At 38.6% G+C, this 230,686-nt stretch carries 227 protein-coding genes, 33 pseudogenes, 1 CRISPR repeat array and 1 other annotated feature (2 of these 262 cut by a window edge); of the genes and pseudogenes, 206 read left to right on the top strand and 54 right to left on the bottom strand.

The window, feature by feature from the left end:
- The 49 genes from E3C75_RS05805 to E3C75_RS06020 all read left to right on the top strand — a co-directional run.
- On the top strand, positions 1-179 hold the 3' portion of the coding sequence (locus E3C75_RS05805; RefSeq protein ID WP_111679441.1) for a hypothetical protein. Its footprint begins 85 nt before the window's first position; only the last 179 of its 264 coding nucleotides appear in the window; its start codon lies off the left edge, out of view; its stop codon occupies positions 177-179.
- Between the two features lie 18 nt (positions 180-197).
- Positions 198-356 (top strand): hypothetical protein, encoded by a 159-nt coding sequence (locus E3C75_RS11130; RefSeq protein ID WP_167740659.1) that lies wholly within the window; start codon positions 198-200, stop codon positions 354-356.
- 216 nt (positions 357-572) lie between these two features.
- On the top strand, positions 573-1,421 hold the full coding sequence (locus E3C75_RS05810; RefSeq protein ID WP_111679443.1) for a DnaD domain protein: 849 nt from the start codon (positions 573-575) through the stop codon (positions 1,419-1,421).
- Between the two features lie 12 nt (positions 1,422-1,433).
- Positions 1,434-2,216, top strand: coding sequence for an ATP-binding protein (locus E3C75_RS05815; protein ID WP_111679445.1), 783 nt, complete (start codon positions 1,434-1,436; stop codon positions 2,214-2,216).
- Positions 2,213-2,395 carry a hypothetical protein gene (locus E3C75_RS05820; protein ID WP_111679447.1) on the top strand — a complete coding sequence of 61 codons (183 nt, stop codon included), beginning with the start codon at positions 2,213-2,215 and terminating at the stop codon, positions 2,393-2,395. Before E3C75_RS05815 ends, E3C75_RS05820 begins: the two co-directional genes overlap by 4 nt.
- A gap of 125 nt (positions 2,396-2,520) precedes the next feature.
- Complete coding sequence (locus E3C75_RS05825; protein WP_111679449.1) at positions 2,521-3,177, top strand: ERF family protein; 657 nt, start codon at positions 2,521-2,523, stop codon at positions 3,175-3,177.
- Between the two features lie 2 nt (positions 3,178-3,179).
- Positions 3,180-4,139 (top strand): DUF1351 domain-containing protein, encoded by a 960-nt coding sequence (locus E3C75_RS05830; protein ID WP_015980195.1) that lies wholly within the window; start codon positions 3,180-3,182, stop codon positions 4,137-4,139.
- Positions 4,140-4,159: 20 nt separating this feature from the next.
- Positions 4,160-4,624 carry a single-stranded DNA-binding protein gene (ssb, locus tag E3C75_RS05835; RefSeq protein ID WP_111679451.1) on the top strand — a complete coding sequence of 155 codons (465 nt, stop codon included), beginning with the start codon at positions 4,160-4,162 and terminating at the stop codon, positions 4,622-4,624.
- Between the two features lie 9 nt (positions 4,625-4,633).
- The gene (locus E3C75_RS05840; protein WP_111679453.1) at positions 4,634-5,095 is read left to right on the top strand and encodes a RusA family crossover junction endodeoxyribonuclease; all 462 of its coding nucleotides are present in this window, start codon (positions 4,634-4,636) and stop codon (positions 5,093-5,095) included.
- Positions 5,092-5,331: a hypothetical protein gene (locus E3C75_RS05845; protein WP_111679455.1), complete on the top strand. Its 240-nt coding sequence runs from the start codon at positions 5,092-5,094 to the stop codon at positions 5,329-5,331. Before E3C75_RS05840 ends, E3C75_RS05845 begins: the two co-directional genes overlap by 4 nt.
- 38 nt (positions 5,332-5,369) lie before the next feature.
- Positions 5,370-5,492, top strand: coding sequence for a hypothetical protein (locus tag E3C75_RS12010; protein WP_269460004.1), 123 nt, complete (start codon positions 5,370-5,372; stop codon positions 5,490-5,492).
- On the top strand, positions 5,489-5,650 hold the full coding sequence (locus tag E3C75_RS11135; protein ID WP_167740660.1) for a DUF7204 family protein: 162 nt from the start codon (positions 5,489-5,491) through the stop codon (positions 5,648-5,650). The genes E3C75_RS12010 and E3C75_RS11135 overlap by 4 nt, the downstream gene beginning before the upstream one ends.
- A 394-nt stretch (positions 5,651-6,044) precedes the next feature.
- Positions 6,045-6,623 (top strand): DUF1642 domain-containing protein, encoded by a 579-nt coding sequence (locus E3C75_RS05850; RefSeq protein WP_111679773.1) that lies wholly within the window; start codon positions 6,045-6,047, stop codon positions 6,621-6,623.
- A gap of 120 nt (positions 6,624-6,743) precedes the next feature.
- Complete coding sequence (locus tag E3C75_RS05855) at positions 6,744-7,247, top strand: DUF1642 domain-containing protein (RefSeq protein WP_111679457.1); 504 nt, start codon at positions 6,744-6,746, stop codon at positions 7,245-7,247.
- Entirely contained in the window at positions 7,248-7,670 is a 423-nt protein-coding gene (locus E3C75_RS11610) for a helix-turn-helix domain-containing protein (RefSeq protein WP_111679459.1), read from the top strand.
- Positions 7,639-7,947: a DUF1372 family protein gene (locus tag E3C75_RS05865; RefSeq protein ID WP_111679461.1), complete on the top strand. Its 309-nt coding sequence runs from the start codon at positions 7,639-7,641 to the stop codon at positions 7,945-7,947. The genes E3C75_RS11610 and E3C75_RS05865 overlap by 32 nt, the downstream gene beginning before the upstream one ends.
- The gene (locus tag E3C75_RS05870; RefSeq protein WP_111679463.1) at positions 7,944-8,378 is read left to right on the top strand and encodes a YopX family protein; all 435 of its coding nucleotides are present in this window, start codon (positions 7,944-7,946) and stop codon (positions 8,376-8,378) included. Before E3C75_RS05865 ends, E3C75_RS05870 begins: the two co-directional genes overlap by 4 nt.
- Positions 8,375-8,623, top strand: coding sequence for a hypothetical protein (locus tag E3C75_RS05875; protein WP_111679465.1), 249 nt, complete (start codon positions 8,375-8,377; stop codon positions 8,621-8,623). The genes E3C75_RS05870 and E3C75_RS05875 overlap by 4 nt, the downstream gene beginning before the upstream one ends.
- The gene (locus tag E3C75_RS12250) at positions 8,620-8,706 is read left to right on the top strand and encodes a YopX family protein (protein ID WP_111679467.1); all 87 of its coding nucleotides are present in this window, start codon (positions 8,620-8,622) and stop codon (positions 8,704-8,706) included. Before E3C75_RS05875 ends, E3C75_RS12250 begins: the two co-directional genes overlap by 4 nt.
- On the top strand, positions 8,693-9,400 hold the full coding sequence (locus tag E3C75_RS05885; RefSeq protein WP_111679469.1) for a DUF1340 domain-containing protein: 708 nt from the start codon (positions 8,693-8,695) through the stop codon (positions 9,398-9,400). The genes E3C75_RS12250 and E3C75_RS05885 overlap by 14 nt, the downstream gene beginning before the upstream one ends.
- A 212-nt stretch (positions 9,401-9,612) precedes the next feature.
- Positions 9,613-10,029 (top strand): ArpU family phage packaging/lysis transcriptional regulator, encoded by a 417-nt coding sequence (locus tag E3C75_RS05890; RefSeq protein ID WP_084828630.1) that lies wholly within the window; start codon positions 9,613-9,615, stop codon positions 10,027-10,029.
- 181 nt (positions 10,030-10,210) lie between these two features.
- Complete coding sequence (locus E3C75_RS05895) at positions 10,211-10,663, top strand: terminase small subunit (RefSeq protein WP_231907522.1); 453 nt, start codon at positions 10,211-10,213, stop codon at positions 10,661-10,663.
- Complete coding sequence (locus E3C75_RS05900) at positions 10,650-11,885, top strand: PBSX family phage terminase large subunit (RefSeq protein ID WP_111679473.1); 1,236 nt, start codon at positions 10,650-10,652, stop codon at positions 11,883-11,885. Before E3C75_RS05895 ends, E3C75_RS05900 begins: the two co-directional genes overlap by 14 nt.
- 8 nt (positions 11,886-11,893) lie before the next feature.
- Positions 11,894-13,393: a phage portal protein gene (locus E3C75_RS05905; protein WP_111679475.1), complete on the top strand. Its 1,500-nt coding sequence runs from the start codon at positions 11,894-11,896 to the stop codon at positions 13,391-13,393.
- 3 nt (positions 13,394-13,396) lie between these two features.
- Entirely contained in the window at positions 13,397-14,290 is an 894-nt protein-coding gene (locus E3C75_RS05910) for a phage minor head protein (RefSeq protein WP_111679477.1), read from the top strand.
- Positions 14,291-14,471: 181 nt separating this feature from the next.
- The gene (locus E3C75_RS05915; RefSeq protein ID WP_111679479.1) at positions 14,472-15,065 is read left to right on the top strand and encodes a DUF4355 domain-containing protein; all 594 of its coding nucleotides are present in this window, start codon (positions 14,472-14,474) and stop codon (positions 15,063-15,065) included.
- A 16-nt stretch (positions 15,066-15,081) separates the two neighbouring features.
- Positions 15,082-15,441, top strand: a complete 360-nt coding sequence (locus E3C75_RS05920; protein WP_111679480.1) for a hypothetical protein — start codon at positions 15,082-15,084, stop codon at positions 15,439-15,441.
- A 22-nt stretch (positions 15,442-15,463) separates the two neighbouring features.
- Entirely contained in the window at positions 15,464-16,510 is a 1,047-nt protein-coding gene (locus E3C75_RS05925; protein ID WP_111679482.1) for a major capsid protein, read from the top strand.
- Between the two features lie 15 nt (positions 16,511-16,525).
- Positions 16,526-16,681, top strand: a complete 156-nt coding sequence (locus tag E3C75_RS11140) for a hypothetical protein (protein ID WP_167740662.1) — start codon at positions 16,526-16,528, stop codon at positions 16,679-16,681.
- Positions 16,682-16,698: 17 nt separating this feature from the next.
- On the top strand, positions 16,699-17,043 hold the full coding sequence (locus E3C75_RS05930) for a phage head-tail connector protein (RefSeq protein WP_111679484.1): 345 nt from the start codon (positions 16,699-16,701) through the stop codon (positions 17,041-17,043).
- A gap of 310 nt (positions 17,044-17,353) precedes the next feature.
- The gene (locus E3C75_RS05935) at positions 17,354-17,692 is read left to right on the top strand and encodes an HK97-gp10 family putative phage morphogenesis protein (protein ID WP_111679488.1); all 339 of its coding nucleotides are present in this window, start codon (positions 17,354-17,356) and stop codon (positions 17,690-17,692) included.
- Position 17,693: 1 nt separating this feature from the next.
- Complete coding sequence (locus tag E3C75_RS05940; protein WP_111679490.1) at positions 17,694-18,080, top strand: gp17 family tail completion protein; 387 nt, start codon at positions 17,694-17,696, stop codon at positions 18,078-18,080.
- 11 nt (positions 18,081-18,091) lie between these two features.
- Positions 18,092-18,598, top strand: a complete 507-nt coding sequence (locus tag E3C75_RS05945; RefSeq protein WP_111679492.1) for a phage major tail protein, TP901-1 family — start codon at positions 18,092-18,094, stop codon at positions 18,596-18,598.
- 77 nt (positions 18,599-18,675) lie between these two features.
- Positions 18,676-19,029, top strand: a complete 354-nt coding sequence (locus E3C75_RS05950) for a tail assembly chaperone (protein WP_084828644.1) — start codon at positions 18,676-18,678, stop codon at positions 19,027-19,029.
- 50 nt (positions 19,030-19,079) lie between these two features.
- Entirely contained in the window at positions 19,080-19,397 is a 318-nt protein-coding gene (locus tag E3C75_RS05955) for a hypothetical protein (RefSeq protein WP_084828645.1), read from the top strand.
- Positions 19,387-24,003, top strand: coding sequence for a tape measure protein (locus E3C75_RS05960; RefSeq protein WP_111679494.1), 4,617 nt, complete (start codon positions 19,387-19,389; stop codon positions 24,001-24,003). Before E3C75_RS05955 ends, E3C75_RS05960 begins: the two co-directional genes overlap by 11 nt.
- The gene (locus tag E3C75_RS05965; protein ID WP_111679496.1) at positions 24,003-25,538 is read left to right on the top strand and encodes a distal tail protein Dit; all 1,536 of its coding nucleotides are present in this window, start codon (positions 24,003-24,005) and stop codon (positions 25,536-25,538) included. The genes E3C75_RS05960 and E3C75_RS05965 overlap by 1 nt, the downstream gene beginning before the upstream one ends.
- Positions 25,538-28,972, top strand: a complete 3,435-nt coding sequence (locus E3C75_RS05970) for a phage tail spike protein (RefSeq protein WP_111679498.1) — start codon at positions 25,538-25,540, stop codon at positions 28,970-28,972. Before E3C75_RS05965 ends, E3C75_RS05970 begins: the two co-directional genes overlap by 1 nt.
- Positions 28,973-28,974: 2 nt before the next feature.
- Positions 28,975-30,984 carry a DUF859 domain-containing protein gene (locus tag E3C75_RS05975; RefSeq protein WP_111679500.1) on the top strand — a complete coding sequence of 670 codons (2,010 nt, stop codon included), beginning with the start codon at positions 28,975-28,977 and terminating at the stop codon, positions 30,982-30,984.
- A 15-nt stretch (positions 30,985-30,999) separates the two neighbouring features.
- The gene (locus E3C75_RS05980) at positions 31,000-31,422 is read left to right on the top strand and encodes a DUF1366 domain-containing protein (protein ID WP_111679502.1); all 423 of its coding nucleotides are present in this window, start codon (positions 31,000-31,002) and stop codon (positions 31,420-31,422) included.
- Positions 31,423-31,445: 23 nt separating this feature from the next.
- Positions 31,446-31,592 (top strand): CD1375 family protein, encoded by a 147-nt coding sequence (locus E3C75_RS11145; protein WP_167740663.1) that lies wholly within the window; start codon positions 31,446-31,448, stop codon positions 31,590-31,592.
- Positions 31,593-31,605: 13 nt separating this feature from the next.
- The gene (locus tag E3C75_RS05985; RefSeq protein WP_111679504.1) at positions 31,606-31,929 is read left to right on the top strand and encodes a DUF7365 family protein; all 324 of its coding nucleotides are present in this window, start codon (positions 31,606-31,608) and stop codon (positions 31,927-31,929) included.
- Positions 31,930-31,937: 8 nt separating this feature from the next.
- Entirely contained in the window at positions 31,938-32,180 is a 243-nt protein-coding gene (locus tag E3C75_RS05990) for a phage holin (RefSeq protein ID WP_111679774.1), read from the top strand.
- Between the two features lies 1 nt (position 32,181).
- Positions 32,182-33,027, top strand: coding sequence for a lytic exoenzyme target recognition domain-containing protein (locus tag E3C75_RS05995; RefSeq protein ID WP_111679506.1), 846 nt, complete (start codon positions 32,182-32,184; stop codon positions 33,025-33,027).
- 484 nt (positions 33,028-33,511) lie between these two features.
- The gene (locus tag E3C75_RS06000; RefSeq protein ID WP_133264101.1) at positions 33,512-33,856 is read left to right on the top strand and encodes a hypothetical protein; all 345 of its coding nucleotides are present in this window, start codon (positions 33,512-33,514) and stop codon (positions 33,854-33,856) included.
- 21 nt (positions 33,857-33,877) lie between these two features.
- On the top strand, positions 33,878-34,429 hold the full coding sequence (gene acrIIA6 / locus E3C75_RS06005; RefSeq protein WP_111679509.1) for an anti-CRISPR protein AcrIIA6: 552 nt from the start codon (positions 33,878-33,880) through the stop codon (positions 34,427-34,429).
- 25 nt (positions 34,430-34,454) lie between these two features.
- Positions 34,455-34,706 carry a hypothetical protein gene (locus tag E3C75_RS06010; RefSeq protein ID WP_111679511.1) on the top strand — a complete coding sequence of 84 codons (252 nt, stop codon included), beginning with the start codon at positions 34,455-34,457 and terminating at the stop codon, positions 34,704-34,706.
- Positions 34,707-34,731: 25 nt separating this feature from the next.
- Positions 34,732-34,911, top strand: coding sequence for a hypothetical protein (locus E3C75_RS06015; protein ID WP_016068270.1), 180 nt, complete (start codon positions 34,732-34,734; stop codon positions 34,909-34,911).
- Between the two features lie 58 nt (positions 34,912-34,969).
- Positions 34,970-35,392: a hypothetical protein gene (locus E3C75_RS06020; RefSeq protein ID WP_111679513.1), complete on the top strand. Its 423-nt coding sequence runs from the start codon at positions 34,970-34,972 to the stop codon at positions 35,390-35,392.
- Positions 35,393-35,856: 464 nt separating this feature from the next.
- On the opposite strand, the gene E3C75_RS06025 is transcribed toward E3C75_RS06020, so the two are convergent.
- Together E3C75_RS06025 and E3C75_RS06030 are read right to left on the bottom strand one after the other, a co-directional pair.
- Positions 35,857-36,042, bottom strand: a complete 186-nt coding sequence (locus tag E3C75_RS06025) for a hypothetical protein (protein ID WP_014621363.1) — start codon at positions 36,040-36,042, stop codon at positions 35,857-35,859.
- A 161-nt stretch (positions 36,043-36,203) separates the two neighbouring features.
- Entirely contained in the window at positions 36,204-38,390 is a 2,187-nt protein-coding gene (locus E3C75_RS06030) for an LTA synthase family protein (RefSeq protein ID WP_014621364.1), read from the bottom strand.
- A gap of 161 nt (positions 38,391-38,551) precedes the next feature.
- Between E3C75_RS06030 and E3C75_RS06035 the strand changes: the two genes are divergently transcribed.
- The 12 genes from E3C75_RS06035 to E3C75_RS06090 all read left to right on the top strand — a co-directional run bounded on the left by E3C75_RS06035 (position 38,552) and on the right by E3C75_RS06090 (position 50,078).
- Entirely contained in the window at positions 38,552-39,715 is a 1,164-nt protein-coding gene (locus E3C75_RS06035; RefSeq protein WP_014621365.1) for a class I SAM-dependent rRNA methyltransferase, read from the top strand.
- Positions 39,712-40,389, top strand: coding sequence for a type I 3-dehydroquinate dehydratase (aroD, locus tag E3C75_RS06040; protein WP_002947238.1), 678 nt, complete (start codon positions 39,712-39,714; stop codon positions 40,387-40,389). Before E3C75_RS06035 ends, aroD begins: the two co-directional genes overlap by 4 nt.
- The gene (locus E3C75_RS06045; protein WP_014621366.1) at positions 40,379-41,236 is read left to right on the top strand and encodes a shikimate dehydrogenase; all 858 of its coding nucleotides are present in this window, start codon (positions 40,379-40,381) and stop codon (positions 41,234-41,236) included. Before aroD ends, E3C75_RS06045 begins: the two co-directional genes overlap by 11 nt.
- Positions 41,237-41,248: 12 nt before the next feature.
- On the top strand, positions 41,249-42,316 hold the full coding sequence (gene aroB, locus E3C75_RS06050) for a 3-dehydroquinate synthase (protein WP_014621367.1): 1,068 nt from the start codon (positions 41,249-41,251) through the stop codon (positions 42,314-42,316).
- Entirely contained in the window at positions 42,317-43,483 is a 1,167-nt protein-coding gene (gene aroC / locus E3C75_RS06055) for a chorismate synthase (RefSeq protein ID WP_011225712.1), read from the top strand.
- 29 nt (positions 43,484-43,512) lie between these two features.
- Complete coding sequence (locus tag E3C75_RS06060; RefSeq protein WP_014621368.1) at positions 43,513-44,619, top strand: prephenate dehydrogenase; 1,107 nt, start codon at positions 43,513-43,515, stop codon at positions 44,617-44,619.
- Between the two features lie 9 nt (positions 44,620-44,628).
- Positions 44,629-44,967: a YlbF/YmcA family competence regulator gene (locus E3C75_RS06065; RefSeq protein WP_002947244.1), complete on the top strand. Its 339-nt coding sequence runs from the start codon at positions 44,629-44,631 to the stop codon at positions 44,965-44,967.
- Positions 44,968-45,022: 55 nt separating this feature from the next.
- Positions 45,023-45,973 carry an L-lactate dehydrogenase gene (locus tag E3C75_RS06070; RefSeq protein WP_014621369.1) on the top strand — a complete coding sequence of 317 codons (951 nt, stop codon included), beginning with the start codon at positions 45,023-45,025 and terminating at the stop codon, positions 45,971-45,973.
- Positions 45,974-46,053: 80 nt separating this feature from the next.
- Positions 46,054-47,337 (top strand): 3-phosphoshikimate 1-carboxyvinyltransferase, encoded by a 1,284-nt coding sequence (gene aroA / locus E3C75_RS06075; RefSeq protein WP_014621370.1) that lies wholly within the window; start codon positions 46,054-46,056, stop codon positions 47,335-47,337.
- A complete protein-coding gene (locus E3C75_RS06080; protein WP_014621371.1) occupies positions 47,330-47,821 on the top strand; it encodes a shikimate kinase in 492 nt (163 codons plus the stop codon). The genes aroA and E3C75_RS06080 overlap by 8 nt, the downstream gene beginning before the upstream one ends.
- Positions 47,812-48,636: a prephenate dehydratase gene (pheA, locus tag E3C75_RS06085; RefSeq protein ID WP_014621372.1), complete on the top strand. Its 825-nt coding sequence runs from the start codon at positions 47,812-47,814 to the stop codon at positions 48,634-48,636. Before E3C75_RS06080 ends, pheA begins: the two co-directional genes overlap by 10 nt.
- An 11-nt stretch (positions 48,637-48,647) precedes the next feature.
- A complete protein-coding gene (locus tag E3C75_RS06090; RefSeq protein WP_100262176.1) occupies positions 48,648-50,078 on the top strand; it encodes an LCP family protein in 1,431 nt (476 codons plus the stop codon).
- Positions 50,079-50,093: 15 nt separating this feature from the next.
- Here the strand turns inward: E3C75_RS06090 and E3C75_RS06095 are convergent, their stop codons facing one another.
- Genes E3C75_RS06095 through E3C75_RS06105 form a run of 3 tightly spaced genes read right to left on the bottom strand, consistent with a single transcriptional unit; the run spans position 50,094 to position 52,701 of the window.
- On the bottom strand, positions 50,094-51,032 hold the full coding sequence (locus E3C75_RS06095) for a TDT family transporter (RefSeq protein ID WP_014621374.1): 939 nt from the start codon (positions 51,030-51,032) through the stop codon (positions 50,094-50,096).
- A 16-nt stretch (positions 51,033-51,048) separates the two neighbouring features.
- Positions 51,049-52,113 (bottom strand): acyl-CoA dehydrogenase family protein, encoded by a 1,065-nt coding sequence (locus tag E3C75_RS06100; protein WP_014621375.1) that lies wholly within the window; start codon positions 52,111-52,113, stop codon positions 51,049-51,051.
- A gap of 39 nt (positions 52,114-52,152) precedes the next feature.
- On the bottom strand, positions 52,153-52,701 hold the full coding sequence (locus E3C75_RS06105) for a carboxymuconolactone decarboxylase family protein (RefSeq protein ID WP_162173402.1): 549 nt from the start codon (positions 52,699-52,701) through the stop codon (positions 52,153-52,155).
- A gap of 215 nt (positions 52,702-52,916) precedes the next feature.
- Here E3C75_RS06105 and rlmD point away from each other — a divergent pair, with 215 nt between their 5' ends.
- From rlmD to E3C75_RS12015, 6 genes and pseudogenes are all read left to right on the top strand, one after another.
- On the top strand, positions 52,917-54,287 hold the full coding sequence (rlmD, locus tag E3C75_RS06110; RefSeq protein ID WP_111679517.1) for a 23S rRNA (uracil(1939)-C(5))-methyltransferase RlmD: 1,371 nt from the start codon (positions 52,917-52,919) through the stop codon (positions 54,285-54,287).
- Positions 54,288-54,609: 322 nt separating this feature from the next.
- Positions 54,610-54,801, top strand: a pseudogene (locus tag E3C75_RS06115) (TfoX/Sxy family protein); the annotation flags it as partial.
- Between the two features lie 46 nt (positions 54,802-54,847).
- Complete coding sequence (locus E3C75_RS12340) at positions 54,848-54,982, top strand: hypothetical protein (protein ID WP_332835565.1); 135 nt, start codon at positions 54,848-54,850, stop codon at positions 54,980-54,982.
- A complete protein-coding gene (locus tag E3C75_RS06120) occupies positions 54,979-55,377 on the top strand; it encodes a GNAT family N-acetyltransferase (RefSeq protein WP_444547764.1) in 399 nt (132 codons plus the stop codon). Before E3C75_RS12340 ends, E3C75_RS06120 begins: the two co-directional genes overlap by 4 nt.
- A gap of 179 nt (positions 55,378-55,556) precedes the next feature.
- Positions 55,557-56,123: a hypothetical protein gene (locus E3C75_RS06125; protein ID WP_024704036.1), complete on the top strand. Its 567-nt coding sequence runs from the start codon at positions 55,557-55,559 to the stop codon at positions 56,121-56,123.
- 79 nt (positions 56,124-56,202) lie between these two features.
- Entirely contained in the window at positions 56,203-56,325 is a 123-nt protein-coding gene (locus E3C75_RS12015; protein WP_255136059.1) for a hypothetical protein, read from the top strand.
- Positions 56,326-56,966: 641 nt separating this feature from the next.
- Here E3C75_RS12015 and E3C75_RS06130 read toward each other — a convergent pair.
- The 3 pseudogenes from E3C75_RS06130 to E3C75_RS06140 form a co-directional block, all read right to left on the bottom strand.
- Positions 56,967-57,182: pseudogene (locus tag E3C75_RS06130) on the bottom strand (Rgg family transcriptional regulator); the annotation flags it as partial.
- 49 nt (positions 57,183-57,231) lie between these two features.
- Positions 57,232-58,465, bottom strand: a pseudogene (locus E3C75_RS06135) (IS256 family transposase).
- An 81-nt stretch (positions 58,466-58,546) separates the two neighbouring features.
- Positions 58,547-58,708 (bottom strand): annotated as a pseudogene (locus E3C75_RS06140) (Rgg family transcriptional regulator); the annotation flags it as partial.
- A 51-nt stretch (positions 58,709-58,759) separates the two neighbouring features.
- Between E3C75_RS06140 and E3C75_RS06145 the strand changes: the two are divergent.
- A protein-coding gene (locus tag E3C75_RS06145; RefSeq protein WP_162173403.1) for an IS3-like element IS981 family transposase occupies positions 58,760-59,871 on the top strand; the annotation gives its coding sequence in 2 pieces (ribosomal slippage) (positions 58,760-58,976 and positions 58,976-59,871; 1,113 coding nt in all).
- Positions 59,872-60,044: 173 nt separating this feature from the next.
- Here the strand turns inward: E3C75_RS06145 and E3C75_RS06150 are convergent.
- Positions 60,045-60,242: a hypothetical protein gene (locus E3C75_RS06150; protein WP_024704041.1), complete on the bottom strand. Its 198-nt coding sequence runs from the start codon at positions 60,240-60,242 to the stop codon at positions 60,045-60,047.
- Positions 60,243-60,512: 270 nt separating this feature from the next.
- Positions 60,513-60,722, bottom strand: coding sequence for a hypothetical protein (locus E3C75_RS12255; protein WP_373368731.1), 210 nt, complete (start codon positions 60,720-60,722; stop codon positions 60,513-60,515).
- A 215-nt stretch (positions 60,723-60,937) separates the two neighbouring features.
- On the opposite strand from E3C75_RS12255, the gene E3C75_RS06160 reads away from it, so the two are divergent.
- The 12 genes from E3C75_RS06160 to csn2-St all read left to right on the top strand — a co-directional run bounded on the left by E3C75_RS06160 (position 60,938) and on the right by csn2-St (position 70,344).
- Positions 60,938-61,330, top strand: a complete 393-nt coding sequence (locus E3C75_RS06160; protein WP_024704042.1) for a YbgA family protein — start codon at positions 60,938-60,940, stop codon at positions 61,328-61,330.
- Complete coding sequence (locus tag E3C75_RS06165) at positions 61,327-61,689, top strand: TIGR02328 family protein (RefSeq protein ID WP_024704043.1); 363 nt, start codon at positions 61,327-61,329, stop codon at positions 61,687-61,689. The genes E3C75_RS06160 and E3C75_RS06165 overlap by 4 nt, the downstream gene beginning before the upstream one ends.
- Positions 61,690-61,830: 141 nt before the next feature.
- Positions 61,831-62,079, top strand: a complete 249-nt coding sequence (locus tag E3C75_RS06170; protein ID WP_223899723.1) for a hypothetical protein — start codon at positions 61,831-61,833, stop codon at positions 62,077-62,079.
- Positions 62,080-62,281: 202 nt separating this feature from the next.
- Positions 62,282-62,446: a hypothetical protein gene (locus E3C75_RS11615; protein ID WP_223899722.1), complete on the top strand. Its 165-nt coding sequence runs from the start codon at positions 62,282-62,284 to the stop codon at positions 62,444-62,446.
- A 104-nt stretch (positions 62,447-62,550) separates the two neighbouring features.
- Positions 62,551-62,772, top strand: coding sequence for a hypothetical protein (locus E3C75_RS11620; protein ID WP_224107509.1), 222 nt, complete (start codon positions 62,551-62,553; stop codon positions 62,770-62,772).
- 93 nt (positions 62,773-62,865) lie between these two features.
- Positions 62,866-63,162, top strand: coding sequence for a CPBP family intramembrane glutamic endopeptidase (locus E3C75_RS11625; RefSeq protein WP_231907523.1), 297 nt, complete (start codon positions 62,866-62,868; stop codon positions 63,160-63,162).
- A 181-nt stretch (positions 63,163-63,343) separates the two neighbouring features.
- Complete coding sequence (locus tag E3C75_RS11630) at positions 63,344-63,556, top strand: SGNH/GDSL hydrolase family protein (protein ID WP_223899721.1); 213 nt, start codon at positions 63,344-63,346, stop codon at positions 63,554-63,556.
- A gap of 95 nt (positions 63,557-63,651) precedes the next feature.
- Positions 63,652-64,263 (top strand): hypothetical protein, encoded by a 612-nt coding sequence (locus tag E3C75_RS06190; protein WP_024704046.1) that lies wholly within the window; start codon positions 63,652-63,654, stop codon positions 64,261-64,263.
- A 255-nt stretch (positions 64,264-64,518) separates the two neighbouring features.
- The gene (gene cas9 / locus E3C75_RS06195) at positions 64,519-67,881 is read left to right on the top strand and encodes a type II CRISPR RNA-guided endonuclease Cas9 (protein WP_111679519.1); all 3,363 of its coding nucleotides are present in this window, start codon (positions 64,519-64,521) and stop codon (positions 67,879-67,881) included.
- Positions 67,882-68,058: 177 nt separating this feature from the next.
- The gene (gene cas1, locus E3C75_RS06200) at positions 68,059-68,970 is read left to right on the top strand and encodes a type II CRISPR-associated endonuclease Cas1 (protein ID WP_011227029.1); all 912 of its coding nucleotides are present in this window, start codon (positions 68,059-68,061) and stop codon (positions 68,968-68,970) included.
- 1 nt (position 68,971) lies between these two features.
- The gene (gene cas2 / locus E3C75_RS06205) at positions 68,972-69,295 is read left to right on the top strand and encodes a CRISPR-associated endonuclease Cas2 (RefSeq protein WP_011680958.1); all 324 of its coding nucleotides are present in this window, start codon (positions 68,972-68,974) and stop codon (positions 69,293-69,295) included.
- Complete coding sequence (csn2-St, locus tag E3C75_RS06210; RefSeq protein ID WP_111679521.1) at positions 69,292-70,344, top strand: CRISPR-associated protein Csn2-St; 1,053 nt, start codon at positions 69,292-69,294, stop codon at positions 70,342-70,344. Before cas2 ends, csn2-St begins: the two co-directional genes overlap by 4 nt.
- 62 nt (positions 70,345-70,406) lie before the next feature.
- A CRISPR array of direct repeats spans positions 70,407-72,749; the repeat unit is 36 nt; unit sequence GTTTTTGTACTCTCAAGATTTAAGTAACTGTACAAC.
- Between the two features lie 41 nt (positions 72,750-72,790).
- On the opposite strand, the gene E3C75_RS06215 is transcribed toward csn2-St, so the two are convergent.
- From E3C75_RS06215 to E3C75_RS12020, 3 genes are read right to left on the bottom strand one after another with little or no spacing between them, the layout of a single operon-like run.
- A complete protein-coding gene (locus tag E3C75_RS06215) occupies positions 72,791-73,606 on the bottom strand; it encodes a TIGR03943 family putative permease subunit (RefSeq protein WP_111679524.1) in 816 nt (271 codons plus the stop codon).
- Positions 73,606-74,508 carry a permease gene (locus E3C75_RS06220; protein ID WP_111679525.1) on the bottom strand — a complete coding sequence of 301 codons (903 nt, stop codon included), beginning with the start codon at positions 74,506-74,508 and terminating at the stop codon, positions 73,606-73,608. Before E3C75_RS06220 ends, E3C75_RS06215 begins: the two co-directional genes overlap by 1 nt.
- A 5-nt stretch (positions 74,509-74,513) precedes the next feature.
- Positions 74,514-74,645 (bottom strand): SPJ_0845 family protein, encoded by a 132-nt coding sequence (locus E3C75_RS12020; protein WP_002952698.1) that lies wholly within the window; start codon positions 74,643-74,645, stop codon positions 74,514-74,516.
- 226 nt (positions 74,646-74,871) lie between these two features.
- On the opposite strand from E3C75_RS12020, the gene E3C75_RS06225 reads away from it, so the two are divergent.
- The 7 genes from E3C75_RS06225 (at position 74,872) to E3C75_RS06255 (ending at position 80,580) form a co-directional block, all read left to right on the top strand.
- Positions 74,872-77,004 (top strand): Tex family protein, encoded by a 2,133-nt coding sequence (locus tag E3C75_RS06225; RefSeq protein WP_111679526.1) that lies wholly within the window; start codon positions 74,872-74,874, stop codon positions 77,002-77,004.
- A complete protein-coding gene (locus tag E3C75_RS06230; protein WP_111679527.1) occupies positions 76,991-77,431 on the top strand; it encodes a SprT family protein in 441 nt (146 codons plus the stop codon). The genes E3C75_RS06225 and E3C75_RS06230 overlap by 14 nt, the downstream gene beginning before the upstream one ends.
- A 64-nt stretch (positions 77,432-77,495) precedes the next feature.
- Entirely contained in the window at positions 77,496-77,759 is a 264-nt protein-coding gene (locus E3C75_RS06235) for a PspC domain-containing protein (protein WP_111679528.1), read from the top strand.
- Positions 77,760-77,886: 127 nt separating this feature from the next.
- A complete protein-coding gene (hprK, locus tag E3C75_RS06240; protein ID WP_046206415.1) occupies positions 77,887-78,816 on the top strand; it encodes an HPr(Ser) kinase/phosphatase in 930 nt (309 codons plus the stop codon).
- Entirely contained in the window at positions 78,816-79,607 is a 792-nt protein-coding gene (gene lgt / locus E3C75_RS06245) for a prolipoprotein diacylglyceryl transferase (protein ID WP_111679529.1), read from the top strand. The genes hprK and lgt overlap by 1 nt, the downstream gene beginning before the upstream one ends.
- Before the next feature lie 121 nt (positions 79,608-79,728).
- Positions 79,729-80,127 carry a DUF948 domain-containing protein gene (locus tag E3C75_RS06250; protein ID WP_011680965.1) on the top strand — a complete coding sequence of 133 codons (399 nt, stop codon included), beginning with the start codon at positions 79,729-79,731 and terminating at the stop codon, positions 80,125-80,127.
- Between the two features lie 12 nt (positions 80,128-80,139).
- On the top strand, positions 80,140-80,580 hold the full coding sequence (locus E3C75_RS06255; protein ID WP_100262605.1) for a YtxH domain-containing protein: 441 nt from the start codon (positions 80,140-80,142) through the stop codon (positions 80,578-80,580).
- A gap of 20 nt (positions 80,581-80,600) precedes the next feature.
- On the opposite strand, the gene E3C75_RS06260 is transcribed toward E3C75_RS06255, so the two are convergent.
- Positions 80,601-80,897, bottom strand: coding sequence for a DUF3270 domain-containing protein (locus E3C75_RS06260; protein ID WP_002945999.1), 297 nt, complete (start codon positions 80,895-80,897; stop codon positions 80,601-80,603).
- Between the two features lie 228 nt (positions 80,898-81,125).
- On the opposite strand from E3C75_RS06260, the gene E3C75_RS06265 reads away from it, so the two are divergent.
- The 3 genes and pseudogenes from E3C75_RS06265 to E3C75_RS06275 all read left to right on the top strand — a co-directional run bounded on the left by E3C75_RS06265 (position 81,126) and on the right by E3C75_RS06275 (position 83,757).
- A complete protein-coding gene (locus E3C75_RS06265; protein WP_111679530.1) occupies positions 81,126-82,055 on the top strand; it encodes a peptidase U32 family protein in 930 nt (309 codons plus the stop codon).
- Between the two features lie 96 nt (positions 82,056-82,151).
- Positions 82,152-83,438: a peptidase U32 family protein gene (locus E3C75_RS06270; RefSeq protein WP_011680967.1), complete on the top strand. Its 1,287-nt coding sequence runs from the start codon at positions 82,152-82,154 to the stop codon at positions 83,436-83,438.
- Positions 83,438-83,757: pseudogene (locus tag E3C75_RS06275) on the top strand (CHY zinc finger protein). The gene E3C75_RS06270 and the pseudogene E3C75_RS06275 overlap by 1 nt, the downstream one beginning before the upstream one ends.
- Positions 83,758-83,807: 50 nt before the next feature.
- Here the strand turns inward: E3C75_RS06275 and E3C75_RS06280 are convergent.
- Positions 83,808-84,347: a biotin transporter BioY gene (locus E3C75_RS06280; protein WP_111679531.1), complete on the bottom strand. Its 540-nt coding sequence runs from the start codon at positions 84,345-84,347 to the stop codon at positions 83,808-83,810.
- Between the two features lie 94 nt (positions 84,348-84,441).
- Entirely contained in the window at positions 84,442-84,726 is a 285-nt protein-coding gene (locus tag E3C75_RS06285; protein WP_100262611.1) for a hypothetical protein, read from the bottom strand.
- 125 nt (positions 84,727-84,851) lie between these two features.
- On the opposite strand from E3C75_RS06285, the gene E3C75_RS06290 reads away from it, so the two are divergent.
- Positions 84,852-85,064: a YdbC family protein gene (locus E3C75_RS06290; RefSeq protein ID WP_002886106.1), complete on the top strand. Its 213-nt coding sequence runs from the start codon at positions 84,852-84,854 to the stop codon at positions 85,062-85,064.
- Between the two features lie 34 nt (positions 85,065-85,098).
- On the opposite strand, the gene E3C75_RS06295 is transcribed toward E3C75_RS06290, so the two are convergent.
- Positions 85,099-86,433 carry an Nramp family divalent metal transporter gene (locus E3C75_RS06295; RefSeq protein ID WP_084825896.1) on the bottom strand — a complete coding sequence of 445 codons (1,335 nt, stop codon included), beginning with the start codon at positions 86,431-86,433 and terminating at the stop codon, positions 85,099-85,101.
- Positions 86,434-86,627: 194 nt separating this feature from the next.
- Between E3C75_RS06295 and E3C75_RS06300 the strand changes: the two genes are divergently transcribed.
- Positions 86,628-86,840 (top strand): hypothetical protein, encoded by a 213-nt coding sequence (locus E3C75_RS06300; RefSeq protein WP_223899720.1) that lies wholly within the window; start codon positions 86,628-86,630, stop codon positions 86,838-86,840.
- A 667-nt stretch (positions 86,841-87,507) separates the two neighbouring features.
- A pseudogene (locus tag E3C75_RS06305) lies at positions 87,508-88,757 on the top strand (ISL3 family transposase).
- 142 nt (positions 88,758-88,899) lie between these two features.
- Here the strand turns inward: E3C75_RS06305 and E3C75_RS06310 are convergent.
- Complete coding sequence (locus E3C75_RS06310; RefSeq protein WP_084828675.1) at positions 88,900-89,517, bottom strand: LysE family translocator; 618 nt, start codon at positions 89,515-89,517, stop codon at positions 88,900-88,902.
- 1 nt (position 89,518) lies between these two features.
- Complete coding sequence (locus E3C75_RS11280; RefSeq protein WP_172451563.1) at positions 89,519-90,514, bottom strand: hypothetical protein; 996 nt, start codon at positions 90,512-90,514, stop codon at positions 89,519-89,521.
- Between the two features lie 348 nt (positions 90,515-90,862).
- Here E3C75_RS11280 and E3C75_RS06320 point away from each other — a divergent pair, with 348 nt between their 5' ends.
- Both E3C75_RS06320 and E3C75_RS06325 read left to right on the top strand, forming a co-directional pair.
- Positions 90,863-92,038, top strand: coding sequence for an IS256 family transposase (locus tag E3C75_RS06320; RefSeq protein ID WP_111679532.1), 1,176 nt, complete (start codon positions 90,863-90,865; stop codon positions 92,036-92,038).
- Positions 92,039-92,089: 51 nt separating this feature from the next.
- A pseudogene (locus E3C75_RS06325) lies at positions 92,090-92,811 on the top strand (ISL3 family transposase); the annotation flags it as partial.
- Between the two features lie 42 nt (positions 92,812-92,853).
- Here the strand turns inward: E3C75_RS06325 and lysS are convergent.
- Positions 92,854-94,344, bottom strand: coding sequence for a lysine--tRNA ligase (lysS, locus tag E3C75_RS06330; protein ID WP_084828692.1), 1,491 nt, complete (start codon positions 94,342-94,344; stop codon positions 92,854-92,856).
- Between the two features lie 128 nt (positions 94,345-94,472).
- Here lysS and E3C75_RS06335 point away from each other — a divergent pair.
- The 3 genes and pseudogenes from E3C75_RS06335 (at position 94,473) to E3C75_RS06345 (ending at position 97,497) form a co-directional block, all read left to right on the top strand.
- A pseudogene (locus E3C75_RS06335) lies at positions 94,473-95,751 on the top strand (LysM peptidoglycan-binding domain-containing protein).
- 13 nt (positions 95,752-95,764) lie between these two features.
- A pseudogene (locus tag E3C75_RS06340) lies at positions 95,765-96,244 on the top strand (hypothetical protein).
- A 350-nt stretch (positions 96,245-96,594) separates the two neighbouring features.
- A complete protein-coding gene (locus E3C75_RS06345; RefSeq protein ID WP_100273418.1) occupies positions 96,595-97,497 on the top strand; it encodes an HAD family hydrolase in 903 nt (300 codons plus the stop codon).
- 423 nt (positions 97,498-97,920) lie between these two features.
- Here the strand turns inward: E3C75_RS06345 and E3C75_RS06350 are convergent, their stop codons facing one another.
- The 5 genes from E3C75_RS06350 to E3C75_RS06370 form a co-directional block, all read right to left on the bottom strand.
- On the bottom strand, positions 97,921-98,559 hold the full coding sequence (locus E3C75_RS06350; protein WP_100262669.1) for a histidine phosphatase family protein: 639 nt from the start codon (positions 98,557-98,559) through the stop codon (positions 97,921-97,923).
- Positions 98,560-98,561: 2 nt separating this feature from the next.
- Positions 98,562-99,035 (bottom strand): aminoacyl-tRNA deacylase, encoded by a 474-nt coding sequence (locus tag E3C75_RS06355; RefSeq protein ID WP_002950328.1) that lies wholly within the window; start codon positions 99,033-99,035, stop codon positions 98,562-98,564.
- 114 nt (positions 99,036-99,149) lie between these two features.
- Positions 99,150-100,097 (bottom strand): glycoside hydrolase family 25 protein, encoded by a 948-nt coding sequence (locus tag E3C75_RS06360; protein WP_024009828.1) that lies wholly within the window; start codon positions 100,095-100,097, stop codon positions 99,150-99,152.
- A 191-nt stretch (positions 100,098-100,288) separates the two neighbouring features.
- Positions 100,289-100,678: a hypothetical protein gene (locus E3C75_RS06365; protein ID WP_024704054.1), complete on the bottom strand. Its 390-nt coding sequence runs from the start codon at positions 100,676-100,678 to the stop codon at positions 100,289-100,291.
- Positions 100,679-100,933: 255 nt separating this feature from the next.
- Positions 100,934-101,560, bottom strand: a complete 627-nt coding sequence (locus E3C75_RS06370; protein WP_002948102.1) for a Pr6Pr family membrane protein — start codon at positions 101,558-101,560, stop codon at positions 100,934-100,936.
- Positions 101,561-101,806: 246 nt separating this feature from the next.
- Between E3C75_RS06370 and E3C75_RS12025 the strand changes: the two genes are divergently transcribed.
- The 21 genes and pseudogenes from E3C75_RS12025 to sodA all read left to right on the top strand — a co-directional run bounded on the left by E3C75_RS12025 (position 101,807) and on the right by sodA (position 122,955).
- Positions 101,807-102,088 (top strand): Mbeg1-like protein, encoded by a 282-nt coding sequence (locus E3C75_RS12025; RefSeq protein ID WP_084828697.1) that lies wholly within the window; start codon positions 101,807-101,809, stop codon positions 102,086-102,088.
- Positions 102,085-102,198, top strand: coding sequence for a hypothetical protein (locus E3C75_RS12030; protein ID WP_406701477.1), 114 nt, complete (start codon positions 102,085-102,087; stop codon positions 102,196-102,198). The genes E3C75_RS12025 and E3C75_RS12030 overlap by 4 nt, the downstream gene beginning before the upstream one ends.
- Before the next feature lie 169 nt (positions 102,199-102,367).
- Positions 102,368-102,532 (top strand): annotated as a pseudogene (locus E3C75_RS12035) (Mbeg1-like protein); the annotation flags it as partial.
- Positions 102,533-102,544: 12 nt separating this feature from the next.
- Positions 102,545-102,829 carry a hypothetical protein gene (locus E3C75_RS06390; protein ID WP_111679534.1) on the top strand — a complete coding sequence of 95 codons (285 nt, stop codon included), beginning with the start codon at positions 102,545-102,547 and terminating at the stop codon, positions 102,827-102,829.
- A gap of 30 nt (positions 102,830-102,859) precedes the next feature.
- Positions 102,860-103,624: pseudogene (locus tag E3C75_RS06395) on the top strand (SDR family NAD(P)-dependent oxidoreductase).
- A gap of 12 nt (positions 103,625-103,636) precedes the next feature.
- Positions 103,637-103,774, top strand: coding sequence for a hypothetical protein (locus E3C75_RS11150; protein WP_162877220.1), 138 nt, complete (start codon positions 103,637-103,639; stop codon positions 103,772-103,774).
- 108 nt (positions 103,775-103,882) lie between these two features.
- Positions 103,883-106,873, top strand: a complete 2,991-nt coding sequence (locus tag E3C75_RS06400) for a type I restriction endonuclease subunit R (protein WP_111679535.1) — start codon at positions 103,883-103,885, stop codon at positions 106,871-106,873.
- Positions 106,874-106,931: 58 nt separating this feature from the next.
- Positions 106,932-109,121, top strand: a complete 2,190-nt coding sequence (locus E3C75_RS06405) for an AAA family ATPase (protein ID WP_100273412.1) — start codon at positions 106,932-106,934, stop codon at positions 109,119-109,121.
- A 31-nt stretch (positions 109,122-109,152) separates the two neighbouring features.
- Entirely contained in the window at positions 109,153-110,337 is a 1,185-nt protein-coding gene (locus E3C75_RS06410; RefSeq protein ID WP_111679536.1) for a restriction endonuclease subunit S, read from the top strand.
- 11 nt (positions 110,338-110,348) lie between these two features.
- The gene (locus E3C75_RS06415) at positions 110,349-110,936 is read left to right on the top strand and encodes a hypothetical protein (protein WP_059257337.1); all 588 of its coding nucleotides are present in this window, start codon (positions 110,349-110,351) and stop codon (positions 110,934-110,936) included.
- Between the two features lie 27 nt (positions 110,937-110,963).
- Positions 110,964-111,716 carry a hypothetical protein gene (locus E3C75_RS06420; RefSeq protein ID WP_111679537.1) on the top strand — a complete coding sequence of 251 codons (753 nt, stop codon included), beginning with the start codon at positions 110,964-110,966 and terminating at the stop codon, positions 111,714-111,716.
- Between the two features lie 42 nt (positions 111,717-111,758).
- Positions 111,759-113,363, top strand: coding sequence for a type I restriction-modification system subunit M (locus E3C75_RS06425; protein WP_111679538.1), 1,605 nt, complete (start codon positions 111,759-111,761; stop codon positions 113,361-113,363).
- Positions 113,364-113,440: 77 nt separating this feature from the next.
- A pseudogene (locus tag E3C75_RS06430) lies at positions 113,441-114,328 on the top strand (Rpn family recombination-promoting nuclease/putative transposase).
- Between the two features lie 262 nt (positions 114,329-114,590).
- Positions 114,591-115,592, top strand: coding sequence for a DNA/RNA non-specific endonuclease (locus E3C75_RS06435; RefSeq protein WP_100273420.1), 1,002 nt, complete (start codon positions 114,591-114,593; stop codon positions 115,590-115,592).
- 117 nt (positions 115,593-115,709) lie between these two features.
- Positions 115,710-116,270 carry a LemA family protein gene (locus E3C75_RS06440; protein ID WP_011680991.1) on the top strand — a complete coding sequence of 187 codons (561 nt, stop codon included), beginning with the start codon at positions 115,710-115,712 and terminating at the stop codon, positions 116,268-116,270.
- A gap of 1 nt (position 116,271) precedes the next feature.
- Entirely contained in the window at positions 116,272-117,171 is a 900-nt protein-coding gene (gene htpX, locus E3C75_RS06445; RefSeq protein ID WP_024009843.1) for a zinc metalloprotease HtpX, read from the top strand.
- 117 nt (positions 117,172-117,288) lie between these two features.
- Complete coding sequence (locus E3C75_RS06450; RefSeq protein ID WP_014608168.1) at positions 117,289-117,762, top strand: membrane protein; 474 nt, start codon at positions 117,289-117,291, stop codon at positions 117,760-117,762.
- Positions 117,759-118,154, top strand: a complete 396-nt coding sequence (locus E3C75_RS06455) for a DUF4430 domain-containing protein (RefSeq protein ID WP_002950368.1) — start codon at positions 117,759-117,761, stop codon at positions 118,152-118,154. Before E3C75_RS06450 ends, E3C75_RS06455 begins: the two co-directional genes overlap by 4 nt.
- Before the next feature lie 176 nt (positions 118,155-118,330).
- Positions 118,331-121,153 (top strand): phosphoenolpyruvate carboxylase, encoded by a 2,823-nt coding sequence (gene ppc / locus E3C75_RS06460; RefSeq protein WP_111679539.1) that lies wholly within the window; start codon positions 118,331-118,333, stop codon positions 121,151-121,153.
- Between the two features lie 67 nt (positions 121,154-121,220).
- Positions 121,221-122,255, top strand: a complete 1,035-nt coding sequence (holA, locus tag E3C75_RS06465) for a DNA polymerase III subunit delta (protein ID WP_002946639.1) — start codon at positions 121,221-121,223, stop codon at positions 122,253-122,255.
- Between the two features lie 94 nt (positions 122,256-122,349).
- Positions 122,350-122,955: a superoxide dismutase SodA gene (gene sodA / locus E3C75_RS06470; protein ID WP_011680996.1), complete on the top strand. Its 606-nt coding sequence runs from the start codon at positions 122,350-122,352 to the stop codon at positions 122,953-122,955.
- Positions 122,956-123,033: 78 nt separating this feature from the next.
- On the opposite strand, the pseudogene E3C75_RS06475 reads toward sodA, so the two are convergent.
- A pseudogene (locus tag E3C75_RS06475) lies at positions 123,034-124,283 on the bottom strand (ISL3 family transposase).
- Between the two features lie 133 nt (positions 124,284-124,416).
- On the opposite strand from E3C75_RS06475, the gene E3C75_RS06480 reads away from it, so the two are divergent.
- Complete coding sequence (locus E3C75_RS06480) at positions 124,417-125,850, top strand: serine hydrolase (RefSeq protein WP_111679540.1); 1,434 nt, start codon at positions 124,417-124,419, stop codon at positions 125,848-125,850.
- 40 nt (positions 125,851-125,890) lie between these two features.
- Here E3C75_RS06480 and E3C75_RS06485 read toward each other — a convergent pair whose 3' ends face one another.
- The gene (locus tag E3C75_RS06485) at positions 125,891-126,538 is read right to left on the bottom strand and encodes a prepilin peptidase (protein ID WP_014608171.1); all 648 of its coding nucleotides are present in this window, start codon (positions 126,536-126,538) and stop codon (positions 125,891-125,893) included.
- 108 nt (positions 126,539-126,646) lie between these two features.
- Here E3C75_RS06485 and E3C75_RS06490 point away from each other — a divergent pair, with 108 nt between their 5' ends.
- Positions 126,647-127,168, top strand: a complete 522-nt coding sequence (locus tag E3C75_RS06490) for a Dps family protein (protein ID WP_011680999.1) — start codon at positions 126,647-126,649, stop codon at positions 127,166-127,168.
- A gap of 52 nt (positions 127,169-127,220) precedes the next feature.
- Here E3C75_RS06490 and E3C75_RS06495 read toward each other — a convergent pair.
- Positions 127,221-127,418 (bottom strand): annotated as a pseudogene (locus E3C75_RS06495) (prepilin peptidase); the annotation flags it as partial.
- Between the two features lie 108 nt (positions 127,419-127,526).
- On the opposite strand from E3C75_RS06495, the gene E3C75_RS06500 reads away from it, so the two are divergent.
- From E3C75_RS06500 to ileS, 19 genes and pseudogenes are all read left to right on the top strand, one after another.
- Positions 127,527-128,048 (top strand): Dps family protein, encoded by a 522-nt coding sequence (locus E3C75_RS06500; protein ID WP_111679541.1) that lies wholly within the window; start codon positions 127,527-127,529, stop codon positions 128,046-128,048.
- A gap of 88 nt (positions 128,049-128,136) precedes the next feature.
- Positions 128,137-128,574: a Fur family transcriptional regulator gene (locus tag E3C75_RS06505; RefSeq protein WP_100262404.1), complete on the top strand. Its 438-nt coding sequence runs from the start codon at positions 128,137-128,139 to the stop codon at positions 128,572-128,574.
- 109 nt (positions 128,575-128,683) lie between these two features.
- Positions 128,684-128,890, top strand: a complete 207-nt coding sequence (locus tag E3C75_RS06510; protein ID WP_022096801.1) for a YqgQ family protein — start codon at positions 128,684-128,686, stop codon at positions 128,888-128,890.
- Positions 128,883-129,851, top strand: coding sequence for an ROK family glucokinase (locus E3C75_RS06515; protein WP_084825911.1), 969 nt, complete (start codon positions 128,883-128,885; stop codon positions 129,849-129,851). Before E3C75_RS06510 ends, E3C75_RS06515 begins: the two co-directional genes overlap by 8 nt.
- Before the next feature lie 137 nt (positions 129,852-129,988).
- Complete coding sequence (typA, locus tag E3C75_RS06520; RefSeq protein ID WP_100262405.1) at positions 129,989-131,836, top strand: translational GTPase TypA; 1,848 nt, start codon at positions 129,989-129,991, stop codon at positions 131,834-131,836.
- A gap of 23 nt (positions 131,837-131,859) precedes the next feature.
- Positions 131,860-132,132 carry a DUF3165 family protein gene (locus E3C75_RS06525; RefSeq protein WP_002950398.1) on the top strand — a complete coding sequence of 91 codons (273 nt, stop codon included), beginning with the start codon at positions 131,860-131,862 and terminating at the stop codon, positions 132,130-132,132.
- Between the two features lie 122 nt (positions 132,133-132,254).
- On the top strand, positions 132,255-133,607 hold the full coding sequence (gene murD, locus E3C75_RS06530) for a UDP-N-acetylmuramoyl-L-alanine--D-glutamate ligase (RefSeq protein ID WP_011225774.1): 1,353 nt from the start codon (positions 132,255-132,257) through the stop codon (positions 133,605-133,607).
- A gap of 3 nt (positions 133,608-133,610) precedes the next feature.
- Entirely contained in the window at positions 133,611-134,681 is a 1,071-nt protein-coding gene (locus E3C75_RS06535; protein ID WP_084828712.1) for a UDP-N-acetylglucosamine--N-acetylmuramyl-(pentapeptide) pyrophosphoryl-undecaprenol N-acetylglucosamine transferase, read from the top strand.
- Positions 134,682-134,690: 9 nt separating this feature from the next.
- Entirely contained in the window at positions 134,691-135,815 is a 1,125-nt protein-coding gene (locus E3C75_RS06540) for a cell division protein FtsQ/DivIB (protein ID WP_100262406.1), read from the top strand.
- A gap of 124 nt (positions 135,816-135,939) precedes the next feature.
- Positions 135,940-137,316 (top strand): cell division protein FtsA, encoded by a 1,377-nt coding sequence (ftsA, locus tag E3C75_RS06545; protein ID WP_084828714.1) that lies wholly within the window; start codon positions 135,940-135,942, stop codon positions 137,314-137,316.
- Positions 137,317-137,344: 28 nt separating this feature from the next.
- Positions 137,345-138,350, top strand: a pseudogene (gene ftsZ, locus E3C75_RS06550) (cell division protein FtsZ); the annotation flags it as partial.
- Between the two features lie 158 nt (positions 138,351-138,508).
- Positions 138,509-138,667 (top strand): annotated as a pseudogene (locus tag E3C75_RS12260) (cell division protein FtsZ); the annotation flags it as partial.
- A gap of 2 nt (positions 138,668-138,669) precedes the next feature.
- Positions 138,670-139,353, top strand: a complete 684-nt coding sequence (locus tag E3C75_RS06555; protein WP_100262408.1) for a YggS family pyridoxal phosphate-dependent enzyme — start codon at positions 138,670-138,672, stop codon at positions 139,351-139,353.
- Between the two features lie 4 nt (positions 139,354-139,357).
- A complete protein-coding gene (locus tag E3C75_RS06560) occupies positions 139,358-139,927 on the top strand; it encodes a cell division protein SepF (protein WP_011681005.1) in 570 nt (189 codons plus the stop codon).
- A gap of 3 nt (positions 139,928-139,930) precedes the next feature.
- On the top strand, positions 139,931-140,188 hold the full coding sequence (locus tag E3C75_RS06565) for a YggT family protein (protein WP_011681006.1): 258 nt from the start codon (positions 139,931-139,933) through the stop codon (positions 140,186-140,188).
- Complete coding sequence (locus tag E3C75_RS06570; RefSeq protein WP_084828718.1) at positions 140,188-140,988, top strand: YlmH family RNA-binding protein; 801 nt, start codon at positions 140,188-140,190, stop codon at positions 140,986-140,988. Before E3C75_RS06565 ends, E3C75_RS06570 begins: the two co-directional genes overlap by 1 nt.
- Before the next feature lie 121 nt (positions 140,989-141,109).
- Positions 141,110-141,166: pseudogene (locus tag E3C75_RS12265) on the top strand (hypothetical protein); the annotation flags it as partial.
- A gap of 65 nt (positions 141,167-141,231) precedes the next feature.
- Positions 141,232-141,906: pseudogene (locus E3C75_RS06580) on the top strand (DivIVA domain-containing protein); the annotation flags it as partial.
- A gap of 187 nt (positions 141,907-142,093) precedes the next feature.
- Positions 142,094-142,305 (top strand) — a binding site (T-box leader).
- Positions 142,306-142,354: 49 nt separating this feature from the next.
- A complete protein-coding gene (gene ileS, locus E3C75_RS06585; RefSeq protein WP_133264042.1) occupies positions 142,355-145,144 on the top strand; it encodes an isoleucine--tRNA ligase in 2,790 nt (929 codons plus the stop codon).
- Between the two features lie 125 nt (positions 145,145-145,269).
- On the opposite strand, the pseudogene E3C75_RS06590 reads toward ileS, so the two are convergent.
- Positions 145,270-146,141 (bottom strand): annotated as a pseudogene (locus E3C75_RS06590) (ISL3 family transposase); the annotation flags it as partial.
- 228 nt (positions 146,142-146,369) lie between these two features.
- Here E3C75_RS06590 and E3C75_RS06595 point away from each other — a divergent pair.
- Entirely contained in the window at positions 146,370-147,632 is a 1,263-nt protein-coding gene (locus tag E3C75_RS06595) for an NRAMP family divalent metal transporter (RefSeq protein WP_024009847.1), read from the top strand.
- Positions 147,633-147,754: 122 nt separating this feature from the next.
- On the opposite strand, the gene E3C75_RS06600 is transcribed toward E3C75_RS06595, so the two are convergent.
- The 4 genes from E3C75_RS06600 to yghU all read right to left on the bottom strand — a co-directional run bounded on the left by E3C75_RS06600 (position 147,755) and on the right by yghU (position 150,835).
- Complete coding sequence (locus tag E3C75_RS06600) at positions 147,755-147,997, bottom strand: type B 50S ribosomal protein L31 (RefSeq protein ID WP_002945948.1); 243 nt, start codon at positions 147,995-147,997, stop codon at positions 147,755-147,757.
- Between the two features lie 105 nt (positions 147,998-148,102).
- Positions 148,103-149,035 carry an FAD:protein FMN transferase gene (locus E3C75_RS06605; protein WP_084828721.1) on the bottom strand — a complete coding sequence of 311 codons (933 nt, stop codon included), beginning with the start codon at positions 149,033-149,035 and terminating at the stop codon, positions 148,103-148,105.
- The gene (locus E3C75_RS06610) at positions 149,022-149,966 is read right to left on the bottom strand and encodes a DHH family phosphoesterase (RefSeq protein WP_084828722.1); all 945 of its coding nucleotides are present in this window, start codon (positions 149,964-149,966) and stop codon (positions 149,022-149,024) included. The genes E3C75_RS06605 and E3C75_RS06610 overlap by 14 nt, the downstream gene beginning before the upstream one ends.
- Positions 149,967-150,046: 80 nt before the next feature.
- Complete coding sequence (gene yghU / locus E3C75_RS06615; protein ID WP_084828723.1) at positions 150,047-150,835, bottom strand: glutathione-dependent disulfide-bond oxidoreductase; 789 nt, start codon at positions 150,833-150,835, stop codon at positions 150,047-150,049.
- Between the two features lie 169 nt (positions 150,836-151,004).
- Between yghU and add the strand changes: the two genes are divergently transcribed.
- The 15 genes from add to dltD all read left to right on the top strand — a co-directional run bounded on the left by add (position 151,005) and on the right by dltD (position 166,457).
- Complete coding sequence (gene add, locus E3C75_RS06620; RefSeq protein ID WP_084828724.1) at positions 151,005-152,015, top strand: adenosine deaminase; 1,011 nt, start codon at positions 151,005-151,007, stop codon at positions 152,013-152,015.
- Positions 152,016-152,243: 228 nt separating this feature from the next.
- The gene (locus E3C75_RS06625) at positions 152,244-152,840 is read left to right on the top strand and encodes a thymidine kinase (RefSeq protein WP_084825915.1); all 597 of its coding nucleotides are present in this window, start codon (positions 152,244-152,246) and stop codon (positions 152,838-152,840) included.
- Between the two features lie 36 nt (positions 152,841-152,876).
- Positions 152,877-153,956, top strand: a complete 1,080-nt coding sequence (gene prfA / locus E3C75_RS06630; protein ID WP_084825916.1) for a peptide chain release factor 1 — start codon at positions 152,877-152,879, stop codon at positions 153,954-153,956.
- Positions 153,953-154,786, top strand: a complete 834-nt coding sequence (gene prmC, locus E3C75_RS06635; protein ID WP_014621424.1) for a peptide chain release factor N(5)-glutamine methyltransferase — start codon at positions 153,953-153,955, stop codon at positions 154,784-154,786. The genes prfA and prmC overlap by 4 nt, the downstream gene beginning before the upstream one ends.
- Complete coding sequence (locus E3C75_RS06640) at positions 154,773-155,378, top strand: L-threonylcarbamoyladenylate synthase (protein WP_011225789.1); 606 nt, start codon at positions 154,773-154,775, stop codon at positions 155,376-155,378. Before prmC ends, E3C75_RS06640 begins: the two co-directional genes overlap by 14 nt.
- Positions 155,379-155,472: 94 nt before the next feature.
- Positions 155,473-156,723 carry a serine hydroxymethyltransferase gene (gene glyA / locus E3C75_RS06645; protein ID WP_111679543.1) on the top strand — a complete coding sequence of 417 codons (1,251 nt, stop codon included), beginning with the start codon at positions 155,473-155,475 and terminating at the stop codon, positions 156,721-156,723.
- Positions 156,724-156,729: 6 nt separating this feature from the next.
- On the top strand, positions 156,730-157,707 hold the full coding sequence (locus E3C75_RS06650; RefSeq protein ID WP_100273364.1) for a nucleoid-associated protein: 978 nt from the start codon (positions 156,730-156,732) through the stop codon (positions 157,705-157,707).
- Between the two features lies 1 nt (position 157,708).
- Positions 157,709-158,320: a lysozyme family protein gene (locus E3C75_RS06655; protein ID WP_100273365.1), complete on the top strand. Its 612-nt coding sequence runs from the start codon at positions 157,709-157,711 to the stop codon at positions 158,318-158,320.
- 31 nt (positions 158,321-158,351) lie between these two features.
- Positions 158,352-160,091, top strand: coding sequence for an ABC transporter ATP-binding protein (locus E3C75_RS06660; RefSeq protein WP_100273366.1), 1,740 nt, complete (start codon positions 158,352-158,354; stop codon positions 160,089-160,091).
- Positions 160,081-161,829: an ABC transporter ATP-binding protein gene (locus E3C75_RS06665; protein WP_100273367.1), complete on the top strand. Its 1,749-nt coding sequence runs from the start codon at positions 160,081-160,083 to the stop codon at positions 161,827-161,829. Before E3C75_RS06660 ends, E3C75_RS06665 begins: the two co-directional genes overlap by 11 nt.
- A gap of 175 nt (positions 161,830-162,004) precedes the next feature.
- On the top strand, positions 162,005-162,136 hold the full coding sequence (locus E3C75_RS06670; protein WP_002885174.1) for a teichoic acid D-Ala incorporation-associated protein DltX: 132 nt from the start codon (positions 162,005-162,007) through the stop codon (positions 162,134-162,136).
- A gap of 8 nt (positions 162,137-162,144) precedes the next feature.
- Positions 162,145-163,695: a D-alanine--poly(phosphoribitol) ligase subunit DltA gene (dltA, locus tag E3C75_RS06675; protein WP_100262419.1), complete on the top strand. Its 1,551-nt coding sequence runs from the start codon at positions 162,145-162,147 to the stop codon at positions 163,693-163,695.
- Entirely contained in the window at positions 163,692-164,939 is a 1,248-nt protein-coding gene (gene dltB, locus E3C75_RS06680) for a D-alanyl-lipoteichoic acid biosynthesis protein DltB (protein ID WP_084828728.1), read from the top strand. Before dltA ends, dltB begins: the two co-directional genes overlap by 4 nt.
- A 17-nt stretch (positions 164,940-164,956) precedes the next feature.
- Positions 164,957-165,196 carry a D-alanine--poly(phosphoribitol) ligase subunit DltC gene (gene dltC, locus E3C75_RS06685; RefSeq protein WP_084828729.1) on the top strand — a complete coding sequence of 80 codons (240 nt, stop codon included), beginning with the start codon at positions 164,957-164,959 and terminating at the stop codon, positions 165,194-165,196.
- A complete protein-coding gene (gene dltD / locus E3C75_RS06690) occupies positions 165,189-166,457 on the top strand; it encodes a D-alanyl-lipoteichoic acid biosynthesis protein DltD (protein WP_100273369.1) in 1,269 nt (422 codons plus the stop codon). The genes dltC and dltD overlap by 8 nt, the downstream gene beginning before the upstream one ends.
- Before the next feature lie 52 nt (positions 166,458-166,509).
- Here the strand turns inward: dltD and E3C75_RS11155 are convergent.
- From E3C75_RS11155 to pabB, 3 genes and pseudogenes are all read right to left on the bottom strand, one after another.
- A pseudogene (locus tag E3C75_RS11155) lies at positions 166,510-167,864 on the bottom strand (IS3 family transposase).
- A gap of 198 nt (positions 167,865-168,062) precedes the next feature.
- Complete coding sequence (locus E3C75_RS06705) at positions 168,063-170,699, bottom strand: calcium-translocating P-type ATPase, PMCA-type (RefSeq protein ID WP_084828731.1); 2,637 nt, start codon at positions 170,697-170,699, stop codon at positions 168,063-168,065.
- Positions 170,700-170,874: 175 nt separating this feature from the next.
- Entirely contained in the window at positions 170,875-172,593 is a 1,719-nt protein-coding gene (pabB, locus tag E3C75_RS06710) for an aminodeoxychorismate synthase component I (protein WP_111679544.1), read from the bottom strand.
- A 146-nt stretch (positions 172,594-172,739) separates the two neighbouring features.
- On the opposite strand from pabB, the gene E3C75_RS06715 reads away from it, so the two are divergent.
- From E3C75_RS06715 to metF, 3 genes are all read left to right on the top strand, one after another.
- On the top strand, positions 172,740-173,075 hold the full coding sequence (locus E3C75_RS06715) for a hypothetical protein (RefSeq protein WP_111679545.1): 336 nt from the start codon (positions 172,740-172,742) through the stop codon (positions 173,073-173,075).
- A 328-nt stretch (positions 173,076-173,403) separates the two neighbouring features.
- Positions 173,404-175,653, top strand: a complete 2,250-nt coding sequence (gene metE, locus E3C75_RS06720; RefSeq protein ID WP_100273454.1) for a 5-methyltetrahydropteroyltriglutamate--homocysteine S-methyltransferase — start codon at positions 173,404-173,406, stop codon at positions 175,651-175,653.
- A gap of 188 nt (positions 175,654-175,841) precedes the next feature.
- Positions 175,842-176,717, top strand: a complete 876-nt coding sequence (metF, locus tag E3C75_RS06725; RefSeq protein WP_100273453.1) for a methylenetetrahydrofolate reductase [NAD(P)H] — start codon at positions 175,842-175,844, stop codon at positions 176,715-176,717.
- A gap of 139 nt (positions 176,718-176,856) precedes the next feature.
- Here the strand turns inward: metF and E3C75_RS06730 are convergent, their stop codons facing one another.
- The 4 genes from E3C75_RS06730 to E3C75_RS06745 form a co-directional block, all read right to left on the bottom strand.
- A complete protein-coding gene (locus tag E3C75_RS06730; RefSeq protein WP_111679546.1) occupies positions 176,857-178,575 on the bottom strand; it encodes a phospho-sugar mutase in 1,719 nt (572 codons plus the stop codon).
- Positions 178,576-178,657: 82 nt separating this feature from the next.
- Positions 178,658-179,230: an ECF transporter S component gene (locus E3C75_RS06735; RefSeq protein WP_002948204.1), complete on the bottom strand. Its 573-nt coding sequence runs from the start codon at positions 179,228-179,230 to the stop codon at positions 178,658-178,660.
- Between the two features lie 27 nt (positions 179,231-179,257).
- The gene (coaC, locus tag E3C75_RS06740) at positions 179,258-179,803 is read right to left on the bottom strand and encodes a phosphopantothenoylcysteine decarboxylase (protein WP_100273743.1); all 546 of its coding nucleotides are present in this window, start codon (positions 179,801-179,803) and stop codon (positions 179,258-179,260) included.
- A complete protein-coding gene (locus tag E3C75_RS06745; RefSeq protein ID WP_084828741.1) occupies positions 179,796-180,479 on the bottom strand; it encodes a phosphopantothenate--cysteine ligase in 684 nt (227 codons plus the stop codon). Before E3C75_RS06745 ends, coaC begins: the two co-directional genes overlap by 8 nt.
- 193 nt (positions 180,480-180,672) lie before the next feature.
- On the opposite strand from E3C75_RS06745, the gene E3C75_RS06750 reads away from it, so the two are divergent.
- From E3C75_RS06750 to E3C75_RS06775, 5 genes and pseudogenes are all read left to right on the top strand, one after another.
- Positions 180,673-182,343 (top strand): formate--tetrahydrofolate ligase, encoded by a 1,671-nt coding sequence (locus tag E3C75_RS06750; protein WP_024704082.1) that lies wholly within the window; start codon positions 180,673-180,675, stop codon positions 182,341-182,343.
- Positions 182,344-182,528: 185 nt separating this feature from the next.
- The gene (locus E3C75_RS06755; protein ID WP_084828742.1) at positions 182,529-183,203 is read left to right on the top strand and encodes a response regulator transcription factor; all 675 of its coding nucleotides are present in this window, start codon (positions 182,529-182,531) and stop codon (positions 183,201-183,203) included.
- Positions 183,193-183,432 carry a histidine kinase gene (locus E3C75_RS12270; RefSeq protein ID WP_409350141.1) on the top strand — a complete coding sequence of 80 codons (240 nt, stop codon included), beginning with the start codon at positions 183,193-183,195 and terminating at the stop codon, positions 183,430-183,432. Before E3C75_RS06755 ends, E3C75_RS12270 begins: the two co-directional genes overlap by 11 nt.
- Positions 183,433-183,576: 144 nt before the next feature.
- Positions 183,577-184,613 (top strand): annotated as a pseudogene (locus E3C75_RS11645) (sensor histidine kinase); the annotation flags it as partial.
- A 100-nt stretch (positions 184,614-184,713) separates the two neighbouring features.
- Positions 184,714-186,284, top strand: a protein-coding gene (locus tag E3C75_RS06775; RefSeq protein ID WP_106693466.1) for an IS3-like element ISSth1b family transposase whose coding sequence is annotated in 2 segments (ribosomal slippage) — positions 184,714-185,359 and positions 185,359-186,284 — 1,572 coding nt in all. Because the reading frame shifts where the segments join, the coding sequence is not laid out codon by codon here.
- A 364-nt stretch (positions 186,285-186,648) separates the two neighbouring features.
- On the opposite strand, the gene rpsT is transcribed toward E3C75_RS06775, so the two are convergent.
- Positions 186,649-186,885 (bottom strand): 30S ribosomal protein S20, encoded by a 237-nt coding sequence (gene rpsT / locus E3C75_RS06780; protein ID WP_084825632.1) that lies wholly within the window; start codon positions 186,883-186,885, stop codon positions 186,649-186,651.
- A gap of 68 nt (positions 186,886-186,953) precedes the next feature.
- A complete protein-coding gene (coaA, locus tag E3C75_RS06785) occupies positions 186,954-187,874 on the bottom strand; it encodes a type I pantothenate kinase (RefSeq protein ID WP_023909573.1) in 921 nt (306 codons plus the stop codon).
- 322 nt (positions 187,875-188,196) lie between these two features.
- Between coaA and E3C75_RS06790 the strand changes: the two genes are divergently transcribed.
- The 8 genes and pseudogenes from E3C75_RS06790 to E3C75_RS06825 all read left to right on the top strand — a co-directional run bounded on the left by E3C75_RS06790 (position 188,197) and on the right by E3C75_RS06825 (position 195,941).
- Positions 188,197-188,787, top strand: a complete 591-nt coding sequence (locus tag E3C75_RS06790) for a class I SAM-dependent methyltransferase (RefSeq protein ID WP_014727541.1) — start codon at positions 188,197-188,199, stop codon at positions 188,785-188,787.
- Positions 188,784-190,059, top strand: a pseudogene (locus tag E3C75_RS06795) (pyrimidine-nucleoside phosphorylase). The gene E3C75_RS06790 and the pseudogene E3C75_RS06795 overlap by 4 nt, the downstream one beginning before the upstream one ends.
- Before the next feature lie 32 nt (positions 190,060-190,091).
- A pseudogene (gene deoC / locus E3C75_RS06800) lies at positions 190,092-190,753 on the top strand (deoxyribose-phosphate aldolase).
- Positions 190,740-191,138: pseudogene (locus E3C75_RS06805) on the top strand (cytidine deaminase). Before deoC ends, E3C75_RS06805 begins: the two co-directional pseudogenes overlap by 14 nt.
- A gap of 68 nt (positions 191,139-191,206) precedes the next feature.
- Positions 191,207-192,271, top strand: coding sequence for a BMP family lipoprotein (locus tag E3C75_RS06810; protein ID WP_172451569.1), 1,065 nt, complete (start codon positions 191,207-191,209; stop codon positions 192,269-192,271).
- Between the two features lie 113 nt (positions 192,272-192,384).
- Entirely contained in the window at positions 192,385-193,923 is a 1,539-nt protein-coding gene (locus tag E3C75_RS06815) for an ABC transporter ATP-binding protein (protein WP_084825635.1), read from the top strand.
- The gene (locus E3C75_RS06820; RefSeq protein WP_002950506.1) at positions 193,916-194,983 is read left to right on the top strand and encodes an ABC transporter permease; all 1,068 of its coding nucleotides are present in this window, start codon (positions 193,916-193,918) and stop codon (positions 194,981-194,983) included. Before E3C75_RS06815 ends, E3C75_RS06820 begins: the two co-directional genes overlap by 8 nt.
- Position 194,984: 1 nt before the next feature.
- Complete coding sequence (locus E3C75_RS06825) at positions 194,985-195,941, top strand: ABC transporter permease (protein WP_023909578.1); 957 nt, start codon at positions 194,985-194,987, stop codon at positions 195,939-195,941.
- A gap of 103 nt (positions 195,942-196,044) precedes the next feature.
- Here the strand turns inward: E3C75_RS06825 and E3C75_RS06830 are convergent, their stop codons facing one another.
- Positions 196,045-196,680, bottom strand: a complete 636-nt coding sequence (locus E3C75_RS06830; RefSeq protein ID WP_023909579.1) for an MBL fold metallo-hydrolase — start codon at positions 196,678-196,680, stop codon at positions 196,045-196,047.
- 95 nt (positions 196,681-196,775) lie between these two features.
- Between E3C75_RS06830 and E3C75_RS06835 the strand changes: the two genes are divergently transcribed.
- The 5 genes from E3C75_RS06835 (at position 196,776) to E3C75_RS06855 (ending at position 202,890) form a co-directional block, all read left to right on the top strand.
- Entirely contained in the window at positions 196,776-199,262 is a 2,487-nt protein-coding gene (locus tag E3C75_RS06835) for a bifunctional DnaQ family exonuclease/ATP-dependent helicase (RefSeq protein ID WP_111679548.1), read from the top strand.
- A 144-nt stretch (positions 199,263-199,406) separates the two neighbouring features.
- Entirely contained in the window at positions 199,407-199,889 is a 483-nt protein-coding gene (locus tag E3C75_RS06840) for a cell wall elongation regulator TseB-like domain-containing protein (RefSeq protein ID WP_011681058.1), read from the top strand.
- 4 nt (positions 199,890-199,893) lie between these two features.
- The gene (locus E3C75_RS06845; protein WP_014727535.1) at positions 199,894-201,075 is read left to right on the top strand and encodes a pyridoxal phosphate-dependent aminotransferase; all 1,182 of its coding nucleotides are present in this window, start codon (positions 199,894-199,896) and stop codon (positions 201,073-201,075) included.
- 36 nt (positions 201,076-201,111) lie between these two features.
- Complete coding sequence (gene asnS / locus E3C75_RS06850; protein WP_014727534.1) at positions 201,112-202,458, top strand: asparagine--tRNA ligase; 1,347 nt, start codon at positions 201,112-201,114, stop codon at positions 202,456-202,458.
- Positions 202,459-202,482: 24 nt separating this feature from the next.
- A complete protein-coding gene (locus E3C75_RS06855) occupies positions 202,483-202,890 on the top strand; it encodes a hypothetical protein (RefSeq protein WP_084825926.1) in 408 nt (135 codons plus the stop codon).
- Positions 202,891-202,961: 71 nt separating this feature from the next.
- Here E3C75_RS06855 and E3C75_RS06860 read toward each other — a convergent pair.
- Positions 202,962-203,644, bottom strand: a pseudogene (locus E3C75_RS06860) (transposase); the annotation flags it as partial.
- Positions 203,645-203,971: 327 nt separating this feature from the next.
- Between E3C75_RS06860 and E3C75_RS06865 the strand changes: the two are divergent.
- The 6 genes and pseudogenes from E3C75_RS06865 to E3C75_RS06890 all read left to right on the top strand — a co-directional run bounded on the left by E3C75_RS06865 (position 203,972) and on the right by E3C75_RS06890 (position 208,540).
- Positions 203,972-204,352 carry a RidA family protein gene (locus tag E3C75_RS06865; RefSeq protein ID WP_002950526.1) on the top strand — a complete coding sequence of 127 codons (381 nt, stop codon included), beginning with the start codon at positions 203,972-203,974 and terminating at the stop codon, positions 204,350-204,352.
- A 174-nt stretch (positions 204,353-204,526) separates the two neighbouring features.
- A complete protein-coding gene (gene queC, locus E3C75_RS06870) occupies positions 204,527-205,180 on the top strand; it encodes a 7-cyano-7-deazaguanine synthase QueC (RefSeq protein ID WP_100273526.1) in 654 nt (217 codons plus the stop codon).
- Positions 205,180-205,623, top strand: a complete 444-nt coding sequence (queD, locus tag E3C75_RS06875; protein WP_014608213.1) for a 6-carboxytetrahydropterin synthase QueD — start codon at positions 205,180-205,182, stop codon at positions 205,621-205,623. Before queC ends, queD begins: the two co-directional genes overlap by 1 nt.
- Complete coding sequence (gene queE / locus E3C75_RS06880) at positions 205,616-206,332, top strand: 7-carboxy-7-deazaguanine synthase QueE (protein WP_014608214.1); 717 nt, start codon at positions 205,616-205,618, stop codon at positions 206,330-206,332. The genes queD and queE overlap by 8 nt, the downstream gene beginning before the upstream one ends.
- A gap of 129 nt (positions 206,333-206,461) precedes the next feature.
- Positions 206,462-206,953, top strand: a complete 492-nt coding sequence (queF, locus tag E3C75_RS06885; RefSeq protein WP_014608215.1) for a preQ(1) synthase — start codon at positions 206,462-206,464, stop codon at positions 206,951-206,953.
- 393 nt (positions 206,954-207,346) lie between these two features.
- Positions 207,347-208,540, top strand: a pseudogene (locus E3C75_RS06890) (IS256-like element IS1191 family transposase).
- On the opposite strand, the gene E3C75_RS12275 reads toward E3C75_RS06890, so the two are convergent.
- The 3 genes and pseudogenes from E3C75_RS12275 to E3C75_RS06900 form a co-directional block, all read right to left on the bottom strand.
- Positions 208,537-208,785: a restriction endonuclease subunit S gene (locus E3C75_RS12275; RefSeq protein ID WP_226024088.1), complete on the bottom strand. Its 249-nt coding sequence runs from the start codon at positions 208,783-208,785 to the stop codon at positions 208,537-208,539. The pseudogene E3C75_RS06890 and the gene E3C75_RS12275 sit on opposite strands and share 4 nt — an antisense overlap.
- The gene (locus E3C75_RS12280) at positions 208,764-209,090 is read right to left on the bottom strand and encodes a restriction endonuclease subunit S domain-containing protein (protein ID WP_084828759.1); all 327 of its coding nucleotides are present in this window, start codon (positions 209,088-209,090) and stop codon (positions 208,764-208,766) included. The genes E3C75_RS12275 and E3C75_RS12280 overlap by 22 nt, the downstream gene beginning before the upstream one ends.
- Positions 209,087-209,684 (bottom strand): annotated as a pseudogene (locus E3C75_RS06900) (N-6 DNA methylase); the annotation flags it as partial. The gene E3C75_RS12280 and the pseudogene E3C75_RS06900, both read right to left, overlap by 4 nt.
- Between E3C75_RS06900 and E3C75_RS06905 the strand changes: the two are divergent.
- From E3C75_RS06905 to E3C75_RS11655, 9 genes and pseudogenes are all read left to right on the top strand, one after another.
- Positions 209,676-210,005: pseudogene (locus E3C75_RS06905) on the top strand (transposase); the annotation flags it as partial. The pseudogenes E3C75_RS06900 and E3C75_RS06905 overlap by 9 nt on opposite strands.
- A 193-nt stretch (positions 210,006-210,198) precedes the next feature.
- The gene (locus tag E3C75_RS06910) at positions 210,199-211,086 is read left to right on the top strand and encodes a GRP family sugar transporter (protein WP_100284754.1); all 888 of its coding nucleotides are present in this window, start codon (positions 210,199-210,201) and stop codon (positions 211,084-211,086) included.
- Between the two features lie 601 nt (positions 211,087-211,687).
- Positions 211,688-212,863 (top strand): IS256-like element IS1191 family transposase, encoded by a 1,176-nt coding sequence (locus E3C75_RS06920; RefSeq protein WP_111679549.1) that lies wholly within the window; start codon positions 211,688-211,690, stop codon positions 212,861-212,863.
- Positions 212,864-213,436: 573 nt separating this feature from the next.
- Complete coding sequence (locus E3C75_RS06925) at positions 213,437-213,625, top strand: spore germination YkwD domain-containing protein (protein WP_084830577.1); 189 nt, start codon at positions 213,437-213,439, stop codon at positions 213,623-213,625.
- A gap of 204 nt (positions 213,626-213,829) precedes the next feature.
- The gene (locus tag E3C75_RS06930) at positions 213,830-214,600 is read left to right on the top strand and encodes a DUF1003 domain-containing protein (protein ID WP_111679550.1); all 771 of its coding nucleotides are present in this window, start codon (positions 213,830-213,832) and stop codon (positions 214,598-214,600) included.
- Positions 214,581-215,471: an RNase adapter RapZ gene (rapZ, locus tag E3C75_RS06935; RefSeq protein ID WP_084829555.1), complete on the top strand. Its 891-nt coding sequence runs from the start codon at positions 214,581-214,583 to the stop codon at positions 215,469-215,471. The genes E3C75_RS06930 and rapZ overlap by 20 nt, the downstream gene beginning before the upstream one ends.
- Positions 215,468-216,442: a YvcK family protein gene (locus E3C75_RS06940; RefSeq protein WP_014621467.1), complete on the top strand. Its 975-nt coding sequence runs from the start codon at positions 215,468-215,470 to the stop codon at positions 216,440-216,442. Before rapZ ends, E3C75_RS06940 begins: the two co-directional genes overlap by 4 nt.
- Positions 216,439-217,350: a DNA-binding protein WhiA gene (gene whiA, locus E3C75_RS06945; RefSeq protein ID WP_084830579.1), complete on the top strand. Its 912-nt coding sequence runs from the start codon at positions 216,439-216,441 to the stop codon at positions 217,348-217,350. The genes E3C75_RS06940 and whiA overlap by 4 nt, the downstream gene beginning before the upstream one ends.
- A 17-nt stretch (positions 217,351-217,367) precedes the next feature.
- Positions 217,368-218,384, top strand: a pseudogene (locus E3C75_RS11655) (C69 family dipeptidase); the annotation flags it as partial.
- A gap of 53 nt (positions 218,385-218,437) precedes the next feature.
- Here the strand turns inward: E3C75_RS11655 and E3C75_RS06965 are convergent.
- From E3C75_RS06965 to E3C75_RS06990, 6 genes and pseudogenes are all read right to left on the bottom strand, one after another.
- Positions 218,438-218,734: pseudogene (locus tag E3C75_RS06965) on the bottom strand (DDE-type integrase/transposase/recombinase); the annotation flags it as partial.
- 8 nt (positions 218,735-218,742) lie between these two features.
- Positions 218,743-219,110, bottom strand: a pseudogene (locus E3C75_RS06970) (transposase); the annotation flags it as partial.
- A 285-nt stretch (positions 219,111-219,395) separates the two neighbouring features.
- Entirely contained in the window at positions 219,396-219,878 is a 483-nt protein-coding gene (locus tag E3C75_RS06975) for a TspO/MBR family protein (protein WP_084829214.1), read from the bottom strand.
- Positions 219,879-220,075: 197 nt separating this feature from the next.
- On the bottom strand, positions 220,076-220,447 hold the full coding sequence (locus E3C75_RS06980; protein ID WP_180481963.1) for a lipoprotein BA_5634 family protein: 372 nt from the start codon (positions 220,445-220,447) through the stop codon (positions 220,076-220,078).
- A 49-nt stretch (positions 220,448-220,496) separates the two neighbouring features.
- A pseudogene (locus E3C75_RS06985) lies at positions 220,497-221,672 on the bottom strand (IS256-like element IS1191 family transposase).
- A 135-nt stretch (positions 221,673-221,807) separates the two neighbouring features.
- Positions 221,808-222,008 (bottom strand): annotated as a pseudogene (locus E3C75_RS06990) (transposase); the annotation flags it as partial.
- A gap of 592 nt (positions 222,009-222,600) precedes the next feature.
- On the opposite strand from E3C75_RS06990, the gene E3C75_RS06995 reads away from it, so the two are divergent.
- The 12 genes from E3C75_RS06995 to E3C75_RS07045 all read left to right on the top strand — a co-directional run bounded on the left by E3C75_RS06995 (position 222,601) and on the right by E3C75_RS07045 (position 228,187).
- Positions 222,601-222,789 (top strand): hypothetical protein, encoded by a 189-nt coding sequence (locus E3C75_RS06995; RefSeq protein ID WP_017650067.1) that lies wholly within the window; start codon positions 222,601-222,603, stop codon positions 222,787-222,789.
- A gap of 38 nt (positions 222,790-222,827) precedes the next feature.
- Complete coding sequence (locus E3C75_RS07000; protein WP_111679551.1) at positions 222,828-223,322, top strand: modification methylase Sau96I; 495 nt, start codon at positions 222,828-222,830, stop codon at positions 223,320-223,322.
- 11 nt (positions 223,323-223,333) lie between these two features.
- Positions 223,334-223,891, top strand: coding sequence for a hypothetical protein (locus E3C75_RS11660; protein ID WP_223899618.1), 558 nt, complete (start codon positions 223,334-223,336; stop codon positions 223,889-223,891).
- Position 223,892: 1 nt separating this feature from the next.
- Positions 223,893-224,573 (top strand): DUF2786 domain-containing protein, encoded by a 681-nt coding sequence (locus E3C75_RS07010; RefSeq protein ID WP_111679552.1) that lies wholly within the window; start codon positions 223,893-223,895, stop codon positions 224,571-224,573.
- Complete coding sequence (locus E3C75_RS07015; protein ID WP_111679553.1) at positions 224,557-224,745, top strand: hypothetical protein; 189 nt, start codon at positions 224,557-224,559, stop codon at positions 224,743-224,745. The genes E3C75_RS07010 and E3C75_RS07015 overlap by 17 nt, the downstream gene beginning before the upstream one ends.
- The gene (locus tag E3C75_RS07020) at positions 224,732-226,225 is read left to right on the top strand and encodes a primase C-terminal domain-containing protein (RefSeq protein WP_111679554.1); all 1,494 of its coding nucleotides are present in this window, start codon (positions 224,732-224,734) and stop codon (positions 226,223-226,225) included. Before E3C75_RS07015 ends, E3C75_RS07020 begins: the two co-directional genes overlap by 14 nt.
- Before the next feature lie 113 nt (positions 226,226-226,338).
- Complete coding sequence (locus tag E3C75_RS11160) at positions 226,339-226,512, top strand: hypothetical protein (protein WP_003045891.1); 174 nt, start codon at positions 226,339-226,341, stop codon at positions 226,510-226,512.
- Entirely contained in the window at positions 226,513-226,716 is a 204-nt protein-coding gene (locus E3C75_RS07025; RefSeq protein WP_003045893.1) for a hypothetical protein, read from the top strand.
- Between the two features lie 25 nt (positions 226,717-226,741).
- Positions 226,742-227,152 carry a hypothetical protein gene (locus tag E3C75_RS07030; RefSeq protein WP_003045896.1) on the top strand — a complete coding sequence of 137 codons (411 nt, stop codon included), beginning with the start codon at positions 226,742-226,744 and terminating at the stop codon, positions 227,150-227,152.
- Complete coding sequence (locus E3C75_RS07035; RefSeq protein WP_111679555.1) at positions 227,152-227,616, top strand: thioredoxin; 465 nt, start codon at positions 227,152-227,154, stop codon at positions 227,614-227,616. Before E3C75_RS07030 ends, E3C75_RS07035 begins: the two co-directional genes overlap by 1 nt.
- Positions 227,591-227,821, top strand: coding sequence for a hypothetical protein (locus E3C75_RS07040; protein ID WP_111679556.1), 231 nt, complete (start codon positions 227,591-227,593; stop codon positions 227,819-227,821). Before E3C75_RS07035 ends, E3C75_RS07040 begins: the two co-directional genes overlap by 26 nt.
- Positions 227,822-227,833: 12 nt before the next feature.
- A complete protein-coding gene (locus E3C75_RS07045) occupies positions 227,834-228,187 on the top strand; it encodes a hypothetical protein (protein WP_111679557.1) in 354 nt (117 codons plus the stop codon).
- Here E3C75_RS07045 and E3C75_RS07050 read toward each other — a convergent pair.
- Positions 228,163-229,071, bottom strand: coding sequence for a hypothetical protein (locus tag E3C75_RS07050; RefSeq protein ID WP_111679558.1), 909 nt, complete (start codon positions 229,069-229,071; stop codon positions 228,163-228,165). The genes E3C75_RS07045 and E3C75_RS07050 overlap by 25 nt on opposite strands.
- Before the next feature lie 77 nt (positions 229,072-229,148).
- Here E3C75_RS07050 and E3C75_RS07055 point away from each other — a divergent pair, with 77 nt between their 5' ends.
- Positions 229,149-230,153: a coiled-coil domain-containing protein gene (locus tag E3C75_RS07055; RefSeq protein WP_111679559.1), complete on the top strand. Its 1,005-nt coding sequence runs from the start codon at positions 229,149-229,151 to the stop codon at positions 230,151-230,153.
- 27 nt (positions 230,154-230,180) lie between these two features.
- On the top strand, positions 230,181-230,686 hold the 5' portion of the coding sequence (locus tag E3C75_RS07060; RefSeq protein ID WP_111679560.1) for a hypothetical protein. The gene runs 337 nt beyond the window's last position; 506 of the gene's 843 nt are visible here — the first part of the coding sequence; the start codon lies at positions 230,181-230,183; its stop codon lies off the right edge, out of view.

Here is a 230,686-nt window from a genome sequence, read left to right on the forward strand (position 1 = left end):
CATGCGGAAAAGATTTAGATGAAGTGAAAAAATTCGTTAAAATCTTTGAATATGAAATCGTTGAAAAACGATATAGCGAAGAAAACTATGGTTTGGGATTCTATATCTGCGGATACAACGGGGACGCTCAAAATCGTTTATGCGATAAATGGGCAGAACGTGGTGTCCATGTATTTTAATAAAAGAGGAGAAACAAAATGAAAATTTTTAACTGGATTTGGTCAAACAAGAAAACAGAAACAGTAGAAGTCCCAAAGTGGACGTCATGGGAAGAAAATGAACGCAAATACGAAGCACGCCAAGCGTATGAGCGCCAGCAAGTAGCAAAAATGCGAGCTGAAAATAAACAATACTAGTATTTAAACCGTTTCAATCCGTAGCCACTCCCCGATGTACGGAGTGCAACTAAATACCCCAAAATATAAATAAAATAAATATAAACAAAAAATACCTTCTTGAAAATTCAATATTTACGAAGTACGTCGGGGGATGGGTGCGGATTGAACGCGCTAAAAAAACACGGGTAATTGCCCGTGTCGTAAAAAAAACATTCTATGGAGATTATAACATAAATGACTAAGAATAAAACTAAAACTAAAGTCTATTTTTGGCTTAAATTTGATAAAAAATTCTTTGACAACTTGTTTATTAAACGACTTAGGAACATGAGCGGTGGCTATGCAATGACCGTAATTTATATCCGACTCATGCTTGAGAGTTTAGAAACTGATTGCGTTCTGTATTATGAAGGCTATTTGGACAACTTAATTCAAGAGCTAGCACTTAAGTTAGATGTTAGCGAGGATGATGTCAACATGACAATGGCTTACTTTACAAAATGTGGTCTTATCCAAATCGACACAGACGGAAATGCTAAATTTCCGCAAGCTGAAGCTTTGCTCGAACAAGAAACAAACTGGGCACGATACCAGCGAGAGAATCGAAAAAAAAAAGTTGGACAAATTCCAACCAAATTGGACAATGTCCAGCCGATGTCCAACCAGTGTCCAACAGAGATAGAGATAGAGAAAGAGAAAGATACAGAGTTAAAAATAGATATAGAGACAGAAGTAGAAGCAGAGAGTAGAAAGCCATCTTCTGCTGCTGATGGTCAATCTGATTTAAATATCTTTGAATACTATCAAGAAAGGATTGGGCCACTAGATGGCTATCAAATGGAAAAACTAAAAGATTACATTGATTTAGATAAGATGGAAACCATGTTAGTCAAACGTGCCATAGATAGAGCGGCTGACAATTCTAAACGCTCTTTTGGATATATCAATTCTATCTTAAAATCTTGGGCACAGAATGGAATCAAAACAATTGCCCAACAAGACGAAGAACAGCGAAGTTTTGAGGGCCGTAAGAATAACGACAACCAAACCGCTAAATTTGGACCAGCTTGCAGTAAGTATTAAGGAGTCACTTCTATGAGTTTAGAACAGACAGCTAGACAGATGCGACAGCTATATATGACTACTAGTGATAAATACTGCGAGAAGCACAATCGAAACTTTGTCACTATTCAGCTACCAAACAGCAAGCCATACACTGTATGTGAGACGTGCCATCGTGAAGAGCAAGAGCGACAGAATTCTATTAAAGCACAAGAACAGTTTGAGCGTGAGCAAGAGCAGAAACGTCTATACTTCCTAAAAGATTTCAGTTTGATGGATGATGATTTGAGAAGTGCCAGCTTTGAAAATTACCACGCTATTACTAAAGAGCAAAAAGAAGACCTAAAGAACGTTAGAGGTCAACTAAAGGGATACCTAGACGGACTTGACTACAATATCGTCCTCATCGGTGATACTGGTGTCGGTAAGAGCCATCTAGCCTATTCAGCGCTTAAGGCCTTATCAGACCACACTAAGAAGATGGGGTTATTCATCAACGTTGTCGACTTGCTAGCCAAAATCAAGGAAGATTTCAGCCTAGAAGCAGAATACATCAGACGTATATCTGAATCTGAGTGGCTTGTATTGGATGATGTGGGCACTGAAAAAGTAACAGAGTGGTCTAGCGGTATCTTATACAGCATATTGAACAAGCGCACAAAGACAATCATAACGACAAACTTAAGCCCACAGGACATCATGGGCACATATGGTAAACGTGTATATTCAAGGATTTTCAAGAAGACTGGACTGGGAACTACTAACGAACACGTTTACAAGTTTAAAACACAGCAAGACAAGAGGATGATGCTATGACAGAAACAGAAGTTAAACTAAAGCTCTTTGAGGACTACGAGCGTATTAATGGGCTTGTAGTATCAGAAGGGCACAAACAGAAAATGATGGATGAATTAGATTTATACTCATTCATCAGTAAAATCAACGAATATATGTATTTTGCTAAGAAATCAACGCAGATTTTTAGCCAACACTAGAAAACCCTTCTAAAATCGATTTTAAGGCGTGTGTCTTGCTAGTTAGTATAAATAGACTAGTAAACCGTTAAAATTGTACTACACCCCATTAAATTGAGAATTAAGGGCATAGAAAGGGAGACAACATGGAAGAAATGACGTTTACTGAATTGCAACAAAAAATGCAGCTTGAGAAAAAGAAAGAAGGATCTGCAAAGTACGCTTCAAGGCACGTTGAAGACATTTATAACGTCTTTAAAAATTTGAAATCGAACTGGAACGTAGTAGTAAATTATGAACTTGTTGAATTTTCTGGAAAGACTTTCATCAAGGCGATTGCAACAGCATCTAACAAAGATGAAAAAGTGCAAGCACAAGCGTTTGCAGAGTTGTCTCCAGTGCCGATTTTGAAAACGCGCAACGGAGAGTTAAAGCAAATGAATGAGCCTCAGTGGGTAGGAGCTGTACAATCTTATGCTGGAAAGTATGCCTTGCAAGCATTATTTGCAATCGGAGAGGAAGATGTTGACCACTTCGAAGTGGCAGAACAGAGTATGAGACCAAACCAGAATCACAATCAAATGCAAAGCCATCAACAAGCTAATTATATCAACCAGCAACAGCACAATCAGATTAATCAACTAATTGATGAGTTAGCGAAGGTAACAGGTCAACCGGTTGAAACCGTGGCCCGTTACTATTTGGGAAAGTATAAGCTAAACAATTTTAGCGAATTGTTGACGACTGGGTTCGATATTTTAGCGAACGACATTCAAGATAAAATAAAACAACGGAAGGGTTAAATATGAAAGACATTACCAATAATTTTCTTAAAACTATAGAGCCAAAATACACGCCAGGAACAATTAGATTTGATTTTGAAGCGTTTGATAAAGCTATACAAAAGGCAGTCAGTGAGCTATCTAATGAGCAGCTCGATGGCTTGGAATATAACGAGATCAAGAAAGAAATCACGCGCTACAAATCTCTTTACGACAATTTAGAAAGAAAACGCAAAGATATCTCAAAAGTATATAAGAATCCGCTTGTTGAATTTGAGGCGAATTTGAAGAAATCATACACACCATTAAAGGGACTTCTCAACACTTTGAGAGAAAAGCGGGATGAGATTGAAGAGCATCAAAAAATGCTCAGAGTTGACCATGTTAGATACGTTTTTGAAGAAAAGTGCGAACTTGCTGGGCTTGATAAGGATACGTTTAAAGAAAAGTATAATGACTTCTCTTTGAAAGGCTGTTTCAGAACTAACAAGATTGAACTTAAAAAGGAAACAGTGGAAAAGATTGATACCCTTATTTTGGCCGAGTATGACCGACTTGAGGAATACAAGGCAAATATCGACATGATTAAGGAACATACTCATGAGTATGAGCTACCAGCTGCCCCGTATGTCAGAGAGTTGCAAAATGGTACACCGTTTGTTGAAGTTTTGAGACAGATGAAAAAAGACCGCGATACAGCTATCGAGGTCAAGCGACAAGCAGAGGCTAAAAAACAAGCAGAGGCCGAACACTTGGCAGAAATTGAAGCACTAGCTAAACAATCGGCTAGCGAGGATATTAAGGCAGTCAATGCCGAAACTGGTGAAGTTATCGAAGACATCAAACCAGTCGAAGAAGAATCTGTGAAACTTAGCGAGCCTTACAAGGTTAACTTATCACTAACTTTTTGCAGGGGTGAAAAGCAATGGCATCAATTTGCTAAATTGCTGGAAGATAACTTTATAAACTATGAAATTTTATAATTTTTAAGAGGAGAAAAAACATGATTAACAATACAGTTTTAGTTGGAAGATTAACTAAAGACCCAGAGTTTAAATACACAGGTAGCAACATCGCAGTCGCATCTTTCAGTCTTGCGGTTAACCGTAATTTTAAAGACGCTAACGGAGAGCGTGAAACTGACTTTATTAACTGTGTCATTTGGCGACAACAGGCTGAAAATTTGGCTAACTGGGCCAAAAAAGGGGCATTGATTGGCATTACTGGACGCATTCAAACACGTAGCTACGAGAATCAGCAAGGTCAACGAGTATATGTGACAGAAGTTGTCGCTGAAAATTTTCAAATGCTAGAAAGTCGTGCAGCTCGTGAGGGTGGCAATGCTAATGGTGGTTATAATCAACAACCGCAACAGCAAGCACCAAACAATTCAAGAGAAAGTAGCCCATTCGGCCCATTCGGGGGTAGAAATCCTATGGACATCAGTGATGATGGCCTACCATTCTAATATACTGCTATGAAGATGATTTTAAATATAGATCCCAAACCTCAAACGAGACCACGTTTCAGTAAGTTTGGGACTTATGAAGACCCTAAAATGAAAGCGTGGAGACGCGAATGTTCACAGCTCATTGAGCAAGAATATGACGGACAATTCTTCGATGGACCAATCTCGGTAGATGTCACGTTTTACATGAAAGCACCCTTGAACGTATCAAAAAAGCCAACGCCAAAAGCTAGAGCTAAAACGTGGGATGCATTCAAGAAATTCATGGCTGAAAAACTTTGGCATATCAGAAAGCCAGATATTGATAATCTTGTCAAATCACTTTTTGATAGTATCTCAAACGCTGGATACAACAAATTGGACAAGAAGGGTATTGTTTGGACGGATGATAGTATCGTTTGCAAATTGAGCGCACAGAAACGATATAGTGAAAATCCACGTATTGAATTTGAAATCAAGGAGCTGGAATGAAAAGCAAAGTTAAGGATAAGTTGGTTGGCATCTATGCACCAGGTCATTACGATCATACTAGCGTGCTAGAGCAGACGCAAGAGTTTGATAGATGGTTTTTAGAAAACCACGAAGACATAGACTTAATCAGCGATAAGTTAGGAATTAGTACAAATAAACTCAACAGGATACTGACGCTAGAGAAGTTACCAGATGATGAATTACTAAAGGAGATGGGAGAATTATGCAGAAAGTAAAGGAATATGCTCTTTATAAAGGAGATGAACTACTGGCTATGGGCACGAAACGTGAGATTGCTAAGCAGTTAGGAATTTCAGTGCGTTCCGTTACTTGCTACGGAACACCGTCATACGCAAAAAGAACAAGTGAAAACGCAAAGAGATTAGTAGAGTTATGAAATACAAAGTTATTACATATTATGACCACATTGAAGATGATGTAGAAATTTATTATAACAAGGATAATGCTCTCAATAGAGTGCATCATTTGAGAGGTGTTAAATATAGAAATTCGAGAATGTATACAGTAGAGATGAAAGAGGAAGCAGATGAATAAACAGGAAGCGATTGAGAAGATCGAGAATGCAAACGAAGAGGTAGAAAAATGAGGGAACTTGAATTAATTAAACAAAGATTGAAATTGAACATTAGAGAGTATACAAAAATTATTGAAAAAGATAATCGTAGCGTTACACGATTAAAACGGTTGGGTATTGAAATCCGTAGGGACATGCTGATGGTAGAAGATAATTATTGGGAGTATCTATTGATGGAGGTGGATGAATGAACGGAAAAGATAAAATAAAAAAATGTAAAGAATGTTTGGGTTAAGGGTTTTATTGATAAAAAAGGTGACATTATTATTCCAGTCAATAACGAAGGTGCGATTCATATAATTAAAGCACCTTATAAAAATGAAGCAGTATGGAAATACGATGAAGAGGAAACAGATGAAACAGAATGATTTTTACGAAGTGGATGGGTGTACGGATTTTATACCTGTAAAATTAATTGAAGAACATAAACATTTAATGAATACTTTAGAACTTGAAGTGGCGGAATCAGGATTTAGAACTTTTGCACCAAATATATATAAGTTTCCGAAAGTAGACGAACCACAGAAAGTTACAGTGCCAAAGTTTGTGGCGGAGTGGATAAAAAAATATAAGGAAGAGGGATGTAGGCTATCTCATGCTTTAGAGGATGTTTTCGATGATGTTGAATTAAGTTTATATATCAAGCAACAAGAGGATGATTACACAGAAATTATAGCGAAAGCATGGTTATCCTATCCTAACATTATAGTCGAGCAAGAAAAACTTTACACCGTTGAAATACCAAATCCGAACAGTATAGGTGGAAAACTAGTGTTGTTTAAACAACAAAGTACAGGGAGGTTAATACTTGACATGTTAAACCCTAACATTAACAAACCAAAATATCTACACCTCACCGAATCTGAAATAAAGCAAGATTTTGAATGGGCTTGGCAGTTTGCGAAAGAGGTGGAAAATGAAACAAAAATTTAGAGCTTGGACAGAAGAAGGCGAAGTGATGTATTACGATGTCTATCCTTTCAAAGACGATGCTTTATTGCTAAGCTATGACGAACAAACAACCATTAGTTGACGGTTGAAAGTGAGGAATATATGAATAAGCAGGAAGCGATTAAGGAAATTAAGAAACAGAGCACGCAAGCATATGACGATTTTGCAATAATGCGAGACACAGCTATCCATATTGTTAACCAAATCCACGAACCAGAAAAACCTGTAGTTCCACAATTTGTGGCGGATTGGATTTGCGTTTGCAAAGAGAATTTACCTTTAACTTTAGCAGATGCTATGAATCTTAATGTATTAAGGGCTAACAATCAAGACGAAAAAACAATCCATTGGATTAGAATTAATCAAGAAACTTTTGCCATAGCTTGGATTTATGGTTATGAGGTTGAGAAAGAGAAGATGTATAGGGTTATTCTCAAAAGAAACAGTGAATCACCTGACTACTTAGTGGATACTGTAACAAATGGCTTCCGTTTCTACAACAACATATACACGGACAAAAGGGAGCACACCCGAAAAGAGCTAGAAGCTAATGGGTTCGGTTGGGTGTTCGACTGCGATGGTATTGAAGTAGAAGAGGTGAAGTAAGTGGATAGAATTAAGCAGTTACGAAAAGATAAAGGGTTATCTCAACAAGCACTAGCAGAGCAAATAGGTTTGCATTATAGAACATTGCAGAACTGGGAAAATGGGTACGGAGAAATCAGTATAGGAAAAGCCAAAAAGCTAGCTGAATACTTTGGCGTTAGCGTTGGTTATCTATTAGGTATTGATGATGTATCAGCAAAGGACAATATCACTGATCTAATCGCTAAGGTTAACGAGTGGGCTATTAGCAACGGATTAGATAAAAGTGACCCTAAGACTCAATGGAAGAAAGCAATAGATGGTGATATGTTGGAAACAATCATTGAAATAGCTCACCAATTAAACCTATTGGCATACGAAGAGATTAAAAACCGAAAAGGGAAGATGATAAATGGAACGTTTGTTAAAGAAGAGGACTTATAACGAGCTGGCAGTCGCCACAATTCTACTAGTGGTGTCGCTAGCGATTAACGTGACCACTGTTCTACGAGTGGTTAACAGACCAGTGAAACCTATTATCGTGTATAAGGCCGATAATGCCGCTATAATGCATGGGAAAATCACAGGTAAGCAGATGATAGGGAAATTATACACGATCGATTGTGGGGCGTATGGCAAGTTTCTAGTGACTAAAGAACAATACAACAGTGTTAACGTTGGTGATGATATACCTAGCTATTTGAAAGGAAGAGGACAATGATACCAAGATACAGAGCATGGGACAAAATCCGTAAAACAATGTATGAAGATGAGGATATAATCGCTATGAGTTTCGAGGATAAGAGTATTTGTATACAGACAATTTATTTTGGACACGGATTACCAGATAGCTTTGAACAAGGATTACCAGATAGCAGGGATTTAGATTACTACGATTTCGATGACATAGTTTTAATGCAATCAACAGGTTTGACTGATTATAACGGTAGAGAAATATTCGAAGGAGATATAGTGAAAATGTCTATGAATTTCTATTCTAATCCAACCTATTACGAAGTTGTAAGAAGCATAGGGGGAACATACCGACTTGAATCTTCGCAGCATGGATGTGAATTGTGGCTACGACATGCTGACTGCTATATTGTAGGAAACATCTACGAAAATACAGAATTATTAGAGGAACTGAAATGAATAAACGACAACGAAAGAAACAGTACACAAGAGCATTTAGCAAGGCTTATGACGAAAGTCTTAAATACAAACATTTTGAACGAAATATATCAATATCTACATTCACAAATCCAAGAGGAATACCAATTATGCTTCTTTCACTAAACAAAAGCATAAATTACAACTTTAGTCATGATGAATTGCCAGAAATATCAATCGAAGGTTGCAGTGTGGGATACAAACTATTAAAAGATTGGTTGGAATGAATAAACGAAAACGAAAAATCATCGGAAATATCTATGAAAATCCAGAATTACTTGAGGAGTTGTTAAGCCATGAAGAAATATGAATACGCTGGATTGACTAAAGAGCTATATCAACGGCTAACTCTAGAGTTTGATGCATTGAGGGAAGAACATCGTAGGACACTAACTCAATACATAATGGAAACCAAGATATGCAATAGAATGGCGGCTAGAAAATATTTTCAAAGGTTTGATAATGTAGTTAAGGAACGCTCGAAGCTTTCACCTTTAACTCTGGAAGATATGCGTGAGTATCTTACGAACGGTCTAGTGAACGACTTACAAGAGTATCTGTTAGAGAACTACTCTGCCAGAAGTGGGTCATGTAAGCCAAATGCTGATAAAACTAACGCTGGGCTGACTAAGGAACTTTTTCGAGAGCTTCGCAAGGAAATCGAAGTATTAAGAGCAGAAAACCGTAACCGTGTAGTGAACTATATCATGGAAGTGAAAGGCTGCACAAATCGACAAGCTCAAACAATCCTAACAGCAATTAACACAGTATATACAGAAATTGGAGTTTTAACACCTAGAAAATTGATACAACTAGAAGGACTTCTTTCTAGAGAATTATTCGGAAAGATAGCTAAGTACGTCTTTAATAAGTATGAGTGGCCAGAAAGCCTAGACAAAGAGGTTGATCGGATTTATTTAGAATATCGCACCAAAGGTGATCTCGGTCGTAATAAAGAAAGTGTTAAACGTACATTATATAAAGCGATTTCAATGGGCTTGTGAGGGTTCGAATCCCTCACTAGCTATTGTCTGTCGTTACTAGGTAACTTTTTCGACCAAACGTCAAGCTGACAGACCTTGACACCAATTAAATAGCAAAAGGCTTTGATGGCATCTTTTGCTAGAAAGGAGGACAAAAAAAGACCGGCAATAAACGCCAGCCCTCTCTTTTTGGAAAATAACAATACTATTATAACACAAAAAGGGGTCGAATAATGCTGTTGCCGGAAATTGATGAAAAAGCAACTATTAGAGGTTGCAAGCGAAAACTTCGAGAATATCCACGGTGGCGAGAGATTGCACACGATAGCTCTGAGCAAAAAATAACGCAAGAGTTTACGTTTATGCCCCGTGGCACAGGTGGAGTAAATAAGCCAGTTGAAAACATTGCAATTAGGCGAGTTGATGCACTTAATGAGTTGGAAGCTATAGAGCAGGCCGTCAGTGGTCTATATCGTCCAGATTATCGTAGGATACTGATAGAAAAATATCTAGAGTTTCCACCCAAACCCAACTGGCAGATAGCTCAATCAATCGGCTTTGAACGCACTGCATTCCAAGAGCTTTTAAACAACTCTATCCTAGCTTTCGCAGAATTGTATCGTGATGGTCGGTTAATTGTGGAGCGTTGAAAAAAATGGTATTTTAGCGGAATTTTCACGGTCTCTATTAACTGTTTTAAGTGGTATTATTATATTATCGAAGAAGAAAAGGAAGACGGCTCATTTGTGGGCTGTCTTTTTTTGATTAAGTAATGAAGGAGGTGGACATATTGGGCTAAATCAACGACAGAAAATATTTGCGGATGAATACTTGATTTCTGGCATAGCTTACAATGCGGCTCTTAAAGCTGGATATTCTGAAAATTACTCTAAAACTAGAGCTCATAAATTGTTAGAAAATGACAGAATCAAGGCTTATATCGAAGAACGACTGAAAGAGCTTGAGAAGAAGAAAATAGCAAAACAAGACGAAGTTATGCAAGTCTTCACTTCGATTTTACGTCAAGAACTCATGGAAGAAGTCGTAGAGCTGAACGCCGCTACAGGTCAGTTTGTTAAAACTAAGAAGCCTCCGTCCATCTCCGAGGTCATCAAGGCAGGTAGTGAGCTTATGAAACGCTATCCGACAGAGAAACAAGCTGAGAAAATGCAACTTGAGATTGAGAAACTCAAGGCCCAAGTTGGTGGTGATGAGGGTCAAGATGAGAAAATAGCTGGCTTCCTTGACATCATTAAAGGAGCTGTAAGCGATGGACTTGAGTAAGCTCTATACCAAGAGACAGTTAGAAGTGCTTAACTATATCTGGAATCACGATTGGTTTATCTGTGGTCTTCACGGCGCTAAGCGAGCAGGCAAGACCGTCGTTAACAACGATACGTTTGTGACCGAGTTAAGCCGTGTGAGGAAGATTGCAGACCGTTTGGGTGTGGATGAACCTATTTACATCCTAGCGGGTACGTCGTCGACTTCGATACAGAATAACGTGTTGCAAGAGCTTTATAATAAATACGGATTTGAGCCTAGATATGACAAACATGGCTCTTTTGTTTTTTGTGGAGTTAAAGTTGTCCAAGTTTACACTGGTTCAATTAGTGGTCTTAAACGTGCCCGCGGTTTTACAGCGTTCGGCGCTTATGTTAATGAGGCATCACTTGCTAACGAGGTTGTTTTCAAGGAGATTATATCACGGTGCTCAGGTGAGGGGGCTCGTATAGTTTGGGACAGTAACCCAGACAACCCTAACCATTGGCTTAATCGTGATTACATCGGCAAGAATGATGGCAAAATTATAGATTTTAGTTTCAAGCTTGATGACAATACGTTCCTGTCAAAACGCTATATCGATTCTATTAAGGCAGCTACGCCAAAGGGTAAATTCTACTCTAGAGATATTCTAGGACTCTGGACAGTAGCAGAGGGATCTATATACGCTGATTATGACAGTAAGATACACGTAGTTGATGAATTGCCAGAAATGAAACGCTACTTTGGTGGCATCGACTGGGGATATACTCACTACGGATCAATCGTGATTGTTGGCGAGGGTGTAGATGGCAATTACTATCTCGTTGACGGTGTAGCGGCACAATTCAAAGAGATAGACTGGTGGGTAGAACAAGCTAGAAAGCTAACCAACATCTACGGTAATATGCCATTTTATGCTGATAGTGCCCGCCCTGAACACGTAGCAAGATTTGAGAGTGAAGGATTTGATATTAGTAACGCTAACAAGTCAGTGATAGCTGGCATCGAGCTTATCGCTAAATTATTCAAAGAACAGAAATTATACGTTAAGCGGGGATTTGTACCTCGCTTTTTTGATGAGATATACCAGTACCGATGGAAAGAGAATAGCACGAAAGATGAACCATTGAAAGAATTTGATGACGTGCTTGATAGTGTGAGATACGCTATATATTCTGATTATGTCATCGGTAGTACAGAACGAGCAAGCTATGATGACTTGCTCAGTATGTTTAGTTAGGAGAAGTGATGGAACAAACACTATTTACAGATAGTACAGGACAAGACCAAGTTTTAAACTTGCGATTCCATCGAGAATCACGCATTCGCTATCGAGCTGATAGCTTAGAGGAAGTCATGGTTAATAATTGGGAATTGTTGAAGAATTTCATCAATCACCATAAATTGAGACAAGCGCCACGAATTCAAGAGCTTATGGACTACGCACGGGGAGAGAATCATGACATTCTCAAGTCTGGCAGACGTAAAGACAAAGAGATGTCAGACAAGCGCGCAGTCCATAATTACGGCCGTATGATTAGCAAATTCAAAACTGGGTATCTTGCTGGTAACCCCATACGAGTTGAATATGAGGACGAAGACGGTGGCACTCAAAATAATGAGGCAATTAAACGCCTAGGGCGTATTAATGACATCGATACACACAACAGAACGCTTATTAGAGACTTGTCGCAAGTTGGTCGAGCTTATGAGCTTATCTATCGCAGTGAGTACGATGAGACGCGTATCAAGAGGCTCAACCCACTAGAGACGTTTGTAATCTATGACAACTCTCTAGAAGACAATTCAGTTGCGGCTGTCCGTTATTATAAGCGTGGTCTCTTAGATGGTGCTAAGGAAGTTATCGAAGTTTACACATCTGAATATATCTATACTCTTGACGCTTCGGATGATTTTGCAGAGATATCAATCACACCTCATGCATTTGGTACTGTGCCAATTACTGAGTTTCTGAATAACGTTGACGGCATTGGTGATTATGAGACTGAACTCTACTTAATTGACTTATATGATAGTGCAGAATCTGACACAGCTAACCACATGTGTGATATGGCTGACGCTATCCTTGCGATTTATGGAGATTTGGCATTACCTAAAGGCATGGATGCCAGCGATATGAAACGCACGCGCCTCATGCAACTTAAACCGCCTAAATCGGCAGATGGCAAAGAGGGAACGATAAGAGCTGAGTACCTCACGAAGTCTTATGACGTTACTGGTGTTGAGGCTTATAAGACTCGACTAAATAAAGACATTCATATTTTTACTAGTACGCCAGACATGTCTGACGAGAATTTCAGCGGCAACGCCTCAGGCGAAGCTCTTAAATATAAGCTGTTTGGGTTAGACCAGGATCGTATCGACACGCAGTCAGAGTTTACTAAAGGGCTTAAACGTCGCTATCGTCTCGCTGCTCGTATTGGCTCACTAGTCAATGAGTTTAAAGGCTTCGATGAGAGTCTACTAACAGTTATCTTTACACCAAACTTACCACGTTCGCTTGCTGAACAAGTGGAAGTATTATCAGGTTTAGGTGGTCAAGTCTCTCAAGAGACAGCTCTGAGCCTATCAGGTTTGGTTGAAAGTCCTAGTGAGGAATTGGAGAAGATTAACAAAGAGGCGTCTGAAATTGAATTTGACGGCTACTCTAGTAAGTTTTCCGAACAAGTAGGGGAATATGCTGACAGCGAAGAAATAGACAGCGTAGACAATGCCGCGGAGGAGTAACGTATGACATACTGGTCTGAACGTATCCAACGAGAACGAGAGCGAACAAACAAAAAGACAGAGGCAGAGTTAAAAAAAGAACTCAAAGACCTCTATCGGATGCAACTGGCCGAACTCCGAAAAGAGTTGAATGCCTATATTCAGAATTTTTCTAAAAAAAATGGGCTAGCTATTGAAGAAGCAAAAAAACGAGCTGACGATTTTGATGTTAAGGGCTTTGAAAGTAAAGCAAGGCGCTATGTTGAAAACAAAGATTTCAGCGCTAAAGCTAACGAGGAACTAAGAAATTACAATTTCTCGATGTCTGTCGGTAGGCGAGAGCTTCTTATTCATCAGTTAGAGCTTGAACTAATGGCTCTGGCTAATGATGAAGAAAAAATCATACAGAGACATCTGAATGACGCTTATAAAGCTGAAATGGCAAGAGGTAGCCTATTAGATCAAACTGTTCTAAAGGGCAACATCCTAGCGCGTGCGATGGAGACAGCTGTCAAAGCAAACTTTGAGGGTGCTACGTGGTCTGAAAGAATTTGGGGCAGAAATGAACAACTAAGGCAGTTAGTTAGAACAGAGGTAACGCGGGCACTTATTCGAGGCGATAACGGCATAACAATCGCCCGACGGATTCGAAAGCATATGGATGCCTCTCGCAAAGACGCAGAGCGCTTAGCTATTACTGAGCACGCTAGAGTACAGACACTAGCGCAGCAGGACATCATCAAAGAAAATGGATACAAGTTTTTTAAACTAATGCCAGAGAGTCGAGCTTGTTCGATTTGTAGAGGTATAGGAAGTGGAACGGAAAGGAAACCCGTTAGAATTACCGACATGCAAATCGGAACTAACGCGCCGCCTATACATCCTTATTGCAGATGTGCAATAGCTGAGGTCGAATAGTGCACCACTTTTAAGAAACAACCGAGGTCGTGCCTCGGGTGGTGTATAGGGCTTAAAAAGGCCCTAAATAAAAACTAGCGTGGCTCGTAAGTGAATACACTAGACAAGACTAGATAAGGAGTAGCTAACCATATCGTGGCTTAGAAAGTGTATAGCTTGTGGGACTAGATAGGAGAACAAAATGGAAACAGATAACACAACAGTTGAAACGATCGAAACTGAGGAAGTAAGCCAAGACGTTGAGCATGACGTTGAGTCAGATCAATCGAGCGACTTTCAAGCACCGAAATCACAGTCAGAACTTGATAGTATTGTAAACAAAGCAGTCCAAACTGCTTTGAAGAATCAGAAAAAGAGCGAAGAAACTCGAATCAATGAGGCAATCGCTAAAGCGTTAAAGAAAGAACAAGACTATTCTAAATTATCGGCTGCTGAGCGGGCTAGCAAGGAATTTGAAGACCAAAAAGCAGAATTTGAGAAGCAGGTGGCACAGTTTGAACTTGAAAAACTCAACATGGCCGTTAAGGAGGACCTCGTTTCTAAGGGGTTGCCGGTTGAATTGGCTGAAATGTTTAGCCATGCCGGAAACGCCGCCGAGGCTCTTAAGATGGTCGGAACATTTGAGAAAGTCTTCAACGATGCCGTAGCTGAGAAAGTAAAGACTACCATCCGCCAGAATGCGCCTAAAGCGGCAAGCGTTGGCGGCACTCAGACTGATAATTTTGGGGCCAAACTTGCTAAGTCTACGAACGTGACGACTGCTCGTCTTATCTAAGAAAGGAAAGGGAAATATGTCATTATCAAAAATTTTCGATACATCTAACATTGTCCGCTCACTACCTTATAAGGCAGTAGCGGCAACTGTAGATAAAACTTACGCCGGTGTAGAAGTCGATGGGAAGAAATACGTCAAGGCCGGAACGTTGGTAGCTGGTAAAGATGGTTCAATCTTTGACGACCGCACAAAAACAGTTGTAGAAAACAAAACAGCACCAGAGGGAATCGTTCTATATGACGTAGATTTGACACGCGACAACGCTGTTTCAGTGCTCTACGCTGGTGAGGTTTATAAAGAAAAAGTTAACGGCGGAGATGTAACTGACGCTGTTAAGAAAGCTTTGCCACTTGTGAAATTCATCGCTGAAAAATAATAAAAAGGGGGACTATTAAAACATGGGACTTATTTATGATAAAGTTACCGCGGCAAATATCGCTGGATATTTCAATGCGTTACAAGAAAATATCAATTCAACTTTGGGTGAGTCGATTTTCCCAGCACGCAAACAATTAGGAACTAAATTATCTTATATCAAGGGGGCATCTGGTCAAGCCGTTGCTTTGAAAGCCGCAGCCTTTGATACCAATGTAACAATCCGTGACCGTGTTAGTGCTGATGTTCATGATGAACAAATGCCATTCTTTAAAGAGGCTTTACTAGTTAAAGAAAACGACCGTCAACAGCTTAATCTTGTAAAAGACACTGGCAACGAGGCACTTATTAACACAATTGTAGCCGGAATCTTTAACGATGATGTTACTCTTATTAACGGTGCACGCGCTCGCCTCGAAGCTATGCGTATGCAAGTGCTTGCAACTGGTAAGATCGCTTTTACAAGCGGCGGTGTTAATAAAGATATTGACTATGGTGTAAAACCTGACCATAAGAAACAAGTAACTACTAGCTGGGCTGAACCAAAAGCAACTCCTCTCGCTGACCTTGAGGAAGCTATTGAGACAGCGCGTGAGCTTGGTCTTAATCCAGAGCGTGCGATTTTGAACGCTAAAACATTCGGGCTTATCCGTAAGGCTGCATCTACAGCCAAAGCTATCAAACCACTTGCAGCTGATGGCGGAGCAGTTACTAAAGCAGAGCTCGAGAATTATATTGCTGACAATTTCGGAGTGGAGATTGTTATTGAAAACGGTACATACCGAAATGACAAAGGCGAAGTTTCTAAATTCTTCCCAGACGGTCACTTGACTCTTATCCCTAACGGACCTCTTGGAAACACTGTATTTGGAACAACTCCAGAAGAATCTGATCTATTCGCTGACAACACAGTTAACGCTGACGTTGCAATCGTTGATAACGGTATCGCAGTTACAACTACCAAGACTACTGACCCAGTTAACGTACAAACTAAGGTGTCAATGGTAGCATTGCCATCATTTGAACGCTTGGATGATGTGTACATGTTGACTGTTATTCCAGCGGTATAACCAGAGGATATCGATATGAGTTACGTATTAAAAGCATTCGTTGACAAAGAAACCGGTAAAGTCTACTATATCGGCGACACGTACACCGGTAACCGTGTTGAGGAACTGATTGATCTTGGATATGTCCAAGGTGAAAAGCAGAAACGAAAAACAAAGAAAGTTACTAAATAGCAAGAAATGAGGCGGATATGGTTACATTATTAGACAAGAATAAAGTCATCAAAAACGTGTCCGTTGACCTTAACATCAATGACGACAACTTACTTAGTATTCTATTAGAGAGAATTGTTAATCATTTCAAGGCTGAGTATGACGTTGACGAAATTGATAATAATTTGGGGTTTATCTTTGAGGATTGTCTTGTTAAGCGATTTAACCGCAGAGGGGCCGAAGGGGCTAGGTCTGAGTCAATAGATGGCCATTCTATGTCTTATTACGATAATGAGAACGAGTTTAAACCCTATGACGACATGTTGCAACGTATTTATGGGGATTCTGGACAAGCTAAAGAGGGAGAGGTGCTATTTCTATGAGATACGCCGACAAAGTAACGCTAAAATACAACGATAAGACACAACAGCGCTACGATCCCACTTTAGGCCGTATGATTGGCGGTAAAGAGCAGACTAAAACCATATCATGCAACGTCACAGGGGCGAGCCTAGAGCTACAAGCCAAACTAGGGGAGCTATTAAATACTAACAGTATTGTTATTAGACTTAGAAGCCCTATCACAGCCGCAATAGACACAATCGAGTATAAAGGCCACCAATACAAGCCTGTAACTACGAGAAGCTATCCATCGGGACGGTATACAATATACGCAAACAGGGTGGTTGGTTAATGGTTACAATTAAATTTGAGGGATTGGATGAGATGGCTCAAAGCCTATTAAAGAACGCCTCACCCGAGAAACGTTCAAAGGTTTTAAGAAAATACGGAGCTAAGTTAAAAGAGGCCGCGGTCAGTAAAGCGCAGTTTAATAAAGGGTATTCAACGGGGGCAACTCGTAGAAGTATTACCTTAGAAGCTGGAAGCGACAGGGCAGTTGTTGAAGCGCTGACCAACTATTCAGGATACCTCGAAGTAGGAACGCGGAAAATGGAGGCACAGCCATTTATGAGGCCAGCACTTGATCAAGTAGTGCCAGAAATGGTCGAAGAAATGGCTAAGTGGGAATAAGATGAAACAACCTGATCAACTATTACATGATGAAATGTATCGTATTAGTAGTGGCTTAGGCTATGACACATACACATATTTACCGCCTGAAGGCGCGGCTTATCCCTTTGTTGTAATGGGAGAAACAACGGTCTTGCCACAAGCTACAAAGTCACGCATGATAGGTCGTTTATCGTCTACTGTGCATGTTTGGGGGAGTGTGGATGACCGAAAACTACTATCAGATATGGCTGGACAGTTGATGTCTAGCTTTTTTACTATCAAAAATATAGACGGCACACAATTCTTCGCAGAAGTGAACCAGTCGTCTATTGATAGCAATAGAGATAACAGCACAGATGAGGTGCTATATCATTTTGTCGTTGAGACTTATTTTAAATTTGTTTAAAGGAGGAAAACATGGCTGAAATTAAAACAAATCAAGCACAATTAGGTAAAGAGAAAATTTTGATGTTCCGTAAATTCGGAGACAAGACAGCAGCGGCTAAGCTCGCACTACAAACTGAGCACGAGTGGGAATATTCACGAGATGCCGACACTACTAAAACTAAGGACGGGGCTGTTGTTGCAGACGGCGGTCTTGAGACGACACTTTCAATCAATGCAATTGGAACTAAAGACGACCTTAATGAAATGCTTAAGAAATCAGTAATTGATGGATATAAGGTAGAAGTTTGGGAGATTGACCTAGCTGACAAGAAAAGCAACGGCAAGTATGGCTCTCTTTACGCCATCGGCCGATTATCAAATTGGAAAGTACCCGCTAATGTCGAGGAACTCGTTGAAATTGAGTCAGAAATGTCAATTGAGGGCAAACCCCAACCTGGGGAAGCCACTCTAACACCTGATCAAATCAAAGAGATTCAGTACACATTCCAAGACACTACTGCAATTACTGCCCTCTAATTTCAGAAATGTAATTACTTTAGCCAAGCTGTTTCAGTTTGGCTTTTTATTTTAAAAAAACATAGGAGTTAAAAACAATGAACACAATCACTATCGAAAATAAAGACTACACTTTGACATACGGCTTCGAATTTATCCGTGAACTTGATAAGCGCTACGCGGTTTCAGACGGTGGTGTTTCGTTCGGTTTCGGGGTACAACACGCAGTCGTTGACTTGCAACAAAAGAACCCAGTAATTTTGCTCGACATCATTCAAGCAGCAACAATCACAGAACGTCAGAAGCCATCTGTTAAAGGTATTGAAGCCTATGTCATAGCAGAGGCTGAAAATGACCGACTAGACTCACTATTCGATGATTTTTTATCGGAATTACGCACGCAACCATTGACGAAAGCGACAGTGAAGCGCGTGGAAGAGGCGACCGAGTAAGTGATTTTCAAAGCTCAGCCGATACATACGAGGAATTAATCACTAATGCTATGGCTGACTTTGGCGTGTCGTTGCTCGAGGCTCGAAGAATGACGCTTAAAGAGATGAGACTCTACCAAAAGGCTTATAAAAAGCGTTTTTTAAACAAAGAAAGAGAAATTTATCAGCTCGCGTTTCTGAATCGATTGGCAAATGCTACGACACGGGATGGCAAGCGGTATCATTTCGAGAAATTCGAGGACTTCTATAACGCTAAAGAACGAGCCCGGGAAGTTTTGGGTGAAAAGATCACCAACAAAAAACTGTTAGAGCGAGCTCGAAATAATCTTAATTACAAGAAAGAAAGAGGGTTGCTAGATGGCAGATAAGACATTCAATGTCAGAGCTATATTGAGTGCTCAAGATAACGGCATGTCTAGCGCTCTGAAGAAAGCGCAACAGAGCGCTGAGAATCTCGGGAAGACGGGCAGTAAATTAGGCTCTGTTTTTAAGGGTGTTCTCGGTGCTAACCTTGTCAGCGCTGGAGTTATCAAAGGTGTAGGCGCTTTGACAAGCGGCATCGGTGGATTGATGTCTGAGCTGAATAGCTCAACAAAGGCATGGAAGACATTCGATGGAAGCCTTAGTCAATTGGGTTGGGGTAAGTCAGAAATTGCAGCGGCTAAGAAGTCAATGCAAGATTATGCAACTCAAACAATCTACTCCGCCTCAGACATGGGGACCACATTCTCACAAATGGCCGCGATTGGTCGAAGTGATGCAGGGGCATTAGTTAAGGCTATGGGTGGCCTTGCTGCGTCTGCTGAGAATCCCAAGCAGGCAATGAAAACATTGAGCCAGCAAATGGTCCAGGCAATGACCAAGCCTACCATCCAATGGCAAGATTTCAGGTTGATGATGGATCAATCACCTGCTGGTATGGCCGCCGTCGCTAGAGAGATGGGAATGTCTCTGGATGACCTTGTAAGCAAAATTCAAAACGGCGAAATTAAGACAGAGGACTTTGCGGAAGCCTTTAAACGTGCTGGGGATTCCATGCAAGACTTGGCTACAAAATACAAAGCAGTAGACGAGGCCTTTGGCGGTCTCTATGAAGCAGTTTCAATCAAATTACAGCCAGTTTTTGAACAGCTAAGCAATAAGGCCGTCAAAGGAATCGAGAAAATCATTGACACCATTGAAAAAATTGACGATAAATCGATTCAGAAATTCGCCAATGGGTTAGATAAAGCAATTGACCAGACTACAAAAGGAGCTGCTCAAGCCGCTCAGTCACTTTGGAAAGGTTTCAGCGACACAGGGGCCGTGAGAGGCATAGCGAACGCATTTAAATATGTTGCCGCTCAAGCAAAAACAGCACTTAAAGCTATAGATTTTAGTAGCATCTTCCAAGGTCTAGGCAGTGTGTTTGGCAACATAGCCAATGGAGTGTCAAGAGCCCTAACAATTGCTACTAAATCGGTTAGGAGTTTTATCGACTCGTTTGCCTCTACTGGGGCGTTCCAAGCGTTCACGTCAGCATTGGGTAATGTCTGGGGAGCAATTAAAAGAATCGGGACATCAATCGGAGATGTATTTAGCAGCTCTGAAGTTCAAACGATTATATCAGCTTTAGGTACAGCGTTTGGAACACTAGCTAAATGGATATCACAAGCTGCATCAGCAATAGCTAACTTTGTAAGCTCAATTCCCAAAGGTGTGCTCAATGGTATCACCAGTGGGATTTTGGCAATGGTAGCAGGTTTTGCTACTGCCAAGGCTGGTATTTCAGTATTAGGTGTTGCAATGAAAGGGTTGGACTTCATTAGTAGTCTAAACCCATTCAAGAAGTTTGGTAAGGATGCTGCAGAAGGAACAGAACAAGCTGCTAAGAGTGCTAGTCGTTCTAAATCAACCATTACTCAGTTGTTCAGTGGAATATCCAACGTTATCAAGTCGTCTGGTAATGCAATCAAGGGAATCTTGACAGCTATTTTCAAAGGTATTGCAGAAACCTATAAAGGTTTTGGGCAAGGAGTGAAATATGCTTTACAAGGTCTTAAAGGGTTGAACCCCGCAACCTTGCTTTCATTTGGCGCTGCCGTGGCTATTGCCGCAGTCGGAATCGGTACAGGTATTGCTATTATCGTAGCTTCATTCACTTTGCTAGCCACTCAATCCCAAGGCGTTTCGCAAATTTTAAACGCCGTAGGTTCAGCGTTTGGAACTGTTGTTGAATCTATTGGCAAGGCAGCGGGAACTATTGTTGAAGCATTCGGGACTGCCTTTGCTACCGTAATTACAGCAGTAGGACAAGCCGCCCCCGGACTTGCAAAATTATCACCATTGGTTGAAGCTATCGGCACTGCTCTAGGCAATGCATCCCCATTTATTACAGCGTTTGGTAATGCTTGGACTTCTATTTTAGGAACGCTTCCAGCTATTATCAGTGCATTTAGTGGATTTGCAACCGCTCTAGGTACTGCAATCAGTGCAGTAGCTACCGCAATAACTCCGATTATTCAAATTATTGGAAACACAATAACGGCAGTAACTCAAATCATTGCTAATGCTATCGTGGCAATCGCTCCGATAATCGCAAATTGTATCGTCCAAGTCGCTCAAGTTATCGGACAATTTGGACCACAGATTGCAATGGTAATCAGTGCTATCGCTCAAGCTATATCAGCTTCAGCACCTATTATCATATCCTTGATTCAAGGTATTGTTACAGTCGTTCAGATTATGGCTCCAGTCATTAGTCAAGTGATCTCTGCCATCGTTGCGGTCGTTCAAACTCTTGCACCTGTCATCAGTCAAATTATTTCAGCGATTGTTACAGCAATCACTCAAATTGTGCCTATTATTACCGCAATTGGTGGTGTGATTAGTGCTGCATTTAGTGGCATTGCATCGGTTGTGTCAGCAGCAGGGATGGCAATCGCTACCGCCGCTATGGGTATCGGTACGGCTATTAGTACGGCCTTGAGTGGTGTGGCAAGTATCATTAGTGCTACTGGTTCAGCTATCGGAGCAGCATTACAAGGCATTGCTAGTGTAGTGCAATCAGTCGGAACATCAATCAGTACAGCGGCGCAAGGTATCGGAAACGGTATCAAATCAGCGTTTGAAGGTATTTCAAGCGTTATCACCTCAGCTGGCAGTGCAATTAGTAGCGTATTGGATAGCCTAGCTAATGTATTCAATTCAATTGGTACAGCTGCTCAGAAAGCTGGTGCAGGATTCAATCAGCTTGCTAACGGTGTTGTTAAGATTACTAACACTAACCTCGGAGACATGGCTGCATCTCTTGCAGCTGTCGCTAAAGGTATTGGGTCAATCAGCAACAATTCAGCAGGTCTCGCCGCAGCTGGTTCTGGCATGGCTCAGCTTGGGACAGGGATGAGAATGATGTCAATGGCAGCAGCTAGCGCTGTGTCAAGTTTGACATCGTTTTCAACGGCTGCCTCAAGCATTCAAGCATCATTCAGTAGTTTACAGGCTTTGCTCACTACTGCTGCAACTGCATTCAGTACATTCTCGATACAAGCCATGCAATCACTAGCTGGATTAACCGCTATTACAGCGCCTATTACTGCCTTCCAGATGCAAATCATGATGATAGTGCCTGCATTAATGCAAGCAAGTGCAGGGTTGACCATGTTCAGCGCAGTAGCGATGGCGTTGTCTTCTAGCTTGACCTTTATCAGTACGTCCATGACAATGTTGACCACTGGCATGACTATGTTAGCCTCTCAGCTTACTATGGTAGCGACTGGCTTTACTACTATGGTTGCAAGCTCGACCTCACTGGGTGCAAGTTTGACCATGATGGCGGCTCAATTTATCGCCATCGGTGCTTCAGTAACTATGTTAACTAGTCAATTTACCGCATTCACAGCTGCATTGACTATGGTTAACAGTCAGCTATTAGTTGCTGCTGTGGGCGTGACAATGTTTGGATCACAATTTGCAATGTTGGGCTCAATCATGTCCATGTTCAGCAGTCAATTAACAATGGTCGGCGCTTCTATTCAAATGATGACCGCACAATTCACCGCCGTAGGTTCTACGGTTGCAATGATTTCAAGCCAGTTTACTGTATTGATTGCTAGCATTATGCAGATGACTGCTTCAATTTCTACAATTCCACCGCAATTTAGCGCGGTGGCAGCAAGCGCTACAACGGCCACAACGGCCATCACACGAATCGGAACATCGGCGCCATTGATTGCTTCAGCAATGAACAGCGCGGCCTCACAGGTGCAATCAGCAATGCAGAATATGGCACAAGCTGTTCAGTCTAATGGCCAACGAATGATTCAAATGGGCAGACAAGCCGGGCTACAAACAGGGCAAGGAATTGCTCGGGGAATTCAATCAGCAACTGGGGCCGTATCTGCCGCAGCGGGCGCACTGGTTAGCGCAGCACAATCACGCGCTATGGCAGGCGCAGGCGCTATGCGTTCCGCAGGGGCAATGATTGGACAAGGTTTGGCCGCTGGTATGATGTCCGCTCTTGGTGCAGTAACAGCTGCCGCCAACGCCCTGGTAGCTCAAGCAGAGCGTGCAGCTCAAGCTAAAGCCAAGATTCACTCACCATCAAGGTTATTCCGCGATGAAGTCGGTATTTTTATCGGCCAAGGTATGGCTGTCGGTATTGACAACAGTGTTAAATACGTCAGAGATTCCATTGAGAACATGGTTGACGTGGCTAGCGGTTACGCGATAGACGCTAGAGAGCTCTTTAAAGATAATGACCTGTTTGACGGCTTCGGCGGTGGTTTAATCCGTGGCAGCGTTGACTTAGCTGTTAGAGATGACAGTCGAATGGACCGCCTTGAGCAAGCGATGAACGTTATTACTGGATTAATTGAGCGACCTCTATCACTTAACATAGACGGCAGGGAATTTGCATACGCCACAGGGGACGACTTGGTATCGTACCAAAACGAAAAGGATTTTAGTTACAAACGTATGAGAGGTATTAAATAATGGCCGTGTTTCAATTTAACGGATATGATTTGAATGATTACTTCAAATTAATCAAAGTGTCGCACGAAATTGGGAATGAACGCGATATCACTACAGACTCAGCCCCTAAAATTGGGGTTAATGTTCAACAAGTTTCGTTTGGTGCTAAAAAAATAAAATTAACTGTCAGCTTAGCGACTAGAGAACTTAACGATAATGCTTTCGTAGACCCAAACGAACCAGCTCCAATTGATTACAACATGTTTCATCACGTAAGGGAACAAGCGGCTAGAGTGCTACACTCTGATAAACCGGTAGAATTGAAATTACCTGATGAGCCAGATAGGTACTATTTAGCGATAGTGACAGGAGAAGCTAGTTTGAAAGGTATCTCTGACTGGTATGACCAGGCTGAAATTGAATTCTTAGTACCTGACGGAGTCGCACATTCGACTACCTATCGCAGTTTTGAAACCCCTAAAATAGAGAACAACAAGATGGTATTTGACCTTGTTAACGATGGATCAGTTAATGCTAACCCAATAATTACAGTGAAGCACAATAGTGAGAATGGCTATATTGGATTAGTTAATAGCACAGGTGTCTGCGAGCTTGGGGACAGGTTAGAAGCAAATACAGAAGATTATAGACATTCAGAGGTACTTTTTGATTACGCTTCGTCAAACGGGGAGCACAGAATCCCTAACGGTTTATCTCAAGGATTGAAAAACATTGGCATCTCAAACGATGTCAACGACACCAAGCCAAACGGAACTCTTTACATCGATAACGCTTGGGGTCGTCCTCACATTGCATTACAGAGTGGTCAAGTAGCATCTGTTACTTTTGACATCCCAAGAGATTCAACTGGTGAAAAAGGCGCTCTGTATGAATATTTTTGGTGGAGACAAATTTTTTGGCTTGGTTCTGCAAGTCAAATGGGTTATTTTAAAATTTGTGTCACAGACGCAAGTGGTACATTTTTGTATGGTGTTGAAACTTTTAAACGTTACAATGGTTTAGGCTGTGAATATAATTTTCTAGCTAGTGACGGTAAGGGAGGTTTCCGTATTGTCGACAGGAAGAATTTTTTAGGAACGCACATCGAGCAGCACAACCCATTTAATGAACCTAGGGGATGGTCAGATATCCTAAGGTTTGATGATGTCGTACAGTTCTACTGGTGGGGTTCTTATCCTAGATATACAATTCCTGAAATTAAGGGGAAAAAATCAGATAAAATTCATGTCATTTTAGGTAAGGTAGGCAACGCACCACTTGTTACACACATGTATTTAGATGATTTTATATACCGAAAAGACTATGTTTTTGGTGTCAGGGATATCCCTAATAGATACCGCGCTGGTGGGAAAGTGGTAATAGATAGTGAAACTGATACCGTCATTGTAGATAATATCCCGAAAATCGTTGATGTTGTGCAAGGCTCTGACTTTCTCACGATTCCACCGGGAAAATCACAATTAGAAGTATACTGTTCAAGTTGGGTTACGAATAAGCCCTCTGTGTCTGTTAAATTTGAAGAAAGGTATTTGTAATGCTATTAACAATTCACGATGCCAACTTACAAAAGATTGGTTTTATCGATAACGAAAAGCAAGAAACATTAAACTTCTACGATGACACTTGGACCCGTAACCTTGAGACAGCATCGAGCACGTTCGAGTTTACCGTTTCTAAGAAACAGTTACTTAGCGATACAGGAAATAAACACCTTTATAACCAACTAAACGAGCGCTCTTTTGTTTCCTTCAAATATAAAGGCAAGACATATCTTTTTAACATCATGAAGACGGAAGAAAATGAGCGATGGGTGCGATGTTACTGTGAAAACCTGAATCTTGAATTGATAAACGAGTACACGAATGCTTACAAGGCTGAAAAAGCTATGTCATTTGCAGAATACCTCAATGCGTTTGATATTCCTCAATTTGCAATGGTAACGCTCGGTGTCAATGAAGTCTCTGACCAGAAAAAAACACTTGAATGGGAGGGACAAGACACGAAGTTAGCAAGGTTGTTGAGCTTAGCTAATAAATTTAATGCTGAAGTTGAATTCGTGACTAGACTTAATGACGATAGCTCTATTAAGCAACTCGTCCTGAACGTTTACCATCAAGCGGACGATTCACACACTGGCGTAGGTCGAATTCGTAGCGATATTCGTTTGACGTTTGAAAAAAATATCAAATCGATGACGAGAAAGGTTGATAAAACCGAGATCTATACAATGATTGTCCCTTACGGGAAAGCAAAAGAGCAACCCGAAAACGGTCCTGAAGTGAGAGTTTATATTGGTGGTCTTCCAGCTTGGGAAGAGAAGAACGATAGAGGGATTGTTATCTTCAAACAAGAGGGCAATTGTCTCTATGCACCTCATGCAGCCAACTTGTATCCTTCAACTTTTGGGGCTTCGACTCAAGATAATAAGTGGATTCGAAAAGACTTAGAGGTTGATAGCGATGATCCAAATGTCATCCGTGCTGCAGGTATTGCAAACTTACGCAAACACGCATATCCAGCTATCACTTACGAGGTTGACGGTTTTATTGATGTCGAAATTGGGGATACGATAACAATCCACGACAAAGGATTCACACCAGCGCTTGACGTGAGAGCGCGTGCCGTTGAGCAAAAAATTAGCTTCAGCAATCCAACCAACAATAAGACCACTTTCGGAAACTTCAAAGAGCTTGAAAATAGGACATCTGGAGACCTTAGGAGCGTTTTCGAGCAAATGGTTGAGAACAGTCGACCATACAATATCCTAGTCTCAACTGATAACGGTGTTTTGTTTAAAAACAATACAGGGCAGTCAACACTACGCCCAACATTAAAACGAGGGAATCAGGTTATTAATGCAACATATAGATTTGTAATTGATGGTTCTATTGTTAACTCTGGTCTGACCTATACCGTCAAAGCAAGCGATATCTCAAAACCAACTGTGATCACGATTTCAGCGTGGGTTGATAACAAAGAAGTAGCTTCAGAAGAAGTTACTTTTTTAAATGTTTCAGACGGTCTTAAAGGCGATAAAGGAGACCCAGGGCGTGATGGTATCGCTGGTAAGGATGGTGTAGGTCTTCGTTCTACAAATATCACTTACGCCTCGTCAACATCAGGAACAAGCGCCCCTAGCAATGGCTGGACTAGCTCAGTACCAACGGTACCAGCTGGACAGTATCTGTGGACTAAGACTGTCTGGAATTACACAGACAGTACCTCAGAGACTGGTTATTCAGTAGCTAGGATTGGTAAAGACGGCAACACTGGTAGAGATGGCGTACCTGGTAAAGACGGTGTAGGGATAAACTCTACTACGGTAGTTTACGCTGGTTCTACATCAGGAACTGTCCCACCGTCTAGCGGTTGGTCTGATCAAATCCCTAGCGTATCTCCTGGTCAATATCTCTGGACTAAAACCACATGGAGCTATACAGATAATACTAGCGAGACTGGTTTTTCAGTCGCTAAAATGGGAGAGGTAGGACCTAAAGGTGACCGTGGTGAACAAGGTTTGCAAGGACCACGGGGAGAGCAAGGGATTCCTGGACCTAAAGGAGCAGACGGAAGAAGCCAATATACACATATTGCTTACGCTGATACAATTTCAGGTAGTGGCTTTAGTCAAACAGATACTAACAAGGCTTTCATCGGCATGTATCAAGATTTCAACACCACGGATAGTCAAAACCCTCAAGACTACCGTTGGTCTAAGTGGAAAGGTAGCGATGGACGGGATGGTGTTCCTGGTAAGCCAGGAGCTGATGGACGCACGCCTTATGTCCACTTCGCTTACGCAGATAGTCCAGATGGACGTACAGGTTTCAGTGTTACACAGAACGGTAAAAAACGCTATTTAGGTGTGTACACCGATTTCAATCAAGCGGACAGCACTAATCCTTCTGATTACACATGGAATGACACTGCGGGTAGTATATCAGTTGGTGGTCGGAACTTGCTTGTAAAAACCAATCAAGGTATTACTAATTGGGATTGGGGGCTTTCCGACGGCGACAAGAGCTTTGAAGAGGTCAAAGTTGATGGCATTCGTGCTGTAAAACTAATCAAAGGTTCAACAACAGCAAACACTGGTTGGAATTACATTTCATATAACGGTTTACTGCGTGAACTCATACAGCCGAACACTAAGTATGTTCTTTCGTTCGATGTTAAACCAAGCGTTGATGTAACTTTCTATGCAACGCTAACGCAAGGAGACTTTAAAGAGACGTTTACTGATACTGGGACTATGACTAAAGCATTAGCAAATCAGTGGAATAAGGTATCGTGCGTTTTGACAAGTAAAGAAACTTTGCCAAATATTACATGGCAGCTTGTACACTTATCAGGTATGCCGACAACAAATGGTAGTTGGCTAATCGTCAAGAATATCAAACTTGAAGAAGGCAACATACCTACTCAGTGGACTCCCGCAATTGAAGACATACAAGATGAAATTGACACTAAGGCTGACAGTGTATTGACGCAAAGTCAGTTAAACCAATTGAATGAGATTAATTCGGTGATGAAAGCAGAGCTCGAAGCCAAAGCGTCTCTTGATACGCTCAATCAATGGGTCAAGGCTTATCAAGATTTTGTTAATGCAAATAGCGCAGATCGCGCACAAGCTCAAAAGGCTTTGGCAGATGCTAGTGCACGAGTAGTTAAACTAGAAAATAACTTAAACGATATGTCAGAGCGTTGGAATTTTATCGACAACTACATGGCAGCATCAAATGATGGTCTTGTCATTGGAAAAAAAGATAACTCCAGCTCTATCATGTTCAATCCAAACGGGCGTATATCAATGTTCTCAGCCGGTAATGAGGTAATGTATATCTCTCAGGGTGTGATTCACATTGAAAACGGTATTTTTTCTAAAACTGTTCAAATTGGACGATTCCTAGAAGAACAAGATTCCATAAATCCGGATCGTAACGTCATTCGCTATGTGGGAGGTATTTAATAATGGTAGAATTTTGGTCAAATAATGACCGTGGGTATCGCATTAGATTGTGGATTGACCAAGTTGGGCAGAATGTTCAAAATAATACGAGCGATGTCCGTATTCGCTTGGCATTGCTTAATCAATGGTGGACGTTCGCAAGTTATCAATGTTATGGCTATGTCGATGGGTTTGGTCAACGGCTTGAATATTCAGGAAGTCCTTCAATGCTGTCCACAAATTCAGAAATACAGCTTATTGATCGCACGATTACCGTTAGCCATGCAGATGACGGAACTGGTGTTTTTGGCGTAACCGCTCACTTCAATGGTTCGGGTGGATACAGTCCAGGGAATCTAGATATTGGTAACCAAAGTATAACACTGACGACGATTCCAAGAGGGAGCACAGTAAGTGTTACGGATGGGGTTATTGGAAATCAAGTAGATATCACTATTAACCGAAAACTAGGCGGAGCTACGCACACATTACGTTATTCTTGGTACAACAAACAAGGTGAAATTGCTAACAACGTAGGGACATCTTACAAATGGACAATCCCAGCAGATTTTGCTGATGACATACCAAGATCTACCTCTGGCCGAGGTACTATATACGTTGATACCTACATTGGTGGCAGGTTAATTCAGACACAATCGACCACGTTAACGGCAAGCGTTAACGCAGACAGTCTGAAACCGTACTTCACAGGATTTACTTTAACGGACGCAAATGCAACGACTCAAAGGATAATTCCAGAGCCAACACATTTCGTGTCCATAATGTCGCTTGTGAAAGTTACATTCAACGGAGCGCAGCCCCGAAACGGGGCTACAATAGATGGGTACTATGCTGAAATCGTTAGGGCAAATAATTCTATTACAGAAAACGGCGGGGTGTTGCGTGAGGTATCTGTCAATAAAGACACTCAAATGACATTAAGAGGGAGAGTTCAAGACTCTCGTGGGATTTGGTCTGATTGGAAAGAGGTTAAAATAACTTTTCTATTTTATTTCAGCCCAAATCTAAGCTTTGAAGTTACCAGAAGTGGCTCAAAGTCGGACACACTAACGATTAAGAGATACGCTAAAATAGCCCCGCTAGTTGTCAATGGTTCTCAAAGGAATATCATGAAACTTACTTTTTCAACTGTTAAAGTTGGAATGGATAACTTTGTTGTTGACAACGGGCAGGCAGGCGGTGTATGGTCAAGTATTTCAGAGTTTAACGCATCTAGTGCTAATCTAGGAAACACATACCCAGCCGATACTTCTTACATAGTCAAAGGAAAACTAGAAGATAGTTTTTCAAGCACAGAGTTTCAGGACACAGTACCAACTGATAGGGTTGTTATGACCTATGATAAAAGCGGTGTCGGCATTGGGAAATATAGAGAGAATGGAGCGCTTGACGTCAACGGTGACATTTATGCTAATAATAGCCCAATCCAGCAGTACCAGCTAACTAGTAATAATGGATCTGCGAAATGGGTAACCAATGCAAATACCATACAAGACGCTGGACAATATTACCTATTCCCAGATGCCCCAGGAAACCCCAACAAACAGTGGGGTCATCTATTCCATCACAGCAACTATGGAAAAGGTAGCATGTATAAAGAAGCTATTCAGATTTTTTGGGGGAACAACGGCCAACTATTCTTCAGGCATCACCGATGGTCGATGATAATTGACGATTGGGAGCCGTGGAAGGAATTTGCAAGAAACGATAATCAAAATCTAATTAACACGGGCTGGCAACCAGCAGGATATGAAGGCAGCTTTTACAAGCGCGTTGGAGATGTTCTGACAGTTAAATATAATTTTACGGGGGATGGGGGTAGTATTGCCTTTGCAACGATACCGAAAGAAATCTTTACAGCCCCACAAGATTACATGTTTACCATTTCTGGTTGGTCTATCTTTAACGATACTGACACTCACGCTCAAATTAACGATGGAAATAGCTCTATTTGGGCAGTTGGTGCTAAAAACGGTGTTATATATCGAGGTCAACTAACAATTATGCTATAGAGAGAAGGAAAATTCATGAAATTTGAATACGAATCAAAGTCGAAAGAATACGATGCTAGTGGTGCAGCGTTCGCCACCAAAGTGGTTTTGAGAAACCGAGATGGCGCTTACGTACCCGTCTTTTTGCCCGCCGAAAAAATTGACTTATCAAATACCGAGCTACTTGAGTTAGCTCTGGAAGTCATTTATCAGGAAAATTTCCCTCAACGTGCGGAAAATGAAAAATTTAATGAACTTGATGAAAAAATCAAAGAGTACGAAGCATTAAGTAAAAAAGCTACAGAAACCATCGCTAAGATGGAGGAGCAAATGACGAAACAGAAAGAAGAATCAAGCACCGCGCAAGCAACGTTGATGAGTATTGTTGAAAAATTATACGATAAAAATGTATTGAGTGATGAAGACTTAACTGAAACGCCTGCTCCTGAAACCAAATAATAAATAGAAAGAAGGAAAAAAATATGATAGCAAAATTATTCGCTATTAACGTAGCTAATGGGAACTATCCATTTAAACGAGTCCCTAAAGTTTTGAAGCCAAAAGTTAAAGAGAAAATCGCTACCATGGTAAATGACGATGAACTCTTAGCAAAACTTACACAAGAATAGTTAGGAGTGCGGTATGGTAAATCAAACCGAGCCAGATTTGATAAAATGGATTTTAACGGTATTTATCCCTCTCTCCATTTCAAGTGCGAGTTTCTATTTTACTAGTCAATCACGCGCCTCTCGATTAGAACACAGAATCACTAAATTGGAGGTCGTCGACCATGAAATCGAGAAAATAATTGAAACCCACAACAAACGGCTTGATAAATATCAAGAAGAGCAGAAAATAACTCTAGCTCTGGTCCAAAGAATGGACCATCTTAATGAGAATATCGGGGAGCTAAAAGGAAATATCGAAGAAGTTAAAAAATTAGTAGATCGAAACTTGAGAGGATGACTAATAAAATGATTAATTTTAAATTACGTTTGCAAAACAAAGCTACATTAGTAGCTCTTGTCTCGGCAATATTTCTTATGTTGCAACAATTTGGGCTTCACATTCCGACCAACATTCAAGAGGGAGTAAATACCTTTGTTGGAATTTTGGTTATTCTTGGAATCGTGACAGACCCCACCACTAAGGGGATCGCAGACAGTGGACGAGCATTGAATTACATCAAACCACTAGACGATAAGGAAGAAAAATAATATGAGCGTACAACAATCTATTGTAAACTGGTTTGTTAACCATAGAGGTAAATTGACCTATTCAATGTATGGCAGTCGAAACGGTTCAGACGGTACAGCTGACTGTTCTGGTTCGATTTCACAAGCATTAAAAGAAGCAGGTGTCGGTATTCAAGGACTACCATCAACAGTAACTCTAGGACAACAACTAGCAAACAACGGTTTCTATCGTGTAAGTCGCAATCAAGATTGGGATGCCTTGGCAGGAGACATAATCTTAATGTCATGGGGTGTTGATATGTCACAATCTGGCGGAGCTGGTGGTCACGTTGGTGTCATGATGGATAGTGTAAACTTCATTAGTTGTGATTATTCAACACAAGGAGCAGTGGGTCAAGCTATCAATACGTATCCTTGGAACGACTACTATGCCTCAAACAAGCCTGCATATATCGAGGTTTGGCGTTATGCTGACTCTGCACCGCAAACCAACAACCAAGCTAATACAGCAGTATCACCACAACAGAAGGCTTACTATCAAGCAAACGAGGTTAAATACGTTAACGGTATTTGGCAAATTAAGTGCGACTATTTGGTCCCAGTTGGATTTGACTGGACTGAGAACGGAATCCCTGTTGCAATGGTTAACTGGGTAGATGCTGACGGCAACGACCTCGCAGACGGTGCTGACCAAGATTTCAAAGCAGGCATGTTCTTTAGTTTTGAGGGTGATGAAACTAACATAACAGATACCGGAAATGGTGGTTACTATGGTGGGTACTATTGGCGCCAGTTCGAATTTGGTCAGTTTGGTACGGTTTGGTTATCTTGTTGGAATAAAGATGATTTGGTAAACTACTACCAATAGACCACGCAAACTAAAAAATAAAAAAGGAGTATATAACCTCCCATCACACTGCAGTAGGGATACCATGGCAGTAGTGGTTGAAGCCTCAGCATTTTGCTGGGGCTTTTTTTGTTTGCTTCGTTTTGATATAAATGCTACTACATTAATGGATACAGTTAAATGTTATAGTCTTCGATAAACTCTCTCTCGCCCTGGCTTGAATTAGTCAGGGTTTTCTTTTTAATTGTAGGCTCATTAGCATTTATGTTTCTTTGGATTATTTCAAAATAGAAAATTGAGGATTAGAGAAATGATTGGATTTGTTATTTGGATTTTATCTATATTATTGTTGATATTGATTGGAGCGCTTATATTTTAGGAAGAAGAGGGCAATCGCTCTCTTTTTTTATTTTGCAAAAAACTAAATTTCTTTATCGTAAGTGTTGACAAACTATCTTATATGATATATACTATACATATAAGATAAAGAGAGGGAATAAAAGATATGAAATCACAAGTAATGAGCCTAGCATGGAAAATCTTCAAAAACGAAAAAAACGATGTAACTTTTTCTGAAGCGTTGAAATTTGCTTGGAAAGCCGTTAAACGTCAAAACATGGCGGATGATTTCTACTTCTTCCGTTCTTCAAACGTTAAATTCCAAGGTGTTAAGAAATGGTTTGCTGAAAAAGAATTTCGTGGACGCAACAAGAAAGACTTGGCGTTTATGTCAGTAACTGCAATCAGCATTAAAGGGTTGGTTGAAGAAACTGATAAAGCGGTTAAGCTTGAAATCGTGACACCTTATGGAATTTCTACTAAATGGTATCCAAAGAGTGTAATTGCTTAATTAAAAGAAGGAGAAATAAAAATGGAAATCAACAACGATATTAAACAACTGATCTTGGAATACGCTAAACGTTATTTCAAGTTTGAGAACGACTTTTATAAACTGCCAGGCATCAAGTTCACTGATGCAAATTGGCAGAAGTTCAAAAATGGAGGCACTGCCATTGAGAAGATGGGGGCAGCACGAGTAAACGCCATGCTCGACTGCCTATTCGAAGATTTCGAGCTTGCAATGATTGGCAAGGCTCAACAAGAATACTATTCGGATAATTCCTTGAAAGTAAATATGGCATTCTATGCTTATTACGATCAATTCAAAAAACAACAGCTTATGAAATGGCTTAAAGATAATCACGATGACATCATAGGAGGGACTGGTAGAATGTACACGTCAAGCGGTAGTTACATTGCTAACGCTTATTTAGAAATTGCGTTAGAATCTAGCCGTCTGGGTGGTGGTTCTTACATGATCCAAATGAGGTTTAAAGACTATTCAAAAGGTCAAGAACCTATTCCGTCTGGTCGTCAGAATCGACTTGAATGGATTGAGAGCAACTTGGAAAACATTCGATAAAAAATAAAAAAACGAGGTAAAAACAATGGATACATACAAAGAACAATTTCAAGAATTACAAGAATACGCTTTTAACGTTTTAAGAGAATACCCTCTAGATAAGACAGCAGTTAATGTACTTTCTGCACTCGTTAACTCAAAAAAGAAAGATCGCATCGAGTTTTTTAAACTAAACAAAGGCGAAGACGCCATGAAAGTTTATTATAATCTAGCAGATAGCGGAACGATTGAAAAATATTTAGAAACATCTGCATTCTTAGAATACATCAATGAATAATCTGATATAGAAAGGTTTAACTGATATGAAGAAATTTTGGCGTAGTGGCATGATTGACAAGAAGGTTATTGAAAAACGTAAACAAGATGATTATATGAATAAATTACACAGGACTATTCTTGAGTTGAGTATAAAACCACCTGAACCCGAACCTTGGTACAGACATCCAGAAATGAGAGCATTGTTGGATAGGATTGATGATTAGAGAAGCAATTGAAAGTAACTTGGAAAATATTCGATAATGAAGAGAGGAAATAAATGAAATGAAAATCAATACGACAAGAGTTAAAATGGTCTTGAAGAATGAGGTTATACCTGCTATTTATTTAGAGAATGAGCTTGGTATCAGTCGTTCTGTTATTGAAAAAGTGAGAGATGGCGAGCGAAAAATAGAGAATCTAACTCTTGAAACGATTATAAAAATTCAAAAGTGGATCGATGATGGAAACTACACTTTCAGCTACGACTATAGCGACCTAATCGAAGAACTGGAGGAAGATATTGCAGAAGGCTTGGTAGATGAGTATATCTACGTAGTCAGAGGTCCGTATAATGAACTTTTAGAGAAATGCCCAATCATTGACTACTACTATACTTCTGAAGAAATTGAAGAAGGGGATCTTGCAGAGAAGACCTTGATAACTTCTGTCTTAGCTGAAATGAAGTCAGACAACAAAATCTTTTAACCGTTCAAATGAGCGGTTTTTTGTACGCTTATTAGTATGACGGTGTCCACGATTCTGTCCACCTTTTTCAGAAATCCATAGGAATAAATACAAGTAAAATAATGCAACTTATGCTACCAAGTTTTTTTATATCAAAAGGGGGCAAATAAGGGGCAATAAGTGTAAACTTTAGTAACTTCATGTAAGTTTTACTGTCTATGTTTTACACGCATATACCTTTATTTGATAGGTTTTCTTCCTATTATATACACATTTAAAACGACACTAGTAGAATACCGTGGTTTGAAATCATTCTACAACTTGAAAAAATAATTCTATTGTAATATAGAATGGAAAGAGGTTCCTTGGGGAATCTCTTTTTTGTCTTCTCACAAATAAAATATCACACTATAATATTTCTGAGTCTAAATTAGTCATCTGAATAAAAAAATTCCCTCAATCCTATTGATTGGGGGAATTTAGGCTTAGAATAGGCCTTTAATCTTGTCTAAAGCTCCATTTACCATTTCGTTGCCTGAAACGAGAGATTTAGCTTGGTTGAAGTACTCACCTAGATCATCTTTGTTTTCCTCGACAAACTTTTTAGCTACTTCAAAATCTTTTTTTTCGATCATTTCTTTCACTTGGTTAAATAATTCCATTGGATTCATATCAGATCTCCTATATATGTTTTGTTATGATTCTTATTTAATCATGGTTGGAGAAAACTAGCAAGAAATATGTCCGAGCCAGATCGTTGAAGAGTTGATTATGTAGAGATATGGTTGATTTAATCTAAAAAGACAGCCCGATTAGAACAGTCTTTTTAGGATTATTCTTGTGCAGCTGTAGTTTCTTGACTAGATGAGCTTTCTTCTGTTGAGTTTGAGCTTGATTCAGGTTCAACAGGATGTAGTTCCTTGTAAGATGGTGTCTTGAATAGGTCAGCTGTTGATTTATTGCCTTTTTGTTTGTAGAGACTTGTTGATTTATCTTTCAGCTTTTTATTGATTTTTTTCAGTTGATCCATCTGTTTAGTGTAGGAAATTGTGCTAGAATCAAGAGGATTTAAACCATCTGGCGTGTAGAATCGAAGGAGGTCACCTGTTTGGACTGCATCACTCATTGACAACTGGGTTGCAACCGCATTACGAATAGCCTCATTTTCCTTTTTAGTAGTCTCATCAGGGTTAGTAATTTCTTCTCCTGTTTGAGTGTTATAGAGTCTACCAGAGTAGCTTGTGTATTGAGGTGTAACATATTGACCTGAGGTTCTAAATGCGACAGTTTGCTTATTATCAGGAGATAGGAGGTCTTGTCCCATCTGGATATAAGAGCTAGTGTCAACACCAAGAATGTGAAGGAGGGTTGGGAGGGCATCAACTTCACCACCAAATGTGTTAGAGATGCCACCTCCAGTATATCCTGGGATGTGAATCATGTAAGGGACACGTTGAAGCATGGCTTTATCATAATTTGACCAAGTCTCAGAGTTCTTCCCGAGCAGTTCCGCTAGATTACTGCTTCGCATATCAGAGATACCGTAGTGGTCACCATACATAACAATAATCGAATTATCATAAAGGCCAGTTTCCTTAAGGTAATCAAAGAAGTCTTTGATTGCAGAGTCAAGATAGTTGGCTGTTGCAAAATACCCGTTAACTGTTTCGTCTTTTGTGTCAGCGAGTGGGAAACCTTGTTCGTTTTTGTCGCCTGACAGGGAAGTGTATGGGTAGTGGTTAGATACGGTTAGGTATTTAACATAGAAAGGCTGTTGCATTTGTTCCAGATATTTGATGGAATCTGAAAACATGTACTTATCATTAAGACCGTATTGGAAGGAGTTTTCATCGGTTTTCTCAGTGAAAGCTGATGAGTCAAAGAAGTAGTTATAACCCCAATGTTTATAGGTATTATTGCGGTTCCAGAAGGATCCAGTGTTTCCGTGGAAAACAGCTGAAGTATAGCCACTCGTTTGAGCTAGGATAGATGGTGCAGCGTAAGCTGTATTGGTACCACCGTAGTTTACCATATATGACCCTGTACTTAGTCCGAAGAGTGATGTTTCCATCAAGGTTTCAGCATCAGAAGTTTTTCCTGATTTAACTTGGTGGAAGAAGTTTGAAAAGGCTAGGGTTTCATTTGAGTGGTAAATGGAATTAAGGAATGGTGTTACTTCATAAGACTGACCATCTACTTGGAGCTTGTAATCAATAAGAAACTGTTGGAAACTCTCCAAGTGAATAACGATAACGTTTCTTCCTTTAGCAATTCCGTAGTACTTAGGATCAGGTGCTGCATAGTGCTCCTTAACATAAGCTTCAACCTTTTTCATGTCGTCTGCTGTTGCGGATGAACGAGCTTGTGAAGTTTGATACGTTAAGTTACCGGAATAAGCTGTAAAGAAAGGAATCCCCATAGCACGAACAATATAGTTGTTGGAGAAACCACGTGTCAGTAACTCACCACGGTTAACTTCCGCTAGAAATAGGTTGGCTGAGAGAAGGAGTGTCGATAGTGCGGTGATAGCAAAACTAGCTCGTTTATTAAATGGCTTACTATCCGTTTTTAGTTTTTTCCTAAAAACACCATAAATGAAGAAAGGAATATCAATCAAATAAAAGATATAACTTGGTTCAAGAAGGTTCTTAGCTGAGTCTCCCAGCCCGGCTGCTGAACTAGAACTTGCCAGGATGGTATTTACAGTTATGAAGTCTGTAAACTCTCCAAAGTAAATGACATTAGCAATAAGCAGGAGATTAAGGATGACATAAATAGCAATTGTTGTGCCATAAAAAAAACGGCTTTTCTTGAAGTAAAGTCCTAAACCTAGCAGCATTAATCCCAGTGGAATAGGGTTAATCAGCGAAAGCATAACCTGATATCTGCTTTCCCACTCAAGATTAATGTTGACGAAATAAGCGAATATGTTTTTTAGCCAGTAAAAGAAGAGTAACAAGAAGACGAATCCGAGTCTTGATGAAACTCCTTTCCAAAAAGCTTCGTTTATTTTTTTCAAAGTAATACTTCCTTTGATTTTATATTATCTTAGCTATTATACCAAATAACAAAATGACTCTCAAAAATTTACTGTCATAGAGTGTCATATTCCTTGACATATAATTGACAAATTCTAGTTACGAAACAGAAATTATAACATTTTTTTGATATAATAGTAGCATGAATATATTGACGGTAAGTCCCTTTGCGGAGAAAAAAATCAAACAAGGGAAACAGCTTCTTTTAGCTGAAGATTTTCCAAATATAGCTGAAAATAATCAGTTGATTTATCTTTATAGTCAATCCAAAGAATTTTTAGGAACAGGCTATTTGTCGAGTCAAAATAAGGGGATAGGTTGGTTTTTGTCCCCTAAAAAGCAACAATTGACAGTGACTTATTTTCAGGGGCTTTTTGAGAAGGCAAAAGCCAGACGTCAATCCTATTATGCTAATGATTTAACGACGGCTTTTCGTCTTTTTAACCAAGATGGTGATGATTTTGGTGGTCTAACGATTGATTTGTATGGAGACTATGCCCTCTTTTCATGGTACAATGTCTTTATTTATTCCTTGAAGGATATTATTGTAGAGGCTTTCCAAACGGTCTTTCCTGAGGTTTTGGGGGGCTATGAAAAAATTCGCTTCAAGGGCCTTGATTTTGAGTCAGACCATCTTTATGGACAAGAGGCCGCTGATACCTTCACTATCTTGGAGAATGGGGTAACTTATGAAGTTTTTCTAAATGATGGGCTAATGACAGGGATTTTTCTTGACCAGCATGAGGTGCGTGATGGTTTGGTTAATGGTTTGGCCTTGGGCAAATCAGTTTTGAATATGTTCTCCTATACGGCAGCTTTTTCAGTTGCTGCAGCTATGGGGGGAGCGGTTGAAACGACATCGGTGGATTTGGCAAAACGTTCACGTGAGTTATCCACGGCTCATTTTGAAGCTAATGGCTTCAGTATGGAAAATCATCGTTTAGTTGTGATGGATGTTTTTGATTATTTTAAATATGCCAAGAAAAAGGGATTATTTTATGACCTTATCGTTATAGATCCGCCGAGCTTTGCTCGAAATAAGAAACGAACTTTCTCAGCAAATAAGGATTACCACAAGTTGATTGCGCAGAGTCTTGATATTCTATCAGAGTATGGGACAATTATTGCAAGTACCAATACAGCTAATATGACAGTGCAACAGTTTAAAAAGCAACTGCGTAAGGGATTGGGAGATGTTTCAGCGGACTTTGTTAACTTGCAACAATTACCAGTGGATTTTGCCGTCAATCCTAATGATCCAACATCAAATTATTTGAAAGTATACACAATAAAGGTAAATAAATGAAAATTGTAGTTCCGATTATGCCGACTAGTTTAGAGGAAGCACAAGCGCTTGAGCTGTCTCGTTTTGAGGGGGCAGACATTATTGAATGGCGTGCAGATTTTTTAGATAAGCATAGTATCTTAACAGTTGCTCCAGCTATTTTTGAGAAATTCGCAGGCTTTGAAATTGTTTTTACCATTCGTACGACACGTGAAGGTGGTAAGATTGAGTTAACTGATGGGGAATATGTCACACTGATTAAGGATGTAGCTGCTATCTATTCACCAGATTATATTGATTTTGAGTATTTCACACGCAAGGAAGTCTTTGACCAGATGCTTGAATTTTCAAACTTGGTTTTGTCTTATCATAACTTTGAGGAGACACCTGAAAACCTTATGGAACTTTTATCTGAGATGACCAACTTGACGCCAAGAGTTGTTAAAGTAGCCGTTATGCCTAAGAATGAACAAGATGTCCTTGATCTTATGAATTTCACACGCGGCTTTAAGGCCTTTAACCCTGAACAAGAGTTTGTAACTATGTCAATGGGTAAGTTAGGTCGTTTGTCACGTTTGGCGGGAGACTTGGTGGGGTCATCATGGACTTTTGCTAGTCTTGACAATACCAGCGCACCGGGTCAAGTTGCTCTTGCGGACATGTGTAGGATTAGGGAGGTTTTGGATGCGGATTGATGGACACACACGCTTAGCAGCTGTTGTTGCCAGTCCTATCAAGCATTCAATTTCTCCTTTCATTCATAATTTAGCTTTCGAAAAAACACATGTTAATGGGGTTTATGTAGCTTGGGAAATTCCAGAGTCAGACCTGGCTGAGACATTTGAAAATATTAGACGTTACAATATGTTCGGTATCAACTTGTCTATGCCATATAAGGAAAAGGTAATTCCATTTTTGGATGGTCTTAGTCCTGAAGCTCAACTGATTGGTGCAGTCAATACGGTTGTCAATTGTGATGGTCGTTTGATCGGCCATAATACAGATGGCTTTGGCTTTTTTGCTAGTTTAAAGAATTTTAATCCTAAGGATACTCATATTATGATTTTGGGGGCTGGTGGTGCGGCTAAATCTATTGTGACACAGGCAATTCTTGATGGTGCAAAAAAAGTTAGTATCTATGTTCGGCCCCAATCCTTGGTCAAGGCAAAAAAAAACTTTAGAACCTTGCTTGATCAAACCGATTGCTATTTAGAATTTCATGATTTAACTGATGCTGACCACTTCCAAAAGGAATTAAGGCAAACCGATTTATTGGTCAATGCGACTAGTGTGGGTATGGATGGTGAGTCATTGCCCATTTCTATAGATACAAGATTCCCTAAGGAACTCTTAGTTGCGGATATCATTTACCAGCCTTTTGAAACACCTTTCTTGGCCTTGGCAAGGAAACAAGAGATAGAGGCTGTGAATGGACTAGGCATGTTACTTTATCAAGCAGCAGGTGCCTTTAAATTATGGACAGGCGAGAATATGCCAACAGGTGCTATTTGGCAGGAATTAGAAAACATATACAATAGCTAGGAGGGGTCGACGATGAAACTAGAGGTAAATTTAAAACAAAACCCTTATGACATTATCATTGAAAAGGGAGCTCTTAAAGGGGTAGGACAATGGGTCAAGTCACTTTGGGAACCACAAAAGATCGCGCTTATTACGGACAATCATGTGGGAGGCCTATATGCAGAAAAAGTTAAGCTTAGCTTGGAACACGAAGGTTTTGAGGTTGTCGTTTTTGATTTTCTAGAAGGTGAAGCGAGTAAAAATCTTAAGACTGTTAATAAGGCTTATGAGTTTTTGATTAAGAATGGCATGACTCGTAGTGATGGTATTGTCGCTCTTGGTGGTGGCGTTGTTGGAGACTTAGCAGGATTTGTCGCTTCAACCTATATGCGTGGAATTCATTTCGTTCAAGTTCCAACCAGTCTAACTGCCCAAGTAGATTCATCTATTGGTGGAAAGACAGGTGTGAATACTCCTTTTGCCAAAAATATCGTAGGAACTTTTGCTCAGCCTGATGGGGTTTTAATTGATCCTAATGTCCTTGAGACACTTGGTAAACGTGAATTGATTGAAGGCATGGGTGAGGTTGTCAAATATGGTTTGATTGACGATCCTGAACTTTGGCAGCTCCTTGATAACATTGATGGTTCGGTTCATAGTATTTTGGAAAACTCAGAGACCATTATTTACCGTTCATGTAACGTTAAGCGTAAAATTGTGGTTGAAGATGAGTTTGAAGGTGGCGTCCGTATGTACCTAAACTTTGGTCATACGATTGGGCATGCCGTCGAACAAACAGCTGGTTATGGTAAAGTTATGCATGGTGAAGCTGTGGCTATTGGAATGGTTCAGATTTCTCGTGTTGCTGAGAAAAAAAACCTAATGCCTCAGGGAATCACACGTCAAATTGCTGAGATGTGTGTGAAATTTGGTTTGCCAGTAGACTATGAACCATGGCGTGTTGAGGAGCTCTATACAGCCCTCACACATGACAAGAAAGCCCGTGGTAATAGTATTAAGACAGTTATCGTTCCAGAGATTGGTAAGGCAGCTATCAATCAGATTCCTTTAGTTGAAATGAAAGAGTACTTGGAGAAATAAATGAGATATTTAACAGCAGGTGAGTCTCACGGCCCACGTTTAACGGCAATTATCGAAGGTGTACCAGCTGGTCTTCCCTTGACCGCTGAAGATATCAATGGCGATTTGAAACGCCGCCAAGGTGGTTATGGTCGTGGTGGCCGCATGAAAATTGAGTCTGATAAGGTTGAAATCACTTCTGGTGTTCGTCATGGGAAAACAACAGGGGCTCCAATCACCCTCCATGTCATCAATAAGGACCATCAAAAATGGTTGGACATTATGGCTGTTGAAGATATTGAGGATCGTTTAAAAACTAAACGCAAAATCACCCATCCACGTCCAGGACATGCTGACTTGGTTGGTGGTATGAAATACCGTTTTGATGATTTGCGTAATTCGTTGGAGCGTTCCAGTGCGCGTGAAACAACTATGCGTGTGGCAGTGGGTGCTGTCGCTAAACGAATCTTGGCTGAGCTTGATATTGAAATTGCTAATCATGTGGTTGTCTTTGGTGGTAAGGAAATTGATGTGCCAGAGAATTTGACAGTTGCTCAAATCAAGGAATTGGCCCAACAGTCAGAAATTTCAGTTGTTAACCAAGAGCGTGAGCAAGAAATTAAAGATTACATTGACCAAATCAAAAAAGAGGGTGACACCATCGGTGGTGTCGTTGAAACGGTTGTTGGTGGTGTACCTGTAGGACTTGGTTCTTATGTGCAATGGGATACCAAGTTGGATGCCAAGATTGCTCAAGCAGTTGTTTCCATCAATGCCTTCAAGGGGGTCGAGTTTGGTCTTGGATTCAAAGATGGCTATCTCAGGGGCTCTCAAGTGATGGATGAGATCCTTTGGAATGAAGAGGATGGCTATACGCGTAGAACCAATAATCTCGGTGGTTTTGAAGGTGGAATGACAAATGGTCAACCAATTGTAGTCCGTGGGGTTATGAAGCCAATTCCAACTCTTTATAAACCACTAATGTCAGTAGATATTGAGACCCATGAGCCATACAAGGCAACGGTTGAGCGTTCAGATCCAACGGCCTTGCCTGCAGCAGGTGTCGTTATGGAATCAGTAGTCGCTACTGTCGTAGCTAATGAAATCTTGGATAAATTCTCTTCTGATAATTTGGAAGAGTTGAAAGAAGCGGTAGCACATCACCGTGACTATGTGAAAAACTTTTAAGCAGCATCAGTGAAAAGACGGGAGTAGGAATGAGTAAAAAAACTATTTATATTGTAGGATTGGGTCTGATTGGTGGCTCCCTGGCCTTAGGGATTAAAAGGGATCACCCTGATTATGATATTCTTGGATATAATCGCTCTGACTATTCTCGAAATATTGCACTAGAACGTGGGATTGTTGACCGAGCAACAGGTGATTTTAAAGAGTTTGCTCCCCTTGCGGACGTCATTATCTTAGCAGTGCCAATCAAGCAAACGATGGCCTACTTGAAGGAGTTGGCTGATCTGGACCTTAAAGATAATGTCATCATAACAGATGCGGGCTCAACCAAGCGTGAAATCGTTGAGGCAGCGGAGCGTTATCTAACAGGCAAAAATGTTCAGTTTGTAGGTTCTCACCCGATGGCTGGTTCTCATAAATCAGGGGCTATTGCGGCTGACGTGACACTTTTTGAAAATGCCTATTATATTTTCACACCGACAAGTCTGACAAAAGAGACAACGATCCCTGAGCTTAAGGATATCTTGTCTGGCCTTAAGTCACGTTATGTTGAGATTGATGCAGCTGAACACGACCGGGTAACGAGTCAAATCAGTCATTTTCCACATCTTTTGGCTTCTGGTCTTATGGAGCAGGCAGCTGATTATGCTCAGGCTCACGAGATGACCAATCACTTTGCGGCTGGGGGGTTCCGAGATATGACCCGTATTGCTGAGAGTGAACCTGGGATGTGGGCTTCCATTCTCATGACTAATGGTCCTGCTGTTTTGGATCGTATTGAAGATTTCAAAAAACGTTTGGACCATGTGGCTGATTTGATTAAGGCTGAGGATGAGAGTGCTATTTGGGAGTTCTTTGACAACGGTCGTAAGAAGCGTAAAGAGATGGAAATTCATAAAAAGGGTGGCGTGGAAAGTGCCTTCGATATTTTTGTGGATGTACCTGACCGTGAGGACGTTATCCTTAGCATTATGGAATTGTTGCGAGGAACGTCTTTGGTTAACCTTCGTATCAATGAAGAAAATCGTGAGGATATTCATGGTATCCTTCAAATTACTTTTAAAAATGAAAAAGATCGTAAACATGCTAAGACTGTTATTGAAGCCAATACAGACTATCATGTGGTGATCGCATAGGAGAATAAAATGAGAAATATTTATGATTTAGCAAATGAGTTGGAACGTGGCATCCGTGCCCTTCCTGAGTACAAAAACTTGGTAGAGAAAAAAGAAGCGATTGCAACTGATGCTGAGGCTAGCGCTCTTTTCAAAGAGTTTACGGATTTCCAAGAGGATTTCTATGCTAAAATGCAGGCTGGTACAATGCCAACAGCAGAAGAACAAGCAGCTGTTCAAGAATTGGGTCAAAAGGTAGAAGCTAACGCCCTTTTGAAAGAATACTTGACTGCGCAACAAAGTCTGTCTGTTTATTTGAATGATATTGAACGTATCATCTTCAAACCTTTGCAAGAATTGAATAACTAATAAGGGAGGCCTTTGTCAATTGGCAGGACTTTTTCTGTATTAAAGGAGGTAAATTATGGCTCGTAAAATTGGAATTATTGGAATGGGAAATGTTGGTGCAGCGGTAGCTCATGGGGCTATTGCTCAGGGCTTAGCCGATAGTTATGTTTTTATTGATATTAATGAGAGGAAAGCTGAAGCAGATGCCCAGGATTTTAAGGATGCCATGGCCAATCTGGCCAACTATGCAAACATCGTGGTTAATGATTATGAAGCACTTAAAGATGCTGATGTTATCATCTCAGCTCTTGGAAATATTCAGCTACAGCACAATGCTGGTGAGGACCGTTTTGCTGAATTCCCATTTACCCGAGAGGCTGTTTATCAGGTTGCTCAGGAGTTAAAACAGTTGGATTTTAAAGGTATACTCTTGGTCATCTCAAATCCTGTAGATGCGGTGACAGCTCTCTATCAAGAATTCACAGGTTGGCCAAAGGAACGCGTGATTGGGACAGGGACTTTACTTGATACGGCTAGAATGAAGACAGCAGTGGGAGAGGTTCTGGAAGTTAATCCCAAATCAGTATCAGGCTACAATCTTGGGGAACATGGCAACTCTCAATTTACAGCATGGAGTCAGGTTAAGGTGAAAGGTCAAGATATTACAGCTTTAACGAGTGAAGAGGAGCGTCAAAATCTCTTTATGGCTTCCATGAAGGGGGGGCACAAGGTTTTTTATGGTAAGGGCTATACTTCATACGGTATTGCCAGTGCTGCCCTTCGTTTGGTGGCAATTATCCTCTCTGACGCTCAAGAAGAGGTGACAGTATCTAGCTATCAAGAAATCTATCAGACTTATCTTGGCTATCCAGTTATTTTAGGACGTCAAGGTGTGGAAGCTCCTGTCCACTTGACTTTGTCGGCTGAGGAAAAACATCTTTTGCAGGGCTCTGCTGACTTAATTCGGAACCGTGTTCAAGAGGCAGTTGCCTTTTTGAAAGAAAAGTATGGCAATACAATCGAGTGAATATTTTGACAATTCAGTATATGGTTGGGCTTTCAAATATGGTATAATGAGGATAACAATAAAATTTTTAGGAGTAACCTATGAAACTAGAAACCAAGGCTCAAGGTCTTCGTGGCAGCTTGCGTATCCCTGGTGACAAGTCCATCAGTCACCGTTCGATTATGTTCGGTAGTCTTGCCAAAGGCGTGACAACTGTTCGTGATATTTTACGAGGTGAAGACGTCCTCTCAACTATGCAGGTCTTTCGTGATTTAGGTGTGACTATTGAAGATGATGGTGATGTGGTACGTATTCACGGTGTTGGTTTTGACGGTCTCAAGGCTCCTCAAAACAAGCTGGATATGGGCAACTCTGGAACATCGATTCGTTTGATTTCAGGTGTACTTGCCGGTCAAGATTTTGATGTGGAAATGTTTGGGGATGACTCCCTTTCAAAACGCCCTATGGACCGTGTCACTATTCCTTTACGTCAGATGGGGGTAGAGGTGTCAGGACAAACTGACCGTGATTTGCCACCATTGAAAATGCACGGCAGCAAGTCCCTTAAACCTATTTATTACGAATTGCCAGTGGCCTCTGCTCAGGTTAAGTCTGCCCTTATTTTTGCGGCCCTTCAAGCTGATGGTGAGTCTGTCATCATTGAAAAGGAAAAAACACGTAATCATACGGAAGATATGATTCAGCAGTTTGGTGGTCAGCTTCAAGTAGAAGGCAAGGAAATTCGTATTTCTGGTGGACAGATCTTTACTGCCCAAGAAGTTGTGGTTCCAGGGGATATTTCTTCGGCCGCTTTTTGGTTGGTAGCAGGACTCGTGGTGCCAAACTCTAAGATTATCTTGAAAAATGTTGGTATTAATGAGACACGTACCGGAATCATTGATGTTATCAAGGATATGGGTGGTAAGATAAAACTTTCAGATATTGACCAAGTTGCTAAATCTGCGACCATTACGGTTGAAACTTCAGAACTTAAAGGAACCGAAATTGGCGGTGACATCATTCCACGTTTGATTGATGAACTTCCGATTATCACACTCTTGGCGACACAAGCTCAAGGTAAGACGGTGATTCGTGATGCTGAAGAGCTCAAGGTCAAAGAGACTGATCGTATTCAGGTGGTAGCAGATGCCTTGAATGCTATGGGTGCTGATATTGTTCCAACTGAGGATGGTATGATTATCACTGGGAAGACGCCTCTTCACGGGGCAGAGGTCAATACCTTTGGTGACCACAGGATTGGTATGATGACAGCCATTGCTGCCCTCTTGGTTCAAGATGGCGAAGTTGACTTGCAACGTGCGGAAGCTATCAATACGAGCTACCCAAGCTTCTTTAGTGATTTGGAAGGATTACTGCATGGCTAAGGTTTTATTGGGCTTTATGGGAGTTGGTAAGAGTTCCGTCGCCCCATACCTGAATGGTCGTTTCGTAGATATGGATCAGGTCATCGAAGATAAAATTGGAATGTCCATTACTGATTTCTTTGCCAAAGAAGGCGAAGCAAGTTTTCGTCAGATTGAGTCTGAGACTCTGGAAGAACTCCTTCAAGAGGGAGATGATGTTATCATCTCTACTGGTGGTGGTGTCGTTGTGACGGAGTGCAATCGTAAACTTTTGAAGAAAAATCGTAAGCATAACGTATGGCTTCACTCTTCTTTTGATGTGGTCTATAATCGTATTAAAAAGGATATCAAAAATCAACGCCCCCTCTTTCTCAATCATTCTAAAGAGGAATTCAAGGCCATTTATGATGGTCGAATGGCCCTCTATAAAGGTTTGGCAGATCTGGTTGTCACTGTTGATAATCGGACGCCAGAAGAAGTAGCAAGGTTTATCAAATGGATGTAGGTTATTTGGGCCCCAGTGGGTCGTTTACGCACAATGCAGCCTTAAAGGCATTTCCTGAGGCAAGCTTGGTTTCTCTAGGTACCATTACTGAAGTTATCAAGTCATATGAAGAGGGACGTGTGGATTACGCAGTTATTCCTGTGGAAAATTCCATTGAGGGATCCGTTCATGAGAGTTTAGACTATCTCTTCCACCAGGCAGACATTCGTGCTGTGGCCGAGATTGTTCAACCCATCAAGCAACAGTTAATGGCTAGCAAACACCATGCAAAGATTGAAAAAATTTTCTCACATCCACAAGCGATTGCTCAAGGGAAAAAGTATATTAAAGATCATTTTCCACATGCTAAAATTGAGACAACAGCCAGTACAGCCTTTGCGGCTCGCTATGTCGCAGATAATCCTGACCAGCCTTATGCTGCAATCGCTCCGCATGCAGCTGCCAAGGAATACGGTCTCGAAATTTTAGCTAAGGATATTCAGGAAATTGAGAAGAATTATACCCGTTTCTGGTTATTAGGGAGCACTGTTCCTGAAATTCCGCTCAATCAGATTAATTGTAAATTAACGCTTGCCTTAACTCTACCTGACAATATGCCAGGTGCACTTTACAAGGCTTTATCGACCTTTGCCTGGCGAGGCATTGACTTGACCAAGATTGAAAGCCGTCCTTTAAAGACGGTACTTGGCGAGTACTTCTTCATTATTGATTGTGATTATACAAAGAAAAAGTTGGCTCATTTCGCTCTTGAAGAGCTAACTGCAGTTGGAATTGGATATAAAATCTTGGGAGCTTACCAAGTCTATCAAATTTAAAGGGAAATCTTATGACCAAATCTAACGATGTGCCATTTACGTATTATGAACGGTTACGTTACAGCTATCTTTTAAAAAATCTTGCCCGCCTTAATGGACAGCAGGCTTCGGAATTCAATTATCTACAAGGAAAGTTGGATGCCTATGAAGCTGAACGTTCCTACGAGAGGTATCAAGGTCAAAGAGCTGACTATCAAGAAGCATGGCGCCAACCTTATGATAATCGTTCAAATTATTATCAGGAGCCTGATTATGAGGATGTCAACCAGCTAACAGAGGAAGGTCTGCCTGTCTATCGAGAGGAAGCGCCTCAACTAAAACCTAAGCGAAAAAAGGTTCAAAGACGAGTGCCCCCTTCAGTAATATCGGAACCAAAGTCCAATCCGCATTCAACAAAGAAAACGCGACATAAGAAAAAAAGAAAACTCAAGAAGGTTGTTAAACTGGTATTCAGATGCTTGAGTCTTGGGATTGTGTTCTTAGTGCTAGCAATGGCCTATCAATTTTACAAAGGAACTGACCTTTCTGCTGCTGGTAACAATGGTAAAGCCTATCGACCGGCCTTAGTCGAAACCTTTAACGGTAAAGACACTAAGGATGGGGTGAATATCCTTATTTTGGGTTCTGACCAACGAGTCAGCCAAAAATCTACCGATGCCAGAACAGACTCTATTATAGTTGTCAATGTGGGCAATAAGGAAGGCAAAATCAAGATGGTAAGCTTTATGCGTGACACCTTGGTTAATATTAAGGGCGCTTCAGAGACAGACTATTCTCAGGATCTGAAACTCAATACTGCCTTCAATATTGGTGAGCAAAACAATCATCAAGGAGCAGAGCTTATGCGACAGACGCTCAAACGAAATTTTGACATTGATATCAAGTACTATGCCATGGTCGACTTTGAGACCTTTGCGACAGGTATTGATACCCTGTTCCCAGATGGCGTGAAAATCAATGCCAAATTCTCCACTATTGATGGTAAAAAAGTATCTTCGGTCCAAGTTCCAGATGATTTGAGGATGGACAAGGATGGGAATGTTCCGAATCAAACCATTAAAGTCGGTAAGCAACAGATGGATGGACGAACTCTTCTTAATTACGCTCGTTTCCGTAAGGACGATGAAGGGGATTATGGGCGTACCAAGCGTCAACAACAAGTGATGCAAGCTATTATGAAGCAAGTTAAAAATCCTATTAGTCTTTTCAAGGGTCCTGAGGCTTTAGGAAAAGTATACTCACTGACTTCAACCAATATGAGCATGACGGAAATGTTGGATTTGGGTCTTTCAAATGCTGGTAGTTTTAAACATGGGATCAATTCTCAAACCATTCCTTCAGATGGTGATTGGATTGACAGCTATGATTTATATGGTGGTCAAGGGATTGAAATTGATTTTGATAACTATCAGTCAAAATTAAAAGAACTAGGATTTAGATAAGAAAACAAAGCAGGTTCACACCGAACCTGCTTGTTTTTTGGTATTAAGAGCTTGTATAAGCGCCTTGTATAAGAGTTTTAGAAAATGATAGAGCAAATAGGTCATGATGACAAGAACGAAGACGAACTCTACCTTATAAACCAATTGGGTAGCTGGATTGACTAGTCCAAGACTAGTAGTGGCTGCCCTAAAAGCATTGACACTATTGACCAAGGGAAAGCTGAAAGCTGCAAAAAGTGGCATAAAGCCTTTTTTAACCAGTCTTACGAAGAGATTAAGAGCATAGAAAAAGAATGCTTGCGAGAATAAGAGTAGGGCAAGTAAAATAATAGTTGCAGGTCTTTGATTACTCTTGATTGAGCTGGTAATGAGAAGGGCCAGAGGTGCTGCTAAAATGGCAAGTATAGGTCGATAGAGGTGAGGGATGGCTATCTGTCTCATTCTCCACAAAACAAGTGGAAAGAGGGCTAGTGTCGCCAGTCCCGTTAGTCCCAGAATAAGTCCCTTGATGCTAGTTGGAACACTAGCTGGTACTGTCACAAGACTGATAGCAGGTCCAACGTAGATCACGAACCAGCTTGGAAAGACTTGGTTCAAAGATAGTGGGTGCATAAAACGCAGACTGAAAAAAATAATATAGGCAATATAAAGTCCAAGGAGCCCAACCCAAGTCACACTTAAGCCTATTTGAGCTAGTGGAAGGCGGCTGGCAAAGAGAAAGGCAGCCATAAAGTAGCTAGCAAAGGCCGAAGCAATGACTGGATTGTGCAAATCTTCCCTTACTTTTTCAAAGCCAAGAATCAAGCGTCCTAGTATAAGCATAAAACCTATACTTGCCAGAAACCAAATGCCCTGAGCAATCAGGGCATAGTGGTTTATTTGATTGGATAAACTAAAGAGGGCAAGAACTAGACTAGATAGGACCAAGGGAATTTTCTTAAAAAATACCTTCATTGTTCTACCGGCCTGTCTAGCTAGCTGCAAGAATGTGACGAAGCTGTACCGCACTCGGAGATACAATTGGAAGGAAGACGCCTTCATTCCAACGACGGATAAAGCTTGACTCTGATTCTTTCAAATAGCCACGACCACCACTAGCCTGAAGTTCGAGGAGCAGGCTGTTGGCTACGACGTCGACAATATCGATACGCAATTGGAAAAGTTCACGTGGTTTTTCAATGAAATAATTAGCATCATTAAGACCCGCAAAGAGTTGGTCTTGAATAGCAAGAAGATTTCCACGTGTTGCTTCAAATTCCTCACGAAGAACGCTACGGTTACTGTTTAGACTAGCTTCAACCTCATCAAGAGAACGTTGTGCCAAACCAAAGGCAAGACCAAATTGGAAACCAAGGAAGTTCGGACGTGTTTTGGCAATATAGTCTGCACCTTCTTTTGAAAGGACCCAATTAGGATCTAACTTAACGTGATCAAAAGTAAGAGAGGCAGTGTTAGCACCTTGAAGGGAAACAAATTCCAAATCTTCAGAACGGCTGAGGCCTTCAGCTTCAGATGGAATGGTGATAATCCAAGGTTGGCTACCGTCTTTAAAGTCAGCAGCAAAGAGAGCAGCGAATTTATCAGAACGAAGGTTAGTTACCCAAGGCAAACGACCATAGAGATAGTAGCCATCACCTTCTTGGCTGATAGTAACATTCAATTCTTCAATATCAGATAAGAATTTGACGGCGTTAGACAAACCGGTACCACCAGCACGCTCACCGGTATATAATTCTTTCAACCATGTTTCACGAGGGTAAGCATTGTCGCTAGCTAAGATATACTCGATGAAAGTACGGTGTCCCCAAGAAATAAAGGAAGCTGTCAAAGAGTGTTGTGCCAATTCATTAAGCACATCAACAACGTGAGTAGGACCACCACCTAGGCCATTAAACTCAGCAGGTACGCCGATCTTAAAGACGTCGTTTTCAGCAATTTTTTCAAGAAGTTGGTCCGCAATTGGTCCAGACTCTTGGTCAATATGGTCAGCGTTGGTGTCCAACCAAGTAAGGAATTCTTTTGAAAAACGTGACATAGGCTTAGATCCTCCTCTAGTTTATCGTTTGGTTTTGAATTAAGCGAATTCTTGAAGTTCAGGGTTAATCAGTGTTTGTGCGAGATTGTTAGCGTAGTTACACAAGCTAGCAAGGCTGACACCCAAGATAACGTCAAGGGCATTTTGAGCAGTGTAGCCAGCTTCCAAGAAGTCATTGTAGGCTTCGTCACCAACAGCACCTTTAGTATTGATTACGGCAATAGTGAATTTAGCAAGGGTATCAAGTTTTGGATCGTCTTCGATTGGTGTACGGTTACGAAGGGCTTCCAAAAGTTGAGGTGCCATTTGGATTTGCTTGATTGAAAAGGCTGTGTGACCTGCCACACAGAAGGCACATCCGTTAGTAACAGCAGCTGTAATTTGAACAACCTCACGTTCAGTTGGTGTCAATGAATTGCGACGGTTGATTTCACCGACAGTACGGTAAGCTTCAAGCGCAGTTGGCGCATTAGCAAGGAGACCAATCAAGTTTGGAATGAATCCCCCATTGGCATCTTTGACTGTTTGAAGGACGTCTTTAACTTCTTCTGGTGCAGTTTCGATTGTATGAATGGTAATATCTGGCATGATTTCTATTCTCCTTTAGATAGAAACGACATCTAGCAAGTTGCTGAGTCGTTTAATTTTTTGTCATGGACCTATGATAGCACGGTATGACTTTTCTGTAAAATTTATATTATTTATGGCTAGTCATAAATTTGATTTATATGTGCTATAATGGAGGGTAGTAAAAGGCCTTTGAAGGTATATTTAGGCCCCCTAAAAGTAAAGAAAGTTGAATTATGTTAAATAAAAACGATATTGTAGAAGTTGAAATTGTCGATTTGACACATGAAGGATCAGGCGTAGCCAAGGTCGACGGCTTTGTCTTTTTCGTGGATAATGCCCTACCGGGTGAAGTCATCAGAATGCGTGTGCTTAAGCTTAAGAAGAATATCGGCTTTGGTAAGGTTGAGGAGTATGTGACCCTTTCACCAAGTCGTAATCAGGATATTAATGCTACTTATCTTCGTTCAGGGATTGCTGATTTTGGGCATATGACTTACACTGAGCAGCTTAAGTTCAAGCGTAAACAAGTCGTCGATAACCTCTATAAGACAGCCGGTATCTCGGACGTAGAAGTTGCTGAAACACTAGGTATGGAAACACCTTACGCCTACCGTAATAAGGCGCAGGTGCCCGTTCGCCGTGTTAAAGGTCAGCTTGAAACAGGTTTCTACCGCAAGAATTCGCACGACTTGATTCCAATTGAAGATTTCCTCATTCAAGACAAGGAAATTGATAAACTCATTGTCTTTGTCCGTGACCTTCTCCGTCGTTATGACCTCAAACCTTATGATGAGAAGGAGCAGACAGGTTTGATTCGTCATTTGGTAGTTCGTCGTGGTCATTATTCAGGTCAGATGATGTTGGTCTTTGTAACGACCAAACCAAAAGTTTTCCGTATTGGCCAAGTCATTACTAAGATTACGGAAGCCTTTCCAAGTATTGTTTCAATCATTCAAAACATCAACGATAAGAACACTAACGCCATCTTTGGTAAGGAGTTCCGCACCCTTTATGGCCAAGACACCATCACAGACAGTATGTTGGGCAATGACTATGAGATCTCTGCCCAGTCTTTCTATCAGGTTAACACTGAGATGGCTGAAAAACTCTATCAAACAGCTATTGACTTCTCAGATCTAAACAGCGACAGCATTGTTATTGATGCCTATTCAGGAATCGGGACAATCGGTTTGTCATTTGCAAAACAGGTCAAGGAAGTCTACGGCGTTGAAGTCATCGAAACAGCCGTCGAAGATTCCAAGAAAAATGCAGAACGCAACGGCATTACAAATGCCCACTATGTGGCTGACTCAGCTGAAAATGCCATGGCCAAGTGGAGCAAGGATGGCATCAAACCAGACGTCATCATTGTGGATCCACCACGTAAGGGCTTGACTGAAAGCTTCATCAAAGCCAGCGTCGCCATGCAACCTGAGAAGATTACCTATGTCTCATGTAACCCAGCAACCATGGCGCGTGATATCAAACTTTATCAAGACTTGGGCTATGAATTGAAGAAAGTCCAGCCGGTTGATTTATTTCCGCAAACGCATCATGTTGAGGCGGTATCACTACTTGTACGAGCTGAGACTTCAGCGAAGTAGAAGTAGATGCTCCGCCCATGCGATAGCTGTCGTAGAGTAAGGAGTTTACGACGAAACGATACGGTAATAGCGAACCGCCGAGTGTGTGAGTTTTTAGTGAAACGTAGCTAATCCTCAAAAGGTTCTCCGAACCTTTTGAGTCCCACGGACGCATCATGTTGAATGCGTAACACTGCTTGTACGAGCTACGAAGTAGCATAGTAGAAACGGAAGGCCCACCATATTGAACTAATATAAGTATTAAAAATCCTGTGACCAATGCAAATTTTGGAGGTGTAGATTATGGCTTCAAGCAAAGAATATTTAGATTTCATTATTGTGAATTTATGATGATAGATTTTTAGTGAAGCCTTTTAAATCTGCAATAGCATATATGCCAAATGCAAAGTACGAGTCACCATATGATGGAGCAAATGAAATGCTGTTGGTAGATGATGTTGACAACAAAAATTATTTAACTGGCTTATTCAATGCAATGTATGATGAATTACCTGCACCTAAACCAAAGAAATGATCAGAGTGGAATTTAAGGAGAAAAAACGATTTTAGAAACGGAAAGGTTGATTCTTCGCCCATGGGAAGAAAGAGATGCCAATGATTTATTCCAATATGCCAGTAATCCAGAGGTTCAGAGGTTGGTCCGATTGCAGGTTGGCCAGTACATACTAGTGTTGAAAACAGTAGGGAAATTATAAAAAGTTATTTTTCCGCACCTGAGACATACGCTATAGTTTTAAAAGAAACAATGCAGCCAGTGGGTAGCATAGGTTTGATGATTGGCTCTGCAAGTGATATAGGTATTCCTGATGCTGAGGCGGAGGTTGGTTACTGGATAGGAGTTCTGTATTGGGGTCAGGGGCTTATACCAGAAGCAGTTCGTGAGATAATGAGACATGGATTTGATGACTTGAATTTGGAGAAAATGTGGTTCGGTTATTTTGACGGCAATACAAAGTCAAAGAGAGTTCAGGAAAAATGTGGGTTCCGTTATCATCATATAAAAGAGAAGGTTCCATGTGCATTGGAAGGTGTTTTTAGCACAGAACACATCGCCTGTCTCTCAAAGGCAGAGTGGATTTCAATTAAGTAAATCTTAGTTTGTTGAGGTCATACCTTTAAATGATAACCTTATGCGATCGTTAAAAGCTCTATAGACCTGTTTCTACATACAGATAGGTTCACTCGTTTCATGTTGATGTAGTATCACTGCTTGTAAGATTTGAAAAATAAATTTGCGTAGCGTCGTAAAGGTTAAATGGAGGGTTATCGATGGTTATATTGGAATTGTATCAAGGTGATTATCAAAAGGATTTAGTCGCGTTTGATTCTTTAGAAGAGGGGAGAGCGTTTGTAGCTCAAATCCCGGGGTATACTTTAGAAACAGAAGATGGGTTTGGGGTGGAGTTTGTGAACCCAAAATACTTGCCGGATTATATGGAAATTGTCTTTAACGGAAATATTGTCCCTCTATCTAGATTTTCGTTTAATTCTGAAGAAAATGTGGATATTATTTGGAAAGAAATTTCGAATCTATCCGTTAAAAACGATAAAGTGATTGAAGGATATTCAAAAATCGACGCGTATGTCGTTAACAACGATGAAGTGAAAGCCTATGTCGAAGCAAGAGAAGCGAACTATCGCAAGGCAAAAGACTTTCTAGAACGCTGTGGATATGAGGCCGACAGAAGCTTTTTCGGAAGTGAAGACGGCGAAGCGATTCTCTATAGAAAAAAAGGTACCGAAGATTGGAAATTCTTATGCCACTTAGACCCACTATTTGTAGAGATTGAAGATGTAGAAGGATATGTCAAAGAAGAGATTCAATTGTTAAACTAAAGAATGTTGCGAAGGCGTGGCGTGAGTTATATTTAAAAAGGCTTCTATTTTGCCAGATGGTGGAATTAAGGAGAAATTTATGACCTTAAAACAAATTAAATTTAATCCTTTTAAACACTGGGGAATCATCAGCGACTTGTATAAGCAGTCCTTTCCAAAGGAGGAGCGAATTCCCTTCTTTGGACTTGGCTCTTATTATTGAGAAAAATGGATTTACACTGTGTCCCTGTCTCATTCGTGAATTAGGCGTTGACTTTGCTCTTATGAGCCAGACAGGGCAACTAATTCCATTCGACTATCAGGATATCTTTGACAATTTCTCTTTTGGACTTGGAGATGTATCAATTTGTTCGATAAATTAATAAAACGTACCTTACCAAAATTGTACTGAACTAAAAAATTATCTAATTGAGAAAAGAACAAAAGTTTTGGTCTATAATATAGATATTTTCTAGCATCACATGTGGAGGCAGTCTCACTGCTTTTACGAGCTGAGACCTCAGCGAAGTAGAAGCAGATGTTCCGCCCATGCGACAAGGTGAGACCGAAGGTCGAGAAGGTGCCCTGGGGTATAGGACTCGTAGAATGAGGAGGTACACCGACGAGATGATACGGTAAGTCCGAACCGCTTAGTGTGAGTTTATTGGTAAAACGCAGCTAAACGTCTCGAATATTTCATTCACGGTGAGATGCTGTAGCTAAGAATGAGCTAATTGAGGATTTCAATTTTATAGGAATTGGCTTTAGTAACCTTAAAAAATAGATATTCATCATTATAAATATCAAAAAAGAAAGGACAACATTGGTACTGATCCTTTCTTTTTTCGATTATCGTTTTAAAATCTAATTAACAATTTTAGAGTAATGTTCGGTGTATTGCTCTTTTAACTCATTTTCTCCTAAAAGTTCGAAAACTTGTATAGCCTGTTTCATTTTGGTCATATCATTATTTGAACCTTTCTTAAATTCAAAATATCCAGTAGCATAAAGAAATACGGTTTCTTCGTAGAAATTGAATTTATTAGTTAATAGTTTTTTTATTTCAGTGATTAAAAAACTGGATACTGTCAATAATTATGTGTAAACACTCAAGTAGAGTTGAAGAATGTTAATCAAATAAGCTTTCAAGTGTGTCAGCACAATGGCCAAACCCTTTATGGATGCGTTGATTTTGCTTGAAATTATAATCTTCAAACAGGGTAACTAAATAACGTTCCAGAGCCTCCTCGTTAGGAAAAAGGACCTTCTTTTTCGTTTGACGTTTGATTTCTTTGTTAAGAGACTCAATGAGGTTTGTCGAATAAATACTATGCCAAATCTGGTAGGGAAACTGATAAAAAGTTAAAAGATTATCCGTATTCTCCAGACTTTCCATGACTTTCCTATACTTTGGTTTCCATTCGGCGATAAAGTTCTCTAAAGCTTGCACTGCCATTTCTAAATTTTCAGCACGATAAATCGTTTTAAATTGCTCCAGAATAACCGCTCTATCTGCTCGTTTCACTTTACTAGCTAGATTTCGACTAATATGAATTAAGCAACGTTGTTGTTTAGCTAATGGGTAAGCCTGATTGATAATCTCTTCAAGCCCCTTGAAGCCATCGGTCACTACAAGAGAAACCTGTTGGATTCCTTGGTTTTGAAGCTTGTCTAACAGGGTGGACCAAGAAGCATTGTTTTCATTTGGGGCGATTTCATATCTAAGAACAGCCTTCTGTCCTTCTGGTGTAATGCCAAGTGCGATATGAATACATTCTTTACTAACGGTTCCAAGTCTTAAGGGGAGATAGGTTCCGTCAAGAAATAAAACAGAGTAATTGGCTTCTAAGCTTCGCTCATGAAAAGTAGCGACATTCTCCTGAGTTGCTTTTGAGATATTAGAAATTGTGGCAGGACTATAGTGATGACCATACATTCGCTCGATGATATCACTAATTTCTCGAGTCGTTACACCGGTTTGATAGAGTTTGATAACCATCTCTTCCAAGTGGTCATCTCGACGTCCATAAGCGGGAAGCAAAGCTGGACTAAAGTTCCCATTACGATCTCTAGGAATACTCAACTGAACAGTCCCATATTTGGTTTCGAATTTCCGTGCATAGCTTCCGTTACGACTATTCCCAGAATTATAGCCTAATTTTCCGTGCATAGCTTCCGTTACGACTATTCCCAGAATTATAGCCTAATTTATCGTAAGGTTCATACCCTAAAAAGGCTGATAACTCTGCTTGAAGCAGATCATTCATTGCTGTTTCAAGAGAAGTACGGAAAAATTCATCAATATCTTGCTTTTGGGCTAGGAAGTTAAGTAGTTCTGTGGTAACTGAGTCATAGGAATAAATCTCTTTCTAGTAATGTTTTGCAACTCTACTATAACGGATTTATTCCTTTTTGTGTTTACACAACTTATTTTACACTACCTAGATATGGTTCTTCACCATTTCTTTTGTTAATAGAAAAAATGAATTGTATTCAATAGTTCTTGCACAATTTCCTAGTAAGATAATTTCATAATACCCCCATTGGTCAACTTTAAAAAGGTAGTCTGTTAATTGAAGTATTTCGTTATCTGTAGGTTTGATGTTATCCTTAAATCTTAGAGTCACTATTGTATAATTTAGACAAAGGACAAAAACATGAAAAAACGCTATTCAAAAGAATTTAAAGAAACCCTTATCGCCTTCTATCATTCTGGTCAATCCGTCACCCAGCTGTCTAAAGAATACGACGTGGCCCCTGCAACAATTTATAAATGGATAGACCTCTGCTCTAAATCTAATGAAAGCTCCGTCTCTAAAGCTGATTTTCTAGAATTAAAAAGACAACTGGCTAAAGTTAAGGAAGAACGAGACATCTTAAAAAAAGTATTGACCATATTCGCCGAGAAAAAGAAGTGAGTGCTGCGGATATGGCTCAAACCATACAAACTTTAGCACTCAATGTCAGACTAAGCTGTCAACTCCTTGATGTTCCTGAATCAAGTTATTATGAACGGATTAACCGACATCCATCTAAAACTCAATTAAGGAGACAATACCTGTCACTCAAAATTTCTCAACTCTTCAATGCTAACCGAGGAATCTATGGTGCTCCTAAAATTCATCATCCTCTACTTAAACAAGGGGAAAAAGTCGGGTTAAAACTCGTACAGAAGCTAATGAAGCAACTTCAACTCAAGTCTGTAGTCATTAAGAAATTTAAGCCTGGATACTCACTAAGTGATCACATCAATCGAAAAAATCTCATACAGACTGAACCTACAAAGAAAAATAAGGTTTGGTCAACCGACATTACTTATATTCCTACTCAACAAGGATGGGCTTATCTCTCAACCATTATGGATCGTTATACTAAAAAAGTCATTGCTTGGGATTTGGGCAAGCGAATGACTGTAGAATTAGTGCAAAGAACTTTAAATAAGGCCATTAAATCACAAGACTATCCAGAAGCTGTTATTCTTCATTCTGACCAAGGAAGCCAGTATACGAGTCTAGAGTATGAAGAGTTGCTTAAGTATTATGGGATGACTCACTCTTTCAGTCGAAGGGGACACCCTTATCATAATGCCAGTCTTGAATTTTGGCATGGACATTTAAAAAGAGAGTGGGTGTATCAATTTAAATATAAGAACTTTGAAGAAGCCTATCAGAGTATTTTCTGGTACATCGAAGCCTTTTATAATTCAAAACGAATCCATCAAAGTTCAGGGTATCTTACACCTAATCAATTTGAAAAGGTAAGTGCTTAAAATAAATAGATTAAAATTCTACGTTTGTTACTCTAAAAACTTGACTTAACGTCAGTCAAGAGTTACGTAAGATTATGACAGCCATCTTTGAAGAAAAGATGAACAAACACAAGATTAAATAATGTTGTATCAAAAGAGGTATAAGTCTACAAACTTATACCTCTTTCTTATCTTTACTTCTTATTTGATTTGGATAGGCTGATGACGACCATTGTCGCACACAGGAAAAATGAAGCTAATAAACCTTTGGTAGTGGTAGTCATAAAAGGTTTATCGAAGACATAGTAGTTATAGACAGAAAATCCCAAACCAATAAGAGTTACAATAATCGACATAACAAATAGCATCACCCATAATCTTCTTTGAGTCATCGTCAACCTCCTCTTTGTATCCGTTTTCTTTCTACCTATAGTATAACATAAAAAACCTTAGCTAAATTCCATAGAGTGGTTTGGCTAAGGTTTTTCATCTTATTTCGTCAAGACAACCATATCATTTGGATTATGGTCACCATCTTCGATAGTCAACTGATTACCGTCGAGTTTATAGTATTTGGTGTCGTCACCCATTGTCAGACTTTGATTGTCAGAGTTAACAGTTACAGGCTTGCTTTCCTTCTCTCCATCTGCCTCATCCTCTTCTCAAGTTCCAGTATTTCCAGAGATGGTAAGAGTAATGCGATCATTTTCATCAGTTCCTTTATAGGTGCCGTCTAGTCCTTCAGTCTGTTTAGAGGCTTCAGAACTTTGTGAAGATAAAACCTTACTTGAACTTTGTTGGGTGCTAGCAGAGCTTTCAGGTGTTTGAGCTTTTTGGTTTGAGCAGGCTGCTAATAGACCAAGAACTGCCACAGAGGCAAGAGAAAGTGTGAGTTTTTTTGGACAATGTCATAGGCTCATCTCCTTTCTTTGATGCCTTAAATATGGAAAACGCTTACATAGAGGGCAAGCGAAACCTCTTTTCTGAAAATATTTGAAAATTAATCGTCGGATTCTCAAAGGCATAATCTGTTATCTCTATTTAAACTATGCTATACTGATAAAAAAAGCAAGAAGGAAGGTCCCTAATGACAACAACTAATCCACGTCACCAGTGCGAGCGACTTTGGGCAGCCAATAAGTACCTGGTACTCAGCCATTCAAACAAGATTTACTTAGAAATCCGTAACTATCTCAAGAATGATAAGGTTCGTTTGGATCAGGTTCAAGCCTACATTGATCAAGCCCTAGCCCTTCCTGAAAATCCTGGTCAGGTCGTCAATACCTTCCAACATATTTGGGGGTATTTTAAGAAAAAGGCGACTGCTAACGAGAAGGAAATGTTCATGGCCCAATTGGATAGCTATGCGACAGGCCAAATTCCTCAGACCCGTTTGGTGGAATCCGTCAAAGAGCTCCTCATCACGTATCCTAATCGCTATCTGGAGGAGTCAACCTTAATTAATGGGGGTTCAAAATGAGACTGTGGCATCAAGAGTTGATTGCAAAACTACCTCGTCAGCAATTATTAGGGCAGCACCGAGAATGTTGTGCCCTTCGTGGCAAGGGATGGCAACGAAAACATGCGACGGTTAACTATGTTTTTGATTATTCTCCATATCGCCTGTTTAAATACCATGAGCTTATTATGCAAGAAATGACGAAACGTGGCTATCGTGTTAGCCCTGAGTGGCTAGACAAGGAGTATCGAGGCAAGCAAATGCCAGCCTACGACAAGCTTGAAGTGGAGAAACTACCAGCCATTATTTATCCAGAGCATGATGCCACCTATTTACAGGAATGTCTGGACAATCTCAAGCAAAAAGGAATCATCATCTAAAGGAGGAAAACGATGAGTTTGTTTAAGTGGCTTGCACCTAAAAAGAAAGTAGCAGAAGGCTTTGTCATACGTATATCGACAGCGGATCAGGTAGACTAAGCGACGATTACAAACCCAAGTGACAGTGACATCTGGGATGCCTTGGTACAACTTCCAGTATCCTACGATAGTCTCTATCTCACTTATAGCGAAAAAGGGTCAACGAGTTTTATCTTTGTTGAATCCGAGGATGACAAGTATCGTTTGGAACACGACACACCTGAGCTAGGATTAGAATTGACAAATGTCGCACGTGTATCCCAACAAGTTGCCAGAGATATCCGTATTCGCTTTTCAAAAGAGCACTCAGTGATTTTGGACGATTATTGGAAACAAGAGAAAGTCAGGTAGTCCTATTGCCTACCTCACCCCAGAAACCAGACGTAAGAGACTAAAAGGCTTTTGCTTAATCATTGAAATCATTTGTCTGGTTCATTTTGCTATTATCATCCCTCGTGATAGGGTATTTACTCCTGAAAAATGGGCTCATACACCTGATTACATGCGCCATAAACTCATGTGGAGTTTTCATCGGCAGTATCAGCTTGAGGGCATGACGAGAGAAGAAGTAGAGAAACTCTTGGGCAAGGGCGATGACCTTCAAGGAAGTGTTGAGTACAAGCTGGCCGACGATTGGATTGGTGGCTGGCGTGTTTACCATATTGACTATAAGCAAGACCGGGTGATTCGTGCCAAAGAAACCTGGCAAGACTGGTGAAAATGAGCTTTTTCTTCCCCTAAAAAGTAGTATAATCAAGGTGTAAAGGTAATCGTTTTCAAAAGAACGAAGCTGTCTTTTGATTAGAAATGGAGGACAAACTCATGACCCTATTTATGTCTAAACTGATGAGCGGTATTATGGAACTGCTCATAGTCTCTGTCATTCCTTTTATCACTTGGTTAATTAGGAGCAGGAAAAAGGTCGGTTTCTTTGACTGGATTGGGTTGAAGAAAGTTGAGAGTCAGAAGAAGAGACAATTAGTACTGACCATTTTGGGTATTAGTCTACTTTTTCTTATTTTCTCGATTGTGGTCTTTAGTTAGTTCGCCTCTAGCAAAACGGCCACAGCAGATTTTTCTGGGAAGGGAATTGGAGCACTTCCTGCCATTCTAGCCTTCGCTATCTTAGGGACTGCCTTGCCAGAAGAAATCTTCTTTAGAGGTTTTCTTTTGAAAATGGTGCAGGGAAAACTGGGATTTCTAGGAGCTAATCTCGTTCAGTCTCTCTTATTTGGGCTCATCCATGCGCTTATGTTTATCCAACTAACTGGCTACCTTAGGGCTTTTGCCATCTTGGTCTTTATCAGTCTCATAGCTTACGTTTTGGGTGCTATCAATGAGAAGAAAGCAGATGGCTCCATTCTTCCAAGTGTCTTTATCCACGCCTTGGCCAATACGGTTGTAGGGTTGCTCTTTGCCTTCTCCCTCATTTAGATAAAATTATATAGAAGAAAGTTAACATGGATGAATTAAAAGAAATCAAACTTAAAAACTATCAGTATCTAAATAAGGTTGCTATCAAGGGGGAGACACTCTTCACGGGCTCCTCTCTCATGGAGATTTTTACCCAGCTAATCTTCATCTGCCTTGGCAGACCAAGGCCTCAATTCAGTGGATGAAACTGCGGACACCTGAAAATCTTGACCGTTGCAACCAGGCTCTTGAGGAAATCGCCAAAACCTATGGTTACCACTTCATTAATTGTAATGCTGAGCTGTTCGACGATATAAAAGAGCAGAAAGCAGAGCATAACTATGACGGCGTTCACCTATATGCCAATGCCTACTTAAAGGTCTATGAATCTCTTGAACCCTACCTATTGGATTAAAAAAATATGAGAGAATTTCCAGTTCTTACTCGCTTTTTTCCCTTGATTACAGTACAATAGACGTCAAAAGTGAAAAATTGAAATGAGGTATCCCTATGTGGAAATGGTTTAAGCGACTCCTTATCCTCGTCATTGTGCTCTTTTTGGCAGTGGTGGCTCTACTTATTCCGGACAATATCGATAGTCAAGACCAATTAAAAAATGTATCAACACAAACATCTCTTGTTGATTTAGCCCAGGCTGGTATCGGTGGGGCATCCCTCTCATCAGGTGGCCTTTCAACCGAGATTAATCTTGATAGTAATCAGTTTCGTCAAGTCCTAAAAGCAAGCATAGCTGAATCTAATGATGAGACCTTGCAAAACAGTACCGTAGAGTTGAATGATTCCTATCTAACAGCTAAGGTTCCCGTATCTCTTGGCCCTATCGAATCAACATTTAGCCTTGATTTTACGGTCAGCACTAACAAGGAAGTCATCCTACTAGATTTGGTAGGTGCCCACTTGGGTCGTCTTCCAGTTCCAAAATCACTGGTTCTGCCTTATCTCAAGAAGAGCATTGCCCAGTCTAGTAGTGGTGTTCGCATGGTTAACAACCAGATCCAGATCAAGCTTCCTGAAATAGGATACGAGATTGACCAAGCCACAGTTACCAACGGTAAGATGAAGGTGAAGCTTAATATTCCGATTTCCTTGCCAACAAGTTAGTAGTTTAAAATCATTTGTTAAAAAATAAAATCCAAAACCAAGTCTAAGCTGACTTGGTTTTTTACATGAGCAAAGTCGTTAGAGGGAGGACTACTTATATTTTTTCTAGGTTTCGGAATGAAGTGAATAACGTTGTTTAGATAAAAATGATATTAAATTGATTTTTTAAAACATAGATTATAGCGTTTACAAAAAAGTTGCGAATTTTCAGATACTAGTTTATAATATTAGAAAAAAGCATAAGGGGATTATTAAATGAGTGACTTAGTTTTAGGACTTGATATCGGTATAGGTTCTGTTGGTGTAGGTATCCTTAACAAAGTGACAGGAGAAATTATCCATAAAAACTCACGCATCTTCCCAGCAGCTCAAGCGGAAAATAACCTAGTACGTAGAACGAATCGTCAAGGAAGACGCTTGACACGACGTAAAAAACATCGTATAGTTCGTTTAAATCGTCTATTTGAGGAAAGTGGATTAATCACCGATTTTACGAAGATTTCAATTAATCTTAACCCATATCAATTACGAGTTAAGGGCTTGACCGATGAATTGTCTAATGAAGAACTGTTTATCGCTCTTAAAAATATGGTGAAACACCGTGGGATTAGTTACCTCGATGATGCTAGTGATGACGGAAATTCATCAGTAGGAGACTATGCACAAATTGTTAAGGAAAATAGTAAACAATTAGAAACTAAGACACCGGGACAGATACAGTTGGAACGCTACCAAACATATGGTCAATTACGTGGTGATTTTACTGTTGAGAAAGATGGCAAAAAACATCGCTTGATTAATGTCTTTCCAACATCAGCTTATCGTTCAGAAGCCTTAAGGATACTGCAAACTCAACAAGAATTTAATCCACAGATTACAGATGAATTTGTTAATCGTTATCTCGAAATTTTAACTGGAAAACGGAAATATTATCATGGACCCGGAAATGAAAAGTCACGGACTGATTATGGTCGTTACAGAACGAATGGAGAAACTTTAGACAATATTTTTGGAATTCTAATTGGGAAATGTACATTTTATCCAGAAGAGTTTAGAGCAGCAAAAGCTTCCTACATGGCTCAAGAATTCAATTTGCTAAATGATTTGAACAACCTAACAGTTCCTACTGAAACCAAAAAGTTGAGCAAAGAACAGAAGAATCAAATCATTAATTATGTCAAAAATGAAAAGGCAATGGGGCCAGCGAAACTTTTTAAATATATCGCTAAGTTACTTTCTTGTGATGTTGCAGATATCAAGGGATACCGTATCGACAAATCAGGTAAGGCTGAGATTCATACTTTCGAAGCCTATCGAAAAATGAAAACGCTTGAAACCTTAGATATTGAGCAAATGGATAGAGAAACGCTTGATAAATTAGCCTATGTCTTAACATTAAACACTGAGAGGGAAGGTATTCAAGAAGCCTTAGAACATGAATTTGCTGATGGTAGCTTTAGCCAGAAGCAAGTTGACGAATTGGTTCAATTCCGCAAAGCAAATAGTTCCATTTTTGGAAAAGGATGGCATAATTTTTCTGTCAAACTGATGATGGAGTTAATTCCAGAATTGTATGAGACGTCAGAAGAGCAAATGACTATCCTGACACGACTTGGAAAACAAAAAACGACCTCGTCTTCAAATAAAACAAAATATATAGATGAGAAACTATTAACTGAAGAAATCTATAATCCTGTTGTTGCTAAGTCTATTCGCCAGGCTATAAAAATCGTAAATGCGGCGATTAAAGAATACGGAGACTTTGACAATATTGTCATCGAAATGGCTCGTGAAACAAATGAAGATGATGAAAAGAAAGCTATTCAAAAGATTCAAAAAGCCAACAAAGATGAAAAAGATGCAGCAATGCTTAAGGCTGCTAACCAATATAATGGAAAGGCTGAATTACCACATAGTGTTTTCCACGGTCATAAGCAATTAGCGACTAAAATCCGCCTTTGGCATCAGCAAGGAGAACGTTGCCTTTATACTGGTAAGACAATCTCAATCCATGATTTGATAAATAATCCTAATCAGTTTGAAGTAGATCATATTTTACCTCTTTCTATCACATTCGATGATAGCCTTGCAAATAAGGTTTTGGTTTATGCAACTGCTAACCAAGAAAAAGGACAACGAACACCTTATCAGGCTTTAGATAGTATGGATGATGCGTGGTCTTTCCGTGAATTAAAAGCTTTTGTACGTGAGTCAAAAACACTTTCGAACAAGAAAAAAGAATACCTCCTCACAGAAGAAGATATTTCAAAGTTTGATGTTCGAAAGAAATTTATTGAACGAAATCTTGTAGATACAAGATACGCTTCAAGAGTTGTCCTCAATGCCCTTCAAGAACACTTTAGAGCTCACAAGATTGATACAAAAGTTTCCGTGGTTCGTGGCCAATTTACATCTCAATTGAGACGCCATTGGGGAATTGAGAAGACTCGTGATACTTATCATCACCATGCTGTCGATGCATTGATTATTGCCGCCTCAAGTCAGTTGAATTTGTGGAAAAAACAAAAGAATACCTTTGTAAGTTATTCAGAAGATCAACTCCTTGATATTGAAACAGGTGAACTTATTAGTGATGATGAGTACAAGGAATCTGTGTTCAAAGCCCCTTATCAACATTTTGTTGATACATTGAAGAGTAAAGAATTTGAAGACAGTATCTTATTCTCATATCAAGTGGATTCTAAGTTTAATCGTAAAATATCAGATGCCACTATTTATGCGACAAGACAGGCTAAAGTAGGAAAAGATAAGGCGGATGAAACTTATGTCTTAGGGAAAATCAAAGATATTTATACTCAGGATGGTTATGATGCCTTTATGAAGATTTATAAGAAGGATAAGTCAAAATTCCTCATGTATCGTCACGACCCACAAACCTTTGAGAAAGTTATCGAGCCAATTTTAGAGAACTATCCTAATAAGCAAATGAATGAAAAAGGGAAAGAGGTACCATGTAATCCTTTCCTAAAATATAAAGAAGAACATGGCTATATTCGTAAATATAGTAAAAAAGGCAATGGTCCTGAAATCAAGAGTCTTAAATACTATGATAGTAAGCTAGGCAATCATATTGATATTACTCCGAAGGATAGTAACAATAAAGTTGTCTTACAGTCATTAAAACCTTGGAGAACAGATGTCTATTTCAATAAAAATACTGGTAAATATGAAATTTTAGGACTGAAATATTCTGATATGCAGTTCGAGAAAGGTACTGGGAAGTACTCTATTTCAAAAGAACAATATGAAAATATTAAGGTTAGAGAGGGTGTAGATGAAAATTCTGAATTTAAGTTTACACTTTATAAAAACGATTTATTACTGCTTAAGGATTCCGAAAATGGCGAGCAAATCCTATTGAGGTTCACTTCTCGAAATGATACTTCTAAACATTATGTGGAATTAAAACCTTATAATAGACAGAAATTTGAAGGAAGTGAATATCTGATTAAATCATTAGGGACTGTTGCCAAAGGAGGTCAATGCATAAAAGGGCTAGGAAAATCAAATATTTCTATTTATAAAGTAAGAACGGATGTTCTAGGAAATCAGCATATCATCAAAAATGAGGGTGATAAGCCTAAGCTAGATTTTTAATATTAATTGTTAAAAAAGTGTTGCAATTATAGTTATCATATACTATAATAATAGTGTAAGGGACGCCTTACACAGTTACTTAAATCTTGCAGAAGCTACAAAGATAAGGCTTCATGCCGAAATCAACACCCTGTCATTTTATGGCAGGGTGTTTTCGTTATTTAAAGAGGAGAAGAAATGACTTGGAGAGTTGTACATGTCAGTCAAAGCGAGAAGATGCGCTTAAAGCTTGATAACTTATTAGTGCAAAAGATGGGACAAGAGTTTACGGTGCCACTAAGTGATATTTCGATAATCGTTGCAGAAGGTGGGGATACAGTTGTTACCCTTCGTCTATTAAGTGCCTTAAGTAAATATAATATTGCCTTGGTCGTTTGTGATAATGAACATTTACCAACAGGAATTTATCACTCACAAAATGGGCACTTTAGAGCGTACAAGCGCTTGAAAGAACAGCTGGATTGGTCTCAGAAACAAAAGGACAAGGCATGGCAGATTGTAACTTATTATAAAATCAATAACCAAGAGGATGTCCTAGCCATGTTTGAAAAAAGTCTGGACAACATTAGATTACTTTCAGACTATAAAGAGCAGATAGAACCTGGTGATAGAACGAATAGAGAGGGACATGCTGCCAAGGTCTACTTTAATGAGCTCTTTGGTAAACAATTTGTCAGAGTAACTCAGCAAGAAGCTGATGTCATCAATGCTGGTTTAAACTATGGCTATGCTATCATGAGGGCTCAGATGGCTAGAATAGTGGCGGGTTATGGTTTAAATGGCCTATTAGGAATCTTCCATAAAAATGAATACAATCAGTTTAATTTGGTTGACGACTTGATGGAGCCATTTAGACAGATTGTAGATGTTTGGGTATATGATAATCTACGAGATCAGGAATTCCTTAAGTATGAGTATAGGTTGGGATTGACAGATTTACTCAATGCTAAAATCAAATATGGCAAAGAGACCTGTTCAGTGACAGTTGCTATGGATAAGTATGTTAAAGGCTTTATCAAATATATTTCGGAAAAAGATAGCAGTAAATTCCACTGCCCAGTGGTATCAAGTTTAGAGTGGAGAAAATAAGATGAGGTATGAAGCGTTGAGATTATTATGTTTTTTTGATTTACCAATGGAATCCAAGGATGAAAAAAGAATTTATCGTAATTTTCGTAAAGAATTAATTTCAAATGGGTTTGAAATGTTACAATTTTCGGTCTATTATCGCACTTGTCCTAATAGAAGCTTTGCAAATAAATTTTATAAGAAGCTAAAGATGAGCAATCTGCCTGCTGGAAATGTGAGACTTTTGGCGGTTACTGAAAAGCAATTTTCAGAGATGACATTAATTATAGGTGGCAAAACTAAGCAAGAGGAAATCGTCAGTGATAATAAGTTGGTGGCCATATGAAATTTTTTGTACGACATCCTTACAAAGATCGTATTGAATTGAATATCGGTGCAATCACACAAATTGTTGGTCAAAATAATGAACTCAAATATTATATTTTGCAGATTTTGAGCTGGTATTTTGGTGGAAAAAAATACTCGAGAGAGGACTTAAGTATTTTTGATTATGAGGAGCCTACCATACTTGATGAGGCCAGAGAAATAGTGAAACGAAGTAGCTATCACTATATCGACATTTCAAGTTTTAAGGATTTACTGGAGCAGATGGAATACAAGAAAGGAACACTTGCTCACGGTTACCTTCGTAAAATTGTCAATCAAGTTGATATTGTAGGCCATTTGGAGAAAATTAATGAACAAGTAGAGCTTATTGAAGAAGCTATGAATCGGCATATAAACTTAAACTGTGGACAGGTGGAATACCATTTGGAGAATCTCCCTCTAACACTAGACCAACTACTCACAAAAAATTTTAGCCCATTTTTTACCATTGAGAACAAGAATCTATCTTTTGAATGGGTTTCTAATATTGATAAACTATCCCTCTTTTTAGAAATGTTAGACCATCTTCTTTTACAAACAACAGAGAAGTATCTCATTGTGCTAAAAAATATTGATGGCTTTATCTCAGAAGAATCTTATACTATTTTTTATAGGCAAATCTGTCATCTGGTCAAGAAGTATCCAAATCTAACCTTTATTTTGTTTCCTAGTGACCAAGGCTATTTAAAAATTGATGAAGAAAATAGTAGGTTCGTCAATATTTTATCTGACCAGGTGGAGCATTTGTATGATGTTGAGTTTATGTATGAAAGGGTAATGAAATATTATCCAAGTAATGATTTTCCGACGAGAGAAGGCTTTAGGATGTCTTTAGAAACTGTGACACCTTATTTATTGACAAAAATGCTGAGACAACCTAGTCTCTCACTTGTTGATTCAGTAATATTGAATATCCTAAATCAGTTGTTTCATTTTAGTTACCGTATAAGATATTTACAAAAATCTGATGAAAAACTTTTACAGAAATTTTTAGAAAGTAAGGATTGACAAGAACAGTTATTGATTTTATAATCACTATGTGGGTATGAAAATCTCAAAAATCATTTGAGGTTTTTGTACTCTCAAGATTTAAGTAACTGTACAACATATACGGACTCATCTAGTGAAACTGGGTAGTTTTTGTACTCTCAAGATTTAAGTAACTGTACAACGAATCTGTTAAAACATTGATTTTTTATATTGTTTTTGTACTCTCAAGATTTAAGTAACTGTACAACTGTGCCAGCGTCATTCAAAGCAATTGCTGAGTTTTTGTACTCTCAAGATTTAAGTAACTGTACAACCAAAGCTATCGAATATATCGCAGAGGCAAGGTTTTTGTACTCTCAAGATTTAAGTAACTGTACAACTCTTTGTGATATAAATGAAAAAAAAGACTAGTTTTTGTACTCTCAAGATTTAAGTAACTGTACAACCAAGCGTAAGTTTTACCGTTAGAACGTTCAGTTTTTGTACTCTCAAGATTTAAGTAACTGTACAACGATAGCGCCTTTGAATATTAATGGTGTTCGTTTTTGTACTCTCAAGATTTAAGTAACTGTACAACTAGACTTTACTAATTCTCAAGTAAATATATGTTTTTGTACTCTCAAGATTTAAGTAACTGTACAACTTCTTTCAGGTATGAAATTAGAAACACTTGGTTTTTGTACTCTCAAGATTTAAGTAACTGTACAACTTTCACAGTCAACACATCTCCGACACGCTTGTTTTTGTACTCTCAAGATTTAAGTAACTGTACAACATGAGTTGGTAGATGTTAAAGCATCAACTGGTTTTTGTACTCTCAAGATTTAAGTAACTGTACAACGTATATACAGAACTTGGAGTTTTAACGCCTGTTTTTGTACTCTCAAGATTTAAGTAACTGTACAACCATACACCACCAGCAAAGTCTTTACCAATGGTTTTTGTACTCTCAAGATTTAAGTAACTGTACAACGATGATTTTGAGTTTAAGGTTTTTAAACAAGTTTTTGTACTCTCAAGATTTAAGTAACTGTACAACAGACCATGAAGGAAGGCGTTGACAAATTCGTTTTTGTACTCTCAAGATTTAAGTAACTGTACAACAGAAATTCATGATAAGTGGTCTGAAACTTGGTTTTTGTACTCTCAAGATTTAAGTAACTGTACAACAGTCAACTTACTATGTTAAAATAAGACAGGGTTTTTGTACTCTCAAGATTTAAGTAACTGTACAACGACTTGAACCTGAATTAATCAAGGTAGCCAGTTTTTGTACTCTCAAGATTTAAGTAACTGTACAACTGTACTCTATTGATTGCTTCATCTTTATTAGTTTTTGTACTCTCAAGATTTAAGTAACTGTACAACCTTTCAAGATACTCATCAACCATTGATGTCAGTTTTTGTACTCTCAAGATTTAAGTAACTGTACAACAAAAGGTGCGTATGAAACTCATCCCAGCGGGTTTTTGTACTCTCAAGATTTAAGTAACTGTACAACCTATGTCTTTACTGTTCTTCCAAAACCACCGTTTTTGTACTCTCAAGATTTAAGTAACTGTACAACTTTGTTTGCGTTCACTTAGTTTATACTGAGGTTTTTGTACTCTCAAGATTTAAGTAACTGTACAACAATTTGTCATTGACATTTACCACCGTCCTGGTTTTTGTACTCTCAAGATTTAAGTAACTGTACAACTGGCGCAATGGTTTTAAATCATATGCCTTGTTTTTGTACTCTCAAGATTTAAGTAACTGTACAACCATGGCCTTGTATTTTCGAAAGAGCATAAGGTTTTTGTACTCTCAAGATTTAAGTAACTGTACAACTATCCTCTCGTTGATAATATGCTTAATTCTGTTTTTGTACTCTCAAGATTTAAGTAACTGTACAACTTGATAGACCAAAACACTTCTGTGAGCAGCGTTTTTGTACTCTCAAGATTTAAGTAACTGTACAACTGCCTTTCTTCAAAGAAGCTATGCTTGTTAGTTTTTGTACTCTCAAGATTTAAGTAACTGTACAACCTGCATCAAACGATGGCTTTGTCATCGGTGTTTTTGTACTCTCAAGATTTAAGTAACTGTACAACAATATAATCGACGAGTAAGAGCGAGAGACGGTTTTTGTACTCTCAAGATTTAAGTAACTGTACAACCGCGCACCGTTGACAAGTGTCAAGTTATCGGTTTTTGTACTCTCAAGATTTAAGTAACTGTACAACGATGATTTTGAGTTTAAGGTTTTTAAACAAGTTTTTGTACTCTCAAGATTTAAGTAACTGTACAACTCATACTAAAACTGGATAAACAATATTACAGTTTTTGTACTCTCAAGATTTAAGTAACTGTACAACTGACACGGCTGGCAGTGTTTCGGTTGGTGGGTTTTTGTACTCTCAAGATTTAAGTAACTGTACAGTTTGATTCAACATAAAAAGCCGGTTCAATTGAACTTGGCTTTTTAAAATACACGATAAACATAAGGATTGTCAGGCTGACTAACCTCTTTAATCTCAGTCAAATTAAGGATAGGGAGGCTCTGTTTAAGGTTTTGATAATAATTCACAGTGATGGTACCAGTGACTGTTACCCAGGTATTATCCTTAAAGGTTTGGTCGCTTCCTGTCGTTGCCAGTCCGTAAACACCTGAATCGGCGATACAGTGGATAATACCGAAACGGAAGATGAACTGATATCCCTTGGTCTGTGGGTCATTGTAAACAAAGCCGGTATAGGTGACCTTCTTACCCACGAAATCGTTTGGATAGAGATAGATGAGCTCCATGACTTCCATGTAATTTTCCGTGGTAATCTGGATGGTCTCACGTCCCTTGTACCTGCCTAGCTCCTTGGTCATTTCCTTCTCATAAGCTGAGGAGGTGAAGTAGGAGCTGGTGTCTGGCTTCAAATACTGGATAGTCGTTCCCTCTTGGTCGGCCTGGTTAGGATCGCTCCCTGCAGCCAGTGGAAAATGATAACCCTTAGCTGATACAGTATTGGCATCCAGGGTCACCGTTGGCACTAAGAGCCCAGTGAGAACTGGAAATGCCAAGAGAACGATGCTGGCTCCCTTGGCCACTCGACCTGACAAATGCGAGTGAACCTTTATTTTCTTCATCCAAACGATGAGTTGAACCAAAACGAGGATGAAGGAAAGCGCCATGGAAATGTAAGCCAGGTAGGAGTAGTGGATATTAATGTACTGGTTGAGCTTGCCAGAAACTTGCAAGTACATGACGAGCTCAAAATACCCAGATAAGATGAGAAAACGTAACATTAAATCACCCCCAATACTAGACAGTAAATGACTGTTACCAGACTTGCGGTTCCCACAAAGAGCCCGACAAAGCGTGTCTTAAACTGGTGTTTCATCATGGTCAAGTTCTTGATATCAACCATAGGACCGATGATGAGGAAGGCCACTGTTGGTGCCACTCCAAAACTAGAGAGTAGTGAAGCTCCGATAAAGGCATCTGCCTCAGAACAAAGTGAGAGGATAAAGGCCAGGAGCATCATGATGAGGACGGCTGTCACCGAATTGTGCCCGATTGTCGTAAAAATACGGGTAGGTAGGTAGGTCTGCATACTTGCGGCCACCAGGCTCCCGAAAATCAGGTAACGCCCAGTGTCGAAAAATTCATCTACCGCATGAATCAAGGCTTGAAAAACTTTCTTACCAGCTGACAAACCACTATAGTCGTGCACATGACTGACCTTTCGATTTTCCTTAAGAATCTGGTCATCCACCACAAAGCCCAGCAAGATTCCCAAAATCATGGCAATCAAGAAAGCCCCGAGGAAACGTAAAAACACGTAGTACCAAGAGTTCCCAAAGGCCGTATAGGTCGCAAAGAGAACGACTGGATTAATAATAGGGGCAGTTGCCATGAAAGGAATAGCCGTGTAGCTAGGCACTTTTTTCTCTAAAAAGCGCGTGATAATGGGAACAATCCCACACTCACAAGAAGGGAAAATAAAACCAATTAGAGTTCCAAAGAGAATAGCCAGGACCTTGTTTTTCGGCAGGAAGTTTTGGACCTTTTCAGGAGTCAAGAAGACTTCGATAAAGCCAGACACGATACTTCCCAGTAAAACAAAGGGCAGGGCTTCGATAATAATAGATAGAAAAACTGCCAGAAGCTGAAAAACGCTATCTGGTAGTTGATGAAAAATAGCCATAACTTTTATTTCTTCTTATCTTCTTGAAGACGTTTGTCCTTCTTAGGATCAGTTCCCGCCTTTTCAAAATCAGGGATAACTGCAAAAGATGCCATCATGCTTTCAAGTTCATTTGTTTTTTTCTGAATAACCGCCATAAAAAGCCTCCGAGTTAATTAAGATACTAAGGGCGTCATTTCTGACAGAAAATTAGGTAATCAGCAGAAGAAGCTTTGCTTCAAGGAAGATGCATCTATTTTCCGAAAGAAATAGCCTTAAGAATAGGTTTACTCTCTTATTATACTACCTCTTGCTCAAAAAATCTCGCTTCATCTACAAGGTTTTCTGCCCAAGCATACCTCCTATCGTGGTATAATAGAGTTTATGGAAAATCGAAATTTAGAGACATTGGCTCAAGAATTGGGCCTAAAAAAACAACAAGTTGAAACCGTTTTGGAATTGACCGCAGAAGGTAATACCATTCCCTTCATTGCCCGTTACCGTAAGGAAAAAACCGGAAATCTGGATGAAACTCAAATCAAGGCTATCATTGATATGGATAAGTCTTTGACAGCCCTCCAAGACCGCAAGGAAACGGTTCTGGCAAAGATTGAGGCTCAGGGCAAATTGACTGACCAACTCAAGGCAGCCATCGAAGCGGCTGAAAAGTTGGCAGACGTGGAAGAACTCTACCTTCCCTATAAGGAAAAACGCCGCACTAAAGCGACTATTGCCCGTGAAGCAGGTCTCTTTCCACTGGCTCGTCTTATCTTGCAAAATAGTTCAAACCTCAAAGATGAAGCTGAAAAGTTGACATCCGAAGCCTTTCCAACAGCTGACAAGGCCCTTGCGGGTGCTGTGGATATTTTGGTTGAGGCCTTTTCTGAGGACAATAGCTTGCGCTCTTGGACTTACAACGAAATCTGGAACAACAGTGAGATCACTTCGATCCCAAAGGATCAATCTCTGGATGAAAAGGAAACCTTCAAGATTTACTATGATTTTGCGGATAAGGTGTCTAAACTCCAAGGTTACCGTACTCTGGCCCTTAACCGTGGTGAGAAATTAGGCGTTATCAAGGTAAACTTTAAGCACAATCTTGAGAAAATGCATCGTTTTTACAGTGCCCGTTTCAAGCAAAAAAATGATTATATTGAGGAAGTCATCAACCAGTCGCTCAAGAAGAAAATCATTCCAGCTATGGAGCGTCGTATCCGTAGTGAGTTGACTGAAGCAGCAGAAGATGGAGCCATTAATCTTTTCTCTCAAAATCTTCGAAGCCTTCTCCTAATCTCACCACTTAAAGGAAAGAGGGTACTTGGATTTGACCCAGCCTTTCGTACAGGAGCTAAATTGGCCGTCGTTGACCAAATAGGGAAACTGATTACAACTCAGGTCATCTATCCAGTTGCTCCAGCAAGTCAAGCTAAGATTGCTCAAGCTAAGAAAGACTTGGCTGACCTTATCAAAGAGCATGCTATTGAGATTATTGCTATCGGAAATGGAACAGCCAGCCGTGAAAGTGAAGCCTTTGTGGCAGAAGTCCTCAAAGATTTCCCAGAGACCTCTTATGTCATTGTCAATGAAAGTGGTGCCTCAGTCTACTCTGCTTCAGAGTTGGCCCGTCATGAGTTCCCAGACTTGACGGTCGAAAAGCGCTCTGCTATTTCCATTGCCCGTCGTCTTCAAGACCCTCTGGCGGAATTGGTTAAGATTGACCCCAAATCAATCGGAGTAGGCCAATACCAGCACGATGTTAGCCAGAAGAAACTCTCTGAAAATCTTGATTTCGTCGTTGATACCGTGGTTAACCAGGTTGGTGTCAATATCAATACGGCAAGTAGTACTCTCTTGTCACATGTCTCAGGTCTCAACAAGACTATCTCAGAAAATATTGTTGCCTACCGTGAGGAAAATGGGGAGTTTACATCACGTGATGAAATTAAGAAGGTCCCACGTCTTGGTGCCAAAGCCTTTGAACAAGCCGCCGGTTTCCTCCGTATTCCAAACGCTAAAAATATCCTGGATAATACGGGAGTCCACCCAGAGTCTTATCCAGCGGTGAAGGCTCTCTTCAAGCAGTTAGACATCACAGATTTGGACGACTCTGCTAAGGCAAAATTGAAGGGTCTTAATCTCAAAGACACAGCAGAAGAGCTAGAGATTGGTCAGGAAACCCTTAAAGATATCATTGCTGACCTTTTAAAACCAGGTCGAGACTTGCGTGATGATTTTAAAGCACCAGTACTTCGCCAGGATGTTCTTGAGCTCAAAGACTTGTCGGTGGGGCAAAAACTTGAAGGAACAGTCCGTAACGTTGTGGACTTTGGTGCTTTTGTGGATATCGGTGTCCATGAGGATGGTCTTATCCATATCTCTGAGATGAGTAAGAGTTTCGTTAACCATCCAAGCCAAGTGGTTTCTGTTGGGGATTTAGTTACCGTATGGGTGTCAAAAATTGACTTAGAACACGAAAAGCTTAATCTTTCCTTGGTGAATCCACGTGAATCTAACTGATTATGTTAAGACAGTTTCTATCGAAGATTTCGGTTGGAAATTTAATCATCAAGCCTTGTGGAACAAGCGCCTGAGGACCACTGGAGGTCGTTTCTTCCCCAAGGATGGACACTTAGATTTCAATCCGAAACTTTATGAAGAACACGGCCTCGAGACCTTTCGGAAAATCGTCCGTCATGAACTCTGTCACTACCACCTTTATTTTCAAGGGAAGGGCTGCAAACATGGGGATAGAGATTTCAAGGACCTACTAGCTAGGGTGGATGGCCTTAGGTACGCCCCCAAAATGCGAAACCAGGCAGAAAATTACTTCCTTTATCAGTGCCAATCTTGTGGTCACACTTACCGTCGCAAACGCCGTGTCAATACACAGAAATTTGGATGCGGTTTGTGCCAAGGCAAACTCATTTTTCTAAATCAGTCCTAGGACTGATTTTTTTTGTCTCAAAAAATCATACAATGATATCAACGAATGATAGGAGAAGAAAACCATGCCAAATCGCTTTTATAAGATACGAAAAAATAGACTCGTCGCCGGTGTTGTTGCAGGTTTGGCAGATAAATTTGGCTGGAACCTCACTTCGGCTCGTGTCTTAGCTATTATTCTCATGGTTTCCACGCAGTTTGGAATCTTCTTATACTTAGTTTTAGCCCTCCTCCTTCCTTATAAAGAGGATATTTATCCTGAAATAAAACTTAAGGATGGAAGAAAACGCAAAAACGCTGAACCTGTAGAAGACGAGTGGAAATGGTGAGTAAATGATAACAGAAAAGATCTATGATTGACCTTAGTGTTAGTCATAGGTCTTTTTTTGCTTTGCGAACCGCATTGAAAACCTTTTTATGATACAATGAAACTAGTAAATAATCGGAGGAAATAACATGACAGTAACTGTTAAAATGTTGGTTGATAAGCTTAAACTTAAGGTTGTCTATGGGAATGAGGAGCTTTTGGCAAAAGCGATAACAACGGCTGATATCTCTCGTCCTGGTTTAGAAATGACGGGTTATTTTGACTATTATTCACCAGAACGACTTCAGTTGGTTGGGATGAAGGAGTGGTCCTACCTTAAAACCATGACTGCTAATAACCGTTATTCTGTTTTTGCTAATATATTTAGAGAGGAAACTCCAGCTGTTGTCGTGGCACGTGGTCTTGAGATTCCAGAAGAGATGCTTCAAGCTGCTAAGGAAAATGGTGTAGCAGTTCTTCAAGGACGCAACTCTACATCATCACTTTCAGGTGACATGTCTTGGTATCTCAACTCTCAATTAGCTGAACGTACTAGTGTCCATGGTGTTCTGGTAGATATCTACGGGATGGGTGTTCTTATTCAAGGGGACTCTGGTATCGGTAAGAGTGAGACAGCGCTCGAGTTGGTGAAACGTGGCCACCGTCTAGTTGCTGATGACCGTGTAGATGTCTATGCTAAGGATGAGGGAACTCTCTGGGGGGAACCTGCAGAAATTCTTCTCCATCTTCTTGAAATTCGTGGGGTTGGTATCATTGACGTTATGAGTCTTTACGGAGCTAGTGCTGTCCGTAATTCATCTCAAGTTCAGTTGTGCATATATCTTGAGAATTTTGAAAATGACGAGGTCTTTGACCGTCTTGGAAATAGCAATGAAGAGATTGAATTACAGGGCGTTAAGATTCCACGTATCCGTATTCCTGTTAAGACAGGACGTAACGTGTCAGTCGTTATAGAAGCTGCAGCAATGAACTATCGTGCTAAGCAAATGGGATATGATGCAACCAAAACTTTTAAGGACCGTTTGACCGACCTCATTAGTAAGAATGGTGAAGACTAATGTTAGCTACTATTGATCCAATTGCTCTAAGACTTGGTCCAATCAGTATTCATTGGTATGCTATCTGTATTGTATCTGGTCTTTTGCTTGCAGTTTATCTGGCTCAGCGTTTGGCTCCTGAAAAGGGAATCAATCCTGAGCATATCTTAGATTTTATTCTCTTAGCCTTTCCTATAGCCATTGTTGGTGCTAGGCTCTACTATGTGATTTTCCAGTGGTCTTATTACAGCCAAAATCCATTGGAAATTTTTGCGATTTGGAATGGTGGAATTGCTATCTATGGTGGCTTGATTGCTGGTGCAGCTGTCCTTTATTGGTTCGCCAAACGTCATGCTATAGCGGTTTTAGATTTTCTAGATATTGCGGCCCCTGGGGTCATGATAGCTCAGAGCATCGGTCGCTGGGGAAATTTTGTCAATCAAGAGGCCTATGGAAAAGCAGTTAGTCAACTGAATTATCTTCCAGAAATTATCCGTCAGCAGATGTTTATTGATGGAAGCTACCGTGTACCTACCTTCCTTTATGAAAGCCTATGGAATTTAGTTGGTTTTAGCATTATTCTGGGACTACGATATTTTAATAAGGGATTGCGACAGGGAGATGTGACTTCATTTTACCTTATCTGGTATGGACTTGGACGCTTTGTCATTGAAGGCATGCGTACGGATAGTCTTATGTTTGCCGGCTTGCGTGTCTCACAATGGGTCAGCATTTCCATCATTATCCTTGGAGCTGTCCTCTTATATTTCCGTAAACAACGTCAAAAAGCAGATTATAAAATGAAAAACTAGTCATACTGTTCAGACTTTGTTATAATGAAGTGAAAATTATAATAACAAAGGTCATACGAGGCAGGAGTCAAACATTCAGTTTTTTGTTAACCTTTTAAACAGGTCAAAGGAGTCTAAAACTATGGTAGAAATTGCATTTCTTATTATCGCAATCGCACTTGCTGCGTTTCTAATTGCATTAATCCCAACTTTACTTCGCACACGTCATGTTGTCAAAGAAGTTGAAGAAACAGTTGCGGTTCTTCGTACAGATATTAACGTAACACTTCACCAAACAAATGAAATTTTGGCTAAGGCTAATGTCTTGGTTGAAGATGTTAATGAAAAAGTTCAAACGATTGATCCTCTCTTTGTAGCAGTAGCTGATCTTTCAGAAAGTGTTTCTGACTTGAATACTCGAGCTCGTCACCTCGCTGCTAAGGCAAGTGCAGCAGGAGCAAGTGTCGGTAAAGCAGGCTCAGCCTTTGCTATCGGCAAGGTTGCTTCAAAACTATTTGGTAAAAAAGACAAGAAAAAATAAGGAGGTCTTTTCATGAGTAAATTTCTAAACACCCTAATTATTGGTGCAGCATCTGGAGCTGCAGCAGCGTATTTCTTTACAACTGAAAAAGGTAAAGCAGTTAAAGCACGTATTGATGAGGAAATCGCTTCATTCAAAGAAGATCCTAAAGCTTACCAAAATCAAGTAGTGGAAAAAGTTGGCGACTATAAAGAATTGGCAGTCGATACTTTCCAAGATTATAAAACAAAATTTGAAAATGGCGACATCACTGCAACTGATTTGACAAAAGCCGTTCAAGAAAAAACAGCTCAAGTTGCTGACTTTGCAAAAGAGAGCTTTGAACTCATCAAGGAAAAAACAGCTCAAGTAACACCTGAGCAAGCCAATGTTAAAGCAGAAACAAAAGCTATCGTTGATGATATCTTCATTGATATCAAAGATATCTCTGAAGAAGTAGCAGAATCAAACTAAAAAGAACGTTGACTCCTTAGTCAACGTTCTTTTGCTTTAAGATATTCGATTAGGACATAAATGCCTAACTGACCAATGGCGCTAATGGTAATTGCCCAGAAGAAGGCCCAGAAGGTAGCTACCTGTGCTACCAAGAAAAGGAAGGCAACTAGGACTGTTGAAACACAGAAGCTTGAGACACGTCCAAAGAAAATCATATCTTGTAGTTTAATACTATTACTATTTAGACCTTGATCGTCTTGATAATTGGTCGTTTGACGACGTTCAATCTCGAAATCTTCGATGTGATCAAATTGACGGTGTAAGTTGTCAGCCATGTCTGCCTCCTTTCTATATAAAGTACTTAAATCACTATTTTGTGTAGGCTAAAAGACTGAGTCAGTATTTCACTAGTTACAATCTTTTTAATAATACCATAAAAAGTTTATATTGCAAAGTTTTTTTGAAATTCTAGTATTATAAAACAATTTTTAAATATCAAAATACGATTTAACAAAACCTAAAAGTTCTAAAAAAATCAATCAATTTGTGCTATAATATGAGTTATGAAAAAAATAGTGATTACAGCGACAGCTGAGAGCTACGAGCAGGCACGTGATCTCCTAGAACTTGGCGTAGATCGTATTTACATCGGCGAAAAAACTTTTGGCCTTCGTTTGCCTAAGCCTTTTTCATTCGTAGAAATGCGAAAAATCGCAGAGCTGGTACATGAGTCAGGTAAAGAGTTAACTGTTGCAGTTAATGCCCTCATGCACCAAAGTATGATGGATGCTCTTCCTGACTACCTTGATTTTCTTGAAGAAATTAAAGCAGATTATATCACGGTTGGTGATGCAGGAGTTTTCTACATCTGTAACCGTGATAAACGTCCCTTCAAAATGATTTATGATGCTTCAACCATGGTAACCTCTAGCCGTCAGATTAATTTCTGGGGCAAACAGGCAGGAGCATCTGAAGCTGTTTTGGCCCGTGAGATTCCATCTGCGGAACTCTTCATCATGGCTGAAAATCTTCAAATTCCAGCTGAGGTTTTGGTTTACGGGGCAAGTATCATTCACCACTCAAAACGACCACTTCTTCAAAACTACTACAACTTTATCAAAACGGATGAAGCTGTTACCAAAGAACGTGACCTCTTTCTTTCTGAACCTGGAGATCCAGATTCTCACTACTCAGTCTATGAAGACTTGCATGGAACACATATCTTTGCCAATAATGACCTGGATATGATGACTAAGCTTTCAGAACTCGTTGAGCATGGTTTTGACCACTGGAAGTTGGACGGTGTTTATTGCCCAGGTGAAAACTTCGTAAAAATTACCGAATATTTTGTGAAGGCTCGTGACCTCATCGAGTCTGGAGAATTTTTACAGGATCAAGCCTTCCTCTTCGATGAAGCCATTCATAAATTACACCCAGCCAACCGTGGTTTGGACACAGGTTTCTATGATTATGAACCTGACCGTGTAAAATAAAATTACGTCCTCCTTCGGTTGAGAGTTTTCCATTTTCAGGGAACGAAGGATCTATCCTAAAAACTAAAATCGACAATCTTGCAAATTGGAGAAATTATGACTACAACTAAAAAACGCCCAGAGGTACTGGTACCTGCTGGGACTTTGGAAAAATTGAGAGTTGCTGTAAATTACGGCGCAGATGCTGTTTTCGTTGGTGGACAAGCCTATGGTTTGCGTAGCCGTGCTGGAAACTTTACCATGGATGAACTTCGTGAAGGTATCGAATACGCTCACGCTCGTGGCGTTGACGTGCACGTTGCTTCTAACATGGTTACCCATGAAGGAAATGAAAAAGGTGCAGGTGAGTGGTTCCGTGAATTGCGTGATATGGGACTCGATGCCGTTATTGCATCTGATCCAGCCTTGATTGAAATCTGTTCAACCTATGCTCCAGGCCTTAACATCCACTTGTCAACGCAAGCATCTGCGACAAACGTTGAAACTTTTCATTTTTGGAAACAGTATGGCTTGACTCGTGTTGTTTTAGCACGTGAGGTTACTATGGAAGAATTAGCTGAAATCCGTAAACGTACGGACCTTGAAATTGAGGCCTTTGTCCATGGTGCTATGTGTATCTCATACTCAGGTCGCTGTACCCTTTCTAACCACATGTCAGACCGTGATGCCAACCGTGGTGGTTGTTCACAGTCATGCCGTTGGAAATATGACCTTTACGACATGCCATTCGGCCAAGAGCGAAAGAGTATTCACGGTGAAGTTCCTGAAGAATACTCAATGTCAGCTGTTGACATGTGTATGATTGAAAACATCCCGGACCTTATCGATAATGGTGTTGATAGCCTGAAAATCGAAGGTCGTATGAAATCTGTCCATTACGTATCAACAGTTGCCAACTGTTACAAGGCGGCCTGTGATGCTTACATGGAAAGTGCAGAAGCCTTTTATGCTATTAAAGATGATTTGGTTAATGAGCTTTGGAAAGTTGCCCAACGTGAATTGGCAACAGGTTTTTATTACAAGACTCCAACAGAAAACGAGCAACTCTTTGGTGCCCGTCGTAAGATTCCACAATACAAATTTGTTGGTGAAGTAGTAGATTTTGACCCAGTAACTATGACAGCTACGATCCGTCAACGTAATGTTATCCTCGAAGGTGACCACGTTGAATTCTACGGACCAGGCTTCCGTCATTTCGAGTGTGAGATCAAAGATCTTCACGATGCTAATGGTAATAAGATTGATCGTGCACCAAACCCAATGGAACTTCTTACTATTACCGTGCCACAAGAAGTTAAACCTGGTGATATGATTCGTTCAACTAAAGAAGGTTTGATTAATCTCTACCAAAAAGACGGTTCAAGTAAGACTGTTCGTGCCTAATGACGAGAAAAATATATGGTCTCTTGGTAGATAATGAGAGCAGGTGCCAGCATTATCACACAGAGCTAGATATTGTTGCCCTAAAATGCTTCGATTGTCTGAAGTATTATGCTTGTTATCAGTGTCATGATAGCTTGGAGGAACACATAGCTTTCGAGCTTATCCTTGTCATCTCAAGCAGGACAAGGTCCTTATCTGTGGTGTTTATCAGCATGAGATGGTTATTGAGTAGTATCAAGAGGCAATAGCTTGCCCTAATTGTCACAGTGCTTTCAACCTAGCTTGTTCAAAGCATTATGATATTTATTTTGAAAAATAAAAAGATTGAAGATTCTGTTCACAGGAACAAAGTCTTCAATCTTTTTTTCTTTAGTTAAAGTAGCTATGATTTTTTAGAGCTTTTAATACTGGCTTAGTCACCAAAGTAACAATCAGACCTTTAATGAGGTCGGGAATGATAAAGGGTATCAAACCGACCACCACAGCTGCAGACCAACCCATCTTTCCAAGAAAGTGCAGGCTAAGGATACCACCGACAAAGACAAGCGCATCTCCCAAAACAAAAGCCAAAAAGCTTTTCCAGATAGGGGTCTTAGCATGGGTTAGTGCTGATGTGACAAGAGCAAAAAAAGGATAGGCAAGAAGATAGCCAGCTGAAGGACCAAAGAAGGATTGAAGCCCACCGCCACCTCCTGCGAAAACGGGTAAACCAATAGCGCCAAGAATAAGATAGAGGATAGCAGAAAGAGTAGCTTCCCTCGGTTTAAAAACAGCAGCCACAAGTCCTACAGCAAAGGTCTGTAGAGTAATGGGAACTGCCCCAATCGGAATGATGATTTGAGCCAGTGCAGCAATAATAGCAGCACCAAAAGCTGGAAGAATAAGGGATAGTGTATGATTTTGTGTCATTTTAGTTAACCTCGAGCGATTTGATAGTTAACTTATCATACCAAGACCTACTATATTAGTCAACTCAAAAATAAAAATAGGTTAACTAATATACTTAACCTCGTTGAGATATGATTTTTAGACGTTTAATGTCTTTTAGTTCAATCATACTGATAACTTTGTCCTGCTCGATAAAGATAGCTTGACGTTGGCTGTCATAACGATTGATGTAGCCCTTATAGGTCCTATGATTAGAAGCCAGCATGATCATTTGTTTATTATCAATAGCATGATAGATATCATTGATAAGCTGATTTTGCATTAGGTGGACAGGTTTGCTGTAACCTGTTTCCACAAACTGATGAAGCTGATGCTTTACCGCTTCTAAAAAGTTTATCATGGTCATTTACCTCGTTTCTTGATAAAATAATTATAGCATGAAAGGTGAAAGTTTGTGGATAACTTCATTCTAAAACACATAATTTTCACAGAAAAAAAACGAATAAAGCTAGTGGAGGTAAGCAAATGGCAGAATTTTCATTTGAAATTGAAGAAAAACTCTTGGTCTTGTCTGAGAATGACAAGGGGTGGACTAAGGAACTCAATCGTGTGAGCTTTAATGGCGCACCAGCTAAGTATGATATCCGTACGTGGAGTCCAGACCATACCAAGATGGGCAAGGGAATTACCCTTAGTAACGAAGAATTCCAAGTTCTCGTTGACGCCTTCAAAAACTAAAACAAGGTCAGCATGGTGCTAGCCTTGTTTTTTTTTAAAACGTATCAAAGATAAGTTTGAGATTGAGAATGGTTAGGACAATAGCGATGGTATAACCGAGGTAGGTATTCCACTTGGCATTGACGTGTTTTCCCATGAGTGATTTTTTAGAAGTGTAGTAAATCAAAGGGAAAATAGAGAATGGCAAGGCAATTGAAAGGAATACTTGTGAATACACCAAGAGTTGATCCAGTGTCTTTTCTTGATCGCCGTAGAGAATAGCTACAATGATAACAGGTAGCAGGGCGAAGAGACGTGTGAACAAACGAATTACCCACTTTGGTAACCTCATGTGGAGGAAACCTTCCATGACAATTTGACCACTCAAAGTACCAGTGATAGTAGAGTTTTGACCACTAGCCAAGAGCGCCAAGGCAAAGAGAGTTGAAAGTGTCGAACTAGCTAACGCACCAGCAATCTTAGAGTCCTGAAGGGCATTGTACATTTGTGAGAAGGCTGAAATATCAGAAGCGTGACCAAAGAAGAGAGCTGCCCCCAAAATCAAGAGGAGGGAGTTAACCACAAAGGCCAAAGACAATTGAATGTTGGAGTCCCAGGTCATGAAACGGACAGCCTTGGTCACGTCTTTATCATCTGAATAGTCAACCTTACGAGTCTGTGACAAGGATGAGTGCAAGTAGAGGTTATGTGGCATAACGGTTGCCCCCACAATCCCAAGTGCCAAAGTCAATTGGTTGGTGTCCCCAGCAGCATGTGGCTCGAAGAGTGCTGGCGTAGGAAGATAACCCTCGAGGATTCCCGCAACACTAGGCTCAGACAAGGCTACTAGATAGGCAAAGATAACCAAGATGGTCAAAATTAAGGTTGAAACAATAGCCTCGATTTTCCTGAATCCCAGCTTCATGATGAGCAGGAGTAGGAAGACGTCAAGGACTGTCACCAGAATAGCAACCATGATTGGAATACCAAAGAGTAGGTTAAGAGCGATGCCAGAACCAAGTACCTCAGCCAAGTCCGTCGCCATTAAGGCCAGCTCAAGAATCACCCAAAGCGTGTATCGCAACCATTTAGGTGAGTGGTAGGCAGTCGCTTGAGCTAGGTCCATTTGGGTCACAACCCCTAATTTTCCGGCCATTTGTTGCAACTGCATAGCGATTAATGATGAAATTAAGATGACAAAGAGTAGGCTGTACTTGTAGGTCGCCCCACCGACGACACTTGTTATCCAGTTCCCTGGATCCATGTAACCCACGGCCACAAGAGCCCCAGGTCCCAAGAAAGCCTTAAGATTTTGCCAAAAACGATTATTATTAGGTGTATCTACGGATTGGTTTACCTCAGAAAGGGAAACCTTTTTTGAAAATGTCATAAATACCTCTTTCTAAGTCGCATCTGCCTAAAAGTGTATTATTTCTAGACAGACGGACAGTTCTATTATAACACTATGAGCTAGATATGCAAGGTTTTCGAAAGGTTTTGACTTTTTAATCATTAATGTTGTATCCCTACTTTTTATACTAAAGTATAGGAGTACATATATTACTATATTGGGAAGAAAAATAATTGAAAGCATTTCAACTAACAGCCAAGAAAAAGATTGCTTTGAAACTCTTAGCTGTCATTGCGGATGTTTTGGTGATTTATATCATTAACATACAAACGAATCAACCAGACAATTTATCTGCAAATTACATGGAGTGCCTTAAAAATCCTGAAATAACAGAAAATTACATCGGTCTCTGGAAGTCTCATTGGTATGAAGAAAATAAAGCATAGCTTTATCCTGCTAAACAATACGCGATTTATGCAGAAGTAGCCCTAGCTTGTTTATCAGCTTGGATCGCAGCATCAAAAGCAAAATTTTGGAAATAAGAAAATGTTTCTCTCATTTCGAGAGAAGCGTTATTTCATATTACCCGATGTGAGTCTTATATTGACTGAAGATTTCGTTAATATCATCTTCAACCAAGTGATAGATTTTCCAGTCAAATTCAGTTCTAGCAACATAACCAAGACTGTGTAACAAAAAATCATATAATCTTCATAAAAATCAGAGATGCAGGGGAGGAGTAGTTCACTGATATCAGATGAACAGAGTTTTTCTTAAGGAATGTTATTTTCTTCACAATAAAATGCAAGTGCTTGGTCGAGAAAATAATCTGTGCGATCTCTGGAAAAGTCAAATTGACTTTCTTCTGTCTTTGTCTTAGGATGCTCGACCACAGTTTATTCTTTCTTAAAAAGGTACTTCAGTTTTTGAACACGTTTACACCTCATATAAAAATATTCCATTATTTGACTAATGGGATATCATTATTATTTGGCTCTATAATTTCTGTAGTGGGTAAAACTACTGTAGGGATTATAGAGCTTTTTGAGTGTACACAAAAAGTCCCATAAGAACTATAATGAAAAGCAACCAAACCATCATTAGGAAGAACTTATGAGACTTATTAAGAATAACACAGAATTAATCGGAATCAAAGACCAAAATATCAAGATTTCACTTGTTTTTGAAACTGACACTCATATCGAGATTCAAGCAAAACTTGATTACCCTGCACCATCATGTCCTCATTGCCATGGAAAGATGATCAAGTACGACTTTCAAAAGCCTTCTAAAATCCCTCTTCTCGAGCAAGCGGGAACACCAACTCTACTACGTCTGAAAAAACGTCATTTCCAGTGTAAAAATTGTAGGAGAGTCACGGTAGCTGAGACATCTATCGTTGAGAAAAACTGCTAAATCTCCAATCTAGGCCGACAAAAGGTCTCACAACTCCTCACTGAGAAGATGTCACTCACGGATATTGCCAGAAGACTTCGCGTGTCGACGTCCACTGTCTATAGTAAGCTTGATCAGTTTACTTTCAAGGAACATTATGACAAACTCCCTGCTGTTATGTCCTGGGATGAGTTTGGGTTCAAGAAAGGGGAATTGGCTTTTGTAGCGCAGAATTATGAGACAAACGAACTCATAACCATCCTTGATAATCGCCGCCAAACTACTATACGAAACTACTTTTTGAAGTATCCATTGAAAGTCCGACAACAGGTACAGTTTATCACGATGGATATGTCTGGAGCTTATATTCCACTGGCTCGCAAGCTCTTTCCAAACGCAAAAATCGTTCTTGATCGTTTCCACATCATCCAGCACCTTGGACGTGCCTTTTTAAAGACAAGAATTGCAATTATGAACCAGTTCGATAAGAAGTCACTACCCTATCGAGCCCTGAAAAATCACTGGCGACTCTTCCAAAAGGACAGCCGTAAACTATCTCTCAACTCTTTTTATTCAAAGACTTTCCGCCAAACTTTAGCACCACATGAAGTTGTTGCGAAGACACTAGTCTTTTCAAAAGAGCTTACTGACTACTATACACTTTATCAGCTTTTGCTTTTTCACTTTCAGGAGAAGAGAGTAGATAAGTTCTTTGAACTGATAGAGGAAAATAGGAGCAAGGTCAATCATTATTTTCAAACTGTCTTTAGGACTTTTCTTAGACACAAGCAATACATCAAAAACGCACTAGAAACGGACTATTCAAACGCGAAACTTGAAGCGACTAACAAGTTGATTAAAGACATCAAACGATTGGGCTTTGGTTTTAGAAACTTTATCAACTTTAAGAAGCGTGTCTTCATCACACTGAACATACATAAAAAAAGGACCTATCCGGTCCTCTCTAGATGTTAGCTTTTCGTCACCCACTACAGTTGACAAAGAGCCTTAAAATTTTTATTTTTTCACTGTCCACTATAAGGGGAGTATATCAGGTTAAAAATCCAGTTTTTAGAGTGTTTTTTGTTTATGTGTTAAAAATAATTTTTACTAAAAATTTTGAAATACAACGATTATAGCTGATAGTATCATAGCTATACCACCGATGTAGGCAATCCACTTTTCAGAATGTTTTCCAAGTACGTTTCCAATATTTGAAGCAAAAAAACTATATAAATAATCGTTGATTAAACCAACAATTAGATAGGTCAAACTTAATATTATAGTTTGTAATAAAAACGGAGAGTTGTGATTAATGAATTGAGGTAAAAACGAAGCAAAGAAAATAATGTTTTTAGGATTTAAAAATATCAATAAAAATCCATTTTTAAAGGCTTCTCCTTTTTCAGGAGGTACCATTTTTTCAGCTTTATCTTTCACCTTATTAGCATCAAGAAAACTTTTGATTCCTAAATAGATAAGATAAGCGATTCCAAGTAGACGTAAAATTGCATACAAGGTTTCTGAAGTTTTAAGTATAGTTCCAATCCCAATAAAGGAGAGGATTAGACAAACAAGTCCTCCCCAGAAACTTCCCCAAACAATTTCATAAGCTGTTTTTTTCCCATGAGTCATACTAGTAGTTATAAGATAAGTTACTGTTGGTCCAGGGGGGGAAATAAGTAGAATGCAAGCGATAGTGTATGATATCCAAGTAGATAGTGACATATTATTTTTCCTTTATGACTCTGTATTTTATTTCGTTTTTATTTAAGTTCAGTAATGCGACTGGAAGATCGGTATGTACAAACTGATTAGGAGTTAATGCTGGTGTCATATTAGATAAAAAGCTTAAAAGATTATTTTTGCTATTAGATGCGTAGATTGTATAGAAATTTCCAGAATTCCAATTTATGACAGCATAGTTAAAGAAGTCAGCTAAAATGTTTTTAAATGTGTCAATTGTAACAAGACTATTATTCATATTTGTTAATACATTGTCTTTTTTCAATTGAATGGCTTTTTGTGAGAAAAATCTATTTTTAAAAAGTGAGTCTTTGATATGTTCTCTTTTTAGAAATTCCGTAATATCTTTATTGGAAAATTTCTCAATAAAACCAATTATACCATCTTTTTTAAGCTTTTCTTTTGTAAATTTTATTTGTTTAGCTCTATCTGGGCTGTACATCTGAAATGTTGTATCTTCTATTATGACGTCAAAACCATTGAAATTAGGAAATAATTCTCTGATATTTGAGTTGGTTATTTTATTGTAAGGGGATAGAATAAATTTTGAATGTAGTGGCTTGCCATATCTAAAAAAATTATCCTGATTAGCTTTTGTTGGGCTACAAGATAAAGTTTTTATCTTGCCATTGCTCAAATTTCCAATTGTTCTAGCCATTGTTCCTTCAGCGGCTCCGAGAACATATAAATACTGTGTACCATCTCTTTTTTCTAAGTAATCTTTTAATGCTGATCCAATGCGACATTCTTCCTCCAATATAAAGGGAATACTTGAGTAGAAATGCTTGTCGAATTGTCCTTGCAATTTTCTATGATTTAAATAAAAAGATGACATTTTTTCGTCATTTTTAAATAAATTGATATCACCTAAATAAGTATTGTTTGGTTCTCCCAACTCGCCTAATGCGGTTTTCTCAAAAAAATCTGCAAGTACACCTGTTCTAGGGGCGGTGGTAATACTATCTTTAATGTTTTTCATAAATTTCCTCCTGTATGTTATAATTATACACAAAAAAGAGTGAATCGCAACCAAAAAGATAGAATTTTTAGAAAATTATAAAAATTGTACAAACTTTGAAGAAATCTTTCTTTTATAAATTTCTATTTAATTGTGCAAGATAAGTTTAAAAGAGTAAAATGAATTCTGAACTGTTAGTATGGTATAATATTAATAGCAATATCGAGGAGAATTAAATGGAACAAAATTTATCATATTGGCAATTTTCACCAGAAAGTCAGGTAGTGTAAAATAAGTTGTGTAAACACAAAAAGGAATAAATCCGTTATAGTAGAGTTGCAAAACATTACTAGAAAGAGATTTATTCCTATGACTCAGTTTACCACAGAACTACTTAACTTCCTAGCCCAAAAGCAAGATATTGATGAATTTTTCCGTACTTCTCTTGAAACAGCTATGAATGATCTGCTTCAAGCAGAGTTATCAGCCTTTTTAGGGTATGAACCTTACGATAAATTAGGCTATAATTCCGGGAATAGTCGTAACGGAAGCTATGCACGGAAATTCGAAACCAAATATGGGACTGTTCAGTTGAGTATTCCTAGAGATCGTAATGGGAACTTTAGTCCAGCTTTGCTTCCCGCTTATGGACGTCGATATGACCACTTGGAAGAGATGGTTATCAAACTCTATCAAACCGGTGTAACGACTCGAGAAATTAGTGATATCATCGAGCGAATGTATGGTCATCACTATAGTCCTGCCACAATTTCTAATATCTCAAAAGTAACTCAGGAGAATGTCGCTACTTTTCATGAGCGAAGCTTAGAAGCCAATTACTCTGTTTTATTTCTTGACGGAACCTATCTTCCCTTAAGACGTGGAACCGTTAGTAAAGAATGTATTCATATCGCACTTGGCATTACACCAGAAGGACAGAAGGCTGTTCTTGGATATGAAATCCCCCCAAATGAAAACAATGCTTCTTGGTCCACCCTGTTAGACAAGCTTCAAAACCAAGGAATCCAACAGGTTTCTCTTGTAGCGACCGATGGCTTCAAGGGGCTTGAAGAGATTATCAATCAGGCTTACCCATTAGCTAAACAACAACGTTGCTTAATTCATATTAGTCGAAATCTAGCTAGTAAAGTGAAACGAGCAGATAGAGCGGTTATTCTGGAGCAATTTAAAACGATTTATCGTGCTGAAAATTTAGAAATGGCAGTGCAAATTTTAGAGAACTTTATCGCCGAATGGAAACCAAAGTATAGGAAAGTCATGGAAAGTCTGGAGAATACGGATAATCTTTTAACTTTTTATCAGTTTCCCTACCAGATTTGGCATAGCATTTATTCGACAAACCTCATTGAGTCTCTTAACAAAGAAATCAAACGTCAAACGAAAAAGAAGGTTCTTTTTCGTAACGAGGAGGCTCTGGAACGTTATTTAGTTTCCCTGTTTGAAGATTATAATTTCAAGCAAAATCAACGCATCCATAAAGGGTTTGGCCAATGTGCTGACACACTTGAAAGCTTATTTGATTAACACTCCATAACTCTACTTGAGTGTTTACACAAAATTATTGACAGTATCAAAAAACTCATAACCATCCTTGATAATCGCCGCCAAACTACTATACGAAACTACTTTTTGAAGTATCCATTGAAAGTCCGACAACAGGTACAGTTTATCACGATGGATATGTCTGGAGCTTATATTCCACTGGCTCGCAAGCTCTTTCCAAACGCAAAAATCGTTCTTGATCGTTTCCACATCATCCAGCACCTTGGACGTGCCTTTTTAAAGACAAGAATTGCAATTATGAACCAGTTCGATAAGAAGTCACTACCCTATCGAGCCCTGAAAAATCACTGGCGACTCTTCCAAAAGGACAGCCGTAAACTATCTCTCAACTCTTTTTATTCAAAGACTTTCCGTCAAACTTTAGCACCACATGAAGTTGTTGCGAAGACACTAGTCTTTTCAAAAGAGCTTACTGACTACTATACACTTTATCAGCTTTTGCTTTTTCACTTTCAGGAGAAGAGAGTAGATGAGTTCTTTGAACTGATAGAGGAAAATAGGAGCAAGGTCAATCATTATTTTCAAACTGTCTTTAGGACTTTTCTTAGACACAAGCAATACATCAAAAACGCACTAGAAACGGACTATTCAAACGCGAAACTTGAAGCGACTAATAAGTTGATCAAAGACATCAAACGTTTGGGCTTCGGTTTTAGAAACTTTATCAACTTTAAGAAGCGTGTCTTCACCACACTGAACATACATAAAAAAAGGACCTATCCGGTCCTCTCTAGATGTTAGCTTTTCGTCACCCACTACAGTTGACAAAGAGCCTATTATTTCATCGTTGGGAACAACAAGACATCACGGATGGTTGTTGTATCAGTAAGAAGCATGCAGAGACGGTCGATACCGATTCCGAGTCCACCTGTTGGTGGCATACCGTATTCGAGAGCTTCGACGTAGTCGTAGTCGATACCTGTTGCTTCGTCATCACCAAGTTCTTTAGCAGCAGCTTGTGATTCGAAACGTGACAGTTGATCGATTGGGTCGTTCAATTCGGTGAAGGCGTTTCCGTACTCTTTTGTCATGATGAAGAGTTCGAAACGGTCAGTGAAACGTGGGTCTTCTGGGTTTTTCTTAGCTAATGGAGACACAGCAACTGGGTGACCGTAAACGAATGTTGGTTGAATCAATGTTTCTTCAACAAATTCTTCGAAGAAGGCATTGATGATGTGACCAACTTCAGTGTAGTGTTTTTCAACTGGAACATTCTTTTCAGCAGCGATAACTTTAGCTTCTTCCAAAGTCATATCTTGCCAGAAGTCAACACCAGTGATTTCCTTGATTGCATCAACCATGTGGATGCGTTTGAATGGTTCGTTGATCTTGATTTCAGTTCCTTGGTAGTTGATAGGTCCATCACCTTTAACCGCTTTAGCAGCGTGTTGGATGATACCTTCAGTCAAGTTCATGATATCGTGGAAGTCAGCGTAAGCTTGGTAAACTTCGATAGATGTGAACTCAGGGTTGTGAGTGGCATCCATGCCTTCGTTACGGAAAACACGTCCGATTTCGTAGACACGTTCCATACCACCAACGATGAGGCGTTTGAGGTGAAGCTCAGTTGCGATACGAAGTACCATATCAATATTCTGAGCGTTGTGGTGAGTGATGAAAGGTTTAGCAGCAGCACCACCAGCTTCGTTGTGAAGAACAGGAGTTTCTACTTCAAGGAAACCTTGAGCATCGAGATAGCGACGGATTTCAGAGATGATTTTTGAACGTGTGACAAAGCGGTCAAAGCTTTCACGATTAGAAATCAAATCAAGGTAACGTTTACGGTAGATTGTTTCAACGTCTGAAAGTCCGTGGAATTTCTCAGGCAATGGACGAAGGGCTTTAGACAAGTGCGTGATATGAGTAGCCTTGATAGAAAGTTCTCCCATATCTGTACGCATAACTTCACCTTCGACACCGAGGAAGTCACCAAGGTCAGCTTTCTTGAAGATTTCGTAGTTTTCTTCACCGACAGCATCTTTACGCACGTAGATTTGGATTTGACCATCGCGATCTTGGATGTGAGCAAAGCCAACTTTACCTTTACCACGCTTAGTCATCAAACGGCCTGCGATAGTAGCAGTTTTATTGATTTCGTGCAATTCTTCTTTTGTTTTATCAGCGTATTTTTCTTTTAATTGACCAGATGTAGCTGTGCGTTCGAATCGCTTACCAAAAGGATCGATTCCTTGTTCAGCCAAGGCCGCCATTTTTTCACGACGGACAATCTGTTGATCGTTTAATTCTTCCATGTGTTGATTTGGCATGTTAGTCCTCCATAAAATAGTCGTTAATATTGTATCATAATTCATCCTCTAAAGATAGGACAAATGACTAAATGTCAGATAAATAAAGGGGCTAGTTAAGATTAGTATGAAATTAAGGAGAATACACAATGAAAAAGAAAAATTATGTTGGTAAAGCCGAGATGCTTGGCGCTTTACTAGCGCCTATTGGGCTACCTACGATATCTGTGTTAGCAGATAGCTTTTATCAAAATCAAACAAGTGCTCACGCTACAGATATTACAAACTAGATTACCAGCACACCACAATAAATTACAAATAATTTGACAACTCAGAACATCAATCCACAACAGTTAGATGGTCAACAATATGTGATTCAATGGGGAGATACCTTGTGGGGAATCTCTTAAGCGACGGGAATCTCTATTGAAAAATTAGCCTACGATAACAATATTCAGAATATTGATCTTATCTTTGCTGATGATGTCCTTATTTTAAAACGTGATGGTGATGTACCAGCAGGTTATCATGTTACTGATAATGGTCACCGTTGTGTACATTCTAAGATTGTTATCAACAACTATTATGGCGATAATAACCGAGTGATTATCAATAATACTACTTTTGTATCTGATGACCACTCTAAGAATACAATGATTTACGGCTCCAGATAATTCTGATCACAGCATTTCATTCTCCAATAACAACAACAATAATAACGATAAGGATAAAGATTCTAAAGAAAGTAAGGAGGAATCTTCTTCATCATCAGAATCTAAAGACGCTTCATCAAGTTCAACAAGTTCTTCTTCATCTTCTGCATCAAGTTCAACAGCAAGCAGCAGTGAAAGTAAAGCAAGTACAGATACTTCTAAAGAAAATGAATTGACTGAGGATGCTTTCCAAGACAAGGTTCAGGAAGAAGTTTCAAATATTTATCAACAAAAACGCTCAGGTAGACCTGAATGGAAATTCTTCTCACATGTAGATGATAAGAATAGTCTGAATGCTGACGCTAAGAAGGACAATGAAAGAACAGCGCTTTACCGTCAAGGTGAAACTGCTAAATATGAAGATATTGCTAATGGTCCTAAAGATGGTGCCAGAACTGAAGCCAATGCCAAAGCACTCGCTAAAAAGATTTACGACACCCTTAACAATGGGGGTAAAATGTCAGAGCTTGTCAAGGCAAAATATGCCCAAATTAAGGTAACTTACAAGGGTGATAAGTGGGCCTTCAACGTTGATGTCTATAAAGAAAAAGAAAGTTCATCATCAAGCACTAAAACATCATCTGAATCAAAAGCTTCATCAAGTGATGATTCTCAAACAGAAACACGCATGAGTTCAAGTTCATCATCAAGTTCTTCAAGTCATACTGAAACAGACTCAGAGGCAAATTCCTCTGACCTAACTGGTGACGAATAGAGAGAGGCCAATCATGTCAAAGAGAAATATCATTATTAGTGTTGTACTTGCTTGCCTCTTGGTTACGGGAGCTGGTCTCAGTGTCTTCTATTAATGGGGGTCACACCATTTGGATAGTGTTGTACCTGGTAAGGTTTACCAATATTCAAGTTTTTTAAATGGTGAGGTCAACAATCGTGTCATGTATGTAGCCTTCCAAGAGGGTGGTAACAAGGAACTAGTGAGTCAGGACCGTACGACAGTGGTTAATGCCGCTAAGAGCCAGACTGATTTTGACAAAGCTTATAGTGACCAAACAGCTAAATGGGAATATAATGTGACAAAAACAACTTTGACTCTCGGTAAAAAAGAGGATGATCAATTGTCACAATGGCAGTATAACAAGGTCTTTGCTTATGGCGACCATTTCACATCAAAAGATTTCTATTACCAGATTGCCAAAGGTGGTCAGGGTGAAGTGAAACAGAAAATGACTTTTAAAGAAATTAAATAATCATCTGATGATAAAAAGATCCCTAAGGTTTGGAATGTCATGTTTCAAACCTTTTTTCTAAATGTCATGTTTCAAACCTTTTTTCTATCTGAAATACTGGAAGTCACGAATAATATTTTCCCAATTTTGGTCAAAAATTGAAATAAGAGGGCAAAAACGGTATAATAAAAATGTTTGGGCAATTTCATGCTGATCAAAAAACAGATATGCATGACTGCTTATAGACAGTTGACTTAAAGCAACTTTTGCAAGACTTAGGCTTAGGGGCTGACTGCTTCATCAGTTTAGTTATCGGACATTCTAGTTTGCTAAGTCTATGGCAAGAGAACGACATAAGAGAGAACGGACAAATGATTACTTCTATTGTTTTTGACGTTGACGATACTATTTACGACCAACAGGCACCTTATCGTATTGCCATGGAAAAATGTTTCCCTGACTTTGATATGACCCATATGAATCAGGCTTATATTCGTTTCCGCCACTATTCTGACATCGGTTTTCCACGTGTAATGACCGGTGAGTGGACAACCGAATATTTCCGTTTTTGGCGCTGTAAAGAGACACTTTTGGAGTTTGGTTACCATGAAATCGATGAAGAAATGGGGAACCATTTCCAAGAGGTTTATGAGCATGAGTTGGAAAACATTACTATGCTTGATGAAATGCGCATGACCCTTGATTTCCTCAAAGAAAAAAATGTTCGTATGGGAATTATTACTAATGGACCAACAGAGCATCAGCTTAAGAAAGTCAAGAAGTTAGGATTATACGATTACGTGGATCCCAAACGTGTCATCGTCAGTCAGGCGACAGGATTCCAAAAGCCTGAAAAGGAAATCTTCAATCTTGCTGCTGAACAATTTGATATGAATCCATCGACGACTCTCTACGTCGGAGATTCATACGACAATGACGTTATGGGTGCCTTTAACAGTGGCTGGCATTCTATGTGGTTTAACCACCGTGGACGTAGCCTTAAACCAGGTACGAAACCAGTCTTTGACTTGGAAATCGATAGTTTCGAGCAACTCTTTGGAGCTGTGAAAGCCTTTTTCGACCTTCCAAATAACAAATTTATCTTTGATATTAACGATAAAGAAAATCCAGTTCTTCAACTGGGTATTAACAATGGTCTTATGATGGCAGCTGAACGTCTTCTTGAGAGCAATATGAGTATTGATAAGGTGGTTATTCTCCTTCGTTTGGATGCTAACCAGGAAAAAATTCTTCGTATGAAGTATGGAAAATAAAAAAACGGCCTAACGAGACCGTTTTATTGTCTAGAATGTGATAAAGGGGGAAGTGAAATGGTGGGAACAGATAACTTAAAATATGATATTGAAGCACTAAGTACTGAGCGTGATGCTTTTAGAAAATAGGTAGAAGAGCTCAACGATAAATGTGGTGATCTCTTTGTGGGTGTTAGAGATGCGGAGCAGATGAAGTGTGTTGCCTGAGATTCCTATTATGCCTTGGCGGATCATCTTAATGCTGAAGAAAAGCAAAGAGGGTTTTCTGATAACTATTGGGAACATGTTCATAGAATTGTCAAAGATGAACCGAGTCGGAAACAATTACCAAGTAGCCCTAAAAAGTAATAGTTTTATGGTTTTTTTCATGCAAAAAAAGCGATCCTGTTAAGGACCGCTTATTTCACGATATAAGATGATGACTTAGCTAATTTTGTTGACTTGAGTCCTATAGGATGTGTCATTCCAAGATTTGAGAGTGAAGTGCTCACAATCATCTGTCTCGAGAATTGTGACAGATGCATTGTCAAGACCACCGGCTTTACGAAGAAGACCAGGTTCAAAGCCAAGTAGACTACGAATAGAAGCTGTTAGATTAGCTCCATGTCCGACGAGGAGGACGTTCTTCATACTACTATCTTTCAGTGTTCGGACTAAGTCAGCTACACGTTTGATTGTGTGATAGACGGACTCCGCTTGAAAGTTGTTGGCACGGAAGTTGGCCAGGTTATGACGAAAGGCATCCATTTCTTTGGGATAAATCGCTTGAATGATAGAAAATTTTTGTCCCTCTAGTTTCCCCAATTGCCACTCACGCAGATCCTTGGTATAGGTAATTTTAGCTTTAGTTTTTTGAGACTCCATGATGAGTTCAGTTGTTTTTTTAGCGCGTGGTAAGTCACTTGATAAGACCAAGTCGAAATGAGTATCACTGAGGTAATGGCCAAGCTCACTGACTTGCTCAATAGATTCTTTAAGAAGGGGGGAGTCTCCCTTGGAACCTTGGAGGCGTCCTTCCAAATTCCATTGAGTTTTACCGTGGCGTACAAAATATAGTCTCATGATTACTCCTTAATATCAGCAAACTCGGCATTAACGAAATCAGCAAGTTCTTGACTGTTGATGCGGATAGAACGCCCAATCTCTCCAGCTGAGACAATAAGAAAACCTGCTTCTTGGGCAGACTGATCGATATAAATGGGAAAATTGTGTTTTTGACGAATTCCCACAGGATTGTTAGCCCCGTGTACATAGCCAGTTGTTTTTTGGAGATCCTTTTGTGGAATCATTTGAACTTTCTTGTTGCCTGAAATTTTAGCTAATTTCTTTTCGGATAGATGCTCAGTGATAGGGATAATACCAATGACTGGTCCTGTCTTATCCCCTTTAAGGGCCAGGGTTTTATAGATGCTCTCACGCGCCACATCCTCTGGAAGCTCTCCTTCTAAACCGTTGAAGGATAAGCTATCATGGTCTATTTTAGCCTTATCAAGAATTTGGTCGACCAAAGTTTTCTTGACTTTGCTTTTTTTAGCCATTACGTTATCTCCTTTTCAAAGTTGTACATTTCTACTTTCCATTATAACACATTTGTCCAAACACGCCTAAGTCAATTTGGGCAAGAAGAAAACCAGTGTCTGAAACACTGGTTTTTACTCACTAGTAGACGACTTTGAGGAACGAGATGAGCTGGTTACAGTTGCTGAGCTAGTTGAACTGGTCGAAGTAGTTTTCTTATTTTTAGTTGATTTCTTCTTAATCTTTCCAAAGAGTTTTTCAAAGGTTTTACGCTTGTTTTTCTCAGGGTTGATTTGATTAAGATCTAGGGTATTGTCGAAACCAGGAAGGCTTCCTTGTGACGTATACTGGTGAAGGTCATAGCCGATTTCAGTATTTGGCAAAGCCTCATAGTAGCCCGAGTCGGTACCATAGGCTGGAATCCAAACGGCATCGAAGTTTTTGGTTGAAACTTCTTGCTCAAGCATGAAATAGGCACCAATATAGAGGCCAATCTTCTCAGCTCCTAGACGTTTGAGTTCAGCACGAAAGGCTTGGACACCTTCCTCCATGTTAGACATGGTTTCCTCTTCAACGTCAATCCAGTAATAGGTAGGTTTGTATGGAGAAGCATTATTGTAGAAAATACGAGCTTCTTCCTTCATCTCTTTGACAGAAGTACCTTGGGCGTAGGAATAGACGGCAACTGGAACGTCACGTTTTTTGAATTCTTTGATATGTGTTTTAAAAGATTTGTCAACTCCATTTGAGCTGGCGGCATTACTATCCTTACTAATCTGTGAACCACCGAAGACGCGGATGATAGCACCAGAAATATAATTTGACAAGACATCGTAGTCGATATCCTGAGGAAGTTGCCAACCCGAAAGGTCGATAATGGGATTGAGTATCAGCTCCTCATCGGAACTGTCAGATGTACTACTGGTTGTTGTTTTTGGTGTAGTAGCAGAAGGAATAGCTGATTTCACTTTCTCGAGATGCGCCTGCTGTTTAGACGTATTGTGAATGTTTGCAATAACTAATGCTAATCCTAAAAGAGCTAGAACCACGTAAACAACGATCGGTTTAATTCTTCTTCTCATCCCTTCCCATTCTACATTAAATAGCGTAAAAATGCAAAACACTCGGCATATAAATTATGTGAGATATATTACAGTGACTTATTTTTTTAAAGTTTAGTGATACTAGCTCAAACTGATTTAATGAGGGTATTATTAGGGGATTAGTTGTGAATTAAGTGAATATTTCATTTATTTAAGAAAGATTTTTAGCCTTATTTATCAGATTTTTCCTTAAAACTAGCACCACTAGTGGCATCAGACCAAGCTACTAGTGCTTGAGCAGAACTATCCAGATAGGTCTTGAGAGGTTGTTTTAAATCATAAATGGTTTCCCAAAATCCAAGGACATTTCCTTCTTTATCGAGAGCAGCCTGATAGGTCTGGATTAGGATTTGATCAAAACTGTCTGTGGGAATTTGATAACTCATTTCTTTGTTAGGAGAAGCCAAAATCTCAGATAGAATCCAATCGGGCAAATTTTCAGACTCACGGGGAAAGAAGCTACCGTCAGCCCCACCATTGTCATAGAGAAGGGTTCCTGTAGCATCATAGGCTGCTAGTTTATAGGGCAAATGGTTCAGTAATGTTTTTAAAACGTTCATATTTTCATGATAACTTCTTTCATGCGAAATAGCAATACATTGGATTGAGAAGAATACAATCGTAGGATAGTATCAGTTTGTCTAAGGATAATAGTAGCCCTGAAATCAATATAAGGCTATAATAAGGACAAAATATTTGAGGTAATATCATGTCAAAACTTATTTTTTTGATGTTGATGGCCTCTATAAGGCTTTTGATAGATTAGGATTATTGAAATAGAAAAACTGAGTTCCTTTTGGAGCTCAGTTTTTATTTTATGCCGGTTTACGACCGATAAATTTTTTCAAGAGGAATAAGAGATAGCCAACAGCAATGTAGCCAGCACTGATGACCAGGACGTTTATCATGACCTTATTCCAACCAAATTTATTGACATTGATAAAGAAGTAGGCGAAAGGACTATCTTTGGCACCTGGAATTGACAGTTTTAGAACCAGTCCGTTTAGAAGGGCAAAGGCGAAGTAAGACAGTGGGAATAGGGACCAGTAAAGTGGTTCGCGCAGACGAAAGGCTTTCTTAGCATCGAAAATGAGGGTATCAAGCACCAATCCCCAAGGGACAATATAGTGAACTAAGAAATTGCGGAGGGTCCAGAATTTCTCAGGTTCTGTAATAGGAGCCAAGAGGATGTGATAGATGACTCCAGTGATGAGGATGGCCATGGTTACGCCACCCTTGTAACGCAAGAGTTTTGTGTTAGTCGTCGCATCCCCTTTTTTGAAGTCATAGATGATAAAGAAAATCAAACTAGAAAAGACGAGGATATTGGACAAAACGGTGTAGTAGAGCAACATGCCCCAACCATCATCATGGATTTGAATAGAGACTCCTACCAGTCCACAAAGAGCTAGTAAGATACGGTAAAATCGTGAAATAGTCATAAGCTTCCTTTTCCTAATAAATAATCTCTCTTATCATATCACATTTTTCACTAACAATTTATTGAAAATTCTAGTAAAATCAAAGTAAGAAAGACTTTCAAGGAGTTTACCATGCCCAATTTAATCGATTATCTTGAACAGGTGAAGGAGCTTACCTTTGATCAAGAACCTCTCAATATCTTGGATAAGGTTTGCATTAATGAAATTGGCTAACTGACTTATGAAAAATGGCTCTTAGCAAGTGATTTGAAGGAAACCATCAATCTACATGACTATGCTAAAGGGAAGGACTTAAATCCAGACTACAGCTTCATGGTAACTAAGGAACAGGTGGATTTGGCTGAAGCCATGGTGAGGTCGAGACGTTTCGCTGGACTTAATCTAAGTGACTACTGTAGTGTCTTGGACAAGGAAGTGGAAAAGCAGTTTGCAGCTATGATTTTTAGTCTGCCTGAATTAGACTACCATCAGCTTGTCTTTCATGGGACAGATATATTGTCATTGGATGGAAGGAGGATTTTCAGCTGACCTATAGTCAAGAAATTCCAGCTTATCACTCAGCTATTGCCTTTCGGTCTGATCACTTGCCTAATCTCAGTGGCTATATCACTTGTTTCTGGCCATTCAAAGGGTGGTAATCTTGCCCTCTATTCGGCTATTCAAAGCTCGACTTGTTCTACGTGAGCAAATAGCAGAGCTTTTGCTCCTAGATTCTCCAAGGTTGATGAAACCACTCTTAGAAAATCCTGCTTACCAAGAGTTGAAAGTCAAGATGACAGTTATCAGACCTCGAGATTCTGTTGTAGAGTCATGCTCTACTGGGAACAGGCTGCTCAGCTAGTAGCAGCGGAAGGTATAGGGATCTCTCAACATAATGCCTTACTTTGGCAGGTTGACTTGGAAATAAATGATTTTGTTTATGAGGACCAGCCAACAGAGTTGAGTCAACGTTTGGAAGAAACCTTCCAATAGTGGATTGAGACCTTGCCCAATCAAGAACTCAAGCAAGTTTGCGATTTGGTTTTTGATACCATCCTTGATTCAGGTATTGAAAGCCTCGATGATATTGGCATCCAAGCCTTGCCAAAGATAGGTCAGTTGTTACAAGAATTTGGCAATCTTTCGGACCAACAAAAGAAGGTCCTGCAAGACGGTTTCAACCAGTTACTCTCGATATTTTGGAAGTCAGGAAACAAGAAATATAGTCACCCCAAGCTAGAACTTCCTGATTTTATCAAGAAGTTGAGTGAATTGACCAACAACGATTAGGGCAGCGGAATCATTGAAATGGAGGATATCATGCCAAAAAACGTACTTATTATAGGAGCAACATCAGGAATTGGCGAAGCAACGGCGCGTGCCTTTGCCAGAGAGGGGGCTAACCTCATCTTGACAGGGCGCCGTGTAGAGCGCTTAGAAGCTCTAAAAGCAGAATTTGAAGCGACCTATCCCAATCAAAAAGTTTGGACCTTTGCACTGGATGTTACCAATATGGAGATGGTCAAGGACGTTTGCCAAGCCATTCTCAAAAGTGTGGGGCAAGTCCATGTCTTAGTCAATAATGCAGGCCTGGCACTAGGCCTAACAGCTTACCAAGACTACGAATAGTGGGACCTGCTGACCATGCTCGAAACCAATGTCAAGGGCTTGATGATGGTGACACGTCAGATTTTGCCGAGTATGGTAGCTGCCAATGAGGGCCATATCATCAATATGGGTTCTACAGCAGGCATCTATGCTTATGCAGGCGCCGCTGTTTATTCAGCAACCAAAGCTGCAGTGAAAACTTTTAGTGACGGCTTGCGTATTGATACCATTGCCACAGATATCAAGGTGACAACCATTCAGCCCGGTATCGTTGAGACCGACTTTTTACAAGTTCGCTTTCACGGTGCCAAGGACAAGGCAGCCAAGGTTTATCAAGGTTTGGAAGCCCTCCAAGCCCAAGATATTGCGGAGGCAGTCCTCTATGTTACCAAGCAACCACGACGCGTTCAGATTTCAGACATGACCATCATGGCTAACCAACAAGCCACAGGGTTTACCATTCATAGGGGAGAGTAAAAAGAGAAACTTATGAAGAATCAAACTAATCCAGCCATCGGCAGTAGCTGGGAAGACTCACAATCAAAACTCTTTAGCAAGGAAGAAATTGAAGCCAGTTACCAAAGAGTGGAAAAACTCATTCAGAAAAAAAGAGTAAATAGAAGATAAAAACATGGAACCAAGCTGTGTTTTTTGTTTGAATTTTCCCAAAACTATGAAAGAAACCGTGAAAATGCTATAATGTAAGGGATTACGACAATGTTGAAAGGATAAGTCATGCCAGCAGTTACTCCAGAACTTGAGATAGAACGTCAATTAATCGAGCAATTAACCTCTGGTGAGAGCCAGTGGACCTATCGCCCAGACTTAAAAATTGAAGGTCAATTATGGGATAACTTTTTTGAGAAGTTAGCGCAAAATAACGTTGCCCTCCTTGCTGACCATCCCTTGACTGAGCAGGAGAAGCGCCAAATCAAGAACCAGCTTAACTTCATTAACTATTATGAAGCTGCTAAGTGGTTGGCTGGTGAAAATGGTATTGCCAAAGTCGAGGTACAGCGTGAAGATGCTAGCCTTGGGACTATCCGACTTTCTGTCATCTGGCGTGACAATATCGCTGCTGGAAAATCCAGTTACGAAGTGGTCAATCAAGTTGAACGTGACAAGGCCTATCCTCAAGATCAGGACCGTCGTTTAGATACAACCCTGATGATCAATGGCCTTCCTCTTATCCATATCGAGCTCAAGAGTCCTCGTGTCGCCTTTTTGGATGCCTTTCATCAAATCAAAAAGTATGACCGTGAAGGAAAGTTACGTGGTATCTATTCTGCCCTTCAGATGTTTGTTGTGACTAATAAGGTTGATACACGTTATATTGCAGCTGCACGAGAGGATAAGCTTAATAAACAATTCTTAACATCTTGGGTGGACAAAGATAATAAACCCATGACCAGTCTCATGGACTTTGCCCACGAGGTTCTGTCTATTCCACGTGCCCATCAGATGGTGATGCAGTACTCCGTTATTGATGATAGTAAGAAAGCCCTTATCCTCTTACGTCCTTATCAAATCCATGCCATCGAGTCTGTTCAAGATGCCTCTCGCCGTCAGGAATCAGGCTATATCTGGCATACCACGGGTTCTGGTAAGACCCTGACCTCCTACAAGGTGGCTCGCAACCTCTTGCAGATTCCAGCTATCCAAAAGACCGTTTTTGTCGTCGACCGTAGGGACCTTGACCAGCAGACGACCTCGTCCTTTCTTTCTTACGCCGCCAATGATGTCATTGATATCGACGAAACGGACAATACTCATGATTTGGTTAAGCGTTTGGCAGGAAATGACAAGCGTGTGATTGTGACGACTATCCAGAAAATCACAACCATGATGCGCAAGTTTGGAGAGGGTAAATACCAAAAGGATTCGGAAAAAATCAAAGACCTTCGTGTGGCTTTCGTTGTGGATGAATGTCACCGTGCGGTCACGCCTCAGACTCAAAAGGATATCAAAGGCTTTTTCCACAATTCGCTCTGGTATGGCTTTACTGGTACACCGATTTTCAAGGAAAATAAACGAAAGCAATTAGGCGATTTGGCACAAACCACCCACCAACAATATGGCGAACGCCTACACGAGTATACGGTCAAAGAAGCCATCCATGACGGGGCAGTCCTGGGATTCAAGGTAGACTATCGAAATACTATTATTTCGCCGATTCCTGAAAAAGATCTTCCTGACTCTGTTTATGAAGATAAAGAACACATGCTAGAAGTCTTGGATGCTATCCTAAACAAGAGTTATCAACAGTTGGGCTTTCCAAATGGTGTGGGAAAGACCTACGAGGCTATCTTAACGGTTAAGTCCACTCCACAAGCTCAGGCTTATTACAATCTGCTCAAGAGTATCAAGGCAGGACAGGAACGTATCAAGGTGTCAGAGCGAGCTAAGCGCGTGCTACCCGACTTTCCAAAGATGACGGTCACTTACTCAGTGTCGGAAAATGAAGAAGAGTCTATCGACTACCAAAACCACATGAAACAGGTCATGGACGACTACAATCAGGAGTTCGGTACCCATTTTAACATGGCTGATTTGCGTGGCTTTAATACGGATATCAATAATCGTTTAGCCAGAAAGTTAGACAAATACATTCCTCGCAATGAGCAGTTGGATTTGGTTATCGTCGTTGACCGTCTTTTGACCGGTTTTGATGCCCCCTGTCTATCCACTCTCTTCATCGACCGTAAGCCCATGCGTCCACAGGATTTGATTCAAGCCTTTAGTCGTACCAACCGTATCTTTGATAGTAAAAAGCGTTATGGCCATATCATCACCTTCCAAAGACCAGAGGCCTTTAAAGAGGCTGTGGATAATGCCCTTAAGCTCTACTCAAACGGAGGTGAAAATGACGTCACTGCCCCAGATTGGGAGGAAGAAAAAGCCAACTTCATCCAAGCCTGGATAGATTTTCAAGTAAAAGTGGAAGATGTGGAAAACTATGTCATCACGATAGTGCAGGCCTCTAGCCCACAACTCCGTCGCATTGCTAAGGCTTATCAAACTTTTGACAAGTATCTGGCGTCTATCCGTGTCTATAGTGAATACGATGAAGCGGCTATCTATGCAGAAACTGGCCTATCAGATGAAAAGCTCGAAACCTATCTAGGAATCTATCAAAATATCCTAGCAGAGCTCAAAAGCCGAGCAGAAGACGATGGTGATGATAATCTCTTTGATATCCACTACGAACTGGAATCCGTCCAAGTCGACGAGATTAACTATGCTTACATCCTGACACTGATTCAAAGTATGATTCAGCAGGAAGAGGATAGTCCACAGGCTCTCAGTGACAAGGATATCGAAACGGTTGATAATTATATCCAGAGTCTGGAACGTACCAATCCTAAACTAGCAGAAATCATCCGAAATCTGTGGAAAGAAGTCCAAGCCAATCCTAAAGATTACCAAGGACAATCTATCACTGACGTCTTGGACACTATGATTGAAGCCATTATCGACGACCATCTCAAACGCTTTGCCAGAGAATGGTATGTCGGACTCGATGAACTTCGTTACTATGTCCAACACTATCGTAAGGGTGCCAAGAAGCAATCAGGCGAAAGCCAGCTTGCCAAGAGCCAACGCTACAAAGACTACAAAGCAGAAACAGCTGATGCCCTCAACCCGCTCAGCTACAAAAAACAAATAAAAGAAGCCTACACCAAACTCATCGAAGAGGTCATTGAACCATTGAGAGTTGGGAGGTAGGAGAATTAAATTAGTATAGTTTCGCTTGAAAAATATGTCACGAGAAAAGAGGATATTTATGGTTGGTACTGTTATAAATTTGAAGCAAATTAAATTTGATGATTCTGTTTCTCCACTTTTTAAAGGAGATGAATTAGAATTATCTTCTAAAAACTTTATTTTTGCAAAAAATGGTTCGGGTAAATCAACATTAAGTAAATCAATTTACACTCAAAAAAAATCAGAATATGAAGTTCATGTTTTTAATGGCTTTGAATCTTTAATTGGTGAAAATGAGAATCTAGATGCTTTTTCATTAGCAGTTGGAGCAGGTGATAAAGAAGCAGAAATAAAGGAATTAGAAAAGAAAATTTTGAAAACAGAGCACAATCTATCTTTAATTCAAAAACAACTTGATAAGAGAAGTTCTGATGGAGAGGAACCAACTTTATTCGATGATTTTCAGGAGAAAGGTAAGTTATATAAAAAACAATATAAAAAATTAGATAGTTTCTATAAGAATTCTGCTAGAACTATTTCATTAAAAAGAGATCCGATTATTGTAGATAACCCAAAATCTTACAATAAAAATAGTTTCAAGTCAGAAATTGCTAGAGCCTGCCGCTTGAAAGAAACTGAGATAAATCGATATTTGGATATATTGCAAAGCTCTCCACAAGAAATTACCCCCTTAAAAGAAAAGAAGATAGACTTTGAAAAATATTTAACTGCTGTTAATGAGATAATTTCAAGTAAAGTTATTGAACGAGTTACAGTTCGTAGACTAGACAGTCAAAGAAAGATAAACTTCGCTAGAGAGGGATTAGAAATTCATAGAAATGAAGAAATTTGTTCTTTTTGTGGGAACAAAATCTCTAATGAGATAAAACTTGAGTTAGAAAGTTATTTTTCAGCAGATGAGGTAAAGGCTTTACAAAATCGAATTAAATCTGGGAAAGAACAAATTGCTAATTTATTAAATGAAATTTCAGAATATGTAGCTATAAAAGTCGAAGAATTCTTTCCAGATTTAATTGAAAATGCCAAAAAAGAGATTGATGAGATTGATAGAAGATTAGAACAACAAAAATATTTTTTTGAAACCCTACTCAGTACTTTAGAACACAAAGAAAGTAATCTTTTTGTGGAAACTGAAGAATTAGAATTAACAATACCGGATAATATAAATTATGAAAATTTTAATAAGATTATTGAAGGGCATAACAAATATGTTTTAGATATAAAAAATAAGCAAAAAGAGGCCAAAAATTCAATTAGATATCATGAAATCAAGATTTTACTGGAGAGTTTTAAATATGAACTTGAAATGGAAAAATTGAATAATTATGAAAAAGATAAAAAAGACAAATCTTATACTTTGGAACAAAAAGAAGATGAAAGAAATAGCTTAGAACAAGTATTAGTTGAATATCGAAATCAAATTGATACTTTAAAGCCAAAAGCGGAGAAGAAAGCTATCGAGAGAATTAATACAAAACTTCGTTTGAGAGTCTCTTGGGAACTAGATCATGTTGACGATGAAAATCTTGGTTATTATAGAATTAAGGAAGGAGACCAATACAGAAGCGTAAAACATTTATCAACGGGTGAAAAAAATGTTATAGCATTTTTATACTTTATTGAGCGATTAGAAGAAGTCAAAAAGAATCGACGGAATAAAAAAATATTAGTGTTTGATGACCCAATGAGCTCAAATGATGATACAATGCAATATTTGATTATTTGGGAATTACAAAGACTTTATCAAAATAAAGATAGAAATAAATTTGATGTAAATAAAGATATCATGGTAATTTTGACTCATAATGTTCATTTTTATTTAAATGTTCAACCTCATGGTAATTTCAAAGATGATAAAGGTAGAACAAAATATGACAAAAACAATTTTTATCGTATTGATCATCATGAATTTATTAAAATTACGACTGAAAAAGAAGATTTAAAAACAAGTTATGAAGCTCTATGGATAGAATTGAAAGATTTGTATGAATGTGGTCATAAACTATCAATGTTAAATACAATGAGAAGGATAATAGAAACTTTTGTGAAGTTTAATTCACTGAAGCAGGATAGATTTTATCAAGGCAATGAACAGTATTTAAAGTTGTTTAATGTCAACTCTCATGCTATAGATGATTTATCGGCAACGCAGTATACAGAAACAACCGATGAAATGAGAAATCTATTCTTTCAAATTTTTAAAGATAATGATTATGAGGATCATTTTAAAAATTATTGGGAGTTTTAGACCGATTGTTAATAATTGTAAAGGAGTAGATATGGAGGTCAAAAATAAGAGAGATGTCCCCAAAATTAGATTTAATATTTATAGAAAAAGGTGGAAGAAGAAGAAATTTAAAGATTTTACTAAATTATCTCAAGGGTTACAAATAGCAATATCGGACAGATTTACAGAAGATGCAGAAACAAGGCATTTTTATATAACAAATGAATTTTTAAATCCAAATTCTAGAAAAAAATATTATATTGAATCTCCATCTGAAAATGTTATTTGTACTGTAGATGATATTTTAATGACTAGGACTGGGAATACAGGAAAAGTGATTACAAATGTCTCGGGTGCTTTTCATAATAATTTTTTTAAGGTTACTTATGAAAAAAATGATACCGCCAAATTGTTTTTATATTATCTTTTGCTATCATATGATGTTCAAAAAGAAATACTAATAAGAGCAGGAAATTCGACTATACCTGACTTAAACCATGGTGATTTTTATTCTATAAAAACTTTCATTCCTACAATTGAAGAACAATCCGCCATAGGCTCCCTTTTCCGCACCCTCGACGACCTTCTATCTAGCTATAAGGACAATCTCGCCAACTACCAATCTATTAAGACGACCATGCTCTCCAAGATGTTTCCCAAAGCCGGACAGACCGTTCCTGAAATTCGTTTGGATGGATTTGATGGTGAGTGGGAAAATAAAATACTCTCTGAAGTTACAAATATTACAATGGGACAATCTCCCAAGTCAGAAAACTATACAGATAATCCGAATGATTATATTCTTGTTCAAGGAAATGCAGATATTAAAGATAAGCAGGTCGTTCCTAGATTATGGACGACGGAAGTTACTAAAATGGCAGAAATTGGCGATATAATTCTAACTGTGAGAGCTCCTGTTGGTGATATTGGTAAAACGGATTACAATGTAGTTATTGGGCGTGGAGTTGCAGTAATAAAAGGTAATGACTTTATTTTTTATACTTTAGAAAAAATGAAAATGACTGGTTTCTGGAATAAATTTAGTACAGGTTCAACGTTTGAATCAATTAGTTCGAATGATATAAAAGAAGCAATTATTCAAATTCCAACTCTCGAAGAACAACAAGCCATTGGCGCCTATTTCTCAAACCTCGATAACCTCATTAATTCTTACCAAGAAAAAATTTCGCAGCTTGAGACACTCAAAAAGAAACTCTTGCAAGATATGTTTATTTAGAAGGAATAAAGATGACAAGTTTATTTGAAAATTTTCAAGTTACTTTGGTGATGTACTCGGCTCTTTTTTCATTAGTTGGTTCATTTATTGGCTTCTTACTTCAAACTGCTGTTCAGTACTACATATCTAGTAGGGGAAGTGTCAATGTTTATGTTAAATCTGTATTTAATAAGGTAACACAGAAGTCTTGGGGATTTCATCATTCAGGAATTGGATTGACATTTGATGTTCCACTATGGGTTGAAATTCATAATACAAAATCAAAGAGACAAATTATTAGAAATATGAATTTGGTTCTTTATAGTAAGGGAACACCTGTTACAAAAATGATTCAGTATAGTGGATTTGAACAAAATGGAAAAAGTTATCAATATGGAGAAAATGGTGCTTATTCGTTTTTGTTAGATTCTTATGAGCTAAAAAGATATGATTTAGATTTTGGAATATCTTACAATGAGGTTGGTTGTGAATTTGATGAAGTTTGGATTTCTTATTATGATTTTAAAGACAGGTATCATCAAAGTAAGCTATTTGACGTTAAGGAACCATGGACTATCACGAAGAATGAAATTGATGATGATTGGAGAAAGATTGGTTAAATTACTATTACGACCTAGGAGACTAACATGGTATCAGTAACACAACGTATTAAACAGATTAAGCAGCCTCGTGGTGGTTATCTGCCTGTTAAGGCGTTTACAGTGACGACGCTTGATGATGGTCAAGTTCTTAATCCTGAGGAGTCTATTGCGGCTAGTTTGGTTGGGATTGCTGTGGACTATCTTAGTCGTTTCATGGATGGGACAACCGTTGAGGAGGCTTTTGAGATTTCCTTGCTTGGTGCTAGAGTCATGAGGATGGAATCTAAGGCTTTTGGTCTTCTGGATGATATTAAGAGGCTGGATGATTTGTCGATTACTAAGGCTTGTCAGTTGGCAGGTTTTGATAGTGCCTTTCGTGCGGGTCCTCTGGCTTATCGTCCAGTGGAGAGTATTGTCCCAGATCAAGCTACCATTTCGAATATTCGTATCATGGTTGAGCGTAGTTTGAGCTTCTTCAAGGCCTTTGGCCCTGTGACTGCGGATGGTTTTACCATGGAAGGGGCTTATACAGCTACCATAACGACTGGTGATGGGGATTTCCTGACCAAAGATACCCTTTGGGACTTTAAAGTCACCACCAGCAAGCCTAATAAGAACCATACCTTGCAGCTACTGAGTTACTATCTCATGGGTAGGCGTTCGATTCATCCAGAGTTTCAAACTATTGAAAAACTAGGCATTTTCAATCCACGTCAAAATACTATTTACCAACTTCCTCTTTCTGAGATTTCAGATGAGGTAATCAAGGAAGTGGAAACAAACGTGATAGGCTATTAGAACTAATAGGATAACATTCAAAAATACAAAGAAAGAAACATTATGTCAGAAACAACACAAACCTCCCAGTCGCTTTACCAAGCCCTGTGGAACTCAGCGGATGTGCTCCGCTCTAAGATGGATGCTAACGACTATAAGTCATATCTCTTGGGCATGGTCTTTTACAAGTATTTGTCGGACAAGATGCTCTTTTTCGTGGCAGAGACCATGGAGGAGGAGACAGAAAGCTTGGAAGAGGCACTGGCAGTCTATCGCAAATACTATGAGGATGAGGAGACTCACGAGGACCTCTTGTCAGTCATCACTGATGAAATGAGCTATGCCATTCATCCTGACTTGACCTTTACGGCCTTGGTAGAGCGAGTGAATGATGGAAGCTTCCAGCTGGAGGACTTGGCTCAGGGCTTCCGTAATATTGAGCAGAGTGACGAGCTTTATGAAAACCTTTTTGAAGACATTGACCTTTATTCTAAGAAACTTGGAGCGACTCCTCAAAAGCAAAACCAAACGGTTGCGGCTGTGATGAAAGAGTTGGCAGTACTAGATGTGGCAGGTCATGCTGGTGATATGCTTGGTGATGCTTATGAGTACCTGATTGGTCAGTTTGCGACGGATTCAGGTAAAAAAGCTGGTGAGTTCTATACACCGCAACCTGTTGCCAAGCTCATGACGCAGATTGCCTTTTTAGGACGTGAGGACAAGCAAGGCTTTACCCTTTATGATGCGACTATGGGGTCAGGCTCGCTCTTGCTTAATGCCAAACGCTATTCACGTCAACCACAGACAGTGGTTTACTTTGGTCAAGAGTTGAACACATCAACTTATAACCTGGCACGTATGAACATGATTCTGCATGGTGTGCCGATTGAAAATCAGTTTTTACACAACGCTGATACCTTGGATGAGGATTGGCCAACTCAAGAGCCGACTAACTTTGATGGGGTTCTCATGAACCCACCTTATTCAGCCAAGTGGTCTGCTAGCTCAGGTTTCGTGGATGATCCTCGTTTCTCACCATTTGGGAAACTAGCACCTAAGTCTAAGGCTGATTTTGCCTTCCTCTTGCATGGTTACTATCACTTGAAACAAGACAATGGTGTTATGGCCATCGTCCTACCTCATGGGGTACTCTTCCGTGGTAATGCCGAAGGGACTATTCGTAAGGCTTTGTTGGAAGAAGGAGCTATTGATACGGTTATTGGTCTACCTGCTAATATCTTCTTTAACACCAGTATTCCAACGACGGTTATCATTCTCAAAAAGAACCGCACCAATCGTGATGTTTACTTTATCGATGCCTCTAAGGAGTTTGATAAGGGGAAAAATCAGAACATCATGACGGATGCTCATATTGAGAAGATTCTCAGTGCCTATAAGAGCCGTGAGGATATGGACAAGTTTGCCCATCTGGCTAGCTTTGAAGAGATTGTGGAAAATGACTACAACCTTAATATTCCTCGTTATGTGGATACCTTTGAGGAAGAAGAAGTGGAGCCCTTGACCGAGATTGTGGCTAAGATTAATCAGACCAATGCGACGATCGAAAGTCAGACAGCCTCCCTTCTTGATATGCTTGGCCAGCTTCATGGAACCACACCAGAAGCAGACGAAGAACTCAAGGCTTTTGTGAAAGCATTTAAGGGGTAGTTGCAAACTCTCATTTGCTTTTTCCGAATAATAGAAGTAGAGGGACCAACCCTCTATTTTTTCTTAAGGAGAGGTAAATGGAAAAAAGACACAAGCATGTCTCACCGACCTTGGATATCATGGCTAAGAAGATTTTCAGTCTACCTGAGGTGACGGTGGCTTTCATTCGAGATATTTTGGATTTGGATGTTGTGGACGCTCAGATTTTGGAGGGGACGCAGCTTCATAAAAAGGGCTTTGACGAGGATGAGCTCTTTTCAACCTCGGTGGATGTTCGGGCTAAGTTGAATGATGGAGCTGAGGTCATTATTGAGATTCAGGTGCGTAAGCAGCATTATTTTCTCAATCGTTTTCATTATTATTTGGCTAACCAGCTGGTGGAAAATGTGTAACAATTACGCCAACAAGGACAGATGCATAAGATGTATGAGCAGATGGAGCCGGTCTATGGTATAGCTATCTTGGAGAAGACCTTGTTGCCTGATGAGGAGTCCCCGATTAATACTTATTGGATGGCCAATAGTCGGACGGGCAAGCCTTTGAATTCTTACTATAAGGACGGTAAACGTCAGAACCTTCTTCAGATTGCCTTTTTAGAGTTGGATAAGTATAATAAAGGTAAACATATTACGGATGAAGGGCGGCAGTGGCTAGAGTTTTTTGGAAATCTCCCATTTTCTAAGGAACCTAGTCAAGCGGTCACGCATGCCGATTCATTACTGGATTCATCCAGCTGGACACAGGAGGAAAAGGCGATGATTGATGAACACATACGTATTCAAGAAAATTATGACATGACTATGGAAACAGCTATCGATGAAGCACGTGAAGTAGGCTTGGAGAAAGGTCGTTATGAGGAGCGTCTAGAGTTGATTCGCAAGATGCTCTCAAAAGGCCTGTCACTAGAGGTAGTATCAGATGTGACTGGTTTATCGGTTGAGGAACTAGAGACATTGTTATCGTAAGAATCAGTTAGGAATAAACATTTATTTGAAAAGTCAGAGGCAGTTTTTGTCTCTTTTTTTATTTTTAGGTATTTGACATTTGCAATACTTAAACATTCGGAAAATAATACTTTGAATCGTAAAATTAAAAAAAAGATTGTCAAACGTTTGACAGAAATCTGAGAAAACAGATTTAAAACAATTTGATTGTTTTAGCCGATAAATCTTGCTAAATAAGCCTTTATGGAAATTTAGAGTTTTCTCTTTCTTACACGTGAAAGAAATTACCTTTTTGTGCGACATTTTTAGACTATTATTTGCTCTTCTTCTTTTAGTATTTACTTTAGGATTTGGATTTTCAGTTGATACTAGCAAACAATCGTTGACTGTAAGCTCTCAAGTAGCTCAAGCGGATGAGAACAATGGTATATTAGCTTTTAATGGTCAAAAGCAGTTTGTCATGGAGGAAAAGGACCAGTTAGGACGTGCCCACAGTGCTCATATACAGTTACAAGATAAGGACGAGTCAAAGAATAAACGCCCCGGTAAAATAAAATATGATCCTGTAGGATGGCATAACTATAAGTTTTATTATGGTGATGGTAAATCAAAATCTTGGTTAATGAATCGAGGACATTTGATTGGCTATCAGTTTTCTGGTGTCAATGACGAGGGCAAGAATTTAGTACCTATGACTGCCTGGTTGAACTCTGGAAATTATAAAGGAACCGACGAAGGTAATCAGTCAGGCATGCTTTATTACGAGAATCGCTTGGATAACTGGCTGGTACTCCACCCTAACTATTGGTTAGATTATAAGGTAACAGCTATCTACAGTGGATACGAGTTGTTGCCTCGTCAGGTGGAACTTCAGTATGTTGGTATCGATAGTTCTGGAAATCTCTTGGAAATTAAACTTGGTGGAGATAAGGAGACTCTTGATAGTCAGGGAGTTACACATGTTGTCTTAGATAATCAATCACCAAATGCAGAAATCAATTATGCAGATGGGACAGCAACAAATACGGTAACTGAATTTACTGAAGCACCATCTGAGCCTAGTTCTGAGAGTTCACAGGTGACTGAACAACCAAGTTCTGAGCCAGATCCTGTGCAACCTACACAGGAAGAAAGTAGAACAGCTTATGTGGCGCGTCATGGAAGAGCAGATGTTTATTGGTATGACATCAATAGTATGCCTAGCAACACCAACAAAGCAAATGTAGTTACTATGACAGAAGCAGATGCCCTAGCCCAAGGCAAACGACACACGTCTAAAGAGTAAAAAAAAAACTCACATTCTATCACTTTTATCTGAAAATTTGATATACTAAGACTATTAAAGATACTTGTAAGAGAAGTCGTACGGACTTTCTTTAGGTATAAGAAAGGAATAAAAAATATGATTTGGATTATTATTGCCATTATTGTTGTTCTCGTGATTTTTGTTATTGCAAGTTATAACGGCTTGGTTAATAGCCGCATGCAAACCAAGGAGGCGTGGAGTCAAATTGATGTTCAATTGAAACGTCGTAATGACCTTCTTCCTAACTTGATTGAAACTGTTAAAGGGTATGCAAAATACGAAGGTTCAACGCTTGAAAAAGTAACAGAACTTCGTAATCAAGTAGCAGCTGCAACTTCACCTGCAGAAGCGATGCGTGCTAGTGATGAATTGACACGCCAGGTTTCTGGAATCTTTGCGGTTGCTGAAAGTTACCCTGACCTTAAGGCCAGTGCAAACTTCAGTCAGCTTCAAGAAGAGTTGACGAACACTGAAAACAAAATTGCCTATTCACGCCAACTTTATAACAGTGTAACAAGTAACTACAATGTGAAATTGGAAACATTCCCAAGCAATTTTATTGCCAAGATGTTTAGCTTTAAGGCTGCTGAATTCCTTGAAACACCAGAAGAAGAAAAAGCTGTGCCTAAGGTTGATTTCAGTGGACTAGGTAACTAATATGTTATTTGATCAAATTGCTCGAAATAAGAGAAAGACTTGGCTTTTGCTCCTTGTCTTTTTCCTCTTGTTGGGCCTTGTTGGTTACGGTGTTGGCTATCTTTGGTTAGGTTCAGGCTTCGGTGGTCTGATTCTTGCTCTAGTTATCGGTTTTATCTATGCCGTTACCATGATTTTCCAATCAACTAATGTCGTTATGGCTATGAACGGTGCACGAGAGGTTGATGAACAAACCGCTCCGAACCTTTATCATGTTGTTGAGGATATGGCTATGGTGGCACAAATACCGATGCCACGTGTCTTTATTGTCGATGATCCTTCAATGAATGCTTTTGCTACGGGGTCTAGCCCTAAAAATGCGGCAGTAGCTGCTACGACAGGTCTTCTTACGGTTATGAATCGTGAGGAACTTGAAGGGGTTATTGGACATGAAGTGAGTCATATTCGTAACTATGACATCCGTATTTCGACCATTGCAGTTGCCTTGGCATCTGCCATCACCATGCTATCTGGTATGGCCCGCAATATGATGTTCTGGGGTGGAGGCCGTCGTCGTAATGATGATGATCGTAATGGAAGTAGTGGCTTGGAAATTATTCTTCTCATTATTTCTTTGATTGCCATTATTCTGGCGCCTTTGGCAGCTACCTTGGTTCAGTTGGCTATTTCACGCCAGCGTGAATTTTTAGCTGATGCTTCTAGCGTCGAATTGACACGTAACCCACAAGGTATGATTAACGCTCTGCTCAAACTTGATAATAGTGCGCCAATGCAACATCACGTGGATGATGCTAGCGCAGCCCTCTTTATCAATGACCCTAAAAAAGAATCTGGTTTACAGAAGCTCTTTTATACTCACCCACCAATTTCAGAACGGGTGGAACGCTTGAAACAAATGTAACTCAGGGAAGGCTAATCATGTGATTGGCCTCTTTCTTTTAGCAGTTATTTTCTTTTTTAATTAAATAAATAAGTATCATACCTAGTCAATTCAACTTATTTCTGGCATAATAGATATATGAAACTAACGATTCAACGAATGGCTCGGATAGCCATTTTGTCAGCACTGGCAGTAGGATTGCGGTCAGCATTTATAGGATTGCCAAATATTCAGCCTATCACAGCTATGTTTTTTGTGTCTGTCCTTTATTTGGGGTTAGTAGATGGTTTCTTGATTATGGCTTTGACCATGTCAATCTCAGGATTCATCTTTGGGTTTGGTCCCTGGGTTTTTAATCAAATCTTGGCCTTCGGCATTTTGATGGCTCTTTGGAGCTTGATTGCACCTAGGTTATCACTTGTTTGGCAGATTGCTTTAGTAACTATTTTATCCTTTCTCTACGGAGTTCTCTTGGATTATAGTTATGGCCTCCTATTTAAGAGCGGTCTTACCTTTGTTGTTTCTGGACTTCTTTATGATACTTATCATGCAGTATCGACGCTTCTATTCTATCCATTTATTCAGTCTATTTTTAGGAGACTTTTGAAATGAAAAAATTATTGATATGTTTAGCTCTTGCCTTTTCTCTTGTTACTTTAGGCGCTTGTGGAAAAAATGAGTCTGCTAAACCTACTAGTAGCACAAACAATCATCAGTCTAAGGGTCAAGGCCAGGTTACTTTGATTTTAAAAACTGAAAAGGAAAGTAAGAAAAAATCCGTAGAATTCAAAAAAGGTGATACGGTACTTGATGTTTTAAAAGAAATATATCCTGTTCAAGAAAATGATGGTTTTATTACTGAAATTGATGGAATTTCTCAAGACAAGGAGAAGGGGATTTATTGGATGTTTGATGTCAATGGAAAAATCGGTGAGAAAGCTGCTAATCAACTTAAAGTTCAAGATGGTGATGAAATCAAATTCTACCAAGAAAAGTATAATTAAGATTTTAGACTCTAATTCAGAGTCTTTTTTTATAAAGTTCGGAAATAGGACTAATAATTTTTTTCAATAAAAGTCAGAAAATTGCAAAATAGCTGACGATTTACAGAAAAACAGTTTACTTTTGTTTTAAAAGTGATATCATAAAAGGGTACTACATAAAGTAAGGAGAATACGGTTTGGCTTTTAACAAATTGGAAAGCAGTAACAACCAGGAAATCATCTCTGAAGAAGTTGGTATCTTGAAAGAATTGTTGGATGATGCAACACGAGGCATGGCTGGTGAGCAAGGCCTCACGACTATCCAACATTTGGTTGAACTTTATGATGAAGGTGACTATGAGGCCCTTACACAAGCCATTTCAGAAATGACAAATGATGATATGGTCGTTGCATCACGTTATTTCTCTTTGTTACCTCTCTTGATTAATATCTCTGAGGACGTGGATTTGGCTTATGAAGTCAACCGAAAAAATAATATTGATGAATCTTATTTAGGTAAGTTGTCTGAAACCTTTGATGTTGTCGCTGAAAGCGACAATGCGCGTGACATTCTTGAAAATGTTAATGTCGTGCCGGTATTGACAGCTCACCCAACCCAGGTTCAACGTAAAACCATGCTTGAATTGACTAACCACATTCACGAACTTCTCCGTAAGCATCGTGACGTTAAGGATGGTCTTATTAATAAGGATAAATGGTATGCGGATTTGCGTCGTTATGTAGAGATTATGATGAAAACGGATATCATTCGTGAGAAGAAACTTAAAGTTAAAAACGAAATCACTAACGTTATGGAGTATTACAACTCCTCATTGATTAAGGCGATTAGCAAGCTATCGCACGAATTCAAACGTTTAGCGGTTGAAAAAGGTATCGAACTTGATAATCCAACACCTATTACAATGGGAATGTGGATTGGTGGTGACCGTGACGGGAACCCATTTGTAACGGCAGAAACTCTTAAACTTTGTGCGACATTACAAAGTGAAGTTATCCTCAATTACTATATTGAAAAAGTTGTTAACCTTTACCGCTCATTCTCACTCTCATCACGTTTGACTGAAGTTTCAGAAACAGTAGCAGAAATGGCGAAACTTTCTCCAGATACATCTGTCTACCGTGAAAACGAACCATACCGTCGTGCTTTCAGTTACATTCAATCTAAATTGATTCAGACGCTTCTTTTCTTCAAAGCAGGTAACTTTAGCAAGGAACGAGTTGCTAAGCGTCTTTCTGAAAATGTTCGTCTTGGCTCAGTCTCAACAGGTGAAGTAGTAGCTGATTTTGTGCATGACCGTCTCAGCCAAAGTCTTCAAGCTGTCTCACAACAAACTACCGAATTTTATGAAACAGCTGAAGCATTCCATGACGATCTTTTGGCAATTAAAAATTCACTTCTCGAAAATGATGATTCTGTCTTGATTTCCGGTGATTTCGAAGAGCTTCTTCAAGCTGTTGAGGTCTTTGGATTCTACCTTGCAACAATTGATATGCGTCAGGATTCAAGCGTTCATGAAGCTTGTGTGGCAGAGTTGCTTAAATCTGCAAACATTGTTGACAACTACAGTGAATTGACAGAGGTTGAAAAGGTTGCTGTTCTTCTCAAAGAATTGCAAGAAGATCCACGTACCTTATCATCAACAAATGTATCTAAGTCTGAAACGCTTGAAAAAGAATTAGCTATCTTCCGTACTGCTCGTCTTTTGAAGGACTATCTTGGTGAAGAAGTCATCAAACAACATATCATCTCTCACACTGAGAGCGTCTCAGATATGTTTGAGTTAGCCATCCTTCTTAAAGAAGTTGGTTTAGTTGATACTGAGCGTGCGCGTGTCCAAATCGTTCCACTGTTTGAAACCATCGAAGACTTGGAAAACTCTAATGAAATCATGAAACAATACCTTGGTTATGATATTGTTAAACGATGGATTAAGAATAGCAATAACTACCAAGAAATCATGTTGGGTTACTCAGATTCAAACAAAGATGGTGGTTACTTGTCTTCAGGTTGGACGCTTTACAAGGCTCAGAACGAATTGACCAAGATTGGTGAAGAGCGTGGCATTAAAATTACCTTCTTCCATGGCCGTGGTGGTACAGTTGGTCGTGGTGGTGGCCCATCTTACGATGCTATTACTTCTCAACCATTTGGTACTATTAAAGACCGTATCCGTTTGACGGAGCAAGGTGAGGTTATCGGTAATAAATATGGCAATAAGGATGCAGCTTACTACAATCTTGAAATGCTAGTTTCAGCTACGCTTGATCGCATGGTAACACGCCAAATTACTGATCCTGATGAATTGGTTGATTTCCGTGAAATTATGGATAGTATTGTTCAAGATTCTAATGGTGTTTATCGAGATCTTGTCTTCGGAAATGAACATTTCTATGAATACTTCTTTGAAGCAAGTCCAATCAAGGAAGTATCAAGTTTAAATATTGGTTCTCGTCCAGCTGCTCGTAAGACTATTACTGATATTTCAGGACTTCGTGCTATTCCTTGGGTATTCTCATGGTCACAAAACCGTATCATGTTACCAGGTTGGTATGGTGTGGGTTCTGCCTTTAATCACTATATTGAAGCTGAAGAAGGAAACCTTGAAAAACTTCAACACATGTTTGAAACATGGCCATTCTTCCGTTCACTTTTGTCTAACGTGGATATGGTGCTTTCAAAATCAGATATGAATATTGCCTTCCACTATGCACAGTTGGCAGAGAGTGAAGAAGTTCGTAGCGTCTTTAACATCATTTTGGATGAGTGGCAGCTGACTAAGAATGTCATTCTTGCTATTGAAAAACATGATGACTTCCTTGAAGAAAGCCCATTTCTTAAAGCGAGTTTGGATTTCCGATTGCCATACTTCAACGTCTTGAACTACATCCAAATTGAATTGATTAAACGGCTTCGTAATAATAATCTGACTGATGACGAAATTAGTCTTATTCATATTACTATCAATGGTATTGCAACAGGACTTCGAAACTCTGGTTAATAAAGTAAAGTTCATCGCTTCGGTGGTGAGCTTTTTGTTATAATGAAAATTCTGGTATAATATAACCATGATTGCTATGGAAACGATTGAAAAGCTGAGCAGAGAAAAACTTCCTAAGATAACTGTCTTGGCTGGCGAGGATTTAGGTCAGTATAGTCAAGCTAAAGAAAAATTTTTAAAACAAATTGGATTTGATTCAAGCGACTTGACCTATTCCTATTTTGATATGTCCGAGACTGATTATCAGGATGCTGAACTCGATTTGGAAAGTATGCCTTTTTTTGCAGATGAAAAGGTAGTTATTTTTGATCATTTCGCAGATATGACGACTGCTAAAAAGTCTTATCTAGATGAAAAAGCATTGAAACGTCTTGAAAATTATCTTCAATCACCTGTAGAAACAACACGTCTTGTATTAATGGCTTCTGGAAAGCTCGATGGGAAGCGTCGGTTGGTTAAACTCCTAAAACGTGATGCTTTGGTACTTGAAGCTAACTCTTTAAAGGATACAGAGCTTAGAACTTATTTTCAAAAACAGGCACATCAAGAGGGACTCACTTTTGATAAAGGGGTATTTGAGGAACTCTTAGTCAAGTCAAGTTTTGATTTTTCAGATATTCAAAAGAATCTGGCGTTTTTAAAAGGATATAAAACTGAAGGGAATATCTCATCGCAAGACATTACGGAGGCTATTCCTAAAAGTTTACAAGATAACATTTTTGATATGACTCAACTTCTTTTGAGAGGACAGATTCAAGATGTTCGTGAATTGGTTCATGATTTACGATTGCAAGGAGAAGATGAGATTAAGTTGATTGCTGTTATGTTGGGACAATTCCGCACCTATCTGCAAGTCAAATTGTTATCTGCTCAAGGTAAAAGCGAGCAACAAATTGTTTCAAGTCTTTCAGACTATCTAAGTCGGAAAGTTAATCCATTTCAGGTTCGCTATGCTATAAGAGATAGTCGTCATTTATCAGTTGCATTTTTAAAGACAACGATTAAGACTCTGGTTGAGACAGACTACCAGATAAAAACAGGAACTTTAGATAAAGATTATCTACTTGATTTAGCACTTTTAAAAATAGCGTCAAACAGCTAAAAAAATGGAAATTTCCAAGATTTTGTAAGCAAAATTTTTGAAAGCTCTATCACTTTATGGTAAGATGGAAAAAAATGAAAAGAGGACCTTTACTATGGCTATTATCCTTCCAGATCTTCCTTACGCTTACGATGCTTTGGAACCATACATTGATGCTGAAACAATGACTCTTCATCATGACAAACACCATGCAACTTACGTGGCGAATGCTAATGCTGCGCTTGAAAAACACCCTGAAATTGGTGAGGACCTTGAAGCGCTTTTGGCTGATGTAGAAAAAATTCCAGCAGACATCCGTCAAGCACTTATTAACAATGGTGGTGGACATCTTAACCACGCACTTTTCTGGGAACTTTTGTCACCAGAAAAACAAGAACCAACTGCAGAAGTAGCAGCCGCTATTAACGAAGCATTCGGTTCATTTGAAGCTTTCCAAGAAGTTTTCACTACGGCAGCGACAACTCGTTTTGGTTCAGGGTGGGCATGGCTTGTGGTTAACGCAGAAGGTAAACTTGAAGTTGTTTCAACTCCCAACCAAGATACACCTATCTCAGACGGTAAAAAACCAATCTTGGCACTTGATGTTTGGGAACATGCTTACTACCTAAAATACCGTAACGTACGTCCAAACTACATCAAAGCCTTCTTTGAAATCATCAATTGGAATAAAGTTGCTGAGCTTTACGCAGAAGCTAAATAAGTCTAGAATCATCCTCAGTCTTGAGGGTGTTTTTTTTGGGCTCTTTGTCAACTGTAGTGGGTGACGAAAAGCTAACATCTAGAGAGGACCGGATAGGTCCTTTTTTTATGTATGTTCAGTGTGATGAAGACACGCTTCTTAAAGTTGATAAAGTTTCTAAAACCGAAGCCCAAACATTTGATGTCTTTGATCAACTTATTAGTCGCTTCAAGTTTCGCGTTTGAATAGTCCGTTTCTAGTGCGTTTTTGATGTATTGCTTGTGTCTAAGAAAAGTCCTAAAGACAGTTTGAAAATAATGATTGACCTTGCTCCTATTTTCCTCTATCAGTTCAAAGAACTCATCTACTCTCTTCTCCTGAAAGTGAAAAAGCAAAAGCTGATAAAGTGTATAGTAGTCAGTAAGCTCTTTTGAAAAGACTAGTGTCTTCGCAACAACTTCATGTGGTGCTAAAGTTTGGCGGAAAGTCTTTGAATAAAAAGAGTTGAGAGATAGTTTACGGCTGTCCTTTTGGAAGAGTCGCCAGTGATTTTTCAAGGCTCGATAGGGTAGTGACTTCTTATCGAACTGGTTCATAATTGCAATTCTTGTCTTTAAAAAGGCACGTCCAAGGTGCTGGATGATGTGGAAACGATCAAGAACGATTTTTGCGTTTGGAAAGAGCTTGCGAGCCAGTGGAATATAAGCTCCAGACATATCCATCGTGATAAACTGTACCTGTTGTCGGACTTTCAATGGATACTTCAAAAAGTAGTTTCGTATAGTAGTTTGGCGGCGATTATCAAGGATGGTTATGAGTTGGATTGTCTCATAGTTTTGAGCCACAAAAGCCAATTCCCCTTTCTTGAACCCAAACTCATCCCAGGACATAACAGCAGGGAGTTTGTCATAATGTTCCTTGAAAGTAAACTAATCAAGCTTACGATAGACAGTGGACGTCGACACGCGAAGTCTTCTTGCAATATCAGTTAGTGACACCTTCTCAGTTAGGAGTTGTGTAACTTTTTGTCGGACTAGATTGGAGATTTGGCAGTTTTTCTCAACGATAGATGTCTCAGCCACCGTTACTCTCCTACAATTTTTACACTGGAAACGACGTTTTTTCAGACGTAGTAGAGTTGGCGTTCCCGCTTGCTCGAGAAGAGGGATTTTAGAAGGCTTTTGAAAGTCGTACTTGATCATCTTTCCATGGCAATGAGGACATGATGGTGCAGGGTAATCAAGTTTTGCTTGAATCTCGATATGAGTGTCAGTTTCAAAAACAAGTGAAATCTTGATATTTTGGTCTTTGATTCCGATTAATTCTGTGTTATTCTTAATAAGTCTCATAAGTTCTTCCTAATGATGGTTTGGTTGCTTTTCATTATAGTTCTTATGGGACTTTTTGTGTACACTCAAAAAGCTCTATAATCCCTACAGTAGTTTTACCCACTACAGAAATTATAGAGCCTTTTTTTGTAATATGGTTGTAAAATCTCCTTGCTTTTTGTACTATTATAGCTTAAACTATAATTGGTATGAAAAAAAGAAAAAATATTCAAGTGAAAAGTATAGTGGAAGCCGCCAAAAAACTAAATATAAGAAGAAAGATTCGCTAAAACAAGACCTTCAAAAAGACGTTAAGAAAGACAGTAAAGATAGTAAAAAAGATGTCGAAAGAAGCGACGAGAAGAATAACAAAAAAGATAAGAAAAAGGTTTCTAAAAAATCAGTAGAAAAGAAACCAGTTGAGGAAACATCGGTACCAGTAGGACACAAGGAAAAAGAAGAAAAAACTGAAACCTTATTACTTAGAAGTAAACGCTCTAAAAAATCTAGAGCGAAATCATTCAGTGATGATAAGAAACCTTATCTTATCTTAATTCTTCTGGGTGTAGTAGTTATTCTTGTGTTTGTTGCTATGCTTGCCTTAGCAGGGCGAGGAAAACAGGCTGGTCACACTGGGGACCTTGGGAACATTTTTGGTTCTAACTCTAAGGTAACTAAAAAAGAGGATAAGAAAAAAGAGGAAAAGGTAACTCCAACCAACAAGTCAGCTGAAGCTAAAAAAGCAGTCATGGAAGCAGATGCAGATACGATGTATGCTAATGGATTGTATTATGATTATGCTAACATGACATTGAACCAAGTGGTTGAAGCATTTATGGCTGATCAGGGAATCGAGTCTAGCCAAATTGCCTTCTCATATAAAAATACCAAGACAAATGAGCAATTCTCTATGAATGATACTCAGCCAATGACTGCAGGATCAACCTACAAATTGCCACTAAACATGCTTGTTATGGATGAGGTTAATAGAGGGAAGCTTTCTTTAACTGAACGTTTTGATATTAATAATACTGAATATGAATATCAAGGAGAACATGATAAGTATGTTGCCTCCTTTGGTGGTGCAATGACCATCCCAGAGATGCAAGAATATTCTCTAGTTTATTCTGAGAATACGCCTGCCTATGCATTGGCAGAACGTCTTGGCGGTATGGAAAAATTCTATGGCATGCTTGATAAATACGGTAAGTCAAAAGGGAAAGTTAAAACTATTCAAATGCATGGTAATAAGACAACAACGGATTATTACATCCAAGTCTTGGATTACCTTTGGAAACACCAAGAGAATTATAAGAATATTCTCCACTATATTGGTGAGTCTTTCCCAAATGAATACTACAAAACTTATCTTCCTGGTTTAACCATCTATCAAAAACCAGGCTACGTTCGTGAAGCACTCAACGTTGATGCTATTGTCATGGAAGATACACCTTATATGGTAGCAATCTATACCGGTTACCTTGGTGGTTCAACTGAGGAATCAGATGAAATTAGCGGTTGGGGTCTTCAACAATTGGGGATGCTCGCTTATGTTATTAATGAATGGCACCGTGTCAATATGAATTAATACTGAAAAGGCCGATTATTTCGGCTTTTTTTCTATACTATTACATGAAGGTAAGAATTAGAACACTAATAAAGAGAAATGGGACAAAAGCGACTGTTTCATTAGGGTTTTTACGTACTAGGAAGTACATAAGCCCAAATGAGCAAGCTAGTTCAATAGCTATTAGTATTTTGGAAAATGGGAAAATGAGGGAGACACTGGCCAAATAGAGAAAATCACCTTCACCAATATTTAAACGTTTGATATATGACAGAACGGCTAAACTTATTCCTAAGCTAAAAGTGAGGTAGTGGTTTCCCAAACATAGGAGAGGTAGTGTTCCAAGAATCCAAATTAGAAGGGGATATGATTTATTTTTTAAATCAAAAATAGTTAGACAAAGACTGAAAAAAAGCAAATAGGTTCTTCCAAAATCTAGGTAGTTATAGAAATAAAGAAGAAGTATTCCTCCACAAAACAATTCCAAGAAGAGATAACGGTATGGGATAGAGCTTTGACATAACCGACATTTGAACCTTAAGAAAAGTTGTGATAGGATCGGAATCATTTCGAAAAAACGTAACGGATGCCCACACTGATTGCAATGGCTTCTAGGAAAAATAATCGACTTCTCAGGAAAACGATCACAAATCAATCCAATAAACGAGCCTAAAGAGGTACCAAGAAAAAAATATAAAATACTAAGCATACCTAACTATTCGAAAAAAGACAGAAAAAGCGTTTTACTTGTATTTTATTTATAAATATTTTAAAATATAGACATAAACAATAATGGTTCTAAATAAGGAGAAAGAATATGACAGATTCAATTAAAGAAACAATCAAGGAAACAGTTAACCATCAAGCAGAGACACCAACAAACACAAAAACCAAAGCAGTATTAAATCAAGCGGTTGCCGATTTGTCTGTAGCAGCTTCTATTGTGCATCAAGTTCATTGGTATATGCGTGGTCCTGGTTTCCTTTATCTTCACCCAAAAATGGATGAATTAATGGATAGTTTGAATTCCCATCTTGATAAGATTAGTGAGCGTTTGATTACCATTGGTGGTGAACCATACTCAACTTTGGTAGAGTTTTCATCTAATTCAGGTTTGACTGAAACTACTGGTACATTTGATCAACCAATGTCTGATCGAATTCAGCTATTGGTTGATATATACAAATACTTGTCTGTCTTGTTCCAAGTTGGCTTGGATATCACAGATGAAGAAGGAGATGTTCCTTCAAATGATATCTTTACGGATGCAAAATCAGAAATTGATAAGACGATCTGGATGTTGACTGCAGAACTTGGACAAGCACCAGGCTTGAAATAATCAAATTTTGAGTTAAGATGATTTTATGGAAGTCACGGCTCTACTTTTGGTGGCTTTGACATAACCGACATTTGAACCTTAAGAAAAGTTGTGATAGGATCGGAATCATTTCGAAAAAACGTAACGGATGCCCACACTGATTGCAATGGCTTCTAGGAAAAATAATCGACTTCTCAGGAAAACGATCACAAATCAATCCAATAAACGAGCCTAAAGAGGTACCAAGAAAAAAATATAAAATACTAAGCATACCTAACTATTCGAAAAAAGACAGAAAAAGCGTTTTACTTGTATTTTATTTATAAATATTTTAAAATATAGACATAAACAATAATGGTTCTAAATAAGGAGAAAGAATATGACAGATTCAATTAAAGAAACAATCAAGGAAACAGTTAACCATCAAGCAGAGACACCAACAAACACAAAAACCAAAGCAGTATTAAATCAAGCGGTTGCCGATTTGTCTGTAGCAGCTTCTATTGTGCATCAAGTTCATTGGTATATGCGTGGTCCTGGTTTCCTTTATCTTCACCCAAAAATGGATGAATTAATGGATAGTTTGAATTCCCATCTTGATAAGATTAGTGAGCGTTTGATTACCATTGGTGGTGAACCATACTCAACTTTGATAGAGTTTTCATCTAATTCAGGTTTGACTGAAACTACTGGTACATTTGATCAACCAATGTCTGATCGAATTCAGCTATTGGTTGATATATACAAATACTTGTCTGTCTTGTTCCAAGTTGGCTTGGATATCACAGATGAAGAAGGAGATGTTCCTTCAAATGATATCTTTACGGATGCAAAATCAGAAATTGATAAGACGATCTGGATGTTGACTGCAGAACTTGGACAAGCACCAGGCTTGAAATAATCAAATTTTGAGTTAAGATGATTGTCAAGAGTTCCTTTAAAAGTGTATAATAGATACAAAATTCTTTTAGAAGAAGAGAGGCGGCGATATGTCTGATCATCGACATAGTCTAGGTGTTTACGAAGATATCTTGAATCAGTTAAAAGCTAAAGGGATTCGATTAACCGAATCCCGCAAAGCTGTTATCCGCTATTTGATGACGTCTGATCAACATCCTAGTGCTGATGTGATATATTATGACCTTCTCCCTGATAATCCAGGTATGAGTTTAGCAACGGTCTATAACAACTTGAAAGTGTTAGTCGAAGAGGGAATTGTCTCTGAAATTAAGGTTAATAATGATAATACAACATATTATGATTTTATGGGGCATGACCACTTAAACATTGTTTGTGAAAAATGTGGTCAAATTACTGATTTATATTTACCGATTCCGTCTTTCAAAGAAGAGGTAGAATCGCAAACAGGATTTCGCATCACTCGTGAGCAAATGATTTTGCATGGCGTTTGTCCGAATTGTCAATAGATAAGAGCCTAAGTCAAATAGACTTGGCTTTTTGTCTAGGTACATAATAATCTATAAAGGTTTTCAAAATTATCTTGTCATGCCTTGAGCTTTTTGCTAAAATATTTCTATGAAAACATTATATGACGTTCAACAGTTGTTGAAGCAGTTTGGGGTAGTAGTTTACTTGGGTAAAAGGCTCTATGATATCGAGATGATGAAGATTGAACTGGAAGCGCTTTATAAGAATGCTTTGATAGACAAGGAAAACTATCTTATTGCTGAAATGATTTTACGACGTGAACATCAGATTGAAATGGAGAAGGAAAATGAGTAAGAAACTCTTAGGTATTGACCTTGGTGGAACAACTGTTAAGTTTGGTATTTTGAATGCAGATGGTGAAGTTCAAGAAAAATGGGCTATTGGAACAAATACGTTTGAAAATGGTAGCCACATTGTTCCTGACATTGTAGAATCTTTGAAACACCGTTTGGAATTGTATGGACTTACTGCTGAAGATTTTATTGGAATTGGTATGGGATCTCCAGGTGCAGTTGACCGAGAAAATAAAACAGTAACGGGTGCCTTTAACTTGAACTGGGCAGAAACTCAAGAAGTTGGCTCTGTTATTGAAAAAGAACTTGGTATTCCATTCGCTATTGATAATGATGCTAATGTGGCTGCACTGGGTGAACGTTGGGTTGGTGCTGGTGCTAACAATCGGAATGTTGTCTTTGTAACATTGGGTACAGGTGTTGGTGGCGGTGTCATCGTTGATGGTAAATTAATTCATGGTGTTGCCGGTGCTGGTGGGGAAATTGGTCACATTATTGTTGAACCTGACACAGGATTTGAGTGTACTTGCGGAAACAAGGGGTGTCTGGAAACTGTAGCTTCAGCAACAGGTATTGTACGTATAGCACATCATTTGGCAGAAAAATACGAAGGAAACTCTTCTATTAAAGCTGCTGTAGACAATGGTGAGTTTGTGACAAGTAAAGATATTCTCGTAGCTGCTACTGAAGGTGATAAGTTTGCTGACAGCATTGTTGATAAAGTCTCTAAATACCTCGGACTTGCAACAGCAAACATCTCAAACATTCTTAACCCAGATTCTGTCGTTATCGGTGGTGGTGTTTCTGCCGCAGGAGAATTCTTGCGTAGTCGTGTTGAAGGATACTTTACACGTTATGCATTCCCACAAGTTCGCCGTACAACAAAAGTGAAATTAGCGGAGCTTGGAAATGATGCAGGAATCATTGGAGCTGCTAGTCTTGCTTATAGTATTGACAAATAATGAGATAAGGTGCGCCTAACCGGATAAGGGAAGGTAGCACTTTTTTGTTGAAAAACGTTTACAATTATCCAATCTCTGCCATTTTATTGAAAATGTGGTATACTTGAAAGGTTGAAATAAATAATAAAGAGGAAAAGATGACTAAACTTAGAGAAGACATCCGTAACGTTGCCATTATTGCCCACGTTGACCACGGAAAAACAACACTTGTAGATGAATTGTTGAAACAATCACACACCCTTGATGAACGTATGGAACTTGATGAGCGTGCAATGGACTCAAACGATCTTGAAAAAGAACGTGGTATTACCATCCTTGCTAAGAATACAGCTGTTGCTTACAATGGTACTCGTATTAATATCATGGACACACCAGGGCACGCGGACTTTGGCGGAGAAGTTGAACGTATCATGAAAATGGTTGATGGTGTTGTTCTTGTCGTCGATGCTTATGAAGGGACAATGCCTCAAACACGTTTTGTATTGAAAAAAGCTCTTGAGCAAAATTTGACACCAATTGTTGTTGTCAACAAGATTGATAAACCCTCAGCTCGTCCTGAAGAAGTTGTTGATGAAGTCCTAGAGCTATTCATCGAACTGGGTGCAGATGATGATCAATTGGAATTCCCAGTTGTTTATGCATCAGCTATTAATGGAACATCATCATTGTCTGATAATCCTGCCGATCAAGAGCACACTATGGCTCCAATCTTCGACACTATTATAGATCACATCCCAGCTCCTGTAGATAACTCAGATGAGCCACTTCAATTCCAAGTGTCACTTCTTGACTACAACGACTTTGTTGGACGTATTGGTATTGGACGTATCTTCCGTGGGACTGTAAAAGTTGGTGACCAAGTTACCCTTTCAAAACTTGATGGAACAACTAAAAACTTCCGTGTTACGAAACTCTTTGGTTTCTTTGGCTTGGAGCGTCGTGAAATTGAAGAAGCCAAGGCTGGTGACTTGATTGCTATCTCGGGTATGGAAGATATCTTCGTCGGTGAAACAATCACACCAACTGATGCTGTTGAACCATTACCAGTTCTTCGTATTGATGAACCAACACTTCAAATGACTTTCTTGGCGAATAACTCACCATTTGCTGGTCGCGAAGGTAAACACGTGACATCACGTAAAGTCGAAGAGCGTCTTTTGGCTGAGTTGCAAACAGACGTTTCACTACGTGTTGAACCAACTGATTCACCAGATAAATGGACTGTCTCAGGCCGTGGTGAATTGCACTTGTCAATCCTTATCGAAACAATGCGTCGTGAAGGATATGAACTTCAAGTGTCACGTCCAGAAGTTATCATCAAGGAAATTGATGGAGTGAAATGCGAACCATTTGAACGTGTTCAAATTGATACTCCAGAGGAGTACCAAGGCTCAATCATCCAAGCTCTTTCAGAACGTAAAGGTGACATGCTTGATATGCAAATGGTTGGTAACGGCCAAACACGCCTTATCTTCCTTGTGCCAGCTCGTGGACTTATCGGATTCTCTACTGAATTCTTGTCTATGACACGTGGTTACGGTATTATGAACCATACCTTTGATCAATATTTGCCGGTTGTTCCTGGTGAGATTGGCGGACGTCACCGTGGTGCTCTCGTTTCTATCGATACAGGTAAAGCGACAACTTACTCAATTATGCGTATTGAAGAACGTGGTACTATCTTTGTTAACCCAGGTACTGAAGTTTATGAAGGTATGATTGTCGGTGAGAATGCTCGTGAAAATGACCTTGGTGTTAACATTACTACAGCAAAACAAATGACAAACGTGCGTTCAGCTACTAAGGACCAGACGGCTGTTATCAAGACTCCACGTATATTGACACTTGAGGAATCACTTGAATTCTTGGATGATGATGAATACATGGAAGTAACACCTAAATCTATCCGCTTGCGTAAACAAATTTTGAATAAAGCAGAGCGTGATAAAGCTAATAAACGTAAGAAAAAAAGCAGCGGAAGCTGAGTAATTTTTAGAGAGGAGAAGAGATGTTTTATCTGATTGTTGCTATATTGATTGCTTCATTCTATTTCTTTATTGCACCAAAGTCGGTTAAAAACACTATGAATCTTCTCTTTGTCATGGCTACCTTAGCATTGCTCTTGCTTTTAGCAGTGTTATCAATCATTAAATTCTTCAGTTTACCTGGTGAGTTCTTTGTCACGGTAGGAATGTTTACATTGAGTTATTTCACCTTGAAAGATATTTTCGGCATGTCAGAGCCCAATCGTGATAAAGCTCAACAAGGCGAAAATAAGTAGCATGATATTAAAGTCAATCTGTTAGATTGGCTTTTTTCTGTAACTAGAAAATACTACTCCTTGAAATAGCTTGTGATAAAGGGTAAAATGATTATGATACAATTTGAGAGAATGGACGAATTATGAAATCAATAACACAATTGGAAAATAAAAAAGTTTTAGTCCTTGGTTTGGCTAAATCTGGTGAAGCAGCGGCTCGTCTTTTGGCTAAGCTAGGAGCTATTGTTACTGTTAATGATGGAAAAGCATTTGAGGAAAACCCATCGGCTCAATCACTTCTTGAAGAAGGCATTAAGGTTGTTTGTGGTGGACATCCTCTTGAACTTTTGGATGAAAATTTTGAATTAATGGTCAAGAATCCTGGGATTCGGTATGATAATCCAATGGTAGCTCGTGCGCTTGAAAAAGAAATTCCAGTTTGGACTGAAGTTGAATTGGCTTACCTAGTCTCTGAAGCACCAATTATCGGTATTACAGGCTCAAACGGTAAGACAACCACAACAACTATGATTGCTGATGTTTTAAATCATGGTGGAAAGTCAGGTGTCTTGTCTGGAAATATTGGTTTCCCTGCATCAGAAGTAGCGCAATCAGTGACAAATCAGGATACTTTGGTCATGGAGTTGTCTTCTTTCCAATTAATGGGAATTGAGAGTTTCCATCCACATATTGCTGTGATTACGAACTTGATGCCGACGCATATTGACTATCATGGTAGCTTTGAAGAATACGTAGCTGCCAAATGGAATATTCAAAACGAAATGACATCAGACGATTTTATTATTTTAAACTTTAATCAAGATTTGGCTAAAGAGTTGGCTACGCAAACAAATGCACAAGTCGTTCCCTTCTCAACTGTGGAAAAAGTAGATGGTGCTTATCTGGAAAATGGTGGCCTCTACTTCAAAGGTGAATTGCTAATGCATGCTGATGAACTTGGAGTTCCAGGAAGTCACAATGTTGAAAATGCCTTAGCGACAATTGCTGTAGCAAAATTGTCAGGTGTTTCAAACCAGGCAATTAAAGAAACTCTCTCAAGTTTTGGTGGGGTTAAACACCGTCTTCAATTTGTTGATACGATTGATGATGTAAAATTCTATAATGATAGTAAGTCAACAAATATTTTAGCGACACAAAAAGCACTTTCTGGCTTTGATAATAGTAAAGTCATTTTGATTGCCGGTGGTTTGGACCGTGGTAATGAATTTGATGAACTCATTCCTGATATTACTGGACTTAAGAAAATGGTAATTTTGGGAGAATCAGCTCCTCGTGTCAAACGTGCTGCAGACAAAGCTGGTGTAACCTATCTGGATGCCAAAGATGTGGCTGATGCGACACGCATTGCCTTTGAACAAGCTAGTGCAGGTGATGTTGTCTTGTTGAGTCCTGCTAACGCGAGTTGGGATATGTACAAGAATTTCGAAGTGCGTGGTGATGAATTTATCACAACTGTTGAGCGATTGAAGGGATAGGCTATGGCAAAATCGAAAAAGATTGTTTTTACTGGTGGAGGGACAGTTGGACATGTGACTTTAAATCTTATCTTAATTCCAAAGTTTCTAAAAGATGGATGGGAAGTGCACTATATCGGTGATAAACATGGTATTGAACACGAACAAATTGATAAGTCTGGTCTAGATGTAACCTTCCATAGTATCGCTACAGGTAAACTACGTCGTTATTTTTCATGGCAAAACATGTTGGATGTCTTTAAAGTTGGTTGGGGAATTCTACAGTCAATTGCAATTATTGCTAAGATTCGTCCCCAAGCACTCTTTTCAAAAGGCGGATTTGTATCTGTACCGCCAGTTATCGCGTCTAAATTATTAAGAGTCCCTGTATATGTTCACGAGTCTGATTTGTCTATGGGCTTAGCCAATAAAATCGCATACAAGTTTGCAACTACTATGTTTACGACTTTTGAACAATCAAAAACTTTGGTGAAGACACGGCATGTTGGTGCTATTACTAAGGTGGGTATGACAAGGTTTGATAATTCAGATCAACTAGATAAGATTAAAGAACAGTTTGATGAGAAACTAAAAACGGTCCTTTTTATTGGGGGATCAGCTGGTGCAAAGGTGTTTAATGATTTTATTAGCAAAACTCCAGAACTGATTGAGAACTATAATATCATCAATATATCTGGGGATTCCTCATTAAATACCCTGGAGCGTCATCTTTATAGAGTTGATTATGTGACAGATTTGTACCAACCTCTTATGGATATGGCGGATTTAGTTGTAACTCGTGGTGGTTCAAATACTATTTTTGAATTGTTGGCTATGAAAAAACTTCATTTAATCGTTCCTCTAGGAAAAGAAGCTAGCCGTGGGGACCAGCTTGAAAATGCTGACTATTTTGAAAGAAAGGGTTACGCTCGTCAATTGCAGGAACCGGAATTAAGTTGGGAGACATTAAAACACGAGCTCGAACAACTTGTTGAACATGCAGAGACTTACAAAGAAGCTATAGCTAAATCTGAGGAAATCACTTCTCCTGATGATTTTTATAACCTATTAGTGACTAGTATTTCAAATAAATAAAGGAATTTCATGGCAAAAAAGGATCAAAAATCACAAGAAAAAAAAGTTCTGACGGAGTGGCAGAAGCGAAATCTAGAATTTTTGAGAAAACAAGAAACCAAAGATTCAGAAGAGATGACTAACAAAACAGGCGTTCATCCAGAAAAAGCCACATCTCAGGAGAACAAAATACCGGTAAAAAAAAAGGTCAAGAAGAAAAAAAGAAAAAAAGTCAATACGACTAGCAACATTCCAATTGCACAACAAAATCTTGCAGGGCTTGTTATTTTTATAGCTGTGATTTTAATCGTATTTTCACTCTTCTTTATCTCGCCTTGGTCTAAGCAAAAGATTCTTACAGTATCAGGAACAAAAAATGCTCTACCGGAAGATGTGAAAGTTGCAAGTGGTATTCTTGATACAGATTATATTACTCACGTTTTTTTCAACCAAGAAGAGATTGCATCAACTGTTGAAAAAACCAACGTTTGGGTTAAAAAGGCTACGGTAACTTATAGTTTTCCAAATCAATTTAATATTGCAGTGAAAGAATATCCAATCGTGGCTTATCGTCAAACATCAAATGGATATGTTTCTATTCTTGAAAGTGGTAAGACTGGAGGGACTGTTTCAATAGGAAAACTACCAGATAAATTTATCACTTTAAAGATGGATGATGAAAAGAAAATTGAAGATTTAGTAAAAGAGTTGCATAAACTTGATAGTAAAATCAAGAATAATATTCAAATTATTAATTTAACGCCTACAAAAGCAACTACAGATTTGTTGACAATTGAGTTATATGATGGAAATTCTATTCGCGTTCCCCTCTCTCAATTAACGACTAAGTTACCTTATTACGAGAAAATTAAGAGTAAGCTTTCAAATGGATGTATTGTAGATATGGAGGTTGGCCTCTATACAACAACTCCTGAAGTAGAAGCATCAAAAACTGATAAGGATAGAAAGAAAGATAAAAGCAAGACAGATAAGAAGGAAGACAAAGAAATTTCTGACGAGGGTCAGGAAACAACGACACTAACTGAACAAAATACTGAGGAAGAAGCTAATGCTGAAAATTCAGATATTCAGGGAGTAGGAAAACCGACTGTTAATCAAGATAAAACTCTTCAACCTTCCCCCAGTCAAGGCTAATATTGAATAATAAAAACGTAAAATGCTGACATTTTACGTTTTTTTATGGTACAATAGTGTCTGAATAATTCTGTATTTATACAGTTTACAAAGATATTGAATGGAAAGATTGAGAGGTCAGTGAATGGCTAGAGATGGCTTTTTTACAGGATTAGATATAGGAACTAGCTCGATTAAGGTTCTTGTTGCTGAGTTTATTGATGGATCAATGAATGTCATCGGAGTAAGTAATGTTAAGAGTTCTGGTGTGAAAGATGGCATCATTGTTGATATTGACGCTGCAGCAAAATCAATCAAAACAGCTATTGAGCAAGCAGAAGAAAAAGCCGGTATTGTGATTGAACAAGTGAATGTTGGGCTTCCAGCCAATCTTCTTCAAATTGAGCCTACACAAGGTATGATTCCTGTAACAAGTGAATCAAAAGAAATCAAAGATGAAGATGTTGAAAGTGTTGTTCGCTCAGCCTTGACTAAGAGTATTACACCTGAGCGTGAGGTTATCTCACTAGTTCCTGAAGAATTTATCGTTGATGGTTTTCAAGGGATTCATGATCCTCGTGGAATGATGGGGATTCGTCTTGAGATGAGAGGCCTCATTTATACAGGACCAACAACAATTCTTCACAATATTCGTAAGACAGTTGAGCGTGCAGGTATTCAGGTTGAGAATATTATCATCTCTCCTCTTGCAATGACTCGTGCTGTCTTGAATGAAGGTGAGCGTGAATTTGGTGCTACTGTTATTGATATGGGTGGTGGTCAAACGACTGTTGCAACCATGCGTGCTCAAGAACTTCAGTTTACCAATATTTACCCTGAGGGTGGCGAATATATCACCAAGGATATTTCAAAAGTCTTAAAAACATCTATGCAAATTGCAGAAGCACTTAAGTTTAATTTTGGTAATGCTGACATTGAAGAAGCAAGTGAAACTGAAACTGTTCAGGTAGAGGTTGTAGGTGAAAATTCACCTGTTGAAATCACTGAGAAATACCTTGCTGAAATTATCTCAGCTCGTGTGAAGCATATCTTGGATAGAGTTAAACAAGACTTGACACGAGGTCGCCTACTTGATTTGCCTGGTGGCATTGTCCTTGTAGGTGGAACAGCCATCATGCCAGGTGTAGTTGAAGTTGCTCAGGAAATTTTTGAGACAAATGTGAAACTTTATATACCTAATCAAGTTGGCATCCGTAATCCAATGTTTGCAAATGTAATTAGTCTTGTTGAGTATGTTGGTCTCCTTACAGAAGTTGATATTATTGCTCAGCAAGCTGTGTGTGGTGAAGAGTATCTTCGTCGTAAACCTATCGACAATGAGGCGCCTACCTTGAGTTTTGATAGAACTCATACTCCAGCACCTCGAGTGACGCCACAACCAAATCGTATTCCAGTTGAGAATACCGTCGAGGTACCTCAACCGGTTGATGGAGAAAATCATGAACAAAAACAAAAACTTGGAGATCGTGTTCGTGGAATCTTCGGAAGTATGTTTGATTAATTGAATCTAGTAAAAGCGAGGAAATAAAATGAGTTTTTCATTTGATAGCGCATCAGTTCAGGGTGCGGTAATTAAAGTTATCGGTGTCGGTGGAGGTGGAGGAAATGCCATCAACCGAATGATTGAAGAAGGTCTTTCTGGTGTTGAATTTATTGCAGCTAACACGGATATTCAAGCGCTCAGCTCTTCTAAAGCAGAAACAGTTATCCAATTAGGTCCTAAATTGACTCGTGGTCTTGGTGCTGGAGGTCAACCTGAAGTTGGTCGTAAAGCAGCTGAAGAAAGTGAAGAAACACTTACAGAGGCACTTACAGGAGCTGATATGGTATTTATCACTGCTGGTATGGGTGGTGGTTCTGGTACAGGGGCAGCACCAGTTATTGCACGTATTGCTAAAAGCTTGGGTGCATTGACAGTAGCAGTGGTTACGCGTCCATTTGGATTTGAAGGTAATAAGCGTAGTACCTTCGCTATTGAAGGTATTCAAGAATTGCGTGAACAAGTTGATACTCTTCTTATTATCTCTAACAACAACCTTCTTGAAATCGTTGATAAGAAAACTCCACTTCTTGAAGCCCTTAGTGAAGCAGATAATGTCCTACGCCAAGGGGTACAAGGTATTACAGACCTTATTACCAACCCAGGTTTAATCAACCTCGATTTTGCTGATGTGAAAACAGTTATGGCAAATAAAGGCAATGCGCTTATGGGGATTGGTATTGGTTCTGGTGAAGAACGTATTGTTGAAGCTGCACGCAAAGCAATCTATTCACCGCTTCTTGAAACAACTATCGATGGTGCAGAAGATGTTATCGTTAACGTAACTGGTGGCCTTGATATGACACTTACAGAGGCAGAAGAAGCATCTGAAATCGTTGGTCAAGCTGCTGGTAACGGTGTTAATATTTGGCTTGGTACATCAATCGATGATACTTTGAAAGATGAAATTCGTGTAACGGTTGTTGCAACGGGGGTTCGTCAAGAGCGTGCTGAAAAGGTATCTGGTATGAAAGCTCAACCACGCAAAGTGACTACAGCTCCTTCACAATCGTCAGTTCCTAATCAGCAAGTTGCTCAAGAACAACAACGTCTAGGTTCTCAAGCTTCATTTGAACGTCAACCGAATTTCGACTACAATGAAACACATTCAATGTCACAACCAGGCGTTCGTCCAACTGTGGCAGCACCTCAACAAGAGCAATCAGCTTTTGGAAACTGGGACTTGAGACGTGATAATATTTCTCGTCCTAAGACAGGTGAACTTGATAGTCAATTGACTATGTCTACATTCTCAAGTGATGTTGAAGATGACGATGAATTGGAGACACCACCATTCTTTAAAAACCGTTAATAATGACTATAGAAGAAAATAAAAATGATGTTTATCAGGCGGTGAAGAGAGCATGTGAAAAAGCTAATCGCTCTAGCGAAGAAGTCAATATAATTGCCGTAACTAAGTATGTTTCAAGTAAAATCGCTGAAGAATTGGTTGAAACGGGAATTAAACACATTGCTGAAAACCGTGTTGATAAATTTTTAGATAAGTATCAGGCGTTAAAAAAATATGATTTGACATGGCACCTTATTGGTAGCCTACAACGTCGAAAAGTAAAGGATGTTATTAATTTAGTTGATTATTTTCATGCTTTGGATTCTGTTAAATTGGCAGAGGAAATTCAAAAGCGTGCGGATCATACCATTAATTGCTTCCTCCAAGTTAATGTTTCAGGTGAGGAGTCGAAACATGGTTTTTCACCTGAAGAACTTGACACTGTTCTAAATCAAATTAAAAATCTTGATAAAATTTGTATAGTAGGGCTAATGACTATGGCTCCAATTGATGCGAATACTCAAGAACTTGATAAGATTTTTGCTGAGACAAATGAACTTAGACAATCAATTCAAGATAAAAAACTAAAGAATGTTCCTTGTGATCAACTAAGCATGGGTATGAGTCGAGACTATGACATGGCTATTCAGAATGGATCAACCTTTGTTAGAATAGGCAGTGCATTCTTTAAAGAGAACGGAGAATAACCTTATGGCAATAAAAGATGCAATTGAAAAAATTGTTTCATATTTTGATGCCGACGAAGTAACAGATCATGAAGATGTTGCTAAAGAACGTCCAGTTAAAGTACAGAAAACTGAGCAGACACCACCTCAACAGCAACGTAAACCTGAGCGTCCTCAGGAAACAGTCCCTCCTCGTCGCCAACATATCAAATCAGACGTACAGAAAACTCAAGTCCTTCGTAGTTTACCTTTGAGTCGATCACAAGTTAATCAGGGATCCCAACAAATGAATACAACTAAAACTACTATTGCAATTAAATATCCTAAAAAATATGAAGATGCTCAAGAAATTGTAGAACTTTTGATTGAAAATGAATGTGTTTTAATTGATTTTCAATATATGTTAGAAGCACAAGCTCGTCGTTGTTTAGATTTTATTGATGGTGCTAGCAAGGTACTTACAGGAAACTTACAAAAAGTTGGTTCTTCCATGTACTTGCTCACACCAATCAACGTTGTTGTTGACATCGAAGAGATTAGTTTGAGTCATGGAAATCAAGAATCTACTTTTGACTTCGACATGAAGAGACGTTAAGCCATGTTTGTATTACTATATGTTATTTGGGCACGTGTTGTTAACTTGGTAGAGATACTCCTTGTAATCTATGCTTTGTTATCTTGGTTTCCAGGAGCTTATGATACAGCTCTTGGGAAGACTATTAGACAAATTGTTCAGCCAATTCTTGCACCATTTCGTAGGCTGAATTTGGTTTTTGCTGGTATTGATTTTTCAATTATCGCAATTATACTTTTGTTAAATTTCTCTCTTAGTATTCTTAAGGTTGTCCTATTTTGATGTTTGAAGCAAAAAATATTGAACAACATTACTCGTTAGAAGAACGTCTTTTTTTAGAAAAGGTTAGGGGATTTTGTCAATTAGTTGAAGATCGGTATAGCCCATATTTGACTGATTTCTTAAATCCTCGTGAAATCCAGATTGTCAAAGATTTAGCAAATTACTATAATTTAAAATTCTTTGTAAGTTCAACTTTTGATAACGAAGAGTATGGAAGAGTGATTCTTGCTCCGGATTATTATGAGCTTGATGAAGATGACTTTGAAATTAAACGATTAGAGATTTCTTATGCTAGACAATTTAATAAATTGACACATCCCAAAATTTTAGGCGCACTGCTTAATCAACTTGGTCTTGAACGTCAAGTATTTGGAGATGTTATTCTTGATGAAGAAGGCCGAGTTCAATTTAACATTGCTTCTCATCTAGCAAGCTATGCAATAATGACTATTACTAAAATCGGTAGGGTTTCGGTTACGCTTAGAGAAGTAAGTAAAGATAATTGGATTTCCAATCAAGAAAAATATTCTCAATCTTTTGTCTTGCTTTCTAGTATGCGTCTTGATAATGTGTTATCTACAGTATTAAAAACATCGCGTTCAAATGCTTTAAAGCTAATTGCTTCAGGCAAAATCAAACTTAATTATAGGCAAATTGAGAAATCTGATCAGATAATATCTATTGGTGATATGATTTCAGTTAGAGGTTTTGGCCGATTTCGTCTAGGGCAACAAGAAGGAATTTCTAAATCAGGAAAAGCCAAGGTCGTCATCGACAGTCTTCTAAGACGACAAAAGTAGGTATTTAATTTAAAAGCATCAGAGATGCTAATGAAACTTGAGGAGATCTGTAATGACAATTATAGTTCTTGATATTATCGAAAAATAGTTTACAACTAAATTTTGTGGATATAATGAACAAGAAGTAGATGATTTTCTCGATATTATTGTAGATGGTTATGAAGATTTAGTTCATTGAAATCGTGAACTTGTTGCTCATGTAAAAGAACTTGAAGAAATGGTAAAAAATAAAGGAGGCCTGTAATGGCAATCACAGCACTTGATATTAAAGATAAACAGTTTACCACTAAATTTCGTGGATACAATGAACAAGAAGTAGATGAATTTCTTGATATTATCATAGATGATTATGAAGATTTAGTTCGTGACAATCGTGAACTTACTACTCGTGTAAAAGAGCTTGAAGAAAAATTGGCTTATTTTGATGAAATGAAAGAATCATTGAGCCAGTCAGTTATCTTGGCTCAAGAAACAGCTGAAAAAGTTAAAGCTTCAGCAGCAGATGAATCAGCTAACTTGATTAACAAAGCCAACTTTAATGCGACACGCTTGATCGAAGAAGCTAAATCTAAGGCATCTGAAATTCTTCGTGATGCTACAGATGAAGCAAAACGTGTTGCTATTGAAACTGAAGAGCTTAAACGTCAAAGTCGTGTTTTTCACCAACGTCTTTTGGCTGCAGTTGAAGGTCAACTTAGCTTAGCAAGTGCTCCAGAGTGGGAGGAATTGTTGCAACCAACAGCTATTTATCTGCAAAACTCAGATGTTGCCTTTAAAGAAGTTGTTGAAAAAGTGCTGGATGAACATATTCCAGATTCAAACGATGCCGCTTCATTCGATGCGACTCGTCAATTCACTCCTGACGAAATGGCTGAACTTCAACGTCGCGCTGCTGAAAGCAATAAACAAGTTAAAGATTTCTCTAATTCAGATGTTGACGAAACAAATGATATTACTTCAACTCCAGTATATTTTGGTATTGAAGATTCATTCGAAAGTGAAGTAGCTAATTTTCCAATTTCTGCACCTGTAGACGAGGACAATGATTCGGAACAAGAAGCAACTGTTGAAAAAGATCTTAATGAAACACAAACTTTTAAATTAAATATTAGCGAATAAGAAAAATAAAACTTTCCAAATATATTAACAGCGAGTGGGAGATGGTGTGAGTCCTACATTCCCTATTTGGGTAGTTATCATTTTCTAGCGTTCTAGCTGAATTAAGTAAGCTAGAAGGATGGTCCTCCTTACGGACATTTGAGGGAGCAATGTTACTTGCTCTAAACTAAGGTGGTACCACGAGCTTTCGTCCTTTTTTGATGAAGGCTCTTTTTATTTAGTATAAAAAAATTAAAGAGGAGATATAATGAAACTTAAAGAAACATTAAATCTAGGTAAGACAGCTTTTCCAATGCGTGCTGGACTTCCTAATAAAGAACCAATCTGGCAAAAAGAGTGGGAAGAAGCGAAAGTGTATCAACGTCGTCAAGAGTTGAATCAAGGTAAACCACACTTCACACTTCATGATGGCCCTCCTTATGCCAATGGTAATATTCACGTGGGTCATGCGATGAATAAAATTTCTAAGGATATCATTGTTCGATCTAAATCAATGTCTGGTTTCTATGCTCCATTTATTCCTGGGTGGGATACACATGGTTTGCCAATTGAACAGGTATTGGCTAAGCAAGGCGTAAAACGTAAAGAACTTGATCGCGCTGAATACCTTAAGATGTGTCGTGATTATGCACTCTCACAAGTTGATAAGCAACGTGAAGATTTCAAACGTCTTGGTGTTTCAGCTGATTGGGAAAACCCTTATGTTACCTTGACACCAGACTATGAGGCAGCCCAAATCCGTGTCTTTGGCCAAATGGCTAAAAAGGGTTATATCTATCAAGGTGCGAAACCTGTATACTGGTCATGGTCATCAGAATCGGCACTTGCTGAAGCAGAGATTCAATATCATAATTTGGTTTCAACATCTCTTTACTATGCCAATAAGGTTAAAGATGGTAAAGGTGTTTTAGATACTGATACTTATATTGTTGTTTGGACTACAACACCATTTACAGTGACAGCCTCACGTGGTTTGACTGTAGGTGCAGATATTGAGTATGTTCTTGTAAAACCTGCTGGAGAAACTCGTAAATTTATTGTTGCTTCTGAATTGCTAAATAGTCTTTCTGAGAAATTTGCTTGGGAAGAAGTAGAAGTTCTTAATACTTACCGTGGTGATGAATTAAATCAAATCGTTACAGAGCACCCTTGGGACAGTGAAGTTGATGAACTTGTAATTCTTGGTGAGCATGTTACAACAGACTCTGGTACAGGTATCGTCCATACAGCTCCTGGGTTTGGTGAGGATGACTATAACGTAGGTGTTGCTAATGGTCTTGAGGTTGTAGTAACTGTTAACGAACGTGGAATCATGATGGAAAATGCCGGTCCTGATTTTGCTGGTAAATTCTACGATAAAGTAGCTCCGATTGTTATGGAGAAACTTGGAGATTTACTTCTTGCGAAAGAAGAAATCTCTCACTCATACCCATTTGACTGGCGTACTAAGAAACCAATCATCTGGCGTGCAGTGCCACAATGGTTTGCATCTGTTTCTAAATTCCGTCAAGAAATCTTGGATGAAATTGAAAAAGTTAAATTCCATTCTGAGTGGGGTAAAGTTCGTCTTTACAACATGATTCGCGACCGTGGTGACTGGGTAATTTCTCGTCAACGTGCTTGGGGTGTTCCACTCCCAATCTTCTATGCTGAAGATAGAACACCAATCATGACTGAAGAAACGATTGAACATGTAGCTAAACTTTTTGAAGAGCATGGATCAGTTATTTGGTGGGAACGTGATGCCAAAGATCTTCTTCCAGAAGGTTTTACACATCCAGGTTCACCAAATGGTGAGTTCACTAAAGAAAATGATATTATGGATGTGTGGTTTGACTCAGGATCGTCATGGAATGGTGTTGTTGTAAACCGTCCAGAGTTAACATATCCAGCTGATCTCTATCTCGAAGGTTCAGACCAATACCGTGGTTGGTTCAACTCATCACTTATCACCTCAGTTGCCAACCATGGTGTTGCACCATATAAACAACTCTTGTCTCAAGGTTTTGCACTTGATGGTAAGGGTGAAAAGATGTCCAAATCTCTTGGAAATACAATTGCTCCTAGTGATGTTGAGAAACAATTTGGTGCTGAAATTCTTCGTCTTTGGGTAACAAGTGTAGATACTAGCAATGATGTTCGTATCTCAATGGATATCCTTAGCCAAGTATCAGAATCTTATCGTAAGATTCGTAACACACTTCGTTTCTTGATTGCTAATACTTCTGACTTCAATCCAACAACTGATGCAGTAGCATTTGAAGATTTGCGCTCTGTCGATCAATATATGACTATTCGTTTTAACCAATTGGTTAAGAGTATTCGTGATGCCTATGAAAACTTCGAATTCTTGACTATTTACAAATCTTTAGTTAACTTCATTAATGTTGAATTGTCAGCCTTCTATCTTGATTTTGCCAAAGATGTCGTTTACATTGAGAGTGCTAAATCACTTGAACGTCGTCAAATGCAAACAGTCTTCTACGATATTCTTGTTAAGATTACAAAACTCTTGACTCCAATCCTTCCTCATACTGCAGAAGAAATTTGGTCATATCTTGAATTTGAAAATGAAGACTATGTTCAATTGTCAGAGTTGCCAGAAGCAGAAGACTTTGCTAATCAAGATGCACTTCTTGAAAAATGGAATGCCTTCATGGACTTCCGTGGAAAAGCTCAAAAAGCTTTGGAAGAAGCTCGTAATGAAAAAGTTATTGGTAAATCGCTTGAAGCTCATTTAACTATCTATCCAGATGCTGAAGTAAAAGAACTTCTTGAAAGTTTGAATACTAACCTTGCTCAACTTTTGATTGTTTCAGCTCTAACTATTGCTGAAGGAGATGTTCCTGAATCTGCTGTAAGATTCCAAGGTGTTTCATTCACAGTAGAACGTGCTGAAGGTGAAGTATGTGACCGTTGTCGTCGTATTGATCGAACTACTAAAGAACGTAGCTACAACGCGACTATCTGTAATCACTGTGCTAGCATTATCGAAGAAAACTTTGCTGAAGTTGTGGCAGAAGGTTTCGAAGTTTAAAGCAAAATAAGCTAAAAAGAGTTGCTCTTTGTTAGCTGTAGTGGGTGACGAAAAGATAACATCTAGAGAGGACCATATAGGTCTTCTCTTTTTGAATGTTCAGAGTGATGAAAACACGCTTCCTAAAGGTGATAGAGGTTGTGATAATTAGCGAACTCTTCTGAGAAATCCAGTGTCTTCTCAAGGACTTCATGTGGGTTTAAGGTTTGACAAAAGGTTTTCGAATGAAATGATTTACAAGATAACTTACGGCTGTCCTTTTGAGAGAGTCACCAGTGATTTTTTTAATCTCAATAAGGTAGTGAATTCTTATTAAACTGGTTCATAATGGCAATTCTTTTCTTTAAAAAGGCTCGATCAAGCTGCTGGATGATGTGGAAACGATCAATAATGATATTTGGGCATTTAGAAAAAGTCTTCGAACTAGTGGCATATAAGCTCCTGACATATCCATCGTGATAAACCTTACCTTTTGGCGTACTTTCAATGGATACTTCAAAAAGAAGTTTCGAATAGTGGTTTGGCGGCGATTATCGAGGATGGGTATGAGTTTGTTGTTCTCATAGTTTTGAGGCACAAAAGCGAATTCACCTTTCTTGAAACTAAACTCATCCCAGGACATAACAGCTGGTAGTTTGTCATAATGTTCCTTGAAATTAAACTGGTCAAGTTTGCGATAGACAGTGGTCGTTGATACATGAAGTCTTCTGGCAATATCCGTGAGTGACATCTTCTCAGTGAGGAGTTGTGAGACCTTTTGTCGGCCTAGATTTGAAATTTGGTGGTTTTTCTCAACGATATATGTCTCAGACCCCGTGACTTGCCTACAACTTTCACACTGGAAGCGACGCTTTTTAAGACATAGTAGTATTGGTATTCCAGTTTTGCTTGAACCTCGATATGAGTATCCGTTTCAAAAACAAGAGAAATAATGATGTTAGGGTCTTTAATTCCGATTAATTCCGATTAATTTTGTGGTATTCTTCATAAGTCTCATAAGTTCTTCCTAATGATGGTTTTGTCGCTCTTCATTATAGTTCTTATGGGACTTTTTGTGTATACTTAAAAAGCTCTATAATCTCTACAGTGGTTTTACCCACTACAGAAATTATAGAGCCGATTTTTCAGAAAATATGTGAAAAGCTATTGAAATTATTCCAACAATTGTGTAAAATGGTAATTACCAATTCAGATTATTCTGAAAATTTGTTTTAGGAGATTTTTTATGTCACAAATAGAGGCAACTAATCAGTCTACCTGGCGTAGTAAAATAAAAGCAATGGGACCAGGTATCCTAATGGCATCTGCTGCTGTAGGTGGTTCCCACATCGTTTCCTCAACTCAAGCGGGTGCTTCTTATGGATGGGCCTTACTAGGTCTGGTTATTCTTGCCAATGTCTTCAAGTATCCGTTCTTCCGTTTTGGTGCGGAATATACCGCAGATACAGGAAAAACTTTAGTTGAAGGTTACGCTAAAAAGGGAAAATTTTACCTTTGGGTATTCTTCATCTTGAATGTCTTTTCAGCCTTAGTTAACACAGCGGGAGTTTCCATTCTATGTTCAGCCATCATTGCCAGTGCCTTTCCAATGCTTGGTTTGAGTATTACTACATGGTCAATTATTTTGGTGGCAATTATCTGGGGTATGTTACTCTTTGGTGGTTACAAATTTCTTGACGGTATGGCTAAATGGATCATGTCGGCTTTGACTATTGCAACAGTAGCAGCAGTTGTTATTGCGGCAATCAAACATCCGGAGTACAGAGCTGATTTCGTTGAAAAATCACCATGGCAGCTAGTTACCCTTCCATTTATCGTATCACTTCTTGGATGGATGCCTGCTCCAATTGAGATTTCAGCTATCAACTCACTTTGGTCAGCTGAGAAAAAGAAAACAGTTGATTTTAATAGCGAAGACGCACTCTTTGACTTTAACGTTGGTTATATCGGAACAGCTATACTTGCAGTATTCTTTGTAGCACTTGGTGCCCTTATCCAATATCCAACTGGTAAACCTGTTGAAGCTGCTTCGGCTAAGTATATTGCTCAGTTTGTCGATATGTACGCATCAGTACTTGGTAACTGGTCACGTTATTTGATTACCTTTATTGCTTTCTTGTGTATCTTCGGTACTGTAATTACAGTTATTGATGGTTACTCACGTGTGAATGAAACATCTCTTCGTCTTTTGTTTAACAAAGAAGATTCTAATGAGTCACCTTTGAAAGTTTGGATGACCTTGACATCTATTCTTGGTCTTATCATTATTTTCTTCTTCCAAGGTCAAGTAGCAATAATGCTTCGTTTCGCTATGATTGGTTCTTTCCTTACAACACCATTCTTTGCGCTTTTGAACTATGTACTTGTTACAAATGAGAAGAAAAACCTTCCAACTTGGTTGAAAGGGCTTGCTATTGCAGGTTTGATTTTCTTGTTTGGATTTGCTATTTTCTTTATCTGGGCTTTGGCTATTGGTAAAGCAGGATAAGATGATTAAACAGTTTCCCTTGGGAAGCTGTTTTTTTTTATTCTAAATATGAAGGAGAGGTTATAGCCGAGAACACAGAAAAAAGCCATTCTAATTAAAATGGCTTAACAACAAGAGGTTGCTTATTTGAGACCGTATTTTTTGTTGAAACGATCCACGCGTCCGTCTGCTTGTGTGAATTTTTGACGGCCAGTGTAGAATGGGTGAGAATCTGATGAGATTTCTACACGGATAAGTGGGTAAGTTTCACCTTCGAATTCAACTGTTTCGTTTGAGTGTTTAGTTGAACCGCTAAGGAATTGGTAACCAGTAGTTGTGTCCATGAATACTACTGGACGGTAATCTGGATGGATATCTTTTTTCATGTTAAAATATTTCCTTTCTGCCATGGTACTTTCCGTACCATAGTTTTTTTAACTATTTTAGTTTATCAAAAGCTAATCTTCTTGACAAGTCTTTTTTACTATTTTTTAGGAAAGTCGAATCTTGTATATGCCAGCTGTCTGGAAGCAGTGATTATCTTTATCAACTATGATTGCTTCAAGATTAGGTTGTGAGCTAACTTCCTGGAAAATGCGCTCGAGACTTGATCCAAATAAACGGGTGGTCCAAATTTCGCCATCCACTGAGAGAGATGAAATAATGGTGAGACTAGCTAGGTCACTAGAGACTGGATAGCCAGTTTGACTATCAAAAATATGATGATAGGTTTTGCCATCTATCTCAAAAGTGCGTTCATATATCCCTGAAGTAACTACAGATTGATCTCTTATGGCAAGTACTAGAAGGTTAGTATTTCTAGTCTCCTTAGGATTTTGAATACCAATTCGCCATTTTTGATCAGGATTGTGTAAGGCTGGTCCAAATGTTAGGACATTGCCACCCAGATTAATCAGAGCACTAGTGACATTTTCAGCTTTAAGATAATCTGCAATACGATCTGCAATATAACCTTTTGCCAGAGCACCAAGATCAATTTTCATGTCTTTTTCTTGGAGAAAGACGCTTTGATTTTCATCGGATAGAACGATAGCATTGGGATTAATAATATCTAAGAGCAGAGTGATTTCTTCAGGAAAGGGAAGCCTTTCATCAGAAAAGCCGATTCGCCAAGTCTGAATGAGAGGTCCAATAGCAATATTAAGGTGACTGCCCGGCTGGCAACTGTGCCATTTTCCAAGAGAAATAAGTTCAAAAAGTTCTGGGTGGATCTTCACAGGATGTAAGCCTGCCGCCTTGTTAATTTTCATGAGTTCGGAACTGTCATCATTGGCGGAAAAACGCTTATTATAAAGATTAAGCAACTCTTCAACTTGATCAAGTAGAGGCTCTGGCTGTTTATGATAGATGGAGACATCAATCACAGTCCCCATGAGATGTACACGACGATTAGTGAGTTGCATGGGCAACAGTATCCTTAATTTCTTGATAGATTTGTTCGTTTTCCTCTAAGCTGTAGGAATTGGCTCCACTAGCAAGTGGATGGCCTCCACCGTCATGGCGTTTGGCAATTTCATTGATGACAATGGTTTTACTACGAAGACGTACACGGTAATGGCCCTCAGGTTGCTCTACGAAAATAGCCCATGATTCAACGCTATCAATCCGGCCAGGAGTTCCAACAATAGCAGAACTCTCAGCATCAGTGATATTAAAGTCATCAAGAACTTTTCGAGTTAAGACGACGCGAGCTGCCCCATTTTCATCAACTTCAAGATTATCGAAAACATAGCCTTGAAGTTTAGCAATTTTGAAAGGAAAACTATCCATTCGCCGAGCCATAGATGCAAAATCAAAGTCATATTCGCGAAGTTTAGCAGCGATTTGTAGTGTTTTAGGTGTTGTAGATGGGTAGAGGAATCGCCCCGTATCGCCAACAATACCATTGTAGAGAACACGAGCAGCAGCATCTGATAAGGAAAGACCAAGAGTGAGAGCCCAGTCGGTCACAATTTCGCTGGCACTTGAAGCAGAGGTATCAACCAGAAGCAGGTCTCCATAAGCATCATCGTTAGGATGATGGTCAATTTTGATAAGAAATTCTCCCTTATCATAACGATCATCATCAATACGTGGAGTATTGGCTGTATCGGTAACAATAACAAGAGCACCTTCATAATCATTGTCGGACACCTCATCCATCTCAGCAATCCAAGATAAGGTAGGTTCATTGACACCTGTTGCAAGAATCTTTTTATCTGAGAAGTTTGTTTTTAAAATTTCTTTTAGCCCTATCTGACTACCAATGGCATCGGGGTCTGGTCGTTGGTGGCGATGAATAATAATAGTGTCGTAGGATTTGATTTTTTCTAAAATTGCTTGAAATAAAGTCATGTTTGTCTCCTTGTGAGTTTGCCTTTATTATATCATGAAATTATAGAAAAACGGTTAGCCTAGGCAAACCGTTACAAAAATTAGATCTCTTTATATTCGACTTCAAGTCCGCGTTTAACTGCTGGACGGTTAGCAATCTTCTCAGTCCATGCTTGAAGGTGCTTGTATTCTTTTACATCAAGGAAAATACCAGCCTTGTCCCAAATCTTATCTTGAGCAAGACGGCCATACCAAGACCAGATTGCGATATCAGCGATAGTGTATTCATCACCAGAAATGTAAGGTTTAGTTGCTAATTCTTTATCAAGCAAGTCAAGTTGGCGTTTGGCTTCCATGGCAAAACGGTTGACGGCATATTCGATTTTTTCAGGTGCATAGTGGAAGAAGTGCCCAAAGCCACCACCTAGAAAAGGAGCAGCACCTGTTTGCCAAAAGAGCCAGTTGAGAACTTCCGTACGTTTTGTGTGATCAGTTGGAATGAGTTTGCCAAATTTTTCAGCCAAGTAAAGGAGGATGTTAGCTGATTCAAAGACACGAACTGGTTGGTCTTCAGAATAATCCATCATGGCTGGAATCTTTGAGTTTGGATTAATTGCAACAAAGTCTGAGCCGAATTGGTCACCGTCACCAATCTTAATACGATAAGCGTCATAACCCGCTTGAGTCACACCAAATTCCTTCAGTTCTTCTAGCATGATAGTTGCCTTGATACCATTTGGTGTTGGGAAAGTATAGAGCTGGAAAGGTTGGTCACCTTTAGGTAAAGTTTGTTCAAAACGTGCACCAGCTGTAGGTTGATTGAGGCCACCCCAGGCACCTCCCATAGAGGTTGGATTTTCCCAAACTTCTGGTAAAATATAGTCAGACATAAAGTTTCTCCTTGTATTCTTGATAGTCACATCCTAACAAAATTCTGATGGCATTTCAAGAATCGACTACGTTCTTTTGGAGAAGACATATTGATTCTTGATAGGTAAGATAAGATTATAAATCATTTTATCTGAATTAATAGAATATTATTTAGAGAGGAAAAGAAATATGACTGCTATTGACTTTCATAAGTTGGTTAAAATAGAATTGCACTGCCATTTGGACGGTTCTTTATCTTTAAGTACCATTCGTCACCTAGCTGAGTTGGCACAGATTGATTTGCCTGAGGATGATGAGGAGCTCAAACAGCACGTGACAGCGCCGGTTACCTGTGAGAGTCTCCTTGAATATTTAGAGTCCTTTGATTATATTCGCCCCTTACTACAAACTAATGAGGCTTTAACTATTGCTGCTTATGATGTTGCCAAACAAGCTGCTTTAGAAAATGTTATCTATATTGAAGTGAGATTCGCACCAGAATTGTCGATGGATAAGGGATTGACTGTCACTGAGACAATTGATGCTGTTTGTCAAGGATTACGTCAAGCTCAAGAAGAATTTGGTATTATTGCTAAGGCACTGGTTTGTGGCATGCGCCAATCAGATCAATCATTAACAGCTCGTATTCTTGATGAAGCTAATCAAGTCAGAGATAGTGACTTTGTTGGTTTTGATTTCGCTGGGGATGAGCTTAATTATGGACCTGCAGCTATTAAACCTCTTATTGAACAAGTCAAAAGTTACAACCGTCCTATGACCTTTCATGCTGGTGAGTGTGGCTGTCCGGCTTTTCTTGCTGAGTCAATTGCTATGGGAATTAAGCGTAATGGTCATGCGACTATCCTGGCTCAAGAACCAGAACTTTTGGATGAATTTGTCAAAAACGGTCTGACGGGTGAGTTATGCTTAACAAGTAATCTACAGACCAAGGCAGCAGTGACTGTTAATGATTTTCCATACCTTAAAATGAAAGCAGCAGGTGCTAACATTACGATTAATACAGACAATCGTACGGTTTCTGATACAAATTTAACTAAGGAATACGAACTCTATCACAAGTATTTTGATAGCACAGTTCAAGATTTCTATGCACATAATAAGACAGCGATTGAAGCTTCCTTTGCTAGTGATGAAGAGAAAGAAGAACTCCTTTCACGATTAGCTAAAGCCTATTCATAAGGAAGTGGTAGTAACGATACTTCTTATTTAGTAGGACCTCAAATAGTATTTTAGAGTTGAGGAGTTTCACAAGAGAAGATTATTGAAAAGTTTTAAGTTACTTTTTAGTCCCACTTTATAATTAAGGGAGTAAGACGAACTTTTTTTCAAAAATTGTTCGGACTCTCTCCCTTTTGCGCTTAAAATTATGATAAAATAGGTACAATAAAAATTTTAGAGGAGTCTGGTGTGGCACAACTTTATTTTCGCTATGGAACCATGAATTCTGGGAAATCCATTGAGATTCTTAAGGTTGCATATAATTACGAAGAGCAAGGAAAGCCGGTAGTGCTACTGACCAGTCGATTAGATGATCGAGACGAGGTCGGCTATATCTCCAGTCGTATTGGTATGAGACGTAAGGCTTATCCAATTGGGAATGACACGGATATTTTTGCTTACATTGATGATATGAGTCCGCGGCCTTATTGCGTTTTGATTGATGAAGCACAGTTTCTAACTCGTGCAAATGTCTATGATTTGGCACGAATTGTTGACGAGTTAGATATCCCAGTTATGGCATTTGGTCTCAAAAATGATTTTCAAAACAATCTATTTGAAGGATCTAAGTATCTCTTGCTTTTGTCTGATAAAATCGAAGAGATTAAGACCATATGTCACTACTGTTCGAGAAAGGCAACCATGGTTCTACGAATGGAAGATGGTGAGCCAGTCTATGAGGGGGTACAGGTACAAATTGGAGGTCACGAAAGTTATATCTCGGTTTGCCGAAAACATTGGTTTAATCCGCCTCGAGAAAGAATAGTTCCTTTGAAACAGAATTAAAGATAACTATCAGGTATATAAGGAGAAAAATAACAAATGAACATTTATGATCAGTTGCAGGCGGTTGAAGACCGTTATGAGGAATTGGGCGAATTGCTTAGCGACCCTGAAGTTGTATCAGACACCAAACGCTTCATGGAGTTGTCGCGTGAAGAGGCTAACACCCGTGAAACTGTCATAGCTTACCGTGAGTACAAGCAAGTTATCCAAAATATCTCAGATGCTGAAGAGATGATTAAGGAAGCTAGTGGTGATGCTGATTTGGAAGAAATGGCTAAGGAAGAACTTAAAGAATCCAAAGCAGCTAAAGAAGAGTATGAAGAACGCTTGAAAATTCTCCTCTTGCCAAAAGACCCTAATGACGACAAAAATATCATCCTTGAAATTCGTGGGGCTGCTGGGGGAGATGAGGCTGCCTTGTTTGCGGGTGACCTCCTAGCTATGTACCAAAAATACGCTGAAACACAAGGGTGGCGCTTTGAAGTAATGGAAGCATCATACAATGGTGTTGGTGGTATCAAGGAAGTGGTTGCTATGGTTTCAGGACAATCAGTCTACTCTAAACTCAAATATGAGTCTGGAGCACATCGTGTACAACGTGTACCTGTGACTGAAAGTCAAGGTCGTGTTCATACCTCTACAGCAACTGTTTTGGTAATGCCAGAAGTTGAAGAAATGGAGTACGAAATCGATCCTAAGGATCTTCGTGTCGATATTTATCACGCCTCTGGTGCCGGTGGACAGAACGTCAATAAGGTTGCAACTGCGGTGCGTATGGTTCACATTCCTACTGGAATCAAAGTTGAGATGCAAGAAGAACGTACCCAACAGAAAAACCGTGATAAAGCCCTGAAGATTATCCGTGCGCGTGTTGCGGACCATTTTGCACAAATTGCTCAAGATGAGCAAGATGCTGAGCGTAAATCTACAGTTGGTACAGGGGATCGTTCAGAGCGTATCCGTACTTATAATTTTCCACAGAACCGTGTCACAGACCACCGTATTGGTTTGACCCTTCAAAAATTAGATACGATTTTGGCTGGTAAAATGGATGAAGTTATCGATGCTTTGGTTCTTTACGATCAAACACAAAAATTGGAAGAGCTTAACAAATGATTTTAGCGGATGTCCTGGCCGGTTATGAGAAGGAGCTTGAAGCTATCGGTGAAGAACCTGAGGCTGTTTCCTTTGTTTATCGTGGTTTGAAACAATGGGATTTGACTCATTTTGTTCTTCAATTGAGACAGGAAGTTTCGGAGGAAGACGGAAATCTTTTAGCTCATATTTTCACGCAACTTACAGCTCACAAGCCTGCCCAATATATTTTAGGTTATGAGGAATTTCATGGTCTACGTTTTCAAGTTGATGAGCGTGTTTTGATTCCTCGTCCTGAAACTGAGGAATTAGTGGACCTAATTTTGGCAGAAAACCCGAACACAGAGCTCAAGGTTCTTGATATAGGCACTGGCAGTGGTGCTATTGCGGTCTCCCTGAAAAAGAGTCGTCCTATGTGGCAAGTGACGGCTAGTGACTTATCAGCTGATGCTTTGGTACTTGCTAAGGATAATGCTAAGCTAAATCGGGTAGATATCAGCTTTGTTCTAGCGGATGTTTTTGAAAATGTCTCCGGTTGTTTTGATATCATTGTGTCGAATCCTCCTTATATTTCTGAAAATGATAAGGACGAAGTTGGTTTAAATGTCTTGACTAGCGAGCCCAAGATGGCTTTGTTTGCTGATGAAGATGGACTTGCCATTTATAGACAAATCCTTGAGGACGCAGATAAGTATCTAAATTCTCAAGGAAAACTCTATTTTGAGATAGGCTATAAGCAAGGCGAAGATTTAAGGAAACTTTTGTCACTACATTTTCCAGATAAGCATGTGCGTATCCTTAAGGATCAATTTGGACAGGATAGAATGGTCGTGATGGATGATGGAAAGTAAGAAACAGTTAAGAGAAATTTTAAATAATGGTGAGGCCGTTGTTCTCCCTACAGAGACCGTATATGGTCTGTTTGCCAAGGCTTTGGATGAGAAGGCAGTCGATTATGTTTATGAGCTAAAAAATCGGCCTAGAGACAAAGCCATGAATTTGAATGTAGCCTCGTATGAAGATATCCTCTTCTATTCAAAGGAGCAACCCAAGTATTTGAAACAATTGTACGATGCTTTTTTGCCTGGACCTCTGACCATCATCTTAAAAGCTAATGATCAAGTACCTAGATGGATTAATTCAGGATTGGCAACGGTTGGATTTCGATTACCAAACCATCCCGTAACTAGAGAGTTGATTCAAGCTGAGGGGCCTTTGATTGGTCCATCAGCCAATAAGTCTGGGAAGGAAAGCGGTCGTCATTTCGACGATATTAGAGCGCAATTTGATTTTCAGGTGACTGGCTATCAGGATGATAATGCCTTGTTAGGTGTAGATTCGACGATTTTGGATTTGTCGGTTTCACCTGCTAGGATTCTCAGACAAGGGAAAATAACAAAAGATGACCTATTGGCAGCTCTTCCAGAGTTGACTATGGAATAAAATGACTAACAGAGACTTAAGAAAGAGTGAGATAACTTTCGACTGTTTGTGGGTGAGTTGTTTGAAAGCCCATTAGACCTCAAAGGAGACCTCAATGATTTTTGATAAAGAAGATTACAAAGCATTTGACCCTGAACTATGGAACGCCATCGATGCTGAGGCAGAACGCCAACAAAATAATATTGAATTGATTGCCTCTGAAAACGTGGTTTCTAAAGCCGTTATGGCTGCTCAAGGAACGCTCTTGACTAACAAATACGCAGAAGGCTATCCAGGTAAACGTTACTATGGTGGTACAGCCGTTATTGATGTGGTTGAGACTCTTGCCATTGAACGTGCTAAGAAACTTTTTGGGGCAAAATTTGCTAACGTGCAACCTCACTCAGGTAGCCAAGCCAATGCTGCTGTTTACATGTCTTTAATCCAACCTGGTGATACAGTTATGGGGATGGATTTGTCAGCGGGTGGTCACTTGACACACGGTGCACCAGTTAGTTTCTCTGGTAAGACCTATAACTTTGTGTCTTACAATGTTGATAAGGAAAGTGAACTTCTTGATTATGATGCTATCCTTGCTCAAGCAAAAGAAGTGAGACCCAAACTTATCGTGGCAGGGGCTTCAGCATACTCACGTATCATTGATTTTGCTAAATTCCGTGAAATCGCTGATGCTGTAGGTGCTTACCTCATGGTAGATATGGCTCACATTGCAGGTCTTGTAGCCTCTGGTCATCATCCAAGTCCGGTTCCTTATGCACATGTGACAACTACAACAACCCACAAGACACTTCGTGGACCTCGTGGTGGTTTGATTTTGACTGATGATGAAGATATCGCTAAGAAATTGAATTCTGCGGTCTTCCCTGGTTTGCAAGGTGGCCCACTGGAACACGTTATTGCTGCCAAGGCTGTCGCTCTTAAAGAAGCACTTGACCCTGCCTTTAAGGAATACGGTGAAAATGTTATCAAGAATGCTGCTGCCATGGCGGACGTTTTCAACCAACATCCAGATTTCCGAGTAATCTCAGGTGGAACTAATAATCATCTCTTCTTGGTTGATGTTACTAAAGTTGTCGAAAATGGTAAGGTTGCGCAAAACGTTCTTGAAGAAGTAAATATTACTTTGAACAAAAATAGTATTCCTTATGAGCAGTTATCTCCATTCAAAACATCTGGTATTCGTGTCGGTAGTCCAGCAATTACAAGCCGTGGTATGGGTGAAGCTGAGAGCCGTCAGATTGCAGAGTGGATGGTTGAAGCTTTAGAAAATCACGATAAACCTGAAGTTTTGGAACGCATTCGTGGAGATGTTAAAGTTCTTACATATGCTTTCCCACTCTATTAATAAATTATGTTAGATCTATATATTAAACGCATTATCATTCATCAGTTTTCGCCAAATGATACGGAGCTGGTTTTGGCAGAATCACCTATTGAAATAACGCCACGTTTAGATGAGTATTTTAGAAAGAAACTCTCTAAGGTTTTTTCTGATGAGGCTAAACGAGGGTATTTCGATACAGAGAATGTTTTCATCAGTCATATAGGAAATGATTTGATGGAAAGTTCAGTCAAAATTTCCAAACTTTGGAAGGAAGAATTTGTCATTTCTGAAGATCAAAAGACCAATGATTTGGTCTTTATTCAGTTTGATAAAGAAGGTCAAGAATATTTTGCTTTCTTGCGCATTGCTCTTAAGGATAGTTTGGTTCATTCTTTGGGAAATAGTCAGCATCCTATTCAGTTGTCACAAAATAATCTGCCTTCTGCGGCCCAGACACCAGATGAAGCTTTGGTTATCAACCGTAGTAGTAAGCAGTATTATCTGATTGAAAAACGTATTAAGCATAATGGTAGTTTTGCCAATTATTTCTCTGAAAATCTGTTGCAGGTCCAACCTGAGCAGTCTGTTAAAAAATCGATTAAGATGGTTGAAGATACTGCTCAGAAGATTGCTGAGAATTTCAATCAGGATGACTTTAACTTCCAAGGAAAAATGAAATCTGCTATTTTCAATAATTTGGAAGAAGATCAAGAGTTGTCACCTGAAAAATTAGCGGACCAGCTCTTTGATAATAATTTGACTGCTCGTTTGACCTTCGTTGATGAGCTAAAAGAAGCTATTCCTGAACCCATTTCGGTTTCAGATATTGACCATTCTCGTCAAATTAAAAAATTGGAGAATCAAAAACTATCGTTATCAAATGGGATTGAGTTAATTGTGCCGAATAACGTTTATCAGGATGCTGATAGTGTTGAATTTATTCAAAATCCTGATGGCACCTACTCTATTCACATCAAAAATATCGAGGATATCGTCAATAAATAATATGTTTAAATGGATAAGACGTCTGGTGGTTTTTGTCGTAGTGTTCATAATAAGTATCCAATGCTATCGAATCCATGCCAATATCCAACATGTCCTAACTTATGAATCCCTGGTTAAGGAGGTCTTAGCAGAGGATGACATTAAAAATACAACTAATGTCGATTTGGTTCTTGCTATGATTTACACAGAAAGCAAGGGAAAGACAGACGACGTAATGCAGTCCAGTGAAAGTTCTACGGGGGTGACCAACTCCATTACAGATCAAAAAGAAAGTATCCGTCAGGGGGTGAAGGTGCTTTCGGATAATCTTGAAGAAGCTGTCCACCATAAGGTCGATCCCTGGACAGCAGTGCAAGCTTATAACTTTGGTAAGACCTATATTGATTATGTTGCTGATAACGGTGGTGTTAACACCGTTGAACTAGCAAATGCCTATTCTAAAGATGTCGTTGCTCCAAGTCTAGGAAACACTAGTGGGGAAACCTATACTTATTATCAACCTGTTGCCATGTATTATGGTGGGGGAAAACTTTATACAAATGGCGGAAATATTTATTACGCCAAAGAAGTGCAGTTGAATCTCTTTCTGATGCGAATATTCTCTCGTCTCTAAGAGTAACCACCTCATTCTTAAGGAAAGACAAATGAAAGCATTATTAGTTTATTTCAAAGGATTTGTTAAAGATAGTATCCTGGGACCTGTTTTTAAATTAATCGAAGCTAGTTTCGAACTCTTAGTTCCTATGGTGATTGCTGGAATTGTCGATACAACTATTCCAAATAGAGACCAAAATCATCTGTTTATGATGATTTTTCTCTTGTTCGGACTTGCCGTGATTGGGGTTGTCGTTGCTATTTCAGCACAGTATTTTTCATCTAGGGCAGCAGTTGGCTATGCCCAAGCTTTAACAAATGATTTGTATGCAAAAATGATGCGATTGTCAAAGGAAAAGCGTGATGAGATAGGTACTTCAAGTTTGGTAACACGTTTGACTGGAGATACCTTTCAAATTCAAACAGGTATTAATCAGTTTTTAAGACTCTTTTTAAGGGCACCAATAATTGTGACGGGAGCCATTATTATGGCATTCCGTATCAGCCCACGTTTAACCTTATGGTTTCTTGGGATGGTCTTGGTATTGTCTCTTATAATTGTACTAGCTAGTCGTATTGTCAATCCTCTATATGCTAAGATTCGATTGATTAATGAATCAATTGTGACCAATACTCGTCAACAACTCGAGGGCATGAGGGTTATTCGTGCTTTTGGTCAGAGTGAGCGTGAATTAGATAACTTTACCACTGTCAATAAAGAGTTGAAGAAGTGGCAACTTAAAACAGGGGTGATATCAAGTCTCATTAGTCCTTTGACATTCTTGGTTGTTAATATGACCTTAATTGCTATACTTTGGCAAGGAAATGTGCAAATTCAAGGTGGTCTTTTGTCTCAAGGTATGCTAATCGCCTTGGTTAATTATCTTTTGCAGATTTTGGCGGAGCTCCTTAAATTAGCTATGATGTTGACGAATCTCAACCAAAGCTTTATTTCGGCAAAACGAGTCCAAGCTATCTTCAATCTTCAAGATGAGGACATTGAAGCGCCTTTAATAATTAAGAAACCAAATCAACCAAGCATAGCTCTTGAAATTGACAAGATGACTTTTACTTATCCTACAGCTAGTCAACCATCGCTACAAGAAATCGACTTTAAGACTTTTGAAGGCGAGTCTCTGGGGATTATTGGAGGTACAGGTTCGGGTAAATCGACCTTGGTCAATTTAATTATGAATCTTTATCAACCTCAGTTTGGTAGTTTGACTATCTTTAAGAATCAGTTGTCGCCGAATAATCTCAAAGAGTGGCGGTCTTGGGTTGCCTATGTCCCACAGAAAGCTGAGTTATTTAGGGGAACCATTCGTTCAAACTTGTCATTGGGACTTGATTACGAACCAAGTGATCAAGAACTGTGGCATGCTCTTGACATGGCTCAGGCTTCTGATTTTGTAAGAGAAAAGGAGCTTGGCTTAGATGAGCCAGTGGAGTCTTTTGGCCGTAATTTTTCGGGTGGTCAGCGTCAGCGTCTGACTATTGCGCGTGCTTTGATGCGACCAGCACCATTCTTAATTTTGGATGATTCGACCTCGGCTTTAGATTATTTGACTGAAAGTCGTCTACTAGCGGCTATCAGAGAAAATCTTAAATCAACTAGTTTGATTATTATTTCACAGAGAACAAATAGCTTAAAAGCTGTTGATCAAATTTTGGTACTTGATAAGGGACATCAAGTTGGTCTTGGTAATCATGAAGAATTGCTTGCCACTAATAAAATCTATCAAGACATTCATTATTCTCAACATCAAAAGGTGGTCGCTGATGAAGGCTAGAAATAACAAGTCAACGCTTAAACGATTATGTAAAGATATCCTAAGTCAGCGTTACCTCTTTGCCTTAGCAACTGTTGGGACCATTGTTCAAGTTGCTTTGACTGTTTACTTCCCTATTTTGCTTGGCGATGCAGTAGATGCTGTTCTTAAGATGAATGCTGTCTTTTTGATGTCACGTTTGATTTGGCAGATGCTTTTGCTTATCTTAGCTAATAGTGCAATCCAGTGGCTTAACCCTTTGATTTATAATCGATTGATTTATTCTTATAGCGAAAGTTTACGTGAACGAGTCATGATGAAAATCCATGCTATTCCATTCAGTTATCTTGATCGTCAAGGAACTGGAGACATGGTTAGCCGCGTGACTACAGATAGTGACCAATTGAATAATGGTCTCCTTATGTTCTTTAATCAATTTTTCGTTGGGCTTTTGACCATCTTTGTCATAATCATTACCATGGCTCGCTTAGACTGGTTCATGATGCTCTTAGTTCTAGTGATGACACCTTTATCAATGCTTGTGGCTCGTTTCATTGCTAGGAAGAGTTATCAACTCTATCGCAATCAAACCAAGTGGAGGGGCAAACAGACTCAGCTGATCGAAGAAAGTCTAACTCAGGAAGCTCTGGTACAAATTCTAAATGCTCAAGACCAGATGGTTCGCAATTTTAATGAGGTTAATGGTAAGTATGCTAACTATTCACAGGGAGCCATCTTTTACTCGTCAGCGGTTAACCCAGCTACACGTTTTTTTAATAGCTTGCTTTACGCTCTCATTACAGGTGTTGGTGCCTATCGCATCATGTCGGGCGGCACATTTACAGTGGGACAATTGACTACCTTCCTAAACTATGTCACTCAGTATACCAAACCTTTTAATGACATTTCTTCTGTCCTATCTGAACTTCAAAGTGCTTTAGCCTGTGCTGATCGTCTATATATGATTTTAGATGAAGATGAAATATCAGAAACGGGAAATGCGGTTTTGGACGAAGCAGAAGTTCAGGGACATTTTCAATTTGATCATGTTCAATTTGGCTATTTGCAAAATAAACCTCTTATTAAGGATTTGAGTATTGATATTCCTGCTGCGAGTACCGTTGCTATTGTTGGCCCAACAGGAGCAGGAAAATCTACTTTGATTAATCTTCTCATGCGTTTTTATGACTTGGATAAGGGTCAAATTTTGCTAGACGGTCGAGATATTACGTATTATACCCGTGAGAGTCTTCGCAAGCAGATTGGGATGGTTCTACAAGAAACTTGGCTTAAAGTAGCTACTATCCATGATAATATTGCCTATGGCAATCCAAAAGCTAGTCGAGAGGAAGTAGTTGCAGCAGCCAAAGCAGCTAATGCTGATTTCTTTATTAAACAATTACCTCAAGGCTACGACACTTTCTTGAGAGATGCAGGGCAATCTCTTTCACAAGGTCAACGTCAGTTACTAACTATTGCTCGTATATTTGTCAATGTTCCTAAAATTCTTATTTTGGATGAAGCAACATCAAGTATTGATACCCGTACGGAGCTCCTTATTCAAGAAGCTTTTGCTAAACTGATGAAAGGTCGGACGAGTTTCATTATTGCTCATAGATTATCTACCATTGAGAATGCAGACCTTATTTTGGTAATGAATAATGGTGATATCGTTGAACATGGAACACATAATCAATTAATGAGGACTAAGGGAATGTACTATCGTATGCAGACAGCCCAAAAAACACAAAATAATTAAAAATTGCAGAGCGTTTAGGCTCTGTTTTTTTGCTATTAAATGTATTATTTATTAATGAAAGTAATAGATGAAAAAGAAATGAAATTGATTTATTTTTTTCTTTTTTATTGGAAAAAATACCGATAAGATGGTAAAATATAAAGGATATTATATAAAAAAGGTATCGAAAATTAGAATGTTAAAACATAAAAATGTCCTCGTCTTTTTAGGACAAACTTTGCTTTATTTCGCCATTTTTATGGCCCTAATTTATCTCTACAATTACCTAGGACAAGGTCAAGGTAATTTTATCTATAACGAATTTTAGGAAGAATAATGACGAGTACAAAAATTAAAGATATGATTGAAACGATTGAGCAGTTTGCTCAATCACAACCCGACTTTCCTGTTTACAATATTTTAGGGGAAGTCCATACTTACGGCGATTTGAAAGCCGATTCGGATAGTTTAGCTGCTAAGATTGATAGCCTTGATATCCCAGAAAAATCACCTGTTGTAGTTTATGGCGGTCAAGAATATGAAATGTTGGCAACTTTCGTAGCTTTAACTAAATCTGGTCACGCCTATATACCAATTGATAGTCACTCAGCTCTTGAGCGCGTGACAGCTATTGTTGAAGTGGCAGAGCCGAGTCTGATTATTGCTATTAACGCCTTCCCACTAGAGGATGTTAAAGCACCAATCTTGACATTGGATCAAGTGAAGGAAAGTTTTGCTAACAAGACTACTTATGAAGTAACCCACCCTGTTAAAGGTGATGATACTTATTACATCATCTTCACATCAGGGACTACAGGTAAACCTAAAGGAGTTCAGATTTCGCATAATAACCTTCTTAGTTTCACCAACTGGATGATTACAGACAAGGAATTTGCGACTCCAAAACGTCCTCAAATGTTGGCTCAACCGCCTTATTCATTTGACCTATCAGTAATGTACTGGGCGCCAACTTTGGCACTTGGAGGAACACTCTATGCGCTTCCTTCAGCTATTACTCAGGACTTCAAGCAACTCTTTGAAACTATCTTTTCACTTCCAATTGCCATTTGGACATCCACGCCATCATTTGCAGATATGGCAATGTTGTCTGAAGACTTCAATGCAGAGAAGATGCCAGAAATTACGCATTTCTATTTCGATGGGGAAGAGTTGACTGTCAAGACCGCTCAGAAACTCCGCCAACGTTTCCCAGAAGCACGTATTGTCAATGCTTATGGACCAACTGAGGCTACTGTTGCCTTATCAGCAGTAGCGGTAACTGATGAGATGCTAGCTACTCTTAATCGTCTACCGATTGGTTATACCAAGGAAGATTCACCAACTTATATTATCGATGAAGACGGTAATATCCTTCCAAATGGTCAGCAGGGTGAAATTATCGTATCGGGTCCTGCAGTTTCAAAAGGTTATATGAATAATCCTGAAAGGACTGCGGAAGCCTTCTTCGAGTTTAATGGTCTACCTGCTTACCATACTGGTGATGTGGGTACTATGACTGATGAGGGTCTCCTTCTTTTCGGTGGTCGTATGGACTTTCAGATTAAATTTAATGGTTTCCGTATTGAGTTAGAAGATGTTTCCCAAAACCTTAACAAGTCTAAGTATATCGATTCAGCAGTAGCTGTCCCACGTTATAACAAAGACCATAAGGTTCAGAACCTCTTGGCTTATGTGATTCTTAAGGATGGCGTACGTGACCAGTTTGAGCGTGACATCGATATTACTAAGGCTATCAAAGCTGACTTGGAAGATATCATGATGTCATACATGATGCCTACTAAGTTCCTCTATCGTGAGAGCTTGCCTCTTACACCAAATGGGAAAATTGATATCAAGGGGCTTATCAGTGAGGTTAATAACCGATGATAGACTTCTTGAAACAGCTTCCCCATTTAGAACCCTACGGTAATCCTTTCTATTTCATCTATCTTGGAATAGCCTTATTACCAATCTTTATAGGTCTATTCTTTAAAAAGCGCTTTGCTATTTATGAATGCTTGGTAAGTATTACCTTTATCGTTCTTGCTCTGACAGGTACCCATGCTAGCCAAATCTTAGCTTTGCTTTTCTATATTGTCTGGCAAATCATCTGGGTATACTCATACAAACGTTATCGTAGTCAAAGGGATAATAAATGGGTCTTCTATTTGCACTCGTTTCTTGTTGTTCTTCCCTTGATTCTTGTTAAGGTAGAGCCTATCATTAACGGAACCCAGTCACTTTTAAACTTTCTCGGCATCTCTTATTTAACCTTCCGTGCGGTTGGTATGATTATCGAGATGCGTGATGGAGTTCTTAAAGAGTTCACACTAGGGGAATTCCTCCGCTTCATGCTCTTTATGCCGACCTTCACAAGTGGTCCCATTGATCGCTTCAAACGTTTTAATGAAGATTATCAGTCAATTCCTAATCGTGACGAGCTGCTGAACATGTTAGAGCAAGCTGTAAAATATATTATGCTTGGTTTTCTTTATAAGTTTGTTTTAGCTCAGATTTTCGGGAGTATGCTTTTACCACCATTAAAAGCACAAGCATTGAGCCAAGGCGGTATCTTTAATCTACCCACACTAGGTTTTATGTACGTTTATGGGTTTGATCTCTTCTTTGACTTTGCGGGTTACTCAATGTTTGCTCTCGCAGTTTCAAATCTAATGGGGATTAAGAGTCCTATTAACTTTGACAAACCGTTCATTTCCCGTGATATGAAGGAATTTTGGAATCGCTGGCATATGAGTCTGTCGTTTTGGTTCCGTGATTTTGTCTTTATGCGCTTAGTCATAGTACTCATGCGAAATAAGGTTTTCAAAAATCGTAACACCACATCGAATGTTGCTTATATCATCAATATGATGGTTATGGGATTTTGGCATGGGATTACTTGGTACTATATTGCTTATGGTATATTTCATGGTATTGGTCTAGGTATTAACGATGCTTGGTTACGTAAAAAGAAAACCATTAATAAAGATCGTAAAAAAGCAGGACTTAAGCCTCTTCCCGAAAATAAATGGACCAAGGCTTTGGGAATCTTTATCACATTTAATACAGTTATGCTATCATTCTTGATTTTCTCTGGATTCTTGAATGATCTCTGGTTCACTAAAAAATAAGTAAAGGAAATTTAAAAATGGATATAAAAGCAGAAGTCATTGAAATTATTGATGAACTGTTCATGGAAGATGTATCTGACATGATGGATGAAGACCTTTTTGATGCTGGTGTTCTTGATTCAATGGGAACTGTTGAACTTATCGTTGAATTGGAATCACGTTTTGATATTCGTGTCCCAGTTTCAGAATTTGGTCGTGATGATTGGAACACAGCTAATAAGATTGTTGAAGGGGTAACGGAGCTTCGCAATGCTTAAGCGTTTATGGCAGATTTTTGGTCCAGTAATTTGTGCCCTGGTTTTGGTAGTAGTAGTTATATATGCCTACCCACAAGGCAGAAAATATAGTTATGAGGCTGAAAAACGTAGTGCAGTAACGCTGACGAATGAGAACTTTAAAAGTCGGAAAAATAAAACTACCGCTCTTTCAGACCAGAATCATCGTTTTGTACCTTTCTTTGGGTCTAGTGAGTGGTTACGTTTTGATGCCCTTCATCCAGCTGTTTTAGCAGAGAAATACGACCGTAACTATCGCCCATACTTTATTGGACAACGTGGGTCAGCTTCTCTAAATCATTATTTGGGAATGCAACAAATGCTTCCAGAATTACAAAACGGTACAGCTGTGTACGTCTTGTCTCCGCAATGGTTCACTAAAAAAGGTTATAATTCTGCAGCTTTTCAGCAGTTCTTTAATAACGACCAACTTAGTAGTTTCCTAAGTCAAAATCAGACGGATGCAAATTCACAGTATGCTGCTAAACGTATCTTAGAGATGAAACCTGAGATAACGATGAAATCTCAACTTTCTAAAGTGGCCAAAGGACAAGATCTCAATACTGTCGATAAAACCTATATTCAATTCATGGCAGAGCTAAATAGGCGAGAAGATAGCTTGTTTAGCCCTTTAGCAGCGTCAAATAACGCTAATTATGACAAGAAGGTTCTTCCTTGTCTTAAAGAGTTACCAGACCAATTCTCTTATGATGCCCTTGATCAGCTTGCTGTAAGAGATGCAGAAGCACATACCAAATCAAATGACTTTGGAATTGATGACCGTTTTTATAAGGAACGCTTATCTAAGAAGATTGGTAAACTTAAAGGTTTCCAGAAAAATCTTTCCTATGAAGTTTCTCAAGAATATGGTGATTTACAGCTGGTTCTTAATCAATTTGCCAAGTCAAATACAAATGTCATATTTGTCATTCCACCTGTTAATAGCAAGTGGATGGCTTATACTGGACTTAATCAGGACATGTATGATGCTACGGTTTCTAAAATCCGTTATCAATTGGAAAGTCAAGGATTTACCAATATTGCAGATTTCTCAAAAGATGGCGATCAACCTTACTTTATGCAAGACACTATTCATATGGGCTGGAAAGGTTGGGTATCCTTTGACAGGGTCGTTGATTCTTTCGTTAGTAATCCAACACCTGCACCTAGCTATAAATTGAATGATCGCTTTTATAGTAAGGACTGGTCAGGATATACAGGAACTCCTAGTCAGTTTAATTAACATAAAGAAAAAAGCTCGATTTGTACTGACCCCAAAAAGTTAGACAACTAATTTATCCAAAGGATTTAGTTCTGTATTGCACAGAAATAAGTCCTTTTAGTTTTACCTTGATTAGTTTGTTATTGTAATAATCAATATAGTCTCCAATAGCTTGTTTCAATTGCTCAAGTGAGTGAAACATCTTCTCGTAACCATAAAACATCTCAGACTTAAGAATGCCAAAGAAAGACTCCATCATACCATTGTCTGGACTATTTCCCTTACGTGACATGGACGGTTGGATCCCTTTATCCTCTAAAAATTGATGATAATACTGATGTTGATATTGCCAACCTTGGTCGCTATGGAGAATTGTATTTTCATAATGCTCCTCTGTGAAGGACTGGTCTAACATAGATTTCACTTGTTCTAAGTTTGGTAAAGTTGAGAGATTATAAGCGATACGATAATTTTGCTGTTGAAACCATCTAAAACAGGCGATAAATACAATTTATGTGTGCTATTTGGAATGGCAAACTCTGTCACATCTGTATAGCACTTTTCCATTGGATTGGATGCTTCAAACTGCCGTTGAATAAGGCCATCTGCTTTCTTATCAACTTTTTCCTTGGTATGAAAAATACTTGCGTTTACGACGAATTTGGGAACTTAAACCAAGGAGATTTATCAGACGTTGGACCTTCTTCTGGTTCACTACAAAACCACGATTCCTCAATTCAAGAGTTATTCGACGATATCCGTAATTTCCCTCATGTTCATCATAAATGGCTTGAATTTCCACTTTGATAGATTGATTTTTATCTACTTGATTCAGTTGCTTTAAGTGGTAATAATAGGTTGAACAAGCAAGTTTGATAATGTTTAGAAGGATATCTAAAGGAAACTCTGTTACTAATCCTTGAACAATTTCTGTTTTTCTTCTTGCTCCCTTTCGTCCCTCAATCGGAGTTATCTCAACTTTTTTAGAATAGCATTCTCCGCTCTCAGGTACTCATTTTCTGCTTGAAGTCGCTCTATCTCTGTCATCTCTTCAGGTTTCTTCTTTGGCTTACTCCCCATTTTAGGTACTCTCCCTCTTCTTTTCTCAAGAAGAGTATACCCATTTTTCTTGTATTGTGCTATCCAATTGTTAAGCAACCCTTAATTTGAGAGGCCATAGTCCAGGCAAATACTTTGTTGAGAACAACCTTCAAGTAGAACTTTATCAATCATTTCTCGCTTTAATTTAGGAGAATAATAACGATTCTTTCCCTTTTTGATGATGTTTATTCCATAATGGTCAATTAATTTCACCATATATTTTAGACCAGAAAAGTTCAACCCAAATTGATTTGAAAGTCGTTTAAAGCTTTCTCCTTGATTTCTCAATTCATATATTTGAACTTTATCTTCATAAGTTAATTTCATAATAAAAACACCCCAAAAGTTAGATTTTTCTATCTAACTTTTGGGGTGCAGTTCATTTAAAGCCTTTTTTGTTATAGAGCAATAATAGAATAATATTGCTCTTATTTTTTCATAGGTTACCTTTAGAAATTTAGAAAAAGGATTGGGAGTAAAACCTAGTCCTTTTTATCACTTTGAAGATTTGCAATACCTCATATCTTATTTGTTTTTAGTTAGAGCTTTTCGAATGAAATCTGCTGGTATAATCAATACAGCAATAAGAAGAGCAATGATATAGTGTTGAATATCCATCGGAACAGTACTAAATACTTTTCCACCAAATTGAATAATAAGGGTTTGAACAACAGCAATAGAAATCATAACGATTAAGAATTTCTTGTTTTTACCGATATGTTCAAAAATATTGAAGCCATTACTACGTGTATTAAATGAGTTGAAAATAACAGCATAGATAAATACTGTAAATGTAAAGGTTGTTACCATTTCAAAGTTACCAGTTCCATTTGTGATAAAGTCTTGGATACCACCAACATTTTTAAGAATGGCTAAACATACAAGAGTAATGAAGGCACTTGCAACTCCGATAGCGGATTTCATATAACCAGTAAGAATATTTGCTTTCTTAGCTACTGGTTTTTCGTTCATATAACGATCTAGCGCAGGCTCTTCACCAAAGGCAAGGGCAGCAAGTGTGTCCATGATAAGGTTAACCCAGAGAATTTGGATGATTGTAAATGGCTCTTTGAGACCCAAAAGTGGCGAGAGAAGTGACATGGCAATAGTTGTTACGTTAACAGTTAATTGGAAGATGATAAATTTACTTACTGACTTACTCATGGTGCGTCCATAGAGAACAGCTTTCTCAATAGAAGTCAATGAGTTGTTTAAGATAACGATATCTGAGGCTTCACGTGCGACTTCAGTACCGTCACCCATTGAGAAACCAACATCAGCTGATTTAAGGGCTGGTGAGTCATTGACCCCATCACCCGTCATACCAGCTACCATATCGAGTTCTTGAGCTGCCTCAATAAGACGTTTTTTATCCATTGGAAGGGCACGACTTACCACTTTTAAGTGAGGCAATTGTTGTTTAAGTTCTTGATCTGAGAGGGCAGAAAGTTCATCGTGAGTAAGGACAAGGTCATTTTCTCCAGTGACGATACCTGCTTCTTTAGCGATAGCAACAGCGGTTTCTTTACGGTCACCGGTTACCATAACTACTTGAACACCCGCACGGTTCATTGTTTCAACGGTTTGTTTAATTGAAGAGCGAACGTTATCACGGATACATACGATACCAATCAAGACTTTATCATTACCATCTGTATTGAGGATGGCAAGCAAACGCATTGAACGGTTAGCTTGTTCCAATGATAACTCTTGAAAACGAGCTTTAATATCATCTGTAAAGTTTTGTTTATGACCATCTTTATCAAGATAGTAGTAGCAGTCATTTAGGATAAATTCTGGAGCACCTTTGATGTAGGTTTTTCCATCGTTAGTCGTTACACTTGCGAATTTTGTTGCTGAGTTGAATTGTTGCTTCTCAGTAATAGTATTAGTATCGAAATCAAGTTGAGACCGTCCAATCAAGAAGTCAAGAAGTGCACGGTCAGTAGCATTACTACCAACAGCATTGCCATCAGCAACCATGGCATCGTTATTAAGACCGATACCATTAATCATTTCAGCTTTAAGACTATCTGACATCGTATCAAAATCTGGAGCATCGGTTTCACCAGTAGCTGCATAAAGTGTTCCATCCCCAAGGAAGAAGTCAACTACAGATAGTTTACCTTCTGTGATTGTACCAGTCTTATCACTGAAGAGAATATTCATGTATCCAGCAGTTTCAATAGTATCAGGATGGCGGACTAGAATATTTTGAGCTAAAAGTCGACCTGAGTTCATTGAGGAAACGAGTGCTAACATCATTGGAAGTCCTTCTGGGACAGCCATGATGATGATTGTAACCGCAAAGAGAATTGTTTCAATGATAAGAAGGAAAATCGAGCCACCATTGAGGTTGTTAGCTTTATTTAGGGAAATAAAGCCTAATACAAGGTTGATTACTGAATAGGCAGCACCTGCACTATAACCGAGGACCCCGATGTTTCTTGCAAGCTTGTTAAGTTTTTCTTTAGATGGTGAATTTTTACTATCTTCTTGAAGAGACGTATTGATACTTCCTAAAACGGTGTTATCACCAATTTGTGTAGCTTCAATCACAGCTTCATCTGAAGTTACGACTGTACCACGGAAGACCTTAAACTCTGTAAAGAGGTCTGAAGAATCTGGCTCTTCTCGGTCACCAAGAGGAAGTTTTGTGGCATCCTCGCTTTCACCATTTAAGACAGCTTGGTTTACTTTTAATTTACCTTCCAAGATGATACCGTCAACTGGAATCTTGTCCCCTGATTGAAGGAGAATTTGATCCCCTTTTACAATATCATCCACGAGAATCTCTTTAAGTTTACCATCTCGATAAACCTTAGCATTAGTTTTTGAAGCCTCCTCTTGGAGAATATTGAATTTTTGCTCATTACGGTATTGAGAGACTGCTGAGAACCCTGTAGACATCAAAATGGCAAAAATTAGTGAGATAGCCTCATACCAATTAGCCTCCCCAATAGCAGGAAAAATCATTGCAACAAAGTTGAAGATGATTTTTAATCCTAAGGCAGCCAAGAGGATGAGAATCCATTGATCCTGGAAGGCTTCAATAAAAATTGAAAGCAGCGAGTTAGCCTCTTTACTAGAGAGCCTATTATCGCCATGAGCGTTTTTACTTGCTTGAACTTCTGCAGAAGTCAAGCCTTTAAATTTTTTCATTAAACGTATTTATCCTTTCTAGAATGTTCAAAAATTTAAAACCTAATAGAAGCAATAATTTTAATAACTGTCAGTAAGTATTATACTTTATTTTACTATTAAATTGTGATTTTTTATCAAGAGAAGTAGTGATTGATTTCTAGAAAATGAAATTTCACAATTTTAAATCCATATTTTAGAAATCTACCCTCAATTCATACAACCCTCTCACAGCATTACAGCCATAGATGGCTTGAGCCTGTTTTAAATCTTCCAGAGTCAAAACTTTCTCTGTGACCTGATTATTAGCAATGAGGCTTTGTCTGTAAATACCGTTTAAAAGACCGAGGTGAACAGGTGGAGTGTAGAGTTGGTCCTTGATTTTAAGAACGAGGTTACCGATAGAAGTTTCTAAAAGTTCTTTCTTTTGATTATAGTAGATTTGCTCATGAGGTCCTAGACTAATGTGTGGTCGATAACTTGTTTTAAAGTAGGTATAGGGGTTATTCAAAGGATGTGTTTGCTTAACTAATCTTGCTTGACAAAAATCATCGTCTAATTCTGTTAAATGGGCATGTTCAAAAGTAAGTTTACCATCTTTTGCAAGGGACAATTTAAGACGGTAGTCTGTGTCAAAATCAAGGGACTGACACAAATCTTCGACTTGATTTTGAACTTCTTCTTTATTGAAAGGATAAGCAAAGTAGCGACTGGACTCTTGTAGACGATTGAGATGTTCTTTAAGATGGAGTAGTTTACCTTGATGAATCCGTCCAGTTGAGATAAGATCAAATCTAGGATTTTGACGGTATAGAATAGCTGATTTTTGCTTTGTTTCTTCATATTCAGCTTCCCATTTGCTGTCCCAGGTGATTCCACCTCCTACTCCATATATAGCCTTGTTTCCCTGCATTTGAAGTGTTCGGATGGCTACGTTGAAAATAGTTGGTCCATTAGGTAGCAAGATACCAATGGCTCCACAATAGACGCCTCGAGCTTGTTTTTCGACGTTTTTAATAATTGCCATAGTAGCTATTTTTGGTGCTCCTGTAATAGATCCACAAGGAAAAAGGGCTTGGAAGATATCATCCAAACGACTGTTTGGTAGGAGTTGCGTCTCAATAGTTGAAGTCAATTGCCAAACAGTAGAGTATTGTTCAACCTGGCAAAGTCTTTTTACATTTTCACTCCCTATTTTTGAAATACGATTCATGTCATTTCTAAGAAGATCTACAATCATCATATTTTCAGAGCGATTTTTCTGATCATGAGCAAGCCATTGTGCTTGTTTAAGGTCAGTTTCAGTTGTCAAGCCACGATTTGTTGTCCCTTTCATAGGACGTGTGGTCAATATATCACCATCTTTTTTAAAGAAGAGTTCAGGACTTATGGAAATGATGGAGACATCATCATGTTGAATAAAGGCATTGTAATGTGCATTTTGCTCAACAACCAATCGGTTGTAGATGGAAAATGGATCAGCTGTTATGTTCTGTTGAAGTTGGACGGTAAAATTGACCTGGTAGGTGTTTCCTTGACGAATATGGTGGTGTATATGCTCAATAGCAGCCTTGTATTCCTCTGCAGAAGTTAGTTCTTGCCAAGATTCTGGTAAGGGAACAGGCTCATAGGCAAGAGGGATAGACTCTGTTTGAACAGTGTCGTGAATAGTAAAATAGAGAAGATACTCTGACATTAATGGGCTATCAAAAATTTGAAATTTAGGTTCAAAGGCCTGAGAAGCTTCATAGGCTACATAGCCTACAGCAAAATAGCCTTTTTCTTGATAGGCTTTTATTTGATTTATAAGTGATTTAACTTCCTTAATGTCTTTGGTTTTTATCTCTTTTATGGCGTGAGTGAAGATTTGTCTGACGCCAAGTTCTTTAAAATCAATAACGGTTTTCTTATGCATACATAGAGTATAACATAAGAAGATAGCCTCTGGTTCTTTTTCATGATTTAATTCTCTTTCTTAAAATTTTAACCAAAAATGAACTTTTCAGATAGTTTTACATATGTTATAATGATATGAACTAAAAGAAGATTTTAGAGGGAAATATGACTAAAAAAAATAAATTTGAGAAAGGGAACAGTAGTCTTTCAAATAAAAAATTGAAAAAAGTGACTTCCAAGCGGAATTCTTGGAAACATCAAATGTACGAGCTTGAGATTGCCATTGTAAAAGAGTCAAGCAATAAAAAGAGAGACGAGCTTATAAAACTTCATAATGGCTATATGAGTGAGTATGATAGTTTAAAGAAGCAAATCATTTGGTTAGCAGTATTGGGAATATGTTTCCTAGTGGTCTTGGTGATTTTGGGCTATTTTATTTGGAATAGCTATAACAGTGAGAACATGTCCTATACGTCTTCTTGGCTTCAAGAACGAGTTTAAGATTTAGTTTTGATTAAAACGCCTTATTTTATGACTTTACTACGCAATAGTGAACATAGATGAGTTGATTACTAAATATTAAAGAAGAAAAAGTAAGATATATCTCTAGACAAAAGTCTAGAGGTTTTTTTTGATAAAAATGACCTTATCATCTCCCTATATAGTTATTAGCTATACAAATATCTAATTAAAAATAAGACAACGAGACCAGAAATCCTTTATTTTATAGGATATAGTTTAAAACTATATATATTGAAAACTGATAACAATTATACAGATATTTATTTCTTTGGTAAGATTAAATCAACAACAAAGAGGAGGACACAAGATGTCAACTACTATCATTGGTTTCCCACGTTTGGGTGAATTCCGAGAATTAAAATTTACTACAGAAAAATATTTTAGAAATGAAATTACTGCAGACGAACTTTTAGCGGCTGCTAAAGATTTGCGTGCAAAACACTGGAATATTGTTAAAGAAAAAGGTATTACTGAAATTCCTTCAAATGACTTTTCTCATTACGATAACTTCCTTGATGCGGCCTTCCTTTTCAACGTAGTTCCTGAGTCTGTGAAAAACTTGGATTTGACTGAATTGGAACAATACTTTGCTTTGGCACGTGGTTACCAAGGTGAAAAGGGGGATGTGCGTGCTCTTCCAATGAAGAAATGGTTCAACACCAACTACCATTACATCGTTCCAAAATTTGAAAAAACAACAGCAGTAAAATTGGCTGGTCACAAGATTTTTGATGAGTACCAAGAAGCCAAAGACTTGGGTCTGGATACTCGCCCAGTTGTGGTTGGACCATTCACTTTCCTTCAATTGTCTGATTTCGAAGATGGTGTGAAAGCAGAAGACTTCGTCGATAGCTTTATTGCTGCCTACCAAGATGTCTTTGCAAAATTGGCTGAACTTGGTGCTACTCGTATCCAACTTGATGAACCAGCACTTGTTAAAGATTTGACTGCTGACGAAAAAGCACTCTTCTTGAATCTGTACAATAAAATCTTGGCTGACAAGAAAGGCCTTGAGGTCTTGATTCAAACTTACTTTGGTGATGTTCGTGATGTATACAATGATCTTGTAAACTTGCCAGTAGATGCTATCGGTCTTGACTTTGTCGAAGGTAAGAAGACGCTTGAACTTGTCAAAGGTGGATTCCCAGCTGACAAGACTCTCTATGCAGGTATTGTCAATGGTAAAAACATCTGGCGCAACAACTACGAAAAGAGCTTGGCTGTTCTTGAACAAATTCCAGCTGAAAACATCGTATTGACAAGCTCATGCTCACTTCTTCATGTGCCATTTACGACTGCTAATGAAGAATTTGAACCAGAAATCTTGAACCACTTTGCTTTTGCCGTTGAAAAATTAGATGAACTTCGTGATTTGGATGCTATCCGTAATGGTCAAGGTGCTGAATCACTTGCTGCTAACAAAGAGCTCTTTGCTATTGAACGTGTTGGTGCAAATGCTGAACTTCGTGCTCGTATTGCAGGTTTGACAGAAGCAGATTACACACGTTTACCGGCTTTCGCAGAACGTGAAGCCATTCAAAAGGATGCCTTCAAACTTCCATTGCTTCCGACAACAACTATCGGTTCATTCCCTCAAACTAAGGAAGTTCGTGCCAAACGTTTGGCTTTCCGTAAGAATGAATTGTCTCAGGAAGAATATGATGCCTTTCTTGCTGAAATTATAGATGAATGGATTGAATGGCAAGAAGAAGTTGGCTTTGACGTCCTTGTACATGGTGAGTTTGAACGTAATGACATGGTTGAGTACTTCGGTCAAAACTTGTCTGGGTACCTCTTCTCTAAAAATGGTTGGGTGCAATCATATGGTATGCGTGGGGTGAAACCACCAATCATCTGGGGTGATGTCACTCGTCTTAATCCAATCACTGTAAAATGGTCTAGCTACGCACAAAGACGTACTGACAAGCCTGTTAAAGGTATGTTGACTGGGCCAGTTACAATCCTCAATTGGTCATTCCCACGTGAAGATATCTCTATTAAAGATTCAACTCTTCAAATCGCTCTTGCTATCAAGGATGAAGTGCTTGACCTCGAAGCTGCAGGCATTAAGATTATCCAAATCGATGAGGCTGCTCTTCGTGAAAAATTGCCACTCCGTCGTAGTGACTGGTACGAAGACTACCTTGACTGGGCTATTCCAGCCTTCCGTTTGGTACACTCAACAGTAGCACCAGACACACAAATTCACACACACATGTGTTACTCAGAGTTTACAGATATCATTCCAGCTATCGACAACTTGGATGCAGATGTTATCTCTTTTGAAGCTAGTCGTTCAAACCTTGAAATCTTGGATGAACTTAAAGCACAAAACTTCCAAACAGAAGTTGGACCTGGAGTTTATGATATCCACTCACCTCGTGTCCCACAAGACGGTGAAATTGACCACACTATCGAAGCGATCTTGGCTAAAGTTCCAAGTAGTAAAGTATGGATCAACCCTGACTGTGGTTTGAAGACTCGTGGTATTAAAGAAACTAAAGAAAGCTTAACCAAGCTTCTAGAAGCAGCAAAAGCGGCTCGCAAAAACTTGTAAGTAGAAGTTATAATACCTTGAAAACCTTCTTTCCTATATGTAGAAGGTTTTCAATAGTGAATAATTTTCTAAAGATTTTTGTAATCAAGCTAGATGCAAAATGTGATCAATAATTCCTACGAGTTTACTTGACACTAATAAAAATGCTTTTGTCTCAACAAAAATCTAAAACGAAGAAGGTAAAACTTATGACAAGCCAAACACCATCCCTCTCTTTTGAAGTCTTTCCACCTAATCCAGCCGTAGGAAATGAGAAAATCTTGCTTGCCCTTGATGACATGAAAGGATCGGCACCCCATTTTATCAGTGTAACAGCTAGTAATAACAAATATAGTATCAAAGAGACAACGGTTCCTTTGGCAGACCATATTCAAAATGACCTGGCTATTCCTACTATTGCTCACCTTCCAGCAATCTATTTGAGCAAAGAAAAGGTAGCTGATACTTTGCGAGAATTAGATGCTGTTGGAGTAAATCGTATCCTGGCACTTCGTGGTGACATCATTCCTGGGGTCGAACCTCTAAAAGACTTCAGATATGCAACTGATTTGATTGAGTTTATCAAGGCAGAAGCTCCTAACTTTGATATCATTGGTGCTTGTTATCCTGAAGGTCATCCTGATTCACCAAATCAAATCTCTGATATTCAAAATCTTAAGAAGAAAGTAGATGCAGGTTGTTCAAGTCTTGTAACCCAACTCTTCTTTGATAATGAACGCTTCTACGATTTCCAAGATAAATGTACTCTTGCTGGCATTGATGTGCCTATCCATGCTGGTATTATGCCTATTTTGAATCGTAACCAAGCCCTACGTTTACTTAAGACGTGTGAAAATATCCATTTGCCACGTAAATTCCGTGCTATTTTGGATAAGTATGAGCATGATCCTGAATCTCTGAGAGCTGCCGGTCTAGCTTATGCTGTTGACCAAATCGTGGATTTGGTTACACAAGACGTTGCTGGAGTTCACCTTTATACGATGAATAATGCAGAGACTGCACGTCATATTTACGAAGCTACTCACTCCTTGTTTAAGCATCATTCACAAGTCGGCGCACTGTAATTGAATAATAGAAAAACCACCTATATATTTAATCTATAGGTGGTTTCTTGGTGTAGCAGCGAAAGATTGTAATTACTTATGTGGGGCATTATTATCATGTATCAAAAAAGACCTAGAGCTTAGCTCTAAGTCAAAAGTACTATTCACCTACAAAAGCATTGATTTCTGCTTCGATGTTAGCAATTTTTTCTTTAGCATCCGCTTCAGTTTCTCCAACTGTTGCAATGTAAAATTTGATTTTTGGTTCTGTACCTGAAGGACGAACGGCAAACCATGAATCATCAGCCAAGATGTATTTCAAAACGTTACTTGGAGGAGTTGTCAATTTTTCTACGCCGTCAGCAGTAGTAGCTGTTTGTTCCAAGAAGTCTTCTGTTTTAGCAATATCAGTGTTGTTGAATTGTTTAGGAGCATTGCGACGGAATTTGTCCATGATTTTCTTGATTTCTGCAGCACCATCAACACCTGAAAGCGTAACTGAAATTGTCTTTTCTGAGAAGTAACCATATTGTTTGTAGATTTCCTCGATACCATCTGCCAATGTCATACCACGTGAACGGTAGTAAGCAGCAATTTCTGCAATGATAAGAACGGCTTGGATAGCGTCTTTATCGCGTACAAATGGTTTGATGAGGTAACCGAAGCTTTCTTCAAAACCAAACATGTAAGTGTAATTGTGTTGTGTTTCAAATTCATGAATCTTTTCACCGATAAATTTGAAGCCAGTCAAGACATTAAACATTGTTGCGCCGTAGCTTTCTGCGATCTTAGTAACTAATTCAGTTGATACGATTGATTTACAAAGGGCAGCATTAGCAGGGAGAGTACCAGCTGTTTTGTGAGCTTCAAGGATATATTTGGCGATGATAGCACCAATTTGGTTACCAGAAAGGTTGAGGTATGAACCATCTGGTTGGCGGATTTCAACGCCAAGACGGTCCGCGTCAGGGTCAGTTGCAACCAATACGTCGGCATCTACATTACGACCGAGTTCTTCAGCAAGAGCAAAGGCATCTTGGTTTTCTGGGTTAGGAGATTTAACAGTTGAGAAGTCATCATGAGGAACCGCTTGAGCTTCAACGACTTGAACAGCATCAAACCCAGCTTGAGCAAGGGCACGGCGAGCCAACATTTCACCAGTACCATGAAGTGGAGTATATACAATCTTCATGTCACGACCATACTCATTAATCAAGTCCTGGTTGATGTTAACGTCTTTAACTTCTTTTAGGTATTCAGCATCAACATTTTCACCGATGATTTCGATGAGACCGCTAGCCTTGCTGTCTTCGAGGTCAGCTAATTTGACAGTGAAAGGATTATCAATAGCACGGATGTAATCTGTCAATGCATCGGCATCAGCGGGTGGCATTTGTCCACCGTCTTCACCATAAACTTTGTATCCGTTAAATGGAGCTGGGTTGTGGCTAGCAGTTATCATGATACCAGCAAATGTGTGGAGATGACGTACTGCGAATGATAATTCAGGAGTTGGACGAAGGCTCTCGAACACATAAGATTTAATACCATGAGCTGCTAAAACTTGCGCAGATTCAAAAGCAAACTCAGGAGAGAAACGACGGCTGTCATAAGCGATAGCAACACCACGTTTTTTAGCTTCCTCACCTTTTGAGTCGATCAATTGCGCCAAACCTTCGGTTGCTTGACGAACAACATAAATGTTAATACGGTTGGTACCAGCGCCGATTAAACCACGCATACCAGCTGTACCGAATTCAAGATTAGTATAGAAGGCATCTTCTTTAGTTTTTTTATCCATAGAAACCAACTCGTCACGAAGATAAACAGGCAATTCAGCAAAATCGAGCCATTTTTGATAATTTTCAGTGTAAGACATATCAATCTCCTTTATATTTTTAAACGCTTACATTATATCACAACTAAAGGAAAAAAATCATGCTAATTACCATGTTTTTTCTTTATTTTTTCAATCGAAGTAGCATAGGTGTGATACTAAGCGTTAATAGGCCAGCAATAACCATTTCAGCAACAGAGTTTATAGTGAAAATAGTTGCCATTAGAGTTTTTCCACCTGCTGAGTAGAAATTAGGGATTAGGAAGTAGATACCTAGAAGCACGAAAAATGTATTTGTAAAAGCACCTAAAACACCAGACAGCGTCAAGCCTAGGCGATTTTGAAGTAACTTGTAGATAAAGTAAGGAAAAATACCGATTAAAATACGAGGAACAATTGCAATGACAGCAGATGCCCAAGTTCCTCCTTCCACAAAAGGACTGAAGAGATAACTGCCTACTGTATAGACGATAGTGTTACGAACAATACTCATAATTCCCATAAAACCGCCTAAATATGCACCAATTTTAGGACCATAGACGATACTAGCAATAATGACTGGGATATGAGTTAGGGTTGGTTTGATTGGAAGTGCAAAAGCAGCAAAGATAGTTTGACTGAGTACCTCAATAACGACCATTGTGGCTATTAATAGAGCCAATTGTGCCGTTTGGTTTGCTTTATTTTTTTTATTCATCATAAACTTCTTTTCTTGTCAACAAGACTATTTTGTTAGAGCATTATCTATTGACTCAATAATGACAGAAATATCAGCTAGAGCGCCACGACCTGTATCTCCGCATGCAAGTAAACCAGATTTTGGAAGAATTTCTTGGTAGCCAACTTCTTGCAAGGTCTTTAAGTTCTTCTTAGTCAATGGATTTTCATACATTTTCGTATTCATTGCTGGTGCAATTAGTTTTGGAGTGGTGCTTGGCAAAGCTAAAGCCGTCGCAGTTAGCATGTTATCAGCCATGCCGTGTGCTAATTTGGCAATCGTACTTGCTGAAGCTGGGGCAACAATAAAGAGATCAGTTTTCTTAGCTAAGTCAATATGATTAATACGTTCAGCCAATTTTTCTTCCATAACATCGGAGTGAACTGGATTCTTAGAAAGAGCTTGAAGAGTTAGAGGCGTAATAAAGGATTGAGCAGACTCAGTCATAATGACGTGGATATCATATCCCTTTTTCTTTAGTTTGCTTGTCAGATCTGCTGACTTATAGGCGGAAATTGAGCCAGAAACAGCAAGTATGATACGTTTAGTCATAGCATATCCTTTCATATAAGGCTTGAGCAATTGCAGACTTAGTTGTAACCATCTCTTCACCCTTTTCGTCAACTAGATAAGCAATATGTTGATTTGGAGTAATCTCACCCAAATCATTTGCCACAATAATGTTTGCTTGATTGCGTTTAAGACTAGCACGAGCAGCCTTGAAAAGATCCTCTTTGCTGACATTTGCGAGAAGTTTGAAGCCAACCAACTGAATATTGGGATTCCATTGTTTAACCAGGCTAATAATCTTTGGTGTCTTTTTAAGGAAAAGAACCTGATAATCCGAAGCCGAAGATATCTTGCTCTCAGTGTTAGACTTATGTAAGAGTTGGCTGGGGTTTTCCGTATCTTCCAACTCAGCGAAATCCGTCATATAAATTGGAGTATAGTCAGAGATAGCCATACTATGGATGAGGACATCGTGCTCCTTGACAAGTGGCTCCATACTTTTTAGGAGACTGTCTACGTTGGTAATTTCTGTAATCTTTAGATTTTCTTTTGGTTCAGGTTTAACGGCAGTCTTTACAGTTACTAAGGTAACTTGGTGACCCTTAGCCAAGAAAAGTTCAGCGATTTCCTTACCCAGATAACCTGTTGAATGATTTGTGATTCCACGGACATCATCAATCTTTTCAGTGGTACCACCTGATGTAATCAAAATTTTCATAGTAGTATTGTACTAAAAATTTAGATTTTAGTAAATAATAGTAAGTGTTTTTGAGACGTACCCCTATAAAATAAAGTTATAACTTTTTATAGCTAAATAAAAACCGAACATTTGAAAACAATTTCTAAAAAATAGTGCGTTTTTTATTAATCTTTGTTATAATAGTACATAGAAATATATAGAGGAGTATCTCATGAAAACAGATATTGAAATTGCTCAAAGTGTAGAATTAAAACCAATCACAGAAGTAGTTGAAAAAGTTGGAATCGGCTTTGACGATTTGGAACTCTACGGAAAATATAAGGCAAAATTGTCGTTTGATAAAATCAATGAAGTCAAAGACGACAAACCAGGAAAATTGATTTTGGTAACAGCCATCAATCCAACACCAGCAGGTGAAGGTAAATCAACCATGTCAATTGGTCTTGCAGACGCTCTTAACAAAATTGGTAAGAAAACAATGATTGCCCTTCGTGAACCATCTCTTGGTCCTGTTATGGGGATTAAAGGTGGTGCTGCAGGTGGTGGTTACGCTCAAGTTCTTCCAATGGAGGATATCAATCTTCACTTCACAGGTGATATGCACGCTATTACTACAGCGAATAATGCCTTGTCAGCCCTTCTTGACAATCATATTCATCAAGGAAACGCCCTAGGTATTGATCAACGTCGTATTATTTGGAAACGTGTCGTTGACCTTAATGACCGTGCTCTTCGTCATGTGACAGTTGGTCTTGGTGGCCCACTCAATGGTATCCCCCGTGAAGATGGTTTTGATATTACCGTAGCCTCTGAAATCATGGCAATTCTTTGCTTGGCTACTGACATCAACGACCTTAAAGAACGCTTAGCTAACATTGTCGTTGCTTACCGTTATGACCGTACACCTGTTTATGTACGTGATCTTGAAATCGAAGGTGCGCTTACACTTATTCTAAAAGATGCCATCAAACCTAACTTGGTACAGACAATTTATGGTACACCAGCCTTGGTACATGGTGGTCCATTTGCCAACATCGCTCACGGATGTAACTCAGTTCTAGCTACATCTACAGCACTTCGCTTGGCAGACTACACGGTCACTGAAGCAGGTTTCGGTGCAGACCTTGGTGCTGAAAAATTCCTTGATATTAAAACTCCAAACCTACCAACAACTCCAGATGCTGTCGTTATTGTTGCTACACTTCGTGCTCTTAAGATGCATGGTGGTGTCGCTAAAACTGACCTTTCTGAGGAAAATGTTCAAGCCGTTCGCGATGGCTTTTCAAACTTAAAACGTCATGTAGAAAATATACGTAAATTTGGTATTCCAGCGGTTGTTGCCATTAACGAATTTGTTGCTGACACAGAAGCTGAAATCGCAGCTCTTAAAGAACTTTGTTCCGAAATCAAGGTTCCTGTTGAATTGGCTAGCGTTTGGGCTAATGGTGCTGATGGTGGTATTGACCTTGCTAATACAGTAGTGGATGCTGTTGAAAATGGCAATGCTGATTACAAACGTCTCTATTCGGATGATGATAGCTTGGAAGAAAAGATTACTAAGATTGTTACTGAAATCTATGGTGGTAAATCAGTTGTCTTCGAGAAAAAAGCTAAAAATCAACTCAAACAGTTTGCAGAATTTGGTTGGGATAAATTGCCAGTATGTATGGCTAAAACACAATATAGTTTCTCAGATAACCAATTCTTGCTTGGAGCACCAGAAGGTTTTGATATCACTATTCGTGAGTTTGTTCCTAAAACAGGTGCTGGATTCATCGTGGCTCTCACAGGTGATGTTATGACCATGCCAGGTCTTCCAAAAGCCCCAGCGGCCCTCAAGATGGATGTTACTGAAGATGGAACAGCAGTTGGTTTGTTCTAATAACGAATATTTCTTTAAAGCAGTGCCTATAGGTGCTGTTTTTTGCTCCATTCTTAAGGAAAATAAGGTAAACTGAGTCTAAATAAAAGAAATTAATGCACTAGAAGATTAGATGTATTTTCGATATAATAGGATGATTTAGAGAGATATATGACTAGGTTTTACACCTAGCAAGAGGGATAACTATGATTAAAATTTTACTAGTAGAAGATGATTTGAGTTTGTCGAACTCAGTTTTTGATTTTTTAGATGACTTTGCGGATGTGATGCAAGTATTTGATGGAGATGAAGGTCTTTACGAAGCTGAAAGTGGTGTTTATGATTTGATTCTTTTGGACTTAATGTTACCTGAAAAAGATGGTTTTACAGTTCTTAAAGAATTGCGTGAACAAGGAATAACGACTCCTGTTCTTATCATGACTGCTAAGGAAAGTCTAGACGATAAGGGGCATGGCTTCGAACTCGGAGCTGATGATTATCTAACCAAGCCTTTCTATTTAGAAGAATTGAAGATGCGTATTCAGGCACTTTTGAAACGTTCTGGTAAATTTGATCAAAATACTTTTTCTTTTGGAGATGTTTGTGTCAACCTTTCTACAAATTCAACTTATGTGGGTGATGAAGAAGTAGAACTTCTTGGTAAAGAATTTGATTTATTAGTCTACTTCCTACAAAATCAAAACGTTATTTTGCCCAAGTCGCAAATCTTTGATCGTCTTTGGGGATTTGATAGTGATACCAATGTCTCTGTTGTTGAAGTTTATGTTTCGAAAATTCGTAAGAAACTTAAGGGGACTGATTTTGCTACCAACCTACAAACCTTAAGAAGTGTGGGGTATATTTTGAAGAATGCTGACTGAATTTTTCAATTATCTTTTCAGGAGAATCAAGTCAGACGGCTTTAAGTTCTTCATCCATTTCTTTGCAACTTTTTCTGGTATTTTCCTTATCATGACTGTTATGATATTGCAGATTCTCAGTTATGGAGTTTATTCCAATGTTGACTCTAGTCTGAAAGCAGCAGTAACTAAGACCAATTCTTATTTGGAAATGGAAATGCTAAAACGCGAATTTTTTTCTGACTTCTGATGTAGATCAAAATAATACGGCAACTATCTATCAGGAGTATGATAGCAAAGCATATCGCTAGACAAAATACCTAATTCGAGTGTTTATAAGACAAAATCTAAAAAGACCAAATCAAAAATCGAGGATGCTCCTCATGATTTGACTGTAGCAGCTAATACTAGTGTGTTAGTTCTTGATAAGAATGGAAAGCTCCTAAACGTTGTCGACAAATTTTCTAGCTTATCTAATTTACCAATAGATCAAAATACTATTGATGTTATTAGTAAGGGAAGTGCTCAGAACTATTTTGATCAAACGGAAAATTATCGCTTGGTTACTGAAAAAGTAGATAATAGTTTCTATCCTGATGCTAAGTACGTTGTTATTGCAATCAATACGACGCAATTAGAAGAAGCCTCTGAACGTTATGTAAAACTAATTCTCATTATGATGAGTTTTTTTGGCTACTATCTATCGCGGTTAGTTTGTATTTGGCAAAATGGTTAATGCGGGCTATACAGGAAAGTCTTGAGAAGCAGAAGACATTTGTTGAGAATGCTAGCCACGAGTTGCGTACGCCACTTGCTGTGATTCAAAACCGCCTAGAGTCTCTTTTCCGCAAGCCAGAGTCTACAATTTTAGACAATTCAGAGAACATTGCTTATAGTCTAGATGAAGTCCGAAATATGCGTCTTTTGACGACCAATCTCTTGAATTTGACTCGTCGTGATGATGGTATTAAACCAGAAATTGAAATCCTAGACTCTTCTTTCTTTGATAAAGTCTTTACCAATTATGCTACGATTGCTGAAGAAAGTGAAAAGGGGTTTACTGCTCAAAATCAGGTTGGGCGCTCAATCAAAACTGATAAGACTCTATTGAAGCAGCTTATGACAATTTTATTTGATAATGCTATCAAATATACAGAAGATGATGGCCAGGTGACCCTCACCGTTCGTACTAATGATCGTCATCTTTATATTACAGTGGCAGACAATGGCCCTGGTATTGCAGATGAAGATAAGAAAAAAATCTTTGATCGTTTCTACCGAGTAGACAAAGCTAGAACTAGACAAAAAGGTGGTTTTGGGTTGGGCTTATCTTTGGCACAACAGATTGTTCTTGCACTTAAAGGAACAATAATTGTCAAGGACAATCAGCCGAAGGGGACTATTTTTGAAGTTAAAATTACCGGAGTCTAATGAACAACTAAAAATCCTGCCAGCCTATTGATATACTCCCCTTATAGTGGACAGTGAAAAAATAAAAATTTTCACTAGAAACTATAAGGGGAGTCTTATTATGTCCAAAAGAAGTCCAAAATCTGTATCTGAGAAACTAGAAATTGTTCTGCTTCACTTGGAAGAAGGTAAATCACTTAGTTGGTTAACTAGAAACCAAGGTATCTCTAAAGACACCCTATCGAACTGGGTTCGGAAGTACAAAGAAGCTGGTGTTGATGGGCTAGAGGAAAGCCGTCAATGGAAGAAGTATAGTAAGGAACTAAAGGAACAAGCTGTTTCCGACTATCTTAATGGCTTGGGAAGTCTCAAAGATCTGACCAAAAAATATGGAATTTCTGACCCTTATGTTCTCAGATCATGGATAAAAAGTTATACTAGTGGTAAAGAACTGAAAGCTACTAGTAAAGGAATGAGACGCATGAAGCAAGGACGCAAGACAACATTTGAAGAACGAATTGAGATTGTCAATTTTACCCTTGCCCACGAGAAAGATTACCAAGGGGCTGTTGAGAAGTATGGTATTTCCTACCAGCAGATCTATTCTTGGGTCAGAAAGTTCGAGAAGGACGGTTCTAACGGTCTCCTAGATCGTCGTGGAAAAGGTCTTACAAGTAAACCAAACCTTACTCCAGAAGAAGAGTTACGCCTCAAAATCAAGCAACAGGAAGAGCGGATTAAGTATCTTGAAATGGAGAACGGCCTGCTAAAAAAGTTAGAAGAAATCAAACGACGAAACCGACGGTAAGACTTGGTCGGCACTTGGAAACCTTCCAAGCGATTAAAGAATATGCGGATGAGTATGAAGAGGTTTCTATCAGCCACTTGTGCCATATTCTAAAGGTATCTCGCTCAGGCTATTACAAGTGGTTACAACATCAAGAAACAACTTCTGAACAGGAAAATTTAGGCTTGATGGATATCATCAAGAAACTTCATAGCCAGCATAATGGTATTCTTGGTTATCGTCGTATGACGCTATTTGTCAATCGCAAGCTTGAAACAAACTACAACAAGAAGCGGATTCGACGCTTGATGCACATTCTAGGTCTACGTTCCATTATCAGAAGAGCCAAGGGCTATTGTACTAAAACTAGCTTTGTCAATGTAGAGGACAACATTCTCAATCGTAATTTTACAGCCACTGCTCCAAATCAGAAATGGTGTACAGATGTGACTTTCTTGAAGTACGGTTTCAGCTGTAAAGCCTATTTGAGTGCTATTAAGGATCTTTACGACGGCTCAATTGTCGCCTATGTAGTTGGTCAATTTAATGATAACGAATTGGTATTGGAAACACTTCGTAAAGCACAAAAAGCTAATCCTAATGCGACACCATTAATTCACAGCGACCGAGGTTCGCAGTATACTTCGAAAGATTATTACCGTTTAACTACCCAGTATCAGATGACCCGCTCCATGTCTCGTGTTGGTAAGTGTATTGACAATGCACCAATTGAGAGTTTCTTTGGGCACTTTAAGACGGAGTGCTATGATTTGAAGAAGTATAAGACTTTTGAGGAGCTAGTTTCAGATATTGATGCCTACATCTATTTTTACAATCATCAACGTTTTCAAGAGCGCAATAACGGCCTTGCCCCTCTTGAAATGAGGAACAAGGCCGTCGCCTAATATTTTATTATTTCATTGTCCACTTGACAGGGAGCTGTTCATATTGTTAGCAGGATTTTTATGATATTTTGACAAGAAAGGCTCTATAATTTCTGTAGTGGGTAAAACTACTGTAGGGATTATAGAGCTTTTTGAGTGTACACAAAAAGTCCCATAAGAACTATAATGAAAAGCAACAGAGCTTACTGACTACTATACACTTTATCAGCTTTTGCTTTTTCACTTTCATGAGAAGAGAGTAGATGAGTTCTTTGAACTGATAGAGAAAAATAGGAGCTATCCGGTCCTCTCTAGATGTTAGCTTTTTGTCACCCACTACAGTTGACAAAGAGCCACAAGAAAAAACTCCTACTGGAGTTTTCGATTAGTTAGCCAATTTAGCTGCAAGACGTGATTTATCTCGGCTTGCTTTGTTTTTATGAATCAAACCTTTTGAAGCGGCTTTATCGATGCTTGCTGATGCAGCTCGGAAAGCTTCTTCAGTTGGGTTAGCCTTGAATGCCTTAATAGCAGTACGCAAAGCTGATTTTTGAGCTGAGTTTTTTTCGTTTTGTTTAACGTTAAGTTCAGCGCGTTTGATAGCTGATTTAATATTTGCCAATGTTTTCACCTCCAAATTTATCTAACTATGTTATTATACGTTATTTTAGAACCCTTGGCAAGCTTTTTCTATTTTTTTAAATGAATGAGGTCGATTTTATGACTATCACCTTTATGAAGAATAAGCTCTGCACGATTTCGTGTGGGTTCGATATAATTTTCTAGATTTACCAAGTTGATTTCTGTCCAAGTTTTTTGCGCTAAGGAAAGAGCTTCTTCTTTTGTAAATTTGGTAAAACGATGGTAATAGTTGTTTTCATCTTTTCGAGCAAGTTCAAGAAGAGTTTGAAAACGTTCAAGATACCAAGTTTTGATATTTTTCACGTCAGCATCAATATAGATAGAAAAATCAAAATAGTCACTCATATAGAGACGTTGGTTAATGGGATTCTGAAAAACATTAATACCTTCAACAATTAGGAAATTTGGTTGACTAATTTTCTGAGTAAGTCCTGGTACAATATCATAAATCTCATGTGAGTAAACAGGAATGTTAACATCCCCACCATTTTTTACGGTATCTAGAAAATTGAGAAGTAGTGGCATGTCGTAGGATTCGGGGAAGCCTTTACGATTAAGTATTCCCTTATCTATGAGGACCTGGTTTGGGAATAAAAAACCATCTGTTGTCACCATATCAACCTTCGCCTTAGGGAAGGTTCTTTGAAGAAGTAGTTGCAGAAGGCGACTAGTTGTTGATTTTCCGACTGCAACAGAACCTGAGATACCAATAATAAAAGGTCTGTTAGCCTGTGCTTTTTGCAAAAAAATCCCTTTTGAAAAGGTGAGGTCCTCTGCAGCTCGATGATAAATACGAATCAAATTGATTAAAGGAAGATAGATGTCCCTCACTTCCTGAACGTCAATCTTGTCATTTAAACTCCTAATGGATTCTAGTTCTTCTGGGGTTAATGATACTTGATCTTCTTGATAGAATCTTTGCCAATCGCTCCGAGATATAGTTTCAAAATTGATAAATTCGTTTAACATGGCTTAATTATAGCAGAATTTACTAATTCATGTAAGCCTTATCAAAACACTAAATAATAAATGATGGATTTAAAACAAAAGGAATATAAACCTTTACAAAATTGTTGACATTATTTTTTTGTTATGCTACACAAATTTTGTAAGCATTCTTATTTCAAAAGATACTTGAGAGATACTTGAAATATCAAGGTGTTTTCTTAATGTATTCCTTCTCATTTATATAGCATTCTCTATAGCATTATCTTTTTTTTTCTGTTATACTTAATATGATATGAGCCTTATCATTTTCTATGACTTGATAAGAACACAAAGAAGGAAAAATATGTCTAAAATGTATTATGCAGAGACGCCAGATGCGGCTCACGATATTCACGATCTTAATGTATCACTCTTAGGTCAAGGTTTCCATTTTTATACTGATGCAGGTGTGTTTTCAAAAAAAATGGTGGATTATGGTAGTCAGGTCTTGCTCAATGCTTTAGATTTAGAAAGAGGAAAAAACCTACTTGACGTTGGTTGTGGCTATGGTCCATTAGGAATTAGTCTAGCAAAGGTTCAAGGCGTCCAATCAACGATGATTGATATAAATAGTAGGGCTATAGATTTAGCTAAAAAAAATGCTGAACGTAACGGAGTAGTCGCTCACATTTTTCAATCAAACATCTATGAAAATGTCTCAGAAAAGTTTGATTATATAATATCCAATCCACCAATACGTGCAGGGAAAAAGGTAGTTCATGAAATTATCGAAGGGGCATTTGATCACCTTAATCAAGGTGGAAGTTTAACAATTGTTATCCAGAAGAAACAAGGAGCACCTTCTGCTAAAGCGAAGATGGAAGATGTCTTTGGAAATTCGGAAATTATAAGAAAAGATAAGGGGTATTACATACTTAGAAGCGAAAAGTTATGAGAACAGTTGATTTAATTGAAAAAAACGTGATGGTGGTAAATTGACCACTGAAGAAATAGCTTATCTCATTCGAGGGTATGTATCTGGTGACATTCCAGATTATCAGGTTTCAGCTCTGGCGATGGCAATCTATTACAAAGGGATGAGTATTCGTGAAATTCATGATTTAACGACAGAGATGGTTTCTTCAGGTGATCAATATGATTTATCTAGTATTGAAGGCGTTAAAGTTGATAAACATTCAACTGGTGTGTTGAAGATAAGGTAACAATCATTTTAATGCCATTAGTTGTAAGTTTTGGTGTACCTGTAGCTAAAATGAGCGGACGTGGATTAGGTCATACTGGAGGTACGATTGATAAACTTGAATCTATAAAAGGATATCAAGTCAAACGTACCAAAGAAGAATTTATTCAACAAGTTAAAGAAATTGGTAATTTCTCTTATTGAACAGTCAGAACATCTTGTTAAAGCGGACAAACTTCTTTATGCACTTAGAGAAGTGACTGCTACAGTAGATTCAATTCCTTTGATTGCAAGTTCTGTTATGTCTAAGAAGATTGCTGCAGGAGCTAATAAGATCCTTCTAGACGTTGCGGTAGGTCAAGGTGCTTTTATGAAGAGTTTGGAAGAGGCTGAGCACCTTTCTGAAACAATGGTTTCCTTAGGCCGTGAAGTGGGTCGAGAAACAATTGCAGTGATTACAGATATGAGTCAACCACTTGGTAGAGCTATTGGTAACCGTCTTGAAATTTTTGAAGCTATTGAAATTATGCAAGGTAAGGGCCATGCAGACATTACAGAGTTCATTTGTGGATTAGCAGAGATTCTTTTAAATTTGACAGGAGTTGAATCGAGTTCAGATAAAATTCGTCAACATTTAGTGGAGGGTGTAGCTCTATCTAAATTTGAAGAACTTATTGAAGCTCAAGGTGGAGACTTGGATGACCTTTATCGTAAGAGTGCAGCAGCATATGTCACAGAAGTTTTGGCTGATGAAGAGGGTTATATTTCTGAACTACCAGCTTTAGCATTTGGTAAATATGCTATGAAATTAGGGGCTGGTCGTACTACTAAAGCTGACACTCTTAATTATGAAACAGGGATTGTTTTTGAGAAAAAATGGGGATTCTGTCAAAGTAAGTGAAACTGTTGCTAATATTTATAGTGACCAAGCCCTAACCGAAGAGCTAATTGATGAATTTAAAGCTTATATTACAAATCAGCAATGAATGTAAGAAGCCAAAAGAAATTTTAAAAATTATTTCTTAATAAATGAGAGAGCTTGTTTAAGGAGTATATTTATGACAGTTAATACATATATTGACCACACTTTACTAAAGCCAGATGCGACGCTTGAACAGATTGAAAAGTTGATTGCAGAAGCAAAAAAATATGAATTTGCAAGTGTTTGTGTTAATCCAACTTGGGTAAAGACTGCTGCTGATTTGCTAAAAGATAGTTCCGTTAAGGTTTGTACAGTAATTGGATTCCCACTAGGAGCAACAACATCGTCTGTTAAAGCGTTTGAAACACGAGATGCAATTTCAATGGTGTAGATGAAGTCGATATGGTAATCAATATCGGTGCTCTAAAATCTGGACAGAATGAACTTGTTGAATCGGATATTAAAGCAGTAGTGGACGCTAGTGGAGATAAGTTAGTCAAAGTCATTATTGAGACTTGCCTGCTTAGTTACGATGAAAAAGTTCAAGCCTGTCAACTTGCCAAACTTGCAGGAGCAGACTTCGTAAAAACCTCTACTGGTTTCTCAACTGGTGGGGCAACTATAGAAGATATTGAACTCATGCGAGAAGTAGTAGGACCAAATATGGGGGTTAAAGCAGCTGGAGGAACACGTTCCTATAAAGATGCGCAAGCTTTTATTAAAGCAGGGGCTAATCGGATTGGAACATCTGCGGGTGTTGCGATAATGGAAGGTGAGAGTGTCGATGGTGGATACTGAGATATCACAAATTATTGAGGAAGCTGAGGAAGCTGCTGGCAACGCCTACGTTCCTTACTCACATTTCCGCGTAGGTGCAGCTCTTCTGACAAACGACGGTCAGATGTATAAAGGTTGCAACATTGAGAATGCATCTTTTGGTTTAACTAATTGCGCAGAACGTACTGCTATATTTAAAGCAGTTTCAGAAGGTCATCGAGATTTTGAAATGATAGTCGTCTACGGTGACACTGAGCAACCCATCTCACCTTGCGGTGCATGCCGTCAAGTAATGGCCGAATTTTTTAAACAGGATTCTAAAGTGATTCTTATCGCTTAAGATAAATCGACAGTCGTGATGACAGTCGGAGAGTTGTTACCATACTCTTTTACAGACTTACAATAGTCTAGTTGTTATATTCTTTATTAAGCAGGGTTTCTTGCAAGTTTATAGGAGGAGTGTTCAAGATGAAATTGAACAAGAGAATTATTGGAATTGGTCTTGTTGCTGTAGCAGTAGTTGGTCTTGTGGCCTGTGCTCGTGGTGGACGAGGTGGATCAGCAGCTGATTCGAAAGTTAGAGCTGCAATTATTACAGATAGTGCTGGTGTTGATGATAAATCATTTAACCAATCAGCATGGGAAGGTCTTCAAGCTTGGGGTAAAGCTAACAAACTTGAAAAAGATTCAGGTTACACATATTTCCAATCAAACTCAGAATCTGATTTTGCAACGAACTTGTCATCAGCTGTAGACCAAAATTATAATCTTATCTTTGGTGTTAGTTTTAGACTTCACGATGCTATTTCAGAATCAGCTAAAGATAATGAGAAAATTAATTACGTTATCATCGATGACGTAATTAAAGACCAAAAGAACGTTGAAAGCGTATTGTTTGCTGATAATGAAGGAGCTTACCTTGCAGGTATCGCCGCAGCAATGCAATCACAAAACAAGAAAGTTGGTTTCATCGGTGGTCAAAAATCAGACACAATTACACGTTTCGAAGCTGGTTTCACTGCAGGAGCTAAATCTGTAAAACCTGATATTGATGTTCAAGTTCAATATGCTGAGTCATTCAATGATGCTGCTAAAGGTTCAACTATTGCTTCAACAATGTATGCTTCAGGCGCAGATGTTATCTATCAAGCTGCTGGTGGAACTGGTACAGGTGTCTTCACAGCCGCTAAAGAGATTAATGAAAAACTTAGCGCTGATAGCAATAAAAAAGTTTGGGTAATCGGTGTTGACCGTGACCAATCAGCAGAAGGAAACTATACGTCTTCAGATAAGAAAAAATCTAACTTCGTTTTAACTTCAACAATTAAACAGGTTGGTACAGTCGTTAAAGACATTGCTAACGATCAAGTAAAAGGCAAAGAATTTGAAGGTGGTAAAACTAAGACTTATGGTATCAAAGATGGTGGTGTTGACATCGTAACATCTAGTCTCCCTTCAGATATTAGGGATGCAGTTGTAAAAGCTAAAGATCAAATCAAGAATGGTGAATTGAAACCAACTGATGGTCTTAGCAAATAATGGGTTAAGTACACACACTTAGACCTTAAACTGGGACAATTTTTGTCTCAGCAAAGGAAAGCAGTTTATGATTTCCTTTGCTGATATAATAATTATTTTTGATAGGAGATTGTATGACGAAGCCAAATGTCATTGAAATGCACGACATTACCAAAAAATTTGGTGAATTTGTTGCAAATGATCACATCAATCTCGATGTGAGACCAGGAGAAATCCATGCCCTCCTCGGTGAAAATGGTGCGGGTAAGTCAACCTTAATGAATATGCTTGCAGGCCTTTTACAGCCTACAAGTGGAACAATTAAGGTAAATGGGCAAGTTGTGTCTATTGATTCACCGTCTAAAGCAACAAAATTGGGTATTGGGATGGTCCACCAGCACTTTATGTTGGTTGAAGCTTTTACAGTTGCTGAAAACATCATTTTAGGTAGTGAAGTGACCAAATCTGGTGGTGTTCTTGATATGAAGAGGGCTGTAAAGGAAATTACAGAATTGTCTCAACGATATGGCCTTGCGGTTGATCCATCAGCTAAGGTTGCAGACATCTCTGTCGGTGCCCAACAACGTGTTGAAATCCTTAAAACCTTGTACCGTGGTGCTGATATTTTGATTTTCGATGAGCCCACAGCCGTTTTGACACCTTCTGAAATTACGGAACTTTTAAACATCATGAGAACTTTGGTTAAGGAAGGTAAGTCTATTATCCTTATCACCCATAAGTTGGATGAAATTCGTGCGGTTTCTGATCGTGTTACGGTTATCAGACGTGGTAAGTCAATTGATACAGTTACTATCGAAGGGTCTACAAATGCCGATTTGGCTGAGATGATGGTTGGTCGTCATGTTTCCTTTAAAACAGAGAAAATTCCTTCAAATCCTAAAGAAGTGGTTCTTTCTATTAAAAATTTGGTGGTTAATGAGAATCGAGGCATTCCAGCTGTTAAAAACTTATCGTTAGATGTGCGTGCTGGTGAGATAATTGGTATCGCTGGTATTGATGGAAATGGACAGACAGAACTTGTCCAAGCGATTACGGGACTTCGTAAAATTGAGTCTGGTGACATCACTATTAAGGGTGAGTCTATCATTAATAAGACCATACGTCAGATTACTGAGATGAGTGTCGGTCATATTCCAGAGGATCGCCATCGTGATGGTATGATTCTTGAGATGACAGTTGCTGAAAATATTGCTCTTCAAACCTATTATAAGGAGCCTAATTCTAAGAATGGTATTTTGAATTATAATATCATAAATGCAAAGGCTAGTGAATTGATGAACGAATTTGACGTTCGTGGTGCTGGAGAATTAATCGCCGGTGGTGATTTGTCAGGTGGTAACCAACAAAAAGCAGTTATCGCCCGTGAAATTGACCGTAATCCAGATCTTCTTATTGTAAGTCAACCAACTCGTGGTCTTGATGTTGGTGCCATTGAGTATATCCGTAAACGTATTATCGCTGAACGCGATAAAGGTAAGGCTATCATTGTTGTCAGCTTTGAATTGGATGAAATTCTTGATATGTCAGATCAAATTGCTGTTATCTATGATGGTGCAATTCAAGGTATCCTAGATCCTGTTAAAACCAATAAGCAAGATCTTGGTATCCTTATGGCTGGTGGACAATTGAATAAGGAGGAAGCAAATGTCTAAAAAAACACAAAATTGGGCAGTTCCTTTAATTGCTATCCTCTTGGGAATGCTGGTCGGTGCTGTTTTGATGTTAATCTTTGGTTATGATCCATTCTGGGCTTACTACGATCTTTTCTCAACGGCCTTTGGTTCTTTGAAAAATATTGGTGAAATTCTACGTGCGATGAGTCCATTGATTCTGATTGCACTTGGTTTCTCTGTAGCATCTAAGGCAGGACTTTTCAACATTGGTTTGCCAGGGCAGGCCTTAGCTGGTTGGACCTCTGCGGTGTGGTTTGCGCTAGCCTTTCCTGAATTACCTAAAGTAGTTTCTATTGTTTGTACTGTCATTATTGGTCTAGTTGCCGGTGGTATCACTGGTGCTGTTCCAGGTATTCTTCGTGCCTACCTTGGAACAAGCGAGGTTATCGTTACCATCATGATGAACTATATCATTTTGTATGTTGCTAACAATATTGTCCGTTTTGGTTTCACAGCTGATATGTTACGTTCATCAGAAGCCTCTAACAGGGTTTCAGCTTCCGCAAGTTACCAAACAGATTTTCTGTCTTCTTTAACAGATGGATCACGTTTCAATATTGGTTTCTTTCTTGCTATTGTAGCTGTATTCCTAGTTTGGTTCATGCTTAAGAAAACAACAACAGGGTTTGAAATTACATCTGTTGGTTTTAATCCAAATGCGTCTGAGTACGCCGGAATCTCATCAAAACGAGTGATTATCATGTCTATGATTATTTCAGGTGCACTCTGTGGTCTTGGAGGAACAGTAGAAGGACTTGGGACTTTCCAAAATGCCTTTGTACAAAATTCTTCATTAGCTATCGGTTGGAATGGTATGGCCGTTTCCCTCTTAGCAGCCAATTCACCAATTGGTATTCCATTTGCAGCTCTTCTCTATGGTGTCTTGTCTGTTGGTAAAACTGGTATGATTGGTGTGCCATCAGAAATTATTGATGTTGTATCAGCTTTGATTATCTTTTTCGTTGGTGCCAACTACATTATTAAATATTGGATTCGCCCTCGTCATAAATCAGTGAAAGCTAAAGGAGGACAAAACTAATATGGACTTTATTACAATCTTATCCTTAATTGTTGCCTCTATGCTGAAATATTCAGCACCGCTGATTTTCACGAGTATCGGTGGTACTTTCTCTGAACGAGGGGGTATCGTAAACGTCGGACTTGAAGGAATCATGGTTATTGGGGCCTTCGCAGGTGTTCTCTTTAACTTAAATTTTGCGGATAGTTTTGGCAATGCAACACCTTGGATTGCGGCCTTGGTAGCAGGATTTATTGGGCTTCTTTATTCCTTGCTCCATGCTGCTGCGACAGTTAACTTTCGTGCGGACCATGTTGTCTCAGGTACAGTTTTGAACCTGATTGCACCGTCTTTGGCTGTCTTCTTGACACGTGTTATTTACGGTGCAGGTCAAACACCAGCTATCAGTCATAACTTTAAAACCGTTTCCTTCCCTATCTTGAGTAACATTCCTGTCTTGGGTAAGATTTTCTTTACTAATGTTTCTTTGATTGCTTATGTAGCCATTTTAGTTTCAGTAGTGTCATGGTGGATAATCTTCAAGACACGCTTTGGTTTGCGTCTTCGTTCAGTTGGTGAACACCCACAGGCTGCAGATACACTTGGGATTAACGTTTATCGTATGCGTTACTACGGTGTTATGATTTCTGGTTTCCTTGGTGGTGTCGGTGGTGCGGTTTACGCCCAATCGATTTCAAACAATTTTGCTGTTACCACTATTGCTGGTCCTGGTTTCATTGCTTTGGCTGCTATGATTTTTGGTCGTTGGAATCCAGTTGGAGCTATGCTCTCAAGTTTGTTCTTCGGTTTGTCACAATCATTGGCAATCATCGGAAAACAGTTACCTGTTATTTCACATGTACCAAACGTCTATTTGCAAATTGCACCGTATATTTTGACAACTATTGTTTTAGCTGCATTCTTCGGTAAATCCGTTGCACCTAAAGCAGATGGTGTTAACTATATCAAATCTAAATAGGAGCTCAAAAGAGTTTCTGATGAGAAGGCCCTCGGGTCTTCTTTTTTGTACTCAAAAAGCCCAACTTTGCCAAAATGAGAACAGCAGTGATGGGCTTTTCTTTTTATGAAAAATGTGGGTTAAAGATTTTTTCGTGACCGATAGTTGTGTCCCATCCGTGGCCCGGAAAAACACGATAGTGGTTAGGAAGAGTGAGAAGTTGATCTTGAATGCTAGAAAGTAACTGGTCGTGATTACCTGTAGGAAGGTCCCATCGCCCAACTGCTTCTTTAAAAAGGGCATCACCAGAAAAAACAGTTTCTTCTTTTTCAAAGATAAAGGAAACTCCACCGATAGAATGTCCAGGAGTTGGAACAACTTTAAACTGGAAGTTGCCGATGTTATAGTCCTTGATAAAATCAAAATAGTAGTCAGCAGGATTGACAATAACATCCTCCATATCATCATGACGTGGAAGACCAGACAAATTATGGACGGGATTCATTAACCAGTCTTTCTCGGCTTCTGCGACATAGACAGGCGGGTGGTTATAAGCTTGACGGACAGCTTCAACGCTCATAATGTGGTCATAGTGCGTGTGGGTCAAGAGGATGGCAGCAACAGGTTTAGCAATTGCCTCGAGTTTAGCTAAGATACTTGAAGTGTTGCTTCCTGGATCAATGACTAAGCTGGCTGATTCGTTTTCTAAAATATAGGTGTTTTCCTGGGCAACAGGATTTAAAATTCGTTTTATTTTCATAGCTCTAGTTTAGCACGAAATTCAGGCTTTTTCCAATATCAGAATGATGGCTTTGTCTTTTTTTGGTGTCCTGGATATGCTATAATAAGGTTGTTATGAGTGAAAAAAGCACGAATAAATATGCCATTGTTGATTTGGAAGCTACATCGGCTTCATCAACGGCTTGTATAATACAGGTGGGAATTGTTATCATGCAAAATGGTAGGGTAATTGACGAATTTGCGAGTGACGTTAATCCCCACCAAAAACTTGATAATCATATTGTTCACTTAACAGGAATTACTGATCAACAGTTGTCTCAGGCACCAGATTTCTCAGAAATTGCTAGAACCATTTTTGAACTGATTGAGGATTGTATTTTTGTTGCCCATAATGTAAAATTTGATGCAAACTTGCTTGCAGAGGCACTTTTTATGGAGGGCTTCGAACTAAGGACGCCTCGTGTTGATACAGTCGAATTAGCTCAGGTCTTTTATCCGACGCTAGAACAATATAATCTTTCTTATTTATCACGAGTCTTAAATCTTGACTTAGCTCAAGCTCATACGGCAATTGAAGATGCGAGAGCTACAGGGAAGCTTTTGTTTCATTTGATGGATAAGATTGCTAGCTTACCTAGACAGACCATTGATATGCTTTTGACATTTTCTGATAATTTACTTTTTGAGTCTGAATTGGCTATTCGTGATGCCATAAAAGGTAAAACTAACAGCCTTTCAAAGGAATATATCATGCTTGAGGAATCTGGTATCGTACTTCGTAGACCTTTGACTTACATGTCGGAACGTAAGCTTTCTCAAGATTTTGAAACTAATATTGCTCTCTTAGGTTTAGAATCAAGAGCTAAACAAGAGGAATTTGCGAAGACAGTGAGGAGGGAATTTGACAATATTGATATTTCAATGATCCAAGCTCAAACTGGAATCGGGAAAACCTATGGCTACCTGATCCCTTTGTTAGCACAAGCCGATGTCGATAAAGTAGTAGTATCTGTTCCAACAAAGCTTCTTCAAAATCAGATTATGAGTCAGGAGGCCAAGGCCTTAGCAAAAGTCTTTAACATTAACTTTCATAGTCTAAAAGGACCACATAACTACATCAAATTAGATGCCTTTTACCAGACCTTGTTTCGTCAGGATAGTAACCGCTTGATTAATCGTTATAAAATGCAACTTTTAGTTTGGTTGACTGAAACCGAAACTGGTGATCTTGACGAAATTAAACAGAAACAACGCTACATGGCTTATTTTGATGAAATCAAACATGATGGTAAGCTAAAGGCAGATAGTCTTTTTGTAGAGTACGATTTTTGGAAGCAGTCTTGTCAAAAAAGTCAAGAAGCTAGAGTGGTTGTAACCAATCATGCTTATCTATTGACACGTATGGAAGATGACCATGATTTTGTTCGAGGAAAGACTCTTGTGATTGATGAAGGACAAAAGATGGTTCTGGCTTTGGAACAGTTTTCACGTTATCAAGTCAATCTTACTACTCTTTTGCAACATATTCATCGTATTCTTGATAGCGGTAATCAGACTTTGTTACAACAGCGTTTGCTTGAAAATTTGCAGTTTGAAGTGAGACATTTAATTCAAGAGCATCAACAATTCCCTCAGAAGCAGTATAATCGGCAGCAATTAAATCGTTTGCTTCAAACCATTTCTGAACTTGAAGGTGAGAGTGATGTGATGGAGATGGTGTCATCATTGAACACACCGCATTATAGTCAATTTTGGCTTGAAACAGACTATTATCAGGAACATCGCGTTACATATTTAAATGCTTCACGTCAGGAGCTATTGAAATTATCTGATTATCTCCCAAGTGCTCAAAAAGTGATAATCGTTTCAGCAACAATTGATATTGGTCCAGATGTCGATGTAGCTGATTTATTAGGACTAAGTCAGGTACATAAAGTAAGCCTTCCAATGGATGGTTTGCGAAATCAATCTATCTGGATTGACCAAACCATGCCTATGATTGGCGTTTCTTCTGAAGAAGAATATGGAGAAGCGATTGCAAAGCGACTCCAGAAACTATCTGCAATGGGATATCCTATTTTTGTATTATTTACATCTCGAAAGAGTATGATAGCTGTTTCTGATTTGTTAGATCATAGGGAAGTTCATCACTTGACTCAAGAGAAAAATGGGACAGCCTTTAACATCAAAAAACGTTTCGATAGAGGTGAGACTAATCTCTTACTTGGTATGGGATCGTTCTGGGAGGGTGCTGATTTTGCTCAACAAGATAAGGTGATCGAGGTTATCACACGTCTTCCTTTTGACAATCCTAAAGATCCTTTCTATCAAAAAATAGAGTCTTTGTTCTCTAAGCAAGGAAAAAGTACTTTTGATAGTTACAGTCTCCCGATGATGGTTTTACGTTTCAAACAGGCTATTGGACGTGCCCAAAGAAGACCAGAACAGCGATCAGCTATTCTTTTAATGGATAATCGTCCCCTAGTTAAGAGCTATGGAAAACTGTTCATAAAGGAAGTATCACAAGAAGTCACCCTTAGACATGCACCATTTAAGCAGCTAAAAGAGGACATTCAAGAATTCTTAGAAAAAGAGTGTTAATTTTTTAGTCAAAGATTTTCTAAGACGACAGAGTTTCTACGCATTTCCTGAGTCATAAAAAGATAGTTATTACTAGTGATATAGCTATATAAAGATTTCTCTTTTTCTGATATAATAAACTCAGAAACTTTTTTAGGAGGCATTATGCGTAAACATCGACAACCGTGGACAAAAAAGCAACAGCTTATTTTTGGAATGATTGTTCTCGTTGTGACTGTAATTCTATCCATTACAGCAATGCTAGTTGTTGCGGTAAAGCCCTATGTCGATGCTGAGAAGCAAGTGATTGCCATAGCTAAGACCAAAGCAGATATTCATACTGTTTCTGAATTTAATATCTACAACGGTAAGGCTACCTATTATGGCCTTCTTGGACAGTCAAGTAAGGGTGAAAAATTAGCTCTTATCGTCAATGAGGATTCAGGTGTGGTCGATATCTATAAGCAATCTGATGGTATAAGTAAGTCAGTGGCTAAAAAAGCAGCTAAAGCCTATGGTGCCAAGGACATAGCCTATGTACACCTAGGAAAATATGGCAAAACTCCTATTTGGGAAGTGAAGTCAGGGACCCGGTATTACCTGGTTGATTTTATCTCAGGTCAGGTTATTAAAGTAGAAGGACTATAATGAAATGACAAAATTATCAAATCGTGTATTACAAATGGAAGAAAGTGTTACTTTAGCTGCCAGTGCGCGTGCTAAAGCTCTTAAAGCTAAGGGACGTGATATCTTGAGTTTAACACTTGGTGAGCCAGATTTTGTTACACCTAAGAATATTCAAGATGCTGCGATTGCATCTATTGAAAATGGGAAAGCAAGTTTTTATACCGTGGCTTCTGGGCTTCCAGAACTCAAAGATGCTGTTAGCACTTATATGGAAAATTTCTATGGCTATACTGTGAAACATAGCGAGATTGTTGTTGGCACAGGTGCTAAGTTTATCTTGTATGCCTTCTTTGCTACGGTTATCAATCCTGGTGATGAAGTCATTATTCCAACACCTTACTGGGTTTCTTACGTAGACCAAGTTAAAATGGTTGAAGGTGTTCCAGTTACTTTTCAAACGACTGAAGCAAATCACTTTAAAGCTACAGTTGAGCAACTTGAAGCAGCTCGTACTGAAAAAACCAAGGTTGTCTTGCTTAATTCTCCATCAAATCCAACCGGAATGATTTATAGTAAAGAAGAATTGCAATCAATTGGCGACTGGGCAGTTGAGCATGATATTTTGATTTTAGCCGATGACATTTATGGTCGATTGGTCTACAATGGCAATACTTTCACACCAATTTCAAGCTTGTCAGATGCTATTCGTAAGCAAACAATTGTTATTAATGGCGTTTCTAAGACATATGCAATGACAGGATGGCGTGTGGGATTTGCTGTCGGAGAACCAGAAATTATCTCAGGAATGGCGAAGATTATCAGTCAAACGACATCAAATCTTACGTCAGTTTCTCAATACGCTGCTATTGAAGCTTTAACCGGTGATCAGTCTTCTATCGAAGAGATGCGTAAAGCCTTTGAAGAACGTTTGAATACGATTTATCCACTCTTGGCTGAAGTACCTGGATTTGAAGTTATCAAACCTCAAGGTGCCTTTTACCTTTTTCCTAATGTAAAAAAAGCTATGGAAATCAAAGGCTATACAGATGTCAATGATTTTACCAATGCCATCCTTGAAGAGGCAGAGGTGGCTTTAGTGACAGGTGCGGGATTTGGTGCTCCTGAAAATATTCGTCTTAGCTACGCTACAGATTTGGATATTCTGAAAGAGGCTGTTCGTCGTATCAAAGCTTTTATGGAAAAATAAATATAATATAGTTTAAAAGAAAAGAGAAGTAATTACATGTCTAGACAATTAGTTTCAATTATTGATGTACCTAAACACATCGGTGAAGAAATCACTATCGGAGCTTGGGTTGCTAACAAATCAGGAAAAGGTAAAATTGCTTTCTTGCAATTGCGTGATGGAACAGCCTTTTTCCAAGGGGTTGCTTTCAAACCAAACTTTATCGAAAAATTTGGTGAAGAAGAAGGTCTTGAAAAATTTGATACTATCAAACACCTTAGCCAAGAAACATCTATCTACGTAACTGGGATGGTCAAAGAAGATGAACGTTCAAAATTTGGTTATGAATTGGATATTACTGATATCGAAGTTATCGGTGAGTCTCAAAACTACCCAATTACTCCAAAAGAACACGGTACTGACTTTTTGATGGATAATCGTCACCTCTGGTTGCGTTCACGTAAGCAAATGGCTATCCAACAAATTCGTAATGCCATTATCTATGCAACTTATGATTTCTTTGATAAAAATGGCTTCATCAAATTTGATAGTCCTATCTTGTCTAGTAATGCTGCTGAAGATTCAACAGAATTGTTTGAGACAGACTACTTTGGTACACCTGCTTTCTTGAGCCAATCTGGTCAGCTTTATCTTGAGGCTGGTGCTATGGCTCTTGGTCGTGTCTTCGACTTTGGTCCTGTTTTCCGTGCTGAAAAATCAAAAACACGTCGTCACTTGACTGAGTTTTGGATGATGGATGCTGAGTATTCATTCTTGTCACATGATGAGTCTCTTGACTTGCAAGAAGCATATGTCAAAGCTCTTATCCAAGGTGCTATTGATCGTGCACCACAAGCTCTTGAAATTCTTGAACGTGACGTAGATCTTCTTAAGAAATACATTGCTGAGCCATTCAAACGTGTATCTTATGATGAAGCAATTGATCTTCTTCAAGCCCATGAAAATGATGAAGATACAGATTACGAGCACCTCGAACATGGGGATGACTTCGGTTCACCGCACGAAACTTGGATTTCAAACTATTTTGGTGTTCCAACATTCGTCGTTAATTACCCAGCAAGCTTTAAGGCCTTCTACATGAAACCTGTTCCTGGTAATCCAGAGCGCGTTCTTTGTGCAGACCTTTTGGCTCCAGAAGGTTATGGTGAAATCATTGGTGGTTCAATGCGTGAAGATGATTACGATGCCCTTGTAGCAAAAATGGAAGAACTCGGAATGGATCGTTCAGAATACGAATTCTACCTTGACCTTCGTAAATATGGTTCGGTACCACACGGTGGTTTTGGTATCGGTATTGAACGTATGGTTACTTTCGTAGCTGGCACAAAACACATCCGTGAAGCTATTCCATTCCCACGTATGTTGCACCGTATCAAACCATAAGTCACTTTCTAGGAGTGCAAGTGTATGAAAAGATGGTCACTCGGCTTGTCAGCTTTACTTTGTTTGGTTTTAATGGCTGCTTGTAGCAAATCTACTCCCTCTTTACAAGGAGAGTGGAAAGCTCAGGATGCTCTTAAAAAAGATTATAAGATCATTTTTAAGAAAGATAAAGTAACGATTGGTGAGCAGGATTATAACTGCATAGTAGATGGTCCTAAGTCTAAAGATAACTATACCTATTATTCTCTTAAAGTAAAAGATCAGGGAAAAGAAACATCTTATACAGTCTTCTTTCCGACGAAATCTAAAGAGATTGCTCTCTTTTTAGAACCTAGTGATGCCAAAGAACCTTTTAAAGGACAAATGCTCTTCGCACTCAATAAAAAGAAAAAACTAGACTACTATAGCTATGTCAAAAAGTATATGAAATAATAAGAGAAGTATTAGTCTGGAGATAATTCTGGCTCTTTGTCAACTTGTAGTGGGTGACGAAAAGCTAACATCTAGAGAGGACCGGATAGGTTTTCTCTTTTTGTATGTTCAGAGTGATGAAGACACGTTTCTTAAAGTTGATGAAGTTTCTAAAACCAAAGCCCAATCGTTTGATGTCTTTAATCAACTTGTTAGTCGCTTCGAGTTTTGCGTTTGAATAGTCTGTTTCTAGTGCATTCTTGATGTATTGTTTGTGTCTAAGAAAAGTCCTAAAGACCGTTCGAAGGTAATGATTGACGACGTTTAAGTTTTCTTGAATGAGCTCAAAAAACTCATCTACTCTTTTTTCCTGAAAGTGAAAAAGTAAAAGCTGATAAAGTTTGTAGGCATTAGCGATCTCTTCTGAAAAGACCAATGTCTTCTCAATGATTTCATGTGGTACTAAAGTTTGTCTGAAGGTTTTTGAATAGAAGGAGTTGAGAGATAGCTTACGACTGTCCTTTTGAAAAAGTCGCCAGTGATTTTTTAAATCTCAATAAGGTAGTGAATTCTTATTAAACTGGTTCATAATGGCAATTCTTGTCTTTAAAAAGGCTCGATCAAGCTGCTGGATGATGTGGAAACAATCAATAATAATTTGGGCATTTAGAAAAAGTCTTCGAACTAGTGGCATATAAGATCCTGACATGTCCATCGTGATAAACCTTACCTTTTGGCGTACTTTCAATGGATACTTCAAAAAGTAGTTTCGTATACAGGATAATCCAGTTTTGCTTGAACCTCGATATGAGTATCCGTTTTCAAAAACAAGAGAAATAATGATGTTAGGGTTTTTAATTCCGATTAATTCTGTGGTATTCTTAATAAGTCTCATAAGTTCTTCCTAATGATGGTTTTGTCGCTCTTCATTATAGTTCTTATGGGACTTTTTGTGTATACTTAAAAAGCTCTATAATCTCTACAGTGGTTTTACCCACTACAGAAATTATAGAGCCGTAATTCTTTTCTTTTTGAAAATATATGTTTCAATTTTCTGAATATTTTGCTATAATAATAACATACTAGTCAAAGGAGAACTATCATGGCAAAAACTATTCATACTGATAAAGCACCGGCAGCGATTGGACCTTATGTTCAAGGTAAAATCGTAGGAAATCTTTTATTTGCTTCTGGTCAAGTACCATTGTCACCAGAAACAGGTGAAATCATTGGTGAAACCATTCAAGAACAGACAGAACAAGTCCTTAAAAATGTTGGTGCTATTTTGGCGGAAGCTGGAACAGACTTTGACCATGTTGTCAAAACAACTTGTTTCCTTAGCGATATCAATGATTTTGTTCCTTTTAATGAGGTTTATGCGACTGCATTTAAAGCTGACTTCCCTGCACGTTCTGCGGTAGAAGTAGCACGCCTGCCGAAAGATGTTAAAATTGAAGTCGAAGTTATTGCTGAGATTGACTAAGGAAGAGAGCCTAGGCTCTTTTCTTTTTTTCTTAACTATGATACACTGTTAAAGATAAATCATTTTCGATGTTTGGGAGACACCATCGCTAAAAAAAACCATTACTGGCGTTTTTTGGGCTCTTCCAAGGAGCCTTTTTATGTGTCCCAGACATCACGAATAAAGAGGAATATTATGAAACGTCAATCAGCTTTGATCGTCTTTAGTGGCGGTCAAGATTCTACTACTTGCCTATTTTGGGCTCTAAAACATTATGAAATAGTTGAATTAGTTACTTTTGCTTACGGGCAACGTCATAGCTTGGAAATTGAAGTAGCTAAAGAGATTGCGCAAGAGCAAGGGCTTAAACACCATTTTTTGGATATGTCTTTGCTTGGTCAAATTACTGAAAATGCCTTAACATCTGATATTGACATTGAGGCAGAAGAAGGTGAAGTTCCTAATACTTTTGTAGATGGGCGTAATCATCTCTTCCTTTCTTTTGCAGCTGTTCTAGCCAAGCAACGTGGTATCACTGACATTGTTACGGGTGTTTGTGAGACAGACTTTTCTGGTTATCCAGACTGTCGTGATGTTTTTGTCAAATCACTTAATGTCACACTCAACCTTGCTATGGCCTATGACTTTGTTATTCAGACTCCTCTTATGTGGTTAGATAAGGCTGAGACTTGGGCTTTGGCTGACCAACTTGGAGCTTTTGACTACGTTCGTGAAAAAACGCTGACTTGCTATAACGGTATTATAGGGACAGGATGTGGTGATTGCCCTGCCTGCCACTTGCGTCAAAAAGGTCTTGAAAAATATCTTGCAGAAAAAGGAGATGCTTAATGTTTTTTGCACCGAAAGAAATCAAGACTGAAACGGGTGAGTCACTAGTGTATAATCTTCACCGTACAATGGTGTCTAAAGAGTTTACTTTTGATGCTGCCCACCATCTCTTTAATTATGAGGGAAAGTGTAAGTCCCTTCATGGCCATACTTATCACCTTCAGATTGCAGTAAGTGGTTACTTGGATGAGCGTGGTATGACTTATGATTTTGGTGACCTTAAGAATATTTACAAAAATCATTTGGAACCTTATCTGGATCACCGTTATCTCAATGAGTCTTTGCCTTATATGAACACGACTGCAGAAAATATGGTTTTCTGGATATTCCAGACGACTAGTGAATATCTTTCGGAGGAGCGTGAACTTCGTTTGGAGTATGTACGGCTATATGAGACACCGACAGCTTTTGCGGAGTTTAGACGGGAGTGGTTAGATGACTAGAGAACGAGTACTAAAATTACCAGTCCTTGAAATTTTTGGGCCGACCTTTCAAGGTGAAGGTAGAGCTATTGGGCAAAAGACCATGTTTGTAAGAACTGCAGGATGTGATTATCACTGTGATTGGTGTGATTCTGCTTTCACTTGGGATGGTTCAGAAAAACCAACACGAATGACAGCTGATGAAGTTATTGAAGCTCTAGATGCTCTTGGAACTTATGACTATGTAACCTTATCTGGAGGGAATCCAGCTCTTTTAGCGGCTAATATGGCTGAGCTTGTTTCAAAACTCAAGGCAAGAGACGTGACCTTGGCTGTTGAAACACAAGGGTCTCGTTGGCAGGAGTGGCTAAGGGAGATTGATCAAGTAACCTTAAGTCCTAAACCACCATCATCTAAGATGGAAGTCAATATGGAGACACTTGATTTTATTGTTTCCCAGCTGGATCCTGATAAGCTTACTTTTAAGGTCCCTGTCTTTGATGATGCTGATTTGGCCTTTGCTAAGATGATTCAAGAGCGGTATCAACCAGATGTTATGTTTCTCTCAGCTGGTAATCCAGAACCTAAAGCAGAAGGAAATATTGTCCAGCATCAATTAGATCGTCTCAAAGAACTCTGGGAGACAATAGCCGCAGATGATTCGTGGAGGAACGTCCGTGTCCTCCCTCAGCTTCATACACTACTCTATGCTAATGAACGTGGTGTCTAATCTTCAATAATTTAGATTAGAATTGAAAATATTATTGTTTTTTAAGTAAAATATATAGAATATTAAAGTGTAAATTGACCATATTATGGTCCAACAAATTAATAATAATTAATAATAAAGGAAGAAAAAATGTCACAACAAGAAGAAATGAAAAATCTCACTCTCCTTGGGAGTAATGAGACACCTTATATTTTTGAATACTCTCCACAAGTTTTGGAATCTTTTGATAATCGTCATGCTGATAATGATTATTTTATCAAATTTAACTGTCCAGAATTTACGTCACTTTGTCCTATTACTGGGCAACCAGATTTCGCTAGCATCTATATCTCTTATATTCCAGACCAGCTTTGTGTGGAGTCTAAATCTCTAAAGCTTTATCTCTTTAGCTATCGTAACCATGGTGATTTTCACGAAAACTGTATTAATACCATTGGTAAAGATTTAGTGGAGCTTTTGAACCCTCGTTACCTTGAGGTTTGGGGTAAATTTACTCCTCGTGGTGGTATTTCAATTGACCCCTATTACAACTATGGTCGTCCAAAAACAAAATATGAAAATATGGCCGAGCAACGTCTTTTTAATCATGATCTATATCCTGAAAACATTGATAATCGTTAATCTAATGATGAAAGTCCTTATGAGAATAATGGACTTTTTTCTTGTCAAAAAATAGATTAGGTGGTACCGAAAGTAAAGACCCTTTTAACATTATATTGGTTAGATATTAGAAACTTCTATCGTCAAAATAGTTTGATAATAGAAGTTTTATTTCTTACAATAAAGTTGTAAATCAAATTATAAGCGATTGCTTGTAAGGCTTATAGTTATTATGGTCGTGGATATTCTTAAAACTATACTTATAATCCATAGTATAATAAATATTATTCAGGGTATAACTACTATGGATATAAAGGTTACTATGGTAGTGTAAAATAAGTTGTGTAAACACAAAAAAGGAATAAATCCGTTATAGTAGAGTTGCAAAACATTACTAGAAAGAGATTTATTCCTATGACTCAGTTTACCACAGAACTACTTAACTTCCTAGCCCAAAAGCAAGATATTGATGAATTTTTCCGTACTTCTCTTGAAACAGCTATGAATGATCTGCTTCAAGCAGAGTTATCAGCCTTTTTAGGGTATGAACCTTACGATAAATTAGGCTATAATTCTGGGAATAGTCGTAACGGAAGCTATGCACGGAAATTCGAAACCAAATATGGGACTGTTCAGTTGAGTATTCCTAGAGATCGTAATGGGAACTTTAGTCCAGCTTTGCTTCCCGCTTATGGACGTCGAGATGACCACTTGGAAGAGATGGTTATCAAACTCTATCAAACCCGTGTAACGACTCGAGAAATTAGTGATATCATCGAGCGAATGTATGGTCATCACTATAGTCCTGCCACAATTTCTAATATCTCAAAAGCAACTCAGGAGAATGTCGCTACTTTTCATGAGCGAAGCTTAGAAGCCAATTACTCTGTTTTATTTCTTGACGGAACCTATCTTCCCTTAAGACGTGGAACCGTTAGTAAAGAATGTATTCATATCGCACTTGGCATTACACCAGAAGGACAGAAGGCTGTTCTTGGATATGAAATCGCCCCAAATGAAAACAATGCTTCTTGGTCCACCCTGTTAGACAAGCTTCAAAACCAAGGAATCCAACAGGTTTCTCTTGTAGTGACCGATGGCTTCAAGGGGCTTGAAGAGATTATCAATCAGGCTTACCCATTAGCTAAACAACAACGTTGCTTAATTCATATTAGTCGAAATCTAGCTAGTAAAGTGAAACGAGCAGATAGAGCGGTTATTCTGGAGCAATTTAAAACGATTTATCGTGCTGAAAATTTAGAAATGGCAGTGCAAGCTTTAGAGAACTTTATCGCTGAATGGAAACCAAAGTATAGGAAAGTCATGGAAAGTCTGGAGAATACGGATAATCTTTTAACTTTTTATCAGTTTCCCTACCAGATTTGGCATAGCATTTATTCGACAAACCTCATTGAGTCTCTTAACTAAGAAATCAAACGTCAAACGAAAAAGAAGGTTCTTTTTCCTAACGAGGAGGCTCTGGAACGTTATTTAGTTACCCTGTTTGAAGATTATAATTTCAAGCAAAATCAACGCATCCATAAAGGATTTGGCCAATGTGCTGACACACTTGAAAGCTTATTTGATTTCTTAGGGGTTATTATCTAATTATAGACCCTAAACAAACATCTTTTGTAAAAAGCCTTTTTCTGTTCTTTCAACAAATCTAACTTACGTTGATGGAGAGCGATAGTATCATCTAACTGTTTGAAGAATGAACCTATTTTTTGTTGTTCTTCATAACTGGGAACAAAAGCACCCACACTATTAATTACAGTTTTCGATAAACTAGGTACACCAGTAGATTCATCAAATTTTTTCCAATTTTTTTTTAAAAAATAGATAGTGAAAATTGAAGGTCAATATTTTGTTTAGGAACAGCATAAAACAAGGTATCGACAGTCCAAAAAGGCGCTTTTAATAAATAAGGCTTATCAATTGTCCCTTTCCTTCCGAACCCAATGGCATCTATATCTGATAGCGCTCTATCTACACTTAGCATATATCCACCAGTTCCATAGACAGGTATTGATCCCGCATTCAGATGTTTGTAGTCTTTTCCAGACTTAACATCAATAAAATCAGCAAACTTACGCTGTTCCCAATCATCCGTAAAACCATCAAATCTTAATTCTGGAGCCTGTACTTTTTCCTTCATTTCGACACTCCCAGTTCCTTAAAGTGGTTTGCTAAGGTTTGATTAGCTTTCGCAATCTCTGCGTCTACTTCATCTATTTGACCTTGAATATCCACTAAGTCAAATCGGTTCTTCCTCTTCAAAGGTATCCATATAACGCGGAATATTTAAGTTGTAATCATTCTCAATGACTTCCTCAAGCGTTGCTAAGTGGCTATATTTATCAACCGCCTTGCGATGAATGACTGTTTCAGTGATCTTGTAAATATCTTCTGGGCGTAATTGCTTTTGATTCTTCATCTTTTCAAAGCCTTGACTTGCGTCCACAAAAAGAATATCTGAGTTTGCTCGATTCTTTTTAAGAATTAAGACACAAACGGGAATGCCTGTGTTCAAAAAGAGTTTATCTGGAAAACCAATTACCGATTCAATTTGATGTTTATCAATCAAAGCTTTTCGAATCCGTCCTTCCGCAGCGCCTCTAAACAAGACACCGTGTGGGAGGGTAATGGCCACGCGGCCACTCTCTTTGGTATGGTACAAACAATGCGACAAGAAAGAATCTTCCGATTTAGTTTTTGGCGCAATGCCATATTCACGAAATCGAGGGTCATCGATATCGCACTTGATACTGAGCCCAAGCTCAAACAAACCTACGAAACCTACTTATCGCTTCATGATGCTTAGATGGTGAATAAACATCCCGCGTAACTGGCAAACCTGTTAGCTACTTACGAGTCAAACGGTACGGCAATGGACATGACGATCGCGACGCTTAAGCGACACAAAGTCGCTGTTCTCGCCGCTGTCACCAGCCCTTATTCCAACGGTCCAATCGAAGGGATTAACCTCCTCATCAAGTCATTCAAACGATCCTGTTTTTGCTTCAAGAATCAGCTGAACTTCTTCAAACGAATCTACCAAATCACGCCATAACATGACAAAGACGGCTCCCCAAATGGAGAACCGCCTCAAATGATAAATTTATTATTCAACACCAGTTGACGTAGAACCACAGTTATGGTTCTTGTGTATTTTTTTATCTCTTGTTTTTTCCCGAAATAAGAGTAATATAGAGGTATGCTTAATTTTTTAGGTAAAAAATTATTTTAAAGAGGTAAATATAAACATGCAAGGAGTTCTTTTCGCGCTTGTTCCAATTTTTGCTTGGGGTGCTGTCGGATTGGTAGCTAATAAATTTGGTGGTGATCCTAATCAACAAACACTGGGAATGACTTTGGGCGCTTTTGTTGTTGCACTTATTGTTTCCTTATTCCGCATGCCAACGTTGACATGGCAAATTTTCTTAATTGGATTTATTGGTGGATTGTTTTGGGCAATTGGACAATTTGGTCAGTTTAATTCAATGAAATACATGGGTGTTTCAGTAGCGAGTCCACTTTCAGCAGGAAGTCAATTAGTATTTGGTGTATTGCTTGGGGTTTTTGCTTTCCACGAATGGACAAAACAAATTCAATTTATTATCGGATTTATTGCGATGGCTGTTTTGGTAGTTGGGTTCTATTTCTCAGCTAAACGTGACCCAGAAAATGCAGTTGTTGAAGAAGGACGTAATTATACTAAAGGATTGATTGCTTTAACTTACTCAACTTTGGGATATGTTCTCTATGTTATTCTTTTTAATAACTTAGCAGTACTTTGGTTCAATGTTCATTTTGATACACTGACAATTATCTTGCCAATGTCAGTTGGAATGATCTTTGGAGCACTTGTGATGGGTCGTTTCAAAATTAAAATGGAAAAATATGTTTATCTAAATATGATTGATGGAGTAATGTTTGGTGTAGGTAATATCTTTATGCTTATGGCTGCAAGCGCTGCTGGTAACGCAATTGCCTTTTCATTCTCACAATTAGGTGTTATCATTTCAATTATTGGAGGAATTCTCTTCCTTGGTGAAAAGAAAACCAAAAAAGAATTGGTTTATGTTGGAATTGGAATTGTTCTGTTCGTAACAGGTGCAATTTTACTTGCAATTGTAAAATCTAAAGGATAATAAAAAAGCTGTCAGTAAACTGACGGCTTTTTTTGTGAGTTAATTTACTGACTAGTTTTCTGTCAGTAAAATTTTAGAGTTTTTCATTAACGAAATTCACAAAATGATTTAAAAAACATTTGGAGCACTACTGCGAGGGACAGTTTTCTTGGCATCAATGGAATTTGTTCTGCTGTACAATTTGGATGATAGCCTAAACAATCCTTTACTATAGTAGAAAGAGGGACAAATTTTTGGTTTTTAGTCACAGTTGCTTCAACTGAGGCTATTTTTTGGAAGTTTGTCAAATGGTGTTGAAGGATAGTTTCTATCCCTTGGAAGTGTTTCTAAATATTTATTGAAAGAATCAAGTATGAGTATGTCTCCCATTTTCCCACTTTAGAAATAAACAGTTCTTTTGAAAGATCAATTACCCTAGCCAAGTCTTGATTTTTATAGTCGTAACCAAATAATTGCCATGGAACTGTTCCGTTTGTTATACTGTTTGAAATATCAATGTATTTGTTATTAGAGGTAGTGTAAAATAAGTTGTGTAAACACAAAAAGGAATAAATCCGTTATAGTAGAGTTGCAAAACATTACTAGAAAGAGATTTATTCCTATGACTCAGTTTACCACAGAACTACTAAACTTCCTAGCCCAAAAGCAAGATATTGATGAATTTTTCCGTACTTCTCTTGAAACAGCTATGAATGATCTGCTTCAAGCAGAGTTATCAGCCTTTTTAGGATATGAACCTTACGAGAAATTAGGCTATAATTCTGGGAATAGTCGTAACGGAAGCTATGCACGGAAATTCGAAACCAAATATGGGACTGTTCAGTTGAGTATTCCTAGAGATCGTAATGGGAACTTTAGTCCAGCTTTGCTTCCCGCTTATGGACGTCGAGATGACCACTTGGAAGAGATGGTTATCAAACTCTATCAAACCGGTGTAACGACTCGAGAAATTAGTGATATCATCGAGCGAATGTATGGTCATCACTATAGTCCTGCCACAATTTCTAATATCTCAAAAGCAACTCAGGAGAATGTCGCTACTTTTCATGAGCGAAGCTTAGAAGCCAATTACTCTGTTTTATTTCTTGACGGAACCTATCTCCCCTTAAGACGTGGAACCGTTAGTAAAGAATGTATTCATATCGCACTTGGCATTACACCAGAAGGACAGAAGGCTGTTCTTGGATATGAAATCGCCCCAAATGAAAACAATGCTTCTTGGTCCACCCTGTTAGACAAGCTTCAAAACCAAGGAATCCAACAGGTTTCTCTTGTAGTGACCGATGGCTTCAAGGGGCTTGAACAGATTATCAATCAGGCTTACCCATTAGCTAAACAACAACGTTGCTTAATTCATATTAGTCGAAATCTAGCTAGTAAAGTGAAACGAGCAGATAGAGCGGTTATTCTGGAGCAATTTAAAACGATTTATCGTGCTGAAAATTTAGAAATGGCAGTGCAAGCTTTAGAGAACTTTATCGCTGAATGGAAACCAAAGTATAGGAAAGTCATGGAAAGTCTGGAGAATACGGATAATCTTTTAACTTTTTATCAGTTTCCCTACCAGATTTGGCATAGTATTTATTCGACAAACCTCAGTGAGTCTCTTAACAAAGAAATCAAACGTCAAACGAAAAAGAAGGTCCTTTTTCCTAACGAGGAGGCTCTGGAACGTTATTCAGTTACCCTGTTTGAAGATTATAATTTCAAGCAAAATCAACGCATCCATAAAGGGTTTGGCCAATGTGCTGACACACTTGAAAGCTTATTTGATTAACATTCTTCAACTCTACTTGAGTGTTTACACATAATTATTGACAGTATCGTTACTATCCGAACTATAACTATGATTATGGTTATAACAATTATAACGAATCAAGTACATATCGATATACTTGTACCACATCTTAAGTGAAGTAGCTACTATGTGAACTATAACGGTCGCTGGGTTCGTGGTGACAACTATAATAACAATAATGATGTTCTAACAATACACTAATGATTGGTTATGAGATTTTGAAAAAACGCTCCTCACTACCGTTATGAAAATGATATTCACTATTATTTGAAAGATAATGTCGATTATTACTCTTATTCAAATGGTAAGTGGGTACTTTTAAAGATTTAAGCACGGATTCTGAAGCTCAAACAACCTCAGAAACAGCTTCAACAGCCGATTCAACTTTAACGCTTTTAAGGGAATTGCTTGGGCACGTGACTATTTATTATAACTAATCTCAAGAGCGGTGTTGACGACAAATGATATAGTGATGTTGAATTTAGATATGTTAAATTTATTTACCATGTAGAACCAACTGGAAATTCTGACTATGTTGACTTTGATTCAGCGATGGCTGTATTTAACGAAATTAATGCACAACGTAAAGCAGCAGGTTTGCCAGAACTTACATGGTCTGATGGTTTTTACAATAGCACAACTCTTCTACATGCCGAAAATATTTCACAAAGATATAACAGTGATGGTATTGTTTATCGTCGTGAATCTGATGGTTCAGTGGTATTTATGACCTTCTCATGAGTCCAGATGTTACCCAAGCAGCAGTTGCTTGCGTTGTCGCTGGTGATGCTACATACTACTGGACATTAAAATACCAATAATAAGATTTTAAATATTGTCCCAATATAGGAGGAGCACGAGATTAGTCTTGGATTCTTTTACTTTATTGATTGAACGTTTGAGTCTTCAATGTGGTATAATAAAGCCTAGAAAGAAGGCGAAACTATGAAGGTAAAAAGAGTTCAAGATTATATCTCTAAAGATTGGTTCGACGAGACAGATGGTTCTTATTTTGAACGACTTAATAGTCGTTTACAGGTCCTTCTAAGAAAAGACTACCCTGATTTAAAAGGGAATGACTTTATAAGTAATATCAGTCTTTTAGATTATAGGTTAGTTTTTCTCGACGAGGTTATCGCAAATGCTAATGAGAAAAATAAGCATGTGCGTGAAACAGTTCATGATGTGACCAAGGGTTTGCTATACGAAGATAAGGATGTCCAGGAACAATTGGATAGTCAAATTACTTTTGGCCAAAAGGTGGCGGATGAAGTGGCCAGATTTGGTGGATCTTGGATTTTTATCTTGTCATTCATTGCTTTTATGGGGATTTGGATGGGGCTGAATGTCGTCCAACCCTTTGGTATTGCCTTTGACAAGTACCCATTTATTCTGTTGAATCTCGTCTTATCTACACTGGCTGCAGTTCAGGCACCTCTGATTATGATGAGTCAGAATCGAGCATCGGATTATGATCGATTGCAAGCACGAAATGACTATCACGTCGATAAACAATCAAAGGAAGAAATCCGACTTTTACATGAAAAGATTGATCACTTGGTGCAACAAGACCAATCAGATTTGCTTACTATTCAAAAATTGCAGACAGAAATGCTAATGGCAGTTAGTCAACAAGTTGAGAAGATATCAGATGATATTCGTATTTTGAAAGTAATGAGGCTAGAAAGGGGTACTCATGAAGACAAAGATAATTAATTTAGTTGTTGTTACAGGGATGAGTGGTGCAGGTAAGACTGTAGCAATTCAATCGTTTGAGGACATTGGTTATTTTACTATTGATAATATTCCACCTTCATTGGTGCCAAAGGTTATTGAGTTGTTGAAACACAGTGAAGAGACAGATAAGATTGCTCTTGTTGTAGACATGCGTAGTCGTGTTTTCTTTGACGAAATTAACGATATTCTAGATCAGTTGGAAAGCAATGAGGAACTCAATTTCAAAATTCTTTTCTTAGATGCTACTGATGGTGAATTAGTTTCACGTTATAAAGAGACGCGTCGTAGTCATCCACTAGCGGCAGATGGACGTGTTTTGGATGGAATTAAGCTAGAGCGTGAACTTTTATCGCCACTTAAGAGTTTGAGTCAAAACGTGGTGGATACAACTAAACTAACTCCACGTCAGCTTCGTAAGGCAATTTCTGAACAATTTTCATCTAAGCAAGACCAATCTTCTTTCCGTATTGAAGTTTTGAGTTTTGGATTTAAATATGGATTGCCATTGGATGCAGATTTGGTATTTGATGTACGTTTCTTGCCAAATCCATATTATGATCCTACTCTTCGTAACCTCACTGGCTTGGACAAAGAAGTTTATGATTTTGTTATGACTCATAAGGAATCAGAGGATTTTTACAAGAATTTAAGTCATCTCATTAAACCAATTCTTCCAGGCTATCAAAAAGAAGGTAAATCTGTTCTTACCATTGCTGTTGGATGTACAGGTGGTCAACACCGTAGTGTAGCTTTTGCGCATCGTCTAGCTCAAGATTTGAAAAATGATTGGACGGTAAATGAAACACATCGTGATAAGGATAGACGTAAGGAGACGGTGAATCGTTCATGAAAAAACCAAGAATTACAGTAATAGGTGGGGGAACTGGTATTCCAGTTATTCTTCGTAGTTTGCGTCATAAAGATGTTGATATCACCGCTGTTGTAACTGTGGCTGATGATGGCGGTTCTTCAGGAAATTTGCGTAATATCATGAAACTAACTCCTCCAGGGGATTTGCGTAATGTTTTGGTTGCTATGAGTGATATGCCTAAACTTTATGAACGCGTTTTCCAATATCGTTTTGATCAAACTGATGGAGCTTTAGCTGGTCACCCACTTGGAAATCTGATTATCGCTGGAATCTCAGAAATGCAAGGGTCTACCTATAATGCTATGCAGCTTTTAACGAAGTTTTTCCATGTTACAGGTAAGATTTATCCTGCCAGCGAGACTGCTCTAACCCTTCATGCCGTTTTTCAAGATGGACATGAGGTGGCAGGTGAGAGTAGCATTTCCCAATATGATGGTATGATTGAGCGTGTCTATGTGACTAACGCCTACAATGAAGATGTGCCGAAGGCTAGTCGTAAGGTTGTTGATGCCATTATGAATAGTGATATGATTGTACTAGGACCTGGCTCACTTTATACATCAATTTTGCCAAATCTGGTTATACCAGAGATTCGTCAGGCGCTTATAGAGACTAAGGCTGATGTTACTTACATTTGTAATATTATGACTCAGTACGGAGAAACGGAGCACTTCTCAGATGCTGACCATGTGGCCGTTCTCAATCGTCATCTTGGCTCTGATGTTATCGATAATGTTTTGGTTAACGTCAAGAAGGTTCCTCAGGAATACATGGCTAGTAATGAATTTGATGAATACCTTGTTCAGGTTGAGCATGATTTTGAGGGCTTACGTCGTGAAGCAAAAACAATTGTTTCTTCTAATTTTCTGCGACTTGAGAACGGTGGTGCCTTCCACCATGGCGATTTGGTAGCGGAAGAGCTTATGCATCTAGTGAGGAAGAAGTCATGAGTTTCACGATTAAGGTTAAAGAAGAGATAATTGCAGCCTCGAGTAAAGATATAGCGGAATTGTCAGCATTAATTAAGATGTCTGGTTCCGTTGGTTTAACGAATCAAGGACTGACTCTCTCGATTTCGACAGAGAATGCAAAAATTGCTCGTCATATCTACCAGTTGATAGAAAATCGCTACCGTTGCAATCCTGAATTGAGGCATTATAACAAGACTAATCTCAAGAAAAATCGTGTTTACACTGTCTTTGTTGCTGAGAATGTCAATGATATTTTGTCTGATTTACAATTAGCCGATTCTTTCTTTGGCTTTGAAACAGGCATTGAAACGACAATAATGGAAGATGACGATGCTGGAAGGTCCTATTTACGAGGTGCTTTTTTGGCAACTGGAACGGTACGTGATCCTGAAAAAGGACGTTACCAATTGGAAATTTTCTCTGTTTATCAGGACCACGCAGAAGATTTAGCCTCTCTTATGAAAAAATTTATGCTTGATGCCAAGGTTTTACAACATAAAAATGGATTTGTGACTTATCTTCAAAAAGCAGAAGATATTATGGATTTTCTCATTATTATTGGTGCTATGACCTCTAAGGAGATTTTTGAAGAGGTCAAAATCATGAGGGAGACCAGAAATGACCTCAATCGTGCTAATAATGCTGAGACAGCGAATATTGCTAGAACGATTAGTGCTAGTATGAAAACAATTAATAATATTATCAAGATTATGGATACGGTTGGCTTGGAGATTTTACCGGTGGAGCTGCGCCAAATTGCCCAACTCCGTATTGCCAATCCAGATTATTCTATCCAGCAAATCGCAGATAGTATAGAACCTCCTCTAACCAAGAGTGGTGTCAACCATCGTCTCAGAAAAATAAATAAGATAGCAGACGATTTGTAAGTAGAAATGAAGCTTTTATGGCTTGTACAACGATTTTAGTAGGTAAGAAAGCTTCATATGATGGCTCTACCATGATGGCACGTACTGAGGATTCTCAATCTGGCATTTTTACGCCCAAAGAAGTTCTCGTCGTAATCCCTGAAGACTAACCGCGTCATTACCAGTCTGTGCTTAGCAAATTTTCAATTGATTTACCAGATAATCCTCTACGTTATACTTCTGTTCCGGATGCACTTTGTAAAAATGGTATTTGGGGTGAAGCTGGTATTAACTCAGCTAATGTTGCCATGAGTGCAACAGAAACAAACACGACCAATGCGCGTGTTCTCGGTGCGGATCCTCTTGTTACAGATGGTTTTGGAGAAGAGGATATGTTGACTTTGGTCTTGCCGTATATCGAGACGGCGCGTGAAGGTGTCCTTCGTTTGGGAGAATTCCTTGAAACTTACGGAACTTACGAGTCAAATGGTATTTCTTTTTCAGACACTGAAGAAAGTTTTTGGTTGGAAACAATTGGTGGTCACAATTGGATTGCAAGACGTGTTCCAGACAATGCCTATGTTACTATTCCAAACCAACTTGGTATCGAGCACTATGAGTTTGAAAATCCAGACGACTATCTTGCCTCACCAGACATTAGAGACTTCATTAATAAACATCACTTGGATTTGACTTATTCTAATGAACACTTTAATCCACGTTATGCTTTTGGTAGCCAACGAGATAAGGATCGTCATTATAATACACCACGTGCTCGGGCAATGTAGAAATTTTTGAACCCAGAAAAAGACTATGATCCAAAATCATTCTTTATTCCATGGTGCCAAAAACCATACCGCAAAATTACAGTTGAAGATGTTAAATACGTCTTGAGTCTTCATTACCAAGATACGCCTTATGATCCTTATGGACCTCAAGGAGATGCGGTAAGTCAACGCCAATTCCGTCCAATCGGTATTAACCGTACTAGTCAAATAGCTCTCTTGCAAATGCGTCCTAACAAATCATCAGAAACAACTGGTATTCAATGGTTGGTTCTGTTGCAAAGTTTGAAAATCAAACGCGCCCTCTCTGAACTCCTAATATCTTAGGCTGTTATCCCCATTAATACCTTGATTTCAGTAGACACAAAAAAGCCGAAGAGCGTTCCATTTCTTCGGTTCTTTTTATATATTCCTCGAAGGGTCTTCCTGCCCTTAATCGTGGAAGAGGCTGTACGGAGACTTTGATAAAATTTATTTCGTCGTTTAATAGGTCGATGGTCTTGTTCTATTAAATTGTTAAGATACTTCACAGTTCGGTGCTCTGTCTTAGTATATAAACCCACACTCTGTAACTTTCTAAAGGCGAAGCCAAGAGAAAGTGCTTTATCGGTCACAATTACGCAGGACCGCTTAAATCCAGATCAATCAAACCAGCGTAGAGCCAGTTATAGATGGTTTTAAAAGCTACCATTGGCTTTTGTTCAAGCTGATAGCGGCTACAAATCTGTTCAGGTGACCAGGAGGATTTTAAACCGTCCTCAATTTCCTTTTGAGACTCTGGTGTCAAACAAGGCTTCCGACGTTTTTGTTTAGACCTGTGGTCGTACTGTTCCAGTGCTAAGGCTTCGGAATAACCATTTTGGCATCGTCTTAATTCTCTTGAAATGGTAGACTTATGGACGCCAAGTTTACTTGTAATTTGGCAAGGTTTCAAACCTAATCTAAGTATGTTTCTATCTTTATTCGGTCGGTTATGGTAAGATGGGAGTAGCTCATAGTTTTTCCTCGGGTTCTGTTTGTGTGGTTACTTACAGTTTACACCAATGAAAGGCTATGAGTTTTTTGTTGCACTATATTTTACAATTTATCATCTGCAAAAAACCAGTAAATATCTAATATTAAAAAATCACTCCAATTATAATAAAGGGTTTAATAAAATTCATTATTTTTCTCCAATCTTTAGCTTTCTGTTTTACAGATGTGCATACTCATAAATATCAATCTTTTTCTATTATATAATCACTATTTACTGCCCAAACCATCAGATTCTCCTCAAATTATTTAGTTCAAGATAGCAACTGATACACTCAAATATGTTGCGAAAATAATCCAAATGAAATAAGGAATTAGAAGGAATGAAGACCACTTATTAATTTTTGAAAATTTAATGATGCAGAGATAAACAATAAAATCTAGTAAGAGAATAATTATAACTCCTAACCAAAAATAGCCTTTGAAAAAAATAATACTCCAAATAAAGTTTAAGATAAGTTGTATTCCAAAATAGAATAAAGCATTTTGGCCCTCACTCCTTCGAGTTTTCAGCTTATAAAAAATCAAATAGGCGGAAATGGCGATAAAAGCATATAATACAGGCCAAACAATTCCAAAAAGATAGTCTGGTGGTGCTAGGAGTGGGAGTTTAAGATTATTATAAATTCTCTTAATATCACCCGCCAAGAGGCCAGATAGGCCACCAATTAGCTCAATTCCTATAATAAATAATATTAATTGTCCCAATGATTTTAGTTTATTACTAGTCATAATTTCTCTCCCTTTCATAATGAATGCATTCTTTTGATTACCATACTTATATTATAACATAAATAGTTAGTCAAGCTGGCTTATTCGCTTGACTAACTTTATAACTTATATAATCATCTTTAATTTATTAAAAAATAAAAATGTCACTAGAAAAATTTCCAGTAACATTTTATAAGAGTTATTTTTAGTCGTTTTTATTATTTGTAAGGGAAAATCTGTGAGGGAATTGAACCACTCGTAGTGTATCTTTTAAGCACTTTATCAGCATCTCGTTTTTCTTTTATTACACTTACAAATTTAGCTTTTGCATCAAATTTTTGATAATCTTCATCATTAAGAATCAATATCTTAGAAGTGGCACTGTATTCTCCTAGAACAATATATTTTGTACTTTTAGGTTTCACTGACTGTCCTTTATCATCAGTTATTGTTTTATCTTCCTTTCCTGTCCACAAAGCTGGCTCGGATGATAAGTTTTCTACTGTCTTAAATTTAAACTTATCTCCTTTTTTGGTTACGTTATTAAAAACTTTTTCATTTATTAATTTATTAGCAGCTTGAGTATTCAAGGATACTGTCAATAATTATGTGTAAACACTCAAGTAGAGTTGAAGAATGTTAATCAAATAAGCTTTCAAGTGTGTCAGCACACTGGCCAAACCCTTTATGGATGCGTTGATTTTGCTTGAAATTATAATCTTCAAACAGGGTAACTAAATAACGTTCCAGAGCCTCCTCGTTAGGAAAAAGGACCTTCTTTTTCGTTTGACGTTTGATTTCTTTGTTAAGAGACTCAATGAGGTTTGTCGAATAAATGCTATGCTAAATCTGGTAGGGAAACTGATAAAAAGTTAAAAGATTATCCGTATTCTCCAGACTTTCCATGACTTTCCTATACTTTGGTTTCCATTCGGCGATAAAGTTCTCTAAAGCTTGCACTGCCATTTCTAAATTTTCAGCACGATAAATCGTTTTAAATTGCTCCAGAATAACCGCTCTATCTGCTCGTTTCACTTTACTAGCTAGATTTCGACTAATATGAATTAAGCAACGTTGTTGTTTAGCTAATGGGTAAGCCTGATTGATAATCTGTTCAAGCCCCTTGAAGCCATCGGTCACTACAAGAGAAACCTGTTGGATTCCTTGGTTTTGAAGCTTGTCTAACAGGGTGGACCAAGAAGCATTGTTTTCATTTGGGGCGATTTCATATCCAAGAACAGCCTTCTGTCCTTCTGGTGTAATGCCAAGTGCGATATGAATACATTCTTTACTAACGGTTCCACGTCTTAAGGGAAGATAGGTTCCGTCAAGAAATAAAACAGAGTAATTGGCTTCTAAGCTTCGCTCATGAAAAGTAGCGACATTCTCCTGAGTTGCTTTTGAGATATTAGAAATTGTGGCAGGACTATAGTGATGACCATACATTCGCTCGATGATATCACTAATTTCTCGAGTCGTTACACCGGTTTGATAGAGTTTGATAACCATCTCTTCCAAGTGGTCATCTCGACGTCCATAAGCGGGAAGCAAAGCTGGACTAAAGTTCCCATTACGATCTCTAGGAATACTCAACTGAACAGTCCCATATTTGGTTTCGAATTTCCGTGCATAGCTTCCGTTACGACTATTCCCAGAATTATAGCCTAATTTATCGTAAGGTTCATCCCCTAAAAAGGCTGATAACTCTGCTTGAAGCAGATCATTCATAGCTGTTTCAAGAGAAGTACGGAAAAATTCATCAATATCTTGCTTTTGGGCTAGGAAGTTAAGTAGTTCTGTGGTAAACTGAGTCATAGGAATAAATCTCTTTCTAGTAATGTTTTGCAACTCTACTATAACGGATTTATTCCTTTTTGTGTTTACACAACTTATTTTACACTACCGTCTTTTTTCTCAATTTTACACTAATGGAAAACTTTGCAACAGAACCACTTTAGCCAGTTGTCTTTTTAATTCTAGAAAATCAGCTTTAGAGACGGAGCTTTCATTAGATTTAGAGTAGAGGTCTATCCATTTATAAATTGTTGCAGGGGCCACGTCGTATTCTTTAGACAGCTGGGTGACGGATTGACCAGAATGATAGAAGGTGATAAGTGTTTCTTTAAATTTTTTTGAGTAGCGTTTTTTCATGTTTTTGTCCTTTGTCTAAATTATACAATAGTGACTCTAAGATTTAAGGATAACATCACTAATAATCAGTATTGAGCTTAACAAGGTGCTATACTTAATTTTATGAGATTACAGTATCTGTTGTGGAATAGAAGCCAAAATTGGTTTCTATTTTTTTGGTTGATATTGTAATTTCGAATTAAAGTGATATACTTAGCTCATGGGTGGTTTAGCGAAAGCACCACACCTTCATCATTAGCTACTTAAATTGGGGTAGCTTTTTTAAATAATGTGTAACTATAAACAAAAATCAGTTTGATAATAAGAGTAAGGAGCATCTAACGAATAAAAATAAAGAAAAAAGGCGATCATAGGCCTACTGTTTTTTGGGTTTGTAGTAAGTATTTTAGTGATATATCTAGTGATAGTTTTACTAATGTAAGAAATAACTTAATGTTCGGATAAGGTAACACATTTTTTAAATAATTTATGAATCCTAAGTAAGTGGTAAGAGTTTTTAGAAATAGAAAATAATCCTGTATTTATGAGGAGAACGGAGAAATCTGTTCTCCTTTTTGTTCGCTTAAAATTTCATAAAGAAGGGAGTCTTACCATGAAGGGATTGGAAATAGTGATGGATATTGAGACTTTAGAAGTCTATGAAGTCATTGATCACGATCAAGAAGTGAGTTCAGAATCAACTGAGGAAGAAAAAGAATTAGTCTTTGATAGTCGTAGTGATATTGTTAAAGTTTATCAGTTGGATCTTTTTGAAGAAATGAACTTACTTAATACATCTTGAATAGTTTAGTTAATGGATAACATAGCTAGGAGGACATAATGGTTAGGAATGAGTTTTATGATCAATTAATCAATAGTGAACCATTAGGTTTTATTGATCCTCTGAGTGATCTAGGAGAGTTCGATTCTATTCAGATGAAGTTCTGTGAACCTGTTAGGAATTTGAAAAACAAATATTCAGGTAAACCTTACAATCTAAACTGGCAGAACAAAATCGAACAGATGAGAGCGCTGTATATTCAGTATCAGAAAAGCTTGATATTGGAAGATCAGGAACAAGGTGTTCACAACAGAGTTAGGAATAAAGAATCTAAAGAGCATGTTAATGAGATTGTTACAACTTATCTAAAGCTTGGATTCAGGTTCAAAGAGATTGAAGCTAGGATTTCACTATTTAATACACGCTTACGAAGTAATTGGAAAAGAAGTGACTATGTTACAACAATAAGCCCTGAATTTTATTTGAAGAGAGACTTACAGGATGGTTACAGCATGCCGAATACGACTCTTCCCAGAAGTATGAAAATTAACTAAAGGAGAAGTTAATGATATCACAAGAAGACATTGATCAACTGGTTGAAGACTGGGTAGAAACTGGTTTTCCGATTGAACTAAAGCAGTTGATACCTGATGATGAGGAACTGGAAACAGGGATTTGCAGACGTTGTGCTTGTAATTGGGTTACGCCTTGTATTGATGAAGAACACGGTGCTTGCTGGTGGATTGATAAGAATAGAACACTATGTAGCCACTGTTTCCATGGATGGAACGATGAACCTTATCAGATGAAAGTTTACTATCGACCAGGGCATGACTGGCTAGAAAGAGATAGAGAATTTGCTGAGGAAACACTGAGTGATCCCAGAGAACATTGGGTGTATGACATGGAACATGATGTTTTGTGTGTTGTTAACTTAGGAGATCATATCGGAGCTGTTCGTTTTATTGCAAAAAAATTTTACGGTCTAGATCGTATCTACCATGAAGAGATTCCAAAATGGCAAGAAATCATTGCCAATAATATGATTTTTCATAATGCAGCGGTGAATGATTCTGATCACTATGCTAGACATTTGCCACGAAAATATCGTGAAGAGGATTGATATGGAAAATAAAATTGTTCAAAAGATCCAAAATCTTTTGGAATTGGCCTACGATGCACCTAATGATGAAGAAGGACAGACAGCCCTTCTAATGGCTCAGAAGCTCATGTTTAAACATAAGTTGTCGATGAGTGATGTAACGGCTACTAAAACCAATAATAATATAGGTGAGGCAGTAGGGACATGGGAATATAGATTGCCCTGGTGGCAGGAGGAATTAGCTGCAATTCTAGGAAAAAATTTCCGATGCCAAACAATCAGAAGACGGAAGATGGATGAAGGCATTACTGAGGTGATTTTCTTTGGCTATCAGTCTGATACTGAACTTTGCACTAGAGTATATGAAGGAGCGATTTTATATCTTAAATATCGATTAAAACGGCTCTTGCCTACTGTTACAAAGTCAAGGTGGAAAGACTATAAGAAATCTTATCTATTAGGTTTCTTAGAAGGTCTTGATCATCGCTTCAGGGATCAGGTTCAGTCGTCAGAAGAGTATGCTCTAATGGTACAGGTTCCTGAAGAGGTTTTAGAAGAACAGCAACAGCGTATGGGAGACCTAAAAAGTAGAAGCCTTAAAATGGCATTTGACGTTGATTATGAGGCGTATCTTTCTGGTCTTGAACAGTCAAAGGAAACAAAGTTGCTGTCAGAGGAATTATTAAATGGACACCAAATCTAAACAGATGAGAGAGCTTCATAGAAGGCTTCCAATTACCGATGGAGGGATTCTCGTAGATGAATTTGGTCAATATAAAGACAGGGCTGTAATGCTAGGTCTAGAACTAACTGAATTCAAGGGAAAATTAGCTTATAAAATCGTTAATAGTAAGGAAACAGATGAACTTAACTAACATTTACAGCTTGATTCTCAAAGATGGTCTAAGAAACTATAAATTTAAGAATAGTCACTTAAAACCAGTTTCTTCAGTTGAAGAAGGAAATCGAGGAGCAATCTTTGGATATCGTACAAAAGAAAAAATGATAAAAGCACGCGGTGTTGTTTTGACATCGATGGAATCTATTTTTGAGAATGAGGATAGATTCACTCACTGGACACCAAATGTTTACCGTTTTGGTAGTTACAGCGATTCCAAACGTCAAATTACACGTGGACACTCTGAAGATAATTTGAGACAAATTAATACATTCTATATTGATTTTGACATCACATCTTCAGCTGAAAAGATGACTTCTGGAGATATTTTAACAGCTGCCATTGATTTAGGCTTCATGCCTACGTTGATTTTAAAATCTGACAAGGGTTATCAAGCTTATTTTGTACTGGATAAAGCAGCATATGTGACAACTCATTCACAGTTCAAAGTAGTAAAAGTGGCCAAGGCAATCTCTCAAAATTTACGTAACTATTTTGGTCAAACATTGCCAGTTGATATGACGTGTAACCACTTTGGTATTGCACGTATGCCACGAACGAACAATGTAGAGTTCTTTCATGCTGACTATACTTATTCATTCCAGGAATGGCTAGATTGGTCTATGAAACAGTCTAATCTACCGTTTCCAAGTAAGAAACCTAATTTAACGGTTATTTCAGGTTCTGAAGGCGTTAAACAGGTAGATGAACCCTGGTATGGTTTGCTACTGAGAGAAGCTAATATTAGAGGTGCTAAAGCATTGATGGGAAGAAACAACGTACTCTTTACTTTGGCGTTGGCAAACTTCTCTTCAGGTGTCTCTCAGAGCGATTGTGAGGCTGTTTTAGCTGATTTCAATGAACACTTAGCCGAACCGCTCTCTGAAGCCGAGTTCCTGAAAGTTATCGGTTCAGCTTACTCAGGTAAATATGAAGCTGCTAGTCGAGATTACATCAAATTATTATGTAAAGCGTGGGTTAATGATAATCTGAAAGCTTCGGATTTGTTTATCAAGCAACGCTGGTATAAATTCAAAAAGAAACGTGCAGATCGTAAGCATAGCCACCTACATGAGTGGAAAGCTGATATTATGGCTTATTTAGAAGGTTTTTATCAGTCTGAGGATCCTTTTGTTCAGACGACTAAAAAAGCTATTAGGGAAGAGTTAAATATCCCTGAACGTTCATTAGATAAAGTTCTGAAGGCTCTTAAAACTGATCGTAAGATTTTCTTTGCGGTTAAAGCTGGCCGTGGTGGTGGGATTAGATTAGCTTCTGTTAAAGCTATTGTTCTTTCCCTTATTCAGGTGAAAAAAGAGCGTCAGGAGGCTTATTTTGCAAACATTGCTACTTTCTTTGAAGAGAGTATAGGACTCACCAAAAGGGTGATAGAAGGGGTTAAAAATGGGCTTAAACAAGCAAGACAACTATCTCTATTTGAGGCTGACATTGGATAATTGATAAAACCCGCAAACTGCCATTACATTTATATCTATGATAATGAGAGCAGGTTTGAGAAGGGGTAAAAACTAATATGAAACTGTAGTTAAATAATTGATAGGAGAATTTTATGTGGACGTGGATTATTGTAGTTAGTTTAGTTATATCTATATTCTGTTTGGCATTATTTCTGTTAGGATGGCTTATCAGTAGTCATCAGATTAGATATGCAGAAGGTTATGATATGGAATTTGAAAATGATTATAGGGCAATTGTAGATCAAACTAGAAAGGGAGAAGAATAGATGGGATACGTTATTTTTAGTTTTGAAGATGGAGATTATCTCTATGACAACAAGGGAAATTTATTAGTCTTTGAGAGTAGAGGATTAGCTTGTCAGTACATGCAGGTGCATTATCATATTCCTTTACCAGTTCAGAAGACTAAGAAAGTTATTCACTATCCCAATTATTACCAGGCACCGTTTAAAGTTCATAGAGTTTGTTAAGAAATGGATAACGAGGAGGAAGAAAATGGATAATATCAAGGTGTTACGTGGCTATTATCTTACTGGTTTAGGTCAGGAACCATTAGCTTATTATTTTAAGATTACAGATGATTTTCCTGAGTTTGAGGTAGTGAAAGCTGGAGACATTGCTTTGACCTTTTATCAAAATGGAGATGCTATTACAAGCATACCTGCGTTGATTAGAGTAGATGCTGTTATTGAGGGAGAAAAACAGGTTTTAGAATTTCTTAAAAGTGAAAAGAAAGACCATTTTCCTATGCTGCCACTTGTTTCTCTGTATGAACAGTTCGATCCGTTACAATTTAGTACAATGATGACTGTTTTTGATAACTTAAAATCAGAGATCAAGCGCTTGGCCAAAGTGAACTATGTTCAAGGAGACTTATTCGATTTTATGCAAGGAGGTGAAGGATAGTGGCTAATAGATTTGAATGGGCTAAAATGATTTTTGGAACAATAGCAGCAGTCAGTTTGCTATTTTGCACAGTTATTGGTGTACAGACAGTTTGGACTAGGTACGTTGTCAAAGACTATGATAGACACCTTACGGAACAAGTTTATGTGGATGCTGTGATCAATCAGAATGCTAACTTAGTCTTTTATAGACATGGCTGCCCTTATTGTGAAAAGGGGAAAAGGGCTGTCATTGAAGCGGTTGAGAAGAGTGACTATCCAACGTTTTATATCGATGTGGAATCAGCAGATGGTCAAGTTTTGGTGAAGAAATATCAGGTAGAAAAAGCAGCGACTTTAATCACTTTGAGAGAGGGTAAATCTCAACTCTATCACTATGCTGCTAAGGATAAGCAGGGGAAGATTACAGCTGACGAGAAGACCATTGAGGAGGCACTAGATGACTCAAAAAATGAAGCTCAGTAAGTGGGCAGAAACGGCTTTTCAATTTGATAATGAATTGTGGCGTGCGAAAACAACTGAAGGAATGGTTGTCTTAGGCAAACTTCCTGATGGTATTTTTACCTTGCTGCGTTTCAATGATGAAGGTGGAAAGCTAACTCATATTTCAGAGAGTGAAGCCTTATGGCTAACGCTGGAGCTCGCTCCAGAAAAGATGAATTGTATTTAGGAGGATTGAAAGATGGAACTCTATGAATTAGACTCTAAGATTTTTGTAAATTTAGGAGAAACGTCACCTTATAAAGTGACAGAAATTATCGGGAAAGACTATCCAGATGATTTTTTGACACCTGGTGAGGAGAAAAGTTTCCTCGTTTTGAATAAGGAGAAAGCATGGATTGTCCATGCAGATTCATTAGTATCAGTAGCTGAGGAGCTAGAAGGTTATTTAGGTATGTCAGTAGATGACTTTATCATGATTTCATTAGGAACAAAATACCATAAGCGGTTTTGTTTTAATGATGACTATGAGATTTGGGAAAAGTATTTTTCGAAACTAAGAGATGCTTATTATTCGGACCAGTCCTCGAAGTAAAGGCTATTTAATAAGGTGAAATCAGACTTATCTATTTTGTTCATTCGTATTTTTGAATGTGAAGTTACAAAAAAACTTCCCCAAAAATAAAGATGAAATGCTTCACCAGATTGACAATATCTCAGTAGTTTTCGATGTTGTTGAGAAGTATTGTTCAGAGTACTTATATCAATAAAAACAGCTGGTTTTTCAAAATAAGCATTCTCAAGTTGACATTTTTGATCAAACTCTAACAATAACAACTCTTTTCCATTTTTGCTAATTTTTTTAGCGAAGGCTTTACCGTGATAAATTTTCGGATCTAACGATAATTTATAGTGTCCATATCGCAGTTCTTGAAAAAAGGTATTTAATGGTGCCACTGTACCATTAAAATTGACATCATCATCTGGGTGAGAGTGGAACCGATTAACAGTTGATGATAGTTTTGAAAGATGTGTACGGCGCTGCTTAACTGTTGGAAAATCAGAATTAGCTTGATATGACTTTCTGTTTTTTCCAGATGAAGAGTTCAATTGAAGAGTCCCAACCTCTTCATAAGATGTGGGGTTACTCATGGATAATTCAATGATGATTTCTTCCGTTGGTTGGTAAGTTTGTATCGCACGGTGTTTGGAAAGTTGTTTTGAGACTTTAGTTATCTTAGAAACATTTGGACATAAGTTGGAATGTTTATCGTCAAATCCACTACGATATTTAAAGTAAGGAGGAACTTTCCATTTATCAGGAGTGTTTCTCACATTGACTAATGTTACAGGAACTGAACATTCTTTAGCGCATCTAAATTCGTCTGTATCAAGTGGATGATTGTGGAAATAATCATATGCTTTTTCAGGTGAAATATCATCTCTAAAATGTTTAGAATAAGCGTGATCATGTTTCATACTAATCGCCTCCAGAATTGCTTTTATTACCTATATTTTAACATTTATTAACTCAAATCAGAAAGGACATATCACATATGATAGATATGATTAAGTACTGGATTGAAAAAATAAAATCTAGTGCAATTGTTAAACCACTTGTTGTTACTAAAAAATGGTTTCAAGACAATGTGATTAAACGAAAATTAGTTGTTTTCTCAGTATTATTTACAGCTTGGATAAGTTTATTGCTGGGGGCAATTTACTCCCCACAAAGACAGACTTACACTGATGAACAGCTCAAAACAAAGAGGACATTTGAGAATGGCACAGGAGAAATTAGACTATCTAGTCAAAGTTATTCTCCTGAAACAGGCATTATTGTTCTTCAATTTGAAACTAAAGATTCTACCTCTCCAGTTGATCGAGGTATTGATACTAAACGTCTTAAATGGAATCTATACGCACAGAATAAGACAGCTGATACTATTATGGAAATCGTACCAATTGTAGATAATAAAATCTCTGTTATTATCCGAAATGTTCCAGAAAATTTTGGTGCTTATGCGATTGAGATTACTAATAAGACAGTTGCTACAAGCGATATTGATATTGATGTTTCTACTCCTTCAGATGAGCAGGAAAAAACTGTTAAGCAAGAAGATGATGACGATGATAATGTTGTTCAATTTTATGTGACAACTCAAAATAGTAAATTGAAAAAAGAGATAATTAAAAGTGTTTCTCGTGAAGAATTTGCTTTATCAGAAATCATAGAAGAAAAGGATTTTCAGGAAGGACAGATTGAGAAATTAAATAACTCAATAGAGCAATTGAAAACCTCTATTGAGGATGATGAGTCTCGGAAAAATGGTTTACTCAAAGAGGCAGAATATCTCTCTGGTGATGACTTAGAATCTAATCAAAAAGATGTTGCAACTATTGAAAGTAACATCGAAACTAAGAATAGATCTATTGAGACCGCCACCCAAAATATTGAAAAAGTTCAAGTCAAAATCATTAGCTTGGAGAAAAAAGAATCGGCTATTAAAGATGGAACTTTTGAGTTTTCAAACCCAATTGAAACTGTCGAAATGAAATAATAAAAAAAAGAAAAGAGGAAAAATCTTATGAAAAACTTCGTTCAAAAATGGAAATCATTAAACAAAATTGGTCTTAAATTATCTCTTATTTGTGGCTTAAATTGGCTCGTTGGTTTTATCTCTAAAAGCCAGTTTTATCTATTCTCAGCTGCTTTTGCAGGTGTGTTGACTTACTACATACCTCAGGAAGTACGAAAAATTACATTGGATATTTTAGTGCTTTTTTTCTTAGCAAGTGGTGTGGGAAGTTTATTTTATTCCTTTCTTTTACAAGCGTTTAGAAGAATGAAGTCTGCATTTTATTCTTTAGTATTATTGCTATTTTTTGAGTTAGGAATACAGTATGTTAGTCAGCATACGTTATCAGAATCTATGGTCGATCGCTTGCTTACTTTTTGGTCAATCAGTCTTGTTATTATGCTTCTTGCTAAGTTTATTATACCAATATTGTTTAATCACTATCTCTTCCAAAATGTTATTAACAAAGAGTATCTAGGAATCCGAAAAACAACAGATGAGTTGCCACCACAATC

The sequence above is a fragment of the Streptococcus thermophilus genome (assembly GCF_010120595.1).
Taxonomy (GTDB): domain Bacteria; phylum Bacillota; class Bacilli; order Lactobacillales; family Streptococcaceae; genus Streptococcus; species Streptococcus thermophilus.

Coding starts and splice junctions, on each gene's coding strand:
- E3C75_RS11135 (WP_167740660.1), top strand. CDS start 5,489: ATGAAATACAAAGTTATTACATATTATGACCACATTGAAGATGATGTA.
- E3C75_RS06490 (WP_011680999.1), top strand. CDS start 126,647: ATGACAGATTCAATTAAAGAAACAATCAAGGAAACAGTTAACCATCAA.
- E3C75_RS06920 (WP_111679549.1), top strand. CDS start 211,688: ATGACTCAGTTTACCACAGAACTACTAAACTTCCTAGCCCAAAAGCAA.
- E3C75_RS06515 (WP_084825911.1), top strand. CDS start 128,883: ATGAGTAAGAAACTCTTAGGTATTGACCTTGGTGGAACAACTGTTAAG.
- asnS (WP_014727534.1), top strand. CDS start 201,112: ATGTCTAGACAATTAGTTTCAATTATTGATGTACCTAAACACATCGGT.
- E3C75_RS06265 (WP_111679530.1), top strand. CDS start 81,126: ATGAAAAAAATAGTGATTACAGCGACAGCTGAGAGCTACGAGCAGGCA.
- E3C75_RS05855 (WP_111679457.1), top strand. CDS start 6,744: ATGAATAAGCAGGAAGCGATTAAGGAAATTAAGAAACAGAGCACGCAA.
- E3C75_RS06525 (WP_002950398.1), top strand. CDS start 131,860: ATGTTTTATCTGATTGTTGCTATATTGATTGCTTCATTCTATTTCTTT.
- E3C75_RS05990 (WP_111679774.1), top strand. CDS start 31,938: ATGATTAATTTTAAATTACGTTTGCAAAACAAAGCTACATTAGTAGCT.
- E3C75_RS06455 (WP_002950368.1), top strand. CDS start 117,759: ATGAAAAAATTATTGATATGTTTAGCTCTTGCCTTTTCTCTTGTTACT.
- E3C75_RS06745 (WP_084828741.1), bottom strand. CDS start 180,479: ATGAAAATTTTGATTACATCAGGTGGTACCACTGAAAAGATTGATGAT.
- E3C75_RS05995 (WP_111679506.1), top strand. CDS start 32,182: ATGAGCGTACAACAATCTATTGTAAACTGGTTTGTTAACCATAGAGGT.
- E3C75_RS06975 (WP_084829214.1), bottom strand. CDS start 219,878: ATGACTAGTAATAAACTAAAATCATTGGGACAATTAATATTATTTATT.
- sodA (WP_011680996.1), top strand. CDS start 122,350: ATGGCTATTATCCTTCCAGATCTTCCTTACGCTTACGATGCTTTGGAA.
- E3C75_RS11130 (WP_167740659.1), top strand. CDS start 198: ATGAAAATTTTTAACTGGATTTGGTCAAACAAGAAAACAGAAACAGTA.
- E3C75_RS06845 (WP_014727535.1), top strand. CDS start 199,894: ATGACAAAATTATCAAATCGTGTATTACAAATGGAAGAAAGTGTTACT.
- E3C75_RS06225 (WP_111679526.1), top strand. CDS start 74,872: ATGGAAAATCGAAATTTAGAGACATTGGCTCAAGAATTGGGCCTAAAA.
- pheA (WP_014621372.1), top strand. CDS start 47,812: ATGGATGTAGGTTATTTGGGCCCCAGTGGGTCGTTTACGCACAATGCA.
- lgt (WP_111679529.1), top strand. CDS start 78,816: ATGTTAGCTACTATTGATCCAATTGCTCTAAGACTTGGTCCAATCAGT.
- E3C75_RS11615 (WP_223899722.1), top strand. CDS start 62,282: ATGACGAGAGAAGAAGTAGAGAAACTCTTGGGCAAGGGCGATGACCTT.
- E3C75_RS05955 (WP_084828645.1), top strand. CDS start 19,080: ATGGCTGACTTTGGCGTGTCGTTGCTCGAGGCTCGAAGAATGACGCTT.
- E3C75_RS06290 (WP_002886106.1), top strand. CDS start 84,852: ATGGCAGAATTTTCATTTGAAATTGAAGAAAAACTCTTGGTCTTGTCT.
- E3C75_RS06070 (WP_014621369.1), top strand. CDS start 45,023: ATGGCTCGTAAAATTGGAATTATTGGAATGGGAAATGTTGGTGCAGCG.
- E3C75_RS06415 (WP_059257337.1), top strand. CDS start 110,349: ATGACAAGTTTATTTGAAAATTTTCAAGTTACTTTGGTGATGTACTCG.
- E3C75_RS06165 (WP_024704043.1), top strand. CDS start 61,327: ATGAGACTGTGGCATCAAGAGTTGATTGCAAAACTACCTCGTCAGCAA.
- E3C75_RS06310 (WP_084828675.1), bottom strand. CDS start 89,517: ATGTCACTATCTACTTGGATATCATACACTATCGCTTGCATTCTACTT.
- hprK (WP_046206415.1), top strand. CDS start 77,887: ATGACAGTAACTGTTAAAATGTTGGTTGATAAGCTTAAACTTAAGGTT.
- E3C75_RS05940 (WP_111679490.1), top strand. CDS start 17,694: ATGAAACAACCTGATCAACTATTACATGATGAAATGTATCGTATTAGT.
- E3C75_RS06755 (WP_084828742.1), top strand. CDS start 182,529: ATGATTAAAATTTTACTAGTAGAAGATGATTTGAGTTTGTCGAACTCA.
- typA (WP_100262405.1), top strand. CDS start 129,989: ATGACTAAACTTAGAGAAGACATCCGTAACGTTGCCATTATTGCCCAC.
- whiA (WP_084830579.1), top strand. CDS start 216,439: ATGAGTTTCACGATTAAGGTTAAAGAAGAGATAATTGCAGCCTCGAGT.
- dltB (WP_084828728.1), top strand. CDS start 163,692: ATGATAGACTTCTTGAAACAGCTTCCCCATTTAGAACCCTACGGTAAT.
- E3C75_RS05985 (WP_111679504.1), top strand. CDS start 31,606: ATGGTAAATCAAACCGAGCCAGATTTGATAAAATGGATTTTAACGGTA.
- dltA (WP_100262419.1), top strand. CDS start 162,145: ATGACGAGTACAAAAATTAAAGATATGATTGAAACGATTGAGCAGTTT.
- E3C75_RS06235 (WP_111679528.1), top strand. CDS start 77,496: ATGCCAAATCGCTTTTATAAGATACGAAAAAATAGACTCGTCGCCGGT.
- E3C75_RS05850 (WP_111679773.1), top strand. CDS start 6,045: ATGAAACAGAATGATTTTTACGAAGTGGATGGGTGTACGGATTTTATA.
- E3C75_RS05925 (WP_111679482.1), top strand. CDS start 15,464: ATGGGACTTATTTATGATAAAGTTACCGCGGCAAATATCGCTGGATAT.
- E3C75_RS05865 (WP_111679461.1), top strand. CDS start 7,639: ATGGAACGTTTGTTAAAGAAGAGGACTTATAACGAGCTGGCAGTCGCC.
- E3C75_RS06095 (WP_014621374.1), bottom strand. CDS start 51,032: ATGAAGGTATTTTTTAAGAAAATTCCCTTGGTCCTATCTAGTCTAGTT.
- E3C75_RS06410 (WP_111679536.1), top strand. CDS start 109,153: ATGGAGGTCAAAAATAAGAGAGATGTCCCCAAAATTAGATTTAATATT.
- E3C75_RS06830 (WP_023909579.1), bottom strand. CDS start 196,680: ATGAAAATAAAACGAATTTTAAATCCTGTTGCCCAGGAAAACACCTAT.
- E3C75_RS06820 (WP_002950506.1), top strand. CDS start 193,916: ATGTCTAAAAAAACACAAAATTGGGCAGTTCCTTTAATTGCTATCCTC.
- E3C75_RS12270 (WP_409350141.1), top strand. CDS start 183,193: ATGCTGACTGAATTTTTCAATTATCTTTTCAGGAGAATCAAGTCAGAC.
- murD (WP_011225774.1), top strand. CDS start 132,255: ATGAAATCAATAACACAATTGGAAAATAAAAAAGTTTTAGTCCTTGGT.
- E3C75_RS06295 (WP_084825896.1), bottom strand. CDS start 86,433: ATGACATTTTCAAAAAAGGTTTCCCTTTCTGAGGTAAACCAATCCGTA.
- E3C75_RS11630 (WP_223899721.1), top strand. CDS start 63,344: ATGAAACTGCGGACACCTGAAAATCTTGACCGTTGCAACCAGGCTCTT.
- E3C75_RS06440 (WP_011680991.1), top strand. CDS start 115,710: ATGATTTGGATTATTATTGCCATTATTGTTGTTCTCGTGATTTTTGTT.
- E3C75_RS05910 (WP_111679477.1), top strand. CDS start 13,397: ATGACATACTGGTCTGAACGTATCCAACGAGAACGAGAGCGAACAAAC.
- E3C75_RS06260 (WP_002945999.1), bottom strand. CDS start 80,897: ATGGCTGACAACTTACACCGTCAATTTGATCACATCGAAGATTTCGAG.
- E3C75_RS06000 (WP_133264101.1), top strand. CDS start 33,512: ATGAAATCACAAGTAATGAGCCTAGCATGGAAAATCTTCAAAAACGAA.
- E3C75_RS05980 (WP_111679502.1), top strand. CDS start 31,000: ATGAAATTTGAATACGAATCAAAGTCGAAAGAATACGATGCTAGTGGT.
- E3C75_RS06270 (WP_011680967.1), top strand. CDS start 82,152: ATGACTACAACTAAAAAACGCCCAGAGGTACTGGTACCTGCTGGGACT.
- E3C75_RS07015 (WP_111679553.1), top strand. CDS start 224,557: ATGGACACCAAATCTAAACAGATGAGAGAGCTTCATAGAAGGCTTCCA.
- queD (WP_014608213.1), top strand. CDS start 205,180: ATGTTTTTTGCACCGAAAGAAATCAAGACTGAAACGGGTGAGTCACTA.
- E3C75_RS12250 (WP_111679467.1), top strand. CDS start 8,620: ATGAATAAACGAAAACGAAAAATCATCGGAAATATCTATGAAAATCCA.
- E3C75_RS11620 (WP_224107509.1), top strand. CDS start 62,551: ATGACCCTATTTATGTCTAAACTGATGAGCGGTATTATGGAACTGCTC.
- E3C75_RS06215 (WP_111679524.1), bottom strand. CDS start 73,606: ATGTTACGTTTTCTCATCTTATCTGGGTATTTTGAGCTCGTCATGTAC.
- E3C75_RS06370 (WP_002948102.1), bottom strand. CDS start 101,560: ATGACTATTTCACGATTTTACCGTATCTTACTAGCTCTTTGTGGACTG.
- E3C75_RS06750 (WP_024704082.1), top strand. CDS start 180,673: ATGAAAACAGATATTGAAATTGCTCAAAGTGTAGAATTAAAACCAATC.
- glyA (WP_111679543.1), top strand. CDS start 155,473: ATGATTTTTGATAAAGAAGATTACAAAGCATTTGACCCTGAACTATGG.
- E3C75_RS06705 (WP_084828731.1), bottom strand. CDS start 170,699: ATGAAAAAATTTAAAGGCTTGACTTCTGCAGAAGTTCAAGCAAGTAAA.
- E3C75_RS06855 (WP_084825926.1), top strand. CDS start 202,483: ATGAAAAGATGGTCACTCGGCTTGTCAGCTTTACTTTGTTTGGTTTTA.
- E3C75_RS06400 (WP_111679535.1), top strand. CDS start 103,883: ATGCCAGCAGTTACTCCAGAACTTGAGATAGAACGTCAATTAATCGAG.
- lysS (WP_084828692.1), bottom strand. CDS start 94,344: ATGCCAAATCAACACATGGAAGAATTAAACGATCAACAGATTGTCCGT.
- E3C75_RS06060 (WP_014621368.1), top strand. CDS start 43,513: ATGAGTAAAAAAACTATTTATATTGTAGGATTGGGTCTGATTGGTGGC.
- E3C75_RS06025 (WP_014621363.1), bottom strand. CDS start 36,042: ATGAATCCAATGGAATTATTTAACCAAGTGAAAGAAATGATCGAAAAA.
- E3C75_RS11660 (WP_223899618.1), top strand. CDS start 223,334: ATGATATCACAAGAAGACATTGATCAACTGGTTGAAGACTGGGTAGAA.
- E3C75_RS06835 (WP_111679548.1), top strand. CDS start 196,776: ATGAGTGAAAAAAGCACGAATAAATATGCCATTGTTGATTTGGAAGCT.
- E3C75_RS06610 (WP_084828722.1), bottom strand. CDS start 149,966: ATGACTTTATTTCAAGCAATTTTAGAAAAAATCAAATCCTACGACACT.
- cas2 (WP_011680958.1), top strand. CDS start 68,972: ATGAGGTATGAAGCGTTGAGATTATTATGTTTTTTTGATTTACCAATG.
- E3C75_RS06865 (WP_002950526.1), top strand. CDS start 203,972: ATGGCAAAAACTATTCATACTGATAAAGCACCGGCAGCGATTGGACCT.
- E3C75_RS05830 (WP_015980195.1), top strand. CDS start 3,180: ATGAAAGACATTACCAATAATTTTCTTAAAACTATAGAGCCAAAATAC.
- E3C75_RS05970 (WP_111679498.1), top strand. CDS start 25,538: ATGCTATTAACAATTCACGATGCCAACTTACAAAAGATTGGTTTTATC.
- E3C75_RS12010 (WP_269460004.1), top strand. CDS start 5,370: ATGGGCACGAAACGTGAGATTGCTAAGCAGTTAGGAATTTCAGTGCGT.
- E3C75_RS06730 (WP_111679546.1), bottom strand. CDS start 178,575: ATGTCTTACACTGAAAATTATCAAAAATGGCTCGATTTTGCTGAATTG.
- E3C75_RS05845 (WP_111679455.1), top strand. CDS start 5,092: ATGAAAAGCAAAGTTAAGGATAAGTTGGTTGGCATCTATGCACCAGGT.
- E3C75_RS05945 (WP_111679492.1), top strand. CDS start 18,092: ATGGCTGAAATTAAAACAAATCAAGCACAATTAGGTAAAGAGAAAATT.
- E3C75_RS07040 (WP_111679556.1), top strand. CDS start 227,591: ATGACTCAAAAAATGAAGCTCAGTAAGTGGGCAGAAACGGCTTTTCAA.
- E3C75_RS05915 (WP_111679479.1), top strand. CDS start 14,472: ATGGAAACAGATAACACAACAGTTGAAACGATCGAAACTGAGGAAGTA.
- aroA (WP_014621370.1), top strand. CDS start 46,054: ATGAAACTAGAAACCAAGGCTCAAGGTCTTCGTGGCAGCTTGCGTATC.
- E3C75_RS06190 (WP_024704046.1), top strand. CDS start 63,652: ATGTGGAAATGGTTTAAGCGACTCCTTATCCTCGTCATTGTGCTCTTT.
- E3C75_RS05870 (WP_111679463.1), top strand. CDS start 7,944: ATGATACCAAGATACAGAGCATGGGACAAAATCCGTAAAACAATGTAT.
- E3C75_RS06665 (WP_100273367.1), top strand. CDS start 160,081: ATGAAGGCTAGAAATAACAAGTCAACGCTTAAACGATTATGTAAAGAT.
- E3C75_RS05935 (WP_111679488.1), top strand. CDS start 17,354: ATGGTTACAATTAAATTTGAGGGATTGGATGAGATGGCTCAAAGCCTA.
- E3C75_RS06565 (WP_011681006.1), top strand. CDS start 139,931: ATGTTTGTATTACTATATGTTATTTGGGCACGTGTTGTTAACTTGGTA.
- E3C75_RS11280 (WP_172451563.1), bottom strand. CDS start 90,514: ATGAAAAACATTAAAGATAGTATTACCACCGCCCCTAGAACAGGTGTA.
- E3C75_RS06405 (WP_100273412.1), top strand. CDS start 106,932: ATGGTTGGTACTGTTATAAATTTGAAGCAAATTAAATTTGATGATTCT.
- E3C75_RS06910 (WP_100284754.1), top strand. CDS start 210,199: ATGCAAGGAGTTCTTTTCGCGCTTGTTCCAATTTTTGCTTGGGGTGCT.
- E3C75_RS06930 (WP_111679550.1), top strand. CDS start 213,830: ATGAAGGTAAAAAGAGTTCAAGATTATATCTCTAAAGATTGGTTCGAC.
- E3C75_RS05975 (WP_111679500.1), top strand. CDS start 28,975: ATGGTAGAATTTTGGTCAAATAATGACCGTGGGTATCGCATTAGATTG.
- E3C75_RS06285 (WP_100262611.1), bottom strand. CDS start 84,726: ATGATAAACTTTTTAGAAGCGGTAAAGCATCAGCTTCATCAGTTTGTG.
- E3C75_RS06220 (WP_111679525.1), bottom strand. CDS start 74,508: ATGGCTATTTTTCATCAACTACCAGATAGCGTTTTTCAGCTTCTGGCA.
- E3C75_RS05890 (WP_084828630.1), top strand. CDS start 9,613: ATGCTGTTGCCGGAAATTGATGAAAAAGCAACTATTAGAGGTTGCAAG.
- E3C75_RS06560 (WP_011681005.1), top strand. CDS start 139,358: ATGGCAATAAAAGATGCAATTGAAAAAATTGTTTCATATTTTGATGCC.
- E3C75_RS06505 (WP_100262404.1), top strand. CDS start 128,137: ATGTCTGATCATCGACATAGTCTAGGTGTTTACGAAGATATCTTGAAT.
- E3C75_RS11145 (WP_167740663.1), top strand. CDS start 31,446: ATGATAGCAAAATTATTCGCTATTAACGTAGCTAATGGGAACTATCCA.
- E3C75_RS06840 (WP_011681058.1), top strand. CDS start 199,407: ATGCGTAAACATCGACAACCGTGGACAAAAAAGCAACAGCTTATTTTT.
- E3C75_RS05815 (WP_111679445.1), top strand. CDS start 1,434: ATGAGTTTAGAACAGACAGCTAGACAGATGCGACAGCTATATATGACT.
- pabB (WP_111679544.1), bottom strand. CDS start 172,593: ATGCATAAGAAAACCGTTATTGATTTTAAAGAACTTGGCGTCAGACAA.
- acrIIA6 (WP_111679509.1), top strand. CDS start 33,878: ATGGAAATCAACAACGATATTAAACAACTGATCTTGGAATACGCTAAA.
- E3C75_RS07020 (WP_111679554.1), top strand. CDS start 224,732: ATGAACTTAACTAACATTTACAGCTTGATTCTCAAAGATGGTCTAAGA.
- E3C75_RS06425 (WP_111679538.1), top strand. CDS start 111,759: ATGTCAGAAACAACACAAACCTCCCAGTCGCTTTACCAAGCCCTGTGG.
- E3C75_RS06510 (WP_022096801.1), top strand. CDS start 128,684: ATGAAAACATTATATGACGTTCAACAGTTGTTGAAGCAGTTTGGGGTA.
- E3C75_RS06020 (WP_111679513.1), top strand. CDS start 34,970: ATGAAAATCAATACGACAAGAGTTAAAATGGTCTTGAAGAATGAGGTT.
- coaA (WP_023909573.1), bottom strand. CDS start 187,874: ATGTTAAACGAATTTATCAATTTTGAAACTATATCTCGGAGCGATTGG.
- E3C75_RS06500 (WP_111679541.1), top strand. CDS start 127,527: ATGACAGATTCAATTAAAGAAACAATCAAGGAAACAGTTAACCATCAA.
- ssb (WP_111679451.1), top strand. CDS start 4,160: ATGATTAACAATACAGTTTTAGTTGGAAGATTAACTAAAGACCCAGAG.
- E3C75_RS05885 (WP_111679469.1), top strand. CDS start 8,693: ATGAAGAAATATGAATACGCTGGATTGACTAAAGAGCTATATCAACGG.
- csn2-St (WP_111679521.1), top strand. CDS start 69,292: ATGAAATTTTTTGTACGACATCCTTACAAAGATCGTATTGAATTGAAT.
- rapZ (WP_084829555.1), top strand. CDS start 214,581: ATGAAGACAAAGATAATTAATTTAGTTGTTGTTACAGGGATGAGTGGT.
- E3C75_RS06345 (WP_100273418.1), top strand. CDS start 96,595: ATGATTACTTCTATTGTTTTTGACGTTGACGATACTATTTACGACCAA.
- yghU (WP_084828723.1), bottom strand. CDS start 150,835: ATGTCTGACTATATTTTACCAGAAGTTTGGGAAAATCCAACCTCTATG.
- ileS (WP_133264042.1), top strand. CDS start 142,355: ATGAAACTTAAAGAAACATTAAATCTAGGTAAGACAGCTTTTCCAATG.
- E3C75_RS06540 (WP_100262406.1), top strand. CDS start 134,691: ATGGCAAAAAAGGATCAAAAATCACAAGAAAAAAAAGTTCTGACGGAG.
- E3C75_RS05920 (WP_111679480.1), top strand. CDS start 15,082: ATGTCATTATCAAAAATTTTCGATACATCTAACATTGTCCGCTCACTA.
- queE (WP_014608214.1), top strand. CDS start 205,616: ATGACTAGAGAACGAGTACTAAAATTACCAGTCCTTGAAATTTTTGGG.
- E3C75_RS06995 (WP_017650067.1), top strand. CDS start 222,601: ATGAAGGGATTGGAAATAGTGATGGATATTGAGACTTTAGAAGTCTAT.
- E3C75_RS07010 (WP_111679552.1), top strand. CDS start 223,893: ATGGAAAATAAAATTGTTCAAAAGATCCAAAATCTTTTGGAATTGGCC.
- E3C75_RS06255 (WP_100262605.1), top strand. CDS start 80,140: ATGAGTAAATTTCTAAACACCCTAATTATTGGTGCAGCATCTGGAGCT.
- E3C75_RS06670 (WP_002885174.1), top strand. CDS start 162,005: ATGTTAAAACATAAAAATGTCCTCGTCTTTTTAGGACAAACTTTGCTT.
- E3C75_RS05840 (WP_111679453.1), top strand. CDS start 4,634: ATGAAGATGATTTTAAATATAGATCCCAAACCTCAAACGAGACCACGT.
- E3C75_RS05965 (WP_111679496.1), top strand. CDS start 24,003: ATGGCCGTGTTTCAATTTAACGGATATGATTTGAATGATTACTTCAAA.
- E3C75_RS07025 (WP_003045893.1), top strand. CDS start 226,513: ATGGGATACGTTATTTTTAGTTTTGAAGATGGAGATTATCTCTATGAC.
- holA (WP_002946639.1), top strand. CDS start 121,221: ATGATTGCTATGGAAACGATTGAAAAGCTGAGCAGAGAAAAACTTCCT.
- E3C75_RS06250 (WP_011680965.1), top strand. CDS start 79,729: ATGGTAGAAATTGCATTTCTTATTATCGCAATCGCACTTGCTGCGTTT.
- E3C75_RS05930 (WP_111679484.1), top strand. CDS start 16,699: ATGGTTACATTATTAGACAAGAATAAAGTCATCAAAAACGTGTCCGTT.
- E3C75_RS06650 (WP_100273364.1), top strand. CDS start 156,730: ATGTTAGATCTATATATTAAACGCATTATCATTCATCAGTTTTCGCCA.
- E3C75_RS06655 (WP_100273365.1), top strand. CDS start 157,709: ATGTTTAAATGGATAAGACGTCTGGTGGTTTTTGTCGTAGTGTTCATA.
- E3C75_RS06605 (WP_084828721.1), bottom strand. CDS start 149,035: ATGCAACTCACTAATCGTCGTGTACATCTCATGGGGACTGTGATTGAT.
- E3C75_RS06480 (WP_111679540.1), top strand. CDS start 124,417: ATGGTTGTAAAATCTCCTTGCTTTTTGTACTATTATAGCTTAAACTAT.
- E3C75_RS06660 (WP_100273366.1), top strand. CDS start 158,352: ATGAAAGCATTATTAGTTTATTTCAAAGGATTTGTTAAAGATAGTATC.
- E3C75_RS11160 (WP_003045891.1), top strand. CDS start 226,339: ATGTGGACGTGGATTATTGTAGTTAGTTTAGTTATATCTATATTCTGT.
- E3C75_RS06105 (WP_162173402.1), bottom strand. CDS start 52,701: ATGCCAGATATTACCATTCATACAATCGAAACTGCACCAGAAGAAGTT.
- dltC (WP_084828729.1), top strand. CDS start 164,957: ATGGATATAAAAGCAGAAGTCATTGAAATTATTGATGAACTGTTCATG.
- E3C75_RS06450 (WP_014608168.1), top strand. CDS start 117,289: ATGAAACTAACGATTCAACGAATGGCTCGGATAGCCATTTTGTCAGCA.
- cas9 (WP_111679519.1), top strand. CDS start 64,519: ATGAGTGACTTAGTTTTAGGACTTGATATCGGTATAGGTTCTGTTGGT.
- E3C75_RS06535 (WP_084828712.1), top strand. CDS start 133,611: ATGGCAAAATCGAAAAAGATTGTTTTTACTGGTGGAGGGACAGTTGGA.
- aroD (WP_002947238.1), top strand. CDS start 39,712: ATGAAAATTGTAGTTCCGATTATGCCGACTAGTTTAGAGGAAGCACAA.
- coaC (WP_100273743.1), bottom strand. CDS start 179,803: ATGACTAAACGTATCATACTTGCTGTTTCTGGCTCAATTTCCGCCTAT.
- dltD (WP_100273369.1), top strand. CDS start 165,189: ATGCTTAAGCGTTTATGGCAGATTTTTGGTCCAGTAATTTGTGCCCTG.
- E3C75_RS06080 (WP_014621371.1), top strand. CDS start 47,330: ATGGCTAAGGTTTTATTGGGCTTTATGGGAGTTGGTAAGAGTTCCGTC.
- E3C75_RS06320 (WP_111679532.1), top strand. CDS start 90,863: ATGACTCAGTTTACCACAGAACTACTTAACTTCCTAGCCCAAAAGCAA.
- E3C75_RS06035 (WP_014621365.1), top strand. CDS start 38,552: ATGAATATATTGACGGTAAGTCCCTTTGCGGAGAAAAAAATCAAACAA.
- E3C75_RS07055 (WP_111679559.1), top strand. CDS start 229,149: ATGATAGATATGATTAAGTACTGGATTGAAAAAATAAAATCTAGTGCA.
- E3C75_RS06045 (WP_014621366.1), top strand. CDS start 40,379: ATGCGGATTGATGGACACACACGCTTAGCAGCTGTTGTTGCCAGTCCT.
- E3C75_RS06735 (WP_002948204.1), bottom strand. CDS start 179,230: ATGAATAAAAAAAATAAAGCAAACCAAACGGCACAATTGGCTCTATTA.
- metF (WP_100273453.1), top strand. CDS start 175,842: ATGACAAGCCAAACACCATCCCTCTCTTTTGAAGTCTTTCCACCTAAT.
- add (WP_084828724.1), top strand. CDS start 151,005: ATGACTGCTATTGACTTTCATAAGTTGGTTAAAATAGAATTGCACTGC.
- E3C75_RS06640 (WP_011225789.1), top strand. CDS start 154,773: ATGATGGAAAGTAAGAAACAGTTAAGAGAAATTTTAAATAATGGTGAG.
- E3C75_RS06925 (WP_084830577.1), top strand. CDS start 213,437: ATGGCTGTATTTAACGAAATTAATGCACAACGTAAAGCAGCAGGTTTG.
- E3C75_RS06090 (WP_100262176.1), top strand. CDS start 48,648: ATGACCAAATCTAACGATGTGCCATTTACGTATTATGAACGGTTACGT.
- E3C75_RS05960 (WP_111679494.1), top strand. CDS start 19,387: ATGGCAGATAAGACATTCAATGTCAGAGCTATATTGAGTGCTCAAGAT.
- prmC (WP_014621424.1), top strand. CDS start 153,953: ATGATTTTAGCGGATGTCCTGGCCGGTTATGAGAAGGAGCTTGAAGCT.
- E3C75_RS06940 (WP_014621467.1), top strand. CDS start 215,468: ATGAAAAAACCAAGAATTACAGTAATAGGTGGGGGAACTGGTATTCCA.
- cas1 (WP_011227029.1), top strand. CDS start 68,059: ATGACTTGGAGAGTTGTACATGTCAGTCAAAGCGAGAAGATGCGCTTA.
- E3C75_RS06010 (WP_111679511.1), top strand. CDS start 34,455: ATGGATACATACAAAGAACAATTTCAAGAATTACAAGAATACGCTTTT.
- E3C75_RS06790 (WP_014727541.1), top strand. CDS start 188,197: ATGTCTAAAATGTATTATGCAGAGACGCCAGATGCGGCTCACGATATT.
- E3C75_RS11140 (WP_167740662.1), top strand. CDS start 16,526: ATGAGTTACGTATTAAAAGCATTCGTTGACAAAGAAACCGGTAAAGTC.
- ftsA (WP_084828714.1), top strand. CDS start 135,940: ATGGCTAGAGATGGCTTTTTTACAGGATTAGATATAGGAACTAGCTCG.
- E3C75_RS06555 (WP_100262408.1), top strand. CDS start 138,670: ATGACTATAGAAGAAAATAAAAATGATGTTTATCAGGCGGTGAAGAGA.
- E3C75_RS05825 (WP_111679449.1), top strand. CDS start 2,521: ATGGAAGAAATGACGTTTACTGAATTGCAACAAAAAATGCAGCTTGAG.
- E3C75_RS05900 (WP_111679473.1), top strand. CDS start 10,650: ATGGACTTGAGTAAGCTCTATACCAAGAGACAGTTAGAAGTGCTTAAC.
- E3C75_RS06355 (WP_002950328.1), bottom strand. CDS start 99,035: ATGGCTAAAAAAAGCAAAGTCAAGAAAACTTTGGTCGACCAAATTCTT.
- queF (WP_014608215.1), top strand. CDS start 206,462: ATGTCACAACAAGAAGAAATGAAAAATCTCACTCTCCTTGGGAGTAAT.
- E3C75_RS11150 (WP_162877220.1), top strand. CDS start 103,637: ATGAAGAATCAAACTAATCCAGCCATCGGCAGTAGCTGGGAAGACTCA.
- E3C75_RS12015 (WP_255136059.1), top strand. CDS start 56,203: ATGACCTTAAAACAAATTAAATTTAATCCTTTTAAACACTGGGGAATC.
- E3C75_RS07050 (WP_111679558.1), bottom strand. CDS start 229,071: ATGAAACATGATCACGCTTATTCTAAACATTTTAGAGATGATATTTCA.
- E3C75_RS05950 (WP_084828644.1), top strand. CDS start 18,676: ATGAACACAATCACTATCGAAAATAAAGACTACACTTTGACATACGGC.
- rlmD (WP_111679517.1), top strand. CDS start 52,917: ATGTTAAATAAAAACGATATTGTAGAAGTTGAAATTGTCGATTTGACA.
- E3C75_RS06280 (WP_111679531.1), bottom strand. CDS start 84,347: ATGACACAAAATCATACACTATCCCTTATTCTTCCAGCTTTTGGTGCT.
- aroB (WP_014621367.1), top strand. CDS start 41,249: ATGAAACTAGAGGTAAATTTAAAACAAAACCCTTATGACATTATCATT.
- metE (WP_100273454.1), top strand. CDS start 173,404: ATGTCAACTACTATCATTGGTTTCCCACGTTTGGGTGAATTCCGAGAA.
- htpX (WP_024009843.1), top strand. CDS start 116,272: ATGTTATTTGATCAAATTGCTCGAAATAAGAGAAAGACTTGGCTTTTG.
- E3C75_RS05820 (WP_111679447.1), top strand. CDS start 2,213: ATGACAGAAACAGAAGTTAAACTAAAGCTCTTTGAGGACTACGAGCGT.
- E3C75_RS12280 (WP_084828759.1), bottom strand. CDS start 209,090: ATGAAGGAAAAAGTACAGGCTCCAGAATTAAGATTTGATGGTTTTACG.
- prfA (WP_084825916.1), top strand. CDS start 152,877: ATGAACATTTATGATCAGTTGCAGGCGGTTGAAGACCGTTATGAGGAA.
- E3C75_RS06065 (WP_002947244.1), top strand. CDS start 44,629: ATGAGAAATATTTATGATTTAGCAAATGAGTTGGAACGTGGCATCCGT.
- E3C75_RS06420 (WP_111679537.1), top strand. CDS start 110,964: ATGGTATCAGTAACACAACGTATTAAACAGATTAAGCAGCCTCGTGGT.
- E3C75_RS06595 (WP_024009847.1), top strand. CDS start 146,370: ATGTCACAAATAGAGGCAACTAATCAGTCTACCTGGCGTAGTAAAATA.
- E3C75_RS06715 (WP_111679545.1), top strand. CDS start 172,740: ATGACTAAAAAAAATAAATTTGAGAAAGGGAACAGTAGTCTTTCAAAT.
- E3C75_RS06015 (WP_016068270.1), top strand. CDS start 34,732: ATGAAGAAATTTTGGCGTAGTGGCATGATTGACAAGAAGGTTATTGAA.
- E3C75_RS06600 (WP_002945948.1), bottom strand. CDS start 147,997: ATGAAAAAAGATATCCATCCAGATTACCGTCCAGTAGTATTCATGGAC.
- E3C75_RS06100 (WP_014621375.1), bottom strand. CDS start 52,113: ATGTCACGTTTTTCAAAAGAATTCCTTACTTGGTTGGACACCAACGCT.
- E3C75_RS06825 (WP_023909578.1), top strand. CDS start 194,985: ATGGACTTTATTACAATCTTATCCTTAATTGTTGCCTCTATGCTGAAA.
- E3C75_RS06150 (WP_024704041.1), bottom strand. CDS start 60,242: ATGACTCAAAGAAGATTATGGGTGATGCTATTTGTTATGTCGATTATT.
- E3C75_RS07045 (WP_111679557.1), top strand. CDS start 227,834: ATGGAACTCTATGAATTAGACTCTAAGATTTTTGTAAATTTAGGAGAA.
- E3C75_RS07030 (WP_003045896.1), top strand. CDS start 226,742: ATGGATAATATCAAGGTGTTACGTGGCTATTATCTTACTGGTTTAGGT.
- E3C75_RS05810 (WP_111679443.1), top strand. CDS start 573: ATGACTAAGAATAAAACTAAAACTAAAGTCTATTTTTGGCTTAAATTT.
- E3C75_RS06365 (WP_024704054.1), bottom strand. CDS start 100,678: ATGAACGTTTTAAAAACATTACTGAACCATTTGCCCTATAAACTAGCA.
- queC (WP_100273526.1), top strand. CDS start 204,527: ATGAAACGTCAATCAGCTTTGATCGTCTTTAGTGGCGGTCAAGATTCT.
- E3C75_RS05875 (WP_111679465.1), top strand. CDS start 8,375: ATGAATAAACGACAACGAAAGAAACAGTACACAAGAGCATTTAGCAAG.
- E3C75_RS06570 (WP_084828718.1), top strand. CDS start 140,188: ATGTTTGAAGCAAAAAATATTGAACAACATTACTCGTTAGAAGAACGT.
- E3C75_RS06350 (WP_100262669.1), bottom strand. CDS start 98,559: ATGAGACTATATTTTGTACGCCACGGTAAAACTCAATGGAATTTGGAA.
- E3C75_RS06815 (WP_084825635.1), top strand. CDS start 192,385: ATGACGAAGCCAAATGTCATTGAAATGCACGACATTACCAAAAAATTT.
- E3C75_RS06485 (WP_014608171.1), bottom strand. CDS start 126,538: ATGCTTAGTATTTTATATTTTTTTCTTGGTACCTCTTTAGGCTCGTTT.
- E3C75_RS12020 (WP_002952698.1), bottom strand. CDS start 74,645: ATGGCGGTTATTCAGAAAAAAACAAATGAACTTGAAAGCATGATGGCA.
- E3C75_RS06360 (WP_024009828.1), bottom strand. CDS start 100,097: ATGAGAAGAAGAATTAAACCGATCGTTGTTTACGTGGTTCTAGCTCTT.
- E3C75_RS06125 (WP_024704036.1), top strand. CDS start 55,557: ATGGTTATATTGGAATTGTATCAAGGTGATTATCAAAAGGATTTAGTC.
- E3C75_RS07000 (WP_111679551.1), top strand. CDS start 222,828: ATGGTTAGGAATGAGTTTTATGATCAATTAATCAATAGTGAACCATTA.
- aroC (WP_011225712.1), top strand. CDS start 42,317: ATGAGATATTTAACAGCAGGTGAGTCTCACGGCCCACGTTTAACGGCA.
- E3C75_RS06160 (WP_024704042.1), top strand. CDS start 60,938: ATGACAACAACTAATCCACGTCACCAGTGCGAGCGACTTTGGGCAGCC.
- E3C75_RS05905 (WP_111679475.1), top strand. CDS start 11,894: ATGGAACAAACACTATTTACAGATAGTACAGGACAAGACCAAGTTTTA.